We start from the raw sequence: 230,686 nt of genomic DNA on the forward strand, positions 1-230,686 counted from the left end.
GGCGGATACCGGCGACGGCCGTGAGGTCATCCGGGCGTTTGCCGACCTGCAGGCCACCTGCCTCGATTGTCACGCGAGTTTTCGTGACGATTTCCGCCAGCACTTCTACGTCGACAAGTAGGATTTAGACGGTTGCACCCGGCGCCGTCGAGGCCTGACCCGCGCCGGCAATAGGCCGCCTCGTCCCCTGCCGCCATGGCGAGGGAGGGCGGCCTTTTCTCGTTGCCTAATCGGAATCGGGCCGCTTGACGACCAGCAGGCCGCCCAGCCAACCGATCCAGCCGAGCATCAGGAATAGCCCACCGATGGGCGTGATCGCCCCGGGCCAGGGTTGATTGAACAGGGTCAGGGCGTAGAGGCTGCCGCTGAACAGGATGATGCCGACCAGCCAGGCCAACGCCAAGGTCAGTCGCCACCGACCGGGCGCCGGCCAGTAGGCCAATAGCATGATTGCCAGGGTGTGCACGAAGTGCAGCAGGATGGCGGTGTCCACCTGCCGTTGGGCGTCCAGGTCGGTCGGTGCCATCGGCCCGTGCGCGGCAAGCGCGGCCAGAACGACGGCAACCAGGCCATTGGCAAGGCCGATGGCCAGCACTGGTCGGTCCGCAACCGGGGCTTGATGACCGATAGTCTGCGGCATGCGTTGGCTCCGTTGGCTCGGAAAGGGATCAGAACTCGTCGATCATTTGCGCCCGCAACCGGCGTTCCTCGAGTAGGTCGTCGAGCCGGCGCCGCGCATCCTTCGTGCCCTTGATGCTGTCGAGCAGGGAATCGTTGTTCTGCTCGTCGTCCTCGACGTCGGTCTCGTCCCAGTCGTCGATATCCTGGTAGTCGTTTTTTTTGCTCATGATGTACCTGCCTGATCAACACGTTCAAGGCGACCTGCGGACGAGGTCGCGTTGGCATCGATCGACGGTCATGGCCAAGTCCTACAGGCCATCATGGGTTCCGGGTGCATTGCCCGGTCCGGCGCCCCGTCCGCGGGGATGACCAGCCGATTTCGGGCGCGTTATACCGCGTTTTCCCGGTCGGTCAAAGCAAATTGTTCATCGCGCCACGGCGCGCACCCGGGTGGCCTTTGCGGCGAAGCAACAGACGGCCACCGGGAGGCACGAAAATGGGCTGACGGGGGCGCGAGGAGCGCAGGGAAACGGATGCCGGGGGCGACGCGGGCGGGGTCAGATCAGGTCGTGGTCACGCAGTTTCTTTCGCAGGGTGCTGCGGTTGATGCCCAGGCAGGCGGCCGCCCGGCTCTGGTTGTGATCGCAGCGTTCCAGCACGCGGGCGAGCAGCGGGCGTTCCACCTGGCCCATGACCAGTTGATAGAGGTTGCTGGGCTGATCTTCCTCGAAGGCATCCCAGAGGATGTCGAGCGCGTCGATGATCGTCTCGTGCACGTCGTGGTGACACTCGGCGGCCCGACGGGCGCTGCCGTTCAGGGACGACACGTTGGGCTGGGAGGTGGCGGTGCTGGATGAGTAGGTCATTATTTTTTTCAACAACGCGGCATGAGGGGCGGACAGGACCACGAGACGCCGGGACGAACGGATCGCTCCGTGGTCGTCCCGGCGTCTTCTTGATCGAGCGTTCCGCTGGCCGCTCAGGGGCTTACGTCGGCGGATGGACTCGATACGCTGCGAAGCTCGGCCTCCCGCCGGTCAAGCCACCGGCGCTGGGACTCGATGGTCTCCAGTCGGTTGAACTCCTTGCGCGTCCCTTCGGCAATCGGTAGCTGCGAAGAATACCACCCCCAGTGCTTCCTCGCGATGCGTACGCCCATCACATTTCCGTAATGGCGATAAATATTCTCGAATTGCTCGCGTAGCAAGCCCATCACCTCGGTCGCCACCGGGTCGGGCGGGACGCGGCGGCCCTCCAGTGCGGCACGCAGCTGACGGAACAGCCAGGGCCGGCCAAAGGCGGCCCGACCGATCATCAGGCCGGCGGCACCGGTCTGCTCCAGCACCTCGACGGCCCGGTCCACCGAGTCGATATCGCCGTTGGCCAGTACCGGGATGCGGCGTTCGGCCACGACCCGGGCGATCGTGTCGTGCTCCGCCTCGCCGAGGTACTTCTGCGCCCGGGTGCGGCCGTGAACGGAGAGCATCGCGATGCCCGCCTGTTCGGCAATGCGGGCGATCTCGGGGGCATTGCGCCAGGTGTCGTCCGGTCCGGTGCGCATCTTGAGCGTGACCGGGCAGGGCACGGCCCTGACGGTGGCGTCGAGTAGTCGCGCGACGGTATCGGGCTCGGCCATCAGCGCCGAGCCGGCCGCCTTTCGGCAGACCTTCTTTGCCGGGCAGCCGAGGTTGAGATCGATCAGCTGCGCCCCGTCGCGGTAGGCCTGCTGGGCGGCCTTCGCCAGATCCTCGGGCTCGTTGCCCAGCAGTTGCACCGCGCGCGGTTCGGGGTCGTCCGGGCGAATGCGGCGTTGCTCACTCTTGCGGGTATGCCGCAGCTCGGGCTTGCTGCTGAGCATCTCGTTGATGACCAGCCCGGCGCCCTGGTCGAAGCACAGCTGGCGAAATGGGCGGTCGGAGATGCCGGCCATGGGGGCGAGCGCCAGGGGAAATTCGATGCGCAGGCGCTCGTCGCGGCCGACCAGTTCGATCGGCGCGAGCCGCGCTGCCGGCGCGGTTGTCGATCGCTGGTCAGGGCGTGCGGACATCAAGGCGTTCGGGCAGCCAGGTCACGATGTCCGGGAAGATCACCAGCAGGGCCAGCACGGCGATCTGGATCGCGATGAACGGCAGCACCCCGCGATAGATCTGGCCGGTGCGAATGCTGGCCGGTGCCGCGCCGCGCAGGTAGAACAGCGAGAAGCCGAACGGCGGGGTAAGGAAACTTGTCTGCAGGTTCACCGCCAGCAGGATGCCCAGCCAGATCGGATCGATGCCCATCATGAGCAGCACGGGGGCAACGATCGGCACCACCACGAAGGTGATCTCGATGAAGTCGAGCATGAAGCCAAGCAGGAACACGATCACCATGACGATCAGCAGGGCGGTCATCGCACCGCCCGGCAGGCCCGAGAGCAGGTCGTGGACCATTTCATCGCCGCCGAAGCCGCGGAAGACCAGCGAGAAGATCGAGGCGCCGATGAAAATCATGAACACCATCGCGGTGACCCGCAGGGTGCCCGTCAGGCTCTCGTGGAGTACGGGGAAGGTCAGGCGGCGCTTGGCGAAAGCCAGCAGCAGCGCGCCGACCGCGCCCACGGCAGCCGCCTCGGTGGGTGTGGCGATGCCGCTCATGATCGAGCCGAGCACCAGGACGATCAGCGCGATCGGTGGGGCCAGCGCGAACAGCAGCCGGCTGATCGGCGGGCGCTCGGCCAGTTCCGCCTCGGACAGCCCCGGCACGCGCTCGGGCTGGCGCCAGGCCACGAACAGGATGTAGGCCGCGTAGGCGCTCACCAGGATCAGGCCGGGGATCAGGGCGCCGCTGAACAGGTCGCTTACCGCCACGGTCTCGGGCGAGAAGATGCCTTGCTCGAGCTGCGCCTGGGTGTAGGCGTTGGCAAGCTGGTCGCCCAGCAGCACGAGGATGATCGACGGCGGGATGATCTGACCCAACGTGCCGGCGGCGGCCACCGAGCCCGAGGCCAGGCGGGGGTCGTAACCGCGGCGCAGCATGACCGGCAGGGCGATCAGGCCCAGGGTGACGACGGTTGCCCCGACGATGCCGGTGCTGGCCGCGAGGATCGCGCCGACGAGCATCATCGACAGCCCCAGTCCCCCGGGTCGGCGGCCGAACAGGGCGCTCATGTTCTCCAGGAGGTCATCGGCGACGCGCGCCTTTTCCAGCAGCACGCCCATCAGCACGAACAGCGGCACGGCCACCAGCGTCTGGTTTAGCATGATGCCGAACAGCCGGTTGGGCATGGCGCTCATCAGGCCGTGATCGAACATCCCCAACAGGGTGCCGAGTCCCGCGAACAGCAGCGAGACCCCGGCGAGCACGAAGGCGACCGGAAAGCCGCTCATCAGCGCGGCGAAGATGGTGAGCACCATCAGGAGCAGCAGCCATTCCATGCCTTACATGCCCTCCTTGATCGAGCCGTGCTCCGGTTCGGTCGGTCGCTGGTGGCGCAACAGGGCGACATGCCGCAGCAGCTCGACCAGCCCCTGCCAGAACAGCAGGGCGGGCATGACGATCAGCAGGGTCTTGAGCAGGTACAGCAGGGGGATGCCGCCGGGCTCGGGCGAGCCCTCGCGCATCGCCCAACTGTTGCCGACGTACTCGAAGCTGCTGATGCCGATGAACAGGCAGACCGGCCAGAGCAGGACGATGACGCCGATGATCTCGATCCAGGCGCGGGTTCTGGGCGACGCGCCGCGCGAAAGCACGTCGACGCGCACGTGACCGTCGTGGCGATAGGTGTAGCCCATGGCGAGCATGAACATCAGCGCAAACCAGTAGGTGATCGACTCGGACAGCCACTGGTTGCTGTCCGAGAGGCCGTAGCGCAGCGCCACCACCCCGAAGACGGTCAGTGTCAGGACCAGGCCGAGCCAGGCAACCAGCCGCCCGGTCCACTCATTGACCCGGTCGAGGCGGTCGACCAGTCGGCTCAGCCGGCAGGATGGGTCCGGTCGAGTCATCAGCGCACCTGTGCGGGCTGGTTGGATTCGATCCAGTCGCCGGTTGCCGTGCCGGCGGCGCGGTGTGCCTCGAGGATGCGGCGAAACGGCATCGGGTCCTTGATGTAGGTCATCTCGCCGGCACGCGGGAAGTACTGGTCCTGCATGCGCGAGACCCAGAAACGCAGCGCCGCGGCACGCAACAGGCCCGGCCAGGCCGTTTGTTCCGCCGGGCTGAAGGGACGCTCGGCGAGATACCCGGCCAGTAGCGCATCGCGCTCCGCGGCCCGCGATCGACCCTGCTCGTCCACGCACCAGTCGTTGAGCGTCACCGCCAGGTCGTAGGCGAAGACGTCGGTGCAGGCGTAGTAGAGATCGATGATGCCGGTCAGGTCACCGTCGTCGAACAGGGCGTTGTCACGAAACAGATCGGCGTGGATCGCCCCGCGCGGCAGCCCGGCACGCGACTGACCCTCTTGATAGGCAATCTCGTCATCGAGCAGGGCGAGTTCGTCGTCGTTGGCCTTGCTGTGCAGTTGTCGGGCCACTCCCTGGGCCCAGGCGAGGTCACGATCGGGGGCTCGATATTCCGGGAAGTCGGCGGAGACGCGATGAAAGCGGGCCAGTGTCCGTCCAATCTCCGCGCAGGCGGCCGGGTCCGGGTGGTCGAGCGAGGCGCCCGTCAGTCGCTGGACCAGCGCCGCCGGCTTGCCGTTGAGCTCGGTCAGATAGGCCCCGTCGCGCGTCGGCACCGGGTGGGCCGTGGGGATGTCGTGCTCGGCGAGGTAGGCCATCAGGTCGAGAAAGAACGGCAGTTCGTCGGCGCCATGGTTCTCGAACAGGGTGAGCACGTAGCGCCCACCGGTCGTGGTGACGAAGTAGTTGGTGTTCTCGATCCCGGCGGCAATACCCCGGTGCTCGACCAGCTCCCCGCAGTCGAACCGGGTCAGGAAGGTGGTGAGTTGTTGGGAATCGACCTTGGTAAAAACCGACATGACGGTCTCGTTCGTTGCTTGGGTTTGCCCGGATTTCCGTTGTCTCGCCTCAGAGGTCGAGCAGTTTCTTCTGCTCTTCCTCGGTCGCCGTGACCCCGCGGTTGCGGTAGAAATCGAAGATCGCGTCCACCGCCTCGTCGGCCGTGTCGCAGAGGGTGAACAGGTCCATGTCCTCGGGCGAGATGGTCTTCTCGCCCAGCAGCTGGTCGCCGAACCAGTCGATCAGTCCCTGCCAGAATGTTCGGCCCAGCAGGACGATCGGGATGCGTCGCGACTTGCCGGTCTGCACCAGGGTGAGGATCTCGGCGAGCTCATCGAGGGTGCCGAATCCGCCCGGCATCACCACGTAGGCCGATGCGTGCTTGACGAACATCACCTTGCGGGCGAAGAAGTGCTGGAAATGCAGCGAGACGTCCTGGTAGGCGTTGTCGTTCTGCTCGTGGGGCAGGGCGATGTTCAGACCCACACTGGGGGCGCCACCGGCCTGCGCGCCCTTGTTGGCCGCCTCCATGATGCCGGGGCCACCGCCGGAGATGACCGAGAACCCCGCGTCGGAAAGCTTTTCCGCGACCTCGACGGTCAGGCCGTACCAGGGGTTGTCTTCCTTGTAGCGGGCCGAGCCGAAGATGCTCACGGCGGGCTCGATGCTGGCGAGTGTCTCGTAGCCATGGACGAACTCGGCCATGATCTGGAAGACCTTCCACGACTCCTGCGAGAGGCGTTGCTGCTGATCCAGACGGGTCGGATGATTGGGTAGCTTTCTGCTCATGCAAAACCGTGCGAAGCCGAGGTGTTCCCGGGGTGTTCCCGGGGTGTCCCCAAAGAGTTTTCAGCGGATGGTCAGTGGCGCTCGTCCCGTCGGTCACGGGGCTGCCTGTGGCATAGTACCGGCCTGATATCCACGGAATTCAAAAGGGGCAAATCCTACCATGTCCGACCGCAACGGACCCGTGATTCTCGTCGACGGCAGTTCCTTCCTGTTTCGCGCCTTCCACGCCCTGCCGCCGCTTACCGCGCCCGACGGCACGCCTACCGGCGCGATCCACGGCGTGGTCAACATGCTCCTCAAGATGCGACGCGAGGCCGATCCCAGCCACATGGCGGTGGTGTTCGATGCCCCGGGCAAGACCTTTCGCGACGACATCTATCCCGAGTACAAGGCCCACCGGCCACCGCTGCCGGACGATCTTCGGGTGCAGATCGAGCCGGTCCACGCGCTGGTGCGTGCACTGGGCTTCCCGCTCCTGTGTATCGAGGGGGTGGAGGCGGACGACGTCATCGGCACCCTGATGCACGAGGCGCGCGAGAACGACGAGGAGGTGATCGTCGCCACGGCCGACAAGGACTTTGCCCAGTTGGTGGCCCCCAGTGTGACGCTGGTCAACACGATGAGTAACAAGACCACGGATGTCGCGGCCGTCGAGGAGAAGTACGGCATCACCCCGGCGCAGTTCATCGACTTTCTCGCGCTGGTTGGTGACAAGGTCGACAATATCCCCGGCGTTCCGGGTTGCGGTCCCAAGACGGCCACCAAGTGGATCAACCAGTACGGCTCGCTCGACGGGATCATCGCCCATGCCGACGAGCTCAAGGGCAAGGTGGGGCAATCGCTGCGCGATTCACTCGAGTTCCTGCCCACCAGCCGGGAACTGGTGACGATCCGCACCGATTGCGAGCTGCCGGTGACCCTCAACGAGGTGGCGATCGAGCCGGCCGACGTCCAGACCGGCCTGGCACTGGCCGATCGCTATGGCCTCAACTCGCTGCGCCGCTGGTTCGGCGAGCAGGGTCTCGATGAGGGCGAGTCGGTCACCGAAGCGCCCGAACGTCCCGAGATCGCCTACCACACGGTGACCGACCTCGAGACGCTGGACGCCTGGATCACGCGGATCGAGGCGGCGTCGCGCGTGGCCTTCGATACCGAGACCAATTCGCTCGAGCCGATGCAGATGGCGGTGGTCGGGCTGTCGTTCGCGATCGATCCCCATGAGGCGATCTACGTCCCCCTGTCGCATGTCGATGCCCACGGCGAACGCATCGAGCCGCAGTTGGACCGCGACACGGTGCTCGAGCGGCTCAAGCCCTGGCTGGAAGACGAGCGTCCCACCAAGATCCTGCAGAACGCCAAGTTCGACATGCACGCGCTCGCCAACCACGGCGTCACCCTGCGCGGACTGGTGGACGACAGCATGCTCGAGTCCTACGTGCTCGACCCGACCGCCTCGCGTCACGACATGGATACGCTGGCCTCGCGCGAGTTGTCGCATCAGACCACGACCTTCGAGCAGGTCGCGGGCAAGGGGGCCAAGCAGCTGACCTTCGATCAGGTCGCGATCGATGTGGCTGCCCCGTACGCCGCCGAAGATGCCGACATCACCCTGCAACTGGCCGACCGCCTGCGCGCGCAGCTGGCCGAAGTGCCGAGCCTGATGGCGGTTTACGAGGAGATCGAACGCCCCCTGGTACCGGTGTTGTTCACCATGGAGCGTGCCGGCGTGGCAATCGACAGCGACCAACTGGCGCGCCAGGGCGAGGCGATCGCCGAACGGATCGCCACGATCGAGGCGCAGGCCCAGGAGATCGCCGGTGAGGCCTTCAACCTCGGTTCGACCAAGCAGCTCAAGGCCATCCTCTACGAGCGCATGGGGCTGCCGGTGAAGGTCAAGACACCCAAGGGGGAACCGTCGACCAACGAGGAGGCACTCTCGGCATTGGTCGACGAGCATCCGCTCGCCCAACTGATCCTGGACTACCGTGGCCTGACCAAGCTCAAGAGCACCTACATCGACCGGCTGCCCGAGCGCATCGACCCGGATACGGGGCGGGTACACAGCATGTTCCACCAGGCAGTGACCGCCACCGGCCGGCTGTCGTCATCCAACCCCAACCTGCAGAACATCCCGGTGCGTACCGAGGAGGGGCGGCGCATCCGCAAGTCGTTCGTCGCCACGCCGGGTCACAAGCTGATTTCGGCGGACTACTCGCAGATTGAATTGCGGATCATGGCGCACCTGTCGGGTGACGAGGGGTTGCTGTCGGCGTTCGAGCACGGCGAGGACATCCACCGGGCCACCGCCCGCGAGGTATTTGCCGACGGTGGCGAGGTGTCCGATGAGCAGCGTCGCGCGGCCAAGGCGATCAACTTCGGCCTGATCTACGGCATGTCGGCATTCGGGCTGGCGCGCCAGATCGGCGTGGGACGGACCGAGGCGCAGGATTACATCGACCGCTATTTCGCCCGCTACCCCGGTGTGGCGCGCTACATGGACGACACCCGCCGGCAGGCTCACGAACGCGGTTTTGTCGAAACCGTCTTCGGCCGGCGCCTGTATCTGCCCGAACTCAAGAGTCGCAATGGCCAGCGCCGCCAGTACGCCGAGCGCACCGCGATCAACGCGCCGATGCAGGGCACCGCTGCCGACATCATCAAGCGGGCCATGCTGGCGCTGCATGAGAACGTGGTGTTGACCGGTCGTGCCCGGATGATCATTCAGGTGCACGATGAGCTGATCTTCGAGGTGCCCGCCGCTCAGGCCGAGTCGTTGGCCGACGAGATCGAGCACGCCATGATTGCCGCCGCCGACCTGCGGGTGCCGCTGGAAGTCGGCATCGGTATCGGGGCAAGTTGGGACGAGGCGCACTGATATCGGTGCCTGACGCGACCTTCGCCGGCCACGACGCCCGGCGGACCAAGCCCCGGGGACAAACGAAAACGCCCGTCGATGCACGACGCTTCGACGGGCGTTTTTTGCGGTGGGTTGGTCCGGGGTCAGTCGGTCTGACGGCTTGGCTGGATCTCGGGCACCGGATAGCTGGGTAGCTTGCCGTGCATGAACTCGCCGTCCCAGTAGTCCTCGTCGAAGGGTCGGGAGAAGACGAATCCCTGGATCTGCAGGCGACTGCCGAACTTGCGCAATTCGACCAGTTGCTGCGGTGTTTCCACGCCTTCGATCACCACCTCGAACTCGAGTTTTTCCGCCATCGCGAGGATCGATTCGAGCAGCTTGCGCGCGTCCTCGCTGCGCTCGATCTCGTCGACGAACTGCTTGTCGATCTTGAGCTTCGAGATCGGCAGGTTGTTGAGGTAGGCCAGTGACGAGTGGCCGGTACCGAAATCGTCGATGGCGATGGCAAACCCATGCATGGCCAATTGGTGCAGGCGTTCGGCCAGCAGGCTCGGGTCGGAGCCGAAATCGCTCTCGGTGATCTCGAGCACGATCGAGGAGGTGGGCAGGCCGGCGGCCTTGGCCAGCTGGATCAGGCGTTCGTCGACCTTGTCGAGCAGCAGCAGTTGCGGCGGGACGTTGATCGAGATGGTCAGTTCCTGGCCGGCCTGGCGCTGCCAGTCCGCGATGCGTCGACAGGCGTTGTTGAGCGCCCACTCGGTGAATTCCCCGATCAGGTTGTGCTCCTCGGCCAGCGGAATGAACTCGGCCGGCGAGATCCAGTCGCCGCGGTAACGCCAGCGCATCAGGGCCTCGAATCCCACCAGCGCGCCACTGGCCAGGGACACCTGCGGCTGGTAGTGCACCCGGAGCTCGCGGTTGCCCAGTGCCTTGCCCAGTGCCTGGGTGAGCTCGAAGCGCCGCTGTGCGGCGTGGGTATGGCCCCCGGCGTGACCGATGATGCGGTTGCCGCCCTCTGCCTTGGCCTGCGAGAGTCCGTTGTCGGTGATGCGCAGCAACTCCTCGGCGGTCTGCCCCTCGGCGGGGAATTGCGCCGAGGTGACGCTGGCGCGGATATCCAGTCGGTAACCGGCCAGATCCACGCGTTGGGTGATGTGGGCATGGGCCTGGCGCATCGCCTCGTCGACCTTCGATTCCAGCTCGGCGGCATTGTTCGCGAAGATCAGGAAGGCGAATTCGTCCCCATCGATACGGGCGAGCAGGGCCCGCGGGTCGGTGATCTCGGCCAGGCGATCGCCCATGACCCGCAGAATGCGATCACCGAATCGTCGTCCCAAGGCCTCGTTGAAGGCGGTGAATCCGTCCAGACCCAGGGCGACCAGGGCGAACGGTTGGTCCGGGTGGGTCTGGATCTGGGTATCGACCTGCTGCACGAAGTAGCCGCGGTTGAGGCGGTCGGTGACCCGGTCCTGGCGGGCAAGCGCCAGGACCTCGTTCTCGCGGGCACGGATCTCGGTGTGATCGTTGATCACCACGATCACGTGGCCGCGTTTTTCCCGCGGTTCGCCGACCAGCCGGATGGAAACCAGGGCAATCAGCGTCCTGTCGTCTTCCGGCCGGGTGAACTCGATCTCGCTGCGCCACTCGCCCTGTTCCAGGACGTGCTTCCAGATCGGCGCCACCACGTGGCTGGGCTGGTCGAGCAGGGTCTCCAGCAAGGGGCGTTCGGCCAGTTTGGTGGTGCTCATCTCGAGCAGTGATTCGGCCGCCGGGTTGGCGCGGCTGACGAAGCCCTGAATATCAGTCACGAGCACCGCTTCCTGTACCTCGTCGAAGACCGAGGCGGTCAGGGCCAGTGAGTCCTCGGCGCGCCGGCGACTCAGGGATTCCTTGTCGTGCTTCTTGAGCATCGCCTGGAGTTGCTCGCGGGAGTTCGACAGGCTGACCAGCGAGCTGCGGAACTGTTGCACGGCGCGCGCGATCCGCCCCAGCTGGTCGCGGCGTTTCTGTTGGGCCCCGGCACTCGCCTGCTGGCCGGCGACGATGCGCTCGGTGATCTCGGCCAGCTGGCGGATCTGTCGGTTCGTCAGCCAGAGCACCAGCATCAGCAGCAGGGCTTGCAGCGCGACGAACACGATCAGGACGAACTGGTAATTTTCGGTGACCGCCGCATTGGCGCCGCGGATGGCCCGCATGGTCGATTCGAGTTCGTCGTTTGCCGCGTCTATCAGCCCGCCGAATCCGTCGGTCATGATCGCGGCTCGCTGTTCGGCCAGCCGAGTCTGAATGCGTGCCACCTGGTCACTCTGAGCCGAGGCGACACTCTGGTTGGCCTCGACCAGGCTGCGCGCCTGGGTTTCGATCGAATCGGCGAGCCGGTTGATGGCGCCGGGGTGGTTTTCTCGTAGCGGGGCCAGGGCCACGCTGCCGCGAATGGCCGAGGCGATCTGGGTGAGCTCGGTGCGGAGATCGGAGACATCGCGGCGAGCGCCTGGCGCGAATCCGGCGACCTCGCGTTCGACCTTGGCGGCGACGCCGGCGTACTCGTTTCGGATCTGCTCGATCGACTTTTGCGTCTCGACGAAGCCGCGGCTGGCCTCGGCGAAGGTCTCGACGTTCGACTGGGCCAGACTGCCCAGGTAGAAGACCAGGCCGGCACTCAGGGCCAACTGGGCGAGGATGAAGAGCAGAAATTGTAGCGGCAGGGGGAGCAGTCGCATTCGGGTCGTCCTGGTTCCGTGTTCGGTCGCATTCCGTTGGTCCGGCCCGTGGGCGGGTCGGCAGCCGCGCTAAGACTACGCGGTGCGCTCAGAGTTTCGCGCAAGGGCATCCCCGAGTCCAGCGGCGATCGGCTGGATGCGGGCGAGCAGTTCGATCGGTTTCATCGGTTCGCGTTCGCCGGCCCCCCAGACTACCCCTGGCCAGGCCGGATCGTCACCGAACCGAACCACGCAATGCAGATGGAGCTGGTCAACGAGGTTGCCGATCGCCCCCGTGTTGAGCCGATCCGGGTGGTAGAGGTATTCGAGGGTCTCGCTCAGGGCCTGAAGGCCGGCAAGCGCCTCGTTGCGCCAGTCGGGCGGGAGTCGATGCAGTTGCTCGGCACCGGGATGCATCGGCACGATCAGGGTCCAGACAAAACGTCGGTCGTTGATCAGCCGAAACTGCAGCCGGCCATGATCGAATATCGGGAAGCTGTCGGCCTTGAGACGCGGGTGCAGGCACCAATCCGCGGGGGTGGTGTGGTCATCGCTCATCGTGCATTCTCCTCGGCGGCGGGCAGCTCCAGCACCAGATCCACGCGGCGGTTCTCGGCGCGTCCGGCGGCGGTGCCGTTGCCGGCGATGGGCTGGGTATCGGCCAGTCCGACCGCATGCAGCCGGCGGGGGCGGATGCCGGCATCGATCAACTCGCGCACCACGGCCGCGGCCCGGGCTGCCGACAGCTCCCAGTTGGAGGGGTAACGCCAGGTCTGGATGGGCCGATTGTCGGTATGGCCCTCGACGGTGATGCGATAGTCGCTGTCGTCCAGACGATCGGCCAATCGGGTCAGCAACTCGCGCCCCGCTTGCGACAGGCCGGCCTCGGCGGTGGGGAAGAGGATATTATCCTTGACGCGCAACTGCACCCGGTCGGCGATGGTCGAGACCTCGACGTCGTCGCCCATGTCCGCGAATTGCCCGGCCAGGGCTCGAGCCTGGTCCGCGGCCTTGTCGTTCGCCGTTTCATTGGCCTGGCCGCCTGAATCCCTGCCAGCGGCATCCATGGTCGAACCGGCCGTCCGATCGGGGGCTTGTTGGTGGGATTCGGCATCGCCCGGTTCGGCGAACAGTCGCTCGTGGCGCTCGCCGATCAGGGCATCGCCGCTGGCGGTGCGGGCGTCCGGGTTTGGCTTGTCGCCCCCGATGACCGTCTCGGGCGGGTCGGTGTCGCCGGTGGCGTCGCTGGCGGCCGGCTGGTCGGTGTTGGCCGGCTGGTTGGTCTGCGCGCCGCTGCCCGGCTCGATCGGATTCTGTGCCTTGTGCTGGTAGGCGTAGGCGGCAAGCAGGACGAACAGGGTCAGCAACAAGGTCATCAGGTCGACCATGGTCAGCAACCAGTAGTTCTGATCGTCCTCGACCTGACGGGCGTCGGGTTCCCAGCCCTCGCTCCACGGCCGTCCGCCGTCACGGGCGGCCGCGGCGACCCGAGCCTCCTGGAGTTCGAGTTCCTGCTTGCTGGGGTCGGCGCTCACGCCGTTCACTCGCTGGCCTGTCTCGGGCGCCGGCGCGGACTCGCGCTGCGGCCACCGGATCGCCCCTTGCTGCGACTGCGTTGGCGGTCGCCGTCACGCAGTTCATCCTCGCTCTGGGCGAGGAACGAACCGAGGGTCTCGCGGATGAAGGCCGGCGAGCGCTCTTCCTGCATCAGCAGCACGCCCTCGACCATCATGTTCATCAACATCACACGCTGCTCGGTACGGCGCTCGAGCTTGAGTGCGATCGGCTTGAACAACATGTTCGACAGCAGGATGCCGTAGAGCGTGGTGATGAGCGCGAGCGCCATGTTGGTGCCGATGGCGCCGAACTGGTCGGCATCCATGGCCGAGAGCATGTTGATCAGTCCGAGTAGGGTGCCGAGCATGCCGAAGGCCGGTGCGAAGGTGGCCATGGTGCGGAAGATCTGTGCCTCGGCCCGTTCGCGGGCACGCATGCGGGCGATGCGCCATTGCAGCAGGGTGATCAGGTCCTCGGAAGACGCGCCGTCCAACACCATCTGCATGCCCGAGCGGAGGAACGGATTCTTGATGCGATTGAGTTTCTCGTCCGCCCGGCTGATCTGGCCCTGGAACTTGAGCTTGGAGACCTCGACCAGCTCGTTGATGTCGCGTTCGGCGTAGAGTCGCTCGTTCTTGAGCACGATGCCGAACACGCGAAAGACCCGCAGCACCTCGTGCAGCGGGTAGCTCACCAGGGTGGCCGCCACCGTCCCGCCGACGACCAGCAACAGGCCCGGCAGGTTGAGGAAATTGGCGGGATCCTCGGCGGAGAGGCCAATGGCGGCGACCACGATCGCGAGGCCGGAGAACATGCCGAGTAGCGTGCTGGGATTCAAAGGTCTCGGTCCTCGAGGATTGGCGATACGGCAAGCAAGGGTGCCCGAAGCAAACGGGCCGGAACAAGACGGGCCTCGAGCAAGGCTACGAGCGACGCCATCAACAACGGCGACAAGGCAAACGATAGCATTCCCGTCGAGGTCATCGAGCCGGATCCCGTGCGCTGGACGGGGAACCGTGGCGATCGCGTAATGCGGTCGAGTGCCGGATTCGTCCTTGCCTGGTGCTTATCTTTAAGATCGACCAACGGGACAGATTCTTGAGGCCCGGTTTCATCTCAATGGCACACAGGAGACGCCGCGTGGAGTTGATTGATACCCATTGCCATCTGGAAGCGGCGGCGTTTGCCGACGATCTCGACGAGGTGCTCGGGCATGCGCTGGCTAGTGGGGTAACCGGAATCGTGGCGGTGGGGGTGTCTCCTGCCGACTTTGGCGACCAGTGTCGGGCCATGGCGCAGGCCCGCGGCGCGGGCTTGTCTGCCTGGGGGGCGTTCGGAACGCATCCCTGGTGGAGCGATCGGGTGGGTGTCGATGAGGCCCTTGCCGGCCTGGACCGTCAGTGGCAGTCGGACGAGCCACCCATCGCCGTGGGCGAGATCGGCCTGGACTTTGCGCAACCGACTCTCGATGCCGACGGGCAGAATGCGCTCTTTACCGCCCAACTCGACTGGGCTGCCGAGCGGGACCTGCCGGTCATCCTGCACGAGCGCAAGTCCGCCGATCGATTGCTGTACTGGCTGCGACGCCATCGCCATGCCGGCGGCGTGGTGCACGGGTTCACCGGATCGCAGCAGCAGGCCGAGCAATTCATCGAACAGGGGTTCTACCTCGGCGTGGGCGGGGCGATCACGCACCCCGGCGCCCATCGCATGCACCGGATGATGCGAGAGCTGTCGCTGGATTCGCTGGTGCTGGAAACCGATGCCCCCAATCAACCGGGCCACGCGCATCGCGGTGAGCGCAATCTGCCCGGCTATCTGCCGGAGAACCTCGCCAGCCTGGCCGAATTGCGCGGCATGGAGGCGGATGAATTGCTCGAGCATCTCAATCGCAACACTCGGCGACTGTTCAAGGACCGACTTGGCTACAATGCCGCCGACTCAAACAATCGGACCGAGCCAACGTGACTGCCATCAACCCCGTCGACGAACGTACCGAACTGCTCATCGGAGAGGAGGGTCTTCAACGCCTGCGGGCCGCAACCGTACTGGTCGCCGGGTTGGGCGGCGTGGGTGGGGCGGCCGCCGAGTCGCTGGCCCGCGCCGGGGTGGGGCGGCTGATCCTGCTGGATCATGATCAGTTCGTCGCCTCGAACCTTAATCGCCAGTTGCTCGCCACCGGTGCTGTGATCGGGCGGGGCAAGGCCGAGGTGGCGGTCGAGCGGCTGGCCTCGATCCGTGACGACATTGAACTCGTGCCGAGCTCGGACTTTCTCGACGTCTCGGGCGTGGAAGGTTTTCTGGAGCGGCATCGGCCGGATTTCATCGCCGACTGCATCGACTCGATCGCGGTCAAGGCGCGTCTGTTGGCCGTGGCCCGGGAGCAGGGGTGTGGCACATTCACGGCATTGGGGGCGGGCAATCGCCTCGATCCGCGCCAGATGCAGGTCGGGCAACTCGATCAGGTGCATGGCTGCGGGTTGGGATCGGTACTGCGGCGCAAGCTGAGAAGGGCGGGCGCCCCGGTCGATTTCCCGGTGGTCTACTCGACCGAAACCCCACGCAAGCCGGCCCCGCATCAGCCCACCGACGACGGCAGCCAGCCGCGCGCGGTCAACGGCACCATCAGCTACCTGCCCAACCTGTTCGGCCACATGGTGGCCGGTGAGATCATCCGACGGTTGCTGGAAGGGGAAGGCTGAGCGCCTCCCGACCCCTCACGGCTCGCGCAGGAACACGCGCCGACCGTTGACCCAGGTGGTTTCGACTTGGTGGGCGAAATCCCAGCCCGCAAACGGCGTGTTCTCGCCGGCGCTGGCCATGCCGGTCGAGTCGAGACTCCACATGGCATCCGGATCGATCAGGGTGAGATCGGCGCGCTGACCCACGGCGATCGAGCCGGCATCGGAAAGCCCGAACAGGGCCGCCGGGCGGGTAGCGAGCGAGTCGATCGCGCGATCGAAGTCGATCACCCCTTCCTCGACCAGTTTCATCACCAACGGCAGCAGGGTTTCGAGCCCCGAGACGCCGGGCTCGGTCTCCGGGAAGGGAGCGAGCTTGGCATCCGGTTCGTGCGGCTGATGATCCGAGACGACGGTGTCGATCAGCCCCTCGGCCAGCCCGCGGCGCAGCGCATCGCGGTCGCGAATGGTCCGCAGCGGCGGAATCACATGGCTGTTGGGATCGAGCGCATCCGTATCCATCTCGGTGAGCCAGAGATGGTGGGCGGAGACGCCGGCGGTGATCGGCAGGCCATCGGCCTTGGCCCGCTCGATCAGCTTGAGTGCCGCGGCCGAGGAGAGCTGCGGCACGTGTACCCGCGCGCCGGTCTCGCTGATCATGGCGATCAATTGGGCCAGCGGCGCGGTCTCGGCCGAGACCGGCAGGCCGGGCAAGCCCAACCGGGTCGCCACCGCGCCGTCGTGGGCGCAGCCGCGCGCGGAGAGCGACGGATCCAGCGGCTGGAGCAGCACCTGCAGGTCGAAGGTGGCGGCGTATTCCAGCGCGCGGCGCATCAGGCGCAGATCCTGGAAGGGGTAGTGCGCATTCGAGATCGCGACACAGCCGCCGGCGTCGAGTGCCGCCATCTCGGCAAGCAGCTCGCCATCCAGTTGCTGGGTCATCGCGCCGATGGCCACCACGCGGGCGCGTCCGGCCAACTGGGCGCGACGCTTGATATAGCGCGCGACCGCGACGGTATCGAGTACCGGGATGGTGTCGGGCGGCATGACCACGGTGGTGATCCCGCCGGCAACGGCAGCGGCGCTCTCGGTGGCGATGGTGGCCTTGTGCTCATGGCCCGGCTCGCGCAGGCGCGCCCAGCCGTCGATGACGCCGGGGATCAGCCAGTGGCCCTCCGCGCATACATGCTCGGCGGTATCGGCCGGCCAGTCGCCGGGTGCCTCGCCGATCCCGACGATGCGCCCGCCACCGAGATAGATATCGCTGGTGGTATCGAGCCCATTTGACGGATCACGCAACCGCGCGCCGCGGATGACCCAGCGATCGCAGTCGATGCCCTCGCGACAGCCCTCCGGGTGGCGCACCGGGTCGTAGTCCAAGCCGAGATTTTCCGGTGCGTCCTTCATGTGGTCTCTCCCCGGTTGGCGCTCATGCACAGGCTCATTACCGCCATACGTACGCCGATGCCGTTGGATACCTGCTCGAGAATCACCGACTGCGGCCCGTCGGCGACCGACGATTCGATTTCCACGCCACGGTTGGCGGGGCCCGGATGCATGACCATCGCGTCGGGCTTGGCCCAGGCGAGCTTCTCCTCGGTCAGCCCGTAGAGGCGGTAGAACTCTTCCTCGCTGGGTAGCAGGCCTGCCTCCATGCGTTCGCGCTGCAGGCGCAGCATGATGATCACGTCGACGTCCTTGAGGCCCTCGCGCATGTCGTGAAATACGCGTACGCCGAGTTTCTCGACATCGGTAGGAATCAGGGTGCGCGGGGCGATCACGCGCAGCTCGCCGACGTTGAGCGAGTTGAGCACGTGCATCTGCGAGCGGGCGACGCGCGAATGGCGGATGTCGCCGACGATCGCCACGCGCAGCGGCGTGAAATCGCCCTTGTGCCGGCGGATCGTGAAGGCGTCCAGCAGGGCCTGGGTGGGGTGCGAGTGCCAGCCGTCACCGGCGTTGAGTACCGAGACATGCGGGGCGACATGCCGGGCGATGAAGTGCGCCGCGCCCGACTGCTCGTGGCGAACGACGAACATGTCGGCCTGCATCGCCTCGATATTGCGCAGCGTGTCGAGCAGGCTTTCGCCCTTCTTGGTCGCCGAGGTGGCGAGATTGAGGTTGAGCACGTCGGCCGACAGGCGCTTGGCGGCGAGCTCGAAGGTGGTGCGGGTCCGGGTCGAGGACTCGAAGAACAGGTTGACCACGGTCCGCCCGCGCAAGAGCGGCACCTTCTTGATCTCGCGATCGGTGACCGAGACGAAGCCCTCGGCGGTGTCGAGTATGCGGGTGATCCACTGCGGACCGAGCCCCTCGATGGTGAGCAGGTGGCGCAGGTGGCCCTGTTCGTCGAACTGGATCGCCCATGGATCCGGGGCAAATTTGGGGATCTTGGGGCGGACGAATTTCACGGCCATGGCGCTCAGCTCTCCTTGCTCGACACGAGGCGGGCAGTCATCGGGTCCGGCCCGTCGACGTGAATCTGCTCGTCGGGTCCGAGGTTGAGTTCCTGGCCGGCCCAGTCCGCGCAGATCGGCAGTTCGCGGCCGTCGCGCTGGTAGAGCACCGCCAGGGCGATCCGGCGTGGGCGGCCGTAGTCGAACAGCTCGTTCATCGCCGCCCGCACCGTGCGGCCGGTGAACAACACGTCGTCGACCAGGATGATATCGCGACCGTCGACATCCACCGACAGGTCCGAGGGGCTGACCTGGGGATGCAGGCCGAGTGTATTGAAATCATCACGATAGAAGGTGATGTTCAACCGACCCAACGGTTCGCTACAGCCCAGTGCGCGGTGCAGGGCATCGGCCACCCAGACCCCACCGGTGTGAATGCCGACGATCAACGGATCGACCAGCGCGCCATCCTGCCGATCCGAGCGGATCTGGGCCTCGAGCCGGTCGATGGCCTCGTTCACGGGCAGCAGGCGGTCGGTCTGTGTCATCGCTGGGATCCGGGTGAGATTGGTGTGGTGGCGAATTGTATCAATGCCGCGTCGTGGCGGGAGAGCCGACCAGGTTTTGCGTGACCTCGGCCTTGGTGACGGTCTCGATCGAACGGGGCGCCGATTGGTCGAAGAAGGTGTCGAGGATGACGGCCGCGGCCATGGCGTCGATCTGGCCCTGATCGCGTTCGATGGCACGTCTACCCCGACGGTTGAGCAGACGCTCGGTGGCCTGCTCGGAGCTCAGACGTTCATCGACGACAAACACCGGCAGGCGGTAGCGCTCACGCAGGCGATTGCCGAAGCGGCGGATGGCGGCGGCCTGCGGATAGCAGCGACCGGCATCGTCGATCGGCCAGCCCAGAACCAGCACATCGGGGCGCCATTCCTCGATCAGGGCCTCGATGGCCGCCCAGTCGATCTGGTCGGCGTTGCGATTGTGCAGGGTTGTCAGTGGACGGCCGGTGTCGAGGCGTCGGTCACCGACGGCGATGCCGATACGCCACTCGCCGTAATCGAAACCCAGCGCCAGTGAGCCCGGCACCGGCGAGTCGGGCTGCGTGGCGGTCATCAGGCGTGGCCCGCCTCGCCGGAGAGCAGGTTGATGTCGATGCCGAGCTGGCTTGCTGCGGTCGTCCAGCGTTCCTCGATCGGCTGATCGAACAGGATCTCCTCGGTGGCCTCGACGTTGAGCCAGCTGTTCTCGGCGATCTCGCGATCCATCTGCTCCCGGCTCCAGCCGGAGTAGCCAAGCGCGACAATGGCTTGCTTGGGGCCTGCTCCGTCGGCCAGTGCCTGCAGGATATCCTTAGAGGTGGTCAGGCCGATGCGATCGGTCACCTCGAGGGTCGATTCCCAGCCGCCGTGGGGGGCGTGCAGGACGAAGCCTCGCTCAAGGGCGATCGGGCCCCCCATGTACACCGGCCGGCTGCGGACGTCGGGGTCGGTGCAGGTGATGCTCATGTGGTCGAGGATGTCGCCGAGGTCGAGCTCCAGTGGGCGGTTGATGGTGATGCCCATCACGCCCTCGTCGTTGTCTTCGCAGATGTACGTCACGCTGTGGCTGAAGTTGGGGTCCTCCAGGTTGGGCATGGCGATCAGGAGCTGGTTGGTCAGCGAGCTGTTTTCTTGCATGGTCTCCCCAGTATTGGTGGCGGGCGCGTTGCCTTCAAGTCCGAACGCGGCGAGCGTCGGAGCATGGGCCTTTCGCCTCAGCGGCTCGTTCCGCGCCGGCGATTGGGTGCGCCGCCGCCCTTGCGTCGCGAGGTGGCCGGCTTGATGGTCGTCTCGCGCTTGAGCGAATGGCCGACCGGGCCGGCGCTCTTGCCGCCCCCGCCGCGGCGGGGTTGGGCGCGTTTGTTGTCACGCACCGACTGGCCGGCCTTGAACGGCTTGTGGGCGCGGCGTGCGTCGTGGCGTCCCAGCGTCTTCTGCCGGGTCTCGGCCTTGAGGCCCACCAGTTCGGCCAGCGCACCCTGGACGTCGGGTTCGAGTTCCTGGACCTTGCCGGGCCGCAGACGCGGCGGCAGGGTGACCCCGGCGTAGCTGATGCGGATCAGCCTGGATACCGCACCGTTGACGGCCTCGATCATGCGACGCACCTCGCGGTTGCGCCCCTCGTGCAAGGTGACGTGGTACCAGTGGTTTTGCCCCTGGCCGCCGGCGTCGGCCAGGCGCTTGAAGCTGGCCGGCCCGTCCTCGAGCTGGACCCCTTCGAGCAGTTGTTTCTGCTGTTCGTCACTCAGGCCGCCGAACACGCGGACAGCGTAGGTGCGCTCGATGCCGTAGCTCGGGTGCATCAACCGGTTGGCCAGTTCGCCGTCGTTGGTCACCAGCAGCAGCCCGCTGGTATTGAAGTCCAGCCGACCGACCGTGATCCAGCGGCCCTCACGGATCGGCGGCAGGTTTTCGGCGACCGTGGGCCGACCCTGGGGGTCGTGATTGGCCGTGATCTGTCCTTCGGGCTTGTGGTAGATCAATACCCGGCGGACCGGCCGCACGTCGGGTACCTGCAGGCGTCGGTCACCCATCTCGATGATGTCGCCCGGGCCCGCCTGGTCGCCGAGGGTCGCGGTCTGACCGTTGACGCGGACCGCGCCCTCGGCGATCCAGTTCTCGATCTTGCGACGCGAGCCCAGCCCCATGGCCGCAAGGACCTTCTGCAAGCGCTGTTTTTCCATGGCCATCTCCTCGTGTCGCGGGTATCCGCGTGGGTTGCGTTGGCCCGCGTGGTCAACACGCGCGGCAAACGCCATAAAAAGGCCGGGCATTCTATCAGGTTCGCCTGATCCGACCGACGCAAATGCCTGGTGATGACGTGGATCAGCGAGACCGCACCGGCACGAATAGACGAGCGGGGCGCTTTGCGCCTACGCTTGGGCAGCACGGTTGTCAGCGTTTGCATGGCATGGCTCGTCGGGGTGACGCTACCGGTCGGGGCCAGCGCCGCTGACGCCGTCGATAGTTTTTATCCGATCAATCTGCCGAGACCGCCCGGTTCATGCCCGAAAAAGGATCTTCCGTGAATGCCTCGCCGCGTATCGCCCTCGAGCGGGGCGAAGGAGATGGGTGGTGCCTGCAGTTGGCCGGTGAATGGACCCTGGCGCAATCCGAGGCCCTGTCCACAATCGATCGGTCGCTACCGGCCGGGTTCGGCGACCCGGCCGGGGCCGGCCAGACGATTCAGGTCGCCGGGGAGGTCGAGGCACTCGACAGTGCCGGGGCGCTGAGACTCGCCCGAATTGTCGAGCGGTTGGAGCAGGGCGGCGCGACGGTGGACCTCGCGGCGTTGCCGCAGGGGCAACGCAACGTGATCGTGTTGCTCAAGGGCCGTCTGCCGCCACCGAACACACCCCGGCCGCCCCGCGAGAAGCTGTTGGCGAAAATCGGCCGCGCCACCGTCGCCAAGTTCACCGAGGGCAATGCCTTCCTCGCGTTTATCGGCGAACTGGTGGTGCGCGGCGGGAAGTTGATCGCGTTCCCCTGGCGGATCCGTTGGCGCGAGGTGGTAGCCGAGATCGAGGCAGCCGGGTTGCGTGCACTCGGTATTGTCGGCCTGCTCTCGTTCCTGGTCGGGATGGTGATGGCCTACCAGGCCGGCGCGACCCTGGCCGATTTCGGTGCCAACATCCTGATCGTCAACCTGGTCGCCATCATCACCCTGCGCGAGATGGGGCCGCTGTTGACCGCCATCATCGTCGCCGGGCGGACGGGGTCCTCGTATACCGCGCAACTGGGCACGATGCGGATTACCGAGGAGATCGACGCGTTGCGGTCGATCGGCATTTCACCGTTCGACATGCTCATCCTGCCCAAGATCATCGCCTTGATGGTGGTGCTGCCCCTGTTGACGGTGTTCGCCAACCTGCTGGGGTTGCTGGGCGGGGCGGTGGTCGCGGCCTACCGTTTCGAGGTGAGCTTTGCCGTCTATTTCGATCGATTGCCGGAGGTGGTCGATCTGACCACGCTGATGCTCGGGCTGATCAAGACGCCGGTATTCGCCATCGCGATCGCATTGATCGGGTGCATGCAGGGGATGCGAGTGGCGGGAAGTGCGCTGGCGGTCGGGCGGGCGACCACCGTCAGCGTGGTGCAGGCGACCTTCCTGGTGATCGTGCTGGATGCCGGGTTCTCCGTGCTTTTCAACCTGATGGGGTACTGAGCAGCGATGGTATCCGCGGTACACAACTCGGCACAGAACGAATCGGCGGCGCCGGTCGCTCGTCTGAGCGGCATTCGCAATTGTTTTGGCGAGGAATGCGTTCACGATGACCTGAGCCTCGAGCTCCCCCGGGGGCGCATTACCGCGCTGGTCGGTGGGTCGGGAAGCGGCAAGACGGTCCTGCTGCGCACCCTGTCAATGTTGCGCCGCCCGGACGCCGGGCAACTGGAACTGTTCGGCAAGGATGCCCTCGCAGTGGGCGAGCGCGGCCAACGTGATCTGCGGCGGCGGATTGGCCTGCTGTTCCAGGGCGGGGCCCTGTTCACCGCCCTGACGGTGCTGGAAAACGTCATGTTGCCGATGCGCGAACACACATCGGTTCGGGGCCACTGGCTGGAGGAACTGGCGATGAGCAAGGTGTTGCTGGCCGGCCTGCCCGCCGACAGCGCCGGCAAGTACCCGGCCGAACTGTCGGGCGGCATGGTCAAGCGCGCGGCCCTGGCTCGCGCCCTGGCGCTCGATCCGAGCCTGCTGATCCTCGACGAGCCAACCTCGGGGCTCGATCCGATCGCCGCGGCGGGGTTTGATGCCCTTATCCGCGAGCTGACCGATTCACTCGGGCTGACCGTGATCCAGGCCACGCACGATCTCGATTCGATCTGGCGCGGTTCGGATCTAGTGGCCTTTCTGGCTCGAAAGCGCGTGCTGGCCTTCGCCCCGGCGGCCGAACTGGCACAGCGCGAGGAGCAGGAGCTGGTTGCGTATTTTCGCGGCGAGCGGTCGGCAGAGTATGCGAAACTCGAATCAAGTCAGGCGGGAACAAGCCGGGGGAACAGCTAGGGCGCAGTCATGGAGTCAAAGGTCAATTACAGCATCGTGGGGTTGTTCGTTGTGCTGCTGCTCGGCGCGTCGGCGTTGACGGCCTGGTGGCTTTACAACGGCGGCTCCTCGCGTCAGTACAGCCCCTATCTCGTCTACGCCTCCGACAGCGTTTCCGGCCTGAATAGCGACAGCCGGGTCTACTACCACGGGGTGGACGTTGGCTACGTCGATGAAATCCGCATCGATCGCGACAATCCGGACAACATCCGCATCCGCCTGCTGATCGACCAGACCGTTCCCATCCGGGCCGATACCAGCGCCCAGTTGCAACCGCAGGGCGTCACGGGCCTGAGCGTGCTCAACCTCAAGGGCGGTTCGGCCGATGACGACCTGCCGGCCGCCCCGGACGCCTGCTGTCCGGTTATTCCGTACGAGCCGTCGCTGTTTTCCAAGCTCGAAGGCGGACTCAATGACACCATGGTGCGGCTGGTCGCCGTCAGTGAACGCATCGATCGCTTGCTGAGCGAGGAAAACCTGCAGGCGGTCGAGCGCACCGCCACGAATTTGGACCAGCTCACCGGCACGCTCGCCGAGGAGCGCGAGACGCTTCGTTCCCTGTTGAAAAATGCCTCGCGAACCGCGGAGAACACCGCCGAGCTCACCGAGAACGGCGAGCGCCTTCTCGCCCGTGCCGACGGCACCATGGATTCCCTTGACCAGGCGATCGGCAAGTTCTCGGCGACCATGGATACCGTCGACGAAACGGCCGACCGGGTGGCCACGGCGGCCGAGGTGACGGTCGGCTTCAGCCAGGCCGGTGAACGGGCCGCCGATGAGATCTCGCGCCAGACCTTGCCCGACATCAGTCTGCTGATTCGTGATCTGCGGGACTTGTCGCGCCGACTGAGCGACTTTACCTCGACGCTCGATGACGATCCGTCGCGGGCGATCTTCGGTGGTGACCAGCGCGCACCGGGGCCCGGCGAGACGAGCCGCTGAATGCGCCTCTCGACCCGAACCAGGATGACAGGAACATGATTCAACGTGTTGAAACGAAACGGAAGTTGGCGGCACCTCGGTTGCTGGTGACGCTCGCTGTCGCGTTGCTGCTGGGCGGTTGCGCCATCTTGCCGGAACGGGGCGGGGAGCCGCAGCAGTGGCGGCTGGTCGCGCCCGATCCGACGGTGGAGGGCAACGACATCAGGGAGCCGGTGATTGTCCGGTTGATCGAGACACGCGCCGCCAGTGCAATCGACCGACGGGACATGGCCTACAGCCGCGGGCGTCAGTCACTGGCCTACTACCGCGACAACCGCTGGGCCAGCCCACCCGGCGTGATGCTCAACGAAATCATCGATGAAACCCTTTCCACTCGGTCCTGGGTGCGGACCGTCATTCGCGGCAGTGCGCGTGTGCCGGCCGACCTGAGCCTGTATTGCGAGATCCAGCGCCTGGAGCATCAACTCGGGCCGGGTGAGCTAACGCCGCCGGGGCAGGTGCAGATGAAGGTGGCGTGTAGCTGGTACCGCGCGTCCGAACGACAACTGGTCGAGGCGATGGTCTTCGATGAAACCCTCGAGCTTGCGACCAATAACGCCGCGCGCTACGCTGAGGGCGCCCAGGCGCTGGTCGACCGGTTTATGACACGGCTCGTCGCCCAGGGGGCCACGCTCGCCGCCACTACCTCCTCGTTGCCCCCGGAGACGGACTGACGGCCGTTATCGAGTTTGTTGGGCCTCCTGATACCAGGCATCGGGAATCGGCAGATGACCGGTCTTGACCCAGATGGTGCAGCCGGTTTCGGAGTAGGGCTGGTGCAGGCTCCAGTGGGGATTGCGTAACCAGGTCCCGGCGGGGTAGCGGCCGTGCTCGTCGGCGAAGGTCCCTTCCAGCACGTAGATTTCCTCGCCGCCGAAGTGATGGTGCGGCGTGAAATGCGTGCCCGGCGCCCATCGCACCAGGGCGGTGTGCTCGCCCTCGAAGCCGGCCAGGGGCATGACCTCCAGTCCGTCGACCAGGCCCGCCTGCCAGGGCGTGGCCTTGGTATCCACCACGACCTGTTCGTGTTCACGCGGGTCGAGGTGGTGGAGCTTCACCAGGATCACGCAGCCATCCGGCGCGCTCGGGCTGTGCCGCGAGCCGGGTGGGTTGCGCACGTAGTGACCGGCGGGGAAGCAGCCGCTCTCGTCGCAGAACGCTCCTTCCAGTACCAGGAACTCTTCGCCGCCGTGGTGCACGTGCTCCGGAAACGACGCGCCCGCGGCGAATCGCACCAGGCTGGTGGCCCGGGTGCCGTCGCCGCCCTCGCGCTCGATCAGCTTGCGCTCTACGGTCGGCTCCGGGGATTGCACCCAGGGCAGGGTGTTGGTGTCCACGCGGGCGCGCTCGAACAGGTCGGCGTGCAGGGGAGTCAGCGGGTGTTCGGCCATCGGTCCGGTAGTCCTGAGGTGTTCACGGGAGCCCAAGCGTAGACAAAAAAAACCGCGACCGGTCGGATTGGCGGGTCGCGGTTTTTGTCTTTCGGCAGCAGACGGCTGCGTCAGATTGCTCGTGTCAGACGGCCTGCGCCTTTTTCTTCTCCGCCTTGATCTGCTGATCCAGCTGCCAGAAGTAGTACATGATCGGGATCACCAGCAGGGTCAGCATGGTCGAGGCGAAGGTGCCGAAGATCAGCGAGACGGCGAGTCCGCCGAAGACCGGGTCGGTGATCATGATCGCCGAGCCGAACATGATCGCCAGCGCGGTGAGCAGAATCGGGCGGAAACGCACCGCGCCGGCCTCGAGCACCGATTCCTTCAGCCCGTAACCCTGGGCGCGGTAGTCGAGGATGAAGTCGATCAGCAGCAGCGAGTTGCGCACCACGATCCCCGCCAGGGCAATGAAGCCGATCATCGAGGTGGCATTGAACGGCATGTCGAACAGCCAGTGGCCCGGGAAGATGCCCACCAAGGTGAGCGGAATCGCACCCATCACGATCACCGGCAGCATGAACGACTGGTAGTAGGCGACCAGCAGCAGGTAGATGAACACCAGCGCGACGATGAAGGCCGCACCCAGGTCGCGGAAGACGTCGAGCGTCAGGCGCATGTCGCCGCCCCAGAGCACCTGGTAGCCCTCCAGATCGTCCGGCTGGCCGTCGACGAAGCCCAGGTTGCCCGTGCTGATCTCGACGTTGTCGTTGAGCTCCATCTCGTTGAGCCACTTGTTCAGTGTCAGGGTGGCGTAGACGGGGCTCGAGCCCAGCAGATCGCCCTGGACGAAGACCACCGGATGCTGGTCGCGATCCATGATCGGCTTGGTGACCGTGCCCTCACGGATGTCGACCAGGTTGCCGATCTTCACCGCCTTGCCCTCGGGATTGGTCACGGTCAGGTCACGGATCTGGCGGATCCAGGCGCGATTGGCCTGATCGAGTCGCAACACGATGTTGACCGGCTCGGAGGTATCGGTGTCGTGCACCGTGCCGAGTGTCTGACCGTTGACATACTCGTGTACCACCTTGGCGATCTGTGCCGGGGCGATGCCCGACTGCAGTGCCTTGGTCTGGTTGACCTCGATGCGGTATTCCGGCGCATCAGCGGTGATCGAGTCGTCGACGTTGATCATCCCGTAGACGTCGTCGAAGCGCTCGCGCACCTGGCGGGCGATGTCGCGCAGGGTCTCGTAGTCCGGCCCGTGGATGCGGGCGAGCACTTGGGCGCGGACCGGCGGACCGGGCGGGGTCAGGAACAGCTTGATGCCCGAGTCGGTGAATTGCTGGCGCACCGGTTCGAGCTGTTCCCACATCGCCATGGCGACTTCGCTGGTCACGGGCCGATGGTGTCGATCGACCAGGTTGACGCGGATCTGCGCCAGGTTGGGCGCCTGGCGCATCATGTCGCCCCGGACCATGCCGGCGAAGGTCAACGGACCCGTGCGGCCGACGTAGGTCTGATAGTCGGTTACGTACTGGTTCTTCGATACAACGTTGCCCACCGCGTCGGCGACCAGCGACGTGCGTTCGGCGGCCGTGCCTTCGGGCGTGTTGACCTCGAGCAGGAAGGTGTCGACGTTGCCCTCGGGCAGCATCTTGAGGCTCACGCCGGCCGGCGAGAGCGGGCCGTTCATGCCCGAGTCGCGCACGAACTGCCAGGCCGGCATCAGCATCGAGGCGATCATCAGGCCGAGCACGAACAGCAGGAAGGCGAGCGAGAAGCCGCGCGAGCCGAGCAAGGGCTTGGCGATACGCTTGTAGTTGCGCATCAGCCAGTCCTCGTGGTGCGGATCGCCCTCGAGCGTGTCGCGTTTGGCGAGCGCCTTGCGGGCCTTCGATCCGAGCCAGCGATATGCGGTCCACGGGACGATGATGTAGGCCAGGATCAGCGAGGCGATCATCGCCACCGAGACGTTGATCGGGATCGGTAGCATGAACGGTCCCATCATCCCCGACACGAACGCCATCGGCACGAAGGCCAGGATGACGGCCAGGGTCGCGATGTTGGTCGGGTTGCCGATCTCGTTGGTCGCCCGCACCAGCAGGTCCGCGAATGACGGCTCCTTGCCCTCATGCAGATGGCGATGGATGTTCTCGATCACCACGATCGCGGCATCCACCAGCAGGCCCAGGGAGAGGATCAGGCCGAACAGCGAGATGCGGTTGATGGTCTGGCCGAAGATCCACCCTACGCCCAGGACCACGAACAGGGTCAGCGGCACGGTCAGGGTGACGATCAGTGCCTCGCGCCAGCCGAGGAAGAAGAACAGGATGATCAGGACCACCAGCACGGCCACACCGAGGTGTTCGATCAGGGTGTTGACCGCGTCGTCCGCCCGGTCACCGTAGTCGCGCGTGATGGTCAGATCCACCTGCTCGGGCAGCAACTCACGCTCGATGATCGCCAGCTTTTCCTTGACCGCGGCGGCCACCGTGACGGCGTTGGCCCCGGCGCGCTTGCCCACCGTGACGGTCACCGCCGCCGTGGGGTCCCCGGCGCGCTTGCCCATGTCGTTGGCCGGACCGAAGGCGTGGGTGGTGTACTGGTCGTTTTCCTCCGGCGTGTAGGAGATGGTGGCGACCTGGGCGAGATAGATCGGTCGCTGCTCGTGCTGACCGATGACGAGGTTTTCCAGGTCCTCCGGGCCGGTAAAGGCGGCGTCCGTGCGCAGGCGAATTTCCTGGTTGTCGTTGGTCAGGGCGCCGCCCGGCAGGACGACGTTCGCGCCCTTGAGCATCTCGCTCAAGCGGCTCATCGGCACGCCGGTGGCCGCCAGGCGTTGCGGGTCGATGTCGATCGCCAGCACGCGGCGGTGACCGCCGATCACATCGCTGGCACCCACCTCGGGCACGTTCTGGACCTGTTCGAGCACCCGCTGGCCGACCTCGCGCAGCTGGGTGCTGTCCAGCTCCTCCGAACTCAAGGTCAGGCTCATGATCGGCACGTCGGTGATGCCGATGCTCTTGACCAGCGGCATGCTGGTATTGGGTGGCAGGCGGTCGAGATTGCGCGAGATCTCGTTGTACAGCCGCAGCAGGCTGGCCTCCTCGTCGCTGCCCACCTCGAACTGCACGGTGACCATCCCCAGATCGTCCATCGCCATGCCGTAGGTGTGCTCGACACCCTTGAGGCGCGCCATCAGGGCCTCGAGTGGCTTGACCACCTGGTCCTCGATCTGGGCGGCGTCGTTGCCGGGCCGTTGCACGAAGATCTGCGCGCCCGGGACCACGATCTCCGGGTTGTACAGGCGCGGGGTGATCAGGACCGCCATCAGGCCGAACAGCGTGATGGCGATCATGATCAGGGCGGTGATCTTCGAATAGAGAAAGCTGTTGGCAAGCCGGCCGGCGAGATTCAGCTTGGGCTTGTTGGCGTTGGTCGTCTGGTTCATGACGATGCATCACCCTCGCTTGCATTGCTCGATACGACCTTGGCCCCGTTGGCCAGTCGACCCTGGGCCGTGGTGATCACGCGGTCGCCGTCGCTCAGCCCGGCCAGTACGACCACCTCGCCGCCACGCTCCTGGCCGACGCGGACCAGGCGGAACCGGGCCCGGTCCTCGTCGTCGAGCACGAACACGCCCTGCATGCCGCCGCGATCGTGAATGGCCCCCTTCGGTACCAGGATCGCTGCCTTCTGGTCGAGTACCACACTGACGGTGACGAAGTTGCCCGGCGTCAGGGACAGGTCGGACGGCACGCTCAGCTTGACCGTGTGGGTGCGGGTGATCGGGTCGGCGGCCGACACCAGCCGCAGTACCTCGGCGGAGAACGTCGCCGGGTTGCCGTTGCTGTCGCGGTAACCCACGTCGAGCGTGTCGCCTTCGGAAAGCCGCGCATAGGCCTGGTCATCCACCTCGACCTGCACCTCGCGGTCGCCGCCGCCCATCAGCATCAGCAATGGCTGGCCGGGGGTGGCCAACTGGCCGGGATCGACCATCCGCTGGACGATAATCCCGGCGAACGGGGCACGGATCTGGGCGTAATTGACCTGCGATTGCGCCTGCTCGACTGCGGCCTGCGCAGCCTGGAAATCCCCCTGAGCCACTTCGTAGGCCGTGCGCATCTGCTCGAACTGTTGCTTCGGCACGGCGTTCTGCTCGTAAAGCCGCTGGAATCGTTCGTAGTTGCTGCGTGCGTTTGCCAGCCCGGAGCGGGCCTTGGCCAGCGCCGCTTCGGCCTGACGGATCTGTGTATCGACGTCGCTCTGGTCAATGGTGAGCAGCGGCTGGTCCTTCTCGACGGTCTCGCCCTCGCGGACGTTGATCTCGCGCACGTAGCCCATCATTCGTGAGGCGATGGGCGACTGGTCGCTGGCGATGACGGTGCCAGGGAAGAGTGCCGTGTCGTCGACCTGCCCGGCATCCACGGTGATCCAGTCGGCCTGGATCGTGTTCTCGGCCCCAGCCTGCGGTTGCTCGGTGGGTTCACCGCCACAACCAGCCAGCAAAAGGCCGGCGAGGAGGGGGGCGACCAGCCGGCGGGCAAGTCGGTGGTCCGTGACCGGAGAGACGGGGTGTGTCGCTTGCTGCATCATCGATGGATCTCGTTCGTTGGATCGCAATGGGAACCGTGGCCGGGGTTGCCGGCCGATCAGGATTCGGAGGTGTCCAGTGCCGTCCGCGCGCCGTCGGCGCGCACGGATTCGACCCGCTCGGGGCCGAGTTCGCCCAGCGCCAGCCACAGGGCGGCACGCTGCATGGTGCGTTGGAAACGGGCGCGGATCAGCTCGGCCCGCGCGTTGTCCAACTCGGTCTGTGCGGCCAGCAATTCGGTCATGGTCGCCAGGCCCTGCTGGTAACGCAGTTTCTCCAGGCGTACGGCCTCTTCGCTCTGGTTGATGGCCAGGCGCCGCACCTCGACGCGCTTTTCGGCCATGTTGGCTTCGCGCCAGACCTTGCCGACCTGGCCGACGAGCTTGTCGAGGGCCTGTTGGCGCTCGGCGAGGCTGGCGTCGACCTTTGCCTGGGCCCGATCGACTTTGCCCGAGCGGGCGCCGAAGTCGAACACCCGCCAGGTGAGCACGCCCCCGACGGTGTAGCTGTCGTTGCGCAGGCCGAGCGTGTCGTCGTTGAAGTCCTGCTGCGCCATCAGGTTGAACTGTGGCTTGTAGTCCGCCCGTGCCACGTCGACCTCGGCACGAGCCGCGGCGATCCGGCCTCGCAGCGCCTGGATGCGCGGGTTGTTGGACAGTGCCAGTTGGCGCGCCTCGTCCAGCGTGGTCTCGGGCAGGGACACGTCGATCGCCTCGTTGAGATCGATTTCCTGTCGGGTGTCGATGCCGGTCAGGACCTTGAGGCCATCGGCGGCGTTGGCGGCCTGGTTGCGCGCGTTCTCGACATCGAGCTCGCGTTCGCCGAGATTGACCTTAGCCTTGAGCAGGTCGGCCTTGGTGACCACGCCCTCGTCGTAGAGCTTCTGGGAGAGATCGCGGAAGGAAGTGGCCGCCTCGCGGGCCTGGCTGGCGACCTCGACGAAGGCCTCGGCGGTGTTGATGCCGGCGTAGGCCTCGACGGTATGCAGGACCAGCTGCTGGCGCGCGGCCTCGTCCCCGGATTGCGCCGCCTGCAGCAGCGCCTGGGCCTGGGTGCGCATCTCGCGGATCTTGCCGCCGTTGTAGATCGGGATGGACAGCTTCAGCGAGGTCTGGAAATTGTGGTGCCAGCCCGGGTCGTTGAGGTTGTCCGGCTCGGTTTCCAGTGCGGCGGGTAGATTGGCCGGATCGTTCCCATAAGTCTGGAAGAACTCCCCGGCGCCAAAGTCGTTGAAGTTCGCCTGCTCCTGCTGCAGCTTCATCCCGAAGACGTTCAGCGGGTTGTTCGACCCCATCACGCCGAACGACAGGTCGAGCGTGGGCAGGAGGTTGCCGTTGGCCTGTTCGATGGCCGCACGGGCCTCGGCGATGCGCGCCTGGGAAAGATCCACGGCGGCGTTCTGGCTGAGCGTGCGTTCAACGGCCGCGTCAAAGGGCAGCGTCAGTGCGCGCTGGCTGTCGGTCGCCGGGGTGTCGGCGGTGAAGGTAATCGAGTCGCTTTCACTAGCCATCGCGTGGCCGCTGACAGACAGGGCCAGGATGATGGCGGCCGAGAGCAATCGCTGCGGCCGGGCCGGGGTGGTCAGGCGAGCCGGTGAAAGGCCGTACTCGCTGGTTGTACCCGTGGAGTGGTTGCTGCGCGCCATGCTGCGTGTCCTTGAATGCGGTTGCGGAGAGTCCGGAGACATCGTTCGCGTTCCCGTTTGGGTCGTTGACATGAGCCGCCGGGCGGCCCGGTTGCGGCCGATCCCTCACGGGCAGCGCGGACTATATCAGTGGCTGCTAATATATGAAACCCGCGTGGTAGTCCGTATCGGTTGGATGCTAGCACGCGGATTCGGACCTGCCTTGTGTATCAGTACCTTGCGAGATACTTATAGACAGGGCGTCAACGCCTGCGTGGCGGCCGAGGACGTAATCGGTATCATCGCGCTTCCCGTCCCGACGGTCGGGTTTGACGAAGAGCAATTTGAGGGAATGCGGCATGCGGTTGGCCATGGGGGTCGAATACGACGGCGGGCGCTATCACGGCTGGCAACGCCAGTCGCACAGCGATTCCGTTCAGGAGCGCGTCGAGCGGGCGATCAGCCGCGTGGCCGATGGGCCAGTCGAGGTGGTCTGCGCCGGACGCACCGATCGGGGTGTGCATGCCACCGGTCAGGTGATCCATTTCGACGTGCAAGTCGAACGACCCGTCTACGGCTGGCAGATGGGCACCATGCAGCATCTGCCGCGCGACATCACCGCCTTGTGGGTGCAGGAGGTCGACGAGACCTTTCATGCCCGCTTCTCCGCGACGGCGCGCGAGTACCGCTACTGCCTGATCAACCGGTCCACCCGGCCGGCGATTTCCGCCGGAAGATTGAGCTGGTGGTATCGCCCGCTGGACGAGTCGCGCATGCAGGCGGCCGCCAACCGCCTGTTGGGCGAGCACGACTTCTCCAGTTTCCGTGGCAAGGACTGCCAGGCGCGTTCCCCGGTGCGCAACGTCGAACGCATCGACGTCAACCGTCAGGGGGAATACCTGTTTATCGACGTGCGCGCGAACGCGTTCCTGCACCACATGGTCAGGAACATCGTCGGCAGCCTGTTTGCCGTCGGGACGGGCGAGCGTTCGGTCGAGTGGATCAGTGAAGCCTTGGCCGCCTGCGATCGCGAGGCCGCTGGCATCACCGCTCCGGCCGATGGCTTGTATCTGACCGGGGTCGAGTATCCAACCGCATTCGGTCTCCCGACACGGCCGCGCCGTCCGCTGTTCGAGCAGGTGGGCTGACGCCAGACGGATTCGTTTGCCGATAGGATGGGTTGGTGTGTCCCGACGAGGAGTCGAGAGCCCTCGAGAGCCCCGGGGAATCCTGCTAGAATCCGCGGCCCCATTTATCATTCTTAAGTCATCTTTCTCACGAGGGCCTGGAAACCGGTGGACAGCAGCCGAACACGGGTGAAGATCTGCGGAATCACGCGTCTGGCCGATGTCGAGGCGGCCGTTGCGGCCGGGGCCGATGCACTGGGCTTCGTGTTCGTGCCGGCCAGCCGGCGGTCGATTCGAGTGGAGACGGCGCGTGATCTGGTCGCCCGTGTGCCGGCCTTCGTACAGGCAGTGGCCCTGTTCGCCGACCCGAGCGTGGACTGGGTCGAGACGGTCATCGACCAGGTCGGTCCGGATCTGCTCCAGTTTCATGGCAGCGAGACGGGCCGTTTCTGCCGGCAATTCGGTCGCCCCTATATCAAGGCGGTAAGTGCCGATCTGGACGACGAGGCGCGTCGACGGATCATGCAGGAGCATCACACGGCGCGCGGCTTTCTGATCGACAGTCATGCCGTCAGCGGCCTGGGCGGCACGGGGCATACCTTCGACTGGAGCCGCTGGCCGCGGGACAACGGGCGGGACCGTCGACCCTGGATACTGGCCGGCGGCCTGTCCCCCGAGAACGTGACCGAGGCAGTTGCCACACTGTCGCCTTACGCCGTGGACGTCTCCAGTGGGGTCGAAGAGGCGCCGGGCATCAAGTCGGCCGATAAAATTCATGCATTCATGCGAGGGGTAGGGCATGCCCGAGACCAACACTAAGGCGACCGTCGGGGCGACTGGCGCGCCGGTCGATTACGCGAGCTTCCCGGATCAGCGTGGGCGCTTCGGCGAGTACGGTGGCCGCTACGTCGCCGAGACCCTGATGGAACCGATCGAGGAGCTGACCGCCGCCTACGAGAAATACCGCAATGACCCGGGGTTCATCGAGGAGTTCGAGTCGGACCTGCGCGACTACGTCGGCCGGCCCACCGCGCTCTATCACGCCAAGCGCCTGTCCCAACTCTACGGTGCCGAGATCTGGCTCAAGCGCGAGGACCTGAACCACACCGGCGCGCACAAGATCAACAACGCGCTCGGCCAGGCCCTGCTGGCCAAGCGCATGGGCAAGACCCGCATCATCGCCGAGACCGGTGCCGGTCAGCACGGCGTCGCCACGGCGACCGTCGCCGCGCGCCTCGGTATCGAGTGCGTGGTCTACATGGGCGCCGACGATATCCAGCGCCAGGCCCCGAACGTGTTTCGCATGCGCCTGCTGGGCGCGAAGGTGGTGCCGGTCGATTCCGGTACCCGCACGCTCAAGGACGCGCTCAACGAGGCGATGCGCGACTGGGTCACCAACGTCGACGACACCTTCTACATCATCGGCACCGTTGCCGGTCCGCACCCGTACCCGCAGATGGTGCGCGACTTCCAGTCCGTGATCGGTCGCGAGGCCCGCGCGCAGATGCTGGACAAGACCGGCGAGCTGCCCGACCAGGTGGTCGCCTGCGTGGGCGGTGGCTCGAACGCGATCGGTATCTTCCATGCGTTCCTGGCCGACGATTCCGTCGAGTTGCACGGCTCGGAAGCCGGTGGCGAGGGTGTCGAGACCGGTCGCCACGCCGCGCCGTTGACGGCCGGACGCCCGGGCGTGCTGCACGGCAATCGCACCTACCTGATGGAAGACGAGAACGGCCAGATCATCGGCACGCACTCGATCTCGGCGGGCCTCGACTACCCGGGCGTGGGGCCGGAGCACTCCTGGCTCAAGGACATCGGTCGGGTGCAGTACGCGGCGATCACGGACGACGAGGCCATGGCGGCCTTTCACGACATGATGCGTTGCGAGGGGATCATCCCGGCGATCGAATCGGCGCACGCCGTTGCCCATGCCCGCATTCTCGCCGAGGCCAGGGGAGGTCAGCGTATCCTGGTCAACCTGTCCGGGCGCGGTGACAAGGACATCAACACGGTAGCCAAGCTCGAGGGGATCGAACTGTGAGCGAAACGACCCAGCAACCGACGACCCGCCTGGGCTCCCTGTTCGAGCGCCTCAAGGGCGAAAACCGCGCGGCACTGATCCCCTACATCACCGCCGGCGACCCGGACGCGCAGGCGACCGTCGAGCTGATGCACGCGATGGTCGAGGGCGGGGCGGATGCCATCGAGGTCGGCGTGCCGTTCTCCGATCCCATGGCCGACGGCCCGGTCATCCAGGCGGCCCACGAACGGGCCCTGAAGTCCGGCCTGGGCCTGCGTGGCGTGATCGACCTGGTAGCCGAGTTCCGCAAACGTGATACCGACACGCCCGTGGTGTTGATGGGCTACCAGAACCCGATCGAGGCGCTCGGCGTGACCGCCTTCGTTGACAAGGCGGCGGGCGCGGGCGTTGACGGCGTGCTCACGGTCGACCTGCCGCCGGAGGAGGCCGACGAGCTCTCCGTGGCGCTGGGCGAGCGGGGCATGTCACCGATCTTCCTGCTCGCGCCGACCACCAGCGCGGCGCGTACCCGCGAGGTGGCCAGCAAGGGCTCGGGCTTCGTCTACTACGTTTCGCTCAAGGGCGTGACCGGGGCGGCCAACCTCGATACCGAGGCGCTGGCGACACAGGTCGAGGGCGTGCGCGAGGCCTGCGCGCTGCCGGTGGGCGTGGGCTTCGGGATCCGGGATGCCGAGACCGCCGGCCAGGTGGGGCGCGTGGCGGATGCCGTGATCGTCGGCAGCGCCATCGTCCGGCTGATCCACGAGCAGGCCTCGGCGGCCGGCGGCATGAACGCCCAGGGGCTGGAGACCGTACGCGGCTTTCTCGCCGAGTTGCGCTCGGCCGTGGAAACCGCCCGCCAGTAACGACATATACCTAAGGCCGCCCCCCGCGAGGATCGCGCGGGGCGGCCCGAGATCGACATCATCCTGGGAGAGTTCGAGCATGAGCTGGCTGGACAAACTGATTCCATCACGCATCCGAACCGAGAGCACCGGCAAGCGCGGCGTGCCGGAAGGCCTGTGGGTCAAGTGCGACGGCTGTGATGCCGTGCTCTACCGCGAAGAGCTGCGGCGCAATCTCGAGGTCTGCCCCAAGTGCGGCCATCACATGCGCATTGCCGTGCGTGCCCGGCTGGATGCCTTTCTGGACGCCACTGGACGCGAGGAATTGTTCACCGATATCTCGCCGGTGGACATGCTGAAATTCCGGGACCAGAAGAAGTACCGCGATCGCATCAGCGCCAGTCAGAAGAAGACCGGCGAGCGCGACGCACTGGTGGTCATGCGGGGCAGCACCGATGGCGTGCCGGTGATTGCCGCAGGCTTCAACTTTGCGTTCATGGGCGGATCGATGGGCTCGGTGGTGGGCGAGAAATTCGTCCGGGCCGTCGAGGCGGCCATCCAGAACCGCTGCGCCCTGGTGGTATTCACCGCCTCGGGCGGTGCGCGCATGCAGGAGGCGCTGTTCTCGCTGATGCAGATGGCCAAGACCTCGGCGGCGCTGACCCGCCTGTCGAAAAAGCAGTTGCCGTTCATCGTGGTGCTGACCGACCCGACCATGGGCGGCGTCTCGGCCTCGCTGGCGATGCTGGGCGACGTTCAGCTCGCCGAACCGAATGCCCTGATCGGCTTTGCCGGCCCGCGCGTGATCGAGCAGACCGTGCGCGAAACGCTGCCCGAGGGCTTCCAGCGCAGTGAATTCCTGCTCGAGCACGGCGCGATCGACATGATCGTGCCCCGCGACGAACTGCCGCAGACGGTGGCCTTGCTGGTTGCCAACCTGCAGAAGAAGGATCTGCCCCGCGAGACGACCCGCGCGGCCTCGTGACGGCGAGTACTGTTATGCACCCCGTGCCCGGCCGCTTCAGCGGGTGCCTGTGGCGGTGAAGCGCTCGGTCGACGATTGGCTCGAGGCCCTGTTGCAGCGCGACCCGAACCGGATCGAGCCGGGGGTCGAGCGTTGCCGTCGTATCACCCACGACCTGTTGGGCGATCGGCCCGATGCCTGCGTGCTCACCGTCGGCGGTACCAACGGCAAGGGGTCGAGCGTGATGATGGCCACCGCGATCTGTCGTGCGGCGGGCTATCGCGTTGGCAGCTACACCTCGCCGCATCTGGTGGATGTGCGCGAACGCTTTCTGATCGACGGCGAGATGGTCGAGTCGGCCGCGCTGGTTCGTGCCTTCGAGCGCATGGCCGGCCATCCGGACAGCGAGGTGTTGACCTATTTCGAATGGCTCACCGTGGCCGCGTTTCTGGTGTTTGCCGAGGCGGCCGTCGATATCTGGGTGCTCGAGGTCGGGCTGGGCGGTCGCCTGGATGCGGTCAATGCCCTGGATGCCGATCTTGCCCTGATCACCGCAATCGGGCTGGATCACCAGGACTGGTTGGGCGAGGGGCGCGAGGCGATCGCCCGCGAGAAGGCGGGTATCCTGCGCCCCAATCAACCGGCGGTGTATGTCGATCCGCAGCCCGTCGAGGCAATCCGGGAGTCGGCCGCTCGCATTGGTGCGGATCTGTTGTGTCACGGCCAGGATTTCGCCGTTTCGGCCAGTTGTCCGCGATCGGCGACCGAGACTCGGCCGGTGTTTGGCCTGGTGCGTGACGGGCAGACCGTCTGCCTGCCGCAGCCCGCGCTGATGGGGCGTCACCAGTGGGATAACGCCGCGGGTGTCGTTGCGTTGTTGCAACACCCGCGCAGCCCGCTTGCCATCCCGGATGAGGCCGTCCGGGACGGGTTGGCCGCGGTGCGATTGGCCGGCCGCCTGGAGCGATTTTCTGATCAGGGACGGACGGTGATCTTCGACGTAGCCCATAATGTCGAGGCGGCCCGCACGCTCGCCGCCGCGCTGGCCGACAAGCCGGCTGGCCGGCGATTGGCGGTGTTTTCGGCATTGGATGACAAGCCGATCGAAGCGATCGTGGCGACGTTGGCCGGCTGCTTCGATGCCTGGTGGGTTGCCCCGCTCAAGGAACCACGGGCGGCGGACGTGGGTCGCATTGAGGCGGCCCTGGTTCAAGCCGGCGTGAAAACGGTGCACCGTGAAGCCGATCCGGCCGGTGCGTATAATGCCGCGCTTGCCGAGGCCCGGGAGGGGGACGAGATCCTGGTGTTTGGTTCGTTCCACGTAGTCGGTCCATTGCGGGCGCGACTCGATACGCGAGAGAATGCGGGGCATTGACGCCAAGCCCCGTTGCAAAGAGGACGCCGTGGCAGAGCAAACCGAATCAAGCTGGACCGAATCGCGCTTCCGCCAACGATTGGTGGGGGCCTCGGTGGTGGTGGCGCTGGCCGTCTTGCTGTTGCCCTTGTGGCTGGATGGCAGCGGCATCGACAGCCTGAGGGTGCAATCGGCGCCCGAAAAACCCAAGGTGGAAGGCGCAGAGCGCATCGAGGTGCCTCAGCCGCCGGGCGAAACGGGTGAACCGCTGCAGAACCCGCCCAGCTCGTTGTTTCCGAATCAGACACCGATCGAGGCGCGCGAGCAATCCGAGTCGGGGGCCGCAGCCATCGAGTCCGATGCCTCTCCATCGGAGGAAAGCGAAATCGAGGCGGCCGCCGCTCTTGAGGAAATGGCGGAAGACGATGACCCCTCGGCTGCCGCCCGCGAGCCCGAGGCCGCCGCTGGCAGCGATCGCCAGGTCGAGAGCGAGCCGAAGCCGGCTGAGTCGAAGACGCCAGCGGCGGATGACCCCTCGGGTGATGTCGAGTCCGCCGCGCAGGAGGCGGAGCCGGCGTCACCGGCGGGCAGTCTCCCGGAAAGTTCGGCCAGCGGGGAATACGTGGTGCAGCTCGGCAGCTTCTCCGACGAACGCAATGCGCGTGCGCTGGCCAAGTCGGTCGAATCGTCGGGGTTTGACGTATCGGTCACGCCGTTGTTCTCCCAGCAGGGGACGGTCTGGCGGGTGCGTGTCGGCCCGTATGCCACTCGCGATCTGGCTGGCGAGGCCACCGAGCGACTACGTCAGCGTATCGGTCGGGACGGATTGGTGATGACCAAGTGAGCCAGGCTGGAAACGGGGTGACGGACACGGCAGGGAGGCAGCCATGACGATGGTCGACTGGATATTGCTGGCGATCGTCCTTATCTCCACGGCGATTGCGCTGGTCCGCGGTTTCGTCAAGGAGGTGATTTCGCTGGTCACCTGGCTGGCCGCCTTCGGCATTGCATTGGCGTTCTCTCAGACGGCGGCGGTGTTGGTGCCCGAGGCGGTGGACATTCCCTCGGCACGGGTGGCGATCGCCTTCGTGGCCCTGTTCGTGGTGGTATTGATCCTGGGCGGGATCATCAACTGGGCGATTTCCAAACTGGTGGAAACCACCGGTCTGTCGGGCACGGACCGATCGGTGGGCATGGTATTTGGCCTGTTGCGCGGCGTGCTGATCGTCGCAGGACTGCTGCTCCTGGGCGGATTCACCGCCTTGCCGCAGGAAGCCTGGTGGCAGGCCTCGACGCTGATACCGCACTTCCAGGTGGTGGCCGAGTGGCTGCTGGCGGTCATGCCGGCCGATGTCGCCGCCAACGTGCAGTGGTGACAGTGACGCTTTCAACAACGTGGCGGCGTGCAGGATGCGTGTTGCCTTCGGGGACTCCCCGAACTGCGCCGGAACGGTCGTCCGACCGCTCCGGCGTCGCCGTTTCGGCCTCGGGCGGGAGGGCCCGGGCCGAGGCTTTTCGACTTTTTGCACGGTTACATACCGAGGTGGTTTGACGCATGTGCGGCATTATTGGGATGGTGGCGAAATCGCCGGTCAATCAGGCGCTGTATGACGGGTTGACCGTCCTGCAGCACCGCGGTCAGGATGCGGCGGGCATCCTCACCTGTGACGAGGAACGGCTTTTTCTCCGCAAGGAAAACGGTCTGGTCAAGGACGTCTTCCACACTCGTCACATGCGCCAGCTGATGGGCAACATGGGGATCGGCCATGTCCGTTACCCGACGGCCGGCTGCGACTCGTCTGCCGAGGCCCAGCCTTTCTATGTCAACGCGCCCTTCGGCATTGCCATGGGGCACAACGGCAACCTCACCAATGTCGACGAGTTGCGCGCGGCGGTGGTTGCCGAGGATCGGCGCCATCTCAACACGAACTCCGACTCCGAGGTGCTGCTCAACGTCTTCGCCCACGAGCTGGGAGCGATTGCCGAGACGCGTCCCTCGGCCGACGACGTATTCGCGGCGATCACCAACGTGCATCGCCGCGCCCGTGGCGCCTACGGCGTGATCGGCCTGATCGTCGGCGAGGGCGTGTTCGCCTTCCGTGATCCGCGCGGCATCCGGCCGGTCTGCTACGGCAAGCGCGAGACGGAGCATGGCACCGAGTACATGATCGCCTCCGAATCGGTTGCCATCGAGGCCGGCGAGTTCGAGCTGGTGCGCGATCTGGCCCCCGGTGAGGCCATCTACATCTCGCGCGAGGGCGAGGTCACCCTGCGCCAGTGCGCCGACGATCCGCAGTACGCCAGCTGCATCTTCGAGTACGTCTATCTGGCACGCCCCGACTCGATCATCGACGATGTGTCGGTGTACCGGGCACGCATGCGCATGGGCGAGATGCTGGCCGAGAAGATCCAGCGCGACTGGGCTCACCACGATATCGACGTGGTCATACCCATTCCCGACACCAGCCGGACGGCGGCACTCGAGATCGCGGTCAACCTCAATCTCAAGTACCGCGAAGGCTTCGTCAAGAACCGTTACATCGCGCGGACGTTCATCATGCCGGGGCAGGCCAAGCGCAAGCGCTCGGTGCGCCAGAAGCTCAACGCGATCGATCTGGAATTCCGCGGCAAGAACGTGCTGCTGGTCGATGACTCGATCGTGCGTGGTACCACCTCCAGCGAGATCATCCGCATGGCGCGCGAGGCGGGTGCCAAGAAGGTCTTCATGGCGTCGGCGGCCCCGGCGGTGCGCTACCCGAACGTTTACGGCATCGACATGCCGGCGGCGGACGAGTTTGTCGCCCACAACCGGGATGTCGAGGCAATTCGCGACATCATCGGCGCCGATGACCTGATCTACCAGGATCTCGATGACCTCAAGGAGGCCGTGCGCCTGGGCAACCCGACCCTGGAACAGTTCGACTGTTCCTGCTTCACCGGCGATTACGTTACCAACGACATCGATACCGCCTACCTCGACAACCTGGCAAGCAACCGCGCCGATAGCGAGCGCGACAAGGCCAACGGTGCGGCCGGGGCGTCACGTCGTTCCCGCGATATCGTCTCCGTCGGTCTCTACAATGACCAGTAACCGACCGGCGGGTCGGTGGCTTGTCGCGTGTTGGTTTGCCCTGTTCGCCACCATGGGGGTGGGGCCGGTAGCCGTAGCCGCCTCGGGCGGTGAGGGGTCATCGATGAGCGCCGCCGAGACGACAGTGCCCGATCGCGTGGTGCGCTCGGCCAGCGCCATGGGCAAACGCCTTGCCGACAGCGGCCAAGCGGGTGAACAGGCCCTGGTCGTGGACGTCCCCAGCCAGCAGCTCTACCTGTTTGAGTCCGGCGAACTGGTCGGCCACTTCCCGGTCTCGACCGCCGAACGGGGTGCCGGCAATCGGGAAGGCAGCCTGCAGACCCCGCTGGGGCTGCATCGGGTGGACGAGAAGATCGGTGCCGGTGCCCCCCGCGGCATGATCTTCCGTGGCCGTCGCCCGACCGGTGAGCTGGCCGAGATCCTCGAGGGGCCGGACGAGCGTGCCGCGCGTGACGACGTGACTACCCGCATCCTGTGGCTGCAAGGCCTGGAGCCGGGCGTCAACCAGGGTGGCGACGTCGATTCCAAGCAGCGCTACATCTATATCCACGGCACCCCGGAGGAGGGACGCATCGGTCGTCCCGCCTCGCATGGCTGCGTGCGCATGACCAATGCCGACGTGGTTACCCTGTTCGACCGCGTTCGCGAAGGCACGCTGGTCGACATCATCGAATAACAACCGACGAAAGCCGTTTTTCGGAGACCCCATCCATGCCCGATTATCGTTCCAAGACCACCACCCACGGCCGCAACATGGCCGGTGCCCGCGCCTTGTGGCGCGCCACGGGCGTTAAGGACGACGATTTCGGCAAACCGATCATTGCGATCGCCAACTCGTTCACCCAGTTCGTGCCCGGTCACGTCCATCTCAAGGACATGGGTCAGCTGGTGGCGCGCGAGGTGGAGGCGGCCGGTGGTATCGCCAAGGAATTCAACACCATCGCCGTGGACGACGGCATCGCCATGGGTCACGGCGGCATGCTCTACTCGCTGCCCAGCCGCGATATCATCGCCGATTCGGTCGAGTACATGGTCAATGCCCACTGCGCCGACGCGCTGGTGTGCATCTCCAACTGCGACAAGATCACCCCGGGGATGCTCAACGCCGCCATGCGCCTGAACATCCCGGTGGTGTTCGTCTCGGGTGGGCCGATGGAGGCGGGCAAGACCCGTCTGTCGCCGGATTCCGACGAGGTGATCAAGCTCGATCTGGTCGATGCCATGGTGAAGGCGGCCGACGACTCGGTGTCGGACGAGACGCTCGCGCAGATCGAGCGCTCGGCCTGTCCGACCTGCGGTTCCTGCTCGGGCATGTTCACCGCCAATTCGATGAACTGCCTCACCGAGGCACTGGGCCTGTCGCTGCCGGGCAACGGCTCGCTGCTCGCCACCCACGCCGATCGGCGCGAGCTCTTCCTTGAGGCCGGCCGTCAGATCGTCCGCCTCGCCAAGGCCTACTACGAGAACGACGATGCCTCGGTCCTGCCGCGCTCGATCGCCACGCGCGAGGCCTTCGAGAACGCCATGGCGCTCGATATCGCCATGGGCGGCTCGACCAATACCGTGCTGCACCTGCTGGCCGCGGCGCGCGAGGGCGAGGTCGCCTTCGACATGACCGACATCGACCACATGAGTCGCAAGATCCCACACCTGTGCAAGGTCGCGCCCAGCACCGCCCAGTACCACATGGAGGACGTCCACCGCGCCGGCGGCGTGATCGCGATCCTGGGCGAGCTCGACCGCGCCGGTCTGCTGCACAACGACATCCCCAATGTGCACAGCAAGACCGTCAAGGAAGGGCTCGACCGCTGGGATATCGCCCGCGACACGGCCTGCGAGGAGGCCAAGAGCCGGTATCTTGCCGGTCCCGCGGGCATTCCCACCCAGACGGCGTTCTCGCAGGACACCCGCTGGCCGAGCCTGGACATCGATCGGGCCAAGGGCTGCATCCGTGACTACGAGCACGCCTACTCCAAGGACGGTGGCCTGGCCGTGCTGTTCGGCAATATCGCCCGCGACGGCTGCATCGTGAAGACCGCCGGTGTCGACGAGTCGATCCTCAAGTTCACCGGCCGGGCGCGCTGCTTCGAGTCGCAGGATGCCGCCGTCGAGGCGATCCTCGCCGACCAGATCGTCAAGGGTGACGTGGTGGTGATCCAGTACGAGGGCCCCAAGGGCGGGCCGGGCATGCAGGAAATGCTCTACCCGACCAGCTACCTCAAGTCCAAGGGGCTGGGCAAGGACTGCGCGCTCTTGACCGACGGGCGCTTCTCGGGCGGCACCTCGGGCCTCTCGATTGGCCACGCCTCGCCCGAGGCGGCCGCCGGCGGCGAGATCGCGCTGGTGGAAGAGGGCGACACCATCGTGATCGACATCCCCGAACGCACCATCCACCTCGACATCAGCGATGCCGATCTGGCCCATCGGCGCGAGAAGATGATCGAGCGGGGCGAGGCGGCCTACAAGCCGGTCAATCGCGAACGCTACGTGAGCCAGGCGCTCAAGGCCTACGCGGCCCTGACCACCTCGGCCTCGCTGGGCGCGGTACGCGATCTCTCGCAGATCGGCGTGAAGTAAGCGGTGACGGTCGGGACCTACATCCCGCCGCATTTCCGCCAGGACGACCCGGCGGGGCTGGCCGAGGTGGTGGAAAACCACCCGTTTGCCGCCCTGGTCCTCGCCGACGAACAAGGGCAGATGCCGTGCGTGCATCTGCCCTTTTTGCGTTTCGGCCAGCGCGCGCAGCCCGAGACCTGGCGGTTCGAGTCGCACTTGGCGCGCGCCAACCCGGTCGCCGAGGCACTAGCCGACGGGTGCGAGCTGCCCGCCATCCTGATCTTCACCGGCCCGGATGCCTATGTCTCGCCGCGTTGGTATGTCGATGCCCGCGAGACCAGTGTGCCCACCTGGAACTACCAATCCGTGCACGTGCGCGGTCGGGTGCGCCTGGCCGGCGAAGGCGTGCCCGGTTGGCTCGACCGGCATCTGCACGACCTGATCGACACCCATCAGGCACGTATCGGTGGGGACCCGTTCGACTGGGATCACCTGCCGGAAAAGCAGATTGCCGGCATGAAGGCGGCGATCGTGGGGATCGAGTTGCTGCCCGACCGGATCGAGGGCATCGAGAAACTGGCGCAGAACAAGACGGCGACCGACCGTGATGGCGTGATCGACGGGCTACACCGTCGCAATGATGCCGAATGCGAGGCCATGGCCGACCTGATGCGCTCGCGGGAGCCGTGAGCCCCGGTTGGGTGTTCCGACGGTGAGCTACGACGCAGGGCCCAGCGACGCGATTCCCTGCGACGCGATTCTCGGCGCGACTGGTCTATAACCTCCTGATGGTCATGCCGTTCCTTCCTGGTTATGGGGAGGGCCTGAGGCCCCTTGTCACGATGCCTTTCCAAGGGAAAGCGGGGAGTTACCGATGAAACGACGTCAAGCGATCGGCCTGATCCTGGTGGGCGGCCTGTTCGCCAGCCGGTCGGCCCACGCCGATTTTGCGAGTGACCTGCTCAAGCGACTGCAAGGCGGCTCGGAGGGCGCGAGTGGCGACAACCCCTCTGGGTCGAGTTCGGCCGTGGCGGATCTGAGTCAGGGAGAAATGGACCAGGGCATTCGGCAGGCACTCGACAAGGGTGTCGACGTCGCCGTCAGCCAACTGGGCCAGCACGGCGGGTTCCTGAACGATCCCGCGGTGCGTATTCCCTTGCCCGGCCCCTTGCAGCAGGTCGAGGGCGCGTTGCGTACCCTGGGGCAGGGCGGACTGGCCGACGAGTTCGTCCAGACCATGAACCACGCCGCGGAACAGGCGGTGCCGGAGGCGACCGAGGTATTCCACGGTGCGATCAAGCGCATGAGCCTTGCCGACGTGCGGGGCATCCTGGAAGGGCCGAACGATGCGGCGACCGAGTACCTGCGCCGCAGCAGCTCGGAGGAACTGACCACGCGCTTTCGCCCGATCGTCGCGTCGGCGACCAACCAGGCCGGTGTGACCGGGGCCTACAAGAAGATGATCGACAGCGCCGGTCCGATGGCCCGGATGGCCGTGGGGGACACGGACCTCGACGGCTACATCACGGACAAGGCGCTCGACGGCCTGTTCCTCAAGATCGCAGAACAGGAGAAGCTGATCCGCACCGATCCCGCGGCCCGCACGACCGACTTGCTCAAGCAGGTGTTCGGCAAACGCTGAGGGGTTGGCCCGGCCGGGCGGGCTCGCCCATCGAGGCCCTTCCGAAATTTATGTCAGCGGCGGGCTTGCCCGTTATGCCGACGCCGCATGAGCAACCGGGGCAGCCGGCGCAGGAAGCCGGCGAGCAATCGCAGGTGCATCCAGATCAGCAGGCGGTTGTCCCGCCCGTAGCGAAAGTGCGAGACCCCGTCCTCCTCGGCATCGAAGTAGCGCACCGGGGCATCGACGTTCACCAGCGGCAAACCTCGCCAGGCCAGGCGCACGGCGGCCTCGGGGTCGAAGTCGAAGCGCCGCATCCAACGCGCGTCCTCCATCACCGCGACGAGATCGTCGATCGGATAGATCCGCATGCCGAACAGCGAATCGCCGATTCCCGCCCAGAGCGTTTCGAGATTCGCCCAGAAATTCGAGATCTTGCGTCCCTGAACGCGCAATGCCGGGGCATCGGCGGAGAACACGGGGCGGCCGAGGACCAGTGCCTCGGGGTGCTCGCGCGCCGCCTCGACGAAGGCGCCGATGCACGCCGCGGGATGCTGTCCATCGGCATCCAGGGTCAGGGCATGGGTAAAGCCCGCCTGTCGTGCCGCCCGCACTCCCGTCAGCACGGCGGCACCCTTGCCATGGTTCGTCTCGTGACGTAGCAGCGTCACCGACTCGTGCTCGGCCACCAGATGGGCTAAGCGTTCGACGGTCGCCGGGTCGCTGCCGTCGTCGACCACCCAGACGGGCAGTCCACCGCCTGCCGTCAAGGCAGAGCGCACCGTTTCGTCGATACGTGGCCCCGGGTCGAAGCAGGGGATCAGGATCAGGGGGTGAATTGGTGTCGGGGCGTTCATCGCGCGTCGAGCTCGGTGGCAAAGCGATTGCGCCAGGCGGTGGCGGCCCGGTGTGGGTTCGACTCGAGGAGGTCCGGATGCACCGCTAGGCGCTCGACCCGCAGTCGAACCGGTAGCTTGGGTAGCTGCCAGGCGGGCGTCTGCTTGGTCAGCAGGGGACGGTCGTAGCGAAAGACGAAGGCATGCAGGGGCGCGCCTGCCTGGCGGGCAAGCATGAACGGTGCCGGCTGGAAGGGACCGAGTCCGGCCGCATCATCGCCCGGGCTGCGCGACCCCTCCGGGAACATCAGGACGTGGCAGCCGCTGCGGATGGCGGCACGTGCGCCGAGCATCATGTCGAGTGCGTGATCATTGGGCAGGTAACCCGCCAGCCGGGCGGGCAGGGCAAACAATGGGTTGCGCAGAAGCCCGGCGCGCATGACGCAGATGATGTTCGGGGCGTGTGCCAGCACGATCAGGGCGTCGAGCAGCGAGGGGTGGTTGGCCACGATTACGCCGGCCGGGGCACGCTTGAGGGTATCGAGTGGTCGGCTATCGACCCGCAACGCCCCGATGGTGACCAGCCAGAGCCGGTAGGCGCGCATCGCGTGATGAATGATGCGACGCGCGGCGAGCCGGCGGGTGGGGCCGGGTAGCAATGCCACCATCAGGGCCAGTGGCAGCCAGCCGATCAACAGCACGGCAAGACCGCCGTGGCCCAGTGGCACGGCGATCACCCGGTGCAGGGCGCGGGCCAGCGAACCGAGCCCGGTGCTCACAGCGCCGGCCACACGGTGTCGATCGCCGCCGTCCCGTCCCGGGGAAGGCGCAAGGTGGCCTCGATCTCGACCAGCAGGTCCTCACGACAGATGTCGGCCTGCAGGTAGACCTGTTCGACCCGGTCATCCAGCCAGCGGTCGATGCACTCGCGCACCGGTACCAGGTGGGCCGGATGACGCAGGTAGATCCGCAGGAGGCCGGTCTCGTCCCAGGCGAACCGGCGTGCCGGCGCGTCCCTTCGGGCGTTTGCCTGCTCGAGGACCGTCTCCAGGTTGGCGATCGTCTCCTCGGTCTGCTTGACCACGTCGTCGTGGTGTCGGGTCTCGTGGCCAACGATCGAGGCGGTGCCCGAGACGAACAGCCAGTCGTGCCGCGCCCCGCTCGCCAGCGCCGCCCGCGCGAACAGGGGGCTTTTCGGACCGTAGCGCACAGGGTAGTTCCAGGCGCTGACCTGGCGGGGATTTTCGATCCGTTGGGTGGGCGTGGCCGCGGCCAGATAGAACAGACGCCCCTTGGTGCCGTCGGGGCTCCCCAGGGCACAGGCGGCCGGGGCCGAGGCCGACGGGGCCTGCCCGGCGTGATCGAAGGCCGCCGCGCGCCCCTGGTTGAACAGCCGATAGCGTTCCAGCCCGCTGCCGGCGTCGATGGCATTGATCTCGGGGAGGTAGTGCCAGACCCGCCAGAGGTGCGGAGTGCGCGCTCGGTCCAGCCGCTCGAAAAGCCGCCCGTAGGCGCTCTCCGCGCCGAGGGCCAGTCCCTCGGATTCGTCGATCGGTAGGTTGCCGAAGACCCAGCCATCCGCGTGGGCAAAGCATTCGCCCCCTTGCTGCTGAAGCGTGACCTCGCTCGGGGCGAGAAACACTTCCACCGGGTCGCTGTCGGCGTCGTCGAGCCGGGTGAGCGGCAGGGTGCCGATGCAACCGTTGCCTTCGCCGTGGTTGCTGTCGGGCAGGCAAAGCGCGGCCAGCAGCCGGTCGCGCGCCTCGTCGGGCAACCGAGATGGACGTGCCCGTGCCGTCATCCGCGTGTGTCGGTTTCGCCGGACAGGGGTTGGACCTTGCGACGGTGGGCGCGCCAGTCGGCGAGTGACCGGCGCAACCGCGCGATCGAGGTGACGTAGTAGATCGCCTTGAGGATCCGGATCGAACGCCAGATCGGCGTGCCGCGATGGATGTCGGCGGCCAGCAGCGAGATCAGGGCCTCCTTGACGCGGAAGAAGTTGCGCGGGGCCATGAACAGGTCGCGCATCACCGGCTTGGTGATCCGGTAGATGAACCAGGAGAACTCCTTGGGGCCGCGACGCACCTGGCGGTCGTAGGCCTTCAGGGCCTGTTTCGCCCGGGCCGGCTCGCGCAGCACGGTGTCGATTGCATCGGCGCCGAACACGCCGCTCTGCATGGCGAGCATCACGCCGCTGGAGAATACCGGGTCGATGAACATGAAGGCATCGCCCACCAGGATGAAACGATCCCCGTGCGTGCGGTCGGCCGAGTAGGAGAAGTTGCCCGTGGCCTGCACGTCGCGCACCAACGAGGCATCGGCCAGGCGGCGCTTGAGTTCCGGGACGGTGTCGATGTTGTCGAACAGGAACTGCTCCAGGGAACGGCCCGCGCGGGTTTTCATGTGATACGGCCAGGTCACCATGCCCACGCTGGTTACCCCGTTCTTCAACGGGATGAACCAGAACCAGCCGTGGTCGAACCAGAACAGGGTGATGTTGCCCTCGGTCTTGCCCGGGTTGCGCTCGGCGTCGCGGAAATGGCCGAAGACCGCCGCGCTGTTGTGCTTGCGGGAGCGACGCTTCCAGCCGTGACAGTTGGCGAGGAAGGTGTCGCGGCCGGTGGCATCGGCGACGAAGGCCGTTTGCCAGATGCGCTGATCCCCGTGCTCGTCGCGGGTGGTGACCGTGGCGTGGTACTCGCGCCCCCGCTCGTCGGTTCGGGGGGCATCATGAAAATCGATGTCGACGACCTTGGTGCCCTCGGAGGTGCGCGCGCCGTGGCGCTCGGCGTTGCGGAACAGGATGCGATCGAATTCCGCGCGCTCGACCTCGTAGGCCTTGGGCATCGACTTGTCCCAGGCATCGCCGAAGTTGTAGGGCTGGACGTGGTCGTGGGCCGGCGAGACGAACTCGGCCCCCCACTTGTCGATCCCGATCTGGGCGATCTCGTCGGCCACGCCCAGGGTCTCGAACAGCTCGAGGTTGGCCGGCAGCAGTGACTCGCCGATGTGAAACCGCGGATGGTGTTCCTTTTCGACCATCACCACGTCGTGTCCCTTGCGCGCCAGCAGCGTCGACAGGGTCGAGCCGCCGGGCCCGCCCCCGACGACGAACACGTCGCAATAGCCGCCCTCTGCGACAGGCGGGGCGTGTTCGGTGCCCCTAAGGGGAAGATCGGGGGAGGCGGTAGCGTCCTGGGCGTGCATGCGGTCGGCCTTCGTGGCGATGGTCGGTGATTCGGGGGCATGCCGGCCGGTCAACTCCTGACGGCCCTGGCAGCGGGTCGACATGATCGGAGTCCGGGCAGTTCGCGTCAACTTTGTTGGTGTGGCGAACCATTCGCGTGCGGGGGATGATGTCCACTGATCGGCGCGGCGGTTGGTGTCGCTTGAACGCCGAGGTCTGGCCGTGCGATAGTCGCGCGCTTCGAGGAAACTCGGCACGAACCGGTAGTGCCGCTGCGAAACCGCCCGAAAGGGGATCGCGGGTGCGAACAAAACCGCAAGCCAGAGGCGTTATCGAATGGTGGAGGGTTTCCTTTAGCAACGGTGGATCAACGGATCGCCGCAGAGACAAGGTGGAGTCAGGGTGGCATCGGACGACAGAGGAGGTGACCGCGCCGCGGTAAGCCGGGATGCATGGGGGCGGGAGCTGATCCGGCGGCTCACCTGCTGCTGGCTCCTGAAGGGGCTGGGAACCACCGTGTTGATGACCCTGTTCTTCATCGCCTATTTTCACCTGCTCAACTCGCCCATGGACGAGCCCGTGGTCATGCCCGAAACCTGGGTCGACCGTCGGGTGCTGTTCGAGCCGATGTTTTTCTATCTGTATGCCTCGCTGTGGCTGTACGTCTCGCTGGTCCCGGCCCTGATGCCGGATCGGGCGACATTGGTGCGTTACGGGGTGGCGATTACTGGATTGTGTCTGGCCGGCCTGGCGGTGTTTCTGGTCTTTCCCACCAGCATTGAGCGTGATCCGGGCCTGTGGGCGGGCGAGCCGGCCTTCGCCTGGTTGGCCGCCGTCGACAGCAGCGGCAACGCGTTTCCCTCCCTGCATGTCGCCAGTGCGCTGTTCAGCGCCTTCTGGATGGACCGTCTCATCCGGGCGATCGGCATGCCCGCCGTCTGGCGGGGGCTCTCGGCGCTCTGGGCGCTGGGTATCGCCTATTCCACCCTGGCCATCGGCCAGCATGTGTTCTGGGACGTGGTGGGCGGTGCGATCTTGGCCGCCGCCTTTGCCTGGCTCTCCGCGAACTGGTTGTCGGTACGACACCCGGCCGGGGTGCGAGCCACGCACGGCATGAGCCTCTCCCCCATTGACCGATCACCAGAGGTGGATCCATGAGCGCGCCGTCAGCCAGTCCGTCGTTGTCCCCGAGATTGCCCCGGCTCGGTATCACGGCCCTGACCGCCACCACGCCGGCCGGTCCGGGGCGGGGGGCCTTGCTGGCCGCGCTGCGTGACCGCCGCGGCGCGCTGGCGCCCTGCGACTTCCTCGACGTCGATCTGCCCACCTGGATCGGCCGCGTAACGGATCTCGAATCCGTCTCCCTCCCGGATGATCTTGCCGACTACGACTGCCGCAACAACCGGCTCGCCGAACTGGGTCTGCAGCAGGACGGTTTTGCCGAGGCGGTTGCGGCGGCGGTCCAGCGCCACGGCGCCGGGCGGATCGCCGTGGTCCTGGGCACCAGCACCTCGGGGATACTGCATACCGAATTGGCCTTCCGCGAACGCGACCCGGAAACCGGAGCGCTGCCCAGCCCTCTGCACTACGCGACCACGCACGAGTTGTCCTCCGCCCCCCGCTACGTGCGGCAACGCCTGGATCTCAAGGGGCCGGTCTATGCGGTGTCCACCGCCTGTTCGTCCAGCGGCAAGGTGTTTGCCAGTGCGCAACGCCTGATTGCCACCGGAATGTGCGATGCGGTCGTGGTCGGTGGCGTCGACAGTCTCTGTCTGACCACCTTGTACGGGTTTGCCTCGCTCGAGTTGACCTCAACCGGGCCCTGTCGGCCGGGCGATGCGGCCCGGAACGGCATCTCCATCGGTGAGGCGGCCGGATTCGCCCTGGTCGAGGCGGACCGCGGCGAGGCGCCTCTCTGCCTGTTTGGTGTGGGCGAGAGCGTCGATGCGCACCACATGTCCTCGCCGCATCCCGAGGGGCGGGGGGCGCAACTGGCGATGCGCCGGGCCCTGGATGCCGCCTCGCTTGCGCCGGCATCGGTGGATTACGTCAACCTGCATGGCACGGCCAGCCGGGTCAACGATGCCGCCGAGGACCGCGCACTGGAGGCCGTCTTCGGGCGGGGGCAGGTGTGCTCGTCGACCAAGGGATGGACGGGGCATACGCTGGGCGCGGCTGGTATCACGGGCCTGGTTACCGGGGCTCTCGCCATCGAACACGGTTTCCTGCCCGGTACGCTCAACACCGAGCAGGTCGACCCCGACTTCACGGCCGACTACCTGCTGGGCAATCGTGATCGGCGCCCGACCCGGGTGATGACCAACTCGTTCGGGTTCGGCGGGAACAATTGCAGCCTGTTGTTCGGTCGGCCGGAGGAAAACGCATGAAGCTATCGATCAGGGGGGTCGGTTTCGTCGGCGCCGCGCTGTCAGACTGGCGCGAGGCGGCGGATGCGTTGCGAACCGGGCGCGAGCCGGGTCACATGTCGGTCGCCGAACTGGGGCGGGCGCTCAAGGCCGATCGACTGCCGCGCACCGAGCGCCGCCGTGCCGGCAAGAGCACGCGACTGGCGATGACGGCCTGCTGGGAAGCGGTCGAGGCCGCCGGCCTCGATCCGGCCACCTTGCCGATGGTGTTTGCCTCGTCCACCGGCGATACCGAGGTGCTTACCCACAGTTGTGCCTCGCTCGCCGAGACGGACCGCATGATCTCGCCGATCCGCTTTCACAATAGCGTGCACAACGCGGCCTCGGGTTACTGGTCGATTTCGGTGGGGGCGCAGGAACCCGCCACCGCGATTGCCGCTCATCACGAGACCGCCGCGGCCGGACTGCTCGAGGCGGGGATGCAGGCCACCCTCGGGGATCGACCGGTGTTGCTGGTTGTCTATGACCTGCCGTTCCCCGAACCGATGCATCAGGCCGAACCAATTGCCGAGCCGCTCGCGATCGCCCTGGTGATCCAGTCGGCACAGGCAGGCGATACCGACCGACTGGCCATTACGCTTAGCGCCGAAACCGACCGTGGCGATGCCGGCATGGCCGGCCCGGCCTGGGAACGGCTGCGCCGGGAGGTGCCCGCCGGGCGGCTCCTGCCATTGCTGGAGGCCATGGTCCGGAGAGAGCCTGGTCGGTTCCCGCTTGCACTGGACGAGACCAGCTACCTTGACCTGAGCTATCAACCGAAGTGATGAATTCAAGTCCATGAATAACAAGGAAACGGTGCAAAGCAAACTGGCGCTGGTCACCGGGGCCAGCGGCGCGATCGGGGCAGCCATCGCTCGCCGACTGGCCGCCGATGGATTCGACCTGTTGCTGCATGCCAACCGTAACGTCGAGCGTGTAGAGGAGCTGGCCGTGGAGTTGCGGACCGCGGGAGGCGAGGCCGAGGCGCTGACTTTCGATGTGACCGACCCCGAGGCCGTCGACGCGGTCCTGGCGCCGATCCTCGCCGAACGAGCGATACAGGTGCTGGTGAATAACGCGGGCATGCACGATGATGGCCCGCTGGCGGGGATGTCCGCGGCGCGCTGGCGTGCGGTGGTGGATGTCTCGCTCAATGGCTTTCACCACGTGACCCAACCGGTGTTGCTGCCCATGATCCGCACCCGCTGGGGGCGGGTGATCAATATCGCTTCGGTCAGCGGGTTGATCGGTAACCGCGGCCAGAGCAATTATTCGGCGGCCAAGGCGGGGCTGATCGGTGCGACCCGGGCACTGTCCCGGGAGGTCGCCTCGCGAGGGGTGCTGGTCAACGCCGTTGCGCCGGGCCTGATCGAGTCGCCGATGAGCGCGGGTTCCGCCGCGGCGGATGGCATCAAGGATCACATCCCCATGCGCCGGGCCGGTCGACCGGAGGAGGTCGCCGAGGTGGTCGGTTTCCTGGCCGGCGAGGGTGCGGCCTATGTGACCGGGCAGGTGATCGCCGTCGATGGCGGCATGACGTGAGCCGAGGGCGATCGACCGAGGGCGACTGAAATGATCCAGCGGCCATGAAGCAGTCATGAAGCCAATCCATGCCAGGGCCGGCGGCTACCCCGTCATGCTCAGTTTCGACGACGGCCCGCGGCCCGGGTCGACCGAACGGATTCTCGACGTGCTGGCCGGGCGTGGCCTGCAGCCGGACCGCCCGTTGCGGGCGGCGTTCTTCACGCTTGCGCATAACCCACCGGGTTGGCTGGCCCGCCGCCTGCTGTTCGCCCCCTACGAGATCTGGACGGAGAAGGGGAGCCTCGTTCGTCACCCGGATCTGGCCCGCCGGATCATCGAGGAGGGGCACTGGCTGGGCAATCACGGTGCCACGCATTTCTGGCCGCGCTGGCCCTGGTATCGAAACCCGCGGCGGGTGGAGGCGCAACTGCTGGAATGGGAGCGGGTGGCGGATGCCGTGGTGCCCGCCTGGCGAGGGCGATCGGCACGCCTGGCGCGTGCGCCTTATCTGAGCCGGACTTCCGCCTGGCGCGCCGCCACGGCACGGACCGGTTTTACCGAGCTTGGGGGCATGACGACGGGGGATGCCGATCCGCGCGCCGCCTGCGACGATGTCCGCCGCACGCTGTTGACTCGGCTGGAGCGCGAACGTCGCCTCGCCGAGCAAACCAGCCGACCCGTGCTCCTGATCTTCCATGATATCCGTGAGCTGACCGCCGAGTGCCTCGATGGGTGGCTGGACGCGATCAGCGCGGCGGGGTATGCCCTGACCGACTTCGACCCCGACCGACTCTGATCCGTCAGTCCGTCAGCCGGCGTTCGTCAGCCAGACGGACAGACCCCCGTCGAGTATCACCGCGCCTTCGTGTTCCAGGATGAATCCGTACCGCGCCATTTCCCCGGCTTGCGCCTCGCAGGTCACGGTAATGCGCAGGGGGCCGGGCAACCCGTCGAGCCGATCCACGCGCGGGCTCAGGCTATTGGCCCGCGTGATCATGCCTTGCCCGGCCGCCTCGCCGTTGGACTGCAGCGCCAGGTGTAGGGCCATCGCCTGTCCGGCCATCTCCACACCGGCAAAGACGCCCAGTCGGCCACCGACGCGCAAGGGATTGTCGGGGCGGTGATGGGCCCGGGTCTCGCCGACCAGGCGGCTGTCATCGACGCGCAGGATTCGCTCGAGCTGGCAGACGTCACCGTGATGCGGTAGGAGGGCGCAAAGGGCGGGGCCGTCGAGGGCGGTCAGGTCGATCGGCATGGATACATACCTCAGGGCTGTTTTGTCGTCGGTGTCGAGCGATCGGACGGGGCGGCGAAGATCGCGGCCAGCAGCCAGGCCGCGAGCGCCCCCGGGGCCACCGTTGCCCCGATGGCCTGCAGCACGGGCACCGATGAGAATGCCAGCACACCGAAGGCCGTGACGGTGGTGGTCGTCGCCAGGGTCAGGGAGGCGAGGGTGCGCGCATCCAGTCCGTTGCTTTGGCCTGGCGGGGGCTGGAAAAACAGGGCGTAGTTCGAGCCGATGGCCGCGACCAGCAGCAGACCGACCAGGTGCAGCAGGGTCAGCTGTCCGCCAAACAGCGCGTGCCCGGCCACCACCAGCAGGACCGCGAGCGTGATCGGCAGCAGCGTGCGCAACGTGCGCCGAGGGCTTGCCTGCACGAGCAGGAGCAACAGGACGATCGCCGCGGCGCCCGCCACGGAGACCACCAGTGTGGTGTTGAGATAGCGGGCGTAGAGCCGGTTCGATTCTGCCAGCAGGTCGATCAGCACGGCGGATTCGACCGGGTCGATCGCCTCGCCCAGGGCCGCCAAGTCGCTGGGGCTGGCGGGATCGGTGTACAGGGTGATGACGGCCGCCGCGTGACCCGCTTTCCCGTCGGATGGCAATTGCCCGGCGACCGCGAGCCAGAGGGGCGTGCCCTCGAGGTCCGCGAGTCCGATCGCCGCCGCGTCTTTCTGGCGCGCCACGTCATCGACGAAGCCCGGCAGGCGGTCGGGTGATACCGGCAGGTCGGTGAGCGCCTGCGCAAGACGTTGCTCGAGTTCCTCCCCACTCGGCAGGGCCGCCTGTCGCGCGTGCTGCGTTGCCAGCGAGGGCAGGGTTTCGGTCGGCGAGCGATAGCCGGCGAGCAGACCGTTCTCGACGCGCTGATCCAGTATCGCGGTGACGCGCTCGGCGGCGCGTAGTGCCGCCTCGCGATCGTCGCCCTTCACGACAACCAAGTGGCGTGGGCTCGGGGAGCCGAGTTGCTCGCGCAGGCGGGTATCGGTGGCTTCCAGGCCGGGGTCGATCGGGGCAAGCCCGGAAAGCGTGTCTCGCCAGAGGCCGTCCTGCTGGAAGACGAGCACGGCCACGGCCAGTGCGCCCAGCAACACGGCAACCGACCGCAGTCGCCGCAACCCGGCGACCGGACGCTCGAGCCGTCGACCCAGCCCGGCGATGTCGGCGCGGGGCAGCCGTGGCCCCAGGATCGGCAGCACATAGCGGGTGACCAGCGCCGCGGTGAGCAGGCCGGTCATGGCGTAAAGGCCGATCTGCATCAAGCCCGGAAAGCCGGAGAAGAGCAGGGCGGCGAAACCGATCAGCGAGGTGATCAGGCCGAGGCGCACGGTGGGCCAGTAGTCCCGAAGCCAGGCGTGCTGCCCGGCCCGTTGCCCGGCCCTGTCCACGCGAGACTGCCGGGACTGGACAAAGTAGTAGATGCTGTAATCGATCGCCTCGCCCATCAGGGCGGTACCAAAACCGATCGTGATGCCGTGGACCTCGTCGAAGCCCAGTCCGACCATGGCAATCCCGACGGCTACCCCACTGCCGACTGGCAGCAACCCGGCCAACAGCACGGGCAACGAGCGATAGGCGAGCAGCAGCACCAGGGTCACCAGGATCACGCTGATGGTCGTGAACAGGGTGACCTCGGCCTTGATGTGGTCCCGCGCCTCGATGGCAAACATCGGTGAGCCGGCGATCACGAGCCGCAGGGAGGGATCGATGTCGCCGCGGATCGTGTCGAAGGCGGCCTGGATGCGTTGGGCGGCACGGGCCAGCCCGTCGGTGTCCGAGCCCGACGCACGGGCCTGCGCGACCAACAGCATGGTCGATTGATCGGAGGACGACCAGACGCCACAGCAGCGAGCCGGGCCGGCCCGGCCGGCTTGGGAATCGTGTCGGTCGAGCAGCGCCAGCATCTCCCCGGTGGGATCGCGCGGGAAGAGCTCGCGGGTGATGTCACCCAGGGGCGAGTTGAGCTCGCGTATCGACTCGCCGATCGCCCGGGTCAGCCCCTCGACCGAAAACCGCTCGGCATCGACCGCCGGGCTCAACAGATAGCGGTGCTCGAACAGGAACTGCCGGGCCTGCTCGTGGTGGGCCCGATCGCCGTTTTGCACGGCGGCGAAGGCGGGGTCATCGACCAGGTCGGCATGCAGCTGCCGGCTGGCCTTGGCCCGCTGCTCACCAGACCCGCCGTCGATTCCGACGAGGAAGGTGCGCGAGACCGCGCCGCGCTGGAGCTGATCCACCAGCAGTTGCTGCTCGGGGCTGGGCGAGGCAGGCAGGAAGGCGGACATGTCCGCCGTAAAGCGTGTCTGGGTGATCGAGTAGATGGCCAACAGCACGACCGTCAGCCACAGGCCGAGAATCAGGGCGGGATTGCGGCGTGGAGTCATGGGGACCGGCGCTCGTCGTCCGGATCAGCGTTGCCATGCGGGCCCAGTCGCATCACGCTGCGATCGCCATTGGCGAATTCCAGCGTCAACCGCTCGACGGCGGCGAGGCCCGCGTTGATCTGCCCGACCACCTCGATGCGCCGAATACGCTCGGCCAGCACCTGGCGACGCGGCAACAGGTGCAGCCGCCAGCCATTGCCCGGGCGTTCGCTGAGCACCAGTTCGTAGTCCTCGCGCAGGGCCTCGATCCGACCATTGAGGATGCCGCGTAGGCTGTCGGCCAGGGCCGCACCCTCGGGCGAGTCGTCCAGCTGCACGACCCGCCGGCGATCCTCGGCCTCGAACGTCAGTTGGTCGCCGTCGAGGATGAGGGTGCGTGCCTCGGGGTGACGTTGTTCCTGAACCAGCCGATCGGGGGGCTCGAAGGAGAGCCGGCCGCTGGATTCCAGTGGCTCGTCGAGGATGCCCAGATAGCGCGTCTGCTGGTAGTCCGTGCTGTCCGCGCCACGCTCGGCGAGCGCGGTGGCGAGCTCCTCGATGTTCAGGGCGTAGGTCGGGAGGGGCAGTGTCAACAGGATCAGTGCGGCGAAACGTCGGGAGAACGACAGGGTCATGGACGCTCCTCGGGTGAGTCCTGGGTGGACGAGGCCTGGGAGGTCGGGGCCTGGTTCGTTGGTGCCTGGCTTGAACCGCGGGCGGACGAGCCGGTTTGCGGCGCGTCGGTTTCCCGTGAGGGCTTGTGCTCGGCGTCTGCCCAGAAGTCGAAGAAATTGAACCAGTTGTCGGGGTGCTCGCGCACCTGTGCCTCCAGGCATTCGACGTAGCGATCCATCGCGGCCTCGACGGCCTTCGCGCGCTCACGGCGCGACACCTGGCGAAAATCGGCCAGGGGCTCGAAATGGATTCGGTAGCGGTTGCCGCCGAGGTAGATGCCGGCCATGAACAACAGCCGTTGGCGAAGTATCGCGGCCATGCGAAACGGGCCGACGGCAAAACGCGCCGGGCGGCCGAGAAATGGCCGCGTGCCCATCGGGTCACCCTCGAGGCTGCGATCGGCAAGCATGCCGATCAGTTCCCCCTGATCGAGACGGGCGCCTGCCTCGAGCATCGAGTCGATCCGCCCGAGCGGGATGATGTCTCGGGAGCGCTCGGGCGCGATGGCGGCGAGTACGCGCTGGATCTTCCGGGCGTTTTCCGGGTACATCATCATGCTGATGGGCAGATCGCGCTCGACACGACCCATGGCCCGCAGGACGTCAAAGCTGCCGAAATGCGCCCCGACCAGGATCGCCGACTCCGGTGGCTCGAAGCATTCACCACCCACCACCTCGATCTCGAACGCATCAAAGCGACCGCTGAGGAAGAACACCCGGTCGTGGATGGTGCTGGCGAACGCATGGAAATGTCGATAGATCGCCGCCAGGCGAGGCGGTCGGCCATGAACCTGGTGCAGAAAGTCCCGGCTTGCGCGGCGGGCGGTGGGGACGAATAGCAGGAAATAGAGGCTGATGGGGGCCAGCAGCAGTCGAGTCGTCCGTCGGCCGGCCCGACGCGAGAGGAACACCATCAACCGGATCAACGCCGGGTGTCCCCGTTCCCGGCGCGCATGCCATTGGTTGGATTCCGACTCCGGCGTGGTCACCGACTGGCCTCCTCGGCATGCTTGCGGGGTGGCTCGAGCAGCACGTCCAGCACGAGGTAGGCCTCACCGTCGACAGGGACAGCCACGACCTGCAAACGCGTTCGCTCGCGCCGTGCGGGTTGATGTTCGACTCGGAGCGGCACCTCCGGGCGGGCCGGGGCGAGAAAGCGTGCCTGGCGGACGATACGATTCAGGACATCGCCTTGACGGGCCTGGGCCTGGGCGTGGGCGTAGGCCGAAACGGCCCAGTCGAGGAGCACGCTGCCGGGCAAGAGGGGGTTGCCCGGGAAATGCCCGGCGAATACGGGTGTTTGCGCTGGCGGCGTCCATTCGGCCAGGAAATGGCTGGAAGGTTTCATCAGCTCGCATCCCGTTGCTGGTGGTCGGAATCGTTGCTGTCGGTCAACAGGGTATCGAGCGCATCGCGTGTGATTTTCCCGGTGGCGTTGACCGGCATCTGGTCGACGAGCAAGAGGGGGCGGGGCAGAAAGACCGGGTCAAGTCGATCCCGCAGGGCGCGGCGAATCGCGTCGGCGGTCAGTCCCGGGCCGCGCACCACCGCGGCCAATCGCTCGGGCTGTCCGTCACTGGCACCGGCCGAGCGTGGACGAAAGAACAGACCGTCCTCCACGCCGTCGATCGCCCGCAGGGTGGCGTTCAGATACTCGATCGAACTGCGTTTCCCGGCAATGTTGACCTGATTGGCCAGTCGGCCGATCAGCCGGAAGCGGCGCGCATCCACCCGTTCGATGCAATCGGCCAGGGCTACCGGGCGTTCGACATGGCCACCCGAGGCGATTACCTCGCCACTGGCCGTCACCTCGAGATCAACGCCCTCCATCAGTCGCCAGTCGGCGCCCTGGGTGGGTTGGCGCACCGCGATCTGGCCGGTCTCGGTGGAGCCGTAGATCTCCTGGAGTGCCCCGCCCAGCGTCTGCTCGGCGCGGGCGGCAAGCCTGGGCTCCAGCGGGGCGGTGGCACAGAGCATGTGCTCGCAGGGCGGCAGGGCACAGTCCGAGGCCAGCAGATGATGCAGGTGATAGGGCGTGGTCACCAGCATGCGCGGCGAGGGCAGTGCGGCTAGCGAGGCGGCTATGTCGCCGGGGAAGAACGGTTGATCGACGGACAGGGTCGCACCGCCGCAGAGCGCGGCGAGGATCAGCGACTCGAAGCCATACATGTGTTGGGAGGGCACCGTCCCGAGCAGGTGAATGCCGACCAGTCGATCCTGGTGGGCGTTGTCCGTGCGGCGGTGGTGGACATCCAGGGCATCGGCGGCGACCCGGGTGTTCGCCACCAATCGTCCCCAGTGCTTGTCGTGGCCCCGTGGCTTGCCGGTGGTGCCCGAGGTGAATACCCGCGCGATCAGCTGGCCCCTGGGGATCCGCGGGATCTGGGGAACCTGGCGAGCGTATTCCGCCTGTGAACGTGTCTGCCGCAAGGGGGGAATGGCCACCTGGGGTGCGCAGGCCGTCAGGGTCGGTTCGAGCGGCTGGTCGCCGTCGTGGAGGATGACGGTATTCGGGTGGTCGGCGAGCAGGTCCCGGATGGCGCCCCGACTGCGGGTCGAGGGCATGAGGCTGACTTGTGCGCCGAGGATGCCGGCGACCAGCCCCACCAGGAACTGATCTCGGCGGCCGGCAAGGTTGACCAGATGCTTGACCGGGCCGGGCAGGGCACCGAGGGATTCCTGCAGCTCTTGGGCGCTGGCCAGCACGTCGGCCACCGTCCAGCGTTGGTCCCCGTCCAGCAGCACCACCCGGTCGAGGTTGCCGTCCGGGACCAGCGGGATGGAATCGGATCTGGCGTCGCTCATGGCTGACTCCGTCGTTCGGTGGTGTCGCGAACGTGGCGGCGGTAGGCGATGACCGCACTCCAGGGGCTGGAAAGATCCTCACGTGGCAGGACTTGCCGCCGTATCAGGTATTCGAGCACGAACATCAGGGCGACCAGCGGGAAGGTGGCGTAGACGGCGTAGTCGGCCCAGATGGCGGGGCCGGCAAGGGCCATCAGCGCCACCGAGACCCCGGTGTTGATGACAAAGAACAGCCCCCACGCCCAGGTGACCTGCCGGGTGTAGCGATTCAGCGCCGGTGACATCGAGGTGTGGACCTGTTGGGCGAAATGCGTGCAGGCAGGCACCCGGCCCGATTGCAGGCTGGTCAGGAAAAAGGCGGCCAGGGCGATGTGCACCGCCAGATGTTGCAGCAGATAAAGCAGCGAAACACGCTCGTGCAGGACGGTCGCGCTACCCAGCAAGAGCAGCGGCAGTCCGGCCAGCGCGATCAGGCCAACGATGCGGTTGAAGCGAGGGAGCGTCAGAACCAGGAGGATGACGCCCAGCGGGCTCAAGGCCAGCGCCGCCTGGGCGAACGAGACCTGGTCTTGCCCGGCGAAGAGATGGGCGAGCACGACGTTGAGCGCCACCATGGTGCCGATTAGCCAGCCACGGAGTCGCTTGCCGGCGGCGTTGCCGCTTACTTGGTCCGGTTCTCGGCGATGAAGCGGCATAGGTTGCGCAAGGAGGCGAAGATCTGTTCGTTGCGGTCATCGTCGGAGCGCAGGTTTAACCCGTAACGGCGCGAGACGACCAGGGCGATCTCCAGCACGTCGATGGAATCAAGACCCAACCCGTCACCGAACAACGGTTCGTCGGGATCGATTTCCTCGGGCGTCTCGTCGAGGTTCAGGGCGTCCACCAGTTCGGCGGCAACCTCGGGGATCAGGGCATCGATGCTGTTGTCTTGGCTTTCGGTCATCGTTTGAATCGGTCTGTCGGTGAGCTGTCGGTGAAAAAAGGGGAGCGGCCGGTCAACCGCCGGCGCGCTTGAAGGCCAGCACGGCATTGCTGCCGCCGAACGCGAACGAATTCGACAGCGCGGCCCGGATGTCAGGGACCTCACGTGCCTCGCCGCGGACGTGGTCGACCCCCTCGCAGGCGGAGTCGAGGTGTTCCAGATGCGCGGTGGGCGGGAGTTTACCCTGTCGCAGCGCCAGGACGGTCAGGGCCGCCTCGATTGCACCCGTCGCGCCCATGGCGTGGCCATGGACCGCCTTGGTGGCGCTGACCGGGAGATGTTGCGCCCGGGTGTTGCCAAAGGCCTCGCGGATGGCGCGTACCTCGATCGCATCGCCCTCCGTGGTCGCGGTGCCGTGCGCGTTGATGTAGCCAATCGCATCGGCGTCAATCCCGGCATCGGTCAGTGCGGCCTGGATGGCCCGTACCTGGCCACGGTGGTCCGGGCGGACGACGTGGCTGGCATCGTTGGACGCGCCATAGCCGGCCAGTTCGGCCAGGATCGGGGCCCCGCGGCGTTGGGCGTGTTCAAGCGATTCAAGCACCAGGCAGGCCGCGCCTTCGGCGAGCACCAGCCCATGGCGATCCGGGTGGAATGGCCGGCAGGCTCGGTGGGCACTGTCCTCGTCGCCCGGGGCGAGCATGTGCATCGCATCCCAGGCCCGCAGCACGCCGACACCGAGGGGCAGGTCCGACCCGCCGGCGACCATCAGATCCATTTCGCCGTCGCGGATGCGCTCGTAGGCCTCGCCGATGGCGATGGCGGCCGAGGCACAGGCGACGCTATGGGTCACGGACCGTCCGCCCAGCCCATAGCGGATACCGATCTGCGAGGCGGCGGCGTTGTTCATGCCCATGACCACCGACATCGGCGAGAGGCGCTTGCGCCCCTCCTTCCAGAAGGCGCGGTAGCCGTTCTCGAAGGTGTTGATCCCCCCGAGCGCGGTTCCCCAGTGGACCCCGGCGCGTGGATTGGGTTCCTCGACCGCCGGCATCAATTGCGCCTGCTGCCAGGCCTCGTCGGTGGCCAGCAGGGCCAGGCGCGCGAAGGGGTCGGTGCTGCGGCAGGTTGCCTTGCCGAGTCGCGCCTCGAAGTCGATCGGGTCGAAGTGGACGGCAGGCGTGCAGCCGCCGATCGTCTCGTCGCCGTAGGGAAACAGACGAACACTCGACTCGCCGGCCACGGCGCGCTCGAATACCGCGTTGGTATTGCCACCGAACGGGTCGAGGATGGAAAGGCCGGTCACGACCACCCGTGCCTGGCGGCGGGAGTCAGGCATCGGTAGGCAAATGGGGCTGGAGGATGTCGATCAGGTCCTGGACCGTCTCCGGCGTACCGACGTCGCTTCCCAGTTCAATTTCCATTTGTTCTTCGAGCGTAAAGATCAACTCGAGCAGCGTGAACGAATCGACGCCGAGCTCATCGAGCCGACTGGAGGGCGTCACGGTGGCCGGGTCGAGGTCCGTGTTCTCGGCAATCCCCTTGCGGATCAGTTCCAGTGCCTGCATGCGTTTCTTCCTGTCTGCGCCTGGCACCGTTGTCGAGCGTGTCTCGATCCAGTCCCTGGCTCGAGAATCCACCGACGGTGGCGGCGTGGGCTAGCTCAAAAACAAAAAAGACACCCGGAGGTGTCTCATTCGTCCGATCTGGTGGCGGAGGGTCAGGGATTCGAACCCTGGAAGGGCTATTAACCCTTGCCGGTTTTCAAGACCGGTGCATTCAACCGCTCTGCCAACCCTCCGAAGCCCGCGCATCTTCCGCGATCGGGGCTGCTGGTGTCAAGCCGGTCATCCGTTGTTGCGGATATGCAACATGCCGTGTGGCGTTCGAGCAAAAAAGCCCCCGGGGCTCGGGAACCGGACTGCCGTGCGCCAGTCACAGCGCAGCAACTCGATACGGTTTTGCTGGTCGAGTGCTGTGATATTGTTTTTCTCAGTCTCGTGTTGATCAAGTATCCCAATCCAAGGAGATCGAATTATGCGTTGGTCCTATCTTGCTTCTGTCGGTGCACTGGCCGTGGTTCTCTCGGCGTGTAGCTCCACGCCGGGTTCTGGGCCGGGTGCCGGTGATGGTGCCGGTGCCGACTCCGCTTCGGCCGATGGTGCCCAAAGCACCGGCATGAGGGGCGCTGGCGGAATGAGCGAGTCCGAGTTGTACGAAGGTCAGCCGGTTGAGCGTGAGCGCGTGGTCTACTTCGGCTTCGACGAGTACTCGGTTGCCGGTCAGTACCAGGGCATGCTGCAAGCCAATGCCGAGTTCCTGAAGGAGAACGGCAATCGCGAAGTGGTGATCGAAGGTCACACCGACGAGCGTGGCAGCCGCGAGTACAACATCGCGCTGGGTGAGAAGCGTGCCAATGCCGTTCGTGACGTGCTGCTCTCCTACGGCGTCTCCTCAAGCCAGATCGATACCGTCAGCTATGGCGAAGAGCGTCCGGCGGTTGACGGCACGGGCGAGTCCGCCTGGGCGAAGAATCGTCGTGCGGTAATCGAATACGGCCAGTAAGTCGCCTGATGTAGCCGGTCGGGGCAAACCCGCCCAAGAATGCGAAAGCCAGGCATTTGCCTGGCTTTTTTCGTTGTGGTGGGGCGATCAGTCCTGCAGCGGCGTGCCACGGTGGCGGTCGCGGACGTTCGGGTAGGGCCGTGCCGGGGGGGGGATCAGCACCGTGTTGAAGTGCTCGGCCCGGGGGTTCGTATGGGGGAAGTCCTTGCTGTAATGCAGTCCACGGCTTTCGTGGCGGGTGAGTGCCGAGCGGACGATCAGGTCGGCGACTTCCACCAGGTTGCGCAGTTCGATCAGGTTGTTGCTGACGCGGAAATGCGCGTAGTAGTCGTGGATCTCGCGGCGTAGGAGGTTGACCCGGTCACGGGCGCGGTACAGGCGCTTGGTGGTGCGCACGATGCCGACATAGCTCCACATGCTGCGGCGTAGCTCGTCCCAGTTGTGCGTGACCACCACGGCCTCGTCCGGGTCGGTGACTTGGCTTTCGTCCCAGGCCGGGATGGCCGGATGCTCGCGATCGCCCGAAGCCGGTTGGGTGGCGATGCGTTCGGCGGCGGCCTGGGCGAAGACGAGACACTCGAGCAGCGAGTTGCTGGCGAGTCGATTGGCGCCGTGCAGGCCGGTGTGGGCGGTTTCGCCGATGGCGTAGAGGTTGTCGATGTCGGTACGCCCGTGTTCGTCGACCATCACCCCGCCACAGGTGTAGTGGGCGGCGGGGACCACCGGCAGCGGTTCCTGGGTCATGTCGTAACCGAACTCCAGGCAGCGGGCGTGGATCATCGGGAAATGGGTCTCGATGAACTCGCGCCCCTTGAAGCTGATGTCCAGATAGACGCAATCGATGCCCAAACGCTTGATCTCGGCATCAATGGCGCGAGCGACGATGTCACGCGGCGCCAGTTCGGCGTCGGGGTGGTGATCGGCCATGAATCGGGTGCCGTCCGGTCGCAGCAGCACGCCGCCTTCACCGCGCACCGCCTCGCTGATCAGGAAGGATTTGGCACGCGGTTCGTACAGGCAGGTGGGGTGGAACTGGATGAATTCCATGTTCGAGACCCGGCAGCCGGCGCGCCAACCCATCGCGATGCCGTCGCCCGTTGCGCCATCCGGGTTAGTGGTGAACAGGTAGGCCTTGGCGGCGCCACCGGTGGCGAGCGCCGTATGACGCGCCCGCACGGTGACCACGCGGTCGTTCTTGATGTCCAGGACGTAGGCCCCCAGACAGGCGTCACGGGTCTCCCCCAGTCGACGGGCGGTGATCAGGTCGACCGCGTTGTGGTGCTCGAGCACGGTGACGTTCTCACGCGCTCGGACGGCGCTCACCAGCGTTTCCATCAGGGAACGGCCGGTGTGATCGGCGGCATGGGCGACGCGGCGCTGGCTGTGACCTCCTTCGCGTGTCAGGTGGAGGCGTTCCGGGTCGTCGTGGTCGTGACTGAATGGCATCTCCAGCGACTTGAGCCACTCGATCTGCTCCGGGCCGGCACGCACCACTCGTTCAACCACCTCGCGCTCGGGCAGGCCGGCACCCGCCTTGACGGTGTCCTCGATGTGTTGCTCGATGTCCTCGGTGCCGCCCAGGGCCGCCGCGATCCCACCCTGGGCCCAGGGCGTGCTCCCGCCGACCAGTCCGGCCTTGCTGAGCACCAGTACCCGCAGGTTGGCAGGCAGCCGCAGGGCCATGGCGAGCCCGGCGGCCCCCGAACCAATGATCAGGATGTCGCTCTGAAGGGTGCTGCTGTCTTTCCGCTCGCTCATGAATGCTTGCAAGTCCTCGTGCCGTCGGCCGCACAGATGCGGCGGCCGGCATATGTCTCAAACGCAGGTTTTCGGTACACTGCCTTCGGGCGAGTATACGTGCTTGAGCGGCTCGGCATGGGGATCGGGCATTGCCTAGTCTCGGTGTTGATCGACAATGCGGTCCGGATTAGCTGACAAGCCAACTCGGTTATCGCCGATCCGTTGCTGTCGACCGGTGGTTGTCGATCGGGGTCGCCGCCACGTCACCTTCCTTAAATTAACGATTTGTACGCAGGTAGGACCGGATACGGAAATGAGCGTCGAGGAGAACGACAAGGCCCTGGTGGCCCGCGCCCGCAAGGGCGACCGGCGAGCCTTCGATCTCCTGGTCCTCAAATACCAGCACCGCGTGCAACGGTTGATCGCGCGTTACATTCGTGACCCGGAGCAAGTGTTTGACTTGGCTCAGGAAACCTTCATAAAGGCCTACCGGGCGCTGGAGCGTTTTCGGGGTGATAGCGCGTTCTATACCTGGATTTATCGCATCGCCGTCAATACCGCCAAGAACCAGCTCGCCTCGGATGCACGGGCCGGCTACATGGTGTCGTTGAACTCCGGCGGATCGGACGAGTCTGACGAACCAATGATGGAGCCCGAGGCGTTGCGCGATGGCGGAACGCCTGACGCGCTCGCAGCGACCGAGGAACTCAGGGCGGCCATTGATCGGGCGATCTCGGATCTGCCCGAGGATCTGCGCACGGCCTTGACGCTGCGAGAAATGGAAGGGTTGAGTTACGACGAGATCGCGGCGGTCATGGACTGCCCGATCGGAACCGTGCGGTCGAGGATTTTCCGCGCCCGTGAAGCCATTGAGCAGTCGATTGAACCGTTCAAAGGCGGTTAATTTAGGTGGCAACTGTGATGAAGCAACAGCAGGCAAACGAACCGACATCCCTTCGGGACACCATTTCGGACTGGTGGGACGATGAATGGCGGGTAGATGATCGAGAAATCGACGCGCTGCTGGCCGATATCGATGGCGTTCGTTCGCATACGCGTGACTACGACCTGATTGGTGGTCGGCTGCGCGGCGAGTCGTTGGTCACACGTGATCTGCTCGATTCCATCAATACCCGCCTGGACGAGATCCCGGATGCCGAACGTCCGGGCGGCGGCAAGGTGGTGTCGCTGGCGAGTGCCCGCAATTGGCCGACTCGCCGTGTCTGGCAGGGTGCGGTGGCGGCCTCGCTGTTTGCCGCGGTCACGGCCGTTGGCCTGACCCTCTCAACCGGAGAACGTGCGACCGTCGACGGGAAGGCACCCATGCAGGCCGCGGCGCCGACCGACAACGATCGCGCCGTCATGGCGTCACTCAACGCACAGGAAGTGCCTGAGGGTGCGTCGCCGGCGGCGATCGCGGCCAAACCACAGCAAAGTCGGGTAATCCAGGCTTCCACGGCGCCGGGCAATGCCTCCCAATTGCCCGATTGGGCGACGGGACGAAGCAATTCCGGCCCGGATCCGTATGTGGTGACGCATTACCGCATGGCGTCGCCCGAGTTCGGCACCACCGGCCCCGAGGCGCGGGCCGCGACCTTTGACCGAAAGTAAGCGAGGCGTGATGCAAGTAGTGCGGTTGCCTTTTAGCAAGCCATTCTCGTTGGCCACCCTCGCTTTGGCGGGGGTGGCTTTCTGTTGTGCGCCCGTCAGGGCCGAGCCGATGCTCAAGGCCCTGCCGGCGGAACCGGAAGCACCCAGCAGCCTGGAAACCCCGGCCGAAGGTCCTGCCCAGACCGACACGGAAACCCTGCGTGATCGCGTTCGCGGGATGGTCGAGGCCATGGCCAGCCGGACCTACGGTGGGCGGTTCATCCACATGCGGGGCGATCAGATCGACCTGATGCGGGTGGTGCATCGTCGGGTGGATGGCAAGCGTGTTGAGCTGATGGTTGCCGAGAACGGCGAGGTGCGGGAGATTCGTCGACTGGGCGACCGGTGCGCCTGTCTCTGGCCGGAACGTCGCCAGGTCATGCTGGGCGATTATCCCAACATCAACAGTCGGCTTTCCGGCGAGCGTTTCGAGTCCATCGATCGGCTCGAGGACGACTACCGCCTGATTGACCTCGGCGCCAGTCGTGTGGCTGGGGTGAGCTGCAATCTGATGGCCGTCGTGCCGCGCGACGATTATCGTTACGGCTACAAGCTCTGCATCGGCGAGCAGGACTCGTTGCTGCTGCGCATGAGCATCTACGACGAGCGCGGTCGGCCGATCGAGCACAACCAATTTACCCAACTCGAACCGCTGGACTCGGTGGAGCTGACATTCCAGGACGAGCTGCTTGCCGGCCTGGAGACGGATTTCGAACGGATCGAGTTGGGCGGCGAGCCGGTGGAACAGGCGCCCATCCGCCAGAGTGCCTGGGTCGTTGATCCGTTGCCGGCCGGCTACGAGATCAGTTCACGCAGTTGGCGGCGCAATCCGGTGACCGGCCAGTATTTCGAGCACATGGTGATCACCGACGGGTTGGCAACGGCTTCGGTTTTCGTCGAGAAACGCGACGGCGATGCGGCGCGACAGGTGACGCGCACCGACCAGGGGATGACGATGGCGGCGCGCAGTGTCGACAACGTGCGTATTACCGCCATAGGCGACGTTCCCTCGGCGACGGTCGAATCCCTGGTCGAAAACACGATGCGCGTTCCGGCCGCGACGGACACGGTTCACGGCGACAGCCGCCGGGGCGAATAATGGAGCCGGAGCGGGCGTCGATCGACCAACCGGTGCTCGAGGCGGCGCGCGTGGTCGCCGTGGAGGCGGGAGGTGCTTGGCTCGAGTCGGAGGGGCAGAGCGGCTGTGCCAATTGCCGGGAAGGTCGCGGCTGTGGTGTCAGTGTGTTCCAGCGGCTCTTCCGTTTGCCCCGTCATCGGCTCTACCTGCCCACCGAGGAGGCCTTGTCGGTGGGCGATCACGTGGTGATCGCGCTCTCGCAACGGGCGGTGTTGACGGCCTCGTTGTGGCTCTATCTCGCTCCGTTGGTCGGGCTCATGGCGGGCGCGCTGGTGGCCGAGACACTGATTGCGCGTGAATGGGTGACGGTCCTGGGTGCAATGGCTGGATTGGCCGGCGCCCTGTTGGTGGTGCGCGGTCGCCAACACCGTCAGGCCCGCTCCGGGGCGTTCTTCCCCGTCCTTCACGAAATCACGCTTCGCCAGGCGGGCGAGTTGTCCCACGAGTCACCGAACAAGTCGTCGTAACAGATTGATTTTTCTTGACGTGGATTCGGAGTAAGCTTGCGCATGCGCCATGCCAGATAGTCGCCGCGGCGCCCCGAATCCTCGTCTTTCACGTTTCCCCGGTCGTTTCCCGATGCATTCACCCCGGATGGTCTTTCCGCGCCTCGCGAGGTTCCCGCGGGCACTAATACTCGTCCTGTTGTCGACGCTGTTGATGGCGGGCTGCACGGATCCCGAGGATCAGCGTCCCGCCGAGCAGGTGACCGGTTTGCCGGACTTCACCCTGTTGGTGGAGGCCAACGCCTCGTCGGTCGTCAACATTACCGGCGTGAGCAGCCTGCCGTCCCTGTCCGCAGAGGGGCAGGGTGGAGACAGTCGTCACGACTGGATGCGCGGTTTGTTCGGCGAACGTGCGGACGAACTGCCCGGCCCGCTGCTGCCGCAGGAAAATGACGGGTCGGGCTTTATCCTCAGCGAGGATGGCTACATCGTCACCAACGCGCACGTGATCGACGGGGCGAGCAAGGTGTTCGTGCGCCTGATCGACGGACGCGAACTGGTGGCCGACGTGGTGGGCATCGACGGCATCGGCGATATCGCGCTGCTCAAGGTGGAGGCCGACGGACTTCCCTCGGTGTCACTGGGCGATTCCGACGAGGTGCGCCCGGGCCAGTGGGCGTTGGCGATCGGTTCGCCCTACGGGTTCGACCAGACCGTGACCGCCGGCATCATCAGCGGGCTGGGGCGTCATCTCCCGGGCCAATCGAACCAGCCCTACGTGCCCTTTATCCAGAGCGACGTTGCCATCAACCCGGGCAATTCGGGTGGGCCGCTGTTCAACACGCGCGGGCAAGTGGTCGGGATCAATGCCCAGATCTTCACCGAGTCCGGTGCCTTCAACGGGATTTCCTTCGCGATCCCGATCAACTATGTCGTCGACGTGATCCGCCAGATAAAGCAGAATGGTGAGGTCAAGCGGGGCTTTCTCGGGGTCGAGGTGCGTGGCGTGAGTCGTCAGCTCGCCGACCGCCTGGGGCTGGAAGCGGCCCGTGGAGCCGAGGTGGTGAGAATTGTCGAGGGTTCGCCGGCGGCCGATTCGTCGGTCGAGGCGGGGGACATCATCCTTGCCGTCAATGACATTCCGCTCGCCGATGGCGCCGGCCTTACCGAGGCATTGGGATCGCTGCCGCCTGGTTCCCAGGCCACACTCGAGGTATGGACAGCCGGGGCGACGCACCGGGTCGAGATCACCCTGGCCGCGTTGCCCGAACCAACGGAGTCACCGTCGGACACGACCATCCCCGAGTCCCCGGAGGAGCCTGAACTGGTCGTGATCGAGACCCTCGGGATGATCCTGCGGCCAGAGGAGGGTGGCGGGGTACGCATCGGCGAGCTTGATCCGAAGGGACCGGCCACCCTGGCCGGGCTGATGCCGGGGGACCACCTGATCTCCATCGATCGCCAGCCCGTGGACACCTTGACGGCGGCGTATCGTGAAATTGCCCGCATCGCGCACAATCGCGGCGGCAAGGGCAACGATCTGGTGCTGTTTCTGGTCGAACGTGATGGAGAACAACGCTTCTTCATGCCCGCCTTTGCCGGCAACCCGCACAAGTCACCCTGACTTCGTGCAGCCCCATGCCTTGCCCTATATACTGGGCGGCTCTTCTCGCGGCGCGTTTTCGTTGACCGCGGGACTTTCCCACGAACCGAAAGTTAAACCTCTATGGCGTCCGAGCGACTCTCCCGGATTCGCAATTTCTCGATCATTGCGCATATTGACCACGGCAAGTCGACCTTGGCCGATCGCATCATTCAGCGCTGTGAAGGCCTCGAAGAGCGCGAGATGAGCGCGCAGGTGCTCGATTCGATGGACATCGAGCGCGAGCGCGGTATCACCATTAAGGCGCAAAGCGTCTCGCTGGACTATCACTCCCGCGACGGTGAGACCTATCGCCTGAACTTCATCGACACCCCTGGGCACGTGGACTTCTCCTACGAGGTGTCGCGTTCGCTCGCTGCCTGCGAGGGGGCGTTGCTGGTGGTGGATGCCTCGCAAGGTGTCGAGGCCCAGTCGGTGGCCAACTGCTACACCGCGATCGACCTCGGTCTCGAGGTCGTGCCGGTGCTGAACAAGATCGACTTGCCGGCCGCCGAACCCGACCGGGTCAAGGCCGAGATCGAGGACATCATCGGCATCGAGGCGCAGAACGCCGTGAACTGCTCGGCCAAGACAGGCGAGGGCGTCGACGAGGTGGTCGAGCGCCTGATCGAGCAGATTCCGCCGCCACAAGGCAACGAGGACGGCCCGCTCAAGGCGCTGATCGTCGATTCCTGGTTCGACAACTACGTCGGCGTGGTCGCGCTGGTGCGCGTCATCGACGGGGCGATCCGGCCCAAGGCCAAGATCAAGGCCATGGGGACGGGCGATGTGTTCACCGTCGACAAGACCGGGGTGTTCACCCCCAAGACGCTAGCGCGAGATGGACTGCTCGCCGGCGAGGTGGGCTTCGTGATCGCGGGTATCAAGGACATCGACTCGGCCAAGGTGGGCGATACCCTGACCGATGCCGAGAATCCGGCCGATGGCCCGCTGCCGGGCTTCAAGGAGATGCAGCCGCGGGTATTCTCCGGTCTGTACCCGGTGGAGGCGGATCACTACGACGACCTGCGCGAGGCACTGCGAAAGCTTCGTCTGAACGACGCGGCATTGCACTTCGAGCCGGAAGTCTCCACCGCGCTGGGCTTCGGCTTCCGCTGTGGCTTTCTGGGGCTGCTGCACATGGAGATCATCCAGGAGCGGCTCGAGCGCGAGTACGACATCGACCTGATCACCACCGCGCCCACGGTCATCTTCGAGATCGAGGAAAAGGACGGCACGACCTACCAGATCCACAATCCCTCGCAGCTGCCGGAGCCGACGCTGATCAACGAGATCCGCGAGCCGATAATCGAGGCGCACATCCTCTGCCCGCAGGACTACGTCGGGCCGGTACTCAGCCTGTGCATGGAAAAGCGCGGCGTGCAGAAGAACATGCTCTATTCCGGCAACCAGGTAACCCTGATCTTCGATCTGCCGATGGCCGAGGTGGTACTCGATTTCTTCGATCGCCTGAAATCGGTTTCGCGCGGTTATGCATCCTTCGATTACCACCTGGACCGCTTCGAGGCGGCCCGCCTGGTCAAGATGGACATCCTGATCAACGGCGAGGCGGTCGATTCGCTCTCGCTGATCGTCCACCGCGACAAGGCCGAGCAGCGGGGCCGCGAGTTGGTGGAGAAGCTCAAGGAGCTGATCCCGCAGCAGATGTTCGAGGTGGCGCTGCAGGCGGCCATCGGCGGCAAGATCATCGCGCGGACCAACGTCAAGGCGCTGCGCAAGAACGTGCTGGCCAAGTGCTACGGCGGCGATGTCTCGCGCAAGAAGAAGCTGATCGAGAAGCAGAAGGCCGGCAAGAAACGCATGAAGAACATCGGCAAGGTCGAGGTGCCCCAGGAAGCGTTCCTCGCCGTCTTGCAAATGGACAACAAGAACTGATTGTCGCTACGGGCCACCCGTTCGGGCGACCCGATTGACCCAACGCGGAGCACGTCGTGGATTTCGAACTTCTCTTGGTGGTTGCCACCTTCGTCAGCGGCCTGATCTGGCTGATCGATCGATTGGCCTTCCGGCCCAGGCGCCGTGCCCGGCTGGCAGCCGAGGCGCAACAGCTGGGTGCCGAGGCGGGCATCGAGGGTGGGGCGACCAAGGACCACGAGCCACTGCTGGTCGACTACGCCAAGTCGTTCTTTCCCATCCTGCTGGCGGTGCTGGTGATCCGCTCGTTCCTGTTCGAGCCGTTCCGCATCCCGTCGGGATCGATGATGCCCACCCTGCTGGTCGGTGATTTCATCCTGGTCAACAAGTTCACCTACGGTCTGCGCCTGCCGGTGGTCAATACCAAGATCGTGCCGATTGACGAACCGGATCGCGGCGATGTGACCGTGTTTCGTTATCCCGAACAGCCCGAGGTGGACTACATCAAGCGGATCGTCGGCTTGCCCGGGGACACGGTGCGTGTCGATGATCAGCGTCTGTGGATCAACGGCGAACCCGTGCCGCTCGAGACGACCGGTCGGTACGAGGGCGATGCCAATCTCAAGCATGCCGGCCTGACCACGGCGATCGAAACATTGCCGGACGGCGGCCCTCACCAGATTCTCATGGACACCGACCGCCGACTGGGCGAGGGGCAGTGGACGGTACCCGAGGGGCATTACTTCGTGATGGGCGACAACCGCAATCACAGCAACGACAGCCGCTTCTGGGGCTTCGTGCCCGAATCGAATCTGGTGGGCAAAGCGGTTATGATCTGGCTGCACTGGAACTGGCAGGACGGTGGATTCGACACCGGGCGCATCGGCCGCTCGATCGACACCGTCGATGCCGATTGACGTCAAACGAGGGAATGCCCCGTTCGTACCGGCGGGCAAGACGAGGATGAAGGAAATGGACAACAGCGTTTCGAAGGGACAATTCCGTGGTCAGCCGATCGGCCGAGTCGTTGGCGCCAGTCGTCAGGGCGGCATGTCGCTGGTGGGATTGATCATTGCCGCGATCGTGCTGGGCTTCGCGGCCCTGGTCGTGATGCAGGTCGTGCCGCTTTACATTGCCGACCAAAAGCTGACCACCATCTTCAAGAGCCTCGAGGAAGAGTCGGCCGGAAGCCCGGCGGAAATCCGTCGCAAGATCGACAAGCAGCTGGACATCAATGAAGCCGACGATCGCTTCGACTCCAAGGAGTTCGAGATCCGGCCGGTCACCGGCGGCTACAGCGTCACCTACAACTACGACGGACGTGCCACCCTGTTCGGCAACCTCTCACTCGTCGCCGAGTTCAAACATCAGACCCGTGTCAGTAACTAAAAGCAGCAATCCCCTGATCCGTGATCCGGATGCCCTGGCGCAATCGCTGGGGTTGTCTTTCGACAATGCCGACCTGCTGGCGCAGGCGCTGCGCCATCGCTCGTCCGGCAAGCTGAACAACGAACGCCTGGAGTTCCTGGGCGATTCGATCCTCAACCTCGCCATCTCGGACTACCTTTACCGCCACAAGCCGGAGGCGACCGAGGGGGCGCTTTCCCGTCTGCGTGCCTCGGTGGTACGCGAGGAAACCCTGGCTCAAGTCGCGCGCCGTATCGGGCTGGGCGATTACCTGGTCATGGGCTCCGGCGAGTTGAAGAGTGGTGGCCATCGGCGCGATTCGATCCTCGCCGACGCACTTGAGGCGATCATCGGGGCCCTCTACCTCGACCAGGGCTTCGCGCCGGCCCACGATTGGGTCCAGTCGCTGTTCGACGACGAGTTGACCTCGCTGCCGGACGCCCAGCAGCTCAAGGATGCCAAGACGCAATTGCAGGAATACCTGCAGCGCGACCGGCAGCCATTGCCGGAATACGAGGTGCTCGAACAGACCGGTCAGGCCCACAAGCAGACCTTTGAAGTCGCCTGCCGGGTCAATTTCCGCGACGATCCGTTCGCGACCCGCGCGAGCGGATCGTCGCGCCGTCGAGCCGAACAGACGGCCGCACGCCGGATGCTCAAGACGCTCCGCGAGCGTCACGACAACAACGCCCCATCGGAGAGCCAGACATGACGGCATCGTCCCGTTTCGGTCACGTGGCGATCGTCGGTCGTCCCAACGTCGGCAAGTCCACCCTGGTCAACCGGCTGGTGGGGCAGAAGGTCTCGATCACCGCGCCGAAGCCACAGACAACCCGTCACCGGATCACGGGCATCATCACCGAGCCGCGCGGTCAGATCGTGTTGATCGACACGCCGGGGCTGCACGAGGGTGGTCGGGATGCCCTCAATCGCCAGCTCAATCGCACCGCGCGCAGCGCGCTCGAAGGCGTCGACCTGATCCTGTTCATGGTCCAGGCGGGGCAGTTCGGCGCCGAGGACGAGTCCGTGCTCAAGCTGCTCTCGCATGTCGAGGCGCCGGTGGTGCTGGTGGTGAACAAGGTCGATCTGGTCAACGACAAGACGGAACTGCTGCCGTTTCTGGCCAGGATCGGCGACAAGGGCGACTTCGCCGAGGTCTATCCGATGAGCGCCCGACGTCAACGCGGCCTCGACGGCCTGCTCGACCTGGTGTTCTCGTATTTGCCAGAAGGACCGATCGGCTACGACGAGGACCAGGTGACGACCGCGCCGGTGCGTTTCATGACCGCGGAGATCATCCGCGAAAAGCTCGCTCGCTCGCTCCACGACGAGTTGCCCTACCAGACCACCGTGATGATCGAGCGCTTCGAGGAAACCGATCGCCTGGTCACGATCGGCGCGGTCATCTACGTGGCCCGCGCCGGCCAGAAGGGCATCGTGATCGGCAACAAAGGCTCACGTCTGAAGATCGTGGGGCAACAGGCGCGCGAGGCGATCGAACATTTGCTCGACAAGCGCGTCATGCTCGATCTTTGGGTCAAGGTAGCGGACGACTGGGCCGACGATGAACGCTCGGTGGCCGCGCTTGGGTACCAGCTGCCCGAATGAGGCCGACCGGGCCGGTTGGCCGAGGCGGGTGACGCCATGCGCGGTTTTCTGCTCCACGCGCGGCCATTCAAGGAACACGGTCTGCTGCTCGACTGGTTGACCGACACCCGCGGCTGGGTACGGATGCGCCAGAATGGCGGGCGCCGGGTCAAAAAACGCGGCAGTCAGCGCCCGCCCAGTTTTGTCTGCCTGGAGGTGGAGACCGCCGGGCGAGGGGGATGGCCCATACTGACCGGGGCCGAGCCGGTCGAGGGGCTTCGCTTTCTGCACGGTCAATCGCTGGCGGCAGCCTTCTACCTGCATGAGCTGATCCTGCGGGCACTGCGTCCGGAAGAAGCGGTGCCGGGCCTGTTTCTTGATTACTGGAAAAGCCTTGCCATGCTCGATTCGCCCGAGATGCCGGTTTCGGTGGTCGTGCGACGGTTCGAGCGCCAGCTGCTGGAGCATCTCGGTGCCGGGCTTGACTGGGAACGGGCGGCCGATGGCCTGCCGATCGAGCCGGAATGGCAATATCGCGTCGGCCTGCAGGGCGGTATCGTGCCCGGTAACGGGGCGAACGCCGTGTCGGGCCGCCTGCTGCGTGCGATCGCTCGCGACGAGGCGCTGACCGATGCCGTCGACCGACGCCGGGCGCGGGACCTGATGCAGGGCTTGCTGGCCCCGCACGTGGGCTCGGCCCCGTTCTTGTCGCGACGGTTGTGGCCCAGCACTAGGGATTCGACCCCGGGCCCCGATGCAGGCGAGCCGCGCAGGCCCTAGACTGTTCCCCGCATTTATTGATCCGCTCAACGCCCACACGAACTCCGGAAATCGAAGACCATGACCAATCGCGTCACCGCCCAATACCCCCTGCTCGGTCTGAATATCGATCACGTCGCGACCCTGCGTCAGGCGCGCGGGACGCGTTACCCCGATCCGGTGCACGCCGCCTTGCTCGCCGAGCAGTCGGGGGCCGACAGCATCACCTTGCACCTGCGGGAGGACCGTCGCCACATCCAGGATCGTGACGTGGCGACCCTGCGCGACCTGCTGCAGACCCGCATGAATCTCGAGATGGCGGCGACCGACGAGATGATCGAACTGGCCTGCCTGCTCCGCCCGCACGATGTCTGCCTGGTGCCCGAGCGCCGCGAGGAATTGACCACCGAGGGCGGTCTGGACGTGGCCGGGCAGATCGAGCGCATCCACGCGGCCTGTGATCGCATGGGCGAGGCCGGTATTCGCGTGTCGCTGTTCGTCGATGCCGACCCGCGGCAGATCGATGCCGCGGTGGCCTGCGAGGCCCCGGTAATCGAAATCCACACCGGCCACTACGCCGATGCCATCGACGATCATGCGGCCCAGGAGCAACTCGATCTGATTCGACAGTGTGCCCGGGATGCCGCCGACGTGGGGCTGGCCGTCAATGCCGGTCACGGGCTGCACTACCACAACGTGGCGGCGATCGCGGCCATCGAGCAGATCGAGGAACTCAATATCGGGCACGCGATCATCGCCCAGTCGGTCTTCTCCGGTCTGCCGGCGGCCGTGCGCGAGATGAAGACGCTGATGCACGCCGCCCGCTTTGGTCGCTCTGCCGGCTGACCGGGTCCCGGCCGGACACCGCTGACATGATTCTGGGTATCGGCACCGATCTGGTCGAGATTGCACGTATCGAGGCGGCGCTCGATCGCCACGGCTCGCGCCTGGTTGAGCGTGTGCTGGGCCCCGTGGAGCGCGAGCGGGTGCCGGATCGCAATCCGGCCCCCTGGATCGCCAAGCGCTTCGCGACCAAGGAGGCCGTCGCCAAGGCCCTGGGTACCGGGTTTCGGGATGGCTTGCGGTTGGTCGACATCCAGACCGGACACGACGACTACGGTCGCCCGCGCGTCCAGCTCGACGGCAAGGCGCGCGAACGGTTCGAGTCCCTGGGTGGGGTGTCGATCGAGCTTTCGGTCAGCGACGAGCGCGCCTACGCACTCGCCTTTGTCGTGATCAGCGGTTAAGCGCGCGGCGACGTCGCTGATACAAGGCATCGGTCACGGCGATCAGCCCGGTGGCCACGGTAGGGACCAGCAGGTTGTTGACCGTTCCGAGCGGCCCCTGGGCGAATACCGCCATGGCCCCGCCGGCCACGTAGCCGCCAAGCAGGGTGATCAGGAGCCAGCCTTGCCACGCCCAGGCGCGGCGCCGAATGAGGCGGGCGAGGTATAGGCCCAGATCCGTGGCGATGCCGGTGACGTGGGTGGTGCGGATCAACAGGCCCCGGTAGCTCGCCACCAACGCATTCTGCAGGCCGCAGGCGATCGCGGCGGCCGCCAATGCCGCGATGGCGCTTCCCAGGATCACGCCGAGCACGGCGATTCCCAGCAATAGCGATTCGAGACCCAGGGCCCAGGCATAACGCGTGCTTTGCGGGAACGGTCGTCTCCCGATCAGCAGGCCCGAGAGCGTGGCACCGCCGATGAAACCGGCCAGGATAATCACCGCGGTGATGACCACCATCGGGCTGGCCAGCGCCATGCCCTCGCTCAGGTGGGACGCCGTGCCGGTCATCTGGCTGACGGGCAGCCCGAACGCGATCAGCATGACGCTGTTCACGTGACCGGCCAGGCCCGCCATCACGAAGGCGATCAGGAACGTCTTGCTGGAAGCGGACTCGTCGGTGGTGCGTGGCGGGTAGGGCATGGGGATGTGGTCTCAACAAGCGGATGATGCGGCGAGGATAATCGCCCGATTGCCCTTGCTGTAGACGGGGAATGGCCGTAAAATGCGCCGCTTGTTTCTCCTGCCTGACCGTTCCGCATGCGGCAGGCTGCCTTCCATCCACAGGAGTTTTGATCCATGCGTCATTACGAAATCGTCTTCATGGTCCATCCGGACCAGAGCGACCAGGTCCCCGCCATGATCGAGCGCTACCGCGGCATCATCGAAGCCGCACAGGGCACGGTCCACCGCCTCGAGGACTGGGGTCGCCGTCAACTGGCCTACCCGATCAAGAAACTGGTCAAGGCGCACTACGTCATGCTGAACGTCGAGACCGACCAGGCTGCCCTGGCCGAGCTTGAGGAAGCGTTCAAGTTCAACGACGCCGTCCTGCGCCACATGACCATCCGTTGCGACGAGGCCTACACCGAAGCCTCCCCGATGATGCAGGAGCGCGAAGCCGAGCGCCGTCCGCGCCGTCGTGACGATGACAACAAGCGCGAAGAGCGTCGTGACGACGACAAGAAGTCCGACGACTCCAGCGAATAAGTTTCAAGAGGTTTGATCCATGGCCCGTTTTTTCCGTCGCAAGCGTTTTTGCCGTTTCACCGCCGAGGGCGTGAAGCACATCGATTACAAGGACATTGACACCCTGCGTCAGTACGTCACCGAAACCGGCAAGATCGTGCCGAGCCGCGTGACTGGTACCAACGCCCGTTATCAGCGTCAGCTGCAGACCGCCATCAAGCGTGCGCGCTTTCTGGCCCTGCTGTCGTACACCGACCGTCACTGATCGCGTCCGTCTTGAGCGTCTAGGAGTCAATATCCCATGCAAGTAATTCTGTTGAGTAAGGTCGAGAACCTCGGCTCGCTGGGCGACGTGGTCAACGTTCGTCCGGGCTACGCCCGTAATTTCCTGATCCCGTATGCAAAGGCCAAGCCGGCGACGAAGGCCAACATGGCCGAGTTCGAAGAGCGCCGCGCCGAGCTCGAGAAGAAGGCCGCCGAAGAGCTGGCCGCCGCTCAGGCTCGAGCCGACAAGATCGGTGAAGAAGCCAGCGTCACCATCCCGGTCAAGGCCGGCGCCGAAGGCAAGCTGTTTGGCTCGGTCGGCACCGACGAGGTGGCCGCCGCCGTCAACGAGGCATTCGGTGTCGAGATGGAGAAGCGTGAAGTGCGGATGCCGGAAGGCGCCCTGCGCGCGCTGGGCGAGTTCCCGATCCAGCTGCACCTGCACTCGGAAGTCGACGTCGAGATCAACGTCGTGGTCGTTCCGGAGCAGTAATCCGGTCGACCGGTCATTGCGGGGCCTTGGTGTCCCGTGAGCTTGGCCGACAGTGCGTACAGGCCCGCCCTCGTTGAGGTGCGGGCCTTTCTTTTGTTCCGCCGACACCGAAAACGTCCCGCTTTTGAATCAGGGAACCGGTCTGGATCCGCGTGGTCAACGTCCCACGCAGGGCGTATCATCCACCCTTCCATCGGGGAGTCCCAACCGGCCGTCACGACGATCGCCGTCAGACGTCCCCTTGCGCCGTCACACCTTCTGGTACACGAGATTCATGTCACTCCCGGACTACGATTCCGACAAGCCCAAACCCCGTCGCAGCGCGAATTCAGCGGTCGGCTCACCGCTGTCATTGCGGGTGCCGCCGCATTCCCAGGAGGCCGAGCAGGCCGTGCTGGGCGGGCTGATGCTCGACCCACTCGCCTTCGAGCAGGTGGGCGACAAGCTCACGGCCCCGGATTTCTATTTCCACGACCATCGACTGGTATTCCAGGTGATCGGGGAGCTGGCCGAACGCAGCCAGCCCTTCGACGCGATGGTGGTCTCCGAGCGCCTCAAGACGCTCGAGAAACTCGAGGATATCGGTGGCAACGATTACCTGGCGGCCCTGGTCGATTCGGTCCCCAGTGCGGCCAACATAGCCGCCTATGCCGAGATCATCCGTGAGCACTCGCTGTTGCGCCAACTGATCGAGGTCGGCACCGAGATCTCCCGCAAGAGTTACCAGACCGAGGGGCAGACGGCCTACGACGTGCTGGAACTGGCGGAAAAGCAGATCTTCGCCATTGCCGACGAGGGTTCTCGGACCCGGCGCGGCTTTCAAAGCATCACGGATCTGTTGACCGTGGCCATGGACCGGATTGCCGAGCTCTACGAGAACAAGGGCGAAGTAACCGGTATCAGCACCGGGTTCAGCGATCTCGACGAGATGACCACCGGCCTGCAGAAGGGCGATCTGGTGATCGTCGCCGGCCGTCCGTCGATGGGCAAGACGACCTTCTCGATGAACATCGCCGAGAATGTCGCCCTGTACAGCAAGAAGGCCGTCGCGGTGTTCTCGATGGAGATGCCGGGCGATCAGCTGGCCGTGCGGATGCTGTCGTCTCTGGGGCGGATCGACCAGACCAAGGTGCGCACCGGCCGTCTGGAAGACAGCGACTGGCATCGTATTTCCGGGGCGGTAGGGCAACTGAGCCAGACCAAGATCTTTATCGACGACACCCCGGCCCTCTCGCCATCCGATCTGCGTTCGCGGGCGCGGCGGCTCGCGCGGGAAGAGGACCTTGGCCTGATCGTGGTCGACTATCTCCAGTTGATGCAGGTGCCGGGCTCCAAGGAGAACCGCACCACCGAGATCTCCGAGATCTCGCGCTCGCTCAAGGCGGTCGCCAAGGAACTCAACGTGCCGGTGATCGCGCTCTCCCAGCTCAACCGCTCGCTCGAGCAACGCCCCAACAAGCGTCCGGTGATGTCTGACCTGCGCGAGTCGGGTGCGATCGAGCAGGATGCCGACATCATCATGTTCATCTACCGGGAAGAGGTCTACGAGCCCGATACCGAGAAGAAGGGCATGGCCGAGATCATCATCGGCAAGCAGCGTAACGGCCCGGTCGGCACGGTGCCGATGACCTTCCGCGGCCAGAACACCCGGTTCGAGGACTTCATCAGCCCCGAGAGCATTCCGGAAGCCTACCGGTGATGCGGCGCGCGCGTCTGCTGATCGATACCGGGGCGTTGCGCCATAATCTCGGCGTCGCGCGGGCCGCGGCGGGTAGACGGTCGATCTTCGCCGCGGTCAAGGCCGACGGCTACGGTCACGGGCTGCTCACGGCGGCGCGGGCCTTCTCGAAGGCCCAGACGGACGGCCTGGCCGTGGCGACGCCGGGGGAGGGCATCGCGCTGCGAGAGGCGGGGTTGTCCGAACGGATTCTGGTGCTGCAGGGGGCGCTGACCGCCGAGGAACTGGAGGCCGCCGCCGAGCGCTCGCTGGAGTTGGTCTTTCACGACATGGCGCAACTCGACCTGTTGGAGCGCCACGCCGCTTCTTTGCCGCCGGAACGCCTCCGCGCCTGGATCAAGGTGGACACGGGCATGCATCGCGAGGGGCTGGCACCCGAGCAGGTGCCATCGGTTCGCGAGCGGTTGTCGGCCAGTCCGGCAGTCGGGGGGACGATCGGCCTGATGACCCATTTTGCCCGAGCCGACGAGCCGGATGGTTCGGCGACCGAGCAGCAAATCCAGACGTTTGCTGCCGTGGCAGGCGACTGGTCGGGTGAGACGAGCATGTGCAATTCCGCGGCCCTGCTGGGTACGAGCGCCGCCGGTGGCGACTGGGTCCGCCCGGGCATCATGCTCTACGGCGGCAATCCGTTCATTTTCGGCGAGGCGGCCCACCATCCTCTGCAGGCTGCCATGACCCTCAAGACGGTGCTGGTTGCCGTTCGCCAGGTCCAGCGCGGGGCCTCCGTCGGCTACGGGGGGCGTTTCGTCGCCCCGGAGACGATGCCGGTGGGACTGGCATCGGTCGGCTACGGCGATGGGTATCCGCGGCATGCGCCGGATGGCACGCCGATCCTCGTCAACGGTCAGCGCAGCCAGGTGATCGGGCGGGTCTCGATGGACCTGGTGACGGTGGACCTGCGTGGCATCCACGCGCAGGTGGGTGACGAGGTGGAATGCTGGGGCAGTGGCTTGCCAATCGATCAAGTGGCGCAGGCCGCCGGCACGATCAGTTACGAGCTGATGTGCCAGGTCAGCGGGCAGTTGCGAGCCGAGGCCACGATTCTCGACTAGGGAAATGCTGCACGCCGCTGCGGGGCGCCAGGTGCCCACCCGCGGCGGCGGGTGGATGACACGCTGGGCAGCACCGTTGCTGGGCTCAGTCCTGGTCCTGCTCCCGCAGGGCGAGTGCCGCCAGGGTGCGTCCAACCAATCCGGTCTGGGCGTTCTCGTGGCTTTCCAGGAGGGCATCCAGCCGGCGCTCTCCTTCGACGATGGCAACGAAGGCGTGCGCCGTCGAACCCTGGACGCCAGCCGCCCGGGCCGCCTCGCGCATCTCGTTCAAGGCCGCCAGTGCATCGCGCTCCCCCCAGGTGGCGGCGAGGATCAAGGCGGCAATCTGCTCGGCCGCCTCGACTTCGGCCTGTTCGGCGACATGCTGTAGCCACTGGGGCTCATCCGTGGCCCGCTCGATCGCCGCGAGGATCATGCGATCTTCTTCATCGAGCGTCGATGCGTCGACTGTCTTTCCCGCCAGGCGTCTCCTGAGGGCCTTGGCCAAATCGTTCCAGCCATCCTCCCGGTACCGCTCGATTGCCAGCAACGCGGCGGTGTCCGCCGTCGCGGTGGACTTGGATGAGGCAAGAGCGGCGCCCACGGCCTCGATCAGCTCGAGGTGGACGGCGGCGACCTGACTGGAAACGTCTGTCATCTCGGCTACTCTACTGGGCTAAATTCGTGTGGCTGCATGGGCCGGACCCGATGAGCCAGGCTTGCAAGGGCACGTCCTGCACCACGCGGCCGCTCACCCCGAGCGGTTTCACAGAGTAAAGCGCTTGGAGAAACGATGGAATACCGACGATTGGGCAACAGTGGCCTCAAGGTGAGCGAGATCTGTCTCGGCACGATGACCTTTGGCGAGCAGAACACGGAGGGCGAGGCACACGAGCAACTCGATCACGCGATCGCTTCCGGGATCAACTTCATCGATACCGCGGAGATGTATCCGGTACCCCCACGGGCAGAGACACAGGGGCGCACGGAGTCCTACGTTGGTTCCTGGTTGCGCAAGCAGCGGCGTGACGAGCTGATCATCGCCACCAAGATCACCGGCGCGGGGCGTGCCAGCCTCAATCATGTTCGTGGTGGTCCTCGCGTGACGCGAGAACACGTCCGGAAGGCGATCGACGATAGCCTCGGTCGTTTGCAGACCGACTACGTCGATCTCTACCAGATTCATTGGCCGGATCGGTACGTGCCCAAGTTCGGCCAGGCCTATTACGACCCCGACGAACGTTGGGAGAGCGAGTCGATCGATGAGCAGTTACGGGCACTCGGCGAACAGGTCGAGGCCGGCAAGATCCGGTATGTGGGGCTGTCGAACGAGACGCCCTTCGGGGTGATGGCCTTCGTCGAGGCGGCGCGTCGACATGGGCTGCCGGTCGTCACCTCGGTGCAGAACGCCTACCATCTGATGAACCGGACCTTCGAAACCGGGGGGCTGGCCGAGGTCTGCAATGAGCTCGATGTGGCGCTGTTGCCCTACAGTCCGCTGGCATTCGGTCATCTGACCGGCAAATACCTGGACGATCCGTCGGCCCCGGGCCGCATCACGCGCTTCCCCGATTTCGGCCAACGTTATGAAAAGCCCAACGCCGCCGCGGCGACCCGCGCCTACGTGGATCTGGCCCGCGAGCACGGTCTGTCGCCGGCACAGATGGCGATCGCGTTCACCCTGCGTCGCCCCGAGGTGGCCGCCACCATTATCGGTGCCACCACCCTGCGCCAGCTCGAGGAAAACATTGCCGCGGCCGATGTGTCACTTTCGTCGGAACTGCTCGACGCGATCGATGCGATCGACGCCCGCTATCCGAACCCCACGGTCTGACGTCGGAAGGGAGACGACCATGAGTGAAGATCTGATCGCATCGACCGCCGCCAACCCCTTGTTCCGCGAGGCATGCTTTATCGACGGGCAGTGGATTTCGCCCGAGGATGCGGAACGACAGGTGGTGACCAACCCGGCCAACGGCGCGCAGATCGGCGCGGTCCCCCGGCTGGGAGCTGAGCACACGCGGCAGGCGATCGAGGCGGCCAACCGGGCCTGGCCGGCCTGGCGGGCACAGACCGCCGAGGCGCGCGGCGCGATCTTGTACCGCTGGTACGAACTGATGCTCGAGCATGAACAGGTGCTGGCGCGGATCATGACGATCGAGCAGGGCAAGCCGCTGGCCGAATCGGCCGGCGAGATCCGCTACGCGGCCTCGTTTCTCAAGTGGTTCGCGGAAGAGGCCCGGCGTGCCTATGGTCGGACCATCCCGCCGGCCAAAACCGGGCAGCAAATCGTGGTGATCCGCCAGCCGATCGGCGTCTGTGCGGCAATCACCCCCTGGAATTTCCCCTCCTCGATGATTACCCGCAAGGCGGCTGCCGCGCTCGCCGCCGGTTGCCCGATCGTCGTCAAACCGGCCAGCGCCACGCCGTTTTCCGCGTTGGCATTGGCGGCGCTCGCGGAACAGGCCGGGGTGCCGACGGGGGTATTCAACGTGTTGACCGGTTCGGCAAGCGAGATTGCCGGCGAGATGACGGCCAACCCGATCGTGCGCAAGATCTCGTTCACCGGTTCGACCGAGGTGGGTAGTGCGCTGATGCGCCAGGCGGCCGGGAACGTGCAGAAGATTTCCCTGGAACTGGGGGGGAACGCGCCGTTTATCGTGTTCGACGATGCCGATCTCGAGGCTGCCGTGGAAGGCGCGATCGCCGCCAAGTTCCGAAACACCGGCCAGACCTGTGTTTGCGTCAACCGCTTCTACGTTCAGGAAGGGATGTATGACGCGTTCATCGGCCGGCTGAAGGACCGCATCGAGGGCCTGGAATTGGGCGACGGGATGAACCCCGATTCCGACGTGACCCCACTGATCGACAAGGCGGCCGCGGACAAGGTGCTGGCGCAGATCGAGGATGCGACAGCCCAGGGCGCCACGCTGGTTACCGGCGGGCGACGTGATCCCCGCGGCGAAAATTACGTGCTGCCGACGCTGCTGACGGAAATCCGCCAATCGATGCAGGTCATGCACGAGGAGACGTTCGGCCCACTGGTGGCCGTGTCACGCTTTACCGACGAGGCGCAGGCGATCGAAATGGCGAACGACACGCCTTTCGGTCTGGCGGCCTATTTCTATAGCGAGAACGTCCACCGGGTCTGGCGGGTGGCCGAGGCGATCGAGGCGGGCATGATCGGGATCAACACCGGACTGGTGTCCAATGCCGCGGCACCCTTCGGTGGGGTCAAGGCATCGGGCCTGGGGCGCGAGGGCGCGAGCGAGGGATTGGACGAGTACCTGGAGACCAAATACCTGCTGATGGGGTGAGGCCATTGGGGCCGATGCCCGTTGGTTGTTTCAGCAGGGAGGCCCGTCGCCAGCGCTAGGGAAACTCTGCACGAATCGATAGTGTCTCTGCGGGATCGCCAAGGATCCAGATGCAAGGCGCAGTGCGCAGTGAATGGCCGTTGCCATTCGCAAGCACCGCAACGCCGCAGATGGGCCCTTGGCGGCCCGCCCGTGCGGGGCTCGCGGGTTGGCCCGCACTCGTCGTTCCCGGCCCTCGACGGGCAGCGAGCCCGCCTTCGGCCCGGCGCCTCGATTGCGAACAAACCCGCGAGCCAGAGGCGCCATCGATTCATGCGAAGTTTCCCTTCGATGAAACGGCAGGCTCAGGCCATCGCATTGAGGTTCGAGCCGGCCATCACTTGGTTGGCCGTGCGGCGATACTGGGTGGATGCGTCGCTCGAATCTACCCCCGCGGCGGAGCGCTCATCGTCGCCTTGAAAGTCGGGGCCGGCGCGGGACTCGGCCTGGTCGCTGGCTTGGCCGGTGGACTGGGCTTCGGCCTGTGCCTCGGCCTGCGCGCGATTGCGTTCGGCCGTTGCCTGCGCCGCCACGGCCAGGTCGGTGGGTGACGGCTCGGCCGGGGCCAGGGCCGCGCGAATGACCTGTGCCATTTTATCCGCGGTCGCTCGTGGATCGTCCGGGACGGGCGTGGTATCGATCTGGACGTCGCCACCCACCGCGTAGCGTTTTCCGTCGGGTCCCTGTTGGTAGTCGTAGGAACCACCGCGCACGAGGTTGCCTCCGGCCGCACGATGGGCATTCTCATGGGCACGCACCTCGCGATCACGCGCCTTGAGGTCCGTCAGCATGCGTTGCTCCTCGATCGCCGTCGCGTCGGTCGTCATGGGTGCCCGAACCGGGCGCGCCTCATCGCTCTCCCGGCGTTCAACTCGCGGCGTTTCCGCGGTTGCCACCGGCGCTTGTGGCTTGGTGGCCGGCCCCATGCCGGTTGGTGCCACGACCGTCGACCCGCCCGGCACGAACGGCGGGGCAGGCGGGAGGCTGGGCAATGAGGCAGCGATCGGTGTCATTGACGGGGATGGGTCTCGATTCAGATCAATCGGTTATATCGTCTTTGTGCACGATCTGCAATATCTGCGATAAGCGCATCCGCCGCAGACGAATCGCCCCATCCGCCGACTGCGGAGCATGACAAGTCGACGGAACCCCGTGATGATGCTGTTGTCCCCGTGACCATGAGCCAGGTGGCCCGGGCGAGGGCGGCTTGGATTCGTCCCGACCGACGACTAGGCTCTCACCTGACAGTTAGGGTTTTTCACCAAGAGGATTCGCGATATGGCACAGGCACCACAGAAAGACAGTAACGCCGAGCTCGAAGCGGTCAAGGCCGATCTGGCGCAGTTGCGTGGCGACGTGGGCGACATGCTCAAGGCGTTCAAGGAACAGAACGAAGCCCGAGTTCGACAAGGCGCAGGGAGAGCGCGTGACGAGGTCCAGTCGGCCTTCGACGAGGGTCTCGACACCCTGAATCGCGGGTACGAGCAGGCGCGACAGTATGGCGATAAGCGCGTCGAGGAGGCCGAGCAAATGGTCGGTCGCCACCCGTTGACCTCGGTGGTCGCCGCCTTTGGCGTGGGGTTTGTCATTGCCAAGTTGATCGACGGAGGCCGACACTGAAAGCGCTGACCGATTATGTCCTCGCCTTGACCAACCTGGTCGAGGCCGAGGGGCGGGTGCTCCGCCAACAGGTCGGCCGCGTTGCGGCCGCCGTCGTGTTGCTGGGCGTGGTCGGATTGTTGGCGGTGGTGGCCATCGGGTTGGTGCTCGCGGCGATCTACCACTGGGTCGCCCCGGTTTGGGGGGCCGCGGGTGGTTTCGCCGTGATCGCCTCCGTGAGCTTGCTGGTTGCGGCCATGCTGGGTTTCTGGGCCTACCGATGGTTGCGGTGACTAGCGACGCCCGACGGCTCGAGCAGCGCGCTCGCCGGTCTCATGTCGGGGCTTTCCCGTCTGCCCGGTGCGAACCCTCTCCCTCAGAGGACCTGCAGCGGGCCAAGCTGGCCTTGCAAGACAGCAGCCAACGCCTGCAAGGCGGTGCCGAGATGCTTTGGCTCCCGGTTGCGTCTGGCACGCAGCACCACCCGTGGCGGACGCTGGGGCTGGCCGTGGCCGCGGGTACGGCCTATGGCTGGCTGGATGATGCGACGCACGGCGCCGTTACCCGTTTCACGTGGCATGTGTTGCGAACCCGGGTGCTCCGGAACGGTCTCAGGTTGCGGTAACCACGTTTAAGGAAACTCTGCACGAATCCGATGCGCGCCGGCCCAACGAGTCGTTCGTGGTCAAGGCGCGCGGGACGTTTTCGGGCTCGTGCACGGGTTCCTCGAGGAGGAAGGGTGATGCCGCAGGATGAGGATCGAGCGAAAACCGGTCAGGCATTGGTCGTCAACGAGGCGCCACGCAATCTGGGCGATCTGCTGCAACGGATCGCACAGGTCGCATCCGACCGGGACGACGTCTATCTGGCGACCATCATGGACGCGCTCGGCACGCGGTCGTTCGGCCCGGTCCTCCTTCTGATCGGTGTGATCCTCGTATCGCCCCTAAGTGGCTTGCCGGGCATGCCGACCACGATGGGAATCGGTTTGGCGTTGATCTCCCTGCAACTGGTCATGGGCCGAGAGGCATTCTGGCTGCCTCGTTGGCTGCTTGATCGTCACGTGCCCAGCGGCCGCCTCCAGAGCGCACTGCAATGGCTGGACCGGCCGGCGCGTTTTATTGATTGGTGGCTGCGGCCACGACTCTCCATACTGGCCTCCGACAGTGGCGCGGTTTTCATCGCCGCGATCTGCCTGCTGTTGGCGCTGGCCATGCCGGCGATGGAATTGGTGCCATTCTCGGCGACGGCCGCGGGACTGGCCGTGGTGGCTTTCGGCCTGGCGCTGGTGGCCATCGACGGCCTGTTCGTGTTGCTGGGGGTGTTCTACCTGCTGGCCGTCGCCACGTTGGCCATCACCGGACTGGTGGCGACCTGAGGTGTTCTGACACCCGCCATCGGCCGTGACCGCCAGGAACGCTGAACGCGATTCGATGGCACCTCCGGCTTGCGGAGTTGCCCGCCATCAAGTCGGTACGGCAGAGGCAGTGGCTGTTCGTACCGCGTTTCTCCGGGTCAGTCGTCGCGCACGCAGTCGATGAAGTAGCGCAGACCCTCCTCGGTATCCTCCGCCACCAGACCGTGCACGTCGGTCTCAAACCCCGGCACCTGTTTGTTGAAGTGGCGAACGAACGTCAGGTACTCGACGATGCGGGCATTGAAGCGTTCGCCCGGTACCAGGAGCGGAATACCCGGCGGGTAGGGTGTGACCAGTGACGCGGTGATCCGTCCCTCCAGTTCGTCGATCGGTACACGGTCGATCTGCTTTCTCGCCATCTTCGACCAGGCATCCGCCGGGCGCATCGCCGGCTGGATATCGGAGAGGTACATCTCGGTGGTCAGCTTGGCGACATCGTGCTCTCGGTAGACCGCGTGGAGCTTTTCGCAGAGATCACGCAGGCCCACCCGTTCGTAGCGCGGATGCTTGTTGACGAACTCGGGCATGATCCGCCACAGCGGCTGGTTGCGCTGATACTCGTCCTTGAACTGCTGCAACGCGGTCAGCAGCGTGTTCCAGCGGCCCTTGGTGATGCCGATGGTGAACATGATGAAAAAGCTGTAGAGGCCGGCCTTCTCGACCACCACGCCGTGCTCAGCCAGATAGCGGGTAACGATCGACGCCGGGATGCCCCAGTCGTGGAAATCACCGTCGACATCGAGCCCTGGCGTGATGATGGTCGCCTTGATCGGATCAAGCATGTTGAAGCCGGTCGGCACCTGGCCGAAGCCATGCCAGCGGTCGTCCTCGTGGAGCATCCAGTCGTCGCGGGTGCCGATGCCTTCCTCGGGGATCGAATCCGGGCCCCAGACCTTGAACCACCAGTCATCGCCGTATTCGGCATCCACCTTCTGCATGGCGCGGCGGAAGTCCATCGCCTCGAAGATCGACTCCTCGACCAGCGCTGTACCGCCCGGCGGTTCCATCATCGAGGCGGCCACGTCGCAGGAGGCGATGATCGCGTACTGCGGCGAGGTCGAGGAGTGCATCAGGTAGGCCTCGTTGAACACGTCCTGGTCGAAGCGTTCCTTGTTGCAGTCCTGCACCAGCACTTGGGAGGCCTGCGACAAGCCGGCCAGCAGCTTGTGGGTCGACTGCGTCGAGTAGATCACCGAGTCGTCGCAGCGGCGCCGGTCGGCACCGATGGCATGGTAGTCGCCGTAGAAGTCGTGGAAGGCCGCGTGCGGCAGCCACGCCTCGTCGAAATGCAGAACCTCGACGAAACCGTCGAGCTCGTCCTTGATCTCCTCGACGTTGTAGAGAATGCCGTCGTAGGTGGACTGGGTGATGGTCAGTATCTTGGGCTGCTGGTCCTCGGCCTTGCCGGCGAACGGGTGCTCGGCGATCTTCTTCTTGATGTTCTCCTTGGAGAACTCCCGGCGGGGGATCGGGCCGATGATGCCGTAGTGGTTGCGCGTCGGCATCAGGAACACCGGGATGGCGCCGGTGAGGATGATCGAGTGCAGGATCGACTTGTGGCAGTTGCGATCGACCACGACCACGTCACCCGGGGCGACATTCGAGTTCCACACCATCCGGTTGGAGGTCGAGGTGCCGTTGGTGACGAAGAACAGGTGGTCGGCGTTGAAGATGCGCGCGGCGTTGCGCTCCGAGGCGGCCACCGGGCCGGTATGATCGAGTAGTTGACCGAGTTCCTCGACGGCATTGCAGACATCGGCCCGCAGCAGGTTCTCGCCGAAGAACTGGTGGAACATCTGTCCGACCGGGCTCTTGAGGAAGGCGACGCCGCCGGAATGTCCCGGGCAGTGCCAGGAGTACGAGCCGTCGGCGGCGTAGCCGGTCAGCGCGCGGAAGAAGGGCGGGGCGAGCGAGTTGAGGTAGCTGCGCGCCTCGCGGATCACGTGCCGGGCGACGAACTCGGGCGTGTCCTCGAACATGTGGATGAAGCCGTGCAGCTCCTTGAGCACGTCGTTGGGCAGGTGCCGGCTGGTGCGCGTCTCCCCGTAGAGGAAGATCGGGATATCCGCGTTGCGAAAGCGGATTTCCTGGATGAAGTTGCGTAGCTGGACGATGACCTCCAGCGACTCGTCCACTGAGGCATTGCCGCCGTGAAACTCCTCGTCATCGATGGAGATGACGAACGCGGACACCCGCGCCTGTTGTTGAGCGAAGGCGGCCAGGTCCACGTAGCTGGTGACCCCCAATACCTCCTCGCCCTCGGCACGGATCGCCTCGGCCAGCGCACGAATGCCCAGGCCGGAGACGTTTTCGGAGCGAAAGTCCTCGTCGATAATGACGATGGGGAAGCGGAAGATCATGGATGGTCAACCTCGGGATCCGCAGGTGGCTGTCTCGGCGAAACCAATACCCGTTTGTCGGGTCGGAGAGAAAGCCGCGCCAATGGCAAAACCCGGGGCAGGGCCCCGGGCGAAAAGTTAGGTCCAAGTTTACAACAAATGCCCGCAGGCGCTGCGTCTCGCCGGATCGATCGGCAAGCCAGGTGGTTCAGGCTTGCAGTGCCCGGTCGACACGGATCAAGGAGCCGGGATAGATCCCGACGTGATTCAAAGGTAGGTGACAGCAATGTCCAATCCATCTCAGCACGACTCTAGGGCTCCGGAAAAGGAGCCCGCGGGGCTTGTCGAGCTGCTGCAGTTGTTGGCCAATATCCGGGAAAATGATGCCTCGATCCGGCTCGGCACCGTGCTGGACATCGTCGGTCGGCGCTCGTTCGGGCCCATGCTCCTGCTGGCCGGGCTGATCACGGTTGCGCCGTTGGTCGGCGACATTCCCGGCGTGCCGACGCTGATCGGCATCTTCGTGTTTTTGATCGCCCTGCAGCTGATGCTCAGGCGTGATCACTTCTGGTTGCCATCGTTTTTACTTGAACGCCGGATTCGACAACGCACGCTGCACAAGGCAGTCGTCTGGATGATGCCCACGGCACGATTCACGGATCGCTTCCTGCGTCCTCGATTGACGTTTCTCGTCAACGGCGGGGCGAGCTACGGCGTGGCCGTGTTGGCCATGCTGGTTTCCCTCTTGATGCCGGTGATGGAATTCATTCCGTTCTCGGCCAATGCCGCCGGACTGACGCTGACGATCTTCGGGCTCGCCTTGATCGCTCGTGACGGCGTGCTCGCCCTGGCCGGCTTTGCGCTCACCGGCGGCAGTGTCGGGGTGATCGTGTGGGCGTTGTTATGACGATCTGGTGGTGGCAGGGGACCGTGCGCCCAGCAATGGCCGCATTGCCATCACGCCCAGCACCGCGCCGGGCAATAGCAGCCAGCTCACCTGCGCCCCGAGGTCTTGCCACAGGCTGGTGGTGAGCGGGATGGCCAACGCACTCAAGCCAAAACCGATGCTGTTCATGATCGCCAGCGCGCTGGCGACCCCATCGGGAGGAGCGTGGCGGCTGGCGAGCGCCGAGAATTGGGCCGAGTCGGCGACCACCGCGACGCCCCAGATCAACAATGCCGCGAGGGCGAGGCCGACCGAAAGTGAGGCGAGCCAGGGATAGAACAGGCAGAGCGCGCCGGAGATGGCCAAGGCGCCGACGGCAACCCGGGCGCTACCGAGGTGGCGACTGAGTCGGCCCGCCGCGATGCAGCCGAGGGCGCCGACGCCGATCACCGCAAAGGCGATCAGGGAAATCGTGGTGATGGAAGCCTGCGGATAAAGCCCGGCAACGAACAGCGGCACGAGTACCCAGAAAGCGTACAACTCCCACATGTGGCCGAAGTAACCCAATGCAGCGGCGCGAAAGCCCGGCTGGCGAAAAGCCCGGAAAACCCCGCCCCATTGCATCGTTGGCGATCGCGCCAAGTAAGGCCCGTCGTCGAGCCACGCGATCATCGCCCCGCCGGAGATGGCGAGTAGGGAGGCAAACGTGATCACCAAGGGCCAAGACAGCCCCAGGCTCAATCCTTGCAGCAAGTGCGGTGTTGCCGTGCCCAGCGTGAGCATGCCGACCAGCCAAGCGAGCGCCTCGCCGCGACGTTCGGGTGCCCAGCTGACGATCAGTTTCATACCGACGGGATAGATTCCCGCCAGCGCAAAACCGGTCAAGAATCGGTAGATGCTTGCTGTCGCCAGGTCTTGCGCAAGCCAGGCCAGTGCCAGGTTGGCGCCGGCCCCCGTAATCGCCGAGACCAGGAATACCCGGCTGGCGGCAAAGCGGTCGGCCAGGCCGGAGACGGCAAACAACAGGGTGCCGGCGATAAAGCCCAGTTGCACGGCGGCCGTCAGCGTGCCGATATCGACCGGTGACAGGCCCCAGTCGTGCATCAGGGCATCGCCCACGCCATTGGCGCTGAACCAGAGCGAGGTGCCGAGCAGTTGAGCCAGGACAATGAGGGGGACCGGACGCATCATGGCCGGTATCGTACCGGCAACCGATTCGCCACGGTGAGTGCTGTATCGAACTTTTCTCCCGGCCACAAAAAAACCCCGCACGAGGCGGGGTTTTGCTCCGTACCGGGTTAAGACCAGATTAGATCTGGACGTTTACCGCGGCCGGGCCCTTCTGGCCTTGCTCGACTTCGAAGGTGACGGTTTGGCCTTCGGCCAGCGACTTGAAGCCGCCGCCCTGGATGGCGCTGTGGTGGACGAAAACGTCCTTGGAGCCGTCGGAAGGAGCGATAAAGCCAAAGCCTTTCTCGTCACTAAACCACTTAACTGTGCCTGTAGCCATGATGGATACCTCTGATGCTATGCATGTGCATAATTTTGAATGAAAAACGAGGGGTGCTGAAGGACTGCAAAAGCGTCAGAGAACTGCAAATCGTAGCGGGTCGTACAAACTGGAAAATTCAATCTGTGGTCCTGCGGGGTTCGAGCCTGGTGCAATTGAGGAGTCCTTAACTGATTCCTCTCGGGAAAGCGATCTTTCGTTTTCCCGGAACGCATTATCCCGCGTTCGTCCCAACAAACCATAGTTTTTTTGCAAAAGAGGCGACTTTTATTGTCCGTCAACGCTCGAGTTAATCTGCATGTGGCGATGAAGGCGACGGTTTCGCCGACGTAGCGGACGTTTTCGCCGCGTTTTTTCTGATGAAAGTTTCTGCGCCATATGCCGCCAACGCAGCGGTTGCCGGCGCTCGGATCGCAACTGTTGCGGTTTTGCGGGGCAAAAAAGCGTTTCGGGCAACCTCCGGGCCAGAAATGCGCCCCTGGTTCTAGCGGTTGTCGGCGGTCTTCTCGGTATGAATAGTCGCGGACAAGGTATGCGACTCGCCGGGGCGAAGCGAGTAGCGGTTGTCGATGGCGTTTGCCGTTTCCACGCAGAGCATGTCGCCCCAGGCATCGTCGGGAATGTCGTCAAAGCCCCGCACCCCGTCGGGCCCCGGGTTCCAGACTACGGTGGTTCTGCTGCCGGTCTTGCCAATATGGATGCGTCGGTGCGGCTGGTGGATTACCGCTTCGCCCAGATGGTCGAAGTAAACCCGGTCAATGGGCGGGTAAACCCGCAACGCCTCCGCCTGTGTCCCACGGATGCCGCCTTGTTGCTTGTCCCAGTAGGTCAGGTTGTCCAGGCCGTCGACACGGATGCCGCGCGCATCCTCAACGCGGAAGTAGCTGTGCAGGGCCTCCGAGAGTTCCCATGCGTGTTCGCTGCGGTTTTCCGCGGTGAGTTCGAGATGGAGGCGGTCGTCCAGGACGACCGTAAGGGTCAGGCGAAAGGCGTGTGGCCAGAGGCGCCGAGTGGCGTCGTCATCGCTGATGGCGAGCACGGCTACCGCCCGGTTGTCATCGTGGCTCAGCCGTTCGACTTGCCAGGTCATGTGCCGGACGAACCCGTGGGCACTCAGCGACGAATCGCTGGGGTGGGCACCGAACCAGGGCCAGCAGACCGGGATGCCACCGCGGACAGGGCGACTGCCATCCAGTCGGGAGGTCGGGCTCAACCACAACACCTCGTTGTCATCGCTGTCCCGGAAATCGACCACGGTTGCCCCGAGGCAGGCAATGGTGGCCCGGCCGTGGCGAGACACCAGTTCGATCGTATCGAGTTCGCCGAGACGGGAAGGGCGGGCAGCGGTGGAGGCGGTGTTCATTAAATCGGTCTCTCGCTGTCGATCAGCGGTTGTCCGGGCCGACCACCCGGTCGCGCCCCTGTTGCTTGGCCGCGTAGAGTCGCTGGTCGACCAGGTGGATGGATTGTTCCGGCGTCGAACCGGGCGCCAGGCCCGCCACGCCGAAACTGGCCGTAACGTGTCCGATTTCAGGAAATTCGGTGTCATGGACCAGGCAGCGCAGTTTCTCGGCCAAGGCCATGGCGGCGCGCTCATCGGTATCGGGGGTAATCAGCATGAATTCCTCGCCGCCCCAGCGCGCAAAGCTGTCCGTCGCGCGCACGTGATCACTGATCAGGCGGGCGAAGCGCGTCAGCACCGCATCGCCGCAGGGGTGACCGCAATGGTCGTTGATCTGCTTGAAGCGATCGATGTCGATCATGACCAGGGCGGCGGGGTGGCCATAACGCTGCACCCGTTCGTGCTCATGGTGGAGGATCTTTTCGAAATGCATCCGGTTGATCAGGCCGGTGAGCATGTCGGTGGTGGCCAGCCGCTTGAGCTCGTTCTCGGTATGGACGCGATCGGTGATGTCCTTGCCGATGGAGACGTAGCCGGTCAGCTCGCCTTCCTCGTCCCGGACCGGCGTGATGGTCTCCTCCATGTGGAGCAGCTGGCCGTTTTTCTGCTTGTCGATGAACGTGTCGCGGAATACATCGCCGCTTTTGAGGGTGTCCCAGAGGCGTTGATAGAAGCTGCGGTCATGCATGCCGGACTGGAGTATGCGGGGGTTCTTGCCGCGGACTTCCTCACGGCTAAAGCCGGTGTGTTCCTCGAAGGCGCGATTGACGTCGAGGATAGTGTTGTCTCGATCGGTGATCACCACGCTGTCACTGCTGGCGTCCAGCGCGTAGACCAGCATCTGGCGACGTTCGTGCTCACGGGTCTCCAGGCTGATGTCGCGTTGCACCGAGACGAAATGGGTCACGGTGCCGGCCTCGTCGCGCACCGGCGAAATGCTCCATTCGACATCATAGGCCGTGCCGTCTTTGCGGTAGTTGATTGTGCGTGCCGCAAAGCGCTCACCGACGGTCAACGCGGCCCGTAGCCGGTCGAGCACCGGGCGGCTGGTGGCTTCGCCCTGGAACAGGCGAGGTGTCTCGCCGAGGATCTCATCGAGCCGATAGCCTGTCATCGCCAGGAAGGCCGGATTGGCGTAGACGATCTCCGGGCCGGGGTGATCGAGCTCGGCCGTGGTGATGACCACGGCATCAAACGACTGTTCGACGGCCGCCTGAAGCAGTCTCAGGTATTGGAGATCTTGCATGATAGCCATTGGCTCAGCGTGTGGATGGGCAGGCGGTCGCCGGTAGTGATCGGAATTGGGGCATCAGCGGCCGCGTCACATCGGTGTCGCCGAGTCGAGAAAGCGTAGGGAACCTCGTCTCGAATTGCCAACGTCGTTGGGGGGGCTCGTCGGTCCGGCCGCCGCGAGGTTGCCGCCAACCGTACCGCGTGGTCAGTCGTAACGGATATCGACGATTTCCCAGGGCAAGTGGCCCTTGTCTTCCCCGGCGGGCAGTCGCACCACGTCGCCGGGGCGTCGGCCGATCAGCTTGCGGGCCACCGGGGAGTCGATGCTGATCCAGCCGCGCGAGGGATCGAGCTCGTCCGGCCCGACCAGGCGCAGGGTGCGTTCGAGTGCCTGGGACTCGCACTCCATCTCGACGAAGGCCGCGAAGTACACCTTGTCGGTGTCATCCGGGGCCCGGTCGACGACCTTCAGGTTGGGCAGGCGTTTTTGCAGGTAACGGATGCGTCGGTCGATCTCGCGCAGTCGTTTCTTGCCGTAGATGTACTCGGCATTCTCCGAACGATCACCCAGGGCCGCGGCCTCGGAAACCGCCTGGACCGTCTCGCGGCGTTCGACGCGCCAGAGGCGGTCCAGCTCGGCCTCGAGGGCCTTGAAGCCGGACCGGGTGATGATCGGCGTGCTCATCGTTCGCCGGCGGCCGGGGTTTTCTCCAGGGTCTTCTGGATGGCGCTGACCGCATGGGCCAGATCGCGCAGGCGCGTGTCCTTGAGTTCACCACCAGCGGCGCCCGGATGGCCGCCGCCACCGAAGTAGCGTGCGGAAATATCGCCGGCGTTGACGCCGGGATTGGCGCGCAGCGACAACCGGCCATTGCCCCGGATGCCCATCGCCATGTCGATCTGGCCACGCACTTCCATCATGTCCATGATCACGCCGCGCCAGACGTCGTGCGGCCAGTTGAAGAATACGCCGGTGCGCACGCCCTCGATTTCCAGGACCGGCACGAAGTCCTCGTCGAGCACCGAGGCCGACAGCATGTGGAACTTGTCGTTCAGCGGCAGGTTCTCGTCGTTGAAGATGCGCTTTTCCACCCGTCCCTTGAGGAAACCCTTGCGTGCGTCGAACAGTTGACGCTCGAAGGCCTCCAGCGATTCGCCCGATTCGTGGGAGCGGAAGAACGCCTCCATCACGTGGAAACGATAGGCGCGCTTGAGGTCCTTGAGCGGCGGGGCGAGGTGATCGTCCTGCATCACCAGGCCGATCAGATAGATCGCCCGACGGAAATCGTCGTGGTCGCGCAGCCAGCGATCGCCGACATCAATGAACTCGGCGCGTTGACGCATCAGTTCACGCTTGGACTCATCGAGCTGATCGGCCACGGCCTCGAAGGTCAGCAGGCTTGCGCAGCGGTCGGTGTCGAGGTAGTACCAGTCAAAGGCTTCGGCACAGTCGGCGCCGGTGGCGTGGTGGTCGAGCAGTTGCAGCTCGACCGGGACCTTCATCTTGCCGATCCGCTTGTCGAGGGCCTTGGCCTGGTCGAGCGTCAGGTTGAGATCCGTGATCAACAGGCCCGCCGGTTCGCCGGCCTTGATGATGCGCGCAACGATATCGTCGATGGCGTTGTTGATGTCGCGGTAATCGGCATTGAAGAAGTGGCAGCGCTGGTCGGTCTGGTCGACCATGTACTGCGCGCCGTAGCCGTCAAGGTCGGTGTGCGACAGGTGATACAGCCAGCCTTCGGGGCGGATGATAGTCGGTGTGCTCATGGATGCTCGCTGACAGCGGCCGCCGCAAGGGGCGACCGTGAATGAAAAGGTAGCTTCAAGCTATTGATTGATCGGGAAAATGCAAGTGGTTCCCGTCGTTTCGTTTTGGGGCGATGGCTTACTGGCGGCGCCAGGTGGTCCCCTGAGGACCGTCCTCGAGCGTGACGCCGTTGTCGAGCAACAGGTCGCGGATGCGATCGGATTCCTCGAAATTGCGCGACGCGCGTGCCTCGGCGCGCTGGGCGATCAACTGGTTGATGTCGGCATCGTCGAGGGTGTCCTCGCGATCGCCTTCGGCACTCCAGTGCAGGAAGGCATCCGGGTCGAGTTGACCCAGGTTGAGGATCGCGCCCATCGCGTTGATGGCGGCCGCGTGCGGGGCGGCGGATTCCTTGTCATCCTCGCCGATCTTGTGCACCAGGCTTAGCTGCTCGTGGATCAAGGCAATGGCCTTCGGGGTGTTGAAGTCGTCGTCCATGGCGTCGTGGAAGGCGTCCATGACCTCGGCATTCGGCTCGGCGTTGGCCGGCACTTTTTTCAGTGCGCTGTACCAACGCGACAGACTGGCCTGGGCGGCATCCAGGTGCTGGTCCGAGTAGTTGAGCGGGCTGCGGTAGTGGCTCGAGAGGATGAACAGTCGCACCACCTCGGGATGATAGCGCTGGGTGACCTCCTCGATGGTGAAGAAATTGCCCAGCGACTTGGACATCTTCTCGTCGTCGACCCGGACGAAGCCGTTGTGCATCCAGTAGTTGACGAAGTGGCAACCGGTGGCGCACTCGCTTTGCGCGATCTCGTTTTCGTGGTGGGGGAACATCAGGTCGTGACCGCCACCGTGGATGTCGAAGGTGGTGCCCAGGGCGTCGGTCGACATGGCCGAGCATTCGATGTGCCAGCCGGGCCGGCCCGCGCCGAAGGGTGCGTCCCACTGCGGCTCGTCCGGCTTGGCGTGCTTCCACAGCACGAAATCGAGCGGATCGTCCTTGGCCTCGTCGACGGCCACCCGGGAGCCGGCGCGCAGGTCCTCCGGGTCGCGCCCGGAGAGCGAGCCATAGCGCTCGAAGGTCGAGACGTCGAAATAGACGTCGCCGTTGTCAGCGCGATAGGCATTGCCGCGTTCGATCAGGGTCTCGATCATCGCGACCATCTCGTCGACGTTTTCGGTCGCCCGCGGCTGGGAGGTGGGCGGCAGGCAGCCCAGCGCCTCGGCATCGCGGCGCATCAGCTTGATGAAGCGATCGGTCAGCGACTCGATGCTCTCGGCGTTCTCCGCGGCTCGCGCGATGATCTTGTCGTCGATGTCGGTGATGTTGCGGACGTAGTTGACGTCGAAACCGCGCTCCTTGAGGTAGCGCACCACCATGTCGAAGACGACCAGCACCCGGGCATGACCGATGTGGCAACGATCGTAGACCGTCATCCCGCAGACGTAGATGCCGACATGGCCCGGTCGGATCGGGGTGAACTCGCGCTTGGCGCGGGCGGCGCTGTCATAGATTGTGAGCATGTTGGCTACGATTCCGGGTCGAAGGTCGTTAGACTGTTCTGCATTGGAAATGGCGTATTTTCTGAAAGCCAGGCTTTCGGGAAAGGCGGTAGTTTAACGGCCCCGACAGACGAGATAAAACGCATGAGTGACATCAACAGCAAGATCCGCTTCTCCACCCGACTTGGCGACATCGAGATCGGCCTGTACGACGACAAGGCCCCCAAGACGGTGGAAAACATCCTTGCCTATGTCGACTCGGGCCATTTCGCGGGCACGACCTTCCACCGCGTGATCCCGGGCTTCGTGGTCCAGGGCGGTGGCCTGACGCCGGAGATGGAGCAAAAGCCCACCCGCGCACCGATCGAAAACGAGGCCAACAATGGCCTGAAGAACAAGCGTGGCACGCTCTCGATGGCGCGCACCCCCGATCCGAATTCGGCCACCAGTCAGTTCTTTATCAACCTCGCCGACAACGCGTTCCTCGATTTCTCCTCGGAAACCCCGCAGGGCTGGGGCTATGCCGTGTTCGGCGAAGTGGTCAACGGCATGGACGTGGTCGACAAGATGGCCACGCTGCAGACCGGGTCCCGTCACGGCCACCAGGACGTGCCGGTCGACGACGTGCTGATCGACAAGGCCGAGCGCATCGACTGACGGTTTCACTCGCCTGACACCCCCTCTGACGACCCGATTGACCTCCCTGGGAGACGTGCCCGGTCATGGCCGAAACACTGATCATCGCTGACCTGCATCTGGCGAAGCCCGAGCCACGCACGCTGGCGTTGCTCGACACCTTTCTCGAACGCGCCGAGCACGCCGAGGCGGTCTACCTGCTCGGTGATCTGTTCGATTACTGGATCGGTGACGATCAGCCCATTGATCCGGCGATTGCCGAGCGGCTCGAGCGCTTTGCTGCTTTGACGGCCCCCGTGACGTTCCAGCCGGGCAACCGGGACTTTCTGGTCGGTCGCCAGTTGCTTGAGCGCCTCGGTGCCAGGCAACTCCCCGATCAGACTGTCCTCGAGCATGGCGGGCGCCGCTGGTTGCTCACCCACGGCGACGAGCTCTGCACCGACGATGCCGCCTACCAGGCCATGCGCGCCCAGCTGCGTGATCCGGCCTTCGTCCGCGATTTCCTCTCCCGGTCATTGCCCGAGCGCATCGCGATTGCCGAGGACCTGCGCAACAAGAGCCGCACGGCGTCCTCGAGCAAGCCCGAGGACATCATGGACGTCAACGCCGCGGCGGTCGACGAGATCCTCGAGCGGACCGGCGCCGACGGGCTAATCCACGGCCACACCCATCGTCCCGCGATCCACCGTCTTGCCGGCGGTCGCCCCAGGGTGGTGACCGGGGACTGGGGCGAGGCCGGCTGGCTGGTCTCGCTTGAGGGTGACGGCCTGACCCTGGAGCGATTCACGCCGGAATCGAGCGAGGTCATCGCGACCTGGCCACCGCGTCAGGAGGCGATCGCATGACTCTACCCATGACGCTCACCTGGCTGCGCATCGCGGCCATTCCGCTGATGGTGGTGGTATTCCTGTTCACCCCGGCCGAATTCGCGCGCCCGGCGGCCGCCTGGATCTTCGGTCTGGCCTCGTTGACGGACTTTCTGGATGGCTATCTCGCGCGTCGCTGGAACCAGCAATCGGCCTTCGGCGCGTTTCTCGATCCGGTGGCGGACAAACTGATCGTGACCGTGGCGCTGGTCCTGCTGGTGTTCAGTGACGGCGACCTGCCGATCGTGATCGCCACGGCCGTGATCATCGGCCGCGAGGTGTTCGTTTCCGCCCTGCGCGAATGGATGGCGAGTCGCGGCATCAGTGCAGCGGTCAAGGTGTCGTCCCTGGGCAAGCTCAAGACGACGGCACAGATGTTCGCCATCCTGTTTCTGCTCTACTACTTCCCCCTGTTCGGCGTGATCGACGTCTACCTGATCGGCTACTGGCTGCTGATGATCGCCGCACTCCTAACCTTTGTTTCCGGCGCGCAGTACGCGCGGGCCGCCGTCGTGGCCGTTGCCCGGGCCGAAGCCGACGCGCGGGGGCACTGACGTCGGCATGATTCGCGCCGTGCGTGGATTGAGTCGTGGTCTGCGCCTGGCGTGCTACTTCGTGGCGGGGCTCTGGCGGACCCGGCGCTTTGATCGGCTGGACGAAGCGGTCCGTCTCGAACAGGCAAGGGCCTGGCTGGATGGGGCAAGTCGTGTGCTCGGGGTGCGGGTGCGCGTGCAGGGCCTCGACCGATTGGCCGACCTGCCACCCGGGGGGAGTTTGTGGCTCCCCAACCACGTCAGCTGGCTGGATATTCCCTTGCTGGGCGGGCTCTGCGAGGGAACGGTCTTTCTCGCCAAGAGCGAGATTCGTCGTTGGCCGGTGATCGGTCGGCTGGCAAGGCTCAGCGGCACGGAATTCATCGAGCGCGGCCGGGGGAGCGAAGCGGCGAGTGAAGCGGTGGCAAGCGGCCTTGCGCATGGCCGGCAGATCGTGGTGTTTGCCGAAGGCACGACTACCGATGGTCACATGGTGCGCCGATTTCACGCCCGCTTGCTGGGTCCCGCCGTGCAGATGGAACGTCCGGTGGTGCCGATCGCCCTGCGTTATTACGACGCCCGGGGGAAGCGGACGGCGGCGCCGGCTTTCATCGACAACGAAAGCCTCTGGCCCTCGTTGTGGCGGGTGCTTTCCTCCCCCGGCATCGAGGCGCGTATCGACGTGCTCGAGCCGATCTATCCGGAGTCGGGCGAGACCCGCAGCGAGATAGCGCGGCGCGCCCACCACGCGGTGGCTGCCCGGGTCGCTGCCACGGCGGACTGAACCGCGGCGACGCCGCGGTCAGTTCCCCATCACCCCGCGCATCAGCTGCTGCAGATCGATCGGCTTGCTTGGCATGGCGAAGCGCTCATCGGGCTGGGAGTCGCCGGAGATCGATTCGAGACGGAAATCCTCGCCAAACCGCAGCACCGCCAGTCCACGTCGTTCGAGCTCCCGTTGGGCTGCCTCGTGACCCCTGGTGCCGGTGCCGCGGGCAATGGCGCGCGTCATCCCGCCCAGCAGGGCGTCCTGCATTTCCACCACCAGCGGGTCGTCGGTCAGCACCGCCTCGTCGATGCGGGCCCGGCCTTCGCTGTCGATCCAGCTCACCCGGTAGCGTTCGCCGGTCACACCGGCGATCGTCTCCGTCTGGCCGGTCGGCTCCAGCGCCGTGATCTGGCTGGGTACGACCGCGTCCGGGCCCAGGCGCGCCAGGGCGGTCGGTTGCCCGAGCAACGCGGCGAGCTGGTCAAGGTCCATGGCGACCGGATGTCCGGCGACCCTCGCCACGCCCCAGGCCTTGCCTTCGACGGCGATCACGTGTGCGGTCTCGTTGGGGGTATCGAGCCGGCTGCGCTCGGGCGTTTGCCAGCTGAAGGTCAGCGCGGGCATCGAGCGGTCCGCGGTCTGAAAGCGGGCCATGCCATCGGCGAGGGCGGTGGAGATGATGGTCGTGCCCAGGCCGAGGCTCAGGCTCAGCAACAGGCCGGCACGCCCTATCGTGCGGATCAATGGTTTCAAACGTGGCTCCCGGTTGGTCATGTGCCGGTTCGACCGTCCCCGGGAGCCGGAATTCCCCAGCCCTCCCCAGCCCGTTCCGATGGCTACCGAATCCATACCGGGATCAGCCGCGTGTAGGCAATCAGGCCGAAGAGCTCGATCAGGGATTGCAGGATGATCACGGCCACGACCGGTTGCAGTCCCGCCGGCAGGGCCAGGGCGATGGGCAGGACCATGAACGAGTTGCGGCTGCCGGCACTGAAGGCGACCGTGCGCCGGGCGGCCACGTCCAGCCCACCCAGATGCCCGGCGGCTGCGGCGACCCAGGGTGCCATCAGGACATAGAGGAGGAAGACGATCGCGACGGGCCACAGTCCCGCGACGTCGCCGATCACCCGCGGGGCATGGCTGAGCATGATGGTGAAGAGCACGGCGGCAAGCAGCGGGACCGGCAGCCACGCCATCGCCTGCGTGCCTCGTCGCAGTAGCGGGTGTCGCCGGCCGCCGACATCGGTGAACCAGGCCGCCAGCAGGGGGACCAGGATGACCAAGACGAAGGCGCCGAGCATGGCGGCGACCGGCAACTCGGCCCGGATATCGCTTGCGGTGAACAACCACAGGTAGATCGGCAGCAACAGGATCTGTCCGAGCAGCAGCACGGGTGCCGCGGCGATCGCGCGCGGCACGTCCGCCCGGCCCAGTTGCGAGAAACTGATGAACCAGTCGGTGCAGGGCACCAGCAGCACCAGGAACACCCCAAGTGCCAGCACGGGGTCGTCGATGAGCAGCCGTGTCAGCCCCCAGACCAGGATTGGCACCAGCAGGAAATTGACCACCAGCATGACGGCAAGGAAGCGTCGATCGCCCAGCGCCCGCCCGATGGTGCCCAGGTGGGTCTGGGTGAAGGTCACGTACAGCAGCGCGGCCAGCAGCGGCCAGATCAGCCACTCGGGTGCCGCGCCGGAGGGTGGGGCGCTAAGCCCGATACCCAGCCCGGCGGCCACGGCGACCAGGTAGACGACCACCTGGTATTTCTCGAGCGCCAGGCGCGCGGCCTCGGCTGAGTACGCCGGAAACACCTTAGCGACGGGACGCCAGCGCGAGGCGTTCGAACCCCACCACGACCAGATAGATCGCGCAGGCCGTGGCAATGATCGCCGGTCCCGAGCCGATATCGAACCAGTAACTCGCGTACAGACCGGCCAGGCAGAACAGCAGGCTGAAGGTGCCCGACAGGAGCATCATCCCGCCCAGGGTGCGCGTGTAGCGCTGGGCGAGGTAGGGCGGCAGGGTAAGCAGCGCGATCACCAGTAGCAGGCCGACCACCTGGATCATCATCACCACTGTCTGGGCGACCAGCAGCAGCAACATGAAGTAGAGCCCGGTGACCGGGATGCCGCGGGTGCGTGCATAGACCGGGTCGAAGGAGAACGACAGCAGGTCACGGTAGTAGTAGAGCGCCAGTCCCAGGATCACGGCATCGATCCCGGCCATCAACCAGAGATCGACGGTGGCGACGGTGAGGATCGACCCGAACAGGTAGGTCATCAGCCCGGCCTGGTAGCCAGGCGTGAGCTCGACCAGGATCAGGCCCAGGGCCATGCCGGCCGCCCAGATCACCCCGATCAGCGTGTCGGTGCGTTCGCGACGGCGGCGGGTGAGTGCCCCGAGCAGCACGGCCGCCGCCGCGGTGAACACCCCGGTGACCGGCAGCACCGGCAGGCCGAAGAAGATGGCGGTGCCCACGCCGCCATAGGCGGTATGGGCGATACCGCCGGTCATGAACACCAGCCGGTTGACCACTACTAGTGCGCCGACGATGCCGGCGGCAATGCTGACCAGGAACGCGGCAGTCAGCGCGTGCTGGACGAAGCCTTGTCCAAGCAGTTCCATCAGGCTCATGGCGCGTCCCTTCCTTGACTGGCGGACGCCGCCTGGGAGGGCAGGTGGGCGTTCAGGGCGACGTGCCCCATCGGGCAATCCGCGCCATGCTGGCCGTACATCAGTGCCAGCATCTCCTCGGTGATGCTCGGCCCCTCGCCGCTGACCAGCCACCGGTTGACCGCGAGCACCTGCGAGACGGCCTGCCGGGTAATGCCGAGATCATGGCTGACCATCACCCGGGTGAGCGTGCCGCCGAGGTCTTCGAGGGTCTCGTGGATGCAGGCGCGCCCGTAGGGGTCGATATTGGAAAATGGTTCGTCGAGCAGTAACAGTTCCGGTTCGGTAATCAGCGCGCGGGCGATCAGTACGCGCTGGCGCTGGCCGCCGGAGAGCGAACCAAAGGGACGTTGTGCCAGCTCCAGGATGCCGGTGCGATCCAGGGCCTGCCGTGCGCGCTCGCGTTCGTCGACGTGAAAACCGGGCCCGTGGCGTCGGCCGTGCGGCAGTCCCATCAGGACGACCTGTTCCACGGTGGCCGGGAATCCCGGCGCCAGATTGCCGTGCTGCGGCACGTAGCCGATGCGCTCCGGGTGCCGGCCGGGCTTGTCGCCGAAAACCCGTACCGAACCCGCATTGGGGTGGTAAAGGCCGAGGATCAAATGAAGCAGGGTCGTCTTGCCGCCTCCGTTGGGCCCCACGATCACGGTGAATGCCCCGGGTGGGATCACCAGATCGATCGCCTCGAGGATGGGCTCGCGATCGAAACGGAAACTCACGTTTTCCAGGACGATCGCAGCAGAATCAGAATCGGATGCCGTCATGGAGTGGATCAGTGCTCCTGGCCTTCGTGGGTGGTATCGGTTGCCGGCGTGGTCTGCTCGAGGGCCTCGGCCAGCGTGGCGGCAATCGCGCGCATGCCGGCGGGCCAGTCCTGCGCGAGGGGGTCGAGAGTCAACACCTCGCCGTCGATCTCCCGTGCAATGGTACGGGCGGCACCCTGGGCGAACTGGGGTTCGATGAAGATTACCCGAATCTGATGCTCGCGCGCCTGCTGGATGATGCGGGCCAGTTCCCGCGGGCCGGGTTCCTTGCCCTCGACCTCGATGGGCATCTGCTCGAGTCCGTAGGTTGCGCCGAAGTAGCCGAAGGCCGGGTGGAACACCAGGAACCGTCGCGCGTCCGGGTCAATGCCGCTCAGGGCGTCGAGAATGGCGTTGTCCAGTGTATTGATCTGTTCGGCAAGCCGGCGAAAGCCACGATGGAAGTCGGCCGCCCGTTCGGGGGCGGCCTCGATCAAGGCATCGCGAATCGTCTCGGCTTGCAGGCGAACCAGGGGGGGAGACAGCCAGACGTGCGGGTCACGGGCCGTCTCATCTGGGGCCGCATCGTGATCATGCCCGTCGTGATCGTGGCCCTGGTGGGCGACCATCGCCCGTCGCTGAATGGTTGCGACGGTGTCGATGACGGCCATCTCGGGGTTGGCGGAACGAAATCGCGGCAACCAGCCCTTCTCGAAGGGCACGCCGATGGAAAAGTACAGCTCGGCCTGGGAGAGGGCGGCCATCTGTCGAGGCGTCGGCTCGTAGGTGACCGGCTCGGCGTTGGCCGGCACCATGACCTGCACGTCGACATGCTCACCGCCGATGGTCTCGACGAAATACGCCTGTGGCGGAATCGAGACGGCCACGGTCAGGGCGGCCGCCTGGGCGCTCAGGGCCACGAACGCGCCAACGAAGGCGAGACCGGTGGCGACGAGGCGTGGCGCAAACCGGCGGGGCAGCGGGAAACGGTCGACAATCATGGGGCGGCTCTCCCGTGGGATTCAGTGCCAGGGCAAAACGTTATTGTATAACACTAACGCCGGGCCAAGGGTTAGATCCAGCGGGCCGCCGGGGTCGGCCGGGGGTCAGTCGGGGGTAATACAGGGATTAACCCCATGGCTGCGCCGGACCGGTCGCCGGCTCGGCCCGAGGGCTTTCATGATCGCCGCCGTTTCCAACGGCTGCGCCAAAACAGTCGTCGGTGCAGGTTGGCCAGTCGTGATGTCAGCAAGGCCGACTGGCGCCGACTCGGCGAGCGCGCGTAACGGGTCGCTTCCAGCAATTGACCGACTCGACGCAGATCCTCGGCGGCGAAGGGCAGGGTGGTTGCCGCCCGGCGCAGCAGCGCGCGCTCGGATTCCGGGTTGCCTCGATGGATGCCCAAGCGTGCCAGATCATCCTGAAGCCGAGTCCAGAGGTATTCGACCTCACTGCCGGCCTGCCGTCGACGCTCCCGGCGGCCAAGCAGTACGAGCAGCCCCCACCACGCCGTTATCGCAAGCGCCAGTGCCCACAGCGCCGGCCAGACGGGATGATTCATGGCCAGGCCCAGCTTGCCGAGCCATTCCTGTTGCAGTCGCCCGTCGTAACCGAGCACGTACTGGTTCCAGCGGTTGTCCATCTGCTCGACCAGCAATCGCATCTGTCGACTAAGGGAACCCTCCTCACGCCGAACGGTGGCCGGCAGGCTGGCATCGCCGGCCATCGAGCGGGCGATGCCCTCTTCGATGCGTTCGGGCGCCACCGCGGCGGTGGGGTCGACGCGCTGCCAGCCGCGATCCGCGGTCCACACTTCAGCCCAGGCATGCGCATCCGACTGGCGCACCACCAGGTAGTCGCCGTTGAGCTCACCGCCCTGGTAGCCGGTGACCACCCGGGCCGGTACGTCGGCCGCGCGCATCAGGCGCACGAACGCATCGGCGTAGTCCGCGCAGTAACCGCGTCGCGTTTCGAACAGGAAGGTGTCGGCCCGATCCGCGCCGTCGCGTCGTCCGGGGGAGCGGGTGTACGCGAATGGCTGGTCGCGGAAATAGGCCAGGGCCAGTTCGATGCGCGCGGCGGGCGGTTGATCGCGCCAGTCATCGGCGAGGTCCGTCAGCAAGGGGTTCAGGCCGCCGAGCGCGAGGTATTGCTGACGGCGAAAGCGCGGCAGGCTGCCGACGTCGAGCCGGTAATCCAGTGCCGAGGTCAGTCGATACCGCAGACGATCGTCGACCGGTCGTTCGCGATGGACCACCAGATTGCCGTCAAGCCGGCTTCTGGGCGGTGTTTCGATGGCAGCGGCGAGGCTGGGCAGTTGACGGGCGCCGGTCGGCTCCAGGGTGACCTGATAGGCCACGCGCGATTCGTCGATTGTCTCCACGCGCGGCGAGCCCATGGCTGGGTCGGCGATCCAGCTCTCCGGGTCGTCCTCGGCAAAACCGCTCATCACGAACACGCGCCAGTAGCGCTGCTCGGGCGCAACGGGCGTACCGTCGAACCGCACCCGGAACGCGGGGCTGGGATCCTCGGCGAGCTGATCGAATTGCCCCGGGCGCATCTGCTCGGAGAGCCCGGTCTGCGCCTGACCACCGGGCTGCTGAACGCCCCACAGGGCACCCGGCGGGCGGGGAAACAGGGCAAAGAGGATCAGGGTGAACGGCAGGCCGATCAGCAGCAGGCGCCCGGATTCACGCAAGCGCTGGCCGAGATGGTGTCCCGTCGGGCCGGCCGGCTGGCTGATCCCCATCCAGGCGCCCACCAACAGCCAGAACAGGGCCATCACCAGGGCGAAAATCACGATCGCCTGATCGAACAACAGCACGCTGATCAGCAGGAAGAAGGCCAGCAGCAATACGCCGTACTGGTCGCGGGCCTCGTGGGTTTCCAGCAACTTGAGACCGGCGGCCACCACCAGCAGGGCCACCCCGGCATCCCGGCCCCACAGGGCGTGGAAATGCAGGACCACCACGGCCGTGCTCGCCGCGGCAAGGAGCAGCAACATCCAGCGCGGCGGCAAGGGCAGGCCGCCCACTTCATGCACCCGCCGCCAGGCGAACGCCACGATGACGATCGGGAGCACTGTCCAGGGCAGATGGGGCAAGAGCAGCCCAACCGAGCCGACCAGGACCAGCCAGAGCAACGGGTCGAGTCGTGCCAGCGCCATCAGACCGTCTCCCCGGGGGCGGGGTGGTCGAAGCCCTGGGCATCGCGTTCACGACCAAAACGCGCCAATCGCTGCAGTGCCGTTTGGTATCGCTGGGCGAGGTTCGCGCTCGCCGAGGCGGTCAGATCGCCCTCCCCGGGCAGGCGCAGCACCCAGGGCCGTTGAGCCCGGTTGAGGGCCATCAGGCGCTCGGTCATGGCCGACAGCCGTGTCTCGCGAGGCCCGGCGAATGCCGCGTAATCGATGAGTTCGGGGTCGGGCCGCTCGCTGTCCGCCTCCGGGTGACGGGTCAGCAGGTGGCCCGTCTTCGCGTAGTGCCGGAACACGACATGCCGGATCGGGTCACCGGGATGGTAGCTGCGCAGGCGCGTCGGATCGCCCTCCAGGCTTGCCTGGTCACCCGAGTCGTCACTTTCTGTCCGTTGGCCCCGGTCGATCCCCTCGACCGGGGCGGGATGAACCCATTGGCCGATTGTCGGGGAAAGGCTGCGTCGGATGGTCCACAGCCCGAGCGGATATGGTGTCGCGAGGGTGATGTCCGGCAGCGGCAAATAGCCGCGCGGCTCACCCGGGAGGGTCATTGCAACGGTGGTGGCACCCGCCGGGGAAAAGTCGGTATGCACGGCGGTTTCCTCGAGTCCGGCGTCGATCTGCAGTGGCGGCAGGGTCGCGCGGCTGGTCAGTTCGAGGGAAACGGTACCGGGCTCGCCGGCGGCACGCATGCCAGGCGGGATGACGCGGGGTTGCACCGCGGACAGCGCGCGCCAGCCCTGCCAGGCACTGTTGATGATCAGGGCGATCATCATGAAGGCGATCAGGAAGATCAGGTTGTTGCCGTAGTTGATCGCCGCGAGCAGCATGGCCGTCGTGATGATCGCCAGGCCCAGGCCGAATCGACGCGGTCGGATCTGCAGGGGTGAAAGCGTTTGCTGGGTCACGAATGGCTCGGCGCGACGAACGGCTACGGGGTCGGCACGCGTTCCAGCAGCAGATCGGCGGCATCGCGGCCGTCATGCCCGTCCATGCCGACGCGGTGATTGACCAGATCCGGCAACACCGCCTGGACATCGTCGGGAAGGACGTGATCACGCTGGTCAATCAAGGCCCAGGCACGGGCGAGGTTCAGGAGCATCAGCCCCGCCCGTGGCGAGAGCCCGACGCGGAACTCCGGCGCCTCGCGGCTGGCCGCCAGCAGCGACTGCACGTAGCCGGCAATCCGTGTCGCGACATGCACGCGAGCCGCCTGTGCCCGCAAGCCTTGCAGCCCCTCGGCATCGACGATCGGTTCGACCTCGGCCAGGTGCGCGCGCCCGCCGCCGGAAAGCAGCATCTCCCGCTCGGTCTCCGCATCGGGGTAGCCCAGACGGATCACCATCGCGAAACGATCCAGCTGCGATTCGGGCAGGGGGTAGGTGCCCGCCTGGTCGAGCGGGTTTTGCGTGGCAATGACGAAGAAGACCGCCGGCAACGGGTAGCGCTTGCCATCCACCGAGACCTGCCGCTCTTCCATGGCCTCGAGCAGGGCACTCTGCACCTTGGGTGGGGCGCGGTTGATCTCGTCGGCCAGCAGCATCTGGGTGAAGACCGGGCCGGGCATGAAGCGAAAACCCGATGGGGCCGAGGCACCACCGGGTTGGAAGATCGAGCTGCCCACCACGTCCGCCGGCAGCATGTCGGCGGTGAATTGCAGTCGCTTGAACGACAGGCCGAGCACCTGGGCGAGGGTGTGGGCGAGGGTGGTCTTGCCCAGGCCGGGCAGATCCTCGATCAAGAGGTGACCACCGGCCAGGATGCAGGTCAATGCCTTGCGAATCGCCGGGCGCTGGCCGACCACGACCGAGCCGGTGCGATCGATGATGCTAGGGCAGATTGTGGCATCCATGCGCGTCCAGTGCTCCTTGCTCAGTTGCTTCGATCCAGTTTTGCCTGATAGGCGCGCCGGTAGGCCTCGATCAGTGCCGCGTGGCGGGGTTCGTTGCGAAAACCCGGCTCCAGCGCCGTTAGGGGATGATAGCCCCATTGCCCGGCGAGGACCTGTCCCGCCTCCTTGACCAGGTCACCCGGGAACAGGGCGGCGAGCGACTGCCGGGTCGCTTGCGCCGTCAGTCCCGCCTCCTGTTGCAGTTGCCACAGCACCTGGGCGGCCCGGTAGCGCTGCTGTCGTTGTTCGGGCAGCGGCGGGACACTGGCCAGCCAATCGATATCCATGCCGATTTCCTCGGGCTCCCGTGGGTTGATTGCCTCGGCATGCAGGCGGGCAAGCACCTCGATCTCGCCGATGCGCGTGCCGGCCCAGACCGATTCCGGCCCGGCGCACAGCCCGATGACGTCGGTCACCGGGGTCAACGGATCGAGGGCGAGGTCGGCGATGGCCTCGGCAAATGCCCCGCTTTCCTCGGGGGTGAGTCGGTCGAGCCGCTGGAAGTAGGGCAACAGCCGAAGGCCCTGGTTGTTGTTGCGCTCGATCAATTCCTCGACCGGGTAGATTTCGGAGACATCCGGCACCAGGATCCGGCAGGCCGGCAGGCCCAGGTGCTCGAAATCGGCGATGTAGACGTCGTGGCCGAGTTCGTGGAACGTGGCGATCAGCGCCTTTTCGTATTCGACGTTCTGCTCGTGGCGGGTCATGTCGGCGACGTCCGCGGCATCCATGCCCCAGGGCGTGAACGGATAGTCCGGCTCGTCGCGCAGCATCTGCCAGGGCAGGATGCCGGAGGAGTCGATGAAATGGAGCTCGATGTTGTCGGGATCGGCGGCCAGATCCTGGTCGGCCGTCGGCGCCGGGAAGGCGTGCAGGTCGTCGAGATCGCGGCCCTGGACCAGTTCGGTGAGCGTGCGCTCGAGTGCCACGTCGAAGCGCGGATGGGCGCCGAATGAGGCGAACACGCCGCCGGTCTGCGGGTCGTAGAGCAGCACGCAGATCACCGGGAAGCGTCCGCCCAACGAGGCGTCGAAGGCCCGCGCCGCGAAACCGGACTCGTTCAGTGCCTCCAGGGAGGCGAGGCTGGCCGGGAAGCGCTCCATGATCTCCGTGGGGATCTCCGGCAGCGCGATGCCCTCGGTGATGATCTGCTCCTTGACCGAGCGCTCGAACACCTCCGACAGCCCCTGGGTGTGGGTTTCGGCCAGCGTGTTGCCGGCCGACAGTCCATTGGAGACGTAGAGATTGCCGACGACATTGACCGGGAAGTAGATGGTGGCCCCGTCGCGCTGGCGCACGAACGGCAAGGCGCAGAGCCGATCACTCTCGCCACTGTTGAGATCGGCCCAGTCGGCGGTGGTTTCGAGCGTGTCGCCACCGTAGAAGCTCCACAGACGGTCGTCGAGCAATCCATCGGGACGCTCCCCCGGGCGTTCCAGGGTGAACCAGCGCTCGGCCGGGTCGTGCAGTGTGCCGCCATCGACGCTTGCCAACTCGCGGTGCCAGTGGAAGTCGGCAAAGAAGTATTGCGAGGCCAGTCGTTCGACGAACTCACCCAGCGCGGAGGCCAGTGCCGCCTCGCGGGTCGCCCCCTTGCCGTTGGTGAACAGGGCCGGGCAGCCTCGATCCTTGATGTGGACCGACCAACAGTTGGGGAGCGGGTTGCGCCACAGGCTGGGCTCGATCTCGAAGCCGAGTTCGGTCAGGCGATGCTGGACGCGGGCGATGGTGTCCTCGAGCGGCGCTTCCTTGCCGGGGATCAGGGTTTCAGTCATTCGGGAATCTTGTCCAGCCAGAATTTGTAAAGGAATCAGGGGAAATCAGAACAGCACCAGCAGGCTCACCCGGCGCAGCTCGGAGGCGAGCACGGTATAGGTGCGCAGCGCTGCCGCCGTGTCCATGTATTCGATGCCCACGCCTCGGCGCATCAGGGTCGCCGACAGGGCAGCCGGGCCCATGCGGGTGCGACTGCCGGTGCCGATGATGATCACTTCGGGGTCGTCGCGCAGCAGCAGCGATTCACCCTCGGTGGCTAGCGCGTCGAGGTCGTCGACCGACACCTCTGCCTCGAGGTTCTCCGGGGTGAGGAGAAAACTCTGCTCGAGCTGCCGGTCGTTGACCGTCACGTGAGACTCGGAAAAGCTGCGGATCACGAAATTGAGGCCGCGATCATCCTGGGTCAAGCGCATGGCGTCTGTCCGTCGGCGTGGATGTGGGGCAAGGGGAAGCCTAGCCTAATGGCTCAATCGTTCTTGCGCCACTCGATCTCGTCGCTGTTGGCGTCGATCAGACGAGACATCAGCCGTCGCCGCAGGTTGCCCGAGCGACGGGTCACGCTGCTCACCGCGCTTTGCAGCACCGCCGTCGCCTGCTGCTGGGGGGCATCCCCCGATCGGACGGGCGAGACGAGGGTGAAGCGCTGCTTGGCACGGGTGATGGCCGTGTAGAGCAGCTCGCGAGTCAGGATCGGGTTGCTGCGCTCGGGCATGACCATGGCCACCCGGGTGAATTCCGATCCCTGCGACTTGTGAACAGTCAGCGCGAATGCCGTCGCGACTTCGGACAGGCGTGCCGGGCTGATCCAGTGAAAATGCGATCCGGGTCGCCCGGGCTGGTCAGGTTGCCCGGCGTCGGACGGGGCCGGGAACACCACGCGCAGGCCGACGTCACCATTTTCCAAACGGGTCGGCAGCGTCAGTCCCATGTCGCCATTGGCGAGACCCAGTTGGGCATCGTTGCGGGTCACGATCACCGGACGCCCGGAGTACCAGGCAGTTGAACGCCCGATCCGATCGGTGGCGGGCAGCAGCCCCTCGCGTGCCAGCCAGTCCTGGACGCGGGCATTGAGCCCCTCGACCCCGGACGGCCCCCGCCGCAGGGCGCAAAGGAGCTGGAATGCGTTGTGGCGACGGAACAGCTCGACCACCGTGGCCTGGTGCTCGGGCGATTCCGGGTCGAAGCCGTCCGGCTGCGCGTGGATCATCGACAGCCAGGGGCGCAATCCGTCGACCACCCGAGCAGCGAATCGGTCGGCGTGTGCCGCGCCGGGGCAGTCGAGCAACCAGTCGACCTCGCCGGGGGGCTGATCGTCATCGGCGGGCTCGAGCACCTCGAGCGCTCCCGAGAGATCGCCCCGATTCACGGCTCGCGCCAATGCACCGATGGCGCTGTCCTCGCCGAAGCGATGCGAGACGCGCAGCGTGGCGATACGCGCGGCAACCGGGTCGTCCCGGTCCCCTGGCGACGCCTCGCCGGCGGGGTGATCGATGGTGTGGCCGGTGCTGTGATTCGGGACCGGCTGACCGCTGGCCGCCTGCAGGTAGTCGCGTAGTGCCTCGGGGTAATCCCCGCTCTCGGCGTGGCGACAAAGCTCACCCAGTACGGCGCCGGCCTCGACCGAGGCGAGCTGGTCCTTGTCGCCCAGCATCACCAGGCGACACCGCGCGGGCAGGGCATCGACCAGCTGGCCCATCAACTCCATGCCGACCATCGAGGCCTCGTCGACCACGACAATGTCGAGATCGAGCGGGTTGTCCCGGTGATGCCGGGGCTTTTCCGCCAGCGGACGGGTGCCGATCAGGCGGTGGATGGTCTGCACCTCGTCGGGGAGGTGCGCGGCCACGGCCGGCCAGTGCGCGGCGTCAAAGCCGCCAGCGCGGATCGCAGCGATTTCGCCCACCTTCTCGCCAATGGATTCGGCCAACCGCGCGGCGGCCTTGCCGGTCGGTGCGCACAGGGCAATCCGCGGCAGGCAAGCGCCGTTTTCACGGTGCAGGTGCAGCGAGGTCAGCGCGGCCAGCAAGCGGACCACCGTGGTGGTCTTGCCGGTGCCCGGACCGCCGGTGATGATCGAGAACGGCTGGTGTGCCGCCAACGCACAGGCAACCTTCTGCCAGTCGGTCGCCTCGGTGTCGTTGCTGCCGGGATAGAGGGCGTCGAGTACCGGGCGTATTTGGTGAGCCGACGGCCGGTCCACCGCGCGACGGTTGGCAAGGCCATCGGCCACGCGGCCCTCGACGCGCCAGTACCGACGCAAGTAGAACTGCGGCCGATCGGTGTCCACCAATACCAACGGCCTGCCGTCGTGATCCTCTTGATCGTTCTGCCAGCGCCGGGTGGACACCGCCGGATGATCGGCCAATGCCCGTCGCCAATCGGCCAGGTCGATGCCGGCGAGGACAGCGCTGGGTGTGTCGGCTTCCCGGCCGGCTCCCCCGGTGGGTTCGGCCGGTGGCATGCGCAGGGTGAAGTCGGGGTTTTCCCGCACCGCCGCCAGATCCAGACAGACATGGCCGCTGCCACCCTGGTGGCTGGCAAGCACGGCGGCCAGCTGCGCCAGCGGCGCGGCCTCGGGCGCGCGGTGAGCGAGGAAACCGGCAACCGCGCGGTCGATCGGTCGCAACCAGCCGGCAGCGACCCAGCGATCGAGCAGGGCACGCAATGCGACGTGATCGGTCAGGGCAGGATGTTGGGTCATGCCACGGCCTCCTCGTCACCGGAAAACAGCCGATCGAGCGCCTCGATCAGATCCTGGGACGGTCGACAGGTGTAGATGCCGGCATTGTCCGGCGTGTCGGAGGCCGAGCGGATGCCCCGAAGGAACACGTAGGCGGCGCCACCGACGTGCTGATCGTAGTCGTAGTCTGGCAAGCGGTCGGACAAATGCCGATGCAGGGCAACCAGATACAGCACGAACTGCAAGTCGTAGCGCGACGCGAGGATGGCCTGTTCCAGTGCCTCGGGGGTATAGGCCGCTTGATCCGGCCCCAGCCAGTTGGATTTCCAGTCGATCAGGTAATAGCGCCCCTGATGCTCGACGGTCAGGTCGATAAAGCCCTTGAGCATGCCGTTGATCGCCTGGCCGGAAAGCGAGGGCCGTTCCCGGCCCGGGGCGACGTGTTCGCGCACCAGGCGGTCGAGTCGGCCGAGATCGGCCCCGTCCACCGCAAACCAGAACTCCATTTCCGCCTGGTAATGCGACTGCTCGGCGAGGGCGAGTTGATCGCGGTCGCCGGGCATTTGCCATCGGCTGGCCAGCAGGGTGTCGAGCAGCGCGGCGACGGTCTCGATCTGGTCGTCCCCGAGCTCTCGCAGGCCGGGATGGGGCGTGCGGGACAGCAATCGGCGGACTTTTTCGGGCTGCCCGCCAAACTCGCTGAAGCCCTGGTCGGCGATTGCCTCGATCAGATCATGCAACAGGGTGCCGATCTGCGCGCCGCGGGGCAGGGCGTGAATGCCCACCGGCGTGGGCGTGGGCTGGGAGTCGGCCGCCGTGTTTTCAGGCGCATTCTGCGTCTCGAGGCGGACTTCGTCGCGGGCGGCCTCCGGGGCGGGCAGAGGGGTGGCGTGTCCGATCGAGGCAGTGAGCGCGGAGAAGCTCGAGATCCACCATGGCTCGAAGGCGCCGAAATGGGGGTGCCGCGGCCCGTGGAGTTGGGGCTCCGGTGGCGGAGTGAAACGATGGACGCCGGGATCGCGCGGTTCGGGCACGGCCTCGATCTCGATGGCCGGGTGGTCGGCCCATCGGGCCAGCCGATCGAGATAGTCGGGACGTTCACAGGTCTCATCGGCCTCAAAGCCGAGAAACTGACCGAAGGCACTCTTGCCGGGATTGAAGCGTTTGGCGTTGCCGACCTTGACCGGCCCGGCCCCGAGCAAGCAGGCATATTCGGCCCGGGTCATCGCGACGTAGAACAGGCGGATGTATTCGGCAATCGATTCCTGCGTCGCGCGCTCGGTCGCCTCCTTGTCGGGCGCCATGTCCCAGACGGCTCCATCGTCTCGATGTCGACGCGTGGGCTCATCGGACTTGGCCTTTTCGGTACCCAGCAGGGCGATGAACGGCAGGAACACCACCGGATACTGGAGCCCCTTGGAGCCATGGATGGTCACGATCCGCACCATGGCGCTGTCCTGCTCCAGGCGAATTTCCTGCTCGGCGGCGCCCTCGGTCACGGCCAGGTGCAGTCGATGGATCAGGGCGGTCTCGCCGTCGACGTCCTGATCGGTCTGTTGCAGCCATTCGGCCAGGTGCAGCAGATTGGTCAGGCGGCGCTCCCCGCGGTGATTCTGGCGTTCGTCCGCCTCCAGCAGTCGGGCCGGGATGGCGAAGTGATGCAACAGCGCCATGACCGCGGCGAGCACCCCCTGTGATTGCCAGGTGTGGTGCCACTCGTGAAATTGTTGGCAGATGGCATCAAAGCGCGTCTCGTCACGCAGTCGTGCTTCCAGTTCGTCCAGCGGCAAGCCCATGCTGGCCGTGGCGACCGCCTGGCGGATGCGATCGCTGCGGGATGGCTCGGCCAGTGCCTCGAGCCAGATCAGCATGTCGGCGGCCTCGGTCGAGTCGAATATCGACGAGCGTTCCGACAGGAACACCGCCGGCACCCCGAAATCCGCCAGCACGCGGCGCATCAGTTTGCCTTCCTCCTGCTTGCGCACCAGGACGGCGATATCGCGTGGCTCGATGCCTTGCCGTTGCCCGTCGTCGGTTTCGAAACCGTAGGTGCCCGCCTGACCGGCATTGAGCATTGCGGCGATCTCGCCGGCCGCGCGGACCGCCAGCTGCTCGCGGAACACACCGCTGGTCCATTGCTCTTCCGGCGGCGACGTCCATAGCGTCAGGGCGGGCACCGTGCCCTCACGCCGATCGTCGACCAGGCGGCTGTCACGTCCCTTGGCCTGGACAGGTTCGAAGGGTAACGGGGATTGAGCCCCATCGGCCGCGAAGCGAAAGGCGCCGTCGGGGTGTTGGTCGGCGATGGTGAACAGGTGGTTGACCGCGCCGACCAACGGCTTGGTCGAGCGGAAGTTGCGGGGCAGGCTGGCGTGCCGTCCCTCGGTGGCCTTCCGGGCGGAGAGGTAGCTGTGGATGTCGGCGCCGCGAAAGCTGTAGATCGCCTGCTTGGGATCGCCTATCAGCACGATGGCGTGTTCGTCCGACTCCGGTGGCGCCTCACCTAGGGGGTAGATGGCCGAGAAAATGGCGTACTGCAGCGGGTCGGTATCCTGGAACTCGTCGATCAGGGCCACCGGGTACTGGGTGCGAACCGCCTCGATCATCCCTCGGGCATTCGGATTGCGCGTTGTATCCACCGCCTCGCGCATCTGGATCAGCATGTCATCAAAGCCCATGCCCCGTCGGACGGCGAGCAGATGGGCGACGCGTTCGCGGATCCACAGGGCGGCGAACCCCTCGATCATGGGTTTGATTTCCTTCGCTTGCCGATCGAGTCCTTCCAGCGCCTTCTTCCAGTCGGCGATCGCATCCAGCGCGGGGTGCACCGGCGGCTCGTGGCCCTTTTTCGTCTTCGACGCGGCGAGCTTCCGCCGATCGGTGTCGGTGAGCGTTCCCTCGCCGGCGGCCCAGGCATCGATGTGCTCTAGCCACGTCTGAAGAGCCTCGGCCGTTTCCTGCTCCGGATGGCTCGTCTTGTTCAAGCCCTCGCGCACCGCATGCCAGAGCGCGTGGACCGCCCCGGCATCGGCCAGCCAGGCCTGGCGGGCGCGGCCCTCGGCCGTCTCGGCTCGTTTCTGATCGTCTGCCAGGCGGTCGAGCAACTCGGCCGGGGCCGGCAGATCACGGCTGGACGCGGCCGTCACCGCACCGATCGCAAGCGGGCTGCCGTCGCGCTTGATCAGGTCCCTGATCCGACCCTTGAGCTTGCCCGGCGTGTCTACCAGCCGTGCAAACTGCTGGGCAAGGCGATCGTCGGTTTGTGCCAGCGGGTAGCCGTGGGTGCGCCAGAAGTCGCGGACGGCGTCACCGATCACCGGGTCGAGATCGGTAAGCAGTTCCTGTTCGAACAGGGCGCCGCTGTGGAAGGCATGCTCGCGCAGCATGCGCTGGCAGAAACCGTGGATGGTGAAGATGGCCGCCTCGTCCATCCATTCCGCGGCACGTTGCAGCAGAAAGGCGCCCTGAGCCCGTTCCGTCTCGGTGAATTCCTCGTACAGATGGCGCAGTGGCGGGTCGACCTGCGCTGGGGTCTGGGTGCCGGCAAACAGCCACGCGGCTTGCTGCAGGCGGCTGCGGATCCGGTCGCGCAGTTCGGCAACCGCCGCCTCGGTGAACGTGCTGACCAGGATCTCCGGTGGGGTGAGCGGTCGGGCATTGCGCTGCTCGGGGGCGCGATGGCCCAAAACCAGCCGCAGGTAGAGCAGCGAGATGGTGAAGGTCTTGCCGGTGCCGGCGCTGGCCTCGATCAGGCGGCTGCCCTCCAGGGGAAAGGTGATCGGGTCGAGTTGGTTCATGCCTCTCCCTCGGTCAGCAGGGCTTTCTGGTGTTCGCCGCGGGTGGATCGGGCCAGCGGCAGGTAGAGACCCTGGGCGATCACGTCGAAATCGGGCTGCGCCGCGAGGGTGTCGAACGCGGGCCACAGGCGCGTCAGGTCGGCATCGTATTGGGTGGTGCCCTCGAAGGCCGCCCGCGCTGAACTTCGACGCTTGAAATCGTCCTTGGCCGTCAACCAGGCGATCTGGGTGCGTGGCTCGGCCGGCAAGGGCGCGCTGATGGCGCGGTGCCAGCAGGCGATCAAGGCCAACAGGTGCTCGCGGGCGTCTTCCGGCGCCAGTGGTTGCATCGCGACCGGGCGTTCGCTGAGCGTTTCCTTGTGCGCATCGGATTCGCTGATCAGAAAGGTGGTCACCGGGCGGCCGGAGAGTTGGGCGGCGAGGTGGTAGGGCCATTCGCCCACCAGGCGATGCCATTTCAGCTCCTTGCCCTTGTGCAAGGCGCCCGGAACGAGCTTGAGCCGGACCGCCCCGTCGTCACCGAGACGGATATCGCTGATCTCGCCGGTCAGCACCGGCTCGTCACCCCCAGCAAGGTGCTCGGCCGGGTGGAAGGCCGCCAGGGTATCGGGGTAGCGGATCTGGAAGGCCGCCCAGGTCCGCAGTTGTCGGCCGACCGCCTCGCCGTGTTCGCGGCGCAGCGACTCATCGAAGGGCGGCAGGGGCAGCTGGCCGCTCCCGGCGATGTGCTGCAGGGCGCCGGCAATCCACTCGGGCAGACGTTGCTCGAGAAGCTCGGGCGTCCATGTTTCCATCGGCTGGCCGCCCAGGCGGGTAACCATGCGATCGAGCAGCTGGGCGCTGAGTTGCGATTCCCCCAGCGCATCCAGCGCGAACGGCTCGTCGTCTTCCGGCAGGCTGATCTGCCGGCGTGGCGGCACATCGAGGTGGCGACCGAGATAGACCCGCCAGGGTTTTTTCAGCAGCAGGGAGAGGTCGGCCAGTGAGGGCGCGGACGCCTCGTCACCTTGCTCGGCGCTCGCCTCGTTTGGGCCGGGTGGCGGGGCATCGTGCACCTGATGCCATTCGCGGGCGTAGCTGAACAGCTCGGGGCGTCCCGGGGTGAAGTAGTCGCGACTGAATGGCTGCAGGGGATGTTCGGTCGTCAGTGTCGACGAGGTCGTGCCCTCTAGGTCATTACCCAGTTGATTACCGCGGCCGGCGACTGACCAACCTCGGTCGATGTGATCGCGCAACTGGTTGATCAGCACCGATGCCGGCCGCTCATGGTTGTCGCGGATATCGCGGCCCACCCAGCTGAGCCAGAGCCGGTCGCGGGCGGAGAGCAGGGCCTCCAGGAACAGGTAGCGATCATCCTCGCGCCGCGACCGGTCGCCGGGGCGGTAGCGACCGCTCATCAGGTCGAAGTCGGCTGCCGGCTGGCGACGCGGGTACGCCTCGTCGCTCATCCCGAGCAGGTAGACCTGGCGAAACGGGATGGCGCGCATTGGCATCAGCGTGGCGAAGTTCACCGCACCGACCAGGAATCGCTGGTTGAGGCGGTGCTCGTCGAGGCGGTCGAGCCAGGCGCTGCGGGCGGTCTCGATGCCGATGGGCTGATCGAACGCGGCCGAGCGGCAATCCTCGAGCCAGCCGGTGGTGGCATCCAGCACGCGATCGCGCAGTTTGGATGCCGACTCGCGTGTTGTCAGCGGATTGGCCTCGTCTTCGTCGGGCGGGATGGCGTCGGGGTCAAAGAATGTAGCCAGCAGTTCCGCGAAGAAGTCGGCCCAACCCTGGGGGGTATGGGCTTGCGCCAGGGTATGGCGCCAGCGTCCCAGCGCATCGACCAGCGTGTACAGCGGCCCGATCACCGCCGCGCTCATGCCGTCCATCCCCTCCACCGGCACGATGCCTTCCCAGTCGTCTTCCGGGCCGGCGAGATAGGCGTACAGCAGGCGCTCGAGGCCGAACCGCCAGGTGTTCTGCTCGATGCCCGCCGGCAGGCCGAACTCGGGGCGATGCTCGGCATCGAGTCCCCAGCGAATACCCGCGGTCTCGATCCAGTGGCGCAACAGGGCGACATCGTCGGCGACGATACCGAAGCGCGCCCGCAACGCGTCCACCTCGAGCAGATCCATCACCTCGCTCGCCGTCAGGCGGGCCTCGGGCAGGTGCAGGAGTGTGTCCAGCGCGCGCAGCATCGGGTGGGTCTCGCGCTCGGGGCGATCGGAGATGGCGAACGGCAGGTAGCGCGGATCGTCCCGGTCGATACGTCCGAAGACCGCGTTGATCGCCGCAGCGTAATCGGCCATGTCGGGGACCATCACGATCACGTCGCGCGGGCGCAGCCCCGGATCGGCATCGAAGGCCGCCAGCAGTTGATCCTGAAGGATTTCCACTTCCCGCAGCGGGCTGTGGGCGACCGTGAATCGCAGCGAGGCATCCGCGGGATCGACCCGGCGTTGCTCGGCCTCGATTTCCCGCATCGGGCGCAGGTCGAGCAGGTCGGCCTGGATCTGGCCGAGCAGGTGCGTCGGCTGGGGGTCGTCGAACAGGTCGATGTTGAGCGCTTCGCCGCCTTGCGCCCGCTGGGGTGCCTGGTCGGGCGCTTGGTCGAATTCGTCGACCAGCCGGACCAGGTCGCGTCCCTGCTTGCCCCAGGAGGCCAGCAGCGGGTGGGCATGCTGGTGCAGGGCATGATCATCGAGGTTCGCGTCGATCTTGCGTTCGGTGATCCGTCGGTACGCGGCCTTGAACAGGTGCCGGTCCTCGACGATGTCGCCCCAGTAGTGCTTGCAGGGGTTTTGCAGGCAGAAGATCACCTGGGTCCAGCGCGAGATGGCCCCGAGCACCTCGAGCACCTGCGGGGGCAGGGCGGAGACGCCGAAGACCACGATACGACGTGGCAGATCGGTTGGGCATTCGGTTTGGCGGGCGGCTTGCTCCAGGAACGCTTGATGCACCAGCGCCCGGCCGGCATACCCGGTTGGAACGCGGTCCTCGTCGGCTTGGGGCGGCTGATCGCTCAGGTCGTTCAGGATCGCGCGCCACAGGGCCGGTTGCCAGCTGGAACCGGCTGGCACCGCCGGGGCTTCGCCCAATGGACCGGGCAGGGTGGCTTCGTGGTTGGCCCAGCGCTCGAGCCAGTCGGCGCGGTAGACCTGGTATTGATCGAACTGGTCGGCCAGACGGGCGGCGAGCTGGTAGGCGCGGTGTTCGTCGCCGTCGATGTAGTGCGACAACGTCTCGAAGACCGGATCGGCGGTGATCGACGGATCGCGCAGCAGCCGCAGCAGCCGCCAGGTCAGGCGAGGTTTGTCCAGTGGCGCTTCCGGGGGCACGTTTTGGCGGCCCAGCACCGCCCGGTAGCACTGCCACTGGAGTCGGGCCGGTAGCAACAGGTCCATGGCGGTGGCAATGCCCAATCCACCACCATGCCCGCCTTCGCCACGGGAGCGGCCGAGGGCCAGCCGCAGCCACTGCGCCATGCCGTTGCTCTGCACCAGAATGCGCTCGTCTTCCAACGGCGCGAGCGGTGCACGGCCCAGCCATTCGACCAGCAGATCCCTCAGGCCTTCGAGCCGGTTTCCCTGCAGCACGATAAAGCCGGGCGTGATCGGGGCGTGGGCGTCCGTGGAATCAGTCAAGACGTCGTGTCTACCGTGTCGTCGCAAAGAGGGGCGGTCGGGAAAGGGCAAGTGTATGGGATTGCCGGGTGCGGGGAAAACGCGACCCACGATGTCGTCACCGCCGGTATGGAATCCGGCACTGGTCAAAAAATGAGCAATTTGCAGGAAAAGGCATACAGTAATGATATGGGATCACGGTTCTTGACCGCCCGCCCGTCGGTCGGCCTGGATCCAAAGGGGGCTCGGTGTATGGATGTTCCGAGGAAACCGCTGCCATGAGTCGTGACAGTTGCACATTCCGGCGCCTGCCGATGCTCAGCTTGCGCGGGCAGGAAGCGATCCAGGAGGTTCGGCGCATAACCGAATCGTTCTTCTGGGAGATCGTCGGTGTCGAGGATCCGGATCAACTACGTCGGCAGACGAAGCAGGATAGCGTCCGTGTGGCGCTGATCGACCTGCGCGGTGGCATGCAGGCGGCGATGGGTTGGTTGCCGGCCTTCTGCCGCGAGTTTCCCTACCTGCAGTTGGTGGCGATCATCGAAAAGGCCCAGGCCGACAACCCCGCCCACGCCAGCTTCCTGCACGCCTACTTCTTCGATTTCTGTTTTGCACCAATCGAACCGACCCGGCTGACCTTCTCGATCGGGCACGCCTGGACCATGGCCCGGGTGGCCGACTTGCATGCCGCGAACGAGGCCGCCTGCGGTGTGGATGCGGTAGGCGCCAGCGAACTGATCGGGCAAAGCGAGGCCATGCAAGCCGTGCGGCGCCAGGTCCACCGTTATGCCGGCAATCACCTGCCGGTACTGATTACCGGGCCCACCGGTACCGGCAAGGAACTCGCTGCCCGCTCGATCCATCACCAATCCGAGCGGGCCGACGAACCGTTCGTTGCGGTGAACTGCGGAGCGCTCAGCCCCAACCTGATCCAGTCGGAGTTGTTCGGTCACGAGAAGGGGGCGTTCACCGGTGCCAGCAAACGCCGCACCGGCTGGGTGGAGCAGGCGCATGGCGGCACCCTGTTTCTCGACGAGATCGGCGATTTGCCGATGGACGTTCAGGTCAATCTGCTGCGATTCCTGCAACAGGGCGAGATCCAGCGCGTCGGCGGTGAGACCACCGTGTCGGTCGATGCTCGCATTATTGCCGCCACCCACGTCGATCTCGGTCGCGCCGTACTCGACGGCACGTTCCGCGAGGATCTTCTGTTTCGACTCGATGTACTTCCCCTGGAGATGCCCGCGCTGGCCGATCGAGGCGCCGACGTACTCGAACTTGCGCAACACTACCTGGCCGTTTTTTGTAATGAGCTCGGGGTCAAGCGAAAGCGCCTGAGTCCGGCGACCGAAGCGGCGATGCGTACCTACGCCTGGCCGGGCAATATTCGCGAACTGATGAACCGGCTGCGGCGCGGTATCGTGCTGGCCGATGGTCAGGTCGTGTCGTTGCCGGAGATCAAGCCCCACCACGAGGATCACACTGACTTTCCCTCCCTGGCACGCGCCAGGGAGCGGGCCGAGCGACAGATAATCGCCGAGGCAATCGCCCGGGCCGGCAACAACGTCACCGAGGCCGCGCGGTTACTGGACGTCTCGCGCTGCACCCTGCATCGCCTGATCCGCAAGCACGACCTGTCGATCGAGTGAGCCATCGAGGTATTGGTTCAACCACGTGTCCTTCCTGAGACACCAGTCCTCAACGCCCCCCCCCATCCCCCTTTTCCTTGTTTGATCCCGTTGCGACCGGAATGCGACATCCCGGAATGCGACATCTCGGAATACGACATCAATGGGACGTCCTGGTATCGACCCGGTCGGGCGCACGGCGCGGGCCGTTGCCGCCAGTCATCGGCGACTGTGACCCATGTCCATTCTGCTCCCGCCCAATTGCGCTGTATCAATAACGCGACAGTCCCCTTCGCAGGGAACCTTGCCAGGACGCGAGGTTCGTCTTCCACCCCGTTCCCGGGTGTATCAACGCTGCACCACTTCGCCCCCGATCGCCGAACCGATACTCCTAACCCACTGATTTTGCGGTGATGCGCATGTTGGCCTCGCTCTTGCTCCACTGATTGGCGTGGGAGCACGACGCCCCCACCACTTCGGGAGCCAGGTCATGAACGACGTCATCGGCAAACAGGATTTCACCTCCACGGTCGGGAACCGGGCATTCGTCACGGGCGGCCAACGGATCGCATCCGGCTTGCCCCTTACCGGCATCGCTCGCCACCTGACCCTCCACCTGCCCCTTTCGCTCGCCAGTGTGGCCCTCGCGGTCTCGCTGTTGCCGGGGAGTGCGTCAGCCGCCGGCTCTCGTGCCGCCGTTGACGCCAAGCCAGGTGAAATCGTGCTCCTGCGCTCCGTCCCGGCCCGACCCGCCGCGCGGCCCATGCCGCCGGGGCGTGCCTTGTTGATCGACCCCAGCCCCAAGTCGGAAATGGAACAGGGTCTGTCTCACCTGGAAATCTCACCGGGTAGCTATGGCCAGGTCGCGGCGGGCGGCGGCAACGGCCCGGTGGCATCTGGCGGTATGGGCGGCTCGATTAACGCGATCACGCAGCAATTGGTGGGCGGTTCGGCCCACCGTGGCGATTCCGCGCCGTCCGCGGCGGGTGGGGCCATGGGGGCCGTGACCGGCTCGATCGGCTCGACCGTGACCGGTGCATTGTCCGGGGCGGGGCTGCTGGGCCAGGGAGGACAACGGTAATGGCTACGCAACGCCGACATTCCATTGATCTGTCGCGCTGCCTCCGGCTCGTTCTGGTCGGCCTCGGGCTGTTTGCCCTCGTGATGACGGCCCAGATGATCTACGCCGGCGACGCCCGTGCCGAAGCCTCACCGCCGGCGGAGTACGACTGGATGCTGGCGGTGCTCAATGACAACCACATCGGCCAGCAATTCGCCCAAGGGGCGAGCGGCAACGTGGCGGTCAACAGCGCGGCCGGTTCGGCCAACCTGCAGACCAACCAGCGCGCCTTGCAGGGGACGATCCAGGCGACGCAACGGATCGACAACCCCCGTCAAGCCTCGCCGGTGTTGATGAATGCAGACACCCGTATCGATGGGCAGGCGTTCAGTCGCGGTCAGGGCGTATTGGGGGTCAATCAGGTCGCTGGGGACGGCAACGCCCAGATTAATTCAATGGCCCTTGCCCCGGCGGGCGAGGGATTCAAAGAGATTCGCATGCTTGAACCGGTTAACCCGGTCCGGGCGTCGGATTCGGCCGCCCGAGAGGACGGGCAGTCGGGGGAGGACTCTCCGGGACGGTATCGCGCGGTTGTCGCGGACACCGCCTTTAGCGGATTCGGAGGGGTTCTCCAAATCAATCAGGTGTCGGGAAGCCGAAACATCACAGGTAATCACTTCTCGATGTCCGGCCATCGACCCTGATTTCATGATCGAAGAAACCCCAACAAGAAGGTAGAGGTAGTAGCCATGAAAACGCAACTCAAGATGACACTGATCGCTTCCGCGGTCGCCGCCCTGGTCTCCGGCCCGGTGATGGCTTCCGAATCGAACGGTGACAATCACAACGGCGGTCATCACCACAATATCCACAAGAAGGTGAAAATCGATATTGATTACGACAAGAACGTGGATGTTGAAAAGAACATCTCTCGCAACGAGGTCGATCACGTCGATCGCGAGTTGCGTGACATCGTGATCAACGCCTCGGCGGGTGCCTCGGCACACGACACCCAGTTCATCCACGCCAACGACGTGCGCAACAAGAAGCTGACCAACAACGCCAGCATCGGCGACAACGTCGGTAACAGCGCCTCGGGCAACATCGGCATGAACGTCGCCGCCGGTGACACCAACGTGCAGGACAACGCGGCCGCCCTGGCTGCCGTGGATGCCGGCTTCGTGTTCGGTGAGTCCTACGCCAGTGTGAATGTCGATCAGTCGAACCTGGCGAACACCACCCGCAACAGCGGCGTGATGAACAACGCCAGCATCGGCCAGAGCGCATTCGCGAATGCCTCGGGCAACATCGGCGTGAACGTCGCCGCCGGCACCGGCAACGGCCAGAAGAACACCATGGCGGCTTCGGTCTCCACGGCACGCGTGGCTAATGCCTCCCTGAATAGCAACCAGGAGTCGATCGGCAACAACATCCGCAACGAGGGTCGTACCGAGCAGTACAGCGACACGACCCAGGTGCAGCTGGCCGGATTCAGCATGGGCGGCTACTACGGTGGCGGCCATGGCGGCTACTCGGGTACCACCAGTGGCTCGATCGATGGCGAACTGGACCAGATCAACAATGTCTACCCGGACATCTGGACTGGCCCGCAGCACACCGGTGGCGTAGCTGACGGTCACTTCGACCTCGACAACGGGGACGATGGCACCAACGGCACGCAAGGCGGCCTCGACCTCAACGAGGACGGCGGTGCACTGGCGTTCGGCACCCACGACATGACCTACGAAGGTTCCGAAGAAGGGACCCTGGGCTTCCGTGAAGGCGGCAAGATCCTGCTCGGCAGCGTCATGAGCGGCGAAGTCGCGACTACCCGCTACGTGGTCGTCAACGCCAAGAATGATGCCTCCCTGCTGGGCAACGCGTTCCAGAACGCGTCGGGCAACATCGGCGTGAACGTCGCCTCGGGCACCGGCAACCTGCAGAGCAACGCGCTCTCCATGGCCGTGGCCTGCAACACCTGCGCCGGTGGCAATGGTGGTGGTACCGAATAACCCGATCACTCGATCGGTCGACGGGGCGCGCAAGCGCCTCGTCTTTCCAGACGGCGACATGGCCTTATGTGCCGTCCGGAAAGGCGACCTAACCCAGGTCTTCTGACCACAACTTCAGGGAGACAGAACCGTGCTGGCATCGTCGATCACGCAACGCATTCCCGAACCCATCCCGGTAGGTCGTCGGTTGGGATGGGTAGCGATGGTGGCCACGGCGCTGGTCGCGATGAGCGTGTCGCCGGCCCAGGCCGCCGACATTCGGTTTGCCGGGATCCTGCCGCACGGCCAGATGATGGAAAAGCCGGTGGAAAGCCTGCTTGAGCGGCGTTATCGCCACGTCGTGCGCCAGCAATTCGATTTCTCCTGTGGCGCAGCGGCGCTCGCCACCCTGCTGAAGCATGGCTATGGCCTCAATCTGGACGAGGCAACGGTACTGGCCGGGATGTGGGGGGTCTCCGACCCCGAACAGGTGCGTACCCGCGGATTTTCGCTGCTGGAGATGAAGCATTACCTCGAAAAACTGGGCTACCGCGGACGGGGCTACGAGATCGATCTCTCCCGTCTGGGGCGAATCAATGTGCCCACGATCGTGTTGATGGATGTCAACGGGTACCAGCATTTCGTGGTGCTCAAGACGGTGTCGGACGGTTGGGTACACGTTGCCGATCCGGCATTGGGCAACAAACGTTATTCGGTCGACGAGTTCATCGAGACCTGGCCGTCCCGCACGGTGTTCGCGGTGATCGGGCCAGGCTTCGATCGGCAGACCGTGCTGCTGGATCGCACCGACATCCCCAGCAGCGGTGCTTTGCATCGGCGCTCGGGCTCGGGGGCGATACCGACGGCCGATTTGCTCGATTTTGGTTTCACGCATGCCGATCTCTTCTGAGACCGGCAGCTTTTCGAGGATGTAACGATGAAAGGCATTCAATTGAATCGCAACCACGCATCCGTCAACAAAGAGGCCGGCGTGCCGGCCTTGCCGACCAAGGCCTTGCTCGTTGGTGGCATCGCGGTTGGCCTGGCCTGCGCCGGGCTGTTGATCAGCGGTACGGTCTTGGCCGCCAATCCGGCCATCGTGGCATTGAGCGATCCGGAACTGGCGCAGATGCGCGGACGTTTCCTCGCCGCCGACAACCGGGTGATGTATTTCGGTGTCGAGATGATCACGCAGTGGCAGACCACCGGCGGGACGATGGCCGCCGGGTTGTCCGTCGGCATCGACCGGGCGGGACGGCAACCCAGCGTCACGTTTGCCCCCACGGTATCGATCGAGGGGACACCCGATGTCGCCACGTCGGGCGCGCGCAGCGTTGAGGGAAGCAATACCGGCAACACGCGTGGAGTACGCCAGCAGATCCAGGTGGCCGGCAACGACAACCGCGCCGCAAACCATTTCGACGTGCGCATCGAACCGCATGGAGCCGGCGGCACGACGTCGAGTAGCGGCTACAACGTGGAAATACAGCAGGGCGGGGCGGTGGTGGCCTCCGGGCTGACCAACGCTGGTCGACACGCCGGGGTGAGCATGCAGCTGGGCAACTCGCGCGTCTTCCAGGGTTTCCAGGCCGGCAATGCCGCCCAGGTGATCCAGCTGGCCGGCGATCACCAGGTGGTAAATAACCAGTTGCGTCTGGTGGTCGGGATCGACCCCGGCCAGATGAACAGTCGCGAACGTCTGCAACGCCAGGTAGGGCAAGCCCTTTCCACGTTGCGCGGCGGCATCTGAGTCAAATCGATGACAAATGGCAATCGAGGGGATTTCCCCAAGGAGACAAGCCATGGATGTAACGCAGAAGGAAGCAGCGGGGCGTGTGAATCGCGTCCCGGTGGGATTGTCGACGCTAACCGTTTGCCTGACCTTGGGCTTGGCGCCGATGACCTGGGCGGCCAACGAGGCCGATAACGTCCAACAATTGCGCTCCGAGCTGGACGATCTCAAGCAGCGCTATGTCAACGAGGTGCGACGATTGCGCGAGATCGACGCGCGCTTGATGGCGGTGCAGACACGCCTGTCCGAGGCGGGGGTTGCCCCGGAGGGTGACCTCGAAACCACGCCAGAGAGTGGCGCCCAGGCCACCATGAGCGGTGACGCGGCCGATGAGACCGCGCGCACCGCTCCAACCGCTGAAGACAAGCGTGAGGCGACGCGGCGCAGCGTCGATGACTTCCTGCAGCAGGAACACGTGGCCTTCGATCGGCCGCTGGTGATCGAGGCCGGCTTCGAGTACAGCCGATATGACCGCACCCAGTTGACGCTCAACGGCTTTCTGGCCCTCGATGCGATCTTCCTGGGCAATATCGCGGTCGACAACGTTGCCTCCGACACCTTCAAGTACACGCTCGCCGCCCGATACGGGCTGACACCGCGCTGGAACATCGGCATTTCGGCGCCGTTCATTCAGCGCTATACCACCTATCAGAAAGGCGGTGCCGGCGGTTCGGCCGCGGCGTTTGCCGAGGTGGATCAGACCAGTGACCTCGCGATCGGTGACACCACGGTCAACCTCAGTTATCGGCTGCTTCCGGAAACGGCCAGTCGGCCCGACGTCGTGCTGACCGGTAGCGTGATCGCGCCGACGGGCCGTGAACCCTATGGCGTCGACTGGCGAGTGATCGAGACGGGCGAGGATGCCGACGGCAACTCCTTCGTCCGTTTTGCGGTGCCTGAAGAACAGGCCACCGGCAACGGTCTTTGGGGTGTCGGTGCGTCGGTCTCGGCGGTCAAGACGCTCGATCCGGCACTGCTGTTCGCCAACTTCGGCTACACGCACTACATTTCGCGCAGTTTTGACGATCTCAACAACGACCCCGATACCGTCAATCCCGGCGAAGTGAGCCTCGGCGGCAGCTGGAACTGGGGCTTGGGCCTGGCATTCGCGCTGAACGATCGCGCCAGCCTGTCGATGTCGTACTCGCAGCAGATCAACGGTAAGGCCCGCACCAAGTACGAGGGGGAAGAGTGGGTCGATCTGATCGGCAGTGACGCCAATTCCGCCATGTTCAATCTCGGTCTTACCTACGCCCTGGGCAAGAAGACCACCCTGGTAACGACCCTCGGTGTCGGCCTGACACCGGATGCGCCGGACTTCACTCTGGGTATCCGCATCCCTTACGCGCTCTGACCACCCGAACGGGTGGCGCCGACCGATTCTCCTGCGGTCTTTCCTCCACCGCCCGTGTCAGGCCGGGCCGGGGGATTTTTTGCGTTAAGGTAAGCGGTTCGCTTGTCCCTGCCAGCCGGCATCGCCCGGATCGGGGAAGGATCGTCATAGTATTGAGGAGCGTCGATGGACGATTTTCGCACCTGGCACTGGCTGGAAACGGTGATTGAGCTCGGCGGGCTCAAGCCGGCCTCGGAACGGCTGCACCGAACCCCGTCGACCATCAGTCACGCTATCAAGCAGCTCGAGCGTCGCATCGGAGTGACACTGGTGGAAACACGGGCACGACGGATTCAACTGACCGAGGCCGGGTCGATCCTGCTCGAACACATGCGCCCACTGATTCGCGAGCTCGAAGGGGTGCGCGGGGTGATCGAACAATTCCGGGACACAGGCGCGTCGGTCATGCGTCTGGCGGTCGATCAGGTCTTTCCCCACGACCGGCTGATTCAGGCGATGGAGCGTTTTTCAACGGATTTCCCGCATACCCGGCTCGAGTTGTTCGAGACGGTGCTCGGGGGTGGGCCTGCCTTGTTCCGGGACGCGGAGGTGGGCATCTACCTGGGGCTTGAACCGGTAGGCGATCACACCGGTGTACAGGTCGGTCGGGTGCGCTTTGTTCCCTGTGTCGGCCCGGGCCACCCCCTGGCCCGGGAAGTCGAGGCCATGCCGGCGGGGCAGCTTCTCGCCGAGGGGCAACTGCGCCAGCATCGGCAGGTCGTGCTGCGCGACTCGCACCCCGAGCGCGGGGCGAATGCCGGCTGGCTAGGCGCGGCACAGCGGATTACGGTTGATCACCTGCACACGGCCGTTGAGCTGATGCGATCGGGGCTGGGTTTCGGCTGGTTGCCGGAACATCAGGCCCGTGATGAGTCGGACCTGACGGTCTTGCCCGTCGAAGAAGGGTTGTGTCCCGAGGCGGCATTAATGCTGTATCGGCAGCGTGAACTGATGGCGAGCCCGGCCCACCAGTGCATGATGGAATCGCTGGTCGATTCGTCACTGGGCTGATTCGTGTGGCGGCCAATCAGTCTGGAGAGCGGCGTGGGGCCTGATCAGGCTGCGGCACGCTCGGCGGCAAGCTGCCGGATCTTCTCGATCATGTTCGACAGGCCGGTCGCGCGATTGGCCGACAGATGCGATGACAGGCCCAGATCGTCGATGAAGTCGCCATCGGTTGCCAGAATCTCCTCCGCGGTTCGCCCCGAATAGACGCGAAAGAGCAGGGCGATCAGGCCGTTGACGATCATGGCGTCACTGGCGCCGCGTAAATCGAGACGGTTGCCGTCCCATTCATAGTCGAACCACACTTGCGACTGGCAACCATGAAACTTGTGCGCCTCGTCCTGTTTCTCGGACGGGAAGGCGGGCATCTGCTTGCCCATGTCCATGATGTACTGGTAGCGCTCGGTCCAGTCGCCGAGGAAGGCGAATTCGTCCTTGAGTGCCTGGATTTCGGCGTCGATGCTGGGCGCCTGCTCGGCCATCGGTAGACTCCTGATCAGTCGGTTTCGTGAACGGTGAAGCTCTCGCCGCAGCCGCAACTGTCCTCGACGTTGGGATTGTTGACGTGAAGCATGCGGGTCAGACCATCGACCACGTAGTCGAGCTCCGAGCCGCGGATCGCATCCAGGCTTTGCGGGTCGGTAATGATCGGCATGCCATCGCAATCGAACCAGAGGTCGTCCTCGGCCACGTCGCGTGCCGCGTCCATCACGTAGGCGAAGCCCGAACAGCCCGACTTCTTGATCCCCAGCCGCAACCCGAGCGCCGCCGGATCGTCGGCGAACGTCCGCTCGAGATGCTTTCTTGCCGCCTCAGTCATGGTTAAACGCTGCTCGGCCGGCAGGGCAGCGGCGTGACCTCGCGCGGCCTCGATTCGGGCCGGGTCGACCGGGGAAACCGGTGTGTCATTGACGGGTTGTGCGCTGTGCGTCTGAGCGGTCATGGACCACCTCCAGCAAAGTTCGCCTCAGCCGCCACGCGGCGTCTTGGCGACGAAAATGGTGTCGTTTTCGACTCGAATATCGTAACAGTCGATCGGCTCGTAGGCCGGTGCCGAGAGCGGCTCACCGTCGCGGAGACAGAACTGGGCGTCGTGCCATGGACAGGTGATGATGTCGCCGTCCAGCGGACCCTCGGAGATGGGGAGGTCCTGGTGGCTGCACTCGTCGGCGACCGCCAGGATGACCCCATCGGCATTGATCACGAGAATGTCGACATCCGGGCCTTCCACCACGCGGCGTTCGCCCGGGGCGAGCTCTCGCTGCTCACAGACCCGGATCCAGTTTTCGTCGAGGGATTCGCTCACGGTTTCTCTCTTAACGATTTGATTTGTTTAGAAGGCGTTCGTTCCAACCGGGCTAGAACATGCCGGTGGCTAACTTCGCCTCGTCGGACATCATCTCGCGGCTCCAGGGCGGGTCGAATACCAGTTCCACCGCGGCCTCTTCGATGGTGGGAATCTCCATGATCCGCTGATGCGCATCCGAGGCGATTACGCCCCCCATGCCGCAGCCGGGAGCGGTGAGGGTCATGTCGACCTCCACCCGGCGACCGGCGACCGGCAGCGATTCGACCTTGACCTTGTAGACCAGGCCGAGGTCGACGATGTTGATCGGGATCTCGGGGTCGAATACGCCGCGCAGCTGCTCCCAGACCATTTCCTCGACCTCGTCGTCGGAGGCGTTTTCCGGCAGTTCCGGCTGCGGGGGCGGCTCCTTGCCCAGTGCGTCCGCATCCTTGCCCTCGACCCGCAGCAGGTGACCGCGAGCCTTGATGGTGAAACTGCCACCCAGGGCCTGCATCAGTTCGACGGGCGTGTCCTTCGAGGCGAGCACCTTCTGCCCCGAGGGCACCATGGTGCAGACCACGTCACGGCTCAGTCGAATGCGTTCCATCGGTTCCACGGTTTGTTCTCTCCGTTCAGACGAGCATGTCGCGCACGCGGGTGACCGCGGCGACGAACTGGTCGATCTCGTCGAGTGTGTTGTAGAAGGCCGCGGACGCGCGGGCCGTACCTGCCGGCGCGTCGAAGCAGTGCATCAGCGGCATCGCACAGTGATGACCGGTACGCACGGCAATGCCCATCGAGTCGAGCAGGGTACCGATGTCGTGCGGATGCGCCCCGTCGATGAGAAACGAGACCACCGGCACCTTGTGCGCGGCCTGACCCACGATCCGCAGCCCCGGGATGTCGGACAGCCCGCTGCTCATGCGCTCGAGCAGCGCCGCCTCGTGGCGCTCGATCGCCAGCCAATCCAGCCCGTCGGCCCATTCGAGGGCGGCGCCGAAGCCGATCGCGCCCTCGATATTGGGCGTGCCGGCCTCGAATTTCGATGGCGGCGGGGCGAAGCGCACGCCGTCAAAACGCACCTCTTCGATCATGTCACCGCCACCCATGAACGGCGGCAGGCGGTCGAACCAGTCGCCGCGGGCGTACAGGGCGCCGACCCCACTGGGGCCGAATACCTTGTGACTCGAACAGGCGTAGAAGTCGCAACCGAGCGCCTGGACGTCCACCGGCCCGTGCGGCAGTCCCTGGGCACCATCGACCAGCACCGGCACATCGTGCCCATGCGCGATCTCGACGATGCGTGCCACCGGATTGATCGTGCCGAGCGCGTTCGAGACGTGATTGACTGCCACCAACCGGGTGCGGTCGGTGATCAGGTCGGGCAGGGCATCGATCTTGAGCTCGCCCTGCTCGTTGACCGGGATGGTGCGGATCACGATGCCCTTGCGCTGCCCGAGCATCAGCCACGGGACGATGTTGGCGTGGTGCTCGAGCTCGCTCAAGATCACCTCGTCACCGGCCCGCCAGTCGTCCGAGAGCGAGTGGGCCAGCAGGTTGATCGCCTCGGTCACGCCGCGGACGAACACGATTTCGCGCTCGTGCTCGGCATTGAGCGAGCGGGCGATCCGGGTGCGGGCGTTCTCGAAGCGCTCGCTGGCACGGGCCGACAGCGTGTGCACACCGCGGTGGATGTTGGCGTTGTCCTGCTCGTAGAACTCGCGGATCGTGTCGATCACGACCCGTGGTTTCTGCGTGGTCGCCGCATTGTCGAGATAGACCAGCGGCTTGCCGTGCACCTCTTGGTCGAGCGCCGGAAACTGGGCCCGGATCGCATCGACCGAGAATGGCTGGGTGCGACCGTCGTCTGCCATCACGCCGTCTCGTTGCCGGCAGTGTCACGCTCGCCGAGACGTTGCTCGACGCGCTCGGTGAGCCAATCGCGCAGTTCGACCAGCGGGATCTCGTCGATGACCTCCTGGGCGAAACCGGCGATCAGCAGGCCGCGGGCCTCGTCCAGCTGCAGGCCACGGGAACGCAGGTAGAACAGCGCTTCCTGGTCGAGCCGGCCGATGGTCGCGCCGTGCGAGCAGCTGACGTCGTCGGCATAGATCTCGAGCTCGGGCTTGGCATCGATCTCGGCGTTGTCCGACAGGATCAGGTTGTTGCTCGACTGATACGCCTGGATGCGCTGGGCATCCTCCTCGATCAGGATGCGTCCCTTGAAGATGCCGCGACCGGCATCGTCGGCAATGGTGCGGTAGTGCTCGTTGCTGGTGGTATCGGCCGCGGCGTGCGTGATGCGGGTATGGGTGTCCAGCACCTGCTTGCCGCGCGGCATCATCAGACCGATCAGGTTGGTATGCGCGCCGGTGCCTCCCACGTGAATGTCGTATTCACGGCGGATCATGCGACCGCCCAGCTGAACGTTGTAGCTGTGGTAGCGCGCATCGCGGTCCAGCTCGGCGAAGGTGCGCGCCGTGGTCAGGCGCGACTCACCGTCGAGCCCCAGCGCGATGTGCGTCAGGGCGGCGTTGGCGGCGATCGTCGAGACGATCACGCTGTTGCGCCAGGTCGGCTGCTCGCCAACCGTCTCGATGTGTTCGATCACGGTCGCGGCCGCACTCTGACCCAGTCGAATGAGCACGCGTGGGTGACTCATGACCGATTCGGTCGCCCCGTCGAGCCATTCGATCACGATCGGACGGTCGATGGCCGCGTTGGCCGCGACGTCGATCACCACCCCTTCGCGTGCCATGGCGGTGTTCAGGGTCACCAGCGCGTCGTTGGGATTGTCGACGCTGGGCGCCGGGGTAGGGGAGAACGCCGCCTGCCGTGTTGCCTCGTCGGCATCGGCCAGCGCGGTGATGCTCAGACCCTCGGGTGCGTTGTCGGGCACACCCTGGAACACGCCGTCGATAAAGCGCAGACGCAATGGGTTGTCCAGCGGCAGGCGGATGCCCGGCTCGATATCCGCGCCGACCCCGGACGGGGCGTTGAATCGACCACGCTGGATGGCGCGCAGGTTGGTCCAGCGCCATTCCTCGTCACGCAGGCCGGGCAGGCCAGTCGATGCGACCTGTTCGCGTGCACTGCGAGCGATGGTTTCCGGGGCGGCCGCCGTCTCCGGGATGGCCGTCTTGAGCCAGTCGGGAAGTTCCTGGCGCATTACGATGCCTCCTCGAGGATCTCCTGGTAACCCTCGGCTTCCAGGCGGTGGGCGAGGGTCTTGTCACCGGACTTGATGATCTTGCCCTTGTAGAGCACGTGGACGAAGTCCGGCTCGACGTAGTTCAACAGGCGCTGGTAATGAGTGACCAGGATGATGCCGCGCTCCTCGCCACGCATGCGGTTGATGCCGTCTGACACCACCTTGAGCGCGTCGATGTCGAGGCCCGAATCGGTCTCGTCGAGCAGGGCTAGCTTGGGCTCGAGCAGCAGCATCTGCAGGATCTCGTTGCGCTTCTTCTCGCCGCCGGAGAAGCCGGCGTTCACGCCGCGATGCAGGAAGGCATCGTCCATGTCCATGCTGGCGACCAGCTCGCGCACCTGCTTCATGAAGGTGAAGGTGTCGATCTCGTCGAGACCCTGCGCTTCGCGCTTGGCGTTCAGCGCCTCCTTGAGCAGGTAGATGTTCTTCACGCCCGGGATCTCGACCGGGTGCTGGAAGCCCAGCAGCATGCCGGCCACGGCGCGCTCCTCGGTCTCCATTTCCAGCAGATCCTTGCCGTCGAAGGTGATCGTGCCCTGGGTGACTTCGTAGCCGTCACGGCCACCGAGCACGTGGCAGAGCGTGCTCTTGCCAGAGCCGTTGGGGCCCATGATGGCGTGGACCTCGCCGGCGTTGATGCTCAGGTTGATCCCCTTGAGGATCTCCTTGCCATCGATTTCGGCGTGCAGATTCTTAATTTCGAGAAGTGCCATGTTGAAAAGCCTCAATAGTTTGTTCGGTTAACCCGTTGATCAAACGGGTCTTAGCCCACGGATCCCTCGAGGGAGACGGCCAGCAGGGCCTGTGCCTCGACGGCGAACTCCATGGGCAGTTCGTTGAATACGTCCTTGCAGAAGCCGCTGACCACCATGTTCATCGCGTCTTCCTCGGACAGGCCGCGCGAGCGCAGGTAGAACATCTGGTCGTCGCTGACCTTGGAGGTGGTTGCCTCGTGTTCGACCTGGGCGCTGGCGTTCTTGGCCTCGATGTACGGGAACGTGTGGGCGCCACAGCGATCGCCGATCAGCAGCGAGTCGCACTGGGTGAAATTGCGGGCCTCGGTCGCGGTCTTGCCGATGTGTACCAGCCCGCGGTAGGCATTCTCCGCCCGACCGGCGGAAATGCCCTTGGAGACGATCGTCGAGCGGGTGCGCTTGCCCAGATGGATCATCTTGGTGCCCGAGTCGATCTGCTGGTAGTTGTTGCCCACGGCCACCGAGTAGAACTCGCCGACCGAGTCATCGCCCTTGAGCACGCAGCTGGGGTACTTCCAGGTGATCGCCGAGCCGGCCTCAACCTGGGTCCAGGTGATCTTGGACCGGTCGCCGCGGCATTCGCCACGCTTGGTGACGAAGTTGTAGATGCCGCCCTTGCCTTCCTCGTCGCCCGGGTACCAGTTCTGGACGGTGGAGTACTTGATGGCGGCGTCGTCCAGTGCCACGAGCTCGACCACCGCCGCGTGCAGCTGGTTCTCGTCGCGCTGCGGGGCGGTGCAGCCCTCGAGGTAGCTGACCGAGGCGCCTTCCTCGGCGATGATCAGCGTGCGCTCGAACTGGCCGGTGTTTTGCGCATTGATGCGGAAGTACGTCGACAGCTCCATCGGGCAGGTCACGCCCTTGGGGACATAGACGAACGAGCCGTCGGAGAACACCGCCGAGTTGAGGGCAGCGAAGTAGTTGTCGCCCTGCGGCACGACGGTGCCGAGGTACTTCTTGACCAGTTCCGGGTGGTTCTCGACCGCCTCGGAGAACGAACAGAAGATCACACCGGCCTCGGCGAGCTTTTCCTTGAAGGTGGTGGTCACCGAGACCGAATCGAACACGGCGTCGACCGCGACGTTCGCCCCCTTGACCCCGGCCAGTGCCGCCCGCTCGTGCAGCGGGATACCCAGCTTCTCGTAGGTCTCGAGGAGCTTCGGGTCGACGTCATCGAGCGATTCCGGCGCGTCGGCGTCGAGCTCTTCCTGAGACTTGGGCGCGGCATAGTAGGAAAGCGCCTGGTAGTCGATCTTGGGATAATGGACGTGTGCCCATTCCGGCTCCTTCATGGTCTGCCAATGGCGGAAGGCCGACAGGCGCCACTCGAGCATGAACTCCGGCTCATGCTTCTTCGCTGAGATCATGCGGACCACGTCTTCATCAAGACCGGGCGGGATGATCTCCTGCTCGATGTCGGTCGTGAAACCGTACTTGTACTCGCGCTTGACGAGTTGTTCGAGTTCCTGGGTTTCGGTCATGTCGTTATCACCTGGTCGAAGGCTGATGGCCGGTCGGTCGCGCCGCCCGGCGGTGTTCGTGTCGGGAATCCCTTCAGGAGGCGCCGGCCCGGGAGTGAGCGCCGGCTTGGGCGTCGGGGTCCTTCACCTCGCCGCCGCGCGACCGCTCGTACCACACGGGCACCTGCGTCGTGATCGCGCTCTCTTTTACCGGCCGCGTCATGTCGGCCAGCGTGGTGGCGTCCAACAGGGCGTGTACGCCGCGGTTGATCGCCTCCCAGTGGGGGCGAACGGCGCAATCGCCCTGCATCGAGCAATCGTGATCGGGGCGAAAGCAGTCGGTCATCGCGATCGGGCCGTCAATGGCCTCGATGATTTCGGCGAGCGTGATCTTCTCGGCCGGCCGGGCAAGAAAGTAGCCGCCGCTTCGCCCCTGACGGGACTGCACGATGCCCTCGCCGTTGAGCAACTTGAGCAGCTTCCCCACCGTCGGCATGCTGATGCCGGTACGCTCGGCCAGAGCCCGGGCGTTGGCGCGCTGTTCGCTGGGTTTTTCGCGCGGATCACCGGCCAATGCCGTCAGTAGCACGATGGCGTAATCGCTCAGTCGGCTGATCTTCAACATGCCTGCCTCCGCGGGTAGCGGTCCGATGCCCCCGATTGCCGGCGGCACGGGAGTGCGCCACCGGCAACCGGATAAGTCCGTTAAAAGTACTAAAACGGTACGGTTTAATCAAGCCGTGTGGTCAAGCGCGCCACGGCATCTCCTGAATGTCGTCGTTATCGGGCTTAAGCCTTTGTCCCGGCTTCGATTTGACGGCGATTTCTGCTATCTTTCGCCCCCTTTCCCAACGCCGGAATGACGAGGAATTCGTTCACGTGACGACGACAGCCACCGACAAGACATCCGTGCCCACCGACGGCGCCGGCAAGCGGCTCTACATCAAGACCTGGGGCTGCCAGATGAACGAGTACGATTCGGCCAAGATGGCCGACGTGCTGGGCGTCTCGCGCGGCTTTGAGCCGGTTGCCGACCCGGCCGAGGCCGATGTGATCCTGCTCAACACCTGCTCGATCCGCGAAAAGGCACAAGAGAAGGTCTTCTCCCAGCTGGGCCAGTGGCGCCCGCTCAAGGAAAAGAACCCGGACCTGATTATCGGCGTGGGTGGTTGTGTCGCGAGTCAGGAAGGCGAGGCGCTGCGTGAGCGCGCGCCGTTCGTCGATATCGTTTTTGGTCCGCAGACACTGCACCGACTGCCGGAGATGGTGGCGGTGGTCGAGGCCGAGCGAAAGCCGGTGGTCGACATCTCCTTCCCGGAGATCGAGAAGTTCGACAACCTGCCGGACCCGCGCGCCGACGGCCCGGTGGCGTTCGTCTCGATCATGGAAGGCTGCTCGAAGTACTGCACCTTCTGCGTGGTGCCCTACACCCGGGGCGAGGAGATCTCGCGGCCGTTCGACGACGTCGTGGCCGAAGTCGCCGACCTGGCCGAGCAGGGCGTGCGCGAGGTCAATCTGCTGGGCCAGAACGTCAACGCCTACCAGGGCCCGATGCATGACGGGCAGATCGCCGATCTCGCGCTGTTGATCGAGGTGATTGCCCAGGTCGACGGTATCGATCGCATCCGATTCACCACCTCCCACCCGGTGGAGTTCACCGATCGCCTGGTCGAGGCCTACCGCAATGTGCCGGAGCTGGCGAGCTTCCTCCACCTGCCGGTGCAATCGGGCTCCGATCGGGTGCTGGCGCTGATGAAGCGCGGCCACACCGCGATGGAATACAAGTCCAAGATCCGCAAGTTGCGTCAGGCGCGCCCGGGCATCTCGATCTCCTCGGACTTCATCATCGGCTTCCCCGGCGAGACCGACCGGGATTTCGAGCAGACCATGAAGCTGATCGAGGACATCGGCTTCGATCACTCCTTCTCGTTTGTCTACAGCGCCCGCCCGGGCACGCCGGCATCCAACCTGCCGGACGACCAGCCCGAGGAAATCAAGAAGGCGCGTCTCAAGCGGTTGCAGTCGCGCATTACCGAGTTCGAGCAGGAGATCTCCCGCGCCATGCTCGGCACGACGCAGACGGTGCTGGTGCAGGGACCGTCGAAGAAGGACCCCAACGAGTTGATGGGCAAGACCGAGAACAATCGCAGCGTGATCTTCCGCGGCCGCCCGGGCCTGGTGGGGCTGTTCGTGGATCTGGAGATCACCCAGGTCAACCCGAACTCCCTGCGCGGCGAGTTCATCGATATTCATCCGACAGACCGTGAGCGGGCCAAGGCCCGCAACCTGGTGGCAGCGTAATGACCGAGACACAAGCCGAACGGCTTGAATTCGCCCTGGAGCCGACCGACAACGAACGGCTGGCCAACCTGGCCGGCACGTTCGACGAGCACCTGCGCATGATCGAGCGCCGGCTCGGGGTGGAGATCAATCACCGCGGCAATCTGTTTGCCGTCATCGGTCCGGCCGCCGTGGCCGGCCAGGTGGAGACCCTGCTCGCCGATCTCTACAAGCTCAGCGAGAGCCAGGTGATCGACCCCGAGCGGGTCAACCTCGGGATGCAGGAAGCCGGCATGGAAGAGGCGCCTCCGCCACCGGGTGACGAGGTGATGATCAAGACCTTGCGCGGCATTGTCCGCGGACGGGGCAATCGCCAGGTGCAGTACCTCAAGGCGATCCGCGAGTCGGATCTCAACTTCGGCATCGGCCCGGCGGGAACCGGCAAGACCTACCTGGCCGTCGCCAGTGCCATCGACGCCTTCGAGCGCGGCCAGGTCCAGCGGATCGTGCTGGTCCGCCCGGCGGTCGAGGCGGGCGAGAAGCTGGGTTTCCTGCCCGGGGATCTCGCCCAGAAGATCGACCCGTACCTGCGGCCCATGTACGACGCCCTCTACGAGATGATGGGCTTCGACAAGGTCAACCGCCTGATCGAGCGCAACGTGATTGAGGTCGCCCCGCTGGCCTTCATGCGCGGGCGCACGCTCAACGAATCGTTCGTCATCCTCGACGAGGCGCAGAACACCAGCATCGAGCAGATGAAGATGTTCCTGACGCGGATCGGCTTCGGCACCTCCGCGGTGGTCACTGGCGACATCACCCAGGTCGACCTGCCCAAGGGGGTCACCTCGGGCCTGCGTCACGCCATCGACATGCTCAGCGACGTCGAGGGCGTTCAGTTCACGTTCTTCCAGAGTCGCGATGTGGTGCGCCACCCGCTGGTCAAGCGCATCATCGACGCCTACGAGAGCCGGGGACGGGCGACGGATTGAACGGTACCGTTTCGATCGACCGGCAGCGGGCCTGCGGGGCGCGCTGTCCGTCGCGTGAGACGCTCGCGCAATGGGTTGCTAGCACCCTCGATGAGCTGGGTTCGCGAGGACCCGGGGTGGGCGAGGTGACGGTTCGGTATGTCGAGCCCGAGGAAAGCCGCTCGCTCAACGCGCAGTTTCGCCACAAGGACCGGCCGACCAATGTCCTGTCGTTTCCCGCCGCGGAGGATCCGGACGAATTGATCACGTTGCCGGGATCCGATCGACCATACCTGGGCGATCTCGTCATCTGCCCGGCGATCGTGGAGCGCGAGGCGGCCGAGCAGGGCAAGAGTCGGCGCGCCCATCACGCCCACATGGCGGTACATGGGATTTTGCACCTGTTGGGCTATGATCACCTCACCGACGAGGAGGCCGAGCAAATGGAATCGATCGAGATTCGCGTGCTCGGCTCGTTGGGTTACCCCGATCCCTATGCCTGAAATCGCAACCGTCGCGACCTGAGAAACCACGTCGCCCGTTGAACCGATCTCGTTGATTTTCCCTTAACTTCACTCCTTCTCAAAAAGAGCCCCATGGAAGACGAACCTCCTAGTACGGACTCGCCGCGCGGGTCCATGTTGCAGCGCATCAAGCAACGCATTTGTCCTTGCGAAATCCGGTCGATCGACGAGATGAAGTCCCTGGTACGCCAGGCGACCGAATCCGAGGTCTTTCCGGTGTCCACCGGCGGCCTGATCGATTCGGTGCTCGATTTCCATGACCTGCGTGTCCGTGACGTGATGGTCCCGCGTGGCCAGATGGACGTGATCGAGGAGGGCACGACGCTGCCGGAATTGCTCTCCTCGGCGATCGAGACCGGGCATTCCCGTTATCCGGTGATCCGCAGCAACCGTGACGAGGTGATCGGGATCCTGCTGGTCAAGGAACTGCTTCGTTTCTACGCCAATTCCCAGCAGCCCGGTGGCGAATCGACGTTCGATCTGCTCGACCTGGTACGCACCCCGATGTTCGTGCCCGAGAGCAAGCGGCTGGACGCGCTGCTGGCCGAATTCCGCCTGACGCGCACGCACATGGCCATCGTGCTCGACGAGTTCGGGGGCGTGGCCGGTCTGGTCACCATCGAGGACGTGCTCGAAGAAATCGTCGGTGACATCGACGACGAGTTCGATGTCGAGGAACGGGTCAATATTCGTCAACAGGCGCCGCGCCGACACACGGTCCGTGCCCTGACGCCGATCGGGGAATTCAACGAAGTCTTTGACACCGACTTTTCCGACGACGAGTACGACACCATCGGCGGACTGGTGTCCAACACGTTGGGGCACCTGCCGCGCCGCGGCGAAGTCGCGCGTCTGGGCGAATACGAGTTCAAGGTGCTGGGTGCCGATCGTCGCCGGCTCCACTTGCTGCTGGTGACCAAGCTCGATTTTGAACCGAGTGAGGAAACGGATGGCTCGCCAGCCGAAGAGAGCTGATTCCAAAAGCATCGATTCCCCTGTCGCCGGTCACCGGGTGATGGGCAGGCTGAACGGGTGGGGCGGCAGTCTGCTCGCTCTGCTTGCGGGCGCCACCCTGGTGCTCGCGTTCGCTCCATTCGCATTCTGGCCGGCCGCGATTATCGCGCCGGCCATCCTGTTTGCCCTGATCCGTCGATCTGGTCCCGGCCGAGCCTTTCGGCTGGGCTGGTGGTTCGGGCTGGGGCAATTCGGCCTGGGCGTCAGCTGGGTCTACGAGAGTTTCACCTTGTTTGGCGGCATCATCGCGCCGCTGGCCTTCATGGTGACCGCGCTGTTCGTCATGGGGCTGGCCGTCTACCCGGCGGTCGCCGCTTGGGCGGCCGTGCGCATCACGCCGCGAGCCGACTGGCCCAGCCGGGCGGCGGCGTTCGTGGCAAGCTGGGTGCTGATCGAGGCGTTGCGCGCCTGGCTTTTCGGCGGCTTTCCCTGGCTCAACCTCGGCATCAGCCAGGTGGACGGTCCATTGGTGGGTTGGCTGCCCATGATCGGCGAATACGGGGTCACCGCGATCCTGCTCGCGCTCGCCGTGGTCCTCTGGCGTGTGAGCAGCCGGGTGTGGGTACATGGGCCCGATTGGCGTCACTGGCTGGGCCCGGCCGGGATACTGCTCCTGGTCCTGCTCGCCTCGTTGCCGCTTCGTTCCCTCGAATGGTCCGAGCCGACGGGGCAGTCGCTGACCGTGGGCGTGGTGCAGGGCAACATCACGCAGATGCAGAAGTTCGACCCGGAATTCTTCCAACGCACGCTGACGGTCTACCGGGAACTGACGGACTCCTTGCCCGACGTCGACCTCGTTCTCTGGCCGGAAACCGCCATCCCGCGAGTGATCGATGACCTCCCCGAGGTGCGCGCCGGCCTGGAGGCGCTTGCGCGCGAGCGTCAGTTCTCCTTGCTGGTCGGCACGTTCTCGCGTGATTCGGCCGGGCGCTATTACAACTCGCTGCTCGGCTTTCCCGAGTCGGTCGGCGAATACCGCAAGCGCCACCTGGTGCCCTTCGGTGAGTACTTTCCGCTGCGCGGGCTGATCGAGCGCATGCCATGGCTCTTCCAGGTGCCGATGTCGGATCTGAGCCCGGGCAGGGCCGATCAGCCCCCATTGCGGGTCGGCGAGCTGACATTGGGCGCCTCGATCTGTTTTGAGGCGGATTTCTCGCGCGACATCCGCGCGACCATGCCGAGCGCGGACATCCTCGTGACGGTGTCCAATGATTCGTGGTTCGGTGAGAGCTTCTCGCCGCATCAGCACCTCCAGATGGCGCGGGCGCGAGCGATCGAGTTTCGCCGCCCCCTGGTACGGGCCACCAACACGGGCATCTCCGCGATCATCGACACAACCGGACGGGTGGAGCAAACCCTGGGCACAGGTCAGCGGGGTGTGCTGACGGCGGAACTGAAGCCACGTGAAGGGAACACGCCACTGGTCTACGTTGGTGCGTGGCCGGTGCTGGGGCTGATGCTGATCGTCCTGGCCTTGGTCGCCTGGCGGCAAGCCCGGCTGCGTTCCGGGACGGTATCCGGACCCGAATGAACCCGCCGGTCGTCGACCCGAGCGGGTCATAACGGGTCGGGCTATGGCCAGGCTATTGGCGTGGCGATCGGCCGGGGCGGGCGCCTATGTGAGCCTATTTGGGTGAGCCTATTTGGGCACGAGAAACGAAAAACCCCCGCCAGATGGCGGGGGTTTCGTGATTCCACCATGAGGTGAAATCGGTACTGGTGGCTATGGGTGGATTCGAACCACCGACTCCGGCATTATGAGTGCCGTGCTCTAACCAGCTGAGCTACATAGCCAAGCGAGGCGCGCATTATCGGGATTCCCCGACGGCTTGTCAACCCTGTCCGCGCGCCTTTTCACGGCCAATTGAGGGCATGATTACACGTTAAAGCGGAAGTGCACGACATCCCCTTCGTGCATGACGTAATCCTTGCCTTCCAGTCGCCATTTTCCGGCTTCCTTCGCCCCTTGTTCGCCGCCACAGGCGACGAAATCGTCGTAGGCGACCACCTCGGCGCGGATAAAGCCCTTCTCGAAGTCGGTGTGGATCACACCGGCGGCCTGCGGCGCGGTCATGCCACGCTTGATGGTCCAGGCACGCACTTCCTTTACCCCGGCGGTGAAATAGGTTTGCAGGCCGAGCAACTCGTAGCCCGCGCGAATCACGCGGTCGAGCCCGGGCTCCTCGAGTCCCATTTCGTCCAGGAACATCGCCTTGTCGTCACCCTCAAGGTCGATCAGTTCGGCCTCGGTGGTCGCGCACACCGGCACCACCGTGGCGTCCTCACGTGAGGCAAGATCGCGTACCTGGTCGAGGTACGGGTTGTTCTCGAAGCCGTTCTCGTCGACGTTGGCAATGAACATCAGCGGCTTGCTGGTAAGCAGGTGCAGGTCGTGCAACAGGGCGCGCTTTTCGGCATCGAGTTTCATGCTGCGGACCGAATGCCCCTGGTCGAGGACCTCGGCCACTTCCTTGACCAGCTCGAGCTTGGCCGCGGCATCCTTGTTCTGACCGGACTTGGCCTGCTTGGTCAGCCGATCGATGGCCTTTTGCACGGTGTCGAGATCGGCGAGCGCCAGTTCGGTATTGATCACCTCGATGTCGGCAGCCGGGTCGACCTTGCCGGCCACGTGGATCACGTCGTCATTGGCGAAGCAGCGCACGACCTGCACGATCGCATCGGTCTCGCGGATGTTGGCGAGGAACTGGTTGCCCAGACCTTCGCCCTTGGAGGCGCCAGCCACCAGCCCGGCGATGTCGACGAACTCCATGCTGGTCGGAATGACCCGCTCGGGCTTGACGATCTCGGCCAGCGTGTCCATGCGCGGATCCGGGACGGCGACGACACCGACGTTCGGCTCGATGGTGCAGAAGGGGTAGTTGGCCGCTTGAATGCCGGCCTTGGTCAATGCATTGAACAGGGTGGACTTGCCGACGTTGGGCAGGCCCACGATGCCACAGTTGAAACCCATAGGGACTCCGTTGATTCAGTGTCAGAAAGTGGCCGGGGAGGGCGGCCAACGGTTTGTTGGGGCGTCCGTCCGTTTCAGGCAGACGGGCGATAGCTGTTGATCGCCTGCATCAGGGCCGAGTCGTCGGCCTGCACGAGCTTCGGGGCGAGGTGGCGAACCTCGATGACGACGTCCTCGATCAGACGGCGCTCATCCGGCGGCGGGTTGGTGAGGACATACCCGACCACCGCATCCCGATGCCCCGGGTGTCCCACGCCGATGCGCAGGCGCCAGAAGTCGGCGCTGCCGAGCGCGGCCTGGATATCCTTGAGGCCATTGTGACCGCCGTGGCCGCCACCGCACTTCAGGCGCATCCGGCCGGGTGGCAGGTCGAGCTCGTCGTGGATCACCAGGATCTCTTCGGGGGCAATCTTGAAGAATTGCGCCAATGGCCCAACGGACTGGCCCGAGCGGTTCATGAAGGTGTCGGGACGCAGCAGCCTCAGGTCGACCCCGTCGACCATTACGCGGGTCACCGCCCCCTTGAACTTGCGCTCCTCGGCCCATTGGCCGCCGAGGGTGGCAGCAATGGCGTCCACGGCCCAGAAACCGGCATTATGTCGGGTGGTGTCGTACTTCTGCCCGGGGTTACCCAGCCCCACGATCAGCTTGATACTCATGGGCGCGGATTATCGCATAGCTGGTCGCCGCCCTTGCGGAGCGGAAACGAAAAAACCCCGATCAATCGATCGGGGTCGGTCGAGCATCAAGGCAGGGAGGATCAGGCTTCTTCGTCGCCTTTCTCTTCCTCGCCACCGGCCTCGGCCTGTTGCTCTTCCTCTTCCGGCTCCTTCTCCACCTTCGGCGGGTGGATCGCGACGACAGCGACGTCGTGCCCTTCACCCAGCGCGAGCTCCGGGATAGCGATGCCTTCCGGCAGCTTGATCTCGGACAGATGGATGGCCTCGTTGACGTCCAGATCGGCCAAATCGATGGTCAGGTATTCCGGCAGCTGGCGCGGCAGACACTCGATCTCGATCTCGTTGTGGATAACGCTGATTACGCCACCGGCCTTTGCGCCCTTGCTCTCTTCGCGGTTCTCGAAGTGCAGCGGGACGTGCATGCGCATCTTCTGACCCCGGGTGATGCGCTGGAAGTCAGCGTGCAGCACGACGGTGGTCTTGTACGGGTGGCGATGCAGGTCACGCAGGACCACCTCGTCGGTCTCGCCGCCGACATTGAGCTCGAGGATATGCGAGAAGAACGCCTCGTGGTCGAGGTGCTTCAGGAGCTCGTTGTGATTGATGGTCAGCGAGACCGGCGGCTTCTTGCCACCGTAGACGATTGCCGGGATGTTCCCTTCGCGACGCAGGCGGCGGCTCGCACCCTTCCCCAGGTCATCGCGAACGGACGCTTCAATCTTGAAAGTTTCTTGAGACATGATTGGGTCCACTCCAGAAATAAAAACCGCCGGGGCGACGATTGTCCGGCTCCCGGCGTCTGATGTACGGCTGCGGCCCGCGACCAAGCCACAACCGACGCGCGCCACCCGATACGTTTCGAGTGGCGCGCGAATTGTACAGGGAAAGCCCTTCGTAAGGAAGGGCGAGGGCGGCTTGCGTCGTCAGTCGTCGTTATAGAGCGAGCTGACCGACTCGTCGGTGTGAATGCGACGAATCGTCTCGGCGAGCATGCCCGCGACCGAGAGGACGCGGATGCGCTCGCAGGCCTCGGCCTCGGGCTTGAGCGGTACGGTGTCGGTCACCACCAGCTCGTCGAGGGACGAGGTCTCGATGTTCTTGATCGCATTGCCCGACAGGATGGCGTGGGTGGAGTAGGCGACCACCTTGCGGGCACCGTGCTTCTTCAGGGCATCGGCTGCCTTGCAAAGCGTGCCGGCGGTATCGACCATGTCGTCCACCAGCACACAGGTCTTGCCCTTGACCTCGCCGATGATGTGCATCACCTGCGAGACGTTGGCCCGCGGACGGCGCTTGTCGATGATGGCAAGATCCGCATCATCTAGGCGCTTGGCAACGGCCCGGGCACGCACCACGCCGCCGACGTCGGGGGAAACCACAATCAGGTCTTCGTATTTCTGCCGCCAGATGTCACCCAGGAGGATGGGTGAGGCGTAGACGTTATCCACCGGGATGTCGAAGAAGCCCTGGATCTGGTCGGCGTGCAGGTCGACCGTCAGGATGCGATCCACACCGCCGCTTTGCAGCATGTTGGCCACGACCTTCGCGCTGATCGGCACGCGAGAAGAGCGGACGCGACGATCCTGGCGGGAGTAGCCGAAGTAGGGGACGACCGCGGTGATGCGGTGAGCCGAGGCCCGACGCAGCGCGTCGGTCATCAGCATGAGCTCCATGACGTGTTCGTTCGTCGGATCGCAGGTCGGCTGGATGACGAAGATGTCGCGACCGCGGACGTTTTCCAGGAGCTCGACGGCGGATTCGCCGTCCGAGAAGTGCGCTACCGATGCCTGTCCGAGTTGGCTGTCCAGGCTTTCCGCAACCCGTTCGGCCAATGGCCGATTCGCGTTGCCCGTGAAGACCATCAAGGAGCGTGTTAGTGACATCGGTCTCGCCGGTTATTTGGCTGGGCCGGCAGGATTCGAACCTGCGAATGCCGGAATCAAAATCCGGTGCCTTAACCAACTTGGCGACGGCCCATTCGAAAGAGGTGCGCATCTTAACCAAGCGATCCGGGTTTGCCAAGGGCTGGTGGCGGTTTTTTTCCCTTTTCGCTTGGTTGGCGATCTAACGCACTGATTTGGCGTGGTCGACCCGCGAGGACACGAAATACCGTCGCAGGATCTCGTGCCTCGATGCCAAACGATCACCGATCCGCTGGCCGTCACGTTCGGAGGCAACCGGGGCGAACAGGCACGCCCCCGAGCCGGTCATGCGGGCAAATCCCGCTTCGGTCTTCAGGTCGGAGAGTAGGGCGGCCAGTTCCGGGTGTTGCTCGAGTACTCGTGGTTCGAACACGTTTTGCCCCTTGTCTCGCCATCGATCGAGCAGCTCGGCATCCGGTTGCTTGGGCAGGCTGCGCTCCAATCGCTCACTGGCAAACAGGGCTGCGGTCGGTGATGAGAGGCGTGGCACCAGCACCAGGTAGATCCCGCTGGTGTCATGCGCCACATCGGGATGCAATTGCTCACCGATGCCATGTGCCGTGGCGCTGTGACCATGAACGAAGACCGGCACGTCCGCGCCCAGCTCCTTGCCGATTCGGGCGAGGGTGTCGATGGGATAATCCAGCCCCCACGCCCGGTTGAGCACACGCAAGAGACGGGCGGCAGCGGCGGAACCACCACCCAGGCCACCGCCGACCGGAACATGTTTTCTCAGCGTGACGTGCGCACCGTGGGGCGTAGTCTGATCGCCGCGTCGATCGTCACGGGCTTGCTCGCGCAACCGGATGGCCGCCCGGTAGAGCAGATCCTCCTGGGGGGCGGTGGGTTGTCCCGTGATGGGCTCGTCGCCGGCGACCCAGTCGATCCGGATGTCATCGTGATCGGTGTCGACTCGCAGTTCGTCCCCGTACTCCAGCAATTCGAAGAAGGTCTGGAGCTCGTGATAGCCGTCCGCCCGGCGGGCGTTGATGTGGAGATAGAGATTGAGCTTGCAGCCGGCCCGGAGCCAGTGCGCCTCGGCGGCGGGCTCGATATGGGGGGCGTGGGTCGTCAACGTGACTGCCCGGTATCCCATGAATCCACCACGATGCGGATGCGCATGCCGTCGTTGTTCAGCTCGACGAAATGGGGCAGGGTGAAGCGCCCGACCGCCTGATAGCGGGCATATTCCACCTCCCAACCTTCGTCGGTGAAGGCAGCGAGGCGACCCTGATTGTCGAGCTGGTAGTCGCCTGCGGACAATGCATCCAGGGAGTCGCTCGGCAACCCTCGCACCCAGCGGGGCAGTGTGGCCAGGGGAATTCGCCAGCCGGTCTGTTCCTCGAAGAGTGCCTCGGGGTCGTCGGTGACACGCCGGTTGCCTTTGCCGTCGGTCAGCAGCATGTGGCCTGGCGTCCCGGTCATGGCCAGTCGCCCGGTGTCGAAGGGACCGCTCAGGTCGAGCGAGGTCACCGTGCCGACTTGTGTCCACTCGAGCTGAACGCTGCCGCCGGTGACGCCTGATCGGACCGCGGCGCGTCCGTCGAATGACCAGTCAGTCATCGATTCAAGTTGACTTGCATGCGACCCCCAGGCCGCCAGTTGCGCTTCGCTGGCCGGCTCGGTCGGTTGTGTGCCAAGAAGTGACGCACAGCCGGAAAGCAGGGCGGTGACAACGAACAGCGCGGCAAGGCGTCGTAAGGCGGCGGAAGGGGCGATGACTGGCATGAAGAACGATGGAATCGGTTTTTAGGGCGGGTGGGCAGTCGACTCAGGGTTGACCGTTTGCCGGTAGCAGTTCGGGGGCGAACTTGCGCAGGGTTTCAAGCAGGACGCTGTCACCGGCATCGATCTCCAGCGCTTCCTGCCAAACCTCGAGTGCCTGCTCGCGTTGGCCATCGGCCCACAGGACCTCGCCGAGATGCGCACCGATTTCGGCGTTGGGGGCACGGCGGTACGCATTTTTCAACACCTTGAGCGCCGACTCTAGCTCGCCCTGGCGGTATTTGAGCCAACCCAGGCTGTCGAGGTACGCCGCGTTGTCCGGATCGATATGCAGGGCGCGAGTGATCAGGCTCTCTGCCTCGTCGAGATTGCGATTTTCATCAGCCAATGTGTAGCCCAGCGCATTGAGTGCCTGGGCATGCTCCGGGTCGCGCTCGACGATCTCGCGCAGCACGCTGATTGCCGAGCCGGATTCATCGAGGGCAAACAACGTCATGGCCTTTTGCAGACGGAAGTCGTTGGCATCCGGCCAGGCATCGAGGGCCTGGTCGGCGGTCTGGAGGCTTTCCTCGAACTGGCCGATTTCCGCCAGCGTCGAGGCGAGCGCCAGCATCAGTTGCTGTTGGTCGGCCTCGTCGATCTCGTCCGAGAGCAGGGCGGTTTCCAGCCCACGGACCGCGGCATCCCCCTGGCCCTGAGTGACCCGGGCTCCGGCCAGCAGCACCTGGGCATTGGCGTAATGCTCGCTGCGCGCGCTTACCTGTGACAGGGCAGATTCCGCACTCTCCAGATCGGCCTCCTGCAGCGCGACACGGCCCCGGATCAGATGGACCACATCCGACTGGCCGGGCAGGCGTTCAAGCCGGCTCAATGCCTGTTCGGCCAGATCGGGACGATCCAGGCGAAAGGCGAACAGCGACAGGTTGCGCAACAGCTCGGCGTCGTTCGATCGGGTCTCCAGGCTGCGCTCGAGCAGCGCGACGGCGGCATCCCCGCTTCCGGCCGCCAATCGTGCCTCGATCAGTCCGCTGGTGTAACGCCCCTGGTCGGGGAATCGATTGTGGGCCTTTTCGAGTACCCGGATCGCCTCTCCCACGTCACCGTCACGATTGGCGATGACCATTGCCAGGTCGTAGGCCATGGTCTCGTCGGGACGCAGGGCCATCGCCCGATTGGCGGCCTCGCGCGCCAGCGTCATCTCGCCAAAGGTCAGTGCGAGTTTGGCGACCACTACCTGGGCCTCGTATTGCTGGGGAAAACGCTCGGCCAGATGGTGCGTATAGGCCACGGCGCGTTCGCGATCGAGACTCTTCTGCAGGTACTGGCCCGTTTCGTTGAAGATCTTCTCGACGTTGCCGGAATCGGATTCCAGCCACTGATTAAGCGCCCGGTCCGCCTGTTCGGTTTCGCCGAGCTCAAGCGAGGAGATCATCATCACGGCCGCGGCGCGGGCATTTCCCGGCGAGAGCTCGCGCAACTGTTCGGCCAGGGTCTGGGCCAGATCGAACCGATCGGCAAAGATGGCAGCCTGAATGGCACGCTCCAGCAGGGCCGGATCGTTGCTTTCCTGAGCCACCGCCGCGTAGTGGGTGGCGGCCTGATCATAATTCTTGTGCCGGCCGTAGAATTCGCCGGCCAGGACGTTGTAAATCGGACTCTGGTCAGACGACTCCAATTCACTCGCGGTTGCGCCGGATTCGGTGGCGCTCGTGTTCAAGTCAGCCGCGGGCTCGTTGGCCGGGCTAACGGAACAGCCGGACCCGAGCAAGGCCAGATTCATTCCGAGGAACAATGCAGCGGACGGGATCGGTCGCATGGCGGGCCTGTCGAAACGGTGGATTCATTCGGTCCGAAGAGAATTCCGACCAACTGGCGACCATTGTAGTGCAAGTACCCGTGGGCATGGCGGCTGCGTGACGGGGCGAAGGTTGAGGAGCCACGCATCCCGACCAGGAAACGTCACGTCTCGCCTGAGCCATGGATTCGTAGAATATATATTATGTTAAATAGGATGTGGACGGAGCCTAAGCTCGCCTTTTCACCACCGATACTTGTCCCATAGCTCCGGGTTGGCCCAGTGGCGGGCATTCAACCAATCCGGGGTCCGCTTGTAGGTTTCAATGTCGAACAGGTAGATCGGCTCGTCTGCCATCTGTCGGGTAAACCCCAGCGATACCATCTGCTGGTCAACCGAACCACCCACTCGATGCCCGTCACCCGTATGGACGATCAGTGGGTGATTCAACCGGTCACGCAGTGCGGCGAGATATGGCGAGATCGCTTTCGTCCACTCATCCATCTCGACGATCAATTCGATCACGGCATCATCCTCGGTGGCCGCCTGTGCAATCAAGTCGCCAAGGCTAACCTCCGTCGTGCGCGCATTGTCCGACTTGGTTCGGCATTCGTTCGAGGTCAGGAAAACCGTCAACCTGGGTGCGTCGGGATACGGCTTCTCACATGCAATCAATCGCTTGTCGTCATCGCCCAATGCTCGACGGCCTTCGGGCTCGACCGCCCGCAAGATCAAGTTCGGCGTTTTTTTTGCAGTCACTGTTGACAGCCCCTCTCAGGATTCCTAATATGCGCCGCGTTGCCCAGGTGGCGGAACTGGTAGACGCGCTAGTTTCAGGTACTAGTGGAGAGATCCGTGGAGGTTCGAGTCCTCTCCTGGGCACCAAATTGCAAGACCGAGATGAAGGCCGGTGGCTCTACGAGTCGCCGGTCTTTTTCGTTTCTCGGCCTGCGCGCTGGTTTGATCATCATTGGCCGATTTCGACAGGCCCCGTGCGCCGATCTGTTTACGGAGCCAAGCCCGGCTCCCGACAATAACAAAAAGGCCCACCGACGTCGGTGGGCCTTCGCTTTTCTGGCGGCATGAGTCGCCCGCGGGAGATCAGCCCGCCGAACGTTTCTTCAACTCCTCAAGCCGCTTGAGAGCAGCCGTGGCGCCCTCTTCCTGCAGCTCGGCTTCGATCATGTCAAAGCTCTCCCGGTCACCCACATCAAGGAAAGCCTCGGCCAATTCCACCCTGGTGTCGATGTTGGCTTCATCGTCGCCAGCCGATGAGGCTTCCTTGGCCGTGGCCTCGGATGCCGCCTCTGACTCGACCGGCTCGTCAGCCGCCGGAGTCTCGCCCAGATCCAGGTCCATGCCCTCGTCCTGATCGGACGACGCTTCTGGACGGTCGGGTTCCCCTGCCGGCTCGTAACCCGAGAGATCCAGATCGAGCGGCTCGGGCTCGCCCGCCTCGCTGTCCGGTGTTTCAACGCTGGCCACGGGTGCTTCGTTTTCCGGCAATTCGAGCTCGCCGGATTCCTTCGCGTGGTCTGCCGGCGCCTCCCTGACCGGGGTCTCCAGCGCGAAGGAATCGTCGAATTCCATCGACTCGTCTTCCACCGCGCTGGTGTCCGGCTCGGGCGTGGCGAGCATGTCGTCGAGATCATCGTCCCAGTCGGCATCGGCAGGCGCTTGTGGCTGGTTGGCCTCCTGATCGCCCGCCGCATCCGACGCCACTGATACGTCGTCTGCAGCCGTGGTCGCATCCGACGAGGCATCGGACTCGTCCGTCTCGGCCATCGGTGTGAACGCGTCGTCCTGCGGCTGTGATCCGTCGGCACTCTCGCCGGCATCGATGCCCTTGAGGCGGTTCAGTGCCGCCTGAAGGCCGCTGTGCCCCGGATGCTCGGCGAGGCTGTCCTGCAGCAGTTCCACCGCCTGGTGAGTCAGATTGAACGACTCGAGCACTCGCGCCTCTTCCAGCGCCATTTCCGGGTTCATCGGATCGTCCATGCCACTGGCCGGTGCGGGCGTTCCACTGGCCGGCTCGGACGTCGATTCCTGCCGCGTGCTTTCCGACTCCGCGTAAGCCATCCCGGATGCCGCGGTGGCTGCCGCGGCGGGACCGGCCACGGTCGATGCAGCAGTGCTTGTCGGCGCTGGTTCGACGATCGGCTCGTGATCAACCGATCGCTTGCTCGAGGCATCGGCGGTGACCGGCATCGGGACGCCCGCTTCCTCGTCGCGACGATTGCGACGCAGCGCGAGTGCAATCAGCAAGGCGATGATCACCAGTCCCAATGCGCCGGTCAGGTACTTGCCCCACTCCATCCAGAAATTACCGGCCGAGCGCTCGGCGGCTGCCAGCTCGGCGCGGGACTGTTCGATGACATCCTGCAATTCGGCGATCTGTGCATCCCGCTCGTCAACGGCGACCTTGACCGTATCGATCTGATCCTTGAGAGCCCGAAGCTGATCGGTCAGTGCCTCGTTCTCCGCGCGAACCGACTCGACCTCTTCCTGATCCAGCGCGGCCTCTCGATCGGTCTGCTGGGTGGCCGATGGCTGCGTGCCGTCGGCGATCGCGGCGAGTGGTTGCTCGCGGGTGAGGTCACCAAAGCCGCCCAGGTTGGCGGGAGCAGCGGCGGTTTGCTCGCCCCCTGCTTCCGGTCCCAGGAGTTCCAGCGCCGGCAGTCGCTCGATCGCGGTTGCCGTATCCGACCCTGAGCCATCGGTCTCGGCTTGGTCGCTGCCGGTGGCCGACGCACCGCTGTCCGGTACCCGAAGGCGCGCCCCGGCCATCAAGGCATTGCCGTTGCCGTTGGCGAATGCCTGCGGATTGGCATCAATGATCGCCTGCATCATGGGACGAACATCGGCCCCGTCGGCGACGTAGTCGCGGGCGATTTCGTAAAGCGTGTCGCCGCTTTGGACGTCACGCGTTCCGTCGAGGGAAACGTCCTGGGCCGGTTCGACGCGTTGCCAGGCGGAGGTGCCAGGCGACGAGCGCGAGGGGGATCGGGGCGCGGAGACAGCGGCCGCCGCCTGGTTGGCTGCGGTCGCTTCGCCGGCTTGCGCTTGCTGGCCCGAGCCCATCGATGGCGGATCGAGCAGCAGGTTGTACTCGCGGATCATCCGCCCCTGCGGGGAATCGATCTCAAGCAAGATGCTCAGGATGGGGTCACGAATCGGACGCTTGGAGCCAATCAGGACGTAGTCCTGGCCCCGGTCCGACTCGATGCGGAACGTGAGATTGCCCGTGATGTTTTCCAGCGGGACACCCGCCTCTCGGTAGAACGAGGGCGGGGCCAACTTCACGGTGATCTCGTCGAGTGGCTCGTCGCTGGAGCGCGCCAGCGGCACTCGCACATCGAGGGGTTGACTCAAGTACGACTGCACCCGGGCCTCGCCCAGGGTGGCGGCCTGGCTGATCAACGGGGTCCCGGCGCCCAGAATCCCCGCAATCACCAAACTCAACTTCCGCATGTCACTCACTCCTTGCTCGTGCCGGTGGGCCGGGCCTCAATGCCCGACTGACGTTCCGGCGCCTTCCGTTAGCCCCATTTCGAGCCCGATTGTGCCACAGATCAGAGATAGTCGCGCACCAGGCACTCGGCGATCTGAACGCTGTTGAGCGCCGCACCCTTGCGCACGTTGTCGGCAACCACCCACAGGTTGAGGCCACGGTCGTGCGAGATGTCTTCGCGGATGCGACCCACGTAGACCGGATCGTGGCCTGCCCCTTCCGTGACGGCCGTCGGGTAGCCACCATCACGACGGGTATCGAGCACTTCGATGCCTTTCGCGTTCTTGAACAGCTCCCAGGCCTGCTCGGCGGTGATCTTGTCGCGGGTCTCGATGTGGACGGCTTCGGAATGGCCGAAGAACACCGGCACGCGGACCGCCGTCGGGTTTACGAGGATGGACGTGTCTTCGAAGATCTTCTGGGTCTCCCAGACCATCTTCATCTCTTCCTTGGTGTAGCCGTTGTCCTGGAAGACGTCGATCTGCGGCAGCGCGTTGAACGCGATCTGCTTCGGATAGACCACGGCATCGGCATCCTGACCGTTGAGCTTGCGGGCGCTCTGCGTGGCCAGCTCCTCGATCGCCTCCTTGCCCGAGCCGGAAACGGCCTGGTAGGTGGCGACGTTGATGCGTTCGATTCCGACCGCGTCGTAGATCGGCTTGAGCGCCACCAGCATCTGGATGGTCGAGCAGTTCGGGTTGGCGATGATGTTGCGCTGGGTGTAGCCGGCGATCGCGTGGGCGTTGACCTCCGGGACGATCAGCGGCACGTCATCGTCGTAGCGGAACTCGGAGGTGTTATCGATCACTACGCAGCCGGCCGCGGCGGCCTTCGGTGCGTATTCGCGCGAAATCGAGCCACCCGGCGAGAACAGGCCCACCTGGACCTTGGAGAAATCGAATGTCGCCAGGTCCTCGACCGTGACGAAGGAGTTGCCGAACGCAATCTTCTTGCCGGCAGAGCGTTCGGATGCCAGTGCGTACACCTTGCCGACCGGGAAATTGCGCTCGGCCAGGATGGACAGCATGGTCTCGCCAACGGCACCCGTGGCACCGACGACAGCAACGTCGACCGTCTTGCTCATGAAGATTTCTCCTTGCGATTGGAAGTCTGATGAAAGCGTTTGCGGGTCGGCGGCATGCGTTCGGCTGCCGACCCTGAATCTGACACGATGAATCTAGCCTAGCGCATCACGTCGGGCGCACGAAGAGATCCATCCGTCACTCAGGCGTTCAGGGCGTCGACGACGGCCTGGCCCAGGTCGCTGGTGGATACCTGTGTCATGCCTTCCTGCATGATGTCCGGCGTGCGCAGCCCCTGATCGAGCACGGCGACGCAGGCGTTTTCGATCCGCTCGGCCAGGTCACCTCGACCGAAGGAATAGCGCAGCAGCATGGCCGCAGAAAGAATCGTGGCCATCGGGTTCGCCACGCCCTGTCCGGCGATATCCGGCGCCGAACCGTGGCTGGGCTCATACAGGCCCTGCCCTGTCTCGTTGAGTGATGCTGAGGGCAGCATGCCGATCGAACCGGTCAGCATCGAGGCCTGGTCGGAGAGGATGTCGCCGAACAGGTTCTCGGTGACCATCACGTCAAACTGCTTGGGTGCGCGCACGAGCTGCATGGCGGCATTGTCGACGTACATGTGCGACAGCTCGACGTCCGGGTATTCGGCGGACAGGCGGTTCATCACCTCTCGCCACAGTTCGGAGGTCTCCAGCACGTTGGCCTTGTCGACCGAGCACAGGCGCTTGTTTCGCTTCTGTGCCGCCTCGAAGGCGACACGACCAATGCGTTCGATCTCGGCCTCGTTGTAATGCATGGTGTTGAAGCCTTCGCGCTGGCCGTCGACTTCGCGGATGCCGCGCGGCTGACCGAAGTACACCCCGCCGGTCAGCTCACGCACGATCAGGATGTCCAGCCCCGCGACCACCTCGGGCTTGAGCGACGAGGCATCCGCCAGGGCGCTGTACAGCATCGCCGGACGCAGGTTGGCGAACAGCCCCATCGTCTTTCGGATTGCCAGCAGGCCGCGCTCCGGGCGGAGCGGGCGGTCGAGCTCGTCGTATTGCGGGCTGCCGACGGCGCCCAGCAGTACCGCGTCGGCCTTCTCGGCCTGTTGGCGGGTAATCTCGGGGAACGGTTCGCCTGTCACATCGTAGGCGGCACCGCCGATCAGCCCGTCGGTGAACGACAGTTCCAGGTCGCTGCCGGCCACGACGGCCTTGAGTACATTGACCGCCTGCTCGGTGATCTCCGGGCCGATGCCGTCACCCGGCAGGACGAGAATGTTCTTCTGGCTCACGGTGTTGGGTTTCCTTATCTTCAGTCTGTTGTTTGCTATTCAGCCGCCGACGTTGCCACGCATGTCGTTGAACAGCCACGGTGTCTTTTCCATCTGCGCCGTCTCGTAGGACTTGATCTTGTCGGCGTGCTCCAGGGTCAGCGCGATGTCGTCGAGCCCCTCGATCAGACAGTGCTTGCGGAAACTGTCGATCTCGAACTCGTAGGTGGCACCGTCCGGGGCCTTGACCACCTGGTTCGGCAGGTCGATTTCGAGCTCCAGGCCCGGGTTCGCCTCAACCGACTTGAAGATCGCCCCGACCTCTTCTTCTTTCAAAGCAATGGGCAACAGGCCATTCTTGAAGCTGTTGTTGAAGAAGATGTCGGCAAACGACGGGGCGATCACGGCGCGAAAGCCGAAGTCGGTCAGTGCCCAGACGGCGTGTTCCCGCGACGAGCCGCAGCCGAAATTCTCGCGCGCCAAGAGGATGGTGGCACGATCGAACGGCTCCTGGTTGAGGACGAAGTCCGGATTCTTGCGCCGCTGGCTGTGATCCATGCCCGGCTCACCCGGGTCGAGGTAACGCCAGTCGTCGAACGCCGTCGGCCCAAAGCCGGTGCGCTTGACCGACTTGAGGTATTGCTTCGGGATAATCGCGTCGGTGTCCACGTTCGAGCGGTCAAGAGGCGCGACGATTCCCTTGTGGGTGGTGAATGCCTGCATGTTTCTGTCTCCCTTACGCTTGACGGACGTCGACGAAATGGCCGGCGATAGCCGCGGCAGCGGCCATGGCCGGGCTTACCAGATGCGTGCGACCGCCCTGCCCCTGTCGACCCTCGAAGTTGCGGTTCGAGGTCGAGGCGCAACGTTCACCGGGTTCAAGACGGTCGGCGTTCATCGCCAGACACATCGAACAGCCCGGCTCGCGCCACTCGAAGCCCGCCTCGAGAAAGATCTTGTCGAGTCCTTCCTTCTCGGCCTGCTCGCGCACGAGGCCCGAGCCCGGCACCACCATGGCCAACGTGACGTTGTCGGCCACGTGGCCGCCCTTGATGGCGGCGGCCGCGGCCCGCAGATCCTCGATACGCGCGTTGGTGCACGAGCCGATGAAGACCTTGTCGATCTGGATGTCGGTCATCGGCGTGTTCGCCTCGAGTCCCATGTAGGCAAGCGCCTTGCGCATGCCCTCGGCCTTGACCGGATCGGACTCGGCCGCCGGGTCCGGGACGCGCCCGTTGACCGGCCCGACCATTTCCGGCGAGGTGCCCCAACTGACCTGCGGCTCGATCTTTGTCCCGTCGAGGACCACCACCTTGTCGAATTCGGCATCGGGATCGGACTTGAGGGTGCGCCAATACGCCGCGGCCTGCTCGAACATCTCGCCGGTGGGCGCGAACGGCTTGTCGCGGAAGTAATCGACCGTCTTCTCGTCGACCGCCACCATGCCGGCTCGGGCACCCGCCTCGATCGACATGTTGCACACGCTCATCCGCCCCTCGATCGAGAGTGACTCAATGGCCGAACCGGCGAATTCGATCGCGTAACCGGTGCCGCCGGCGGTACCGATCTTGCCGATAATGGCGAGCACGACGTCTTTCGCGGTCACGCCCGGCCCAAGCTCGCCATCGACGCGTACCTGCATGGTCTTGGTGCGTTTCTGCAGCAAGGTCTGGGTGGCCATGACGTGCTCGACCTCGGAGGTGCCGATGCCGAAGGCCAAGGCGCCGATCGCGCCGTGGGTGGAGGTGTGCGAATCGCCGCAGACCACGGTCGAGCCCGGCAGCGTGAAGCCCTCCTCGGGCCCGATGATGTGCACGATCCCCTGGCGCAGGTCGGCCATCGGGAATTCCTGGACGCCGAATTCCTGGCAGTTGCGGTCCAGCGTGCTGACTTGCTCGCGCGAGACGGGATCGACGATCCCGCCCGCCCGGTTGGTGGTCGGCACGTTGTGATCCGGCACGGCCAGCATGGCCCCGGTGCGCCACGGCTTGCGACCGGCCAGGCGCAGCCCTTCGAAGGCCTGTGGGCTGGTCACCTCGTGAACGAGGTGCCGATCGATATAGAGCAGCGCCGTGCCGTCCCCCTGTTCATGGACGACGTGCGCGTCGAAAAGCTTGTCGTAGAGCGTCTTTCCAGCCATTGGCGTTTTCCTCCGGATGGCCCGGTTCGGCATCAATTGCCGCCCGGGCAGGTATCCGTGTTCTCAATAAGTTGGGGCGTCATTTTCGCTAAAACTCGTAAAACCCGTCATCCAGTCCCGAGGCCGGCGGGTCGACGGCGTGTTCGATCAGATCGCGCAGCTTGATGACCCGCAGCACCTCGTGGTGCGTTGAAGCCAGCACCACTGGCGGCGCCACGCCGGCCTCGAAGGCCTCTCGCCACCGCCAGGCACATACGCACCAGCGGTCCCCGGCCCTGAGCCCCGGAAAATCGTAGGCCGGAATCGGTCGGCGCAACTCGTTGCCCTGGGCGGCGGTGTAATCGAGAAACGCATCATCGAGCTCCGCGCAAACACCATGCACGCCGCCATCCTCGGCCCCGACAAGGCATCGGCCATCCCGGTAAAAGCCGGTGACGGGGTCCACCGAGCATCTCGCCAGCGGCAGACCGAGCACGTTGAGGGCATCTGTTTTCATGCCGGGATGATAGTGGCATCGGCTTAATAACTAAAATGGAAATACCGCATGAAGCCCATTCCAAATAGTTATACTTGAGCGCTATCAGTTCGACTTCGGAGAGAGACGATGAACCCCCTGCACCTCGACACCCAGCAGTTGCTGACCTTTCTGGCGGTAGCGGAAAGCGGTTCGTTCTCGGCGGCGGCGACGAAGCTGCACGTCAGCCAGCCGGCCGTATCCAAACGGCTGGCGCAACTCGAGGAGCGGTTGGGGTTCCGTTTGTTCGATCGGCTCGGTCAGCGGGTCGTGCTGACCTACCGAGGTGAGCAGTTGCTCCCGGCCGTGCGCGAGGTGCAGAGCTGCCTGGATGACATCGTGGCGGCGGCCGAGGTCAGTGGCGAGACGCTCAGCGGCCGGCTGGCCCTGTCCCTGAGTCACTATGCCGGGCTGCACCTGCTGCCGCAGGTGCTCGAGCGATTTTCGGAACACTATCCCGAGGTGCTGCTCGACCTGAGTTTTCACGACTCCGAACGGGCGATCGAGCAGGTCGCGCTGGGCGAGTCGGCCCTGGCCTATGCCACCCTGCCGCCCCGCCTCGACGATCGCGTGCGCACTCGCGTGCTCTGGGAGGAGACCATGCAGCCGGTGGTGGCTGAACGGCATTGCCCGAGCGGTCGGCCACCGACGCTGGATCGAATCGGCAAGCGACTGCCACTGATCCTGCCTGCCGAGGCCACCAGTACCCGCATGGCCATCGACCGGTGGCTCGACGACCGGCGATTGCTGCCCCCGGCGATCATCGAGATCAACCAGCTCGATTCGATCGCGGTGCTGGCCGCGACTGGGGTTGGATGGGCCGTGCTGCCCACCACCCTTCAGCGTGAAGGATTGGTGCGGCTCGAATGTGGCAACGGCGTGCTGCCCACACGTCGCCTGGGGCGGATCGAGGCGGTCGGGCGGGCGCGAAATCCACTCGCCGAGGCGTTCATGGCGATGGTGGAGGGGCATGGCGAGGACTGAATCGCCCTTTGCCTCAGTCAATCTCCAGCCAGGATCGGGCCTCGGGAATGAAGTGGACGATGCCTTCGAGAATGCCCGCCGCGTAATTGCCGTTCAGGCCAAGCCAATCGCCGCGCGCGATGTACAGGCAATTTTCGATACCCCGCTCGGCGGTGGCATGGCGTGCGGCCTGCTTGACCTCCTCCCGGGCATTGGCCACCACGATCGCCTGAAGACCGCTCGTCAGCGCCGGCAGGTCGTTGCCGCTGTCGCCGGCGAAGACCGTCCGTGCCGGCGGCACGTGCAGGTGCGCCTGGAGAAACCGGATCGCATGGACCTTGGTGGCCCCGGCCGGCAGCACATCGATCAGCCCGACATCGCGCATCTCGTCGATGCTCCAGATGACGCTGCTGCGCACCCCCATGCTCGCCAGGCGCTCGCCAATCCGCCCGGCCAGCGCCTCGCCATCCAGATCCGCCGGGGCGTAGTAACTGAGCTTGTAGGTATTCTGCTTTGCCGGTTCCTGGGGCTCGATATCCGGGATGTCCTCAAGCATCCCGGCGAGCGTCTGACGGTCCTTGCCGGCCCAATCCGAGGCAATCTCGTTCGCCCAGGCCTCCCAGGGATGCCATGTGCCCTCGTCGATGCGATAGATCGTCGTGCCCACGTCGCCGATGGCGAAATCCGGTACCGGCAGCGCGAACTCGTCGATCGCCGACTCGAGCAGGTGGCGGTCACGTCCGCTGACGTAGGCCAACGTCACCTCGGGGCGTTGGACCAGTCGCCGGAACAGATCGCGCGCATCCCGTGATTCGGGCTGGTGACCGTTCGGGATCAATGTCCGGTCGAGGTCGGTACAGACCAGCAGTTCACTCATCGTCATCGATCCGGAAAAGTGGTTGTCCCTGGAGGGCGTGATGCGCGGTGACCGCGGCGGCGGCGCTCCATCCCTGGCATCGTGTTCCGCCCGGCGTGAGCTTCCGCCCGTGCACGAATTCCGGGAATGACCAAGGCTCATCTTCCATCCGCAAGGCATTGGCCGCGTGGATGGCATCGAGGTGCAGTCGGGCCTTTACCGTGTGCCCGCGGCTGGCCAGGTCGGCGACATAAAAACCGGTGAGCATCGGCCAGAGACCCCCGTTGTGAAACTCGTACGGCTTGTTCTTGAAGGTGTACGAGAACATCACCTGCAGGCTTTCCCAGTCCCGGTCCACCGGCTCGATGATGGGGTGAAAGGCCGGCAGCAACGGCATGGCCTCCGGCGTGATCTTCGCGATATAGCCATCGACCTGATCGCCTTGCCAATCCTTCGCTACACGGAACAGATTGGCCAGGACATTGGCGAAGGCGTCAAAGCGATAACCGTAGCCGGTCGGCGAGAAAAATGGCATCCAGTATTGATCGTCACGGTGCGGCGCGGCCTTGCGCCCCTTTTCGTACAGCACTTCGTGGTAAATGTCGGCCGGCTCGTTGCCGTTGAACCAGAAGTTGCTGCGGATCAGGTGCAGCAGTCGCGTGGTTCGGTCCTGGAGTTGATGATCGGCCGAACCGTGGACATGGGCATGGATCCGGCAGAACGAGCGTAAGGCCTGCAAGTAGAGCAGCTGGTCGTAGAGGATGTAGCCGGACTGGACATATTCGTCGGCCCAGTCACCGGTCTGCGGCACGTAGATCAGGCCGCGGTCATTGAACTCCCACGCCCCGAGCAGGAAACGCACGCGCTCCAGCGAAGGCAGGATCTCCGCCAGGAAGGTGTCATCCCCGCTGGCATGCCAGTACTCGGCGCAGCCGATTACGAACCAGAGATCCGCATCCACGCGCCCGGTGGTGCCGCCGTAGCTGATCCGTTGCGTGCTGGTATCGACATTGCTGGGGATCTCGCCATGGGGGCCCTGGTGGCGCGCCAGCGTGCCGAGTGTCTGACGCATCGTGGTCACCAGTGACTCTTCCCCGGTCATCAGTGCGGCCAGGCCGATGATCACCCCGTCACGGGCCCATACGCGGCGGTAATTGTCGCGCTGGGTGGGCGAGGCAAGGAACCCGTCATCCGTCGCGCATTGGCGCACCAGCTCCATGGCCCGTTCCAGGCCTTCCTTGCGCATGTCGGATGATTCCGTCATTCCCCGATCCACTCTCATTCCGGCAACCGTCACGCAATTGAGTGTAGTGGGTAGAACGCATGGAAGGAACAACGGGCAGAACCGCCACGAGCTGTGGCTGACGCTACTCGACGGCGTGACCGCCGTCCCCGCTGAGGCCGGATTCCAGCGCGACGAGTCGCAGACTCAGAAGGCCCGCGATCATCACGAACGCCAGCGCAAAGCCGAGGCTGCCCGCGATACCCAGCCACTGGTAGCTCGCCCCGGAGAGCACCGTCCCCAGCAATCGGCCGCCGGCGTTCGCGGCATAGTAGAAGCCGACGTTCTGCGAGGCCTTCTCATCGGCCGAATAGCGCAACACCAGATACGAGTGGGTGGCCGAATTGAGCGCGAAAACCACGCCGAAGAACGCGAGTCCGAGCGTGATCATCCAGCCCGCGGTCTGGCCCGAGGCAATGGCCAACAGGAGTGCCCCCAGCGGCAGGACCAGGGCAAAACTCCAGGCGACGGCAGTGCGGGCACCGGGGCCATCACGTGGCCCATCACTCGCGCCATCGCCGTTATTGCCGGGGTGTCGTCCGGCCTTCGACCGGCGTGCGCCAAGCAGCCAGGGAGCCGCCGACTGGACCAGCCCGTAACCGATCACCCACAGGGCGAGATACGCCCCCACCCAGTGGAAATCCCAGCCGATCGATACCAGGAAGACCGGCAACGCCACCACGAACCAGACATCGCGGGCGCCGAACAGGAACAACCGTGCCGCGGCGAGCCAGTTAATCAGCGGCTCGCGGGAGAACATCTGCCGAAACCCGCTCTTGCCCTTGATCGCGCCAAAACCGCCCGGCAGCGTCAGGGTCATCAGGAACCCCACGCCCAACAGCGCGGCAAGCAATCCCATGGCCCCCTGGAATCCGAGCGCGGCGAGCAGCACGGCGCCGAGGAAAAACCCGGCGCCCTTCAAGGCATTCTTCGAGCCGGTGATCCAGGCAACCCAACGAAACAGCTGCGCGTTCCCTTCACGCGCCACCAGCTTGACCCCGGCCTTTGCCGACATCTTGTTGAGGTCCTTGGCAATCCCCGAAAGCGCCTGGGCCAGCATGACGTAGACCACGGTCAGCCAGGCATCGGGCACGGTCAGCATCAGCAAGGCGACGATCTGCAGGCCGGTACCGACCTGCATGGTCCGGTTCAGCCCGATGCGCGCCCCCAGCCAGCCCCCAACCAGATTGGTGACGATGCCGAAGAACTCGTAGAAGAGAAACAGCATCGCGATGGCGAATGGCGAATAGCCAAGCTGGTAGAAATGCAGCACCACCAGCATGCGAATCGCCCCATCGGTCAGGGTGAACAGCCAGTAGTTGCCGGTGATCGTGAGGTAATGGCGCAATGCCTGGGTCATGGCAAGGGGCATGGTGACTCCAGATGCGTGTTTCAGTTCCGACCGATCATCGACACCAGCTCGACCAGCCGCTGGGCATAGCCCCACTCGTTGTCATACCAGGCCAGTACCTTCACGAGATCACGGTCGATCACCATCGTGGACGGCGCATCGATGATCGAGGATCGCGGGTCATTGGTGTAATCCACCGAGACCAGCGGGCGCGTTTCGAAACCCAGGATGTCTTTCAACTCACCCTCGGCGGCCGTGCGCAACAGTTCGTTGACTTCATCGACCGTGGTGCAGCGACCGGGGGTGAAGACGAAGTCGGTCAGCGAGGCATTGAGCAACGGCACCCGGACGGCCAGCCCGTTGAGCCGCCCGTCGAGCTCCGGAAAGATCGCGCCGATGGCCTTGGCCGACCCCGTGGTGGTGGGTGACAGCGACATCGACGAGGCCCGCGCGCGCCGCCAGTCCTTGTCGCCCTTGTCGACCACGACCTGCGTATTGGTCAGATCGTGCATGGTCGTCATCGTGCCTCGCTCGATGCCCAGGCCCTCGTGCAGCACCTTGACCACCGGCGCCAGGCAGTTGGTGGTGCAGGAGGCCGCGGTAACGACCCGGTGACGTCCGGGATCGAACAGATCGTGGTTGACCCCCATGACGACGTTCAGCACGTCGTCGTGCTTGACCGGGGCGGCCACCGCGACGCGCGACACCTCCTGCTCCAGGTGCGGGATGATCTCGTCGAACTGTCGCCAGCGACCGGTGGATTCGATCACCACGTCGACCGCGGAACGGGCCCAGTCGATTCCCTCGACGGACTCGCTCTGGGTAAAGCGAATAGCCCGCCCGGCCAGCGTCAGGGTGTCGCCCTCCCCCGCGATGGACTGTGGCCAACGCCCATGCACCGAGTCGAATGCGGTCAGGTGGGCCATACACGCCGCATCGGCCGAGGTTTCATTGACATGCACCACTTCCAGATCGAGTTCGGGGCGTTCGGCCAACGCCCGGAAGGCCAACCGGCCGATACGCCCGAAACCATTGATACCTACCCGAATCGGCATGCCTGAACTCTCCGTTGGTGTCGATGACCACGATCTACGCGACCACCGTATATGGAATAAAGAATATAGCGCAGGCTACCCCGTGAACATGACAGTCCCGTGTCGACCGGCAACGGTGGCCAGGGGCATGCCACCTCGGCGCGGCGGGTGACAGACACGGATCAACCATAAACCGACTCGAATCGCCCCGGTTTTCAGGCCAACCGAGTTTTTCACAGAAACTGTGGATAACTGTGTGGATGAAACCCAGAATGGTCGGTCGCACAAGGCAGGAGACGTTGTTGGTTAATTTTTAACCAAACCGTTGCATTCGGACCGCAATTCAATAAGAACAATGGGTTAGCGCATGTCGTTCGCTAACTGACTGATTCATCGTCCAAGAAAAAGGCGCAACCCACGTTGCGCCCCGCTTGATGTGGAAAATACCGGCTGTCAAGGCTTGACAGCGGTCGTTTTTGCCCTCACTTCGCGCCGATCAATTCGATGGCATAGCCGTCCGGATCCGCGACGAAGGCAATGATGGTCGAACCGGCATTCATCGGGCCGGGTTCACGCAGGATCTTGCCCCCTTTCTCACGAATTTTTTCGGCGGCCGCGTAGACATCATCGACCTCGATCGCGATGTGCCCGTAGCCGTCACCGAGGTCGTACTGGTGATCACCCCAGTTGTAGGTCAGTTCGAGCACCGCCGTTTCGCTCTCCTCGCCATAACCGACGAACGCCAGCGTGAATTCGCCGGCCGGATAGTCCTGTTGGCGCAACAACTTCATGCCGAGCACGTCGGTATAGAAAGCCAGCGACTTTTCCAGGTCACTGACGCGGATCATGGTGTGAAGCATGCGCATGGGTCGTCTCTCCCAATGGAAATGAATCGAAATCTGGTTTGAATCGGTGGCGCGAGACTGTAGACGATCAGCTCAATCCGTGCGAGCAGGCTCAGCGGCGCGGTTCAGCGCTTGTCCAACGGTGTGGGGCGATGGAGGAGAAAGCCCTGGATGTAATCGACCCCCATCTCGGTCACCTGTCGGTACTGGTCCTCGGTTTCCACCCACTCGGCCACGGTCTGTGCGCCCATGACGCGGGATACCTGGACGATGGCGGAGACGATGACCGCCGCCACGGGGTCGTGTGACAGGTCTTCGACCAGTCGCCCGTCGATCTTGACGATGTCCGGGTTGAGGCGCCGCAGGTACTCAAACGAAAGAAAACCGCCGCCGAAGTCGTCCAGGGCAAACCGGCAACCGATGCGGCGCATCGCCCCGATCAATCGCTCGGCTTGATCCAGGTTGATGATTGCTGCCGTTTCGGTGATCTCGAAGACCACCCGGGCCGGGTCCACGCTCGAGTCGCCAAGCTCCTCGCGGATGAAGTCCAGCATCTCGGGCTCCTGCACCGAGTGCGCCGAGAGGTTGATGCTCAATGTGCCGCTATCCGTTGGCTGTCGAGCGAGCCAGCGGCAACTCTGGCGAATCACCCAGCGATCGATGTCACCCATGGCATGATGTTTCTCGGCGATCTCGATGTATTCACTGGGAAATCGCAGCCGCCCGTTGGCATCGGTCACGCGCAGGAGCATCTCGTGAATCGTCGGGAGGCCCGCCTTCATCGGGGCAATACGCTGGGCAGCGAGATCCAGCCGGTCCTCGGCGATCGCCGCGCGCAAGGCGTTGAAGCGTTCGATCTGCTGCTCGCGCTCCAGCAACTCGGTGTCCTCGCCCGAGAACTGCACCACCCGGTCGCCGCCCAGCCGTTGAGCGCTCTGGCATGCACGCTCGGCATCTTCCAACCGGCGCGAGGCCAGCAGGTCGTCGCTGTCGATCCGGGTCACGCCGACACTGGCCTTGAGCCGCAGGTGTTCGTGCTCGTCCGGCAGCCGGAAGGCGTGGATGATTTCGAGCACGTCACGGGCGACCAGCACGCAGGTATCGCGGCTGGACAGCGGCATCCAGATGGCGAATTCGTCGACCCCCATGCGTGCAAGCACCGCATCCGACGGCAATTCCAGCGAGAAATGGCTCGCCAGCGAGGCGAGGATGCGGTCACCCAACTCGCGGCTGCCGATTTCATTGAGCAGCCGAAATTCGTCCAGATCCGTCCAGATCAGGCAACTGGCGTGGATTGGCTCGTTGCGGGGTGCCTTGCCGGGCATCGCCCGGGAGAGGAATTCCTCCATGGCTTCCCGATTAAGGACCCCGGTCAACCGGTCGTGCGTGGCGCGATAGGTCAGCAGGGCATTGGCCGAGCGCAGGTCAGTGACATCCAGTATCGACATGAGCAACTGGGTGTCGCCTTCCGCCTCCAGCCGACTGAGCTTGAGGTTGACGTCGAAACGTTGATTATCACGCTCGATCACGCCATCGACCGAACGCGTTTCACGCGTCTCCACCCGTTCGACCAGGTCGCCGAACGCGCACTGCGCCGATAACCCCTCGATCTGTAGATTGAAGGCCTCACAGAAGGGCCGCCCGATCAGTTCCCCGTCGAACTCGGGGCGGGCAAATCCCTCGACCGCCCGGTTGGTGAGCAGGATGTGTCCCGAGGCGTCGGTGAGCACCGCGCCGGTGTGCAGGCCGGAGAAGGCACGGCGGAGCCGGCGTTTTGCTGCGCCCAGTCGTTTAGCGGCGCGCCGCGCCTGCCAGGCGAACAAGGCCAGCACGGCGGCCAGGATCAGCACCAGGTAATGCCAGAAGTGCCGCAGCAGGGAGCCGGGCGAGATCGGGTCAGGCAGCCATTTGTCACGCAAACGATCGACGATCGAGTAATCCAGAGGCGTGCGCCATCCGGCGATACGCGCCTGCTCGGCGGCCGGTGCGTCGGCGGGCATCGCGATCAATTGACGGGCAACGCGGGTCGCGAGCCCGTCAGGGGCCTGGCCGGTAGCGGCAAACGGCCATTCAGGGACCAACGGTGTATTGCTGGGATACGGAAACCCCTGGCGCTCCGCCGTCCCGACCGGAACCAGTGGACTGTCGGGGTAGGCGTCCAGGTAGCGTTGAAAGAAGCTCGAGCGCACCACCCCGGCATGCGCCCGGCCATCGAGCACGGCATCCACGACGGCGGCCAATGGCAATCCGGTGAATATCGGCGTGATCTGGTATTCCACATCCAGCCCGGCATCCTCCAGCGCCTGCATACCGAGCAGCCAGCCACCCAGCGCATTCGGACTGGTCCCGGCCACCCGGGCACCCACCAGATCACCCAGTTCCTCAAAGCCAGCGCCCTGCCGGGTAAAGATCACCGCACCGAACTGTTCCAGTCGCTGACCATTGCCCTTGACCACCAGGGTCGCCAACGGCCAGATGGAGTCGAGCCGGGAGAGTTCGGAAAACTGCAGCGATTGCGTCAGGACGAAATCAAGCCGCCCTTCAACAAACGCATTGCGCAACTGGGAAAGGAACAGGGGACGGATGACGAAGCGATAGCCCGGGTTGCGCTCGCTCAGGTAGTCCGCGGTGGACTGCCAACGGCTCACCGCATCATCCTTGCCGGCGTACGCGAGCACACCGATATGGATCGGCGTTGGCGCGGCATTCGGGCCCGTCTGTGCCTGGGCCGGGCTGACCGCCGAGGCCAGCATAAGGGCGAGTAGCGCAGACGCGATCCATCGAACAGCGATGACAGTGGCGAAAGCGGCTGTCTGTCGCGTCATGTCCACTGCCCAATCCGTGCCGGATCGCGGCATGTCATCGTCACCATCAACGTCCCTTCGTTATCCAGCGTCAATGCAGAACCATCGCGCTCTTGGCGATCGGCAGCCAAAATGGCCCGGTTTGCGTGCCCTCGATATCCGCCCGTTGACCGCGTGGCCAACGGCGTCAGTCGGTCAGGGCGTGGCGTTCCAGGGCAAGTCGTTCCACCAGGGGTTCCGGCCTGTGCAGCAGGTAGCCCTGCGCAAAGTCCACCCCGATGCGCTCGAGTTGCGCCAGTGTCGCCGGGGTTTCCACCCACTCGCCCACCGTACGAGCTCCCATGACACGCGCCACGTCGTGGATGGATTCGACGATCACGGCTGCAACGCGGTCATGTTCCAGGTCGCGGACCAGTTTGCCGTCGATCTTGACGATGTCGGGTTTCAGTCGGCGCAGGAATTCGAACGAGATCAGGCCACCGCCGAAGTCATCCAGTGCCACCAGGCAACCGAGCTCGCGTAGCGAGGCTATCAGTTCGGCCGCCTGATCGAAATTCGCGATGGCCGCCGTCTCGGTGATCTCGAAGCACAACCAGGTCGGATCGACGCCGTGACGATGCAACTCGTCCCGGACAAACCCGACCAGTTCACCGTCTTTCATCGACTGACCCGACAGGTTGATGGTCAATCGCGCCGGTGGCGCGGCGCCGGCCACCAGATGATCGCTCAGCCCCTGCAGCGTGCGGCGCACCACCCAGCGGTCGATTTGCGGCATGTAGTTGAATCGTTCCGCGAGCTCGATCAATGGGGCTGGCGACCCCAGCTGTCCATCCTCTCCCGCCAGGCGCAGCAACACTTCCAGGCGCACGCCGTCGGTTTCGGCGGCGCCAATGGCGTGGATTTCCTGCGCATGCAGCACGAAACGGTCCTGCTCGACCGCCTCCTTGAGACGATTGAGTTCGGCGAAATCGGTCTGGCGCAAGGTCCGCTCGGCACCACTTTCCTCGAACATGACCAGACGGTTGCCGCCGAGTTTCTGCGCGGTCACGCAGGCGGATTCCGCCTCCTCGACGACGGTGGCCGCGTTGAAGCCCCCACCGGACGCCAACGCGCGGACACCGACGCTGGCCGAGGTGCGCAGCGCCTGGTCGTCACCTTCAAGGCGGAATTCGCGGATCGCCTGGAGTATTCGTTCCGGCCAGCCATCGCCGGCCGAGGATGACAGGTAGATACCGAATTCGTCCCCGCCGAGGCGTCCGATCGGCGTATTGGGCGGCAACATCACCCGCAGGTAGCCCGCCAGACGGCGGACCAGTTCGTCGCCCATCCGGTGTGAGCCCCCCTCGTTGACCAGGCGGAAATGGTCCAGATCCACCCAGAGCAGCATGCCGCCCTCCTCGCCTTGCTTCGAGTCAGCGGACGCCATGCGCGACTCGACTTGCTCGAGGAAGTGCCGCCGCGTCAGCAGGCCGGTCAACTCGTCGTGCGTGGCTCGATAGGCCAGCTGACGACTGGTCTCGTCGAGCTCCGTGATGTCCATCATCGAGATGACCAGCCGCTGCACCTCGCCGTGATCGCCGACGTCGTCCATCCGGGCGGCCGTCAGATTGAGTACCCGGCGGGGATAGCCATGCGCGAGGATCACCGAGTATTCCACCCAGCGGCGAGTGGCGAGCTGCTCGATCATGCCGGCGAGCGAAAAGTCGTGCGTGTCGTGACGAAACATCAACGCGAACACGTCGGTCAATCGCTGCCCCATGGCATCGCCCGGCTGTCTATCGTCGGGCAGCAGTCGCTCGGCCGAGGGGTTGAGAAACTGGATGCGTCCCTCCCCGTCAAGCGTCACGACCGCGTCGTGCATCGCGGTTAGGGCGGCCCGGTGCTCGCGTTCTCGACGGGCCAGGAGACGGCGGGCATGCCACTGCTGCCAGAGCAGCAGGGACAACAGCGCACTCAGGCCAACGGGTATTACCCACCAGTACGCGCGCAACCAGTCGACCACAGTCATCGGTGGAGTGAGCCAACGGTCGGCCAGCACCTCCAGATCGCCGTAATCAACCGGTTCCGACCAACCGGCCAGATTGGCCGCACGCATCGCAGGGGAATCGACAGGCATCGACAGCAGCGTCGAACGGACCTGTTCGCGCAACGTCGGGTCGGCCCGCGTCGTCGACGCCAGTGGCCATTGCGGCACCAGTCGGGTGGAAAGCGCGTGCGGATAACCCGGTTCACTGACACGATTGAGCACGCTGAAGGCATCCGCGGCGTAGCGTCCGGCCTCGATCTCCCGCGTGAGCACATCCGCCCGGACGATACCGGCATCCGCTCGGCCAGCGGCCACCGCGCCGAGCACGTTGGCCATCGGCAAACCGACGTACAGCGGCAGGATGTCGTCATCCATCGACAGCCCGGCCCGCTCGATCTCCTCGGCCCCGAGGATCCATGCCCCCAGCGCATTGGGTGCCACGCCCGCGACGATCGCCCCTTCAAGGTCGGCCAGGTCGCCGATCTCCTCGCGCTCGGCCAGCCGCACGATCACTGACCCGAAGCGGTTGCTCGGGCTGCCCGCTCCGTCAACCACCCGGGTAGCGAGGGCCTCGAGATCGTAATCGGCCCGCAACTGGACGAATTGGAGTGGCTGGAGGTGCACGAAGTGCAATTCGTCCTGCCGGACGGCACGCGCCACCTCCTGCAGGTACAGCGGCCGGATCTCGAAACGGGCCCCTTCAATGCGGTCACTGAGATAATCGGCGGTCGGGTTCCAGCGCGCCTTCGCTTCTTCCTTGCTGGTGATCGTGAGTACGCCGATGGTGATCAGTCGATCCTCGCTGGCCCAGGCCTGGGCCTGGACCGGGGATTGCCACGCGGCCAGCAGGATGAGGCCGAGCAGCAGGCCTTGCACCAGAGCGATTCCGGCCCGGCTGGAGGGGATACCGACAGCAAAAAGGCGGGCCATGGCCATTGCCACGACCCGCCTGAGGAAAGCTCCTTCCCTAGTCGGTCTGCGCGCCTTCATGACGCCGGTTACTCCGCGGTTTGCCACTCGCTGCATGCCAGACATCCCTTGCCTGTGAAGCCGACCCTTTCGGGGGTCGGGTCGTCCCTGTCGCGCAGGGGCTCACTTTCGCGCCCCGCCATTGGCGAGCGTTCAGCCGCGCCGGCCGGCCTTCGCGCTGATACGCAGGCGCAGGGCGTTGAGCTTGATGAAGCCCTCGGCATCGCGCTGATCGTAGGCACCGGCGTCATCCTCGAACGTCGCGATCGCCGGATCGAACAGGCTGTTGTCGGACTGGCGACCGGCCACGATCACGTTGCCCTTGTACAGGCGCAGGCGCACATCACCGTTGACGTTTGCCTGGGTCGCGTCGATGGCCTTCTGCAACATCTCGCGCTCGGGGGCGAACCAGTACCCGTTGTACACCAACTCGGCGTACTTGGGCATCAGTTCGTCCTTCATGTGGGCCTCGCCACGGTCGAGCGTCAGCGACTCGAGTGCGCGGCGCGCCTTGAGCATAATGGTGCCGCCCGGGGTCTCGTAGCAGCCCCGCGACTTCATGCCGACGTAGCGGTTCTCGACCATGTCGAGTCGACCGATGCCATTCGCGCCGCCCAGCTGGTTGAGCTTGAGCAGCAACTCGGCCGGCGAGAGCTTCTCGCCGTCGATGGAGACCGGGTCGCCCTTCTCGAAACCGATGACGATTTCGGTGGCCTCGTCGGGGGCACGCTCGGGGCTGACCGACCAGCGCCACATCTCCTCTTCCGGCTCCCACCACGGATCCTCGAGGTTACCGCCCTCGTAGGAGATGTGCAGCAGGTTGGCATCCATGGAGTATGGCGATTTCTTGCCGGCGGCCGCGAAGTCGACCGGGATGTCGCGGCTTTCCGCGTAGTTCATCAGCTTCTCGCGGGAGTTGAGGTCCCACTCGCGCCACGGGGCGATTACCTTGATCTCCGGGTTGAGCGCGTAGGCATTGAGCTCGAAGCGCACCTGGTCATTACCCTTGCCGGTGGCGCCATGGGCGACGGCGTCCGCACCGGTCTCGCGGGCGATATCAACCAGACGCTTGGCGATCAGCGGGCGGGCGATGGAGGTGCCCAGCAGGTACTCGCCCTCGTAGATGGCGTTGGCACGGAACATCGGGAAGACGTAATCGCGAACGAAGGTCTCGCGCAGGTCGTCGATGTAGATTTCCTTGACGCCCATCTTCTCGGCCTTTTCACGCGCCGGGTCGAGCTCCTCGCCCTGCCCCAGGTCCGCGGTGAAGGTCACTACCTCGCAGTCGTAGGTCTCTTCCAGCCACTTGAGGATCACCGAGGTGTCCAGGCCGCCGGAATAGGCCAGTACCACCTTGCCGAGCTTCTTGGGGGCCGCGGGATTGCTCATCAGAACTCCTGAATTCGATTTGTGTTTGCGATGTGTTTGGCACGTAATCGGGCCATTATATAGACACCGCTGCGCCATGACAGGGCATAGGGTTTTTCAATCCCCCGATTACGCCACGCCGAGCGGCGTCAATACGGCACTTCCCATTCGCTTTCCGGCCGACATCACGCGCGTCAAACGGCTTCGGCATGCGCTCGAACATAGGAAAACTTGCCGGAATCGCGCATAATGAGGCGCAAATTTTGGTCCGGTGCGACCATCGAAACCCTGCCGTGATGCGCTTTGGCGCGGTTTCGGACGCACCCAACGACAGCTTTGAGGAGTGCTTGTGACCGATTACATCGATCAGGATCCGCAGGAAACCCGGGAATGGCTTGACGCACTCGAGGCAGTGGTCAGCTTTGAAGGGACGGAAAAGGCCCGCCATCTGATTGGCAGCATGATCGAGCTGGCGCGCCAGCACGGCATCGACACCCCCTATTCCGCAACGACCCCCTACATCAACACGATTCCGCCCGAGAACGAGCCGCAATATCCCGGCGACCGTCAGCTCGAGCAGCGCCTGCGTGCCCTGATCCGCTGGAATGCCATGGCGATCGTGGTGCGGGCCAACAAGGAAAATTCGGTCGGCGGCCACATCGCCTCCTACCAGTCCAGCGCGACCATGTACGAGGTCGGCCTGAACCACTTCTTCAAGGGCCACGACCATCCGGAAGGCGCCGACATGGTGTTTTTCCAGGGCCACGTCGCACCCGGGATGTATGCCCGGGCGTTCCTCGAGGGGCGCATCACCGAGGAGCAACTGCTCAACTTCCGCCAGGAAGCCCACAAGGACGGACTGAGCTCCTATCCCCACCCCTGGCTGATGCCGAACTTCTGGCAGTTCCCGACCGTCTCCATGGGTCTGGGTCCGTTGATGGCGATCTACCAGGCGCGTTTCATGAAGTACATGGACGCGCGCGGTTTCGGCAAGGTCAACAGCCGCAAGGTCTACGCCTTCCTCGGTGACGGCGAGATGGACGAGCCCGAATCCCTGGGCGCGATCGGCCTGGCGGTGCGCGAGAAGCTCGACAACCTGGTGTTTGTCGTCAATGCCAACCTCCAGCGCCTCGACGGCCCCGTGCGCGGCAACGGCAAGATCATCCAGGAGCTCGAAGGGAGCTTCCGCGGTGCCGGCTGGAACGTGATCAAGGTGATCTGGGGGCCGGGCTGGGACGAGCTGCTCGCTCGAGACAAGTCCGGCAAGCTGATCGAACGGATGATGGAAGTCCCCGACGGCGAATACCAGGCCTACAAGGCGAAGGACGGCGCGTTCGTACGCGAGCACTTCTTCGGCAAGTACCCGGAGACCGCCGAGTTGGTCAAGAACATGACCGACGATGAAATCTTCTCGCTGACGCGTGGTGGCCACAGCCCGCGCAAGATGTACGCGGCCTACAAGGCGGCCAAGGATTGCAAGGGCAAGCCGACCGTCATCATCGCCAAGACCATCAAGGGCTACGGCATGGGCCCGTTCGGCGAAGGCGCGATGACCGCCCACCAGCAGAAGAAGCTCGACAACGACGGCTTGAAGTACTTCCGCGACCGCTTCGGTCTGCCGATCTCCGACGAGCAGCTGGAGAAGAACGTCCCGTTCTACAAGCCGGACGACAGCCACGAGCTGATCAAGTACATGAACGAGCGGCGCAAGGACCTGGGCGGTTACCTCCCCTCCCGCGTCGATCGCGCCGAGTCCATCCCGGCGCCGGACCTCAAGGCGTTCGACATGATCCTCAAGGGCACCGGCGATCGCGAGATGTCCTCGACCATGCTCTTCGGTCGCATCCTGGCGATGATCCTGCGCGACAAGAAGCTCGGCAAGCGCGTCGTGCCGATTATCCCGGACGAGGCCCGCACCTTCGGCCTCGAGGGGCTGTTCCGCCAGGTCGGTATCTACGACCCGGCCGGTCAGCTCTACGAACCGGTCGATGCCGACCAGGTCGCCTGGTACAAGCAGGCGGCCAACGGCCAGGTGCTGCAGGAAGGCATCAACGAGGCCGGCTCGATGTCCTCGTGGCTGGCCGCCGCGACCGCCTACGCCAATTACGGCGAGGCGATGGTGCCGTTCTACATCTACTACTCGATGTTCGGTTACCAGCGCGTGGGCGATCTGGCCTGGCTGGCCGGCGACATCCGGGCGCGTGGCTTTTTGATCGGCGCGACCGCCGGCCGGACTACGCTGGAAGGTGAAGGCCTACAGCACAACGACGGCCACAACATCATGATGTTCTCGGCCGTGCCGAGCGCTCGCGTCTACGACCCGACCTACGGCTACGAGATGGCCATCATCATTCGTGATGGCCTCAAGGCGATGGTCGAGGAAAAGCAGGATTGCTACTACTACATCACGGCGATGAACGAGAACTACTCGCACCCGGCCATGCCCGAGGGTATCGAGGAAGGGGTTCTCAAGGGCGCCTACCGCCTGCGCGAGAGCAAGAAGAAGCTCAAGAGCCGCGTCCAGCTGATGGGTTCCGGGACCATCCTGCGCGAGGCCGAGGCCGCTGCCGTGATGCTCGAGGACGAGTGGAAGGTGGCCGCGGACGTCTGGTCGGCCACCAGCTTCACCGAGCTGGCTCGCGAAGGCCAGGCCTGCGAGCGGCACAACCGGCTGCACCCGGATGCCGAGCCGAAGACGCCGTACATCACCGCGGCACTCGAGGAGCGCAATGCCCCGGTCATCGCGGCGACCGACTACATCCAGGCCTACCCGGATCAGATCCGTCGCTTCGTGCCCGGCTCGTACACCACGCTGGGCACGGATGGCTATGGCCGGTCCGACACCCGTGCCGCCCTGCGGCGCTTCTTCGAGGTCGACGCCGCCCACATCGTGGTTGCCGCGCTCAAGGCCCTGGCCAACGAGGGCAGCATCCCGGCCGCCAAGGTCACCGAGGCGATCAAGAAGTACGGCATCGATCCGGACTGCGGCCCGCCGATCGAACGCTAAGACCTATCGACCCTGCCCCGCTCATGTCGGCATGAGACGAGGCAACGGCCCCATTCGATCCGACGCCCGCGGCACTCTGCGGGCGCGCATGCAACCTTTCATGGAGACAGGCTGATGGCCATCAAGTCGATCACCCTCCCCGATATCGGCAATTACGACAACACCCCGGTTATCGAGGTGCTGATCTCGCCCGGCGACCGGGTGGAAAAGGAAGACTCGCTGATCACGCTGGAGTCCGACAAGGCCACGATGGAGATCCCGTCCCCTTACTCGGGCGAGATCAAGAAGGTGCTGGTCAAGGTTGACGACACGCTGAAACAAGGTGATCTGATCGCCGAGATCGAGGCCGAGGAAGACGACAAGGCCCCGGGATCGGACGAACCGCCGGCCGAGGAGCCCGGGAAAGCCGAGGAATCCGAGCCGACCGCAGAGGAAAAGCCGGCAGAGCCTGAAGAACCGGCCCCGGCCGCCGAGAAGCCCCCTGAGCCGGCCGCACCGGCAGCGGCCACGCCCGCCCCCGCCAATCGACAGAGTGCCGGCGCGAAGTCGCACGCCAGCCCGTCGGTACGCCTGTTCGCACGCAAGCTGGGCGTGGACCTGGCCAATGTCACGGGCACCGGGCCCAAGGGGCGCATCCTGCAGGAGGACGTCGAGGGCGCGATCAAGCAGGTCATGGAAGGCGCGGCCAAGGGTGGCGCAGCTACCGGCGCGGGGATTCCGCCGCTGCCGGAAATCGACTTCTCCCAGTTCGGCGAGATCGAGGAAAAGCCGCTCTCTCGGATCAAGAAGCTCTCCGGCAAGCACCTGTCGACCGCGTGGCTCAACATCCCGCATGTCACGCAGTTCGACGAGGCCGACATCACCGAGGTCGAGGCCTTCCGCAAGTCGTTGAAGCCACGGGCCGAAAAGGCCGGCATCAAGATGACGCCGCTGGTGTTCGTGCTCAAGGCATTGGCGCATGTGCTGCGGGAATTCCCCCACATGAACGCCTCGCTTGCGCCCGATGGCGAGAACCTGATTCTCAAGAAATACATCAACCTTGGCGTGGCCGTGGACACCCCCAATGGCCTGCTGGTGCCGGTGGTGCGCGATGTCGACCAGAAAGGCGTGTTCGAGCTGTCCGAGGAGTTGATGGAAATCTCGTCACGCGCCCGTGACGGGAAGCTCACCGGCGCGGACCTCTCGGGCGGGACCTTCTCGGTCTCCAGCCTTGGGGGCATCGGCGGCACCCAGTTCACGCCGATCGTCAACGGCCCGGAGGTGGGCATCCTGGGCGTTTCCAAGGCCAGTATGCAGCCGGTCTGGGACGGTTCGGAGTTCGTGCCGCGTCTGATGCTGCCGCTGGCGCTGTCCTACGATCACCGCGTTATCGACGGGGCCGAGGGGGCGCGGTTCATGACCACGCTCTCGCGCACGCTCACCGATCTTCGCGAACTGATGCTGTAAGGAGCGCCGGATGACCATCGAAACCATCAACCTGCCGGATATCGGCAATTCGGACGAAGTCGAGATCCTCGAGGTGCTGGTCGAGGCCGGCGACGCGATCGAGGCCGAGGACTCGCTGATCACCCTGGAAACCGACAAGGCGACCATGGAGATCCCCGCTCCGGCCGCGGGCAAGATCACCGAGATGCTGGTTGGCGTCGGCGACAAGGTCAGCACCGGCACCCCGATCGCGAAGTACGAACCGGCCGCCGGTGACGACAAGGCGGACGACGCACCGACCGAGAATGCCCCGGCCGAGGAAGCGGCCGCCACCGAAAGTGAGGCGCGCTCCCCTGCCCCGGCGGCCGCTGCGGCCACCGATGAGAAGGCCGACGTCGAATGCGACGTCTGCGTACTCGGTTCGGGCCCGGGCGGCTACACCGCCGCCTTCCGCGCCGCGGATCTGGGCAAAAAGGTCGTGCTGATCGAACGCTACCCGGTGATCGGTGGCGTCTGCCTGAACGTCGGCTGCATCCCCTCCAAGGCCTTGCTGCACGTCTCCGAGGTATTGAACGAGACCCGCTCGATGGGCGCTCACGGTGTGACGTTCGCCGAGCCGAAGATCGACCTCGACAAGCTGCGCGGCTTCAAGGACAGCACCATCCAGAAGCTGACCGGCGGCCTCGAGGCCCTCGCCAAGCAGCGCAACGTACAGATCGTGCGCGGCTACGGCCGCTTTATCGACCCGCACCACGTGAAGGTGGTCGACGACGAAGGCAACGAGACAGTGGTGCGGTACGAGCATTCGGTCGTCGCCGCCGGCTCGCAGCCGGTGAAGTTGCCCTTCATCCCGCACGACGATCCGCGGGTGATGGACTCGACCGATGCGCTCGAACTCGAGGAAGTGCCGGGCAAGATGCTGGTGATCGGCGGCGGCATCATCGGGCTGGAGATGGCCCAGGTCTACGATTCGCTCGGCGCGGAAATCTCGGTGGTCGAGCTGGCCGACACCATCATCCCCGGGGCCGACAAGGATCTGACCCGCCCGCTCTTGAAGATCCTCAAGAAGCGCTACAAGGACATCTTCCTCGGCGCCAAGGTGACCAACGTCGAGGCCAAGAAGGACGGGCTGCACGTCACCTTCGAAGGCAAGAAGACGCCGGAAACGGCTGTTTTCGATCGGATTCTTGTCGCGGTCGGTCGGTCACCGAACGGCAAGAAGATCGATGCCGAAAAAGCCGGCGTCTCGGTGGACGATCGCGGCTTTATCGCCGTCGACGAGCGGATGCGGACCAACGTCGAGCACATCCACGCCATCGGCGACGTGGTGGGCCAGCCGATGCTGGCGCACAAGGCGGTTCACGAGGGCAAGGTGGCCGCCGAGGTCATCTGCGGCCTGCCGTCGGCGTTCACGCCGATGGGCATCCCCAGCGTCGCCTATACCGACCCGGAAGTCGCCTGGGCGGGCAAGACCGAAGACGAGCTCAAGGCCGAGGGTATCGAGTACGAGAAGGGCGCGTTCCCCTGGGCCGCCTCGGGCCGGTCGCTGAGCCTCGGCCGCGACGAAGGACTCACCAAGGCCCTGTTCTGCAAACAGACCCATCGTCTGCTGGGTGCGGGCATCGTCGGGCCCAATGCCGGCGAACTGATCGCGGAAGCGATGCTGGGGATCGAGATGGGCGCCGATATGGCCGACATTGGCCTGACCATCCACCCCCACCCCACCCTCTCGGAGACACTTGGGTTCGCCGCCGAGATGGCCGAAGGCACGATCACGGATTTGCTACCGCCCAAGAAACGCTGATCCAGCGCCGGCAAAGGGAGGTCGCCAGTGGAGTACTTGTTGTTCGCCATCCTCGGGATGGTCGGTGGCGTCGCGGCCGGCCTGCTCGGCATTGGTGGCGGGCTGATCATGGTGCCCGTGCTGCTGATGATCTTTCCGACCATCGGGATCAGCGGCCCCCATCTGGTGCATATCGCCATCGGCACCTCGCTGGCGGCGATCGTGTTTGCCTCGATCACCTCCGTCTACAGCCATCACCGGCACGGGGGCGTCCTCTGGGGCGTGTTCGCCCGGTTTGCGCCGGGGATGGCGCTCGGGGCGATACTGGGCTCGACCGTGGCGCACCACCTGCCCGGTGAGGTACTCAAGATCGTCTTCGGGGTACTCGAGATTGCCGTCGCCCTGCAGATGGCGTTCGGCAGGACGCCACCGGCCAGCCGACAGCTCCCGGGCATCGTTCCACTCACCGGGGTATCGAGCACCTTCGGGGCGATCGCGTCGATCATGGGCATGGGGGGCGGCGCGATGACGACCCCCTTCTTCCTCTACTGCAATATCACCGCCCGTAACGCCATTGCCACCAGTGCCTCATTGACCCTGCCAACCGCGTTGTTCGGCGCGGCGGGTTACGTCGTCAGCGGCTGGGCGATCGACGGTCTTCCGGACATGACGGCCGGCTATGTCTATCTGCCGGCACTGGCCGGAATCGCCGTATTCTCGGTGCTTTTCGCCCCCATCGGTGCCAAACTCGCGCAGATACTGCCCGCCCTGGCACTCAAACGCATCTTCGCCTTCGTGCTGATGGGGCTGGGCATTCACATGATTCTTTCCTGATCCCGAGTTGTTCCGGGTCCGATCCCGATCCGCTTTCGACCTCAGTCCTTCGGGGGCATCTGCATGACACGCAAGAAACGCATCGCGGTCTATCCGGGCACTTTCGATCCGATCACCTACGGTCATGTCGATCTGGCGCAACGGGCCGCCCGGCTGTTCGACGAGGTGATCGTTGCGGTGGCCGGTGATTCGAGCAAGCACACCCTCTTTTCGCTGGAAAGGCGTCGGGCGCTGGCCGAACAGGCCATCGACGATGACACGGGCAGCATTCGCGTGGATTCGTTCGATGGCCTGCTGGTGGACTTTGCGGCCGAGGTGGGTGCCACCGCCCTGGTGCGAGGGCTGCGCGCCGTGAGTGACTTCGAGTATGAGATCCAGCTCGCTGCGATCAACCGACGGCTGAACAGCGAACTCGAGACCGTGTTCCTTTCCCCGGCCGAGGACCTCGGCTTCATCTCGTCGAGTATCGTGCGCGAACTGGCCCGATTGGGAGGCGACGTCACCGACTTCGTCCCGCCCGCCGTGGTGCAGGCTCTCAAGGAACCCCGGCGAGAATAGCGACGCACGTCGGCCTGATTTCCACCCATGGGGATGCGCCGGGAAATGACTGACCGCCATACTGTGGAATTTTGCGCACAGCGCGCCAAAATCGCGTTTACCTGTTATCCTGTGCGCCAGTTACCGACTAGATATTTGGGGAGGAATCCGCATGTCCCTGCTGATTACCGACGAATGCATCAACTGTGATGTCTGCGAGCCGGAATGCCCGAACGGCGCCATTTCACAGGGTGATGAGATCTACGAGATCGCGCCCAACCTCTGCACCGAGTGCGTGGGCCATTACGATGAGCCGCAGTGCGTCGAGGTTTGCCCGGTCGACTGCATCATCACCGATCCGGACAACCAAGAGACCGAAGACCAGCTGATGGGCAAATATCATCAACTGACCGGCAGCTAAGGCCCGGCAAGCCTCGAGCCCAAGCAAAAAGCCCGCCGAGCATTCGGCGGGCTTTTTACGTTCTGGGCCCCCAGAACGGCCGACCTCAGGTACGGACGCGGATGAATTCGGTCACCGTGCCGAAGGTCGCAAACCATTCGGCATCGATTTCATCGTCGGAAAGCTGGATATCGAAGCGGTCCTCCAGCGCGGTCAACAGCAACACCACGCCCATCGAATCAAGCTCAGGTATCTCGCCGAACAAGCCGCTCTCCGGCGTAAAGCGTTGCGCCGGTCCCGGCAGGTCCAGCGTCTCGATGATGACCTTGCGGACCGTCTGGAAGAGCGGATCGGGCGCGATCGACACCTCGCTCACACCTGGGCCTCGATTCGCTCGATCCCGCCCATGTAGGCGCGCAACACCTCGGGCACGATCACGTCGCCGTTTTCGCACTGGTAGTTCTCCAGCACCGCCACCAGGGTGCGACCGACGGCCAGACCGGAGCCGTTGAGGGTGTGGACCGGTTCCGGTTTTCCCTCGGCACTGCGAGTCCGTGCCTGCATCCGGCGGGCCTGGAAATCGCGGGTATTGGAGCAGGACGAGATCTCGCGATAACGCCCCTGCCCCGGCAACCACACCTCCAGGTCATAGGTCTTGGCCGCGGAAAAGCCCATGTCGCCAGTGCACAGCGCCAGCCGACGGTAGGGCAATCCCAGGGCGTCGAGCACCGTCTCGGCATGGCCGGTCAGTTCTTCCAGGGCACGCTCCGACTCGCCGGCCGGAACGATCTGCACCAGCTCGACCTTCTCGAACTGGTGCTGACGGATCAGCCCGCGCGTGTCACGGCCGGCCGAACCGGCCTCTGAGCGAAAACACGGGGTGTGAGCGACCATCTTCAGCGGCAACTGATCACGCTCGAGGATACGGTCGCGAACCAGATTGGTGACCGGCACCTCGGCGGTCGGGATCAGGTACCACGGGGCTTCGCCTTCAAGCTTGAACAGGTCCTCGGCGAATTTCGGTAGCTGGCCGGTGCCGAACAGCGAATCGGCGTGCACGATGAACGGCACCTGTACCTCGGTGTAACCGTGCTCGCGGCTGTGCAGATCCAGCATGAACTGCGCCAGCGCCCGGTGCAGGCGGGCCACCGGCCCCGACATGGTGACGAAACGCGCGCCGGTGAGCTTGGCCGCCGCCTCGAAGTCCATGCCGGCGAGCCCGGCGCCCAGATCGACGTGATCCCGTGCCTCGAAGGAGAACGTCGGGATCTCGCCAACGGCGTGCATCTCGACGTTGTCATCCTCGCTTTCACCCACCGGCACGTCGTCGTCCGGCAGGTTGGGGATGCCGGCAAGGAAGGCATCCAATTCTTCCGCGATCTCGTTCAGGCGGGCCTTGGCCGCATCGAGACGGTCCCCCAGCTCACCAACGGCCGCGATCAACGGCTGGATGTCCTCGCCGGCCGCCTTGGCCTTGCCGATCTTCTTGGACTCGGTATTGCGCTCCGCCTGCAGGGTCTCGGTCTGCACCTGCAGTGATTTGCGCTCGGATTCGAGCGACTCGAACCGCTCACGATCGAAGGCAAACCCGCGACGGGCCAACCGCGCGGCGACATCATCGGTTTCCTGGCGAAGAACTCGGGCGTCAAGCATTGGGGATCCATCGGTTGCGAAGGATAGACCGGCGGGTCGTGTTACCCGGCCGGCAAGGCGTGTCAGGCGATGTACTCGACCTCGACGATCTCGAAGGTGCGGGTCTTGCCACCGGGGGCATTGAAGGTGACCTCATCGCCAACCGATTTACCGATCAGGGCGCGGGCGATGGGCGAGTGGATCGAGACCAGGTCCTTCTTGATATCCGCCTCATCGTCACCGACGATCTTGTAGCGAATCTCGGAATCGGTATCCAGGTCGAGCAGCTCGACCGTGGCGCCGAAGATGACCTTGTCACCCGGTGGCATGCGGGTGACGTCGATGATCTGTGCATGCGACAGCTTTGCCTCGATCTCCTTGATCCGCCCCTCGACAAAGCCCTGCTCCTCGCGGGCCGCGTGATATTCGGCATTTTCCTTGAGATCGCCCAGCTCGCGCGCCTCGGCAATCGCCGCGATGATGCGGGGACGATCGACGCCGCGCAGTCGCTTGAGCTCTTCCTCCAGGCTGGCCGCACCGGCGGCCGTCATCGGGGTCTGATTCATGCAACGCACTCCTGATGCAGGTCCTGAAGCCGGTTGACGGTGACCGGCTGGTGCAGATATTTCAACGCCAGCGCCATCGCCTCGGCCCCCGCCAAGGTGGTGAAGTACGGGATGCGGTAATGCAGCGCCTCACGCCGGATCTCGTAGGAATCGCTACGCGATTGCTGGCTGTTCGAGGTGGTGTTCACGATCATCGCGATCTCGCGGTTCTTGATCATGTCGACCACGTTGGGCCGGCCTTCGGTCACCTTGTTGACCATGGTCACGGCCAGGCCGTTCTCGTCGAGAAAACGTGCCGTGCCACGCGTGGCGACCAGGGAGAAGCCCCACTCCACCAACGCCTTGGCCACTGGCAGCATCCCCTTGTAGTCCTGCTTGCGCACAGAAATAAACGCCGTACCCGACAGCGGCAGGGAGTTGCTTGCCCCGGCCTGAGCCTTGGCGAAGGCCTCGCCGAATTCGCGGCCGACCCCCATGACCTCGCCGGTGGACTTCATCTCCGGGCCGAGCAGCGGGTCGACGCCGGCGAACTTGATGAACGGGAACACCGCCTCCTTGACCGAGTAGAACGGCGGAATACGCTCGGCGGTGATCCCCTGGCGCTTGAGGCTGACACCGGCCATCGTGCGGGCGGCTACCTGCGCCAACGGCACGCCGACCGCCTTCGAGACGAACGGCACGGTCCGAGACGCGCGTGGGTTGACCTCGATGATGAAGATCTCGTCGCCCTGGATCGCGACCTGGGTGTTCATCAGGCCGACGACGTTCAGCTCGCGCGCCATGGCCTTGATCTGTTCGCGGACACGATCCTGCACGGACCGCGGCACCGTGTACGGCGGCAGCGAGCAGGCCGAATCACCCGAGTGCACACCGGCCATCTCGATGTGTTCCATCAGACCGCCGATCACCACGTCCTCGCCATCACAGACGGCGTCAATATCCATCTCGGTGGCGTCATCGAGGAACCGATCGAGCAGGACCGGCGACTCGTTGGAGACCTTGACCGCATCGCGGATATAGCGCTTGAGGCCGTCCTCGTCGTGGACGATCTCCATCGCGCGGCCACCCAGCACGTAGGAGGGGCGCACCACCAGCGGGTAGCCGATCTCGGCCGCCAGGTGAATGGCCTGGTCGGCCGATTTGGCGGTGCGGTTGGGCGGCTGCTTGAGATCCAGCTTGTGGATCATGTCCTGGAACCGCTCGCGGTCCTCGGCGCGATCAATCGCATCCGGCGTGGTGCCGATGATCGGTGCACCGGCCTTTTCCAGATCGCGTGCCAGCTTGAGCGGCGTCTGACCGCCGAACTGCACCACGACGCCACGCGGCTGCTCGATCTCGATGATCTCGAGCACGTCCTCGAGCGTCAGGGACTCGAAGTACAGCCGGTCGGAGATGTCGTAGTCGGTCGAGACCGTCTCGGGGTTGCAGTTGACCATGATGGTCTCGTAACCGTCCTCGCGCAGGGCGAGCGCGGCGTGAACGCAGCAATAGTCGAACTCGATCCCCTGACCGATGCGGTTGGGCCCGCCGCCCAGGATCATGATCTTGTCGCGATTGGACGGCTCGGCCTCGCAGAACGGCTCGTAGGTCGAGTACATGTAGGCCGTGGAGGTCGGGAACTCCGCCGCACAGGTATCGACCCGCTTGTAGACCGGGCGCACACCCAGGGCGTGGCGGTGCTTGCGCACGGTGCTTTCGGTCTCGTCGAGCAGCTTGGCCAGCCGCGCGTCCGAGAAACCCAGACGCTTGAGCTGGTACATCTGCCCGGTGCCCATTTCCTTGAGCCGCCCGCCACGCAGTGATTCCTCGGTCCGCACCAGGTGTTCGATCTGCCGGAGGAACCACGGATCGATGAACGAGTGACGGTGAATGCGCTCGAGGTCGAAGCCATGGCGGAAGGCGTCGGCGACATACCAGAGCCGATCGGCACCCGGCGAGTGCAGCTCGCGCACCAGCCGATCCTCGATGTCGTCGTCGGACAGGCTGCCTTCCAGCACCTCGTCCAGGCCGTCCCGCCCGATTTCCAGGCCACGCAGCCCCTTCTGCAGGGATTCGCTGAACGTCCGGCCGATCGACATCACCTCGCCTACCGACTTCATCTGCGTCGTGAGGCGGTCGTTGGCCGCCGGGAACTTCTCGAAGGTGAAACGCGGGATCTTGGTGACCACGTAGTCGATGGTCGGCTCGAACGAGGCCGGGGTCGCGCCACTGGTGATGTCGTTCTTCAACTCGTCGAGCGTGTAGCCGATGGCGAGCTTGGCGGCGACCTTGGCGATCGGGAAACCGGTGGCCTTGGAAGCGAGCGCGGACGAACGCGACACCCGCGGATTCATCTCGATGACGATCATGTCGCCGTTCGCCGGGTTGACCGCGAACTGCACGTTCGAGCCACCGGTTTCCACCCCGATCTTGCGCAGCACCGCGAGCGAGGCGTTGCGCATCACCTGATATTCCTTGTCGGTCAGGGTCTGTGCCGGGGCGACCGTGATCGAGTCACCCGTGTGCACGCCCATCGGATCAAGGTTCTCGATCGAGCAGATGATGATGGAGTTGTCGTTCTTGTCGCGCACGACCTCCATCTCGTATTCCTTCCAGCCGAGCACCGACTGTTCGATCAACAACTCGTTGGTCGGCGAGAGGTCCAGCCCGCGACGAACCAGTTCCTCGTATTCCTCGCGGTTGTAGGCGATGCCGCCCCCGGTGCCGCCCATGGTGAACGACGGGCGAATGATCGCCGGAAAGCCGATCTCGACCTGCGCGGCTACCGCGGCATCGAAGGTATGCACCACGGTCGAGAGCGGGGTCGACAGGCCGATCTCGGTCATCGCGTCCTTGAAGCGGTCGCGGTCCTCGGCCATGTCGATGGCGTCCTGGCTCGCGCCGATCAGCTCGCAGCCGAACCGGTCGAGCACGCCGTGCCGGTAGAGATCCAATGCGCAGTTGAGCGCGGTCTGACCGCCCATGGTCGGCAGGACGGCATCCGGCCGCTCCTTTTCGATGATGGCACCGACGGCCTCCCAGGTGATCGGCTCGATGTAGGTCGCATCGGCCATCTCCGGGTCGGTCATGATGGTCGCCGGGTTCGAGTTGATCAGGATGACCCGCAGGCCCTCCTCGCGCAGCGCCTTGCAGGCCTGGGCACCGGAATAGTCGAACTCGCAGGCCTGACCGATCACGATCGGCCCCGCGCCGATGATCAACACACTTTGAATATCGTTTCTCTTTGGCATGCTCGACTCACCTGCCAGCCGCGGCTGGGCAGTTGGTTGTTCTGGAAAGGCGGCTCAGCGACGGGCGTCGATGCTCTCGACGAACTGATCGAACAGCAGGTCGAGGTCATGCGGCCCGGGACTCGCCTCGGGGTGGCCCTGGAAGCTGAAGGCCGGACAGTCGGTACGACGGATGCCCTGCAGGCTGCCGTCGAACAGAGACCGATGCGTGGCCTCGAGATGGGCCGGCAGGCTGTCCTCCTCGACCGCGAAGCCGTGGTTCTGGCTGGAGATCAGCACACGCTTGCTGGCGATATCCTGGACCGGGTGGTTCGCACCATGGTGGCCGAACTTCATCTTGCTGGTCTTCGCACCGCTGGCCAGTGCCAGCAGCTGGTGCCCCAGGCAGATGCCGAACAGGGGGATGCCGGTCTCGAGAACGCGCTCGATGTCACCGATCGCCTTGGTGCAGGCGGCCGGATCGCCGGGGCCATTGCCGACCAGGATGCCGTCGGGCTTGGCCGCCAACAGCTCATCGACCGGCGTATCGGCCGGGAACAGCGTGATGCGGCAACCGCGATCGACCAGTTTTCTGAGGATGTTCTGCTTGAAGCCGTAGTCGTAGGCGACGACGTGCCGGGATGGTTCGGGACGGGCCGAGCCATCCACCCACCAGGAGCCCTCGGCCCATTCGCGCACCGCTCGGGTGCCGACTTCGGGGATCAGGTCCATGCCGGCCAGCCCCGCGAAGGCCTGTGCCTTCTCGACCGCGGCGGTCGCGTCAAGATCGTCGCCGGCCACGATGCAGCCCTTCATGGCCCCCTGGTCGCGCAGGCGCCGTGTCAGCTCACGGGTGTCGATCTCGGCGATGGCGACCACGCCATGCTCGCGGCAGTACGTTTCGAGAGACTGTTCGCCGCGCCAGGAACTCATCTGGCCGGAATCGCGGACCACGAGACCGGCGACGTGTACCGCGTCGGATTCGGCGTCTTCGGCATTGGTGCCGACATTGCCGATGTGCGGGTACGTGAGGGTCACGATCTGACGGCAGTAGGACGGGTCCGTGAGAATCTCCTGATAGCCCGTCATCGCGGTGTTGAACACCACCTCGCCCACCGACTCGCCATCGGCCCCGATGGAGGTGCCGTAAAAAACGCTCCCGTCTTCAAGAGCCAGGAGCGCCGTGTTGGCCGGGAGCCCGGTGTTCGCGTCTGAGACCGTGCTATCCAAGAACTTTCCCCCACAGAATTGTCGTGTCGCCCCGCCCGAGTTGGCGCTGGCCGCCGAGGCAGCCGGCGCCCCTCGGTTTCGGGGCGCAATTATGACTGAAACGCCCCGATGCTGTCCACGGCACAAGGCGTCTGATCGGGGCGTTCACCGAGCCACCCTCACCCGGTTTGCCGCCAAATCAGACCGGCTTGAGACCCAAAACATGGCTCATGTCGTACAGCCCGGCGGGCTTGTCGGCCACCCACTGAGCCGCCCGAACGGCGCCCTTGGCGAAGGTCATCCGGCTGGAGGCCTTGTGGGTGATCTCAACCCGCTCGCCGATGCCGGCGAACAGCACCGTGTGGTCGCCGACCACGTCGCCGCCCCGGATCGTCGAGAAGCCGATGGTTTCCGCGGGCCGCTCACCCGTGATGCCTTCACGACCGTAGATAGCGACCTGCTGCAAGTCGCGGTCGAGCGAGTCGGCCACCGCCTCGCCCAGGCGCAAGGCCGTGCCGGACGGCGCATCGACCTTGTGACGGTGGTGAGCCTCGATGATTTCGACGTCGTAGTCATCTCCCAGCATCGAGGCGACCTGACCGAGCACCTGAAGCAGCACGTTGATGCCGATGCTCATGTTGGGGGCGAAAACGATCGGAATATCGCGGGCAGCGGCCTGCAGCGTTTCCTTTTGCGCCTCGGAGAGCCCCGTGGTGCCGATCACGATCGCCCGCCCGGCCTCTCGACAGATTTCGAGATGACGCATCGTGGCATCAATCGAGGTGAAGTCGATCAACACGTCGAAGTCATCGCCATGACCGGCCAGATCGGCGACCACCGGCACGCCGATCTGGCCGATCCCGGCGATCTGTCCCGCATCCTGGCCGATCAACGGACTGCCACTGCGAGCGAACGCCGCGCCCATCTGTGTCTGACCGCCCTGGTGTGCCGCCTCGATCAAGCGACGCCCCATGCGGCCGTTGGCGCCAACAATCCCGACTCGTGTGCTCATGATCTTCTGTCCGATTCTCTGGGTTTAGGTTGCGATGGGTTCTGGTTGCGAATGCGGCGAAGTCTACCAACCCGCATGGTTAGAGCTTGAAAAAGCCGGCCCGATAGTGGGACAGCTCGGCCACCGACCCCCGAATGTCGTCCATTGCCTGGTGATTGGAGTTCTTGCGGTAACCGGCCAACACCTCGGGCTGCCAGCGGCGTGCCAGTTCCTTGATGGTGGAGACATCGAGGTTGCGGTAGTGGAAATACGCCTCCAGCTCCGGCATCAACCGGGCAAGAAAGCGCCGATCCTGGCAAATGCTGTTGCCGCACATCGGCGACTTCCCTTCCGGGACGTACTGGCGGAGAAAGTCCAGCGTTCGGGTCTCGCCGCAACGCAGGTCACAGTCGCTTTGCCGCACGCGTTCGATCAGCCCGCTCTGACCATGCACCCGCTGGTTCCACTCGTCCATACCGGCGAGTTTCGCCTCGGGCTGGTGAATGGCGACCACCGGTCCCTCGGCAAGCACGTTCAGGTGCTTGTCGGTCACCAGGGTGGCAATCTCGATAATGGTGTCTCGGACCGGATCGAGCCCGGTCATCTCGAGATCGATCCAGATCAGATTGTCTTCCGGGGCGTGCATGGACTCTCTCCTTTTGATGGCAACCGTGGCAAGCGAGGCGCCGAGAAGCCTAGCACGTCAATGCAAGCGCGCAGGCGCGCTGCACCCATTCCACCCTGCCCGCAGGCCGATGGTGTCCGCTATACTGGCCGCCGGTTCATCCATCCTCGATGGCAGGCACCACCTACCATCGAATTGTCCGGATTTCGCCCTTCATGCCCGAACTCACTGACATTGATCGCCAGGAAGAGCTTGATTCGCTGATCCACGAGATCCGCGACACGCTCTCCGAGGAGACGAGAACCGGTCTGGGCAGCGAGGAAGGGGAAGGATTCGCCCCCCTGTCGGATCTGGCCAAGCATGATCTGGCGCAGCTGGCGCAAAAGATCGAACGACTCCATGCCGCCGACGTGGCCAAGGTGCTCGAATCCCTGCCGCAGGACGAGCGCCTGGTCATCTGGGATCTGGTTCACTCCGATCGCGACGGCGAGGTGTTGCTCGAGGTCTCGGATTCGGTCCGGGACACCCTGATCGAGGTGATGGACCGCGAGGAGATCCTCAACGCCGCCTCCACGCTCGATACCGACGAACTCGCCGACCTGGCCCCCGATCTCCCCGAAGGAATGATGCAGGACGTCTTCACCGCCCTGCCAATCGACGATCGCGAGAAGCTGCGCTTCGTCATGTCCTACGACGAGGACACCATCGGCGCGCTGATGGACTTCGACCTGGTCACCGTACGGGGCGACGTCACCATCGAGGTCGCCCTTCGCTACCTGCGGCGGATGGATTCCCTGCCCGATCACACCGACAAGCTGTTCGTCACCGATCGCGACGGCTTGTTCGAGGGCGTGATCCATTTGAAAACACTGCTGCTCAACGACCCGGAAACCGTGGTGGCCGACGTGATGGAAGCCGATGCGGTGCGATTTCACCCCGAGGACAAGGCGCGTGATGGCGCGGATGCCTTCGAGCGTTACGACCTGGTCAGTGCCCCGGTGGTCGACGAGGTCGACCGATTGGTCGGCCGGGTCACGATCGACGCGGTGGTCGACTTCATTCGCGAGTCTTCCGACGAGGAGCGACTCTCCCAGGTGGGCCTGAGCGAGGAAGAGGACATCTTCGCCCCAGTGCGCAAGTCGGTGAAGAACCGTGCCCCCTGGCTGGCCGTGAATCTCGTCACCGCGATCGTCGCCGCCCAGGTCATTGGCCTGTTCGAGGGCTCGATCCAGGAGCTGGTGGCGCTGGCCGTCCTGATGCCGATCGTTGCCGGCATGGGCGGTAACGTCGGCAACCAGACCATCACCATGATCGTGCGGGAACTGGCTTTCCGGAAGCTCGGTGGCGGCGATATCCGCCTGCTCTACGGCAAGGAGCTCAAGGTCGCGTTGATCAACGGCATCGTCTGGGGCGGGATCCTCGGCCTGGTCACCTTCCTGATGTACCAGAATCCCGGGGTGTCCGCGGTCATGGTCGCGGCGGTAAGCCTCAACTTCCTGAGTGCGGCGTTCTTCGGTGTCACGATCCCCATCCTGCGCACCCGAATGGGCCGCGACCCGGCGCTGGGCAGCGCGGTGATGATCACGGCGATTACCGACTCGGGCGGTTTCTTCATCTTCCTGGGGCTCGCCACCCTCTTCCTGCTCTGAGCGAGGCCGGGTATTTCATGACATCCACGCCCCGTCGCTTGCCGCCTGTCCACCGGATATCCTGCGCGATCATCACGCCGATACATGAAACGTCGGGGCTAGCGGCATGACGCGGAAGATTCGTCTGAGCAAGCAGCAACAACGCCACATCGACCGCCGACGGCGAGTCGACGACCAGACGGATACCTCGCTGGCCCCCGGAATCGTGGTGACCCATCACGGTCACGACCTGCTGATCGAGGACAGCGATCACCAACTCCACCGCGGTCGGGCCCGACGGACAGTAGGTCGCCTGACCACCGGCGATCGCATCCGCTGGCATTGTGACGAGCAGGGCAACGTGATGATCGAGCAGCGCGAGGATCGTCGCAACCTGCTGATCCGTCCCGATGCCTACGGCAAGAAGAAAATGATGGCCGCCAACATCGATCAGGTGCTGGTCATCACCTCGGTGCTGCCCTGGATGAATCCCGACGTGGTCGAACGCACCCTGGTGGCCGTTTTTGCCCTGCCGGCCACGCCGGTGATCGTGCTCAACAAGGCCGACCTCCTGCCCGGTCTGGCAGCCGACGAGCGCCGCGCCATCGAGGGAAACATCGCCCTGTGGGAATCGCTGGGGTTCGAGGTCATTCGCACCTCGGTGAAGTCCGGCGAGGGCATCGAGCTGCTGCGTGCCCGGCTCCACGAGCAGGTCACGCTGATGGTGGGGTTGTCCGGGGTGGGCAAAACGTCCTTGTCACGGGAGGTCACCCCCAGTGCCGATCAGGCGGCCATCGGCGAAATATCGACGTTCAACCGCGAAGGCACCCACACCACGCGCGCCAGCACGCTCTACCGGTTTCCGGATGGCGACGGCGGGCTGATCGACGCCCCCGGTGTGCGGGATTTCCCGGTCGAGGAGGTGCCCTCAACCGCGCTGGAAGACGGCTTCCCCGAGATACACGCCGCCTCGGCTTACTGCCGTTTCAATGACTGTCGTCACATCAACGAACCCGGGTGCGCGGTGCGGGCGGCCGTGGCCGACGGCGACATCCTCGAACGCCGGCTCGAGCAGTATCAGGCAATGCGCTAGGAAACCGCTGCACGATTCGATGGCGCCTCTGGCTGGCGGGTTTGTTCGCAATCAAGGCGCCGTGCCGAAGGCGGGCTCATTGCCCGGCGAGGGTCGGCAACGCCGAGTGCGGGCAAACCCGCGAGCCCCATTCGGGCGGGCCGCCAAGGACCCATTTGCGGCGTTGCACTCCTTGTGAAGGCCCCTGCGGCGAACTGCGCCTTGCAACTGGGCCCTTGGCGGCCCGCAGAGACGCTATCGAATCGTGCAGCGGTTCCCCAGGTGAACGGCTGAACCCAGGGCGGTTACCCAGGGCGGTTACCCAAGGCGATTACCTAGGGCAATTGCCCAGGGCGGTTACTGAACTCAGGCCGGTTCGGTTCAGCCCGGGGGCCACTGCATCGCGCGCCCGCCGAGCAGGTGCAGGTGTAGGTGATAGACCTCCTGCCCGCCGTCACGATTGCAGTTGAACACCGTGCGATAGCCCGACTCGTCGATCCCTTCCTGGGCGGCAAGCTCGCGGGCGACGACGAACAGTTCGCCCACCAGCGGCGCATCCTCGGGCGAGATGTCGTTGATCGTCGGAATGGCCTTTTTCGGGATGATCAGCACATGCACCGGCGCCTGGGGATTGATGTCGCGAAAGGCCAGTATCCGGTCGTTCTCGAACACGATATCCGCCGGAATCTCGCGATTGATGATCTTGCTGAAGATGGTCTCGCTCACGATCGAGCCTCCGTACATGAATTCCCGCCCAGCTTAGCCTAACTTCAAGGCTCCCCGGCGCGGCATCCCGGTGCCGGCGGGATGCCCAGATTGCTGGCGAGCGTATTCATTAGTACACTACCTTTTCCGCGGCTGCCATTGCCGGTGCCCGCCGGATTAACGTGCTTCTACCCATGGCAGGCCCAACCTGTCGCCGACACGGTACTTCACCCATGTCCTCGATCTGCGCCCTTCCCGCTCTCACGGCTCGCCGACTGGTCGCGGCGGTGGTTCCAGCCGCCCTGCTGTTGGTCACCAGCCTACCCGCCACGGCACAGCAGGGTAACCAGCCACCTCCCAAGGTGCCGGTCATCCAGATCGAGCCGAGCAGTGCCTCCGTTTACAAGGAATACACCGGTCAAACCGAGGCCAATCGCTTTGTCGAAGTCCGGGCCCAGGTGAACGGCATTCTCGAATCCCGAGATTACGTCGAAGGCGCCCGGGTAGCGACAGGGGACGCGCTCTTTCAGATCGACGACCGTCCCTTCCGCGCCGCCGTCAACGAGGCCGAGGCCGACCTGAGCTCGGCGCGGGCAACATTGGCCGCTGCACAGCGCGACTGGCGCCGGATCAACTCCCTGTTCGATCGCGGCGTGGCCAGCGAGAAGCAGCGGGATGACGCCCGTTCGGCGCTTGAAACCGCGCAGGCCGCCGTCCAGGTGGCCGAGGCACAACTGGAATCGGCGCAGATTGACCTGGACTACACCTCGGTCTCGGCCCCCATTCCGGGCATCACCAGCCGCCGCGCCGTCGATCCGGGCAACCTGATCAGCGTCGGCGACCGGCTGGTCAGCATCGAGGAAATCGACCCGATCCAGGTCACGCTCTCCTACCCGGTTGACGATCCGTTCGCCGAAACGGCGGCACTCAACCCATCCCCCGAGCGAACTACGCCGGCCGAGATCGCCGGCATCACCGGCCCCGACGGCGAAACCATCACCGGCAATCTCGACTATCGTTCGGCGAGCATCGAACGCGGCACCAATTCGATCGAGCTGCGCGGCGTATTCGACAACCCCGGGGATGTCCTGCGGCCGAACCGTTATGTCCGGGTGCGCCTGAAGGTCGATGAGGTCCAGGACGCGGTGATCATCCCGGAAACCGCCATCGGCACCGGGGCAGAGCCCAACAGCACCGTGGTCTACGTCATTGACGACGAGAACAAGGCCTCCCAGCGTCGCGTGACGCTCGGCCCGATGAGCGAGCAGGGACGCATCATTCGTTCCGGCCTCGAACCGGGCGACCGGTTGGTGATCGACGGCCTGCTAAAAGTGCGCCCGGGTGCGCCGGTCGACCCGCAAGACCCGAGTGAAAACAACGGCGACTGATCGTCTCCCGCCTCCCGTTGAAACCTACCCGGAAACCTACCCGCCCGTGACGCCCTCGTAACGAGGGCATCGGAGATCACCGATGTTTTCCAAGTTCTTCATTGACCGCCCGATCTTCTCCACCGTGCTGGCGATCGTGATCATGATCGCCGGTGGGGCCGCGTTCACCGGGCTGCCCGTCGAGCAATATCCGGAGATCGTGCCGCCCGAGGTCGAGGTGAGCGCGACCTATGCCGGTGCCGATGCGGGCACCCTGGCCGAGTCCGTCGCCGCGCCGCTGGAGCAGGCCATCAACGGCGTCGACGACATGCTCTACATGACGTCGGGCAGCTCGGATGCGGGCACGATGAACCTGTCGGTGACCTTCGCCACCGGCACCGACCCGGACCAGGCGACCATCGACGTCAACAACCGGGTACAGCGCGCCCTGCCCCAACTGCCGCAGGAAGTGCGTGACCAAGGCGTGGTGGTGAACAAGAAGAGCAGCTCGCTGCTGATGGTGATCACGCTGATCTCCGAGAACGAGCAGTTCGACACCAAGTTCCTGAGCAACTACGGCCTGATCAACATCCTCGACTCGCTCAAGCGGGTCCCCGGCATCGGCGATGCGCGCCTGTTCGGTGCGCAGGACTACTCCATCCGGGTCTGGTTCGACCCAGCGAAACTGGCCCACTTCAATCTCACCCAGGATGATATCGCCGCGGCGATCCGCGAACAGAACGCCCAGTTTGCCGCTGGCAAGTTCAATGACTCGCCCAACAAGGAGGGCGAGGCGTTCACCTACACCATCACCTCGCAGGGGCGCTTTTCCGACGTCGAGGAGTTCCAGAACATCATCCTCGCCTCGTCCGAGGATGGGGGCACGCTGCGCCTGAGCGACGTGGCGGAGGTCGAACTCGGGTCACAGCGCTACGGTTTCAACGCCACCTACAACGGCGCGCCCACCGTACCGATGGGGATCTATCTCGCCCCGGGCGCCAACGCGCTGGAGACGGTCGCCGAGGTGCGCGAGCGGATGGCCGAGCTCTCCGAGCGATTCCCGGGCGACATGGACTACAAGATCCCGCTGGACACCACCGACTTCGTCCGCATCTCGATCAAGGAAGTCCTCAAGGTATTCGTCGAGGCGCTGATCCTGGTCACGCTGGTGATCTTCATCTTCCTGCAGAAACCGCGCGCGACCATCGTGCCGCTGATCGCCATTCCGGTCGCCCTGATCGGCGCCCTGGCGGGTCTGTTTCTCACCGGCATGTCGATCAACCTGCTGACGCTGTTCGGCTTCGTGCTGGCGATCGGCATCGTGGTGGACGATGCGATCATCGTGATCGAAAACGTCGAGCGTCTGATGCGCGAGGAAGGCCTCAAGGCCCGCGAGGCATCGATCAAGGCGATGGAACAGGTTACCGGACCGATCGTCGCCACCACTCTGGTGTTGCTGGCGGTGTTCGTCCCGGTCGCCTTCATCCCCGGGCTTGCCGGCGAAATGTATCGCCAGTTCGCGGTGGCCCTGTCGATCTCGGTGGTGCTGTCCGGCGTGGTCGCCCTGACGCTCACCCCATCGATGACCGCCCTGCTCCTCAAGAACCACAAGGACAAGGAGCCGGTCCTGCCGTTCCGCTTGTTCAACCGGGGCTTCGACGCCTTCCGCAATGGCTACATGAAGCTGGTCCACTTCTTCCTGGTGGCCTGGCCCGTGGGTCTTTTGATCTTCGCCGGTGTCGTGATCGCCGCCGTGGTCATGTTCCGCAGTACACCGACCGGTCTCGTTCCCGAGGAGGATCCGGGCTACTTCATCTCCACGTTGAATCTCGACCCGGCGGCAAGCCTCTCGCGCACGGGTGAAGTGCGGGACGAGTACTCGGCGATGATCCGCGAAAACCCGGATGTGCAGATGCAGGTGGCCTTCGCCGGCTTCGATCTGCTGGCCGGGACCCAGCGCCCCTACAAGGGCGTGGCCTTTACGCGGCTGAATGACTGGTCGGAACGACCCGACGCTGACCAGAGCGTCCAGGCGACGGTCAAGAAGGCCATGGGGGCGGCAACCCAGATTGAGGAAGGTTTCATCATGGCGTTCACGCCGCCGCCCATCCGGGGCATGTCGACCACGGGCGGCTTCGAGGCCTATCTCCAGCAGCGCGGCTCGGCCGATGTCAAGGCACTCGCCGAGGCCGCCAATGCCCTGGTCGCCGCGGCCAACAAGCGACCGGAACTGGCCGGGGTGCGCACCACCTTCGTCGACAATACGCCGCAGTTCCGCATGGACGTGGACCGCGAGCAGGCCTACGCCCTGGACGTGCCGGTCGCGGCCGTGTTCCGCACCATGCAGGGCACCTTCGGCACCCGTTACATCAACGACTTCACGCTGTTCGGGCGCAATTTCCAGGTCAATATGGCCGCGGATGCGCAATTCCGTGCCGACCCGCAGGACCTGGAAAACGTCTTCGTGCGCAGTGGCGATCAACAGCTGGTACCGATCAGCTCGGTGGTGACACTGACCCGCACCACCGGCGCGGACGTGATCGACCGCTTCAATATCTTCCCGGCGGCCAAGATCATGGGCAGTGCCGCGGAGGGTTACTCGTCGGGCCAGGCGCTGATCGCCATGCAGGAGGTCATCGACCAGGCACTCGGTGGCGGTGACTACACCCTGGGCTGGGTCGGCTCGGCCTTCCAGGAGCTCTCCAGCGGCTCGGCCGGTGCCATTGCCTTCCTGTTGGGCGTGATCATGGTGTTCCTGATTCTCGCCGCACAGTACGAGCGCTGGTCCCTGCCCTTCGCCGTGATCACCGCGGTGCCATTCGCCGTGCTGGGGGCCCTGATTGCGATCTGGATGCGCGGTCTCAACATCGACATCTACTTCCAGGTCGGCATGCTGGTGCTGATCGCGATGTCGGCGAAGAACGCCATCCTGGTGGTCGAATTCGCCGCCAAGATGCACAGCGAGGACGGCCTGTCGATCAAGGAGGCAGCGCTCAAGGCGGCCCGTATCCGCTTCCGCCCGGTGATCATGACCTCGATGGCCTTCATCCTGGGCGTGTTGCCGCTCGCGCTGGCAACCGGCGCCGGCGAGGCGGCGCGCAATTCGCTCGGCACGCCGATCGTGGGCGGGATGATCCTGGCGACCTACGTGGCGATCCTGTTCATCCCGATGTTCTTCGAATTGCTGCAGACGGGCAGTGAAAAGCTGTTCCGCCGCAAGCAGGCATCCGCCTGACGGCCCTGACGCGTGATGAAGGCCACCGATCACGACACTTGGATGCCCCTCGGTCATCGGGATGACTCGGGAAGTGGCCATCTCTGGGTGCGGCTGGCATTCACCCACGGGATGCTGACCCGCATGCAGGTGGAAGAAGCCCCGGTCGACGAGCGGAGGGTCCGTGATGTCTTGCCCACCGAGTACGCCGACGTCGGCGAGCTCCTGAACCACTGGGACAAGGGGATCGACAACCCGTTCGACTGGACCACACACCCCGGTTTCCCACCCGTGGGGACCACCTTCCAGCGCGCCGTCTGGTCGGCATTGTGCCGGGTGCCATGGGGCGAGTCGGTGGGCTATGGTGAGCTTGCCCGGCGGGTGGGACGACCGGGTGCGGCCCGGGCCGTGGGCCAGGCCGTGGGGGCCAACCCCTGGGCACCCCTGATCCCGTGTCACCGGGTGCTCGCGGCCAATCAGGGGTTGGGCGGGTACGCGCAGGGCACGCGTATCAAGTCACGCCTGCTGGCGCTCGAGGGAACGGCCTACCGCTGAGATTGGGATCGGCGACCCGCTCTACCCTGACGGGAGGTCGGATTCAGGCGTCCGCTTCTCCGGCGCCTGCGCATCGAGCTCGCCCCAGTACCGCATGCGCTCGGCGATGCTGCGCTCCAGGCCCCGCTCCACCGGCGCGTAGAACCGCGTACCGACCAACCCATCGGGCAGGTAGGTCTCGCCGGCGGCATAGGCCTCCGGCTCGTCGTGGGCATAGCGATACCCTTTTCCCCAACCCTCGCGCTCCATCAGGGCGGTGGGCGCGTTGCGCAGGTGCATGGGCACGGGGTCGGTGCCGCGTTGCTTGACCGTGGCCAGTATCGCCTTGTGCGCGGTGTACACCGCATTGCTCTTGGGGGCGACGGCCAGATACATGGCCGCCTGGGTCAGCATCAACTCGCCTTCGGGCACACCGAGACGATCGAATGCCGTCCAGGCATCCAGCGCCATGGTCAGGGCCCGCGGATCGGCGTTGCCGATATCCTCGGAGGCAATGCGCACCAGTCGACGGGCGAGATAGGACGGATCGGCCCCGCCATCGAGCATGCGCAACAACCAGTACGCCCCGGCATCCGGGTTCGAGCCGCGGATCGCCTTGTGCATCGCCGATATCTGGTCGTAGAACTCGTCCCCGCCCTGGTCGAAACGTCGTGGTGACTGGCTCAGAAGCGACTCGAGCGTCTCCTCACCCACCTCGCGGGCGGTGCCGTCGGCTCGGTCGCCGGCGAGTTGCGCGGCCAGTTCCAACAAGGTGAGCAGGCGTCGCGCGTCGCCGTCGGCCGCGGCGACCAGCCGATCGGCGATGGCGGACTCCATCACCAAAGGCGGCCCGCCGGTGGTCTCGCGCACGCCCTGCGGGTGCGTCAACGCCCGGTCGAGCAAGGCATGCATCGCCGCATCGTCCAGCGGTTGCAGACGATAGACCCGCAAGCGCGAGAGCAACGCGTTGTTCAACGAGAAGGAGGGATTCTCGGTGGTCGCGCCAACCAGGACCAGCACGCCCCGCTCCACCGACGGCAGCAGTTGGTCCTGTTGCGACTTGTTGAATCGATGGATCTCGTCGAGAAAGAGGACGGTGAGACGCCCCGACGACTGCCGGCGTTCGCGGGCGCCCTGTATGACCGCCCGCAGCTCACGCACCCCCGCCTCGACCGCCGACATGTAGACGATTTCCGCCTGCAGGCGCTCGGCGTAGAGGCCGGCCAGCGTGGTCTTGCCCACGCCTGGAGGCCCCCAGAGCAGGCAGGAATGCGCCTGGCGCTTTTCCATCGCCACCCGCAACGGCGCCGTTTCGCCCACCACGCGCACCTGCCCGGCAAATTCATCGACATGGCTGGGGCGCAGACGGTCGGCCAGCGGCCGATAGACCGAGCTAGGTTCGCCGCGAGGCTCCCCTTCCTCGGTGCCGAACAGATCGTCTTGCGGGCTCAACTTGTCCACCCTCCGATCTCCTGCCTGACGATAACGGTGACGATCACGCCAGTCTCACTGGATGCCCGGTGGTTCGCGCGCCTCGACCACATCCACGCCCTCGGGGGCCTCGAACCGGAAGGTCGATTCGTCGACTGGCTGGTTGAAACGGCGGGACTCGAATGACACCCGGGTGGTTTGATCGAGCTGATCGACAAAGCGCATCTCACGGATGCCCCGCTCGTCGACACCCAACAGCACCTCGCGGAAATCGCCCTGCTCGTCGCGGGGGCGCAACGCGAACCAGTCGAGGCCGCCCTCGCTTTCGAGGTGGCGAACGTGAAAGAGCTCGGTGACGGGGCGCTCGCCGGTCAGGATCGCGATGGGTGCACCGTCGGTCGCCGACAAGGGCGAGCGGCTGGCCTGCCGCAGATCGGGTTCGTAGACCCAGAGCGTCCCGTCGTTCGCGATCAGTTCCTGCACGTACGGGGTTTCGTATCGCCAGAAGAACTGGCCCGGGCGCTTGAGCACGAACGTCCCCGACGATTGACGACGCACCTGTCCCTTCGCGTCACGACGCTCCTGAACGAAATCCGCCGCCAACGTCTCGATGTCGGTCAGCTGTTTGACCAGCGCATCGACATCGTCCGATGGCGCGGCCTCGGCCAACGGTGAAAACAGAACGGCGGTCAGAAAGGCCAATGCCACAAGAATGCCGCCGGTACGAAAAGATTGTCTGCTCATGAATCACCAGCTGGTGGGTGGGACCGGTTCGACGCCCGGCGGCCGGGCAGGTTCCGGCCCGTCGATGCAAATCGGCGCGAACCGGGGCGAATGGAGACCTATTTCGGCGGCGGAGGCGCGATCACCTCGCGGCTGCCGTTGGACCCCAGCGCACCGACAACACCGTCGGCCTCCATCTGCTCGACCAGCCGCGCCGAGCGGTTGTAGCCGATCTTGAGGCGGCGCTGGACGTAGGAAATCGATGCCTTGCGCGACTCGGTGACGATCGCCACCGCCTGATCGTACAACTCGTCGATCTCCTCGCCATCGGCCCGCACCGGCTTTTCCCCTGGCAGGGTCACGTTGGCGGCGGTGTCCTCCGAGAGCACCTCATCAAGGTACTCGGGCTCACCCAGGGTCTTGAGTGCCTCGACCACGCGATGCACCTCTTCGTCGCCGACGAAGGCCCCGTGAACCCGCATCGGCATGCCGCTGCCCGGCGGGAGGTACAGCATGTCACCGTGGCCCAGCAGCTGCTCGGCGCCCATCTGGTCGAGAATGGTGCGGGAATCCACCTTGGAGGACACCTGGAAGGCGATGCGCGTGGGGATGTTGGCCTTGATCAGGCCGGTAATCACATCCACCGAGGGCCTCTGGGTCGCGAGGATCAGGTGGATGCCGGCGGCGCGGGCCTTCTGCGCCAGGCGCGCGATCAATTCCTCCACCTTCTTGCCGACCACCATCATCATGTCGGCAAACTCGTCCACCACGATCACCAGATACGGCATCGGCTCGAGCGTCGGCGGCGGCAGGTCGGGGTCGAAGGCCTGGGCGTGGTCGTAGAAGGGGTCCTTGATCGGCTCGCCGCGTGCAATCGCCTCGCGGATCTTCTCGTTCGCCCCGGCAATATTGCGCACGCCCAGCCTCGCCATCAGGCGGTAGCGTCGCTCCATCTCGCCCACGGCCCAGCGAAGCGCATTGGATGCCTCCTTCATGTCGGTAACCACCGGCGCCAACAGGTGGCCGATGCCCTCGTAGACCGACAATTCCAGCATCTTCGGGTCAATCAGGATCAGACGCACTTCATCGGCGGTCGCCTTGTAGAGCAGGCTCAGGATCATGGCATTGACCCCGACCGACTTGCCCGAGCCGGTGGTGCCCGCCACCAGCAGGTGCGGCATGCGGCCCAGATCGGCCATGATCGGTTCACCACCGATGTCCTTGCCCAACGCCACGGTCAGCGGCGAGCGCGCCTCCCGGTAGCGGCGGGATTCGAGCAGTTCCCGCAGGGCGATGATTTCCCGTGCCGTGTTCGGGATTTCCAGCCCCACCGTGGACTTGCCCGGGATCACCTCGACCACGCGGACCGAGACGATCGACAGGGCACGAGCCAAGTCCTTGGCCAGATTCGAGATCTGGCTGACCTTGACCCCCGGGGCCGGCTGTAGTTCGAAGCGGGTGATCACGGGACCGGGATGCGCGGCCACCACGTCAACGGCCACGCCGAACTCGGACAGTCGCGCCTCGATGACCTCCGACATGTGTTGGAGGTCACCCTTGTCAAAGCCGCTGCTTTGCTGCACCGGCCGATCCAGCAGCTCGAGGATGGGCTTGCCATCGGCCGTACCGAGCTCCGGCTGCGGCGGCGTGCCCGATTTCCTCTTTGTGGGGGTGACCGATGTCGCGGGGGTCGATCTCGGTGCTGGTGTGCTCTTGGCCCGGGGCTTGGGCTTGTTTTCCGCCGGCGGCGTTTTCTTCCGACGCTGCTCGACCTCTTCATAGCTCGCGCCGACTTCCGGGATCGGCGCCGGTCCCGGTCGACGGGACAGGGGCAATCGAGCCACGATCCATTTGGCGATTGCCCGTGCCCCGTTGACCAGACGCAGCAACGTCGCCCCGATCAGATCGAACAGGGCGAACCAGGAAAGCCCCGTGGTGGCGGAAACGCCGAGCATCATGAGCCCAAGCAGGACCAGGGTGCTGCCAAGCGCCCCCAGCAGGCGGACCATGCCCTCGGCAAGCACGAGCCCCAGCACACCGCCGGCGGAGAGACCGCTGGGAGCGGCCAACGGCTCATGGTTGATCGATGCGAGCACGCTCACGCAAAGCACCAGCAGCAACACGCCCAGCCACTGAATGGCAAACGGCAGGTCGGCCCAGGGGTTGCCCTGCCGTGCACGACGGAAGGTACGCCACAACAGCGGCAACAGGGCCGGCACCAGCATGTAGGCACCGAAGCCGACCAGGTAGCGCGCGCCGTCTGCCACCCAGGCCCCGACCAGCCCGGCCGCGTTGCGCACTTCCCCAGCGCCGGTAACGCTGAAGGCGGGATCAGCCGGGTGGTAGCTGAGCAATGCGAGCAGATAGACGCCCAGCAATAGCGCCACCACCAGCAACGCCAACTCCAACAGGGCAAGCTGGGGACGGAAGATCGCGGGCTTGGTCATTCCGGGCATCTTGGGCCGCCTATCCTTAATATGCTCAACAGGTTACTCGCGTTTCTTTGAGTGAAGGATCGAGTCGGGATCATAGCAAGCCGACAACAGCGGTGCCAAGTGCCATACCTCCCGACAACACACCCGATCCCGTTTGACAACCGATCGGTTCGACTATCATGGTCGGGCACGACCAACCATCCAACTACCGACAAGCAACCGGAACGCATCATGAGCAACGAACCCGACCTCTGGCGCGAGACGCTTAGCGAAGAACAGTACCGTATTTGCCGCCTTGGCGGCACGGAGGCCCCTTGGTCCGGCGCCCTTAACGACGAAAAGCGCCCGGGGCGCTTCGACTGTGTCTGCTGTGGGCGTTCTTTGTTCGTTAGCGATGCCAAGTTCGATTCTGGCTCCGGCTGGCCCAGCTTCTTCCAGCCTGCCAGTGCCGAGGCGCTCATTACCCGCAGCGACACCAGTCACGGCATGACCCGCACCGAAGTGCTCTGCGCCGGCTGCAACGCGCACCTCGGTCATGTGTTCGAGGACGGTCCGCAGCCGAGCGGCCTGCGTTATTGCATCAACAGCGTCTGCCTGGATTTCGTCCCGACCGACGAACAGCCCGCTACTTGACGACCCGAAGACTGGGGCCGCCCTTGCCACCACCCGACGGTGGTGGATCGTCGTCAGGGCCATCGCCATCTGACCCGGCGTCCGAGCCGCTCGCCGACGGGTCATCACTCTCCTTGTCCGCTGCTCCATCTTCGCCACCCGGCACGGCTCGCAACTGAGGGCGACCCTTGCTGCCCGACTTGGGCGCCGGCGTCCCCTCAAGGTCCTCGTCGGACTGCGGGAACGTCTCTTCCGGCTCGTCCGGGAAGGTCGCCCCCTGCCCCGAGTCACGATCAACGATCGCACGTACCGCATGCATGGGGACGAACACCCGTTCGGGCTGCCCGCCGAAACGGGCCTCAAACGAGATGCCCACGCGATCCATGTGGAAGTCACGCACCGCCGAAGGACTGATGTTGAGCTGGATGTGACCGTCCTCGACGAACTGAGTCGGGACCATCACTTCCTCGGCATCGGCATTCACGACCAGGTGGGGCGTGTGCCCCTGGTCGAGAATCCAGTCGTAGAAAGCGGGAACGAGGTAGGGACGCTTCGAGAGCATTAAGAGACCTCTGCGCGAATGGAATGGCGATTCGGCGTAGTTTGCTCGACGCTGATGCCGGTCACCCCGTTACGAGACAAACGGGCACCAGCAATGCCCGGCTCAATAGGCGAACGTGTGGACGATCAACGCCGGGACACGGTCCATGGAAAGACGCTTGCGTCAGCCGCGCATCTCGCGTTCGACTTCGGTGAGGCTCGCCTGGAACGTGGGTCGGCTGAACACACGATCCATGTAGTCCTGGATGGGCTTGGCGCCCGGTCCGGTCAGCTCGATGCCGTATTTCGGCAAGTACCACAGCAACGCGGCCAGGGTCACGTCCGCCAGGGAGAACTCCTCGCTCATGAAGAACGGCATGGCCGAAAAGATCGGTGCCGCGGACAACAGCTCTTCCTTGAGTTGCTTGCGGGCCCGGGCAACAGTCTTCTCGCCGCGCTCGAACTCCGGCAGCAGGCCATACCAGTCCTTTTCAATCCGGTAGAGCGCGGTACGCACCTTTGCCCGGCTGACCGGGTCGACCGGCATCAGCGGCGGGTGCGGGAAGCGCTCGTCCAAGTACTCCATGATGACGCGGGCATTGGTCAACACGAGGTCGCGATCGGCCAGCACCGGGACCGTGCCTTCCGGCGACAGGTCGTGAAAGTCTTCCGGCGGCTCCTGTTCGGACAGGTCGATGATCTCGGCGGTCAGCTCCTTCTCCGCGAGAACAATGCGGGTGCGGTGGCAGTCCGGTGAGTCCGGGCTGGTGAACAAGGTCATGACCGAACGACGATTGACGGTCGCCATTGGCGCCTCCCATGGTGCAATGGTTAAAACGGCATGATAACAAAAACCCGGCCTCGGGGCCGGGTTGATCGGGGGTTGGCGCGTCTAACGAGCCGCTCGTTGGCGCCGGTTCAGTGCTTGATGTCGCGCCAATATTCCTTCTTCAGCAAATACATCACCAACGTGAAGATAAACAGGAACGCCAGCACGTACGGCCCGTAATGTGCACGCAGTAACGCGGCCGGCTCCGCCATGTAAACCATGTACGCGGTCAGATCGCGCATCTTCTGTTCGAACTCTTCCTCCGAAAGCGTGCCGGGCCGCTCCGGTGATTCGAGCCCAACCAGACGGCGCTTGGCATCCTCGCCCTCACCCTCGGTTTCGTAGACCGGTTGCTTGAGGCCCTGCTCGGCGGCCAGCACGTGCGGCATGCTCACCAGCGGGAATACCGCATTGTTGACGCCCCACAACGTGTCGGGATCCTCGTAGAACGTGGTGAGGTAGGTATACATCCAGTCCGCGCCGTGTACTCGCGCCGAGAGGGTCAAATCCGGCGGCACGATACCGAAGGTTTGTTGAGCGTACTCTGCCGGCATGTTGGTCTCGATGACGTCGCCCGGCTTGCTGGACTCATCGGGCATCAGCACGGCCAACTGCTCGTCGGAAAGTCCAAGGTCCTCGCCGATGCGACCAAAACGCATCATCTTGGCACTGTGGCACGACGCACAGCTGTCCATGAACGTCTGTGCCCCTCGATAGAGCGATGCCTTGTCGCTCAGGTCAACCTCGGCATCCGCGAGCGGATAATTGCTGCTGGCCGCCTTCGCATTGGGCGTTGCGATCAAGCCAATCAGAAACATTAGAAAGGTGATACGAATCATTGCAGATGCTCCGGCACGGCCTTGGTACGTTCATGACGGCTGATGAAATACAGCGCGATGAAGAAGCCGAAATACACGGCCGACAGCAGCTGGGAACCCAGCGTGCCAAGCGTGGTCGGCGGCTGGGTACCCAGGTACCCAAGTCCGATGAACGCCGCAGCGAACGCGAACAGGTTGACCTTGAACGCCGTCGAGCGGTAGCGGATCGATCGAGTGCGATTGCGGTCGATCCATGGCAGCACGAACAGGATCAGGATTGCCACCGTCATGGCCAGCACGCCCAGGAATTTGTCCGGGACAGCGCGCAGGATCGCGTAGTGCGGCGCGAAGTACCACACCGGGGCGATGTGCTCAGGGGTCTTGAGCGGATCCGCCGGAATGAAGTTCGGATGCTCGAGGAACAGGCCACCGCCATCGGGCCAGTAGAACAGCACGACGGCGAAGATGAACATGAACACGCCCAGACCGAAGAGATCCTTGACGGTGTAGTAGGGATGGAACGGGATGCCGTCGACCGGCTTGCCGGTCTCGTCCTTGTGCTCCTTGATGTCGATGCCATCGGGGTTGTTCGAACCGACTTCATGCAGCGCCATGATGTGACCGCCGATCAGGAACAGCAGCACCAGCGGCAGGGCGATCACGTGCAGGGCGAAGAACCGGTTCAGGGTCGCATCGGAGATGACGTAGTCGCCCCGAATCCACAGCGCCAGGTCGGGACCAATCACCGGAACCGAGCTGAACAGGGAGATGATCACCTGCGCGCCCCAGAAGGACATCTGCCCCCAAGGCAGCAGGTACCCCATGAACGCCTCTGCCATCAGCACCAGCAGAATCAGGACCCCGAAGATCCAGATCAACTCGCGCGGCTTCTTGTAACTGCCGTACATCATCCCCCGGAAGATGTGCAGGTAGACGGCAAGGAAGAAGAACGAGGCACCGGTGGAGTGCAGGTAGCGGAGCAACCAGCCCCACTCCACATCGCGCATGATGTACTCAACCGAGGCGAAGGCATTTTCCGCCGAGGGCTTGTAGCTCATCGTCAGCCAGATGCCGGTGACGATCTGCAGGACAAACACGACCAACAGCAGCGAGCCGAAGTAGTACCAGAAGTTGAAGTTGTGGGGGACGTAGTACTTTGCCAGGTGCGCATTCCAGAAATGCGACACCGGCAGGCGGTCGTCCACCCATTTTCCCAGGGACTTGATCATGCTGCCTCCTCCTCGGTACCGCCGACACGAACGATATCGCCGCTGACATAGACGTACGGCGGCACTTCCAGGTTCGTCGGTGCCGGCACGCCTTTGTAGACCCGCCCGGAGATATCGAACTTCGAGCCATGACAGGGGCAGAAGAAACCGCCTTTCCAGTCGTCACCCAGGTCGTCGGGCGCCACTTCCGGTCGATAGGTGGGCGCGCAACCCAGATGGGTGCAGATGCCGACCACCACGAGGTAACGCTTGTGTTCCTCGCGGGCCCGATAGATGTTGGCGGCGAATGGCGGCTGCTGCTCCACCACACGCGAATCGGGATCCTGGACCTCATCGTTGAGCTCGGGCAGGGACTCGAGCATGCGATCCGTGCGGTGCACCAGATAAACGGGCTTGCCGCGCCAAGACACGGTGGTCATCTGCCCGGGGGAGAGCTTGCCGATATTCACGTCCACCGGCGCGCCGGCGGCCTGGGCCTTGGCACTGGGCTGGAAGGAACTCAAGAACGGCACGGCGGCAAAGCCGACGCCCACCGCGCCAACCGCCGTCGCCGCGCCGGTCAGAAACCGGCGCCTTGCCGGGTTGGAGGGAGAATCAGCCATTGTTACGTCGTACTCCTGGATGGTTGTCCGTCAATCGATCACGACCGGAAAGCAATTCCGCGTCGCTCGTGTTGTTGGCGAGCCTTGTCGGCCTCCCTGCACCCGGCGAAGAACACCCGGAACGTATTCCGGGGGCGCCATGGGCATCACCGATGCGAAGCATCTGCCATTTTTACGGCCGGGGTAGTTTAAGCATCTCGATGCGACCGTCAAACAAGCGGGGCTAATACCTCGGGATAGACTTTTATTAGCTTGGGAAACCAGTTGGGTCGTTTCAGACCGGGTTGGGAATATTGACAAACCGGTGCTCGATACCGAATTCCGCGGCAATACGCTCGCCCAGCAAACGCACACCCCCCGTTTCGGTGGCGTGGTGTCCGGCGGCGATATAGGTCACGCCGGACTCGCGCGCCATGTGCGTGGTGCGCTCGGAGATCTCGCCGGAGATGAAGGCATCCAAGCCGAGCTCGATGGCCTCGCCCAGCATGTCCTGCGCCCCGCCAGTACAAAGCCCGATGCGTCGAATCGGTCGATCGGTCGGTCCGACGACCAGCGGTTCGCGCCCCAGGTGATCGGCAATGCGGGCGCCGAGCTCGCTGCCGGTCGCCGGCTCTTCGAGTCGCCCGGCGACCGCAAGCTGCTGATGGCCGAAACGCTCGGTCACGTTCACACCAAGGAGACCGGCCAGCCAGGCGTTGTTGCCGATCTCGACGTGACCGTCGAGAGGAAGGTGGTAGCCGATCAGGTTGATATCATGGGCCAGCAGGGTCGCGATGCGCCGGCGCTTCATCCCGGTGATGACCTCCGGCTCGTTCTTCCAGAAGTAGCCGTGATGGACAAGCACTGCATCCGCGTTGGCCTCGACGGCGGCATCGAGCAGATCCTGACAGGCCGTCACCCCGGTGATCAGTCGGCGAATCTCGCCACGCCCCTCGACCTGCAGGCCGTTCGGCGCGTAGTCGCGGTAGGTTTCGGGCTCGAGCAACCGCTCACAATAGGCAAGCAACTCGCGGATATCGACCGTCTCGGACATGGGCGCTCCTCCTGTCGTGACCATGGTGCCGGGCGAAACCCTAGCCCGGATATTCCATGAAGTCCACGCGCCCACGCCTGTCTCCTGACCGCACGCGGCTTTTTCTTCGGTCGGCCGTATTCCCTGATACGGCCCTCGCTCGGGAAAACCTCTTTCGGCCAATATGTTGCACGATCGTTACGCGGGTTCATGACATCTCCGGGCCAGCTTGTTTGGCGACGCCGTGGCTTGGCGCCCTCTCAACCGCGTGTTCCAATGGCCGAGTACCTGCCCAGGAGCTTTTCGGCCATGACCAGCCGCCCCACGGCATCCCTGCTGTCGCGCCGTTTTCTACCGTATTTCTTCACCCAGGCGCTGGGGGCATTCAACGACAACGCGTTCCGCTTCTCGGTGATGTTCCTGATCACCTACGAGATCGGCAGCGCTCACGACGGCAATATCGACGTGCTGATGAATCTGGCGGCGGGGCTGTTCATCCTGCCCGGGTTGCTGTTCTCGCCGATGGCAGGCCACTGGGCCGACCGCCTGGATCAGGCAAAACTGGCCCGCATACTCAAGTGGACCGAACTGGGACTGATGTTGATCGCCGCCCTGGCCTTCTGGTGGCAAAGCATCACCTTGTTGATGGCCCTGGTGTTCCTGATGGGCGCGCAATCGGCCTGGTTCGGCCCACTCAAGTACGCAATCGTGCCCCGCCATCTGCCGGCAGGCATGCTGATGCGTGCCAACGGCTGGGTCACGGCGAGCACCTTCACCGCGATTTTGCTGGGCACCCTGACCGGCGGGCTGCTTACTGCCACCGGTGAGCGCGCTACCCTGATCGCGAGCCTGCTGGTGATCGGCGTGGCGGTGGCGGGACTGATAGCCGCTCGCTTTATCCCCCCTGCCCCGCCACCGGGGCGGCTGCCGGATCATGCGGGACCACTGAAAAGCTGGACCACGACCTGGCGACTCCTGCAGACCCAGGCAACCAGCCTGCGCCAGTCGATGTGGCTGATCAGCTGGTTCTGGTTCGTGGGCGCGGGGTATCTCACCCAGTTTCCACGCTTTGCCGAGGACGTGCTCGAATTGCCGGCGGACGGGGCAACCGGGCTGCTGGCCCTGTTTGCCCTGAGCATCGGGGCCGGCGGATTGCTGGTGGGCTATCTGGGTGGCCGTCGCCCGCCACGCGCGCTGGCCCCGTTTGCCGCGCTGGGGGTTGGCTTGGTCGCGATCGACTGGTATTTCGTCGCCTCGGCGCCATCTCCGCTGCTATGGCGAGTCGGGGTGGACATCGCGCTGACCGGTGCGTTGGCAGGCGTACTGGTCGTCCCGTTGTACAGCCATTTGCAGCGGGCCTCGCGGCCGTCGCAACGCGCCCGCCTGATTGCGGCACTCAACGTGCAGAACGCCCTGGCGATGGTGGTCAGCAGCCTGCTGGCAATTTTCCTGTTCGCGGCGCTCGACATCGGCCTGCCGACCTTCTTCCTGCTCTTCGGGGGCAGTGGATTGCTGGTGGCCGCTACGGTCTGGTGGCGCTGGCAAGGACTGCTCCCGAATCGACCGCAAGGCGATAACCCCGAGCATCGGTAGCCCCTCAATCGTCGAGGCCAATCACCTGCCAATCGCCTCCGGCGCATTCCCGGCGCAGGCAGACCGCGCGACCACCAGTCAGTTCACCGGCACAGTAGTCGGCCGATTCCTCGGCCGTCGTCCACCAGCCGGTCTCGACGCGCTCGGCCTCCCCATGATGATGCACGGGCGCATCAGGGCGCCGTGGTTTCTCGAGCCACCATAACGGCCGAAACGCCCCGGGTGATGTCCCGGGCAATGTCCCGAGTGATGCCCCACGTGATAGCCCGGGTAACGACGAGTCCCCCGCCGGCTCGGCCACCTTCGCGCGTGATGACTTGTCCTGAGGCGAGGTCAGGGGCTGCAGGCGGGAGCGGCGCATGGGAACCAGATGGGAGGCATCCTGCACCCGGCTGACGGCCTCTCGGCCCAGCCGGGCCTGCAGGCGCTGAAAGAGGGCCCGCTCATCGCGTCCACGCTCCTCGGCATCGGCAAACAGGCTGCCCTGCCCCGGTCGGGGCGCGACAAAATGCTCGGCTTCCACCCCCAAGCGGGTCACCGGCGCCAATACCCCGGCCGACTCCAGCCGTAGGCGCAATTGTGCCAGCCAGAGGGGTTCGTCCCGGCCGGGCTCGGCGGTTGCCACCTCCAGCCGAGTCGACGGTCGGTCCTCATGGGCGAGCCACACCACGAAATCCGCCACCGCGAGTTGCCGACGACGCAGGAAGTCGCTCAGCCCCACCAGCGGCCCACGGGCCAGCAGCAACAGGCGATCGACCTGGCTGGCCGGATCCCACAGGCTTACCTCCCGGGCATAGCGGGCCGGCGGCACCAGGTCGGCCAGCGGCCAGTCCCGTTCGGCGAACAGACGATCCAGATCGGCCAGCAGTAATGGATCGGCACGCATCCCCAGGCCATCACGCGGCAGGCGGCGCACCTCGCCCAGTCGCCGCAGCCCCAGCTCGGCAAAGCGATCGATCCAGGCAGCCGGCCAGTCGACCAGCGCCAGGGACAACTGGCTGACGGCCGCCAACTGCTCCCGGGCACAACAAAGCCACGGGGCCTCGTCATCCACCGCGGCCGCCAGCGCCCAGGCGACGCGCGGATGCGGGGCCCCCGCGGCCTGCACCACCAGGTGCCACGGTTGCAATGCCTCGAGCAGCCGGGACACCAATGCCTCGAGCCCGCCGAACAGTGCCGCGCTGCCACCGATCTCCAGCAGCAACCCCGCCCCGGCCTCCCCGCCGGGTTGCACCGGTGGTGGGCGGCTGACGCGCGAGGTGTACGTCAGCGCCCACTCGCCCCATTCGGCCAGCCAATCCTCCACACTGCGTTGCTCGAGCGTCAGGCATCGCAGCGGGGGCGTATCCATCGAGGCATGCGCCCGGTGACGGGAGCGCGCCCCGGCCAGACTCTGGCCGATCTCGATACCCAATCCGGCTGCCGCGTGGTTGATCGCCATCACCCGGCTGCCGCGACCACCGCCATCCAGGAGCACTGCGGGCGGACGGTCATGACGCTCTTCTTCGGGGCAACGACATTCGAACCAGGCCTCCGGGAAGCGCAGTGCCAGCCAATAGGGCTCGTGTCGTAACGACCGGGGTGTGGACTCGATGGGCATGACGGACTCCGGGCGTGAATACTGTAATTTTTTACAGTATACTTTGTCACACACACTTGCCATGCCCATGCCATGACCGAATCGACTACACCGCGTCCGCTTACGCCCCGCCAGGCCGAGATCCTGGCGTTCATCCGCGACACCATCCACGAGACCGGCATGCCGCCAACCCGGGCGGAGATAAACGCCGCCCTCGGTTTCCGTTCGCCCAATGCCGCGGAAAGCCATCTCAAGGCGCTGGCGAAAAAAGGGGTCATCGAATTGATGGGAGGGCGCTCAAGGGGCATTCGCCTGCCCGACGACTCCCACCGCGACGAGCTGGCCGTGATCGGCCGAATCGCGGCGGGCAGTCCGATCCTGGCGGCCGAACACGTCGAGTCCCAGGTGCCCGTCAACCCGGCCCTGTTTCGTCCTCGCGCTGACTACCTGCTGCGCGTGCGCGGGATGAGCATGCGCGATGCGGGGATCATGGACGGCGACCTGCTCGCGGTGCATCGCACCGAGGAAGTCAGCAACGGCCAGATCGTGGTGGCCCGCCTGGCCGACGAGGTCACCGTCAAGCGCTACCGACGCCGCGGCGCGAAGGTCTGGTTGATTCCGGAGAACACCGAGATGACGCCGATCGAGGTCGATCTGCGACGCGAAGAATTGATCGTCGAGGGCCGCGTGGTCGGCGTGCTGCGAACATTCGACTGATGACACGAGCCCGGCGTCTCGACCACATCGAGACGCCATGAGACACGACCACCCGCACTAGGAGGATCGGCACATCATGGCAGCACACGCCATCGGGGGGAACGACGTCGCCGAGCTGTTGGCCCGTCACGACATCTGGCGTGGCCGACAGACCCGCCCGCCCGAGTCGAGCGCCGCGCCCTGCCCCAGCGGCTGGTCGGCACTCGACGAATTGCTGGGCGGTGGCTGGCCAAGCGAGGGGTTGGTGGAGCTTTATGCCGGTCGAGCCGCCAGAGGGATCTGGCGGCGCCCCTGCGAGCGACTCGACACGACACCTCTGAAACCGCATCAGGACTGGTTCCAGTCGTCACTGGGCCATGGCACCACGACCCTGCTGATGCCCTGGCTGCATCGACAAACCCGCACGGGACGCGTGGCGCTGATCAACCCCCCAGCGCTTCCCTGTGCCGAGCGCTGGCAACGCGAGGGGGTGCGACTCGACAACCTGCTCGTCATCCAGCCGCACAACCTGCGTGAACTGGGTTGGGCGACCGAGGAAGTCCTCCAGTCCGGCGTCTATCCGCTGGTCGTCGCCTGGCTGCCCCCGCTGGGTTTCGCCCTGCGACGACGGCTCAAGCTGGCCGCCGAAACGGGCGGCGGATGCCTGGTCACTCCCTACCCGCTCGGCGCCGAGATGACAGCCGGAACTGCCATGAGCGCTCCCTCAAGTCCGGCTTGGGCGCAACTGGTCGTCCACCGACGGACTCAAGGCCTCAGCGTGCGGCGGCTCAAACCGTTTCACCCCCGCGAAGTGCACCTCGAACTGGATGCCGGGGGCATTGAATCGGCACCTCCCGACACTCCCGGTACAACAGGCGCCGCCCCCTTGAGACTGGTTAGGTTCCTTAGCGACCGGTAGCCCGCCGATACTCGGGCATCACCCGCGGGATGGCGCGCTCGAGCGCCTGGATGCGACTGCCGCTGTCCGGGTGGGTGCTGAGCCACTCCGGGCCGCCACCGCCGCCATTCGCCTGCATCTTGCGCCACAGGCTGACGGCCGCACGCGGGTCGTAACCGGCCCTCGCGGCCAGCAACAGTCCGACCTCGTCGGCCTCGAGTTCCATTCGCCGACTGAACGGCAGGTCGATGGCCACGGTGGCGACCTGTTGTGCCATCGCCGCCGTCTGACTATCCAGACCGCCCAGGGCCGAGGCCACCGACAACCCCATCTGCTGAGTCATCGCCATCGACATCTTCTCGCGCGTGTGACCCGACAACGCGTGGGCCACCTCATGGGCGATCACCTGCGCCAACTCGTCATCGGTGGGCCGGAGCTTGTTGAGCATGCCGGTATTGATGCCCACCTTGCCGCCCGCCATCGCGAAGGCGTTGATGCTGTCATCGCGGAACACGCGGCTTTCCCATCGCCAATCCGATGCCTGCGGATAGACACGCACCGCCTGCGGCACGATGCGCTGCGTGATGCGTTGTACCCGCTGGCTGGCCGGGTCGGACGCCGGCAACGTCGACTTCTCGCGCGCCATCTGGGTATAGGCCTGGTAGGCCATCTGATTGGCCTGGCCTTCGGGCATGATCATCAGCTGGCTGCGCCCCGTGACCGGATGCGTCGCGCAACCGGCCACCACGAGCGACAGGCCCAGCACTGAAACGACAAACGGCAAACGCATCACAACTACCCTCTTCAAACCGGCTGACCTGTAAAGAAAACCCCGGTCTTCAAGAAGACCGGGGTTGGCGATATGGGTTCCCATTTCGCATGTCATCCACCTAAGGCGCGAATCGCCTCGTCGAGCTCGTCATCGATCATGCTGGACTCGAGGTCCACGCCCAGCTTTTTGGCGGCCATGATCGGCCGATCGTCGGGCGTACGACTGATGCCACGCGCCTGGGCAATCGCACAGATCACCACATCGCTGTAGTTCGGATCACCGTCGTGCTGATAGCCCAGATCCCCACAGTGCTCGATCACCTCGGCGAACATGTCGGGGAAATCCCAGGCCTTGACGATATTCCCCCCCAGCCGCGACTGCAGGCTCTCGACCAGCTCGTTGAGCACGGCCGGCGCATCCTGCAGCTTGGGGATGTCTTCGGCCACCACGATTACCGGGATGCCACCAACGCTGTGCAACAGGCCGGCGAGCAGCGCCTGGTCGGCATCCAGTTTGGTATGCCGACGGGCAATGTGATTCGCCAGTGCCGCGACCTGCGTGGAAAAGGCCCAATGGTCACGCATGATCCGCTTGATCATGGCCGTCTTGGCAGTGAACAACTGCTTGGCCGACAGCGAGACAATCAGCTGGCTGACCGTGCGCATCCCCAACCGCGAGACGATCTGGTTGAGGTTGTCGATGTGCTGCGCCCCGCGATAAAGGGGGCTGTTTGCCACCTGGATCAATCGAGCGGCGATCGCCGGGTCCTGCGAGATCACCTCGACCAGATCGCTCGCCGAGCTGTTCGGGTCATCGATGATCCGGCGGGCCCGCAAGGCCACATCGGGCAGCACGGGCAACGAGATCCCCTTGTCGCGAATCTTGTTGATGATCGCCTGTTCAAGTGCCGGATTGGCCACGTTCTCTACTCCCTGAAAAACGCCGTGCGCCCCCTCGAGGGCGCCCGGCAATCAAAGTCAGTCTGCCAGACGAGTGTGCTTCACGCGCTTGGGCTGGTCGGCGGCATCACCGAGGCGCTTGTGTCGGTCGGCCTCGTACTCCTGGAAGTTGCCCTCGAAGAACTGCACCGAACCATCGTCCTCGAAGGCGAGGATGTGCGTGGCGATCCGGTCGAGGAACCAGCGATCGTGCGAGATCACCAGCGCCGAGCCCGGGAAGTCGAGCAGTGCGGTTTCCAGTGCCCGCAGCGTCTCGATGTCGAGATCGTTGGTCGGCTCGTCGAGCAGCAGCACGTTGCCGCCGGCCTTGAGCAACTTGGCCAGATGCACCCGGTTGCGCTCACCGCCCGAGAGATCCTTCATGAACTTCTGCTGGTCCTGGCCCTTGAAGTTGAAGCGACCCAGGTAGGCGCGCGACGGCATTTCGAACTTGCCCACGGTGATGTAGTCATGACCGTCGGAGATCTCCTGCCAGACGGTCTTGGTGTCTTCCATGTCATCGCGGGACTGGCCGACGTAGGCCAACTCGACGCTCTCGCCGATCTCGATGTTGCCACCATCCGGCTGCTCCTCGCCGATCAGCATGCGGAACAGGGTCGACTTGCCCACACCGTTCGGGCCGATGATGCCGACAATCGCCCCCTTGGGTACGGAGAAGTCCAGACCCTGGTAGAGCTCGCGGTCGCCGAAGCCCTTGGTGAGGTTCTCCACCTCGATGACCTTGTCGCCCAGGCGCGGGCCGGGCGGAATGTAGATCTCGTTGGTCTCGGAGCGCTTCTGGTACTCCTCGGATTGCAGTTCCTCGAAACGCTTCATGCGCGCCTTGGACTTCGCCTGGCGACCCTTCGGGTTCTGGCGCACCCACTCGAGTTCCTGCTTCATCGCCTTCTGGTGGGCCGACTCGGCCTTCTCCTCCTGCTTGAGGCGCTTTTCCTTCGCCTCCAGCCACTGCGAGTAGTTGCCTTCGAACGGGATGCCCTGGCCGCGGTCGAGCTCGAGGATCCAGCCGGCGACGTTGTCGAGGAAGTAGCGATCGTGGGTGACCGCGACCACCGTGCCTGAGAATTCCTGCAGAAAGCGCTCCAGCCACGCGACGGATTCGGCGTCGAGGTGGTTGGTCGGCTCGTCGAGGATCAGCATGTCGGGGTTGGACAGCAGCAGACGGCACAAGGCAACCCGGCGACGTTCGCCACCCGACAGCAGGGTGACGTCCGCTTCCCACGGCGGCAGGCGCAGCGCGTCGGCAGCGACCTCGAGCTTGCGGTCGAGATCCCAGCCGCCACCGGCCTCGATCTGGTCCTGCAGCTTGCCCTGCTCTTCCATCAACGCCTCGAAATCGGCATCCGGGTCGGCGAACTGCTCGGAGACGGCATTGAAACGCTCAAGTAATCCGGCCATCTCGCCGACACCATCCATGACGTTGCCGCGCACGTCCTTTTCCGCGTCAAGGTCCGGTTCCTGCTTGAGATAGCCGATTCGGGTACCCGGCTGCGGGCGCGCCTCGCCGATGATGTCCGTGTCGACGCCGGCCATGATGCGCAGCAGGGTCGACTTGCCGGCACCGTTGTAACCGAGCACGCCGATCTTTGCGCCGGGGAAGAAGTTGAGATTGATGTCCTTGAGGATGTGCTTTTTCGGCGGGACGACCTTGCCGACGCCGTTCATGGTAAAGATGTACTGAGCCATAGATTCCGAGACGTTGTGTTGTTGCAAACGAAATGAAGCGGCACTATCCCGCAAGATAGCGACCGCGTTTGATCACAAGGATACCAGCACTGTGCCGCGACTTGATGCCCCCTGCCCGACAACCCGTCACGCCTGGCCTCACCGGTGGGTTCCGATAGCGGTTAGGGAAACCCGGGGCTTGCGCCGACTGGTCGGCTTCTGGGCCGTGCTCGTGTTTGCCGCGACCGTTCTGGGCGCTCCTGCCCACGCCGCCTCCGAGCCCGAACTGCACGTGCTGATCGATGTATCCGGCTCGATGAAAAAGACCGATCCCGAGAACCTGCGCGAACCGGCCCTGCGGCTGCTCGGGGACCTGGTGCCCGAGGAAAGCCGCGTCCGACTCGATCTATTCGGCAATCGCATCAGCGAGGTCCTGCCCGCCTCGCTTGCCACCCCGGAAACCAAAAAGGCGATGCGTGCCGCCGCCGCGCAAATCCGCTCAAACGAGCCCTTCACCGATATCCCGGCGGCGCTCGAGGCCGCCAACCGCGACTGGGCCGAGAACACCGAACGCAACATCATCCTGCTCTCCGATGGCAAGGTGGATATCTCTCCGGACGAGGCCGTCAACCAACGAGCGACAACCCGCCTGCGCGATACCGTCATCCCCGCACTGGTCGGTGCCGAGGTCCAGGTGCATACCGTGGCCCTCTCGGCTGCCGCCGACGAGTCGATTCTCACGGAAATCGCCGAGCGGACCGGCGGCCTCGCGCTCAGTGCGCGCAGTAATGAGGACTTGCAGCGCGTATTCCTCGCCCTGTTCGAAGCGACCGCCCCGCGTACGGGGGTGCCTCTGGTGGAGAACCGTTTTCGCGTCGACGACACCATCAGCGAGCTGACGCTGGTGGTCTTCCGGGAAACCGATGCCGAGCCCACCCGCATACAGATCCCGGACGGCGGGGAAATCGACGTCGAGACCGCCAGCGCGCTGGCCGACTGGCGCTGGGATGACAGCGCCGGTCGGGACCTGATCACGATCAGCAATCCACCGTCCGGCAGCTGGCGCATTCTTGCCGCCGAGGATCCGGACAACCGCGCCCTGGTGATCACCGACCTCAAGCTTGCCATGCCGGGCCTGCCCAGCCGTGTATTCCCCGGCGAGGCGATCGAGGGTGGGCTGCTACTGACCAACCGTGGCGAACCGATCGTCGAACCACGTCTGACAAAGGACCTTCAGGCACAGGTCGACGTCAACGACCCACAAGAAACGGTAATCGAGTCGATCGAGCTCAACGATATCGGCGCCGATCCTGACGTACTCGGCGGCGATAGCCGCTACGATTTCCGCCTGCGGCTCGACGGCGAATCGGGGATCTACACGCTCGAAGGCCGGGCAAGCGGTCCGACCTTCGAGCGAGTGATCCGCAAGAAGATCGCGCTGGCTCGCAACCTCCCCTTCGCCGCCCGTGTGGTCCGTCCTCACCTGGCGGCCCGCGGAGGCAATGGCGGTGGCAACGCCGACGGTAACGTCGACACGCGTGGACCAGCCGCCAGGCTGATCATCGAACAGGACGTGGCCCTGCTCGATCCGAGCGCCTCGCGACTCGTTGCGCAAGTCAATTGCGAAACCGGGCAGCCCACCCGGATCGAGGCATCGTTGTTGGAGGCCACCAACCGGATCGAACTGCCCCACCGCGATGGCAACGACTGCCGGGTAACCGGAACCATCCGTGGTGAGACCGACGATGGCCGCGAGGTGAGCTTGCCACTCGATCAACCCATCCCGGCACCGTCGATCGATACGCCAGCCGATGAACCCACCGCGGACGACGAGCCGAGCGAGTCCACGGCCACCGATCGGGAAGGCAACCCGCTTATCGCGGTGCTGATCGGCCTCGGCGGACTGACGCTCCTTGGTCTGCTGGGCTGGGCCTGGCGACTGGTTACCCGGCGACAGCGTCGCCAACTGATTGAGGCTGCGCGGAACTGAACCCGCCGACCATCACGCACAATCGACACATCACGGAACACGGACACATGCTCGATTACTTCCTGAGCTCAGACTGGGCCATTATCGCCACCGAATTACTGGCGGGATTCATCGTGATCTCACTGGTGCTCGCCATCCTGGTGTGGCGGGGACAGCGACGGCATACCGGGGCCGCCGAACGCCTGCTGGACGATCGCGACCCGATCATGCGCGCCTCCGAAGAAATGCTCGAACGCCAGATTCATCGCACCTGGCCCGAACTCACGGTCGGTGACGAGCAGCGCGAGAGCTATGCCGAACGCAGCCTCGATGCAATCGAGGCCATGGTCGAACCCTGGCTTGAGCCCAAGCGATACGAACTGGCGGCGGTCGCGCGGCGATTCCTGCAAGTGCGCCAGGCCGACCTGGACCAGCTGTTGACCCTCGCCCGCGCCCACGCCGAACAAAGTGCCGGCGACGACCCTCGCCTGGGTGAACTCGAACACGACGTCAAGGAACTGCGCGAACAACGTGACCGACAGGCCAAGCACCTCGCCGAAAGCCTGGAAACCGTCAACGTCATGGTTCGTGAATACGGCCGCAAGTTCGATTACAACGACGAACCGCATGTCGCTACCGTGCTCAAGGCCATCGTCATGATCCAGGAAATGGATGCGGGAGCCGACTGTGAGACCGCCAAACATCGTGCCGACGAGGTATTCAGCGAGGATCTGGTCGCCAGCGCCTCGCCGCCGGTAGACGAGAGCGACGCCTCTGTCCCTACGGGGGAGGACAGCACGGACGCCGCGACCGACCAACCGGCCGACCAACCGGCCGAAGAAACCGAGTCGGACACTGACACCCCCGCCCTCTCCGCCGAAGACGAGATGGCCGCCGCCATGGCAGCCGAAGGCGTGTCGAACGAGAAGACCGACGCCATGCAGGCCGCGGCACAGCAGCTCGAGGAGCAAGCCACCACCGTCGCTGCTTCCCAGGAAGAGGCCACCCGGCCGGACTCGGCAGACCACAGCGAAGCCGACGGTCGGCCCGCACAACCGACCAGCGACGAGACGGATGCCGAAACCGAAGAGCGGGCCGTTGACGCCACGGTCGAGCAGCAGGATGCCTCGCCGGATACCGGCGATATCGACCAACTGATCGAATCGGCCGCCCAGGCCCAACCCGAGACGATCAACACCCCGAACGCCGACGTGACCGCTCAGGCCGACAAGACCGCTCAGACCGACGAGACGGAAACGACCGGGGGCGCCGAGGAAAGTGTCACGCCGTCGGGTGGAGACGAACTCAAGCAGGAGCAGGCGCCCCCTTCGGCTCCCGATAGCGCAGACGAGGAGGTCGCCAGCGCCCAGCCCGCTGAGCCCGAGAGGCAGGACGAATCCGAATCAGCCGAGCCGACCGAAGCCCGGCAAGAGCAAAGCCGCGAGGAGGAGCAGGAAGAAGGTGAGAACGGCGTGATCGATCTCGATGACGTCGAAATCCCCAAGGAAGATGAAAAGGACAAGGAAGACGGCAAGGATGAGGAATTCGATCTCGACGACATCGATGCCCTCCTTGATGCCGAGATTGCCCGCAAACACGGCCAGGGCAGCGAGTAATCACGAAAAAACCCCGGAGAGTATCCGGGGTCGTCGCAATCGGGTCTTGGCGGTGCCTTCTTAGAGGGACTTCTCGCAGAAGTACCAGTCCTTGCACTCGTAGCCTTCGCTCAGGCGCTTTTCCGCCTCCTCGGTGGTGTTCGGCGGCGGCACGATCACCTTGTCACCCGGCTTCCACCCCTCGGGCGTCGCCACACCGTGCTCGGTCGACGTCTGCAGGGAATCGACCAGGCGGAGGATCTCGTCGATCGAACGACCATTGGTCTTCGGGTAATAGAGCATTGCCCGCAGGTTGCCGTTGGGATCGATGATGAAGGTCGCCCGGACCGCCGACGTATCGGATACCCCCGGGTGCACCATGCCGTAGGCATTGGATACCTTCATCGAAATATCCTCGATGATCGGGAACGGAATCGTCTGGCCGAACTTGTCCTTGATGTTCTGAACCCAGGCCAGGTGCGAGTGGATGCTGTCGATCGACAGGCCCAGCAGGTCGCAGTTGCGCTCCTGGAAGGCGTCGAAGGCACGGGCGAACGCCGTGAACTCGGTGGTGCAGACCGGGGTGAAATCCGCCGGATGCGAGAACAGCACCAGCCAGCGGCCTTCGTAATCCGACAGTTGCTTGATCCCGTGGGTGGTATTCGCCTTGAAATCGGGCGCCCGCTCATTGAGACGCGGCATGGCGAGTGTCGGTTGTTGCTCTTGGTTCTGTGCATCAGTCATGGCAGATTCCTCCATCTTTAAAGACTGTTGGGGATGCACCGGCCGGGCTCACCCGACCGACATGAGCAACTTTAGTTATGCTGCATTACTTTTACTAATGATTAATGGCGCAATGTTTGATAGAAGAAAACTATCACTCCTTACGACACGCTAACGCACTCCGGCTCAACCACCAGGCGAATACCGGTCACGTCTTCCACCCGATCGCGCACCGACTCGGCAAAGCGGAGGAATTCCGCGCCGGTCGCGCCGCCGTGATGCTCGATCACCAGGGCATGGCGTAATGACACCGCAACCGCCCCCTCGCGATGCCCCTTCAGTCCCGCCGCCTCGATCAGCCAGCCGGCGGGGATCTTCACCCCACCGGGAACATCGAACCGGGGCATGTCCGGCCAACGTCCCGACAGGCGATCGGCCACCTCGACGGTCACGATCGGATTGTGAAAGAAACTCCCGGCGCTACCGGGCCAGCCACGGCGCCAGTCGGGCAGCTTGGTACGGCGAACCGAGGTGATCAGTGCCGCATACTCCGACGGTGACATGGTCGAGCGCGCCCGACCGCTCTGCGCACTCCAGTCGCGCACGGCCTCGTCCACCCCCGGATAGGCGACCGGCGGCCAGTCAGCCGGTGGCGTTGTCGACAGAGACAGCCCCACCCGCAGGATCAGCCAGCGTCCCGGCTCGCGCTTGAAGCGACTGTGGCGATAGGAAAAATCACAGGCATCACGCGCAAATCGCTCGACGCGCCGTTCCCGGCGGTCCCAGGCCTCGACCCAACGCGTGCGCTCGGCGATTTCCGTTCCGTAGGCCCCGACGTTCTGCATGGGGGCCGCGCCGACCGTGCCGGGGATCTCGGCAAGTGCCTCCAGACCGAACCAGCCGCTCTCGGCCGTGGCGCGCACGAGGGCATCCAGCCCCATGCCCGCCTCCACGGACAAGTCGATCGTGTCCGCATCCGTGGGCTCGATTGACCAGCCGCACGCGGCGATCATCACGGTCTGGGAAATTCGGGGCGTGGCGAAGACGACGTTCGAGCCGCCCGCGGCGACCCGGGTGGCGCGATCGGCGAGCCAGTCCGCGACCACGGGCGTGGTCAAGGTACGCTCGGAGACGTCATTGAGGACCAGCATGCGCTCGCCCCAGGCCGGCAAGCGCAGCGTATTCGGCAAGGGGGCGTCTTCGACCCACTCAAAGGCCGGCCGTTTGGCGGTATCTGTCACCTGCTGCGTCCCCACGCTGGTCGATTTCATGACCGCTCGGGAGTGACCTCGACGCCTTCCGGGCTGGCGGGTGGTTCTTCCGGCAGTTCGATCGGCGCCTTGCCCTGGGTGATGACCTGGATGATCGATTCCACCACGATCTCCGCCTGGTTCATCGGCGGGTGATCGACATTGATCAGTTTCTGCCGCGAGCGGCGCGTGGTGATCACGCCCTCGTGCTTGGCCTCGCCATCACGACAGACGCACACCCCGGGAATGCCGAGGGCGGCCGCGAGCCAGCCGCAACGGTTGTTCCCGACCAGCACGTAACGGCTCTGCGTCAGCCGGCGTTGCCATTCCTCCATGTCGGCGGGAGGATGGGCCGAGACATCATCCAGGCTCACCCCGGTTTCGCCGAGACGGCGTCGGATCAACTCGATGCCCGCTGCGTCGAACGGCAGAGCACGGGTGTCGACCAACAGGTCCGTGACCACCGGCTCGGCCTCGATCGACAGCCCGTAATCCGGGTTGAGATCGTGCAGCGAATACTCCAGTACCGCCGCGAACAGCACGCGCACGGCCTGCACCCGATGCAGGTCGTCCGGCACCGGGTATTGCGAATCGTAGGGTTGCCGCCTCGGCAGGCGACCCTTGGTGGGCCGGGCGATACCCACCGAGGTGGCGGGGACCCGCTTTGCCATCGCCAGGGTCTCGGGGCGACCGAACGGGTCGATCACGTACTCGACCTGTTCCAATTGCGGGTGCGCACGCAAGGCCTCTTTCCATGCCCGACCCGCGCGCCAGCCGGCCGGCGTCCAGCGCGAGGCGAGCAGCGTCGTACCGTCGAACACCAGGACCTCGTCCACGTCGGGGTGACGGCGGAACCAGCCGGCCGCCTCGGGGCCGGTGATCACACTGAATTTCAGTCCCGGCCGGGCGCGGACCGCATCGGTCAGGGCGGGGAAGGTGGGGATGACCTCGTCCGGGAGGTCAGGGGCGACAATCGCAATACGCATGCACTCAGGCGTCCTGACGAAAATGGGCGGGTTTTCGGTGACACGGCACCGGAATCTGGCAACGTCGCTGCATGCTAAACTGCCGCGCCCTGAATAACCAATCGCCACCAATGCCGCCGCCGGGGCGCGCCCTTCGAGGCTGCCGCCTACCGGTCCGACAACCCCAACTATCAAGACAGCGCTCTCGCATGGACAAACAACGCCGGATTCTCGTTACCTCTGCCCTGCCCTATGCCAACGGTCCCTTGCACCTCGGTCACATCATCGAGACGATCCAAACCGACATCTGGGTGCGGGCGCAGAAGCTCTTCGGCAACGAGTGCCGCTACGTCTGTGCCGACGACACCCACGGCACACCGATCATGCTGCGCGCCAAGCAGGAGGGCATGACGCCCGAGGAGCTGATCGCCAAGATCCATCAGCTCCACGAGGCCGACTTCCAGGGCTTCGGCATCGGTTTCGATAACTTCGGCTCCACGCACACCGACGACAACCGCCGCATGGCCGAGGAGATCTTCGGCAAGCTCGACGCGGCCGGGCTGATCAGTCGCAAGACCATCAAGCAGGCCTTCGACGAGATCGAACAGATGTTCCTGCCGGACCGCTTCATCAAGGGCACCTGTCCCAAGTGCGGTGCCGACGACCAGTACGGTGACAACTGCGAGGCCTGCGGCGCGACCTATTCGCCCACCGAGCTCAAGCACCCGAAGTCGGTACTCTCTGGAACCACCCCGGTCGAGCGTGACTCCGAGCACTACTTCTTCGACCTGCCCAAGATCGGCGACCGCCTCAAGACCTGGCTCGACCAGGCCGAGGTCCAGCCGTCGATCAAGGCCAAGCTCAACGAGTGGTTCGAATCCGGCCTGCAGTCGTGGGACATCTCGCGCGATGCGCCCTACTTCGGTTTCGAGATCCCGGGCGCCCCGGGCAAGTTCTTCTACGTCTGGCTGGATGCGCCGATCGGCTACATCGGTTCGTTCATCGAGCTGGCGCGTCGCGAAGGGCTCTCGTTTGACGAATTCTGGAGCAAGGATGCCGACACCGAGCTGGTGCACTTTATCGGCAAGGACATCGCCTACTTCCACACCCTGTTCTGGCCCGCGACCCTGATGGGCTCCGGCATGCGTACGCCGAATGCCATCCACGCCCACGGCTTTCTCACCCTCAACGGCGAGAAGATGAGCAAGTCGCGCGGGACCTTCATCAAGGCCAAGACCTACCTCGAACATCTCGACCCCGAGGCGCTGCGCTACTACTTCGCCGCCAAGCTCGGTTCGGGCATCGACGACATCGACCTCAACCTCGAGGACTTCCGTTATCGCGTCAACGCGGATCTGGTCGGCAAGGTGGTCAATATCGCCAGTCGCTGCGCGGGCTTCATCAAGAAGCACTTCGACGGTCGGTTGGCCGCCCAACTCGAACGCCCCGAACTCCATCGCGAGATGACGGATGCGTCCGCCGGCATCGCCCAGCGCTACGAGCGCCGCGAATACAGCGCAGCGATGCGCGAGATCATGGCGCTGGCCGACCGGGCCAACCAGTACATCGACGAGCGCAAGCCGTGGGTACTGGCCAAGGACGAGGCCACCCGCGACGAGGTCCAGGCGATCTGCACGGATGGGATCAACGCCTTCGCCGTGCTGATGACCTACCTCTCGCCGGTGTTGCCCACGCTTGCCGCCAAGGCGGCCGAGTTCCTCAACATCGAGTCGCTGACCTGGCAGGGGTTGGATCAACCGCTGCTTGACCACCCGGTCAACAAGTTCAAGCCGATGATGCAACGCGTCGAGGAATCGTCCCTGGAGGCACTGCTCGAGGCGGCCAAGCAGGACGCGGCCGAGGAAGCCAAGACCAAGGCCGGGGCCGACAAGAACAAGCCCGCCGCCGAAAAGCGCGAGATCGCACCGATCGCGGAAACCATCGACATCGACCAGTTCGCCGCCGTCGACCTGCGCATCGCCAAGATCCTCGAGGCCGATCATGTCGAGGGCGCGGACAAGTTGCTGCGTCTATCGCTGGATATCGGCGAGGAAAAGCCCCGCCAGGTGTTCGCGGGCATCAAGGCCGCGTATGACCCGGCCACCCTCGTGGGGCGTCACACCGTCATGGTCGCCAATCTGGCCCCGCGCAAGATGAAGTTCGGCCTTTCCGAAGGCATGGTGCTGGCGGCGGGTTCCGGTGGCTCGGACCTGCATATCCTCTCGCCCGACGACGGTGCGACGCCGGGCACGCGGGTGAAGTAGCAACGGTTGTGTGACCCGGGGCCGGATTTGTGTATAATGCGTCTCGCGGGATGGAGCAGTCCGGTAGCTCGTCGGGCTCATAACCCGAAGGTCGCAGGTTCGAATCCTGCTCCCGCAACCAAATTCGAAAAAGCCCCGGGGCCTCGCCTCGGGGCTTTTTGCTGGGCGGCGGTCGTTGCCTGGCTCCCCGGTATCGATTGTCAGAGACGGATTTTGTCGACACCGTCCAATCATCCCTTGACAGCCCAACGCCGCTGCGTACAATGCGCGCCATACCAGACGCGGGATGGAGCAGTCCGGTAGCTCGTCGGGCTCATAACCCGAAGGTCGCAGGTTCGAATCCTGCTCCCGCAACCAGACAGGAAAAGCCCCGAGGCATTGCCCTCGGGGCTTTTTGTTTGTGCCGTCTCAGGCCGTCGGCGAGCGCCGCCGCTGGGCGATCCCGAGCACGCTCGCTGTCAGGGCCGGCAAAAAGGTCAGGGTGACGATGGTCGCGCCCAGCAGCCCGAACATCACGATCGCCCCGACCCCGCGATAAAGCTCGGTGCCCTCGCCCGGGATCAGCACCAGCGGCGAGAGCCCGCTGATGGTGGTCAGCGTGGTCATCACGATGGGCCGCAGCCGCACCGCGACGGCATCCATCACCGCCTCGACCGCGTCACGTCCCTCGGCGAAACTGCGCCGGGCCTGTTCGACCAGCAGGATCGGATTGTTGACCACCGTGCCCATCAGGATCAGAAAGCCGAGCATGGTGATCATGTCGAACGGTTGGCTGATCGCCTTCAGACCGATGACGGGCAGCAAGCCACCCACCAGGTTCATCAACGCCAGCCCGGCAATGCCCCCGGCGATGCCGAGGGGAATCGCGGTCATGATCAGCAACGGGTAGCGCCAGTGGGTGAAGATGGCGACCAGGAGCAGGTAGATGATCGCCAAGGCGATCACGAAATTGCCGGAGAGCGCCTTCCGGGTCGCGTTTAGCTGGTCTGACGCACCCGAGATGGACAGGCTGACACCGGCAGGAATCTCGCCCGCGGCGCGCATCTCGCCAACCAACGCCTCGCGCACCCGCTCGACCCCCGCCTCCAGGGCGACGGAATCCGGCGGGATGATGTCGAGTGTCACCATCCGTTTGCCATCGACCCGACGCACGATGCTGGTATCGACGCGGGTCTCGATGCGCGCCACCGATGACAGCGGCAGGCTGGCGCCCTGCGGGCTTTTCAGCAGGATCTCGTCGAGTCGTGCCAGACGCGGATCGCGTCCGCCCGCCCCGTAGAGGTAGATATCGATCTTGTCGTCGTCGAGAAAGAAATCATCCACGTAGGCCCCTTCCGTCAGGGCCGAGACGGAAAACCCGATCGCCTCCATGCTCAAACCCAGTTCGGCGGCCCGGTCCCAGTCCGGGCGGATCTCGACCAATGGCTGGGCGAGTTCAAGTGTCGACGGGCGTGTCTGGATACGGGGGTTGTCGAAGATCACCTCGGCCCGTTCATAGGCACGATTCGCCACTTGATAAATATCCGCCAGATCGGCCCCGGCGATGTCGAGCGAGATGCTGCGCGTACCCCCGTCGTTGCTGGAAATGATCGAGCCCTTGGCCGCAAACGCCCGCATCCCCGGATACTGCTCGTAGAACCGGGTGATCTCGTTCATCAGCGCGTCGATATGGTCGGGGTCGATCGTCTCGGAGATCACCCGGATCTGGGTGGGCTGGACCTGCATGACCAGGTTGCGCAGCGGCGGCACGGGGGTGTCGCCACGCTCGAAGGCCCCCGGGTCGGCGTCGACCGCCGGCAGAAGATGGGCCTCGACCTCCTCGGCGATGCGCGCCATCTCGTCGAGGTTGTAGCCCGGCGGCGCGTTCATCACCGCGAAGGTCTTGGGCTCTTCCCCCTCCGGCAGGTATTCGGCGGGCGGGGTGAGAAACGCGACAATCGACACGCTCAGCGCCAGCACCACGGCCATGGTGACCCCGCGCCGCAGCCGTGACCCGATCATGCCGCGCACCGCGGCTTGGATGGCCCTGCCCCATGCCGGGGTTCCGCCCCCCTCCTGGCCCGAGCGACCGAAATCCAGGCGCGCGCTGAGGGTCGGAATCAGCATCACCGCCACCAGCATCGAGGCCATGATCGCCGCGGCGATCGCGATGGCCACATCCGAGTACAACTGGCCCGCCTCTTCCTGGATGAAGAGAATCGGCAGAAACACCAGGACCGTGGTCGCCGTCGAGGCCAGCACCGCCGGCCAGACCTCACGTACGCCCTCGACGGCGGATTCCAGCCGGGCCATGCCCCGGCGACGCAATCGTTCGATGTTCTCCAGCACCACGATGCTGTTGTCCACGGTCATGCCGATGGCAAAGGCCACTCCGGCGAGCGAGATCACGTTGATGGTCCGCCCCGTGACCAGCAGCCCCAGAAACGCGGCGATCGCGCACAACGGGATGCCGATGACACCGACCAGGGTCGCGCGGGTCGAGCGCAGGAACAGGAACAGGACCAGGGTCGCAAACGCCGCCCCGAGACCCATGTTCACCCAGACGTTCTGAATCGAGGCCTCGACGTAGCGCGCATCGTCGGTGTTGAGCTCCAGGATCATCCCGGCCGGCTCGAGCACCTCCTGGTTGATGCGCTCGACCTCGCCGATCATGGCGTACTTGATGTCGATGACATTCGAGCCACTCTCGCGACGCACCTGCAGACCGATCACCTTCTGGCCGTTGGTGAAGGCAAGCGCCCGCTGACGCGACCCACCCTGCTCGACCTCCGCCACGTCGCCCAGCCGGATCACGGCATCGCCCCGCCGGGTGATCACCAGTTGCTCGAGCTCCTCGGCGCTGGCGAAACGGCCCACGGTGCGCAGCAGATACCGTCGTTTGCCCGCATCCACCTCCCCGCCCGAGATGTCCTGGTTGCGCGCGCGAATGGCATCACGCAGATCGATCAGGGTCAGTCCGCGGCGCGCCAGCTGGCGTTCGTCGACGTGGATCTGCATCTGCCGTTCGGCGCCGCCGCGCATGGTGACCTCCGAGACCCCGGGCACACTTTCCATGCGCGGGCGGACCTCGTCGTAGACGAAATCGCGCATCAGATCGATGTCCAGACCACGCGGGTTGTCCGGCAGCGTCGCGACCCGGAAGTACATGAAGGCATTGGAGGAAAACGAGGTGGCCGCGATGCGCGGTTCGTCGACATTGCGCGGGTAATCGGGCACCTGGCTCAGCGCATTGTTGACCTCGATCAGCGCCTCGGTGATATCGGTGCCGAAGGGAAACTCGAGCTCGATCTCCGCCGCATCGCTGGTGGCGGTGGCGTTGAGCTCCGCCAACCCGGGGATATTGCGCAGGTAACGTTCCTGCTCGATCAGGATGTCCTTCTCGATGTCCTGGGGCGTGGCACCGGGCCAGCGGGTCTCGACGGTGATGGTGCGCACATCGAGATCCGGGATCATCTGCACCGGTATGCGCCATGCGGCGACCGCCCCGAGGATGGCAATGATCAGGGTGATGACGGTGACCAGCGTGCCGTGACGGACAACCGCAGCGAACATCAGTTGCCCCCCGCCTCGGCATCGTCGTCACCCACACGCACCGCCATGCCCACCTCCAGCGCCTCGTTGCCGCGCACGACCACCTGGGCACCCGGATCGAGACCCGCCGTGACCACCACGCGGTCATCAAATCCCGGCGCCAGTTCGACCTGGCGCTCGGCCACGGTCTGCCCGGCACCGTCGTCGAGCACCCACACCGTCGTGCGCCCATCCGGATAACGCTGCACGGCATCACGCGCGACGGTCAGGCCTTCACGCCCCGTCGGCAATCGCAAGCGCCCTTCCACCGCCATCCCGGGCAGCAACGCCTTGCCCTCGGTCACCTGTCCCCGCAGCAAAAAGGTCCTCGAGGTCGGATCGGTCACCGGCACCACGGTGGCAATCTCGGCAGACTGCCAGTCCATGGACGAGCCATCGACGCGATAGTCGAGCTCGGCGCCCTCGCCCAGCAACGGGTAATACCGCTGAGGGACGGGATAATCGAGGCGCAGCGCCTCCCGATCGACCAGGTTGACCAATGCCTCGCCCGGGGCGACCCATTCACCCCGTTCTGCGTGCCGTTCGGTGACCACGCCGTCAAACGGGGCCAGCAGCCGGTGACGATCCAGCCGTGCCCGCCCGCTGTCGAGATTGGCGGTGAGCCGCGCCACGCGCGCCTCCGCCTGCCGGACCGTGCTGGCCCGGGCCTGAACCTCTGTTTCCGGGATATTGCGACCGGCCCCGACCGATCGGGCCTCATCGAGACGACGAGCCGCTTCCCGACGTGCCGCGACCGCCTCGCGCCGTTCGGCCTCGAGGCTGCTCACCGACAATCGCTCGAGTTCGTCATCCAGTTCGAACAGTGGCGTGCCGGCTGCGACCCGATCGCCGGTTTCCACCAGCACGGCCTCGACCAGGCCGGCAATTTCCACCGACAACGCGGCCGAGTGCAGGCTGCTCACCGTGCCGTCAAGTGGTACCACCGCGATGATCTCGCTCGGCGTGGCCGTTTCGGTCACCACGCGGGGCCCCTCGGCCGCCCCGGCGGGGACAGACAGGAAAAGGGCCCCCGCCATCGCCCAACCAAGGGCATGATCA

Annotated in this window: 205 protein-coding genes and 6 tRNA genes (1 of these 211 only partly in view); 90 read left to right on the plus strand and 121 right to left on the minus strand. The window is 65.0% G+C overall.

The window, feature by feature from the left end:
• Positions 1-121, plus strand: partial view of a cytochrome c gene (locus SR882_RS05775; RefSeq protein WP_322520311.1) — the 3' portion only. The gene continues 359 nt to the left of window position 1, outside the view; the window shows 121 of its 480 coding nt (coding positions 360-480); the start codon falls outside the window, past its left edge; it ends in the stop codon at positions 119-121.
• 105 nt (positions 122-226) lie between these two features.
• On the opposite strand, the gene SR882_RS05780 is transcribed toward SR882_RS05775, so the two are convergent.
• From SR882_RS05780 to SR882_RS05815, 8 genes are all read right to left on the minus strand, one after another.
• Positions 227-640 carry a DUF423 domain-containing protein gene (locus SR882_RS05780; protein WP_322520312.1) on the minus strand — a complete coding sequence of 138 codons (414 nt, stop codon included), beginning with the start codon at positions 638-640 and terminating at the stop codon, positions 227-229.
• A gap of 28 nt (positions 641-668) precedes the next feature.
• Positions 669-848: a PA3496 family putative envelope integrity protein gene (locus tag SR882_RS05785; RefSeq protein ID WP_322520313.1), complete on the minus strand. Its 180-nt coding sequence runs from the start codon at positions 846-848 to the stop codon at positions 669-671.
• A gap of 330 nt (positions 849-1,178) precedes the next feature.
• Positions 1,179-1,487, minus strand: coding sequence for a helix-turn-helix domain-containing protein (locus SR882_RS05790; protein ID WP_322520314.1), 309 nt, complete (start codon positions 1,485-1,487; stop codon positions 1,179-1,181).
• 113 nt (positions 1,488-1,600) lie between these two features.
• Positions 1,601-2,668, minus strand: coding sequence for a tRNA dihydrouridine synthase DusB (dusB, locus tag SR882_RS05795; RefSeq protein ID WP_322520315.1), 1,068 nt, complete (start codon positions 2,666-2,668; stop codon positions 1,601-1,603).
• Positions 2,652-4,034 (minus strand): TRAP transporter large permease, encoded by a 1,383-nt coding sequence (locus SR882_RS05800; protein WP_322520316.1) that lies wholly within the window; start codon positions 4,032-4,034, stop codon positions 2,652-2,654. Before SR882_RS05800 ends, dusB begins: the two co-directional genes overlap by 17 nt.
• A gap of 3 nt (positions 4,035-4,037) precedes the next feature.
• Positions 4,038-4,604: a TRAP transporter small permease subunit gene (locus SR882_RS05805; protein ID WP_322520317.1), complete on the minus strand. Its 567-nt coding sequence runs from the start codon at positions 4,602-4,604 to the stop codon at positions 4,038-4,040.
• Complete coding sequence (locus SR882_RS05810; RefSeq protein ID WP_322520318.1) at positions 4,604-5,578, minus strand: homoserine kinase; 975 nt, start codon at positions 5,576-5,578, stop codon at positions 4,604-4,606. The genes SR882_RS05805 and SR882_RS05810 overlap by 1 nt, the downstream gene beginning before the upstream one ends.
• 49 nt (positions 5,579-5,627) lie before the next feature.
• Complete coding sequence (locus SR882_RS05815; RefSeq protein WP_322520319.1) at positions 5,628-6,347, minus strand: LOG family protein; 720 nt, start codon at positions 6,345-6,347, stop codon at positions 5,628-5,630.
• Positions 6,348-6,507: 160 nt separating this feature from the next.
• Here SR882_RS05815 and polA point away from each other — a divergent pair, with 160 nt between their 5' ends.
• Positions 6,508-9,222, plus strand: coding sequence for a DNA polymerase I (gene polA, locus SR882_RS05820; RefSeq protein ID WP_322520320.1), 2,715 nt, complete (start codon positions 6,508-6,510; stop codon positions 9,220-9,222).
• Between the two features lie 125 nt (positions 9,223-9,347).
• Here the strand turns inward: polA and SR882_RS05825 are convergent, their stop codons facing one another.
• The 4 genes from SR882_RS05825 to SR882_RS05840 all read right to left on the minus strand — a co-directional run bounded on the left by SR882_RS05825 (position 9,348) and on the right by SR882_RS05840 (position 14,298).
• Positions 9,348-11,924, minus strand: coding sequence for a putative bifunctional diguanylate cyclase/phosphodiesterase (locus SR882_RS05825; protein WP_322520321.1), 2,577 nt, complete (start codon positions 11,922-11,924; stop codon positions 9,348-9,350).
• Between the two features lie 75 nt (positions 11,925-11,999).
• A complete protein-coding gene (locus SR882_RS05830) occupies positions 12,000-12,461 on the minus strand; it encodes an HIT family protein (RefSeq protein ID WP_322520322.1) in 462 nt (153 codons plus the stop codon).
• Positions 12,458-13,438 carry an OmpA/MotB family protein gene (locus tag SR882_RS05835; RefSeq protein ID WP_322520323.1) on the minus strand — a complete coding sequence of 327 codons (981 nt, stop codon included), beginning with the start codon at positions 13,436-13,438 and terminating at the stop codon, positions 12,458-12,460. Before SR882_RS05835 ends, SR882_RS05830 begins: the two co-directional genes overlap by 4 nt.
• A gap of 5 nt (positions 13,439-13,443) precedes the next feature.
• Positions 13,444-14,298 carry a motility protein A gene (locus tag SR882_RS05840; RefSeq protein WP_322520324.1) on the minus strand — a complete coding sequence of 285 codons (855 nt, stop codon included), beginning with the start codon at positions 14,296-14,298 and terminating at the stop codon, positions 13,444-13,446.
• 302 nt (positions 14,299-14,600) lie between these two features.
• On the opposite strand from SR882_RS05840, the gene SR882_RS05845 reads away from it, so the two are divergent.
• Both SR882_RS05845 and SR882_RS05850 read left to right on the plus strand, forming a co-directional pair.
• A complete protein-coding gene (locus SR882_RS05845) occupies positions 14,601-15,428 on the plus strand; it encodes a TatD family hydrolase (protein WP_322520325.1) in 828 nt (275 codons plus the stop codon).
• A complete protein-coding gene (locus tag SR882_RS05850; protein ID WP_322520326.1) occupies positions 15,425-16,162 on the plus strand; it encodes a tRNA threonylcarbamoyladenosine dehydratase in 738 nt (245 codons plus the stop codon). Before SR882_RS05845 ends, SR882_RS05850 begins: the two co-directional genes overlap by 4 nt.
• Positions 16,163-16,177: 15 nt before the next feature.
• On the opposite strand, the gene SR882_RS05855 is transcribed toward SR882_RS05850, so the two are convergent.
• From SR882_RS05855 to rluB, 6 genes are all read right to left on the minus strand, one after another.
• Positions 16,178-17,548, minus strand: a complete 1,371-nt coding sequence (locus SR882_RS05855; RefSeq protein ID WP_322520327.1) for a dihydroorotase — start codon at positions 17,546-17,548, stop codon at positions 16,178-16,180.
• Positions 17,545-18,558: an aspartate carbamoyltransferase catalytic subunit gene (locus tag SR882_RS05860; protein WP_322520328.1), complete on the minus strand. Its 1,014-nt coding sequence runs from the start codon at positions 18,556-18,558 to the stop codon at positions 17,545-17,547. The genes SR882_RS05855 and SR882_RS05860 overlap by 4 nt, the downstream gene beginning before the upstream one ends.
• A 5-nt stretch (positions 18,559-18,563) precedes the next feature.
• A complete protein-coding gene (pyrR, locus tag SR882_RS05865; protein WP_322520329.1) occupies positions 18,564-19,085 on the minus strand; it encodes a bifunctional pyr operon transcriptional regulator/uracil phosphoribosyltransferase PyrR in 522 nt (173 codons plus the stop codon).
• A gap of 40 nt (positions 19,086-19,125) precedes the next feature.
• Positions 19,126-19,656: a Holliday junction resolvase RuvX gene (ruvX, locus tag SR882_RS05870; RefSeq protein WP_322520330.1), complete on the minus strand. Its 531-nt coding sequence runs from the start codon at positions 19,654-19,656 to the stop codon at positions 19,126-19,128.
• Positions 19,656-20,219 (minus strand): YqgE/AlgH family protein, encoded by a 564-nt coding sequence (locus SR882_RS05875; protein WP_322520331.1) that lies wholly within the window; start codon positions 20,217-20,219, stop codon positions 19,656-19,658. Before SR882_RS05875 ends, ruvX begins: the two co-directional genes overlap by 1 nt.
• A 77-nt stretch (positions 20,220-20,296) precedes the next feature.
• Entirely contained in the window at positions 20,297-21,265 is a 969-nt protein-coding gene (gene rluB / locus SR882_RS05880; RefSeq protein ID WP_322520332.1) for a 23S rRNA pseudouridine(2605) synthase RluB, read from the minus strand.
• Positions 21,266-21,606: 341 nt separating this feature from the next.
• Here rluB and SR882_RS05885 point away from each other — a divergent pair, with 341 nt between their 5' ends.
• From SR882_RS05885 to SR882_RS05900, 4 genes are read left to right on the plus strand one after another with little or no spacing between them, the layout of a single operon-like run.
• Entirely contained in the window at positions 21,607-22,746 is a 1,140-nt protein-coding gene (locus tag SR882_RS05885) for an MlaE family ABC transporter permease (RefSeq protein ID WP_322520333.1), read from the plus strand.
• A gap of 6 nt (positions 22,747-22,752) precedes the next feature.
• Positions 22,753-23,586, plus strand: a complete 834-nt coding sequence (locus SR882_RS05890; protein WP_322520334.1) for an ABC transporter ATP-binding protein — start codon at positions 22,753-22,755, stop codon at positions 23,584-23,586.
• Positions 23,587-23,595: 9 nt separating this feature from the next.
• A complete protein-coding gene (locus SR882_RS05895; protein ID WP_322520335.1) occupies positions 23,596-24,567 on the plus strand; it encodes an MlaD family protein in 972 nt (323 codons plus the stop codon).
• A gap of 35 nt (positions 24,568-24,602) precedes the next feature.
• Positions 24,603-25,280: an ABC-type transport auxiliary lipoprotein family protein gene (locus SR882_RS05900; RefSeq protein ID WP_322520336.1), complete on the plus strand. Its 678-nt coding sequence runs from the start codon at positions 24,603-24,605 to the stop codon at positions 25,278-25,280.
• Between the two features lie 6 nt (positions 25,281-25,286).
• Here SR882_RS05900 and SR882_RS05905 read toward each other — a convergent pair whose 3' ends face one another.
• The 4 genes from SR882_RS05905 to SR882_RS05920 all read right to left on the minus strand — a co-directional run bounded on the left by SR882_RS05905 (position 25,287) and on the right by SR882_RS05920 (position 32,221).
• Complete coding sequence (locus SR882_RS05905) at positions 25,287-25,997, minus strand: cupin domain-containing protein (RefSeq protein WP_322520337.1); 711 nt, start codon at positions 25,995-25,997, stop codon at positions 25,287-25,289.
• 124 nt (positions 25,998-26,121) lie between these two features.
• Positions 26,122-29,433: an efflux RND transporter permease subunit gene (locus SR882_RS05910; RefSeq protein WP_322520338.1), complete on the minus strand. Its 3,312-nt coding sequence runs from the start codon at positions 29,431-29,433 to the stop codon at positions 26,122-26,124.
• On the minus strand, positions 29,430-30,578 hold the full coding sequence (locus SR882_RS05915; protein ID WP_322520339.1) for an efflux RND transporter periplasmic adaptor subunit: 1,149 nt from the start codon (positions 30,576-30,578) through the stop codon (positions 29,430-29,432). Before SR882_RS05915 ends, SR882_RS05910 begins: the two co-directional genes overlap by 4 nt.
• A gap of 56 nt (positions 30,579-30,634) precedes the next feature.
• Positions 30,635-32,221 carry a TolC family protein gene (locus SR882_RS05920; protein WP_322520340.1) on the minus strand — a complete coding sequence of 529 codons (1,587 nt, stop codon included), beginning with the start codon at positions 32,219-32,221 and terminating at the stop codon, positions 30,635-30,637.
• Positions 32,222-32,559: 338 nt separating this feature from the next.
• Here SR882_RS05920 and truA point away from each other — a divergent pair, with 338 nt between their 5' ends.
• The 13 genes from truA to SR882_RS05985 all read left to right on the plus strand — a co-directional run bounded on the left by truA (position 32,560) and on the right by SR882_RS05985 (position 45,799).
• The gene (gene truA, locus SR882_RS05925; RefSeq protein WP_322520341.1) at positions 32,560-33,348 is read left to right on the plus strand and encodes a tRNA pseudouridine(38-40) synthase TruA; all 789 of its coding nucleotides are present in this window, start codon (positions 32,560-32,562) and stop codon (positions 33,346-33,348) included.
• A 168-nt stretch (positions 33,349-33,516) separates the two neighbouring features.
• A complete protein-coding gene (locus SR882_RS05930) occupies positions 33,517-34,146 on the plus strand; it encodes a phosphoribosylanthranilate isomerase (protein WP_322520342.1) in 630 nt (209 codons plus the stop codon).
• Positions 34,127-35,368 (plus strand): tryptophan synthase subunit beta, encoded by a 1,242-nt coding sequence (gene trpB, locus SR882_RS05935; RefSeq protein WP_322520343.1) that lies wholly within the window; start codon positions 34,127-34,129, stop codon positions 35,366-35,368. Before SR882_RS05930 ends, trpB begins: the two co-directional genes overlap by 20 nt.
• The gene (gene trpA / locus SR882_RS05940; RefSeq protein ID WP_407653296.1) at positions 35,365-36,213 is read left to right on the plus strand and encodes a tryptophan synthase subunit alpha; all 849 of its coding nucleotides are present in this window, start codon (positions 35,365-35,367) and stop codon (positions 36,211-36,213) included. The genes trpB and trpA overlap by 4 nt, the downstream gene beginning before the upstream one ends.
• A 79-nt stretch (positions 36,214-36,292) precedes the next feature.
• Entirely contained in the window at positions 36,293-37,177 is an 885-nt protein-coding gene (gene accD / locus SR882_RS05945) for an acetyl-CoA carboxylase, carboxyltransferase subunit beta (RefSeq protein WP_322520344.1), read from the plus strand.
• 55 nt (positions 37,178-37,232) lie between these two features.
• Entirely contained in the window at positions 37,233-38,531 is a 1,299-nt protein-coding gene (locus tag SR882_RS05950) for a bifunctional folylpolyglutamate synthase/dihydrofolate synthase (protein WP_322520345.1), read from the plus strand.
• Positions 38,532-38,559: 28 nt separating this feature from the next.
• Positions 38,560-39,354, plus strand: a complete 795-nt coding sequence (locus tag SR882_RS05955; RefSeq protein ID WP_322520346.1) for an SPOR domain-containing protein — start codon at positions 38,560-38,562, stop codon at positions 39,352-39,354.
• Positions 39,355-39,397: 43 nt separating this feature from the next.
• Positions 39,398-39,886: a CvpA family protein gene (locus SR882_RS05960; protein ID WP_322520347.1), complete on the plus strand. Its 489-nt coding sequence runs from the start codon at positions 39,398-39,400 to the stop codon at positions 39,884-39,886.
• Positions 39,887-40,065: 179 nt separating this feature from the next.
• Positions 40,066-41,601 carry an amidophosphoribosyltransferase gene (purF, locus tag SR882_RS05965; RefSeq protein ID WP_322520348.1) on the plus strand — a complete coding sequence of 512 codons (1,536 nt, stop codon included), beginning with the start codon at positions 40,066-40,068 and terminating at the stop codon, positions 41,599-41,601.
• A 103-nt stretch (positions 41,602-41,704) separates the two neighbouring features.
• Positions 41,705-42,277, plus strand: coding sequence for a L,D-transpeptidase family protein (locus tag SR882_RS05970; RefSeq protein ID WP_407653297.1), 573 nt, complete (start codon positions 41,705-41,707; stop codon positions 42,275-42,277).
• Positions 42,278-42,312: 35 nt separating this feature from the next.
• Positions 42,313-44,178, plus strand: coding sequence for a dihydroxy-acid dehydratase (gene ilvD, locus SR882_RS05975; protein WP_322520349.1), 1,866 nt, complete (start codon positions 42,313-42,315; stop codon positions 44,176-44,178).
• Positions 44,179-44,181: 3 nt separating this feature from the next.
• Positions 44,182-44,847 (plus strand): FMN-binding negative transcriptional regulator, encoded by a 666-nt coding sequence (locus SR882_RS05980; RefSeq protein WP_322520350.1) that lies wholly within the window; start codon positions 44,182-44,184, stop codon positions 44,845-44,847.
• Between the two features lie 184 nt (positions 44,848-45,031).
• Positions 45,032-45,799, plus strand: coding sequence for a DUF4197 domain-containing protein (locus tag SR882_RS05985; RefSeq protein ID WP_322520351.1), 768 nt, complete (start codon positions 45,032-45,034; stop codon positions 45,797-45,799).
• A gap of 53 nt (positions 45,800-45,852) precedes the next feature.
• Here the strand turns inward: SR882_RS05985 and SR882_RS05990 are convergent, their stop codons facing one another.
• The 4 genes from SR882_RS05990 to SR882_RS06005 are packed head-to-tail and all read right to left on the minus strand — an operon-like array spanning position 45,853 to position 49,905.
• Positions 45,853-46,635, minus strand: a complete 783-nt coding sequence (locus SR882_RS05990) for a glycosyltransferase family 2 protein (protein WP_322520352.1) — start codon at positions 46,633-46,635, stop codon at positions 45,853-45,855.
• On the minus strand, positions 46,632-47,393 hold the full coding sequence (locus SR882_RS05995) for a lysophospholipid acyltransferase family protein (RefSeq protein ID WP_322520353.1): 762 nt from the start codon (positions 47,391-47,393) through the stop codon (positions 46,632-46,634). The genes SR882_RS05990 and SR882_RS05995 overlap by 4 nt, the downstream gene beginning before the upstream one ends.
• Positions 47,390-48,415, minus strand: coding sequence for a chorismate transformation enzyme, FkbO/Hyg5 family (locus SR882_RS06000; RefSeq protein WP_322520354.1), 1,026 nt, complete (start codon positions 48,413-48,415; stop codon positions 47,390-47,392). Before SR882_RS06000 ends, SR882_RS05995 begins: the two co-directional genes overlap by 4 nt.
• Positions 48,412-49,905 carry an NAD(P)/FAD-dependent oxidoreductase gene (locus tag SR882_RS06005; RefSeq protein WP_322520355.1) on the minus strand — a complete coding sequence of 498 codons (1,494 nt, stop codon included), beginning with the start codon at positions 49,903-49,905 and terminating at the stop codon, positions 48,412-48,414. Before SR882_RS06005 ends, SR882_RS06000 begins: the two co-directional genes overlap by 4 nt.
• A 298-nt stretch (positions 49,906-50,203) precedes the next feature.
• Here SR882_RS06005 and SR882_RS06010 point away from each other — a divergent pair, with 298 nt between their 5' ends.
• The 5 genes from SR882_RS06010 to SR882_RS06030 are packed head-to-tail and all read left to right on the plus strand — an operon-like array spanning position 50,204 to position 54,526.
• The gene (locus tag SR882_RS06010) at positions 50,204-50,959 is read left to right on the plus strand and encodes a phosphatase PAP2 family protein (RefSeq protein WP_322520356.1); all 756 of its coding nucleotides are present in this window, start codon (positions 50,204-50,206) and stop codon (positions 50,957-50,959) included.
• Complete coding sequence (locus SR882_RS06015) at positions 50,956-52,188, plus strand: beta-ketoacyl-[acyl-carrier-protein] synthase family protein (protein WP_407653299.1); 1,233 nt, start codon at positions 50,956-50,958, stop codon at positions 52,186-52,188. Before SR882_RS06010 ends, SR882_RS06015 begins: the two co-directional genes overlap by 4 nt.
• On the plus strand, positions 52,185-52,991 hold the full coding sequence (locus SR882_RS06020) for a beta-ketoacyl synthase chain length factor (RefSeq protein ID WP_322520357.1): 807 nt from the start codon (positions 52,185-52,187) through the stop codon (positions 52,989-52,991). The genes SR882_RS06015 and SR882_RS06020 overlap by 4 nt, the downstream gene beginning before the upstream one ends.
• A gap of 13 nt (positions 52,992-53,004) precedes the next feature.
• A complete protein-coding gene (fabG, locus tag SR882_RS06025) occupies positions 53,005-53,748 on the plus strand; it encodes a 3-oxoacyl-ACP reductase FabG (protein WP_322520358.1) in 744 nt (247 codons plus the stop codon).
• A 55-nt stretch (positions 53,749-53,803) separates the two neighbouring features.
• Positions 53,804-54,526: a polysaccharide deacetylase family protein gene (locus SR882_RS06030; RefSeq protein ID WP_322520359.1), complete on the plus strand. Its 723-nt coding sequence runs from the start codon at positions 53,804-53,806 to the stop codon at positions 54,524-54,526.
• Between the two features lie 12 nt (positions 54,527-54,538).
• Here the strand turns inward: SR882_RS06030 and SR882_RS06035 are convergent, their stop codons facing one another.
• The 11 genes from SR882_RS06035 to SR882_RS06085 form a co-directional block, all read right to left on the minus strand.
• Positions 54,539-54,985 (minus strand): hypothetical protein, encoded by a 447-nt coding sequence (locus tag SR882_RS06035; protein ID WP_322520360.1) that lies wholly within the window; start codon positions 54,983-54,985, stop codon positions 54,539-54,541.
• A gap of 11 nt (positions 54,986-54,996) precedes the next feature.
• The gene (locus SR882_RS06040; RefSeq protein WP_322520361.1) at positions 54,997-57,396 is read right to left on the minus strand and encodes an MMPL family transporter; all 2,400 of its coding nucleotides are present in this window, start codon (positions 57,394-57,396) and stop codon (positions 54,997-54,999) included.
• Entirely contained in the window at positions 57,393-58,010 is a 618-nt protein-coding gene (locus tag SR882_RS06045) for an outer membrane lipoprotein carrier protein LolA (RefSeq protein WP_322520362.1), read from the minus strand. The genes SR882_RS06040 and SR882_RS06045 overlap by 4 nt, the downstream gene beginning before the upstream one ends.
• Entirely contained in the window at positions 58,007-59,038 is a 1,032-nt protein-coding gene (locus tag SR882_RS06050) for an LpxL/LpxP family acyltransferase (RefSeq protein WP_322520363.1), read from the minus strand. Before SR882_RS06050 ends, SR882_RS06045 begins: the two co-directional genes overlap by 4 nt.
• Entirely contained in the window at positions 59,035-59,397 is a 363-nt protein-coding gene (locus tag SR882_RS06055; protein WP_322520364.1) for a hypothetical protein, read from the minus strand. The genes SR882_RS06050 and SR882_RS06055 overlap by 4 nt, the downstream gene beginning before the upstream one ends.
• On the minus strand, positions 59,397-60,854 hold the full coding sequence (locus SR882_RS06060; RefSeq protein WP_322520365.1) for an AMP-binding protein: 1,458 nt from the start codon (positions 60,852-60,854) through the stop codon (positions 59,397-59,399). Before SR882_RS06060 ends, SR882_RS06055 begins: the two co-directional genes overlap by 1 nt.
• On the minus strand, positions 60,851-61,549 hold the full coding sequence (locus tag SR882_RS06065; RefSeq protein WP_322520366.1) for a COG4648 family protein: 699 nt from the start codon (positions 61,547-61,549) through the stop codon (positions 60,851-60,853). Before SR882_RS06065 ends, SR882_RS06060 begins: the two co-directional genes overlap by 4 nt.
• A complete protein-coding gene (locus SR882_RS06070; protein WP_407653300.1) occupies positions 61,516-61,797 on the minus strand; it encodes a phosphopantetheine-binding protein in 282 nt (93 codons plus the stop codon). The genes SR882_RS06065 and SR882_RS06070 overlap by 34 nt, the downstream gene beginning before the upstream one ends.
• A gap of 52 nt (positions 61,798-61,849) precedes the next feature.
• Positions 61,850-63,115 carry a beta-ketoacyl-[acyl-carrier-protein] synthase family protein gene (locus SR882_RS06075; RefSeq protein WP_322520367.1) on the minus strand — a complete coding sequence of 422 codons (1,266 nt, stop codon included), beginning with the start codon at positions 63,113-63,115 and terminating at the stop codon, positions 61,850-61,852.
• A complete protein-coding gene (locus SR882_RS06080) occupies positions 63,108-63,344 on the minus strand; it encodes an acyl carrier protein (protein ID WP_322520368.1) in 237 nt (78 codons plus the stop codon). The genes SR882_RS06075 and SR882_RS06080 overlap by 8 nt, the downstream gene beginning before the upstream one ends.
• A gap of 142 nt (positions 63,345-63,486) precedes the next feature.
• Positions 63,487-63,577, minus strand: a tRNA-Ser gene (locus SR882_RS06085).
• Between the two features lie 395 nt (positions 63,578-63,972).
• Here SR882_RS06085 and pal point away from each other — a divergent pair.
• The gene (gene pal, locus SR882_RS06090; protein ID WP_322520369.1) at positions 63,973-64,341 is read left to right on the plus strand and encodes a peptidoglycan-associated lipoprotein Pal; all 369 of its coding nucleotides are present in this window, start codon (positions 63,973-63,975) and stop codon (positions 64,339-64,341) included.
• A gap of 87 nt (positions 64,342-64,428) precedes the next feature.
• Here the strand turns inward: pal and nadB are convergent, their stop codons facing one another.
• Positions 64,429-66,099, minus strand: coding sequence for an L-aspartate oxidase (gene nadB, locus SR882_RS06095; RefSeq protein ID WP_322520370.1), 1,671 nt, complete (start codon positions 66,097-66,099; stop codon positions 64,429-64,431).
• A 295-nt stretch (positions 66,100-66,394) separates the two neighbouring features.
• Between nadB and rpoE the strand changes: the two genes are divergently transcribed.
• From rpoE to acpS, 13 genes are all read left to right on the plus strand, one after another.
• Entirely contained in the window at positions 66,395-66,985 is a 591-nt protein-coding gene (gene rpoE / locus SR882_RS06100; RefSeq protein ID WP_322520371.1) for an RNA polymerase sigma factor RpoE, read from the plus strand.
• A 17-nt stretch (positions 66,986-67,002) separates the two neighbouring features.
• Entirely contained in the window at positions 67,003-67,692 is a 690-nt protein-coding gene (locus tag SR882_RS06105) for a hypothetical protein (RefSeq protein WP_322520372.1), read from the plus strand.
• A 109-nt stretch (positions 67,693-67,801) separates the two neighbouring features.
• Positions 67,802-68,830 (plus strand): MucB/RseB C-terminal domain-containing protein, encoded by a 1,029-nt coding sequence (locus SR882_RS06110; RefSeq protein ID WP_322520373.1) that lies wholly within the window; start codon positions 67,802-67,804, stop codon positions 68,828-68,830.
• Complete coding sequence (locus SR882_RS06115; protein WP_322520374.1) at positions 68,830-69,336, plus strand: SoxR reducing system RseC family protein; 507 nt, start codon at positions 68,830-68,832, stop codon at positions 69,334-69,336. The genes SR882_RS06110 and SR882_RS06115 overlap by 1 nt, the downstream gene beginning before the upstream one ends.
• Positions 69,337-69,529: 193 nt before the next feature.
• Complete coding sequence (locus SR882_RS06120) at positions 69,530-70,939, plus strand: trypsin-like peptidase domain-containing protein (RefSeq protein WP_322520375.1); 1,410 nt, start codon at positions 69,530-69,532, stop codon at positions 70,937-70,939.
• Positions 70,940-71,041: 102 nt separating this feature from the next.
• The gene (gene lepA / locus SR882_RS06125) at positions 71,042-72,853 is read left to right on the plus strand and encodes a translation elongation factor 4 (protein WP_322520376.1); all 1,812 of its coding nucleotides are present in this window, start codon (positions 71,042-71,044) and stop codon (positions 72,851-72,853) included.
• A gap of 56 nt (positions 72,854-72,909) precedes the next feature.
• Positions 72,910-73,749, plus strand: a complete 840-nt coding sequence (gene lepB, locus SR882_RS06130) for a signal peptidase I (RefSeq protein ID WP_322520377.1) — start codon at positions 72,910-72,912, stop codon at positions 73,747-73,749.
• A 55-nt stretch (positions 73,750-73,804) separates the two neighbouring features.
• Positions 73,805-74,221, plus strand: coding sequence for a DUF4845 domain-containing protein (locus SR882_RS06135; RefSeq protein WP_322520378.1), 417 nt, complete (start codon positions 73,805-73,807; stop codon positions 74,219-74,221).
• Positions 74,208-74,951: a ribonuclease III gene (rnc, locus tag SR882_RS06140; protein WP_322520379.1), complete on the plus strand. Its 744-nt coding sequence runs from the start codon at positions 74,208-74,210 to the stop codon at positions 74,949-74,951. The genes SR882_RS06135 and rnc overlap by 14 nt, the downstream gene beginning before the upstream one ends.
• A complete protein-coding gene (era, locus tag SR882_RS06145; protein WP_322520380.1) occupies positions 74,948-75,847 on the plus strand; it encodes a GTPase Era in 900 nt (299 codons plus the stop codon). The genes rnc and era overlap by 4 nt, the downstream gene beginning before the upstream one ends.
• Before the next feature lie 36 nt (positions 75,848-75,883).
• A complete protein-coding gene (recO, locus tag SR882_RS06150; protein ID WP_322520381.1) occupies positions 75,884-76,606 on the plus strand; it encodes a DNA repair protein RecO in 723 nt (240 codons plus the stop codon).
• Positions 76,607-76,666: 60 nt separating this feature from the next.
• The gene (pdxJ, locus tag SR882_RS06155; RefSeq protein ID WP_322520382.1) at positions 76,667-77,431 is read left to right on the plus strand and encodes a pyridoxine 5'-phosphate synthase; all 765 of its coding nucleotides are present in this window, start codon (positions 76,667-76,669) and stop codon (positions 77,429-77,431) included.
• 26 nt (positions 77,432-77,457) lie between these two features.
• Complete coding sequence (acpS, locus tag SR882_RS06160; RefSeq protein ID WP_322520383.1) at positions 77,458-77,832, plus strand: holo-ACP synthase; 375 nt, start codon at positions 77,458-77,460, stop codon at positions 77,830-77,832.
• On the opposite strand, the gene SR882_RS06165 is transcribed toward acpS, so the two are convergent.
• Positions 77,822-78,514 (minus strand): YoaK family protein, encoded by a 693-nt coding sequence (locus tag SR882_RS06165; RefSeq protein WP_322520384.1) that lies wholly within the window; start codon positions 78,512-78,514, stop codon positions 77,822-77,824. The two genes, acpS and SR882_RS06165, sit on opposite strands and share 11 nt — an antisense overlap.
• A 156-nt stretch (positions 78,515-78,670) precedes the next feature.
• Here SR882_RS06165 and rpsF point away from each other — a divergent pair, with 156 nt between their 5' ends.
• The 5 genes from rpsF (at position 78,671) to alr (ending at position 82,610) form a co-directional block, all read left to right on the plus strand.
• Positions 78,671-79,081: a 30S ribosomal protein S6 gene (rpsF, locus tag SR882_RS06170; protein ID WP_322520385.1), complete on the plus strand. Its 411-nt coding sequence runs from the start codon at positions 78,671-78,673 to the stop codon at positions 79,079-79,081.
• A 19-nt stretch (positions 79,082-79,100) separates the two neighbouring features.
• Positions 79,101-79,325, plus strand: a complete 225-nt coding sequence (rpsR, locus tag SR882_RS06175) for a 30S ribosomal protein S18 (RefSeq protein ID WP_125198602.1) — start codon at positions 79,101-79,103, stop codon at positions 79,323-79,325.
• A 36-nt stretch (positions 79,326-79,361) separates the two neighbouring features.
• Entirely contained in the window at positions 79,362-79,817 is a 456-nt protein-coding gene (gene rplI / locus SR882_RS06180; protein WP_322520386.1) for a 50S ribosomal protein L9, read from the plus strand.
• Positions 79,818-80,091: 274 nt separating this feature from the next.
• Entirely contained in the window at positions 80,092-81,516 is a 1,425-nt protein-coding gene (gene dnaB, locus SR882_RS06185) for a replicative DNA helicase (RefSeq protein ID WP_322520387.1), read from the plus strand.
• Positions 81,516-82,610 carry an alanine racemase gene (gene alr / locus SR882_RS06190; RefSeq protein ID WP_322520388.1) on the plus strand — a complete coding sequence of 365 codons (1,095 nt, stop codon included), beginning with the start codon at positions 81,516-81,518 and terminating at the stop codon, positions 82,608-82,610. The genes dnaB and alr overlap by 1 nt, the downstream gene beginning before the upstream one ends.
• An 85-nt stretch (positions 82,611-82,695) precedes the next feature.
• Here the strand turns inward: alr and SR882_RS06195 are convergent, their stop codons facing one another.
• Complete coding sequence (locus SR882_RS06195) at positions 82,696-83,247, minus strand: hypothetical protein (protein WP_322520389.1); 552 nt, start codon at positions 83,245-83,247, stop codon at positions 82,696-82,698.
• Between the two features lie 135 nt (positions 83,248-83,382).
• Between SR882_RS06195 and SR882_RS06200 the strand changes: the two genes are divergently transcribed.
• Both SR882_RS06200 and SR882_RS06205 read left to right on the plus strand, forming a co-directional pair.
• Positions 83,383-84,423, plus strand: a complete 1,041-nt coding sequence (locus SR882_RS06200) for an aldo/keto reductase (protein ID WP_322520390.1) — start codon at positions 83,383-83,385, stop codon at positions 84,421-84,423.
• A 19-nt stretch (positions 84,424-84,442) separates the two neighbouring features.
• A complete protein-coding gene (locus tag SR882_RS06205; protein ID WP_322520391.1) occupies positions 84,443-85,906 on the plus strand; it encodes an NAD-dependent succinate-semialdehyde dehydrogenase in 1,464 nt (487 codons plus the stop codon).
• Positions 85,907-86,250: 344 nt separating this feature from the next.
• On the opposite strand, the gene SR882_RS06210 is transcribed toward SR882_RS06205, so the two are convergent.
• Positions 86,251-86,958: a putative metalloprotease CJM1_0395 family protein gene (locus SR882_RS06210; RefSeq protein ID WP_322520392.1), complete on the minus strand. Its 708-nt coding sequence runs from the start codon at positions 86,956-86,958 to the stop codon at positions 86,251-86,253.
• Between the two features lie 265 nt (positions 86,959-87,223).
• On the opposite strand from SR882_RS06210, the gene SR882_RS06215 reads away from it, so the two are divergent.
• From SR882_RS06215 to SR882_RS06225, 3 genes are all read left to right on the plus strand, one after another.
• Positions 87,224-87,565 carry a DUF883 family protein gene (locus SR882_RS06215; protein ID WP_322520393.1) on the plus strand — a complete coding sequence of 114 codons (342 nt, stop codon included), beginning with the start codon at positions 87,224-87,226 and terminating at the stop codon, positions 87,563-87,565.
• A gap of 26 nt (positions 87,566-87,591) precedes the next feature.
• On the plus strand, positions 87,592-87,837 hold the full coding sequence (locus SR882_RS06220) for a hypothetical protein (protein ID WP_322520394.1): 246 nt from the start codon (positions 87,592-87,594) through the stop codon (positions 87,835-87,837).
• 449 nt (positions 87,838-88,286) lie between these two features.
• On the plus strand, positions 88,287-88,922 hold the full coding sequence (locus tag SR882_RS06225; RefSeq protein ID WP_322520395.1) for an exopolysaccharide biosynthesis protein: 636 nt from the start codon (positions 88,287-88,289) through the stop codon (positions 88,920-88,922).
• Positions 88,923-89,059: 137 nt separating this feature from the next.
• On the opposite strand, the gene SR882_RS06230 is transcribed toward SR882_RS06225, so the two are convergent.
• Positions 89,060-91,321 carry an arginine/lysine/ornithine decarboxylase gene (locus tag SR882_RS06230; protein ID WP_322520396.1) on the minus strand — a complete coding sequence of 754 codons (2,262 nt, stop codon included), beginning with the start codon at positions 91,319-91,321 and terminating at the stop codon, positions 89,060-89,062.
• Positions 91,322-91,586: 265 nt separating this feature from the next.
• On the opposite strand from SR882_RS06230, the gene SR882_RS06235 reads away from it, so the two are divergent.
• On the plus strand, positions 91,587-92,207 hold the full coding sequence (locus SR882_RS06235) for an exopolysaccharide biosynthesis protein (RefSeq protein WP_322520397.1): 621 nt from the start codon (positions 91,587-91,589) through the stop codon (positions 92,205-92,207).
• Here the strand turns inward: SR882_RS06235 and SR882_RS06240 are convergent.
• The 7 genes from SR882_RS06240 to cysS all read right to left on the minus strand — a co-directional run bounded on the left by SR882_RS06240 (position 92,202) and on the right by cysS (position 99,605).
• Positions 92,202-93,377: an MFS transporter gene (locus SR882_RS06240; protein ID WP_322520398.1), complete on the minus strand. Its 1,176-nt coding sequence runs from the start codon at positions 93,375-93,377 to the stop codon at positions 92,202-92,204. The two genes, SR882_RS06235 and SR882_RS06240, sit on opposite strands and share 6 nt — an antisense overlap.
• Positions 93,378-93,495: 118 nt before the next feature.
• A complete protein-coding gene (locus SR882_RS06245) occupies positions 93,496-93,696 on the minus strand; it encodes a cold-shock protein (protein WP_125198616.1) in 201 nt (66 codons plus the stop codon).
• Between the two features lie 484 nt (positions 93,697-94,180).
• Positions 94,181-95,059 (minus strand): D-hexose-6-phosphate mutarotase, encoded by an 879-nt coding sequence (locus SR882_RS06250; RefSeq protein ID WP_322520399.1) that lies wholly within the window; start codon positions 95,057-95,059, stop codon positions 94,181-94,183.
• Between the two features lie 22 nt (positions 95,060-95,081).
• On the minus strand, positions 95,082-96,353 hold the full coding sequence (locus SR882_RS06255; protein ID WP_322520400.1) for a sensor domain-containing diguanylate cyclase: 1,272 nt from the start codon (positions 96,351-96,353) through the stop codon (positions 95,082-95,084).
• Positions 96,354-96,536: 183 nt separating this feature from the next.
• On the minus strand, positions 96,537-97,016 hold the full coding sequence (gene greB, locus SR882_RS06260) for a transcription elongation factor GreB (protein WP_322520401.1): 480 nt from the start codon (positions 97,014-97,016) through the stop codon (positions 96,537-96,539).
• Positions 97,013-98,098, minus strand: coding sequence for a DHHA1 domain-containing protein (locus SR882_RS06265; protein WP_322520402.1), 1,086 nt, complete (start codon positions 98,096-98,098; stop codon positions 97,013-97,015). Before SR882_RS06265 ends, greB begins: the two co-directional genes overlap by 4 nt.
• 118 nt (positions 98,099-98,216) lie before the next feature.
• Positions 98,217-99,605 (minus strand): cysteine--tRNA ligase, encoded by a 1,389-nt coding sequence (gene cysS, locus SR882_RS06270; protein ID WP_322520403.1) that lies wholly within the window; start codon positions 99,603-99,605, stop codon positions 98,217-98,219.
• A gap of 123 nt (positions 99,606-99,728) precedes the next feature.
• Here cysS and SR882_RS06275 point away from each other — a divergent pair, with 123 nt between their 5' ends.
• From SR882_RS06275 to SR882_RS06290, 4 genes are all read left to right on the plus strand, one after another.
• Positions 99,729-100,241 (plus strand): peptidylprolyl isomerase, encoded by a 513-nt coding sequence (locus SR882_RS06275; RefSeq protein WP_322520404.1) that lies wholly within the window; start codon positions 99,729-99,731, stop codon positions 100,239-100,241.
• A gap of 65 nt (positions 100,242-100,306) precedes the next feature.
• Entirely contained in the window at positions 100,307-101,065 is a 759-nt protein-coding gene (locus SR882_RS06280) for a UDP-2,3-diacylglucosamine diphosphatase (protein ID WP_322520405.1), read from the plus strand.
• On the plus strand, positions 101,062-101,640 hold the full coding sequence (gene pgsA / locus SR882_RS06285) for a CDP-diacylglycerol--glycerol-3-phosphate 3-phosphatidyltransferase (RefSeq protein WP_322520406.1): 579 nt from the start codon (positions 101,062-101,064) through the stop codon (positions 101,638-101,640). Before SR882_RS06280 ends, pgsA begins: the two co-directional genes overlap by 4 nt.
• 7 nt (positions 101,641-101,647) lie before the next feature.
• Positions 101,648-102,403, plus strand: a complete 756-nt coding sequence (locus SR882_RS06290) for a lysophospholipid acyltransferase family protein (RefSeq protein ID WP_322520407.1) — start codon at positions 101,648-101,650, stop codon at positions 102,401-102,403.
• An 18-nt stretch (positions 102,404-102,421) separates the two neighbouring features.
• On the opposite strand, the gene SR882_RS06295 is transcribed toward SR882_RS06290, so the two are convergent.
• From SR882_RS06295 to recC, 13 genes are all read right to left on the minus strand, one after another.
• Complete coding sequence (locus tag SR882_RS06295; protein ID WP_322520408.1) at positions 102,422-103,141, minus strand: hypothetical protein; 720 nt, start codon at positions 103,139-103,141, stop codon at positions 102,422-102,424.
• Positions 103,142-103,224: 83 nt separating this feature from the next.
• On the minus strand, positions 103,225-104,199 hold the full coding sequence (locus SR882_RS06300) for an arsenic resistance protein (protein WP_322520409.1): 975 nt from the start codon (positions 104,197-104,199) through the stop codon (positions 103,225-103,227).
• Between the two features lies 1 nt (position 104,200).
• Complete coding sequence (locus SR882_RS06305) at positions 104,201-105,022, minus strand: metal ABC transporter permease (protein WP_322520410.1); 822 nt, start codon at positions 105,020-105,022, stop codon at positions 104,201-104,203.
• Positions 105,019-105,825 (minus strand): metal ABC transporter ATP-binding protein, encoded by an 807-nt coding sequence (locus tag SR882_RS06310; RefSeq protein WP_322520411.1) that lies wholly within the window; start codon positions 105,823-105,825, stop codon positions 105,019-105,021. The genes SR882_RS06305 and SR882_RS06310 overlap by 4 nt, the downstream gene beginning before the upstream one ends.
• A gap of 8 nt (positions 105,826-105,833) precedes the next feature.
• A complete protein-coding gene (locus SR882_RS06315; protein ID WP_322520412.1) occupies positions 105,834-106,805 on the minus strand; it encodes a metal ABC transporter solute-binding protein, Zn/Mn family in 972 nt (323 codons plus the stop codon).
• Between the two features lie 176 nt (positions 106,806-106,981).
• A complete protein-coding gene (locus tag SR882_RS06320) occupies positions 106,982-108,970 on the minus strand; it encodes a transglutaminase family protein (protein ID WP_322520413.1) in 1,989 nt (662 codons plus the stop codon).
• Positions 108,970-109,908, minus strand: a complete 939-nt coding sequence (locus tag SR882_RS06325) for a DUF58 domain-containing protein (protein ID WP_322520414.1) — start codon at positions 109,906-109,908, stop codon at positions 108,970-108,972. The genes SR882_RS06320 and SR882_RS06325 overlap by 1 nt, the downstream gene beginning before the upstream one ends.
• Positions 109,909-109,931: 23 nt before the next feature.
• Positions 109,932-110,852 carry an AAA family ATPase gene (locus SR882_RS06330; RefSeq protein ID WP_322520415.1) on the minus strand — a complete coding sequence of 307 codons (921 nt, stop codon included), beginning with the start codon at positions 110,850-110,852 and terminating at the stop codon, positions 109,932-109,934.
• Between the two features lie 20 nt (positions 110,853-110,872).
• Positions 110,873-112,666, minus strand: coding sequence for a YcaO-like family protein (locus SR882_RS06335; protein ID WP_322520416.1), 1,794 nt, complete (start codon positions 112,664-112,666; stop codon positions 110,873-110,875).
• A gap of 45 nt (positions 112,667-112,711) precedes the next feature.
• On the minus strand, positions 112,712-113,080 hold the full coding sequence (locus tag SR882_RS06340) for an Mth938-like domain-containing protein (RefSeq protein WP_322520417.1): 369 nt from the start codon (positions 113,078-113,080) through the stop codon (positions 112,712-112,714).
• Positions 113,081-113,133: 53 nt separating this feature from the next.
• Positions 113,134-115,368 carry an exodeoxyribonuclease V subunit alpha gene (gene recD, locus SR882_RS06345; protein WP_322520418.1) on the minus strand — a complete coding sequence of 745 codons (2,235 nt, stop codon included), beginning with the start codon at positions 115,366-115,368 and terminating at the stop codon, positions 113,134-113,136.
• A complete protein-coding gene (gene recB / locus SR882_RS06350) occupies positions 115,365-119,144 on the minus strand; it encodes an exodeoxyribonuclease V subunit beta (RefSeq protein WP_322520419.1) in 3,780 nt (1,259 codons plus the stop codon). The genes recD and recB overlap by 4 nt, the downstream gene beginning before the upstream one ends.
• A complete protein-coding gene (gene recC, locus SR882_RS06355) occupies positions 119,141-122,773 on the minus strand; it encodes an exodeoxyribonuclease V subunit gamma (RefSeq protein ID WP_322520420.1) in 3,633 nt (1,210 codons plus the stop codon). The genes recB and recC overlap by 4 nt, the downstream gene beginning before the upstream one ends.
• A gap of 257 nt (positions 122,774-123,030) precedes the next feature.
• Between recC and SR882_RS06360 the strand changes: the two genes are divergently transcribed.
• The 8 genes from SR882_RS06360 (at position 123,031) to SR882_RS06395 (ending at position 131,627) form a co-directional block, all read left to right on the plus strand.
• Positions 123,031-124,401, plus strand: coding sequence for a sigma-54 interaction domain-containing protein (locus SR882_RS06360; protein ID WP_322520421.1), 1,371 nt, complete (start codon positions 123,031-123,033; stop codon positions 124,399-124,401).
• 469 nt (positions 124,402-124,870) lie between these two features.
• Positions 124,871-125,461 (plus strand): hypothetical protein, encoded by a 591-nt coding sequence (locus tag SR882_RS06365; RefSeq protein ID WP_322520422.1) that lies wholly within the window; start codon positions 124,871-124,873, stop codon positions 125,459-125,461.
• Positions 125,461-126,144, plus strand: a complete 684-nt coding sequence (locus SR882_RS06370; protein ID WP_322520423.1) for a hypothetical protein — start codon at positions 125,461-125,463, stop codon at positions 126,142-126,144. Before SR882_RS06365 ends, SR882_RS06370 begins: the two co-directional genes overlap by 1 nt.
• A 45-nt stretch (positions 126,145-126,189) precedes the next feature.
• Entirely contained in the window at positions 126,190-127,452 is a 1,263-nt protein-coding gene (locus SR882_RS06375; RefSeq protein ID WP_322520424.1) for a hypothetical protein, read from the plus strand.
• A 130-nt stretch (positions 127,453-127,582) separates the two neighbouring features.
• A complete protein-coding gene (locus SR882_RS06380) occupies positions 127,583-128,341 on the plus strand; it encodes a C39 family peptidase (RefSeq protein ID WP_322520425.1) in 759 nt (252 codons plus the stop codon).
• A 27-nt stretch (positions 128,342-128,368) separates the two neighbouring features.
• On the plus strand, positions 128,369-129,181 hold the full coding sequence (locus SR882_RS06385) for a hypothetical protein (RefSeq protein WP_322520426.1): 813 nt from the start codon (positions 128,369-128,371) through the stop codon (positions 129,179-129,181).
• Between the two features lie 52 nt (positions 129,182-129,233).
• Positions 129,234-130,577, plus strand: coding sequence for a transporter family protein (locus SR882_RS06390; protein WP_322520427.1), 1,344 nt, complete (start codon positions 129,234-129,236; stop codon positions 130,575-130,577).
• Positions 130,578-130,742: 165 nt separating this feature from the next.
• Positions 130,743-131,627 carry a LysR family transcriptional regulator gene (locus tag SR882_RS06395; RefSeq protein WP_322520428.1) on the plus strand — a complete coding sequence of 295 codons (885 nt, stop codon included), beginning with the start codon at positions 130,743-130,745 and terminating at the stop codon, positions 131,625-131,627.
• A 44-nt stretch (positions 131,628-131,671) separates the two neighbouring features.
• Here SR882_RS06395 and SR882_RS06400 read toward each other — a convergent pair whose 3' ends face one another.
• The 9 genes from SR882_RS06400 to SR882_RS06440 form a co-directional block, all read right to left on the minus strand.
• A complete protein-coding gene (locus tag SR882_RS06400) occupies positions 131,672-132,103 on the minus strand; it encodes a SufE family protein (protein WP_322520429.1) in 432 nt (143 codons plus the stop codon).
• A gap of 14 nt (positions 132,104-132,117) precedes the next feature.
• The gene (locus SR882_RS06405; protein WP_322520430.1) at positions 132,118-132,564 is read right to left on the minus strand and encodes a HesB/IscA family protein; all 447 of its coding nucleotides are present in this window, start codon (positions 132,562-132,564) and stop codon (positions 132,118-132,120) included.
• A 24-nt stretch (positions 132,565-132,588) separates the two neighbouring features.
• Positions 132,589-132,927 carry a non-heme iron oxygenase ferredoxin subunit gene (locus SR882_RS06410; protein WP_322520431.1) on the minus strand — a complete coding sequence of 113 codons (339 nt, stop codon included), beginning with the start codon at positions 132,925-132,927 and terminating at the stop codon, positions 132,589-132,591.
• A 52-nt stretch (positions 132,928-132,979) separates the two neighbouring features.
• Positions 132,980-133,525 carry a putative Fe-S cluster assembly protein SufT gene (gene sufT, locus SR882_RS06415; RefSeq protein WP_322520432.1) on the minus strand — a complete coding sequence of 182 codons (546 nt, stop codon included), beginning with the start codon at positions 133,523-133,525 and terminating at the stop codon, positions 132,980-132,982.
• A gap of 16 nt (positions 133,526-133,541) precedes the next feature.
• A complete protein-coding gene (locus SR882_RS06420) occupies positions 133,542-134,783 on the minus strand; it encodes an aminotransferase class V-fold PLP-dependent enzyme (RefSeq protein WP_322520433.1) in 1,242 nt (413 codons plus the stop codon).
• Positions 134,783-136,078: a Fe-S cluster assembly protein SufD gene (gene sufD, locus SR882_RS06425; RefSeq protein WP_322520434.1), complete on the minus strand. Its 1,296-nt coding sequence runs from the start codon at positions 136,076-136,078 to the stop codon at positions 134,783-134,785. Before sufD ends, SR882_RS06420 begins: the two co-directional genes overlap by 1 nt.
• Positions 136,078-136,833 (minus strand): Fe-S cluster assembly ATPase SufC, encoded by a 756-nt coding sequence (sufC, locus tag SR882_RS06430; RefSeq protein ID WP_322520435.1) that lies wholly within the window; start codon positions 136,831-136,833, stop codon positions 136,078-136,080. The genes sufD and sufC overlap by 1 nt, the downstream gene beginning before the upstream one ends.
• A gap of 50 nt (positions 136,834-136,883) precedes the next feature.
• Positions 136,884-138,356: a Fe-S cluster assembly protein SufB gene (gene sufB / locus SR882_RS06435; protein WP_322520436.1), complete on the minus strand. Its 1,473-nt coding sequence runs from the start codon at positions 138,354-138,356 to the stop codon at positions 136,884-136,886.
• Positions 138,357-138,429: 73 nt separating this feature from the next.
• A complete protein-coding gene (locus tag SR882_RS06440; protein WP_322520437.1) occupies positions 138,430-138,960 on the minus strand; it encodes an SUF system Fe-S cluster assembly regulator in 531 nt (176 codons plus the stop codon).
• Positions 138,961-139,214: 254 nt separating this feature from the next.
• On the opposite strand from SR882_RS06440, the gene miaB reads away from it, so the two are divergent.
• The 5 genes from miaB (at position 139,215) to lnt (ending at position 144,652) form a co-directional block, all read left to right on the plus strand.
• Positions 139,215-140,636: a tRNA (N6-isopentenyl adenosine(37)-C2)-methylthiotransferase MiaB gene (gene miaB, locus SR882_RS06445; protein WP_322520438.1), complete on the plus strand. Its 1,422-nt coding sequence runs from the start codon at positions 139,215-139,217 to the stop codon at positions 140,634-140,636.
• Positions 140,636-141,604, plus strand: coding sequence for a PhoH family protein (locus SR882_RS06450; RefSeq protein WP_322520439.1), 969 nt, complete (start codon positions 140,636-140,638; stop codon positions 141,602-141,604). Before miaB ends, SR882_RS06450 begins: the two co-directional genes overlap by 1 nt.
• Entirely contained in the window at positions 141,601-142,086 is a 486-nt protein-coding gene (gene ybeY, locus SR882_RS06455) for an rRNA maturation RNase YbeY (protein WP_322520440.1), read from the plus strand. Before SR882_RS06450 ends, ybeY begins: the two co-directional genes overlap by 4 nt.
• Before the next feature lie 192 nt (positions 142,087-142,278).
• Positions 142,279-143,082: an HlyC/CorC family transporter gene (locus tag SR882_RS06460; protein ID WP_322520441.1), complete on the plus strand. Its 804-nt coding sequence runs from the start codon at positions 142,279-142,281 to the stop codon at positions 143,080-143,082.
• Between the two features lie 40 nt (positions 143,083-143,122).
• On the plus strand, positions 143,123-144,652 hold the full coding sequence (lnt, locus tag SR882_RS06465; RefSeq protein WP_322520442.1) for an apolipoprotein N-acyltransferase: 1,530 nt from the start codon (positions 143,123-143,125) through the stop codon (positions 144,650-144,652).
• A 186-nt stretch (positions 144,653-144,838) separates the two neighbouring features.
• On the opposite strand, the gene SR882_RS06470 is transcribed toward lnt, so the two are convergent.
• From SR882_RS06470 to SR882_RS06515, 10 genes are all read right to left on the minus strand, one after another.
• Positions 144,839-144,915 (minus strand) — tRNA-Met (locus SR882_RS06470).
• A gap of 82 nt (positions 144,916-144,997) precedes the next feature.
• Positions 144,998-146,092 carry a redox-regulated ATPase YchF gene (ychF, locus tag SR882_RS06475; RefSeq protein ID WP_322520443.1) on the minus strand — a complete coding sequence of 365 codons (1,095 nt, stop codon included), beginning with the start codon at positions 146,090-146,092 and terminating at the stop codon, positions 144,998-145,000.
• 74 nt (positions 146,093-146,166) lie between these two features.
• Entirely contained in the window at positions 146,167-146,751 is a 585-nt protein-coding gene (gene pth / locus SR882_RS06480; RefSeq protein ID WP_322520444.1) for an aminoacyl-tRNA hydrolase, read from the minus strand.
• A 101-nt stretch (positions 146,752-146,852) separates the two neighbouring features.
• On the minus strand, positions 146,853-147,512 hold the full coding sequence (locus SR882_RS06485) for a 50S ribosomal protein L25/general stress protein Ctc (RefSeq protein WP_322520445.1): 660 nt from the start codon (positions 147,510-147,512) through the stop codon (positions 146,853-146,855).
• Positions 147,513-147,695: 183 nt separating this feature from the next.
• Positions 147,696-148,655 (minus strand): ribose-phosphate diphosphokinase, encoded by a 960-nt coding sequence (locus SR882_RS06490; protein ID WP_322520446.1) that lies wholly within the window; start codon positions 148,653-148,655, stop codon positions 147,696-147,698.
• Positions 148,656-148,672: 17 nt separating this feature from the next.
• Positions 148,673-148,749: transfer RNA gene (locus SR882_RS06495), tRNA-Gln, on the minus strand.
• Positions 148,750-148,836: 87 nt separating this feature from the next.
• Positions 148,837-149,790: a 4-(cytidine 5'-diphospho)-2-C-methyl-D-erythritol kinase gene (gene ispE / locus SR882_RS06500; protein ID WP_322520447.1), complete on the minus strand. Its 954-nt coding sequence runs from the start codon at positions 149,788-149,790 to the stop codon at positions 148,837-148,839.
• Complete coding sequence (gene lolB, locus SR882_RS06505) at positions 149,766-150,422, minus strand: lipoprotein insertase outer membrane protein LolB (protein ID WP_322520448.1); 657 nt, start codon at positions 150,420-150,422, stop codon at positions 149,766-149,768. Before lolB ends, ispE begins: the two co-directional genes overlap by 25 nt.
• Positions 150,423-150,465: 43 nt before the next feature.
• Complete coding sequence (locus SR882_RS06510; protein ID WP_322520449.1) at positions 150,466-152,136, minus strand: tetratricopeptide repeat protein; 1,671 nt, start codon at positions 152,134-152,136, stop codon at positions 150,466-150,468.
• A 321-nt stretch (positions 152,137-152,457) separates the two neighbouring features.
• Positions 152,458-152,973: a DUF6231 family protein gene (locus tag SR882_RS06515; protein WP_322520450.1), complete on the minus strand. Its 516-nt coding sequence runs from the start codon at positions 152,971-152,973 to the stop codon at positions 152,458-152,460.
• Positions 152,974-153,014: 41 nt separating this feature from the next.
• Here SR882_RS06515 and SR882_RS06520 point away from each other — a divergent pair.
• Positions 153,015-153,099 (plus strand) — tRNA-Leu (locus tag SR882_RS06520).
• Between the two features lie 216 nt (positions 153,100-153,315).
• Here SR882_RS06520 and SR882_RS06525 read toward each other — a convergent pair.
• From SR882_RS06525 to SR882_RS06550, 6 genes are all read right to left on the minus strand, one after another.
• Positions 153,316-155,685: a FimV/HubP family polar landmark protein gene (locus SR882_RS06525; protein ID WP_322520451.1), complete on the minus strand. Its 2,370-nt coding sequence runs from the start codon at positions 155,683-155,685 to the stop codon at positions 153,316-153,318.
• A gap of 101 nt (positions 155,686-155,786) precedes the next feature.
• Positions 155,787-156,809, minus strand: a complete 1,023-nt coding sequence (locus SR882_RS06530; RefSeq protein ID WP_322520452.1) for an aspartate-semialdehyde dehydrogenase — start codon at positions 156,807-156,809, stop codon at positions 155,787-155,789.
• 140 nt (positions 156,810-156,949) lie between these two features.
• Complete coding sequence (gene leuB / locus SR882_RS06535; protein ID WP_322522396.1) at positions 156,950-158,005, minus strand: 3-isopropylmalate dehydrogenase; 1,056 nt, start codon at positions 158,003-158,005, stop codon at positions 156,950-156,952.
• A 63-nt stretch (positions 158,006-158,068) separates the two neighbouring features.
• Positions 158,069-158,731 (minus strand): 3-isopropylmalate dehydratase small subunit, encoded by a 663-nt coding sequence (gene leuD, locus SR882_RS06540; RefSeq protein ID WP_322520453.1) that lies wholly within the window; start codon positions 158,729-158,731, stop codon positions 158,069-158,071.
• Between the two features lie 13 nt (positions 158,732-158,744).
• Positions 158,745-160,148, minus strand: a complete 1,404-nt coding sequence (gene leuC, locus SR882_RS06545; RefSeq protein ID WP_322520454.1) for a 3-isopropylmalate dehydratase large subunit — start codon at positions 160,146-160,148, stop codon at positions 158,745-158,747.
• Positions 160,149-160,236: 88 nt separating this feature from the next.
• A complete protein-coding gene (locus SR882_RS06550) occupies positions 160,237-160,644 on the minus strand; it encodes a DUF2237 family protein (protein WP_322520455.1) in 408 nt (135 codons plus the stop codon).
• Between the two features lie 108 nt (positions 160,645-160,752).
• Here SR882_RS06550 and SR882_RS06555 point away from each other — a divergent pair, with 108 nt between their 5' ends.
• A complete protein-coding gene (locus SR882_RS06555; protein WP_322520456.1) occupies positions 160,753-161,646 on the plus strand; it encodes a LysR family transcriptional regulator in 894 nt (297 codons plus the stop codon).
• Between the two features lie 13 nt (positions 161,647-161,659).
• Here SR882_RS06555 and SR882_RS06560 read toward each other — a convergent pair whose 3' ends face one another.
• From SR882_RS06560 to SR882_RS06595, 8 genes are all read right to left on the minus strand, one after another.
• A complete protein-coding gene (locus SR882_RS06560) occupies positions 161,660-162,502 on the minus strand; it encodes an HAD-IIB family hydrolase (RefSeq protein WP_322520457.1) in 843 nt (280 codons plus the stop codon).
• A complete protein-coding gene (locus tag SR882_RS06565) occupies positions 162,495-163,745 on the minus strand; it encodes an amylo-alpha-1,6-glucosidase (RefSeq protein ID WP_322520458.1) in 1,251 nt (416 codons plus the stop codon). Before SR882_RS06565 ends, SR882_RS06560 begins: the two co-directional genes overlap by 8 nt.
• A gap of 103 nt (positions 163,746-163,848) precedes the next feature.
• A complete protein-coding gene (gene arsJ / locus SR882_RS06570; protein ID WP_322520459.1) occupies positions 163,849-165,135 on the minus strand; it encodes an organoarsenical effux MFS transporter ArsJ in 1,287 nt (428 codons plus the stop codon).
• 20 nt (positions 165,136-165,155) lie between these two features.
• A complete protein-coding gene (locus SR882_RS06575; RefSeq protein ID WP_322520460.1) occupies positions 165,156-166,169 on the minus strand; it encodes an ArsJ-associated glyceraldehyde-3-phosphate dehydrogenase in 1,014 nt (337 codons plus the stop codon).
• Positions 166,170-166,630: 461 nt separating this feature from the next.
• Positions 166,631-167,014, minus strand: a complete 384-nt coding sequence (gene gloA, locus SR882_RS06580) for a lactoylglutathione lyase (protein ID WP_322520461.1) — start codon at positions 167,012-167,014, stop codon at positions 166,631-166,633.
• Between the two features lie 104 nt (positions 167,015-167,118).
• Positions 167,119-169,851 (minus strand): EAL domain-containing protein, encoded by a 2,733-nt coding sequence (locus SR882_RS06585; protein WP_322520462.1) that lies wholly within the window; start codon positions 169,849-169,851, stop codon positions 167,119-167,121.
• 133 nt (positions 169,852-169,984) lie between these two features.
• Complete coding sequence (locus tag SR882_RS06590) at positions 169,985-172,699, minus strand: EAL domain-containing protein (protein ID WP_322520463.1); 2,715 nt, start codon at positions 172,697-172,699, stop codon at positions 169,985-169,987.
• A gap of 246 nt (positions 172,700-172,945) precedes the next feature.
• Positions 172,946-174,181, minus strand: coding sequence for an argininosuccinate synthase (locus tag SR882_RS06595; protein WP_322520464.1), 1,236 nt, complete (start codon positions 174,179-174,181; stop codon positions 172,946-172,948).
• A gap of 328 nt (positions 174,182-174,509) precedes the next feature.
• On the opposite strand from SR882_RS06595, the gene aceE reads away from it, so the two are divergent.
• The 6 genes from aceE (at position 174,510) to SR882_RS06625 (ending at position 182,167) form a co-directional block, all read left to right on the plus strand.
• The gene (aceE, locus tag SR882_RS06600) at positions 174,510-177,167 is read left to right on the plus strand and encodes a pyruvate dehydrogenase (acetyl-transferring), homodimeric type (RefSeq protein ID WP_322520465.1); all 2,658 of its coding nucleotides are present in this window, start codon (positions 174,510-174,512) and stop codon (positions 177,165-177,167) included.
• Between the two features lie 114 nt (positions 177,168-177,281).
• On the plus strand, positions 177,282-178,613 hold the full coding sequence (locus tag SR882_RS06605; RefSeq protein WP_322520466.1) for a dihydrolipoyllysine-residue acetyltransferase: 1,332 nt from the start codon (positions 177,282-177,284) through the stop codon (positions 178,611-178,613).
• 10 nt (positions 178,614-178,623) lie between these two features.
• A complete protein-coding gene (lpdA, locus tag SR882_RS06610) occupies positions 178,624-180,396 on the plus strand; it encodes a dihydrolipoyl dehydrogenase (protein WP_322520467.1) in 1,773 nt (590 codons plus the stop codon).
• Positions 180,397-180,423: 27 nt separating this feature from the next.
• Entirely contained in the window at positions 180,424-181,209 is a 786-nt protein-coding gene (locus SR882_RS06615; RefSeq protein WP_322520468.1) for a sulfite exporter TauE/SafE family protein, read from the plus strand.
• Positions 181,210-181,272: 63 nt separating this feature from the next.
• Positions 181,273-181,767 (plus strand): pantetheine-phosphate adenylyltransferase, encoded by a 495-nt coding sequence (gene coaD, locus SR882_RS06620; protein WP_322520469.1) that lies wholly within the window; start codon positions 181,273-181,275, stop codon positions 181,765-181,767.
• A 151-nt stretch (positions 181,768-181,918) separates the two neighbouring features.
• The gene (locus tag SR882_RS06625) at positions 181,919-182,167 is read left to right on the plus strand and encodes a YfhL family 4Fe-4S dicluster ferredoxin (protein WP_322520470.1); all 249 of its coding nucleotides are present in this window, start codon (positions 181,919-181,921) and stop codon (positions 182,165-182,167) included.
• 85 nt (positions 182,168-182,252) lie between these two features.
• Here the strand turns inward: SR882_RS06625 and SR882_RS06630 are convergent, their stop codons facing one another.
• The 7 genes from SR882_RS06630 to orn form a co-directional block, all read right to left on the minus strand.
• The gene (locus SR882_RS06630) at positions 182,253-182,522 is read right to left on the minus strand and encodes an acyl carrier protein (RefSeq protein WP_322520471.1); all 270 of its coding nucleotides are present in this window, start codon (positions 182,520-182,522) and stop codon (positions 182,253-182,255) included.
• Entirely contained in the window at positions 182,519-183,799 is a 1,281-nt protein-coding gene (gene serS / locus SR882_RS06635) for a serine--tRNA ligase (protein ID WP_322520472.1), read from the minus strand. Before serS ends, SR882_RS06630 begins: the two co-directional genes overlap by 4 nt.
• A gap of 62 nt (positions 183,800-183,861) precedes the next feature.
• Positions 183,862-184,344, minus strand: coding sequence for a transcription elongation factor GreA (gene greA, locus SR882_RS06640; RefSeq protein WP_322520473.1), 483 nt, complete (start codon positions 184,342-184,344; stop codon positions 183,862-183,864).
• Positions 184,341-187,574, minus strand: a complete 3,234-nt coding sequence (gene carB / locus SR882_RS06645; protein ID WP_322520474.1) for a carbamoyl-phosphate synthase large subunit — start codon at positions 187,572-187,574, stop codon at positions 184,341-184,343. The genes greA and carB overlap by 4 nt, the downstream gene beginning before the upstream one ends.
• 54 nt (positions 187,575-187,628) lie before the next feature.
• On the minus strand, positions 187,629-188,783 hold the full coding sequence (carA, locus tag SR882_RS06650; protein WP_322520475.1) for a glutamine-hydrolyzing carbamoyl-phosphate synthase small subunit: 1,155 nt from the start codon (positions 188,781-188,783) through the stop codon (positions 187,629-187,631).
• A 178-nt stretch (positions 188,784-188,961) separates the two neighbouring features.
• The gene (gene dapB, locus SR882_RS06655; protein ID WP_322520476.1) at positions 188,962-189,774 is read right to left on the minus strand and encodes a 4-hydroxy-tetrahydrodipicolinate reductase; all 813 of its coding nucleotides are present in this window, start codon (positions 189,772-189,774) and stop codon (positions 188,962-188,964) included.
• 79 nt (positions 189,775-189,853) lie between these two features.
• Positions 189,854-190,399 (minus strand): oligoribonuclease, encoded by a 546-nt coding sequence (orn, locus tag SR882_RS06660; RefSeq protein ID WP_125199163.1) that lies wholly within the window; start codon positions 190,397-190,399, stop codon positions 189,854-189,856.
• Positions 190,400-190,593: 194 nt separating this feature from the next.
• Here orn and mgtE point away from each other — a divergent pair, with 194 nt between their 5' ends.
• Together mgtE and rsgA are read left to right on the plus strand one after the other, a co-directional pair.
• Positions 190,594-192,027: a magnesium transporter gene (mgtE, locus tag SR882_RS06665; RefSeq protein ID WP_322520477.1), complete on the plus strand. Its 1,434-nt coding sequence runs from the start codon at positions 190,594-190,596 to the stop codon at positions 192,025-192,027.
• A 106-nt stretch (positions 192,028-192,133) separates the two neighbouring features.
• Positions 192,134-193,099, plus strand: a complete 966-nt coding sequence (gene rsgA, locus SR882_RS06670; RefSeq protein WP_322520478.1) for a ribosome small subunit-dependent GTPase A — start codon at positions 192,134-192,136, stop codon at positions 193,097-193,099.
• Positions 193,100-193,459: 360 nt separating this feature from the next.
• Here the strand turns inward: rsgA and SR882_RS06675 are convergent, their stop codons facing one another.
• Positions 193,460-193,804, minus strand: a complete 345-nt coding sequence (locus tag SR882_RS06675; protein ID WP_322520479.1) for a histidine triad nucleotide-binding protein — start codon at positions 193,802-193,804, stop codon at positions 193,460-193,462.
• A gap of 212 nt (positions 193,805-194,016) precedes the next feature.
• Between SR882_RS06675 and SR882_RS06680 the strand changes: the two genes are divergently transcribed.
• From SR882_RS06680 to SR882_RS06690, 3 genes are all read left to right on the plus strand, one after another.
• Positions 194,017-195,171: an efflux RND transporter periplasmic adaptor subunit gene (locus SR882_RS06680; RefSeq protein ID WP_322520480.1), complete on the plus strand. Its 1,155-nt coding sequence runs from the start codon at positions 194,017-194,019 to the stop codon at positions 195,169-195,171.
• Positions 195,172-195,253: 82 nt separating this feature from the next.
• Positions 195,254-198,385 carry an efflux RND transporter permease subunit gene (locus SR882_RS06685; RefSeq protein ID WP_322520481.1) on the plus strand — a complete coding sequence of 1,044 codons (3,132 nt, stop codon included), beginning with the start codon at positions 195,254-195,256 and terminating at the stop codon, positions 198,383-198,385.
• Positions 198,386-198,427: 42 nt separating this feature from the next.
• The gene (locus SR882_RS06690) at positions 198,428-198,919 is read left to right on the plus strand and encodes a methylated-DNA--[protein]-cysteine S-methyltransferase (protein WP_322520482.1); all 492 of its coding nucleotides are present in this window, start codon (positions 198,428-198,430) and stop codon (positions 198,917-198,919) included.
• Positions 198,920-198,940: 21 nt separating this feature from the next.
• On the opposite strand, the gene SR882_RS06695 is transcribed toward SR882_RS06690, so the two are convergent.
• The 3 genes from SR882_RS06695 to SR882_RS06705 form a co-directional block, all read right to left on the minus strand.
• Entirely contained in the window at positions 198,941-200,359 is a 1,419-nt protein-coding gene (locus SR882_RS06695) for a replication-associated recombination protein A (protein ID WP_322520483.1), read from the minus strand.
• Positions 200,360-200,404: 45 nt separating this feature from the next.
• The gene (gene lolA, locus SR882_RS06700) at positions 200,405-201,073 is read right to left on the minus strand and encodes an outer membrane lipoprotein chaperone LolA (protein ID WP_322520484.1); all 669 of its coding nucleotides are present in this window, start codon (positions 201,071-201,073) and stop codon (positions 200,405-200,407) included.
• A gap of 98 nt (positions 201,074-201,171) precedes the next feature.
• On the minus strand, positions 201,172-203,508 hold the full coding sequence (locus tag SR882_RS06705; protein WP_407653302.1) for a DNA translocase FtsK: 2,337 nt from the start codon (positions 203,506-203,508) through the stop codon (positions 201,172-201,174).
• 210 nt (positions 203,509-203,718) lie between these two features.
• Here SR882_RS06705 and msrB point away from each other — a divergent pair, with 210 nt between their 5' ends.
• A complete protein-coding gene (msrB, locus tag SR882_RS06710; protein WP_322520486.1) occupies positions 203,719-204,120 on the plus strand; it encodes a peptide-methionine (R)-S-oxide reductase MsrB in 402 nt (133 codons plus the stop codon).
• Here msrB and SR882_RS06715 read toward each other — a convergent pair.
• The 6 genes from SR882_RS06715 to SR882_RS06740 all read right to left on the minus strand — a co-directional run bounded on the left by SR882_RS06715 (position 204,113) and on the right by SR882_RS06740 (position 209,150).
• Entirely contained in the window at positions 204,113-204,661 is a 549-nt protein-coding gene (locus tag SR882_RS06715) for a ClpXP protease specificity-enhancing factor (RefSeq protein WP_322520487.1), read from the minus strand. The genes msrB and SR882_RS06715 overlap by 8 nt on opposite strands.
• A gap of 162 nt (positions 204,662-204,823) precedes the next feature.
• A complete protein-coding gene (locus tag SR882_RS06720; RefSeq protein ID WP_322520488.1) occupies positions 204,824-205,447 on the minus strand; it encodes a glutathione S-transferase N-terminal domain-containing protein in 624 nt (207 codons plus the stop codon).
• 110 nt (positions 205,448-205,557) lie between these two features.
• Positions 205,558-206,307 (minus strand): cytochrome c1, encoded by a 750-nt coding sequence (locus SR882_RS06725; protein WP_322520489.1) that lies wholly within the window; start codon positions 206,305-206,307, stop codon positions 205,558-205,560.
• Positions 206,304-207,515 carry a cytochrome b gene (locus SR882_RS06730; protein ID WP_322520490.1) on the minus strand — a complete coding sequence of 404 codons (1,212 nt, stop codon included), beginning with the start codon at positions 207,513-207,515 and terminating at the stop codon, positions 206,304-206,306. Before SR882_RS06730 ends, SR882_RS06725 begins: the two co-directional genes overlap by 4 nt.
• Complete coding sequence (gene petA, locus SR882_RS06735; RefSeq protein ID WP_322520491.1) at positions 207,512-208,117, minus strand: ubiquinol-cytochrome c reductase iron-sulfur subunit; 606 nt, start codon at positions 208,115-208,117, stop codon at positions 207,512-207,514. Before petA ends, SR882_RS06730 begins: the two co-directional genes overlap by 4 nt.
• 274 nt (positions 208,118-208,391) lie before the next feature.
• Positions 208,392-209,150 (minus strand): Nif3-like dinuclear metal center hexameric protein, encoded by a 759-nt coding sequence (locus tag SR882_RS06740; protein ID WP_322520492.1) that lies wholly within the window; start codon positions 209,148-209,150, stop codon positions 208,392-208,394.
• Positions 209,151-209,438: 288 nt separating this feature from the next.
• On the opposite strand from SR882_RS06740, the gene SR882_RS06745 reads away from it, so the two are divergent.
• Positions 209,439-210,722, plus strand: coding sequence for an MFS transporter (locus tag SR882_RS06745; protein ID WP_322520493.1), 1,284 nt, complete (start codon positions 209,439-209,441; stop codon positions 210,720-210,722).
• 4 nt (positions 210,723-210,726) lie between these two features.
• Here the strand turns inward: SR882_RS06745 and SR882_RS06750 are convergent, their stop codons facing one another.
• Entirely contained in the window at positions 210,727-212,322 is a 1,596-nt protein-coding gene (locus tag SR882_RS06750; protein WP_322520494.1) for a DNA polymerase Y family protein, read from the minus strand.
• 72 nt (positions 212,323-212,394) lie between these two features.
• Between SR882_RS06750 and lexA the strand changes: the two genes are divergently transcribed.
• Both lexA and SR882_RS06760 read left to right on the plus strand, forming a co-directional pair.
• Positions 212,395-213,018, plus strand: a complete 624-nt coding sequence (gene lexA, locus SR882_RS06755; RefSeq protein ID WP_322520495.1) for a transcriptional repressor LexA — start codon at positions 212,395-212,397, stop codon at positions 213,016-213,018.
• Positions 213,019-213,094: 76 nt separating this feature from the next.
• Positions 213,095-213,916, plus strand: a complete 822-nt coding sequence (locus tag SR882_RS06760; protein WP_322520496.1) for a hypothetical protein — start codon at positions 213,095-213,097, stop codon at positions 213,914-213,916.
• On the opposite strand, the gene SR882_RS06765 is transcribed toward SR882_RS06760, so the two are convergent.
• From SR882_RS06765 to ettA, 3 genes are all read right to left on the minus strand, one after another.
• Positions 213,903-214,685 (minus strand): M48 family metallopeptidase, encoded by a 783-nt coding sequence (locus SR882_RS06765; RefSeq protein WP_322520497.1) that lies wholly within the window; start codon positions 214,683-214,685, stop codon positions 213,903-213,905. The two genes, SR882_RS06760 and SR882_RS06765, sit on opposite strands and share 14 nt — an antisense overlap.
• A 92-nt stretch (positions 214,686-214,777) precedes the next feature.
• Positions 214,778-215,587: an HDOD domain-containing protein gene (locus SR882_RS06770; RefSeq protein WP_322520498.1), complete on the minus strand. Its 810-nt coding sequence runs from the start codon at positions 215,585-215,587 to the stop codon at positions 214,778-214,780.
• A 57-nt stretch (positions 215,588-215,644) separates the two neighbouring features.
• Complete coding sequence (gene ettA, locus SR882_RS06775; protein ID WP_322520499.1) at positions 215,645-217,312, minus strand: energy-dependent translational throttle protein EttA; 1,668 nt, start codon at positions 217,310-217,312, stop codon at positions 215,645-215,647.
• 178 nt (positions 217,313-217,490) lie between these two features.
• Between ettA and SR882_RS06780 the strand changes: the two genes are divergently transcribed.
• Complete coding sequence (locus SR882_RS06780; protein WP_322520500.1) at positions 217,491-219,281, plus strand: VWA domain-containing protein; 1,791 nt, start codon at positions 217,491-217,493, stop codon at positions 219,279-219,281.
• Between the two features lie 47 nt (positions 219,282-219,328).
• Positions 219,329-220,876 (plus strand): hypothetical protein, encoded by a 1,548-nt coding sequence (locus SR882_RS06785; protein ID WP_322520501.1) that lies wholly within the window; start codon positions 219,329-219,331, stop codon positions 220,874-220,876.
• A 60-nt stretch (positions 220,877-220,936) separates the two neighbouring features.
• On the opposite strand, the gene SR882_RS06790 is transcribed toward SR882_RS06785, so the two are convergent.
• The 3 genes from SR882_RS06790 to SR882_RS06800 all read right to left on the minus strand — a co-directional run bounded on the left by SR882_RS06790 (position 220,937) and on the right by SR882_RS06800 (position 223,814).
• Positions 220,937-221,599 (minus strand): peroxiredoxin, encoded by a 663-nt coding sequence (locus SR882_RS06790; protein WP_322520502.1) that lies wholly within the window; start codon positions 221,597-221,599, stop codon positions 220,937-220,939.
• Between the two features lie 140 nt (positions 221,600-221,739).
• On the minus strand, positions 221,740-222,849 hold the full coding sequence (locus SR882_RS06795) for an FAD-binding protein (RefSeq protein WP_322520503.1): 1,110 nt from the start codon (positions 222,847-222,849) through the stop codon (positions 221,740-221,742).
• Complete coding sequence (locus SR882_RS06800; RefSeq protein WP_322520504.1) at positions 222,846-223,814, minus strand: glycosyltransferase family 9 protein; 969 nt, start codon at positions 223,812-223,814, stop codon at positions 222,846-222,848. The genes SR882_RS06795 and SR882_RS06800 overlap by 4 nt, the downstream gene beginning before the upstream one ends.
• Positions 223,815-224,002: 188 nt before the next feature.
• Between SR882_RS06800 and metG the strand changes: the two genes are divergently transcribed.
• The 3 genes from metG to SR882_RS06815 all read left to right on the plus strand — a co-directional run bounded on the left by metG (position 224,003) and on the right by SR882_RS06815 (position 226,414).
• Entirely contained in the window at positions 224,003-226,057 is a 2,055-nt protein-coding gene (gene metG, locus SR882_RS06805) for a methionine--tRNA ligase (protein WP_322520505.1), read from the plus strand.
• 44 nt (positions 226,058-226,101) lie between these two features.
• Positions 226,102-226,178 (plus strand) — tRNA-Met (locus SR882_RS06810).
• Between the two features lie 159 nt (positions 226,179-226,337).
• A tRNA-Met gene (locus tag SR882_RS06815) sits at positions 226,338-226,414 on the plus strand.
• Positions 226,415-226,465: 51 nt separating this feature from the next.
• On the opposite strand, the gene SR882_RS06820 is transcribed toward SR882_RS06815, so the two are convergent.
• A complete protein-coding gene (locus tag SR882_RS06820) occupies positions 226,466-229,609 on the minus strand; it encodes an efflux RND transporter permease subunit (RefSeq protein ID WP_322520506.1) in 3,144 nt (1,047 codons plus the stop codon).
• Positions 229,609-230,664 (minus strand): efflux RND transporter periplasmic adaptor subunit, encoded by a 1,056-nt coding sequence (locus SR882_RS06825; RefSeq protein WP_322520507.1) that lies wholly within the window; start codon positions 230,662-230,664, stop codon positions 229,609-229,611. Before SR882_RS06825 ends, SR882_RS06820 begins: the two co-directional genes overlap by 1 nt.
• Positions 230,665-230,686: the final 22 nt, after the last annotated feature.

The organism is Guyparkeria halophila (assembly GCF_034479635.1).
GTDB classification, from domain to species: domain Bacteria; phylum Pseudomonadota; class Gammaproteobacteria; order Halothiobacillales; family Halothiobacillaceae; genus Guyparkeria; species Guyparkeria halophila.

Bases quoted from the DNA above. Each gene is read 5' to 3' on its own strand.
- SR882_RS05810 (WP_322520318.1), bottom strand. From the start codon at position 5,578: ATGTCGGTTTTTACCAAGGTCGATTCCCAACAACTCACCACCTTCCTG.
- metG (WP_322520505.1), top strand. From the start codon at position 224,003: ATGGACAAACAACGCCGGATTCTCGTTACCTCTGCCCTGCCCTATGCC.
- rpsF (WP_322520385.1), top strand. From the start codon at position 78,671: ATGCGTCATTACGAAATCGTCTTCATGGTCCATCCGGACCAGAGCGAC.
- ettA (WP_322520499.1), bottom strand. From the start codon at position 217,312: ATGGCTCAGTACATCTTTACCATGAACGGCGTCGGCAAGGTCGTCCCG.
- rplI (WP_322520386.1), top strand. From the start codon at position 79,362: ATGCAAGTAATTCTGTTGAGTAAGGTCGAGAACCTCGGCTCGCTGGGC.
- SR882_RS06730 (WP_322520490.1), bottom strand. From the start codon at position 207,515: ATGATCAAGTCCCTGGGAAAATGGGTGGACGACCGCCTGCCGGTGTCG.
- SR882_RS05895 (WP_322520335.1), top strand. From the start codon at position 23,596: ATGGAGTCAAAGGTCAATTACAGCATCGTGGGGTTGTTCGTTGTGCTG.
- SR882_RS06370 (WP_322520423.1), top strand. From the start codon at position 125,461: ATGGCTACGCAACGCCGACATTCCATTGATCTGTCGCGCTGCCTCCGG.
- SR882_RS05800 (WP_322520316.1), bottom strand. From the start codon at position 4,034: ATGGAATGGCTGCTGCTCCTGATGGTGCTCACCATCTTCGCCGCGCTG.
- SR882_RS06800 (WP_322520504.1), bottom strand. From the start codon at position 223,814: ATGCGTATTGCGATTGTCGCCCCTGACCTCCCGGACGAGGTCATCCCC.
- lepA (WP_322520376.1), top strand. From the start codon at position 71,042: ATGGCGTCCGAGCGACTCTCCCGGATTCGCAATTTCTCGATCATTGCG.
- SR882_RS06235 (WP_322520397.1), top strand. From the start codon at position 91,587: ATGTCCAATCCATCTCAGCACGACTCTAGGGCTCCGGAAAAGGAGCCC.
- lolB (WP_322520448.1), bottom strand. From the start codon at position 150,422: ATGCCAGTCATCGCCCCTTCCGCCGCCTTACGACGCCTTGCCGCGCTG.
- SR882_RS06035 (WP_322520360.1), bottom strand. From the start codon at position 54,985: ATGCCGATCGACCTGACCGCCCTCGACGGCCCCGCCCTTTGCGCCCTC.
- SR882_RS06385 (WP_322520426.1), top strand. From the start codon at position 128,369: ATGAAAGGCATTCAATTGAATCGCAACCACGCATCCGTCAACAAAGAG.
- SR882_RS06230 (WP_322520396.1), bottom strand. From the start codon at position 91,321: ATGATCTTCCGCTTCCCCATCGTCATTATCGACGAGGACTTTCGCTCC.
- SR882_RS06395 (WP_322520428.1), top strand. From the start codon at position 130,743: ATGGACGATTTTCGCACCTGGCACTGGCTGGAAACGGTGATTGAGCTC.
- gloA (WP_322520461.1), bottom strand. From the start codon at position 167,014: ATGCGCATGCTTCACACCATGATCCGCGTCAGTGACCTGGAAAAGTCG.
- SR882_RS06310 (WP_322520411.1), bottom strand. From the start codon at position 105,825: ATGACGGCATCCGATTCTGATTCTGCTGCGATCGTCCTGGAAAACGTG.
- SR882_RS06440 (WP_322520437.1), bottom strand. From the start codon at position 138,960: ATGTTGAAGATCAGCCGACTGAGCGATTACGCCATCGTGCTACTGACG.
- SR882_RS06690 (WP_322520482.1), top strand. From the start codon at position 198,428: ATGCCCCTCGGTCATCGGGATGACTCGGGAAGTGGCCATCTCTGGGTG.
- accD (WP_322520344.1), top strand. From the start codon at position 36,293: ATGAGCTGGCTGGACAAACTGATTCCATCACGCATCCGAACCGAGAGC.
- SR882_RS05890 (WP_322520334.1), top strand. From the start codon at position 22,753: ATGGTATCCGCGGTACACAACTCGGCACAGAACGAATCGGCGGCGCCG.
- SR882_RS06450 (WP_322520439.1), top strand. From the start codon at position 140,636: ATGACCGAGACACAAGCCGAACGGCTTGAATTCGCCCTGGAGCCGACC.
- dapB (WP_322520476.1), bottom strand. From the start codon at position 189,774: ATGAGCACACGAGTCGGGATTGTTGGCGCCAACGGCCGCATGGGGCGT.
- SR882_RS06680 (WP_322520480.1), top strand. From the start codon at position 194,017: ATGTCCTCGATCTGCGCCCTTCCCGCTCTCACGGCTCGCCGACTGGTC.
- SR882_RS06595 (WP_322520464.1), bottom strand. From the start codon at position 174,181: ATGAGCAATCCCGCGGCCCCCAAGAAGCTCGGCAAGGTGGTACTGGCC.
- SR882_RS06405 (WP_322520430.1), bottom strand. From the start codon at position 132,564: ATGACCGCTCAGACGCACAGCGCACAACCCGTCAATGACACACCGGTT.
- purF (WP_322520348.1), top strand. From the start codon at position 40,066: ATGTGCGGCATTATTGGGATGGTGGCGAAATCGCCGGTCAATCAGGCG.
- ychF (WP_322520443.1), bottom strand. From the start codon at position 146,092: ATGGGTTTCAACTGTGGCATCGTGGGCCTGCCCAACGTCGGCAAGTCC.
- SR882_RS06820 (WP_322520506.1), bottom strand. From the start codon at position 229,609: ATGTTCGCTGCGGTTGTCCGTCACGGCACGCTGGTCACCGTCATCACC.
- SR882_RS06045 (WP_322520362.1), bottom strand. From the start codon at position 58,010: ATGACCCTGTCGTTCTCCCGACGTTTCGCCGCACTGATCCTGTTGACA.
- SR882_RS06275 (WP_322520404.1), top strand. From the start codon at position 99,729: ATGAGTGACATCAACAGCAAGATCCGCTTCTCCACCCGACTTGGCGAC.
- greB (WP_322520401.1), bottom strand. From the start codon at position 97,016: ATGAGCACGCCGATCATCACCCGGTCCGGCTTCAAGGCCCTCGAGGCC.
- SR882_RS06000 (WP_322520354.1), bottom strand. From the start codon at position 48,415: ATGACGGCACGGGCACGTCCATCTCGGTTGCCCGACGAGGCGCGCGAC.
- lexA (WP_322520495.1), top strand. From the start codon at position 212,395: ATGACCGAATCGACTACACCGCGTCCGCTTACGCCCCGCCAGGCCGAG.
- SR882_RS06245 (WP_125198616.1), bottom strand. From the start codon at position 93,696: ATGGCTACAGGCACAGTTAAGTGGTTTAGTGACGAGAAAGGCTTTGGC.
- SR882_RS06225 (WP_322520395.1), top strand. From the start codon at position 88,287: ATGCCGCAGGATGAGGATCGAGCGAAAACCGGTCAGGCATTGGTCGTC.
- SR882_RS05860 (WP_322520328.1), bottom strand. From the start codon at position 18,558: ATGGCCGTGAAATTCGTCCGCCCCAAGATCCCCAAATTTGCCCCGGAT.
- SR882_RS06825 (WP_322520507.1), bottom strand. From the start codon at position 230,664: ATGGCGGGGGCCCTTTTCCTGTCTGTCCCCGCCGGGGCGGCCGAGGGG.
- SR882_RS06605 (WP_322520466.1), top strand. From the start codon at position 177,282: ATGGCCATCAAGTCGATCACCCTCCCCGATATCGGCAATTACGACAAC.
- msrB (WP_322520486.1), top strand. From the start codon at position 203,719: ATGAGCAACGAACCCGACCTCTGGCGCGAGACGCTTAGCGAAGAACAG.
- era (WP_322520380.1), top strand. From the start codon at position 74,948: ATGACGGCATCGTCCCGTTTCGGTCACGTGGCGATCGTCGGTCGTCCC.
- alr (WP_322520388.1), top strand. From the start codon at position 81,516: ATGCGGCGCGCGCGTCTGCTGATCGATACCGGGGCGTTGCGCCATAAT.
- SR882_RS06030 (WP_322520359.1), top strand. From the start codon at position 53,804: ATGAAGCCAATCCATGCCAGGGCCGGCGGCTACCCCGTCATGCTCAGT.
- pyrR (WP_322520329.1), bottom strand. From the start codon at position 19,085: ATGACACAGACCGACCGCCTGCTGCCCGTGAACGAGGCCATCGACCGG.
- cysS (WP_322520403.1), bottom strand. From the start codon at position 99,605: ATGCTCACAATCTATGACAGCGCCGCCCGCGCCAAGCGCGAGTTCACC.
- SR882_RS06165 (WP_322520384.1), bottom strand. From the start codon at position 78,514: ATGCCCTACCCGCCACGCACCACCGACGAGTCCGCTTCCAGCAAGACG.
- SR882_RS05970 (WP_407653297.1), top strand. From the start codon at position 41,705: ATGAGCGCCGCCGAGACGACAGTGCCCGATCGCGTGGTGCGCTCGGCC.
- trpB (WP_322520343.1), top strand. From the start codon at position 34,127: ATGCCCGAGACCAACACTAAGGCGACCGTCGGGGCGACTGGCGCGCCG.
- SR882_RS06360 (WP_322520421.1), top strand. From the start codon at position 123,031: ATGAGTCGTGACAGTTGCACATTCCGGCGCCTGCCGATGCTCAGCTTG.
- SR882_RS06765 (WP_322520497.1), bottom strand. From the start codon at position 214,685: ATGCGTTTGCCGTTTGTCGTTTCAGTGCTGGGCCTGTCGCTCGTGGTG.
- SR882_RS06745 (WP_322520493.1), top strand. From the start codon at position 209,439: ATGACCAGCCGCCCCACGGCATCCCTGCTGTCGCGCCGTTTTCTACCG.
- SR882_RS06740 (WP_322520492.1), bottom strand. From the start codon at position 209,150: ATGTCCGAGACGGTCGATATCCGCGAGTTGCTTGCCTATTGTGAGCGG.
- SR882_RS05985 (WP_322520351.1), top strand. From the start codon at position 45,032: ATGAAACGACGTCAAGCGATCGGCCTGATCCTGGTGGGCGGCCTGTTC.
- SR882_RS06240 (WP_322520398.1), bottom strand. From the start codon at position 93,377: ATGATGCGTCCGGTCCCCCTCATTGTCCTGGCTCAACTGCTCGGCACC.
- SR882_RS06705 (WP_407653302.1), bottom strand. From the start codon at position 203,508: ATGCCCGGAATGACCAAGCCCGCGATCTTCCGTCCCCAGCTTGCCCTG.
- SR882_RS06575 (WP_322520460.1), bottom strand. From the start codon at position 166,169: ATGCCGATTCGGGTAGGTATCAATGGTTTCGGGCGTATCGGCCGGTTG.
- SR882_RS06105 (WP_322520372.1), top strand. From the start codon at position 67,003: ATGAAGCAACAGCAGGCAAACGAACCGACATCCCTTCGGGACACCATT.
- serS (WP_322520472.1), bottom strand. From the start codon at position 183,799: ATGCTTGACGCCCGAGTTCTTCGCCAGGAAACCGATGATGTCGCCGCG.
- SR882_RS06110 (WP_322520373.1), top strand. From the start codon at position 67,802: ATGCTCAAGGCCCTGCCGGCGGAACCGGAAGCACCCAGCAGCCTGGAA.
- ruvX (WP_322520330.1), bottom strand. From the start codon at position 19,656: ATGACCGCCACGCAGCCCGACTCGCCGGTGCCGGGCTCACTGGCGCTG.
- SR882_RS06625 (WP_322520470.1), top strand. From the start codon at position 181,919: ATGTCCCTGCTGATTACCGACGAATGCATCAACTGTGATGTCTGCGAG.
- SR882_RS06075 (WP_322520367.1), bottom strand. From the start codon at position 63,115: ATGCCTGACTCCCGCCGCCAGGCACGGGTGGTCGTGACCGGCCTTTCC.
- SR882_RS05780 (WP_322520312.1), bottom strand. From the start codon at position 640: ATGCCGCAGACTATCGGTCATCAAGCCCCGGTTGCGGACCGACCAGTG.
- SR882_RS05855 (WP_322520327.1), bottom strand. From the start codon at position 17,548: ATGAAGGACGCACCGGAAAATCTCGGCTTGGACTACGACCCGGTGCGC.
- recB (WP_322520419.1), bottom strand. From the start codon at position 119,144: ATGAACCAACTCGACCCGATCACCTTTCCCCTGGAGGGCAGCCGCCTG.
- rpoE (WP_322520371.1), top strand. From the start codon at position 66,395: ATGAGCGTCGAGGAGAACGACAAGGCCCTGGTGGCCCGCGCCCGCAAG.
- SR882_RS06530 (WP_322520452.1), bottom strand. From the start codon at position 156,809: ATGAGCAAGACGGTCGACGTTGCTGTCGTCGGTGCCACGGGTGCCGTT.
- SR882_RS05910 (WP_322520338.1), bottom strand. From the start codon at position 29,433: ATGAACCAGACGACCAACGCCAACAAGCCCAAGCTGAATCTCGCCGGC.
- nadB (WP_322520370.1), bottom strand. From the start codon at position 66,099: ATGAGCGAGCGGAAAGACAGCAGCACCCTTCAGAGCGACATCCTGATC.
- SR882_RS06020 (WP_322520357.1), top strand. From the start codon at position 52,185: ATGAAGCTATCGATCAGGGGGGTCGGTTTCGTCGGCGCCGCGCTGTCA.
- SR882_RS06330 (WP_322520415.1), bottom strand. From the start codon at position 110,852: ATGGATGCCACAATCTGCCCTAGCATCATCGATCGCACCGGCTCGGTC.
- recO (WP_322520381.1), top strand. From the start codon at position 75,884: ATGCGCGGTTTTCTGCTCCACGCGCGGCCATTCAAGGAACACGGTCTG.
- SR882_RS06790 (WP_322520502.1), bottom strand. From the start codon at position 221,599: ATGACTGATGCACAGAACCAAGAGCAACAACCGACACTCGCCATGCCG.
- SR882_RS06060 (WP_322520365.1), bottom strand. From the start codon at position 60,854: ATGAGCGACGCCAGATCCGATTCCATCCCGCTGGTCCCGGACGGCAAC.
- SR882_RS06760 (WP_322520496.1), top strand. From the start codon at position 213,095: ATGGCAGCACACGCCATCGGGGGGAACGACGTCGCCGAGCTGTTGGCC.
- lpdA (WP_322520467.1), top strand. From the start codon at position 178,624: ATGACCATCGAAACCATCAACCTGCCGGATATCGGCAATTCGGACGAA.
- SR882_RS06195 (WP_322520389.1), bottom strand. From the start codon at position 83,247: ATGACAGACGTTTCCAGTCAGGTCGCCGCCGTCCACCTCGAGCTGATC.
- SR882_RS05830 (WP_322520322.1), bottom strand. From the start codon at position 12,461: ATGAGCGATGACCACACCACCCCCGCGGATTGGTGCCTGCACCCGCGT.
- SR882_RS06065 (WP_322520366.1), bottom strand. From the start codon at position 61,549: ATGCCGCTTCATCGCCGAGAACCGGACCAAGTAAGCGGCAACGCCGCC.
- sufD (WP_322520434.1), bottom strand. From the start codon at position 136,078: ATGCGCCAGGAACTTCCCGACTGGCTCAAGACGGCCATCCCGGAGACG.
- SR882_RS06055 (WP_322520364.1), bottom strand. From the start codon at position 59,397: ATGAAACCTTCCAGCCATTTCCTGGCCGAATGGACGCCGCCAGCGCAA.
- pgsA (WP_322520406.1), top strand. From the start codon at position 101,062: ATGACTCTACCCATGACGCTCACCTGGCTGCGCATCGCGGCCATTCCG.
- SR882_RS06135 (WP_322520378.1), top strand. From the start codon at position 73,805: ATGGACAACAGCGTTTCGAAGGGACAATTCCGTGGTCAGCCGATCGGC.
- pdxJ (WP_322520382.1), top strand. From the start codon at position 76,667: ATGACCAATCGCGTCACCGCCCAATACCCCCTGCTCGGTCTGAATATC.
- coaD (WP_322520469.1), top strand. From the start codon at position 181,273: ATGACACGCAAGAAACGCATCGCGGTCTATCCGGGCACTTTCGATCCG.
- SR882_RS05905 (WP_322520337.1), bottom strand. From the start codon at position 25,997: ATGGCCGAACACCCGCTGACTCCCCTGCACGCCGACCTGTTCGAGCGC.
- SR882_RS06280 (WP_322520405.1), top strand. From the start codon at position 100,307: ATGGCCGAAACACTGATCATCGCTGACCTGCATCTGGCGAAGCCCGAG.
- recD (WP_322520418.1), bottom strand. From the start codon at position 115,368: ATGACCCAACATCCTGCCCTGACCGATCACGTCGCATTGCGTGCCCTG.
- carB (WP_322520474.1), bottom strand. From the start codon at position 187,574: ATGCCAAAGAGAAACGATATTCAAAGTGTGTTGATCATCGGCGCGGGG.
- SR882_RS06040 (WP_322520361.1), bottom strand. From the start codon at position 57,396: ATGACTCCACGCCGCAATCCCGCCCTGATTCTCGGCCTGTGGCTGACG.
- SR882_RS05915 (WP_322520339.1), bottom strand. From the start codon at position 30,578: ATGATGCAGCAAGCGACACACCCCGTCTCTCCGGTCACGGACCACCGA.
- SR882_RS06565 (WP_322520458.1), bottom strand. From the start codon at position 163,745: ATGACGGAATCATCCGACATGCGCAAGGAAGGCCTGGAACGGGCCATG.
- lnt (WP_322520442.1), top strand. From the start codon at position 143,123: ATGGGCAGGCTGAACGGGTGGGGCGGCAGTCTGCTCGCTCTGCTTGCG.
- SR882_RS05875 (WP_322520331.1), bottom strand. From the start codon at position 20,219: ATGCAAGAAAACAGCTCGCTGACCAACCAGCTCCTGATCGCCATGCCC.
- SR882_RS05790 (WP_322520314.1), bottom strand. From the start codon at position 1,487: ATGACCTACTCATCCAGCACCGCCACCTCCCAGCCCAACGTGTCGTCC.
- SR882_RS06750 (WP_322520494.1), bottom strand. From the start codon at position 212,322: ATGCCCATCGAGTCCACACCCCGGTCGTTACGACACGAGCCCTATTGG.
- SR882_RS05805 (WP_322520317.1), bottom strand. From the start codon at position 4,604: ATGACTCGACCGGACCCATCCTGCCGGCTGAGCCGACTGGTCGACCGC.
- SR882_RS06070 (WP_407653300.1), bottom strand. From the start codon at position 61,797: ATGACCGAAAGCCAAGACAACAGCATCGATGCCCTGATCCCCGAGGTT.
- SR882_RS06555 (WP_322520456.1), top strand. From the start codon at position 160,753: ATGAACCCCCTGCACCTCGACACCCAGCAGTTGCTGACCTTTCTGGCG.
- pth (WP_322520444.1), bottom strand. From the start codon at position 146,751: ATGAGTATCAAGCTGATCGTGGGGCTGGGTAACCCCGGGCAGAAGTAC.
- ilvD (WP_322520349.1), top strand. From the start codon at position 42,313: ATGCCCGATTATCGTTCCAAGACCACCACCCACGGCCGCAACATGGCC.
- SR882_RS06390 (WP_322520427.1), top strand. From the start codon at position 129,234: ATGGATGTAACGCAGAAGGAAGCAGCGGGGCGTGTGAATCGCGTCCCG.
- SR882_RS06400 (WP_322520429.1), bottom strand. From the start codon at position 132,103: ATGGCCGAGCAGGCGCCCAGCATCGACGCCGAAATCCAGGCACTCAAG.
- SR882_RS06550 (WP_322520455.1), bottom strand. From the start codon at position 160,644: ATGAAAACAGATGCCCTCAACGTGCTCGGTCTGCCGCTGGCGAGATGC.
- petA (WP_322520491.1), bottom strand. From the start codon at position 208,117: ATGGCTGATTCTCCCTCCAACCCGGCAAGGCGCCGGTTTCTGACCGGC.
- SR882_RS06080 (WP_322520368.1), bottom strand. From the start codon at position 63,344: ATGCAGGCACTGGAACTGATCCGCAAGGGGATTGCCGAGAACACGGAC.
- SR882_RS06585 (WP_322520462.1), bottom strand. From the start codon at position 169,851: ATGCCGCGATCCGGCACGGATTGGGCAGTGGACATGACGCGACAGACA.
- SR882_RS05900 (WP_322520336.1), top strand. From the start codon at position 24,603: ATGATTCAACGTGTTGAAACGAAACGGAAGTTGGCGGCACCTCGGTTG.
- rluB (WP_322520332.1), bottom strand. From the start codon at position 21,265: ATGGAAAAACAGCGCTTGCAGAAGGTCCTTGCGGCCATGGGGCTGGGC.
- SR882_RS06015 (WP_407653299.1), top strand. From the start codon at position 50,956: ATGAGCGCGCCGTCAGCCAGTCCGTCGTTGTCCCCGAGATTGCCCCGG.
- SR882_RS05785 (WP_322520313.1), bottom strand. From the start codon at position 848: ATGAGCAAAAAAAACGACTACCAGGATATCGACGACTGGGACGAGACC.
- SR882_RS06290 (WP_322520407.1), top strand. From the start codon at position 101,648: ATGATTCGCGCCGTGCGTGGATTGAGTCGTGGTCTGCGCCTGGCGTGC.
- SR882_RS06215 (WP_322520393.1), top strand. From the start codon at position 87,224: ATGGCACAGGCACCACAGAAAGACAGTAACGCCGAGCTCGAAGCGGTC.
- fabG (WP_322520358.1), top strand. From the start codon at position 53,005: ATGAATAACAAGGAAACGGTGCAAAGCAAACTGGCGCTGGTCACCGGG.
- lolA (WP_322520484.1), bottom strand. From the start codon at position 201,073: ATGAGCAGACAATCTTTTCGTACCGGCGGCATTCTTGTGGCATTGGCC.
- SR882_RS06210 (WP_322520392.1), bottom strand. From the start codon at position 86,958: ATGACACCGATCGCTGCCTCATTGCCCAGCCTCCCGCCTGCCCCGCCG.
- SR882_RS06005 (WP_322520355.1), bottom strand. From the start codon at position 49,905: ATGTCGACCCGCTGCCAGGGCCGTCAGGAGTTGACCGGCCGGCATGCC.
- SR882_RS06785 (WP_322520501.1), top strand. From the start codon at position 219,329: ATGCTCGATTACTTCCTGAGCTCAGACTGGGCCATTATCGCCACCGAA.
- dusB (WP_322520315.1), bottom strand. From the start codon at position 2,668: ATGTCCGCACGCCCTGACCAGCGATCGACAACCGCGCCGGCAGCGCGG.
- acpS (WP_322520383.1), top strand. From the start codon at position 77,458: ATGATTCTGGGTATCGGCACCGATCTGGTCGAGATTGCACGTATCGAG.
- SR882_RS06420 (WP_322520433.1), bottom strand. From the start codon at position 134,783: ATGGCAGACGACGGTCGCACCCAGCCATTCTCGGTCGATGCGATCCGG.
- sufC (WP_322520435.1), bottom strand. From the start codon at position 136,833: ATGGCACTTCTCGAAATTAAGAATCTGCACGCCGAAATCGATGGCAAG.
- SR882_RS06115 (WP_322520374.1), top strand. From the start codon at position 68,830: ATGGAGCCGGAGCGGGCGTCGATCGACCAACCGGTGCTCGAGGCGGCG.
- SR882_RS06265 (WP_322520402.1), bottom strand. From the start codon at position 98,098: ATGAGCACACCGACTATCATCCGCCCCGAAGGCTGGCTGTATCACCTG.
- SR882_RS06200 (WP_322520390.1), top strand. From the start codon at position 83,383: ATGGAATACCGACGATTGGGCAACAGTGGCCTCAAGGTGAGCGAGATC.
- SR882_RS06335 (WP_322520416.1), bottom strand. From the start codon at position 112,666: ATGACTGAAACCCTGATCCCCGGCAAGGAAGCGCCGCTCGAGGACACC.
- SR882_RS06375 (WP_322520424.1), top strand. From the start codon at position 126,190: ATGAAAACGCAACTCAAGATGACACTGATCGCTTCCGCGGTCGCCGCC.
- SR882_RS06255 (WP_322520400.1), bottom strand. From the start codon at position 96,353: ATGGCTATCATGCAAGATCTCCAATACCTGAGACTGCTTCAGGCGGCC.
- SR882_RS06250 (WP_322520399.1), bottom strand. From the start codon at position 95,059: ATGAACACCGCCTCCACCGCTGCCCGCCCTTCCCGTCTCGGCGAACTC.
- pal (WP_322520369.1), top strand. From the start codon at position 63,973: ATGAGCGAGTCCGAGTTGTACGAAGGTCAGCCGGTTGAGCGTGAGCGC.
- sufB (WP_322520436.1), bottom strand. From the start codon at position 138,356: ATGACCGAAACCCAGGAACTCGAACAACTCGTCAAGCGCGAGTACAAG.
- SR882_RS06490 (WP_322520446.1), bottom strand. From the start codon at position 148,655: ATGTCACTAACACGCTCCTTGATGGTCTTCACGGGCAACGCGAATCGG.
- leuC (WP_322520454.1), bottom strand. From the start codon at position 160,148: ATGGCTGGAAAGACGCTCTACGACAAGCTTTTCGACGCGCACGTCGTC.
- SR882_RS06795 (WP_322520503.1), bottom strand. From the start codon at position 222,849: ATGAAATCGACCAGCGTGGGGACGCAGCAGGTGACAGATACCGCCAAA.
- SR882_RS05815 (WP_322520319.1), bottom strand. From the start codon at position 6,347: ATGAGCAGAAAGCTACCCAATCATCCGACCCGTCTGGATCAGCAGCAA.
- SR882_RS06560 (WP_322520457.1), bottom strand. From the start codon at position 162,502: ATGAGTGAACTGCTGGTCTGTACCGACCTCGACCGGACATTGATCCCG.
- SR882_RS06205 (WP_322520391.1), top strand. From the start codon at position 84,443: ATGAGTGAAGATCTGATCGCATCGACCGCCGCCAACCCCTTGTTCCGC.
- orn (WP_125199163.1), bottom strand. From the start codon at position 190,399: ATGCACGCCCCGGAAGACAATCTGATCTGGATCGATCTCGAGATGACC.
- SR882_RS06365 (WP_322520422.1), top strand. From the start codon at position 124,871: ATGAACGACGTCATCGGCAAACAGGATTTCACCTCCACGGTCGGGAAC.
- greA (WP_322520473.1), bottom strand. From the start codon at position 184,344: ATGAATCAGACCCCGATGACGGCCGCCGGTGCGGCCAGCCTGGAGGAA.
- SR882_RS06715 (WP_322520487.1), bottom strand. From the start codon at position 204,661: ATGCTCTCGAAGCGTCCCTACCTCGTTCCCGCTTTCTACGACTGGATT.
- SR882_RS05825 (WP_322520321.1), bottom strand. From the start codon at position 11,924: ATGCGACTGCTCCCCCTGCCGCTACAATTTCTGCTCTTCATCCTCGCC.
- SR882_RS06725 (WP_322520489.1), bottom strand. From the start codon at position 206,307: ATGATTCGTATCACCTTTCTAATGTTTCTGATTGGCTTGATCGCAACG.
- SR882_RS06460 (WP_322520441.1), top strand. From the start codon at position 142,279: ATGAAGTCCCTGGTACGCCAGGCGACCGAATCCGAGGTCTTTCCGGTG.
- SR882_RS06485 (WP_322520445.1), bottom strand. From the start codon at position 147,512: ATGTCTCAAGAAACTTTCAAGATTGAAGCGTCCGTTCGCGATGACCTG.
- ispE (WP_322520447.1), bottom strand. From the start codon at position 149,790: ATGGGATACCGGGCAGTCACGTTGACGACCCACGCCCCCCATATCGAG.
- SR882_RS06120 (WP_322520375.1), top strand. From the start codon at position 69,530: ATGGCGGGCTGCACGGATCCCGAGGATCAGCGTCCCGCCGAGCAGGTG.
- SR882_RS06340 (WP_322520417.1), bottom strand. From the start codon at position 113,080: ATGCGCTTGACCCAGGATGATCGCGGCCTCAATTTCGTGATCCGCAGC.
- SR882_RS06685 (WP_322520481.1), top strand. From the start codon at position 195,254: ATGTTTTCCAAGTTCTTCATTGACCGCCCGATCTTCTCCACCGTGCTG.
- rpsR (WP_125198602.1), top strand. From the start codon at position 79,101: ATGGCCCGTTTTTTCCGTCGCAAGCGTTTTTGCCGTTTCACCGCCGAG.
- SR882_RS05990 (WP_322520352.1), bottom strand. From the start codon at position 46,635: ATGAACGCCCCGACACCAATTCACCCCCTGATCCTGATCCCCTGCTTC.
- polA (WP_322520320.1), top strand. From the start codon at position 6,508: ATGTCCGACCGCAACGGACCCGTGATTCTCGTCGACGGCAGTTCCTTC.
- SR882_RS05920 (WP_322520340.1), bottom strand. From the start codon at position 32,221: ATGGCGCGCAGCAACCACTCCACGGGTACAACCAGCGAGTACGGCCTT.
- SR882_RS06315 (WP_322520412.1), bottom strand. From the start codon at position 106,805: ATGATTGTCGACCGTTTCCCGCTGCCCCGCCGGTTTGCGCCACGCCTC.
- arsJ (WP_322520459.1), bottom strand. From the start codon at position 165,135: ATGCCCCTTGCCATGACCCAGGCATTGCGCCATTACCTCACGATCACC.
- SR882_RS06320 (WP_322520413.1), bottom strand. From the start codon at position 108,970: ATGGCGCTGGCACGACTCGACCCGTTGCTCTGGCTGGTCCTGGTCGGC.
- SR882_RS06720 (WP_322520488.1), bottom strand. From the start codon at position 205,447: ATGGCGACCGTCAATCGTCGTTCGGTCATGACCTTGTTCACCAGCCCG.
- SR882_RS06305 (WP_322520410.1), bottom strand. From the start codon at position 105,022: ATGAGCCTGATGGAACTGCTTGGACAAGGCTTCGTCCAGCACGCGCTG.
- mgtE (WP_322520477.1), top strand. From the start codon at position 190,594: ATGCCCGAACTCACTGACATTGATCGCCAGGAAGAGCTTGATTCGCTG.
- SR882_RS06525 (WP_322520451.1), bottom strand. From the start codon at position 155,685: ATGCGGAAGTTGAGTTTGGTGATTGCGGGGATTCTGGGCGCCGGGACC.
- dnaB (WP_322520387.1), top strand. From the start codon at position 80,092: ATGTCACTCCCGGACTACGATTCCGACAAGCCCAAACCCCGTCGCAGC.
- SR882_RS05960 (WP_322520347.1), top strand. From the start codon at position 39,398: ATGACGATGGTCGACTGGATATTGCTGGCGATCGTCCTTATCTCCACG.
- rsgA (WP_322520478.1), top strand. From the start codon at position 192,134: ATGACGCGGAAGATTCGTCTGAGCAAGCAGCAACAACGCCACATCGAC.
- truA (WP_322520341.1), top strand. From the start codon at position 32,560: ATGCGGTTGGCCATGGGGGTCGAATACGACGGCGGGCGCTATCACGGC.
- leuD (WP_322520453.1), bottom strand. From the start codon at position 158,731: ATGCAGGCATTCACCACCCACAAGGGAATCGTCGCGCCTCTTGACCGC.